Below are 226,422 nucleotides of genomic sequence, written 5' to 3' on the forward strand. Positions count from 1 at the left end.
CGGGTGGTCTGCATCGGGGGATCTGGCGGCGGCAGCGGCTTCTGCTGCGCGCATGCTGTCGCGCACCGTGGCAGGGTCAACCTCGGACACCAGAGGGCCGGAATTGCCCATGCGCCTGCGGTCCTGCTCCAGCTGCGTCTCCGCATTCTGCGCAAATGAGGCTGTGCTTGAAAGTAGGGATAAAGCAAGAGATACAAAAACAGTTTTTGATAATGCTCTGTTTTTATAACCGCCACTGCAAGGCGTGCGGCATGGTGCCAGACAGAAGGTTGACATTGGGTTGCATCCTATATGCGAATAATTCTCAAAATCATTAATATGGGAATGAGGGCTAAGTCAAATATGTTTTAATTGCAACCCAGGAATATAAAAAAAGGGCAGGGATTTTATATAATCCCTGCCCTTTCCACAAAAAATCAGAAAAAATTATTTCTGAGGGTAGTTAAACGTAAAGGTTTCGGTAAACGGCGCCCAAAAACCCGGTGTACCGGTTTCCTTGTCCGTGTGGTGCAGGAAGCCGTTGGTTTCGGGTGAGCTGTAGCGGAACACAACAGTATAGGTGCCCGGGCCATTCATTTTGATATTGTTGGCGTAGTGCGCACCATCTTTTGCCGTCATGGCGTGCAGAATACCCTCATTTTTCCAGCTGGAGCCTTTTTTGGTCAGGGTGTAATCCACGCCAATGTAGGGGATCCATGCGCCATCGGGAAAACCCCAAGGGTTATCAGCAGTTGCATGCACATCGGTTTCCAGGTGGATGGTGTCCGCACCCATGGCCATGTCCTTGGGCATGGGGGCCATTTCCACCCCGATCAGGTAGTTGGCGGCAATTTCCATATCATGGGCCTGCACAGGGCCACCAATGGGGTATTCACGCGCCATGGCCGGAGCGGCATAGGTGGCGGAAAGGGCGGTCAGAACAGAAAAGACTTTGATACAACGCTTCATTTCAGGTCTCTATGATCAGAGGTGCCTCAGGCACAGGGTTGAAGAAGTGGAGTTTTATGGTGAGGGGGAGGGGTGTGGGCGGGTGCGCACAAAGCGTTCTGTTGCCAGCAGGCATACAAGGGTCAGGCCCCAGACCAGAATCTGGACCCCTGTTGGCCTGTCTGTGTAACCGGCAAGGGCTTTGGCCGTGCGGCCAGCAAGGCTGCCATCGGACAACAGCCAGGATGTATCCCAGATGTCGTAACCCAGTGCTGGAATCAGGTCATCCGATGCCAGCAGGGCCGCAGCCTGAGAGGCCATGCCTGCTGCCAGAAGGGAGACCAGAATATTGGTGACGGCAAAAAGATGCCGCAAAGGAATAATGATCAGCCCGCGATACAGGGCGTAAGACAGGGCGGCGCCACCCAGAACACCCAGCAGGCCACCGCTGAGCAGGGAGAACGCACCAACATGGGCGGATACGGCAATACCGTACAGGAACAGCACGACCTCCATCCCTTCGCGCAGCACGGCCACGGCCACCACGGTTGCCATGGCTCCAAGGGAGCGGCTGCCGGAGGAGACCGCAGCGCCCATTTTCTGCATTTCCAGTGCGAGTTCACGCCCATGCCGGGCCATCCAGATGACGTGCCAGGAGAGCATGATGACAGCCAGACACAGAATGGAGGCGGAAAAAATATCCTGCCCATTGCCCGAAAATGCGGTGGAGAGTGCTCCCGCAAAAGCCGCTGTAATGGCGGCACCGGCCACACCTGCGGCTACGCCGCCTGCCACCCACCAGCCGCGCCCGGCAATGCCACGCGTTGCCGCAAGAACAATGCCGACAACCAGACCAGCTTCTATAACTTCACGAAAAACAATGATCAGACTGCCAAGCATGGTTTACGGCTTTGCTTCTGCGGTGACTGTTCCCTTGGCCTGATCGGGGTGATAGTCATCAAAAAAAGTGTAGTGTCCGGGGTGCAGGGGGCCTGCATGCACCCGAATTTTTGAGCCAGGAACAATAATTTTTTCAAATTTCATGTCATAGCTTTCAAGCTCGTCTGTTGTGCTGTCCTGGTTTTCCAGTTCAATGATAAACCGTTCACCAGCAGGCACGCTCAGATGATCAGGTTCAAAATGATGATCTTTGAGTGTAAGGTGGAAAACGGTTTGCGCCTGAGCCTGTACGGGAGGAAAAAGACACATCCCGGTTAAAAGGGGGAGGGCCGCAAAAAGCCGTTTCATTCTCTGATTCTCCGCTTGTCTTGACTGTTTGGGTTAGTGAGAATCATTATTAAAGTCAATGTTTATACCGATCGGTGAATTGTAAGCTCATGTCAAATCATCCTCTGGCTTTTATGCGTCTGCCCACCGACCTGCTTATGGCGCTCGATAGCCGGACGTTCCACTTCTGGTTCCAGCCGGTGCATTATCTGGTCAGAATGCTGCATATTCTGAGCATGGCCGGTTTTTTTGGGATGGAACTGCTGTTTGCGCTCGCTGTTGTCCAGCAGATGGACCGGGATGCGTTGGTCAGGCTTTCCCGCTTTATGCTGCGTCCGTTGCATATTAGCTATGCCATAGCCATGATCACGGGCTTTGCGCTGTTTTTTTACGACCCGGTGCATATAGGCGCGCGCGCCTATATTACGCCCAAGCTCTTAGCGCTGGTTTTGTCGGGGTTGCTGGAATGGTATGGCCACAAGGCCCTGTACTGGCCGATCATGAAGGGGCGGGATGATAAAGTTTCCTTGTGGTGCAAAGTGTTTTGCTTTTCAGCCTGTCTGGTCTGGGTGGTTGTTATTGTGTTTTCGTGCCTGAATTCAGAAGGCGTGCCAAAAGTGTTTTTGCGGCATTATTTTTAACGGATTATGTAAAAAAATATGGAGAACAGGCAAACCCATTCTCCATATTTATAGATATTCAGGCAGTTATACGCCGTTCTTTATTATTCAGCGGCAACATACACCTTGCCGCCCGCCTGCCGGAACTCCTCATTTTTCTGTTCGATGCCCGCAAGGCGCGCGGCATCTTCCTTCAGGTCCTGGCTGATACGCATGGAGCAGAACTTGGGGCCGCACATGGAGCAGAAATGCGCCGTCTTGTGCGCATCGCGCGGCATGGTCTCGTCATGGTACGCGCAGGCTGTATCGGGGTCGAGCGAGAGGTTGAACTGGTCTTCCCAACGGAAGGAAAAGCGCGCGCGGCTGAGAGCGTCATCACGCAGCCTGGCCCCGGGGTGTCCCTTGGCCAGATCGGCCGCATGGGCGGCAATGCGGTAGGTGATCACCCCGGTTTTGACATCGTTGCGATCTGGCAGGCCAAGATGTTCCTTGGGGGTCACGTAGCAGAGCATGGACGTGCCGAACCAGCCGATCATCGCGGCCCCAATGGCCGATGTAATATGGTCGTAGCCGGGGGCAATATCGGTTGTTAACGGCCCAAGCGTGTAGAACGGGGCCTCATCGCATTCGCGCAGCTGCTTGTCCATGTTCTCCTTGATCTTGTGCATGGGCACATGGCCCGGCCCTTCGATCATGACCTGGCAGCCTTTGGCCCATGCAATCTTGGTCAGCTCGCCCAGCGTTTCCAGCTCGGCAAACTGCGCGGCGTCGTTGGCGTCAGCTATGCTGCCCGGGCGCAGTCCATCACCGAGCGAGAAGGAGACGTCATACGCACGCATGATGTCGCAGATGTCTTCAAAATGTTCGTACAGAAAGCTTTCGCGGTGGCCGTTCAGGCACCAGCTTGCCATGATGGAGCCGCCGCGCGAGACAATGCCCGTGACGCGGTTGGCGGTCAGAGGCACATGTTGCAGGCGGACACCAGCATGAATGGTAAAGTAGTCCACACCCTGTTCAGCCTGCTCGATCAGCGTATCGCGGAAGACCTCCCAGTTCAGTTTGCTGACATCCCCCCCCACTTTTTCCAGTGTCTGATAAAGTGGAACCGTGCCGATGGGGGTAGGGGCGTTACGCAGGATCCAGTCGCGGATGTTGTGGATGTTGCGACCCGTGGACAGGTCCATGACCGTATCGGCCCCCCAGCGGATGGACCAGACCAGTTTTTCCACTTCATCGGCCGCGGAGGAGGTAATGGCCGAATTGCCGATATTGGCGTTAACCTTGACCAGAAAATTGCGCCCGATCACAACCGGTTCAAGCTCGGGGTGGTTGATGTTGGCCGGAATAATGGCGCGGCCACGGGCAATTTCCTCCCGTACAAAGTCGGGGGTCACAAATTCGGGCAGGGCGGCGTTAAAAGAGTTGCCATCCCGGAGCTGTGCTGCAGCCTCGTCCAGCGCTTTCTGGCGGCCCAGATTTTCGCGGTGCGCCACATAGATCATTTCCTCGGTAATGATCCCGGCTCTGGCGAATTCATACTGGGTAACGGGTTTGCCCTCTGTGCCCCTGAGCACCGTATGCGGAGCAGGGCACGGCTGGACCAGATAGCTACCCTCGGCCCCGCCATTGTCTTCGGGGCGGATGCTGCGTGGGGTTGTGGCGCTCAGGCTGCGTCTGGCAAGCCATGCGCTGCGCAGCTTGGGCAGGCCCGCACGTACATCAATTGTGGCGGTGTGGTCCGTGTAAGGGCCGGACGTGTCGTATACCCGTAGCGGTGGTTCGTTGGCAGTCGGGTCGAGTGCGATCTCGCGGAACGGCACGCGGATGTCGGGGTGCCCATCGGGGCTGGAATACACCTTGCGTGACCCGCGGATGGGGCCGGTGGTGACCTGGCCGGGGGCAGGGGCTGCCGTGTTGGCCGGTTTGGGGTTGCCGCCCTGTGTGGGCTGTGTGGTGGTGGTGGCAGACATTACGCAAGTCTCCTCAGGCGCGAGGAGGACAGGCCTGTCAGATAAGGAGCGTGACCACTGCTGGTAACGCCACGCACAGGCTGGCGGGGCGTTTGTTCCTTAACAGGCACCAGTCCCTCCGCCGGTATGAGCCGGATCAGGTTCCCCGCCAGAACCTTATGTTGCTGGCGGCAGGGTCGCCACGGTGCCCTGCGATGGATGCAGAGCAAAAAGTGGCCTCTCAGTTCCTTGGCCCGGAACCCCCCTTGGTTATGTGCAAGCAGATAGCCTGAGATGTGCCTGTGTCAAGCATTTACACCAATATGTGACCCAATGCGGGGGACAAACACGGGGAATGCATAAAAGGGAAGGGGGACGAGGCGACTGTATAGCGCGGTTTTGCCATGTGCCGGGTTGATTGCATGCAGGATCCCACGTACAATAATAAATATAAATTAGTAAGATATGCAAATTTTTTTCAGTATGTCATGATTGTGTCATGCAGATAGAAAGAAATAAAACGCTTGATGCGGTAAAGAATCTCGAAATATCCTCACGTGCTCATTGCGTCTTGTGGATAGCGGCATTTGTGTCTGCCATATGCGGTGGTCTTTACGGGTACGACACGGGAATTATTTCTGGCGCACTTCTCCTTATTACCAAGGACTTCCACTTAACCTCCGTGCAGGAGGAAATGGTAACCTCGGCCATTCTGGTTGGGGCGGTTATTGGAGCGGTCGGGGTTTCCTGGTTTTCCGAGCGGTATGGGCGCAGGATATCGGTCATGCTGGTTACGGCGGTATTCGTGCTGGGGGCCATTGCCTGCTCCTATGCCTCAAGCGTGAGCATGCTGGTGATCGACCGCGTGTTTCTGGGCTTTGCGGTGGGCGGGTCCACGCAGGTGGTGCCGACCTATATTTCGGAGCTTGCCCCCGCGGCCAAGCGCGGCAATCTGGTGACGCTGTTCAACGTGGCCATTGGTATTGGCATTTTCATGGCCAATCTTGTGGGTTTTACCATGCGTGACGCATGGGGCTGGCGGCCGATGGTAGCCATTGCCGCCATTCCTGCGGCTGTGGTGTTCGTGAGCATGTTCTTCCTGCCCAAAAGCCCCCGCTGGGTGGCCGAGAACGAGGGCATGGTCTCCGCTGTCGAGCAGCTTGGGCGCGTGCGCACATCACGCAAGGTCATCCAGCGTGAGATAACCGAAATCCGCAAGAACGTGCTGGGCATGGATGAGGATGAACGGGGCTGGAAGGGGCTGCGGCTCCCCTGGGTTCGTCCTGCGCTGGTGGCGGCACTGGGTATTGCGTTCTTTACGCAGGCCGGTGGGCTGGAGATGATGATCTACTATACTCCTACCTTCCTGTCGGATGCCGGGTTCAATAGTTCCTCAGCGCTGCTGACCAGCCTTGGCGTTGCCATGGTCTATCTGGTCATGACCCTGCTGGGCTGCCTGTTTGTCGACCGTATCGGCCGCCGCCGTCTGGTGCTGGTCATGGGGCCGGGTTCCGTGCTCAGCCTTGTCGGGCTTGGGGTCATGTTTGCTCTGCACCCCGATAAAGGAAGTGTCGGGAGCTGGATGATTGTTGTGTTCCTGCTGCTGTTCATGGTGTTCAACTCCGGCGGGATTCAGGTCGTGGGCTGGCTGCTGGGGGCGGAACTGTTCCCTCTGCCCATGCGCGCGGTTGCGACCAGCCTGCATGCCGCCGTGCTGTGGGGGGCTGATCTGCTGGTGACGGCAACAGCGCTCTCATTGGTTCAGATGGTCTCTCTGGGTGGGACCATGTGGATTTACGCCGGGGTTAATCTGGCTTCGGTCATTTTTGTCTATTTCTGCGTGCCTGAGACAAGCGGAGCCACGCTGGAGGATATCGAGATGGCCCTGCGTGACGGCCAGTTCGTGCCCAAGGCCGAGAACAATTACGCCATTCCCCAGTATGAGATGGAGGAGGACGCCACCCCTATCCTCCCCCGGCAGGCCAGCAGCCCGGCCTGAAGGCGCTACAGTCTTTTCCCCCCGCCCTTATGGGTTGGTGGCGGTCAGACAGAAAAGGCCGGTCCAGAGTATGGACCGGCCTTTTTGCATGAGTATGCTCAGGTTCTGGCGGCTTAGTGCGTGCGCGCCATAAACTGTTCCAGCCAGTGAATGGTGTAGTCTCCGCTCTGGAAACCGGGGTCTTCCAGAATGGCGCGGTGGAGTGGAATAACGGTTTTAATCCCTTCCACCACAAACTCGTCCAGTGCCCGCTGCATACGGGCAATGGCTAGTGCGCGCGTGGGGGCATGGACGATCAGCTTGGCGATCATGCTGTCGTAGTACGGGGGAACACGGTAGCCGGTATAGAGCGCGCTATCCACCCGTACACCCAGACCACCGGGGGGGTGGTACACAGCCACAGTGCCGGGGCAGGGGGCAAAGGTGGTTGGGTCTTCGGCGTTAATGCGGCATTCAATGGCATGGCCGGAGAATGTGACATCCACCTGTGTGTAACCAAGCTTTTCACCCGCCGCCAGGCGAATCTGCTCACGCACCAGGTCCACATCGCACACCATTTCGGTAATGGGGTGTTCGACCTGGAGGCGGGTGTTCATTTCAATAAAGCAGAACTGCCCGTCCTGATACAGGAATTCCAGCGTGCCTGCGTTACGGTAACCCATGCGTGCGAGCGCTTCGGTTGCCGTGCGGCCAATGGTATCGCGCTGTTCGGTGGAAATGGCGGGGGAGCCTGCTTCCTCCAGCACCTTCTGGTGGCGGCGCTGGAGCGAGCAGTCACGCTCGCCAAAATGGACCACGTTGCCGTAATTGTCGCCCAGAATCTGGAGCTCGATATGGCGCGGGCGGTCCATGTATTTTTCCATGTACACCGCATCATTGCCAAAGGCTGCGCGCGCTTCGGTGCGGGCCATGCTCCATGCATCGGAGAGTTCCTCGGCGGAGTGGGCAACCTTCATGCCGCGTCCACCACCACCGGCGGCGGCCTTGATCAGCACGGGGTAGCCAACGCGGCTGGCCACTTCGTGCGCTTCTTCAAGGTTGGCCAGTTCCCCGTCCGAGCCGGGGACCAGTGGCACGCCAAGGGCGAGCATGGTGGTCTTGGCGGTAATCTTGTCGCCCATCATGCGGATATGTTCGGCCGTGGGACCAATAAAGACCAGACCGTGGGCTTCCACCGTTTCGGCAAAATCGGCGTTTTCGGACAGGAAGCCGTAGCCGGGGTGAATGGCTTCCGCCCCGGTTATGGTCGCAGCCGACAGAATGGCCGCCACATTCAGGTACGAATCGCGCGAGGAGGGGGGGCCAATGCACACCGCCTCATCCGCCAGGCGCACATGCATGGCATCGGCATCGGCGGTGGAGTGGACCGCCACGGTTTTGATCCCGAGTTCCCGGCAGGCGCGCAGGATACGCAGGGCGATCTCGCCACGGTTGGCGATAAGGATTTTGGAGAACATTACTCGATAATGGCGAGTGGCTGGCCAAACTCGACCGGGTCGCCCGAAGCGACCAGAATGGCCTTGAGCGTGCCGCCTCTGGGAGCCTTGATCTGGTTGAAGGTCTTCATTGCTTCAATCAGCATCAGGGTCTGCCCGGCGGTCACGATCTGCCCTTCGCTCGCAAACGGGGGGGAGGACGGGTCGGGCGTCAGGTAGGCTACGCCCACCATGGGGCTGGGTATTGCACCCGGATGGCGGGAGAAGTCAGCCGGGGCTGTACTTTCCACTGCTGCAGGCGCTGCGGCTGCTACAGGGGCTACCGGCGCGGGGGCCGCGGCCTGCACTGTTGCGGGGGCACGGGCCACGCGAATGCGGCGGTCTTTTTCAGACACCTCAATTTCGGTCAGTCCGGTTTCAGTCAGAATTTCGGCCAGAGCCCGAATGGCATCCGCGTCCACGAGCAGTCCGCTCATTGGTCATCCTCATCCAGAATAAGATCAGTCATTGCCTGCAAGGCCAGAGAATACCCGCCAACGCCCAGCCCGCAGATAACGCCGCTGGCGGCGCGCGAAACGTAGGAGTGGTGGCGGAATGGCTCGCGGCGGTGAATGTTGGAGATATGGACCTCAATGACTGGCAGGTCCGTAGCCAGCAGTGCATCCAGCAGGGCGATGGAAGTATGGGTATACCCCGCAGGATTGATAATGATGCCTTTGGCCCGCCTGCGGCACTCCTGTACCCAGGAGATCAGCTCGCCTTCAATGTTGGTCTGGCGGAAGTCTATGGCCAGTCCCAGCTTTTCGGCGGTCTGCAGGCAGAGCTGTTCCACGTCGTCCAGCGTTGCCCGCCCGTATACTTCGGGCTGGCGCTGTCCAAGCATGTTCAGGTTGGGGCCGTTCAGCACAGCAATGAGAGGTCTTTCCATGACAGACGGGGCCGTAGCACGATGCGCCCGCGTATCCAAGAGAAAGCGGTACGAAAAGTGGGCCGACACCCCCAGACCCTGCGTTTTGCCTTGCATGTGAGGGGGCGGGTGCGTCATATTTCTGCCACGCGGGTGGGGCATATAAGGGTGGGCTACCCCTCGTGGTGGTTGAAAAAGGTTGCCTTTGGGCGGTCAAAGCGCCCATTAAGGAATGGTCTATTACGGAAACGGAGTTAACAGGCGGATGTCAGCCCTGCGCCGGGCACTTCTTGGAAGTGTATTTGTCACAACTTCTCTGTTCGCGCTTCCTTCGGCCCATGCGGCCACGGCGGAGGCGCCGAGTGGCACTGCATGGGCCGAATCCGTGCAAAAGGCCCTTGCTGCGCGCGATGCGCAGGATGTGACCGATTCTGACACTCACTCTGGTCACAAAGCTTCCCAGAAAGGGATGGCAAGCTGGTATGGCGCACGCCAGCACCTGCGGCGCACATCCTCGGGCACAAGGTTTGACAAAAACCGCCTGACCGCCGCTCACCCTACAGCCCCCCTTGGCAGCAAGCTGCTTGTCACATCGGAAGAGACAGGCCGCTCCGTTGTGGTGACGGTGAATGACCGGGGGCCTTACAGTCAGGGGCGGATTATTGACCTTTCACAGGCGGCTGCGGCCCGGATTGGTATGCTGAGCACTGGCGTGGCGCATGTGAGTGTGCAGACCGCGACGCCGGAGGAAGTGGCCGCCGCCCCCGAGGCGGGCACGTCTCCTTCCCTGAGCGCGCCACCCAAGCCGCAGTCTGGCAAGCATGGCCGTCCGCTGCATCTCCAGCGCAAGCGCTTTGGTCACCCGTAAGGCGTTTGGCGACCCGTCAGTAATTTAAAGTACTTCACGGGCCGCTTGGGCCGGGGGGCTGTCTGCTTACAGGTCCGCGCGTGGCGTGTGCGGGCAATCTGTTGGTGTGGCGGGCTTGCTGGCCAGCATGGAATCGGTCTCGGGGGGGTGGATAAGCCCCAGAGCGTACCCTTCCATCTGGGCATTCAGTTCCGCCCCCATCAGCACCACCCATGCGGTGACAAAAAACCACATCATGATGGCAATAAACGCGCCCAGTGGTCCGTAGGTCGCGTTGTAGCTGGCCAGATGCGCCACGTAGTATGAGAATCCGAGCGAGGCTATGATCCACGTAATGGTGGAGGCCAGAGCACCGGGGAGCACCCAGCGCCATTGCGTATGCCGCTTGCGGTCCGGACCAAAGCGGTACAGGGCCGACAGGGCCAGTGTTTCAAACGTGAACATGACCACTGGCCCGCTCCACCGCGCCAGAAACTCAATGGAGCCGGGTGGGGTGGGAATATGCAGGATGGCGGGCAGCGTTAAAAACAGCGGCATGGCCACCAGCAGGGCCAGCGTGAGCACCGCACCCAGAATACCAGACAGGGTCATGGCGAAGGCGGTTGCCTGAAAGACCAGAAAATTCCGGTTCTCACGCGTGTTGTAAGCAATGTTCAGGGCCGACAGAATGGAGCGTGTGGCGGCGGAAGCCGACCATAATGCAACCGAGAGCGAGATGATCAGGTTGACGGTCAGGGAGGAGGGCGGCTCGGCCACCAGTGTCTGCACCCGGTCATAGAGCAGGTTGAAGGCGCTGGGGGGGAGCAGGTTGCGCAGGATATCCATCTGAGGAGCCACGGTCTGCACGTCAAACGCCAGCCCGTAAATGGAGATCATGGCGCTAATGGCGGGAAACAGGGATAGGGTGGTATAGAACGCGCACCCCGCAGCCACCAGAGTGGTCGGCCCGAACACAAGGTTCTTGACCGTGTTGGAGAGAATGGTCCGCCAGTCTCCGCGGCTCATGGCCCAGGGGCTTGCAAAGCGCAGCCGCGCGACCTGAGTGGGCGCATCATGCCCGGTGCGTTGGGGGAGCGGAGAACGGTCCGACTGCCAGAGAGCCTGCATGAATCCAGAAAAATCCTTGATCTGTGGTCTGGCCCGATTGCGGTAACGGGCATGCCACGTGCGCACCATGGACTCGGCCAGCAGAGGCTGGTTGCGGAGTCTGGCAAGGTGTACTTCACAATGGGGCGCACTAAAGATTTTGCGTGGAAAAGCAGCGGAAAAGCGTGAAGCAACCCTTATGTTCCCAAGTCTTATCGGGGGTTGTGGGGCTCTGCCAAGTTTTTTTGTTCTGGCTGGATTTTTTACTTGCGCTTGTGTCGGTTTGGCCGCATATGCACGCCCCTACGCAGCAACGCACGTGCCACTGGCCCTCTGAGGTTACGCAACGACGTCAAGCGTTCTGGCTAATCGGGGCCTCTTTGCAGGTCTGCCTTTCGCTGGTCCGTTAGACCGTTTCGCAACTCCTTCTCCGCTGTACAGGCGGGGGAGCCTGATACTGGGGGAGTGGGGACATGAATCCCAAAATCACCCGTTTTCTTGCCGAACAAAAACCGGCAACACCCTGCCTTGTCGTCGATGTTGACCAGGTGGAAGCCCGGTATCGCGCGCTGGGCAAGGCTCTGCCGCTTGCGCGCATTTACTATGCCGTCAAGGCCAATCCGGCCATGCCCATCCTGACCCGTCTGGTCGGGCTTGGCTCCTGCTTTGATGCCGCGTCCTGGGAGGAAGTCTCCCTCTGCCTTGAGGCAGGGGCGGACCCCGAGGCCATTTCCTTTGGCAACACGGTTAAAAAAGTGTCGGCCATTCAGGCAGCTTACAAGGCTGGCGTACGCATGTTTGTGTTCGACTGCCATGAAGAGCTGGCAAAAATTGCCCGGCATGCACCGGGCAGCCGTGTGTATTGCCGCCTGCTGGTGGACAATTACGATGCGGAATGGCCGCTCTCACGCAAGTTTGGCACCACGGTCGAATCTGCGCGTGACCTGATGCTCGAAGCCCGTACGCTGGGGCTGGACCCGTATGGCCTGTCCTTTCATGTCGGGTCGCAGCAGCTTTCGGCTGAAGCATACGAAGCCGCCATTGCCCGTGTGGCCAGCCTGTTTACGGACCTGAGCAGCGCCGGGCTTGACCTGCGCATGATCAATCTCGGCGGGGGTTTTCCCATCCGTTACCGTGAGGATGTGCCCGAGATCGACCATTTTGCCGGAGCGATCGGCCGCGCCATGACCGAACATTTTGGCAATGCACTGCCCGAAATGCTGGTTGAGCCGGGCCGCTTTATTGTGGGCGAGGCAGGTGTTGTGCATACCGAGGTGGTGCTGGTGAGCGCACGCGGTCGGCAGGACGGACCCCGCTGGGTGTATCTGGATATCGGGCGTTTTGGTGGTCTGGCGGAAACGGAGGGCGAATCCATTCGCTACGCCATTCGGACTGCGCGTGATGGTTCCCCCACGGGGCCGGTGGCGCTGGCGGGACCAACCTGCGATGGAGCGGATATTCTATACGAAAAAAGCCATTACGACCTGCCGCTGGACCTGTGCTCGGGCGAACAGATCGACCTGCTGGGGACGGGGGCTTACGTTTCCACCTACTGCTCGACGCGCTTTAACGGTTTTGCGCCTCTGAGCGAGTATTACATCTGATCTCACGCTTTACGGGGCGGTCTGCGAACGGTTTTTTCCTTCAGGGCGCCCCTGTCGTAAAGACAGCCCTGTATTGTGCGTGCAGCCCTTTGCAGACGCTCCGATGCGCTTAAACATTGCTCCAGATACAGGCCCATGATCAGGGGTCTGGATAAGGGGAGTTCTTATGACACGAATGGGTATGCTGCTGGGTACGGTTCTGGTGGCAACGGCTGCCGCAACACCTTTGTATGCGCAGCAGGCACCGTCTGGCGCCGCCGCGTCCAGCACGATTGCACAGTCCGCAGCCACGCAGGATTTCAGCCGTCTTTCCGATGATGGCAGCATGGCGTTCGAATATCTGACCCTCGCACGGAACGCCATTTTTGATGGTGACCTGACCGGGGCCAAGGCGCTTATCGCCAATGCCCAGCAGGCGCTGGCTACGGCCCGTTCGGATAATACCGCCTTCCAGAAGGCCGCAGCCGAACTGATGCCGAGCAAAACCGGCCAGTCCCGTCCCCGTTCCGCGGCACCCACAACGCAGCAGGTGGCATGGCTGCCAATTGATGGCGAACTGGTGCTGAACGCCAATACAGAGGAAACACCGGAAAAAACCGCCATTGTTGCGGCGGCCAACCGGCACCTCAAATCTGGCAATCCCGCCCGTGCGGCTGAAGTGCTGCGTGTGACCAATGTGGATGCGGATTATGTTATTGCCGCCGTGCCGCTGGATCAGGTGACGCAGGACGTGGCGCGCGCAGCCCGGCTGATTGGCAAAGACCCCTACAAGGCCAGCGAAGCCCTGCGTGATGCGCAGGAAGCCGTGCGTTACGCGTCGGTGGATATTCAGGCCGTGTCTCACCCGGCAACAAACGCCAAGGCCGCTCCGGCACCGGCTGCTGCTCCGGCAAAATAAGCATACGGGCCGGTCCGCTGTGCCGGACGGGTTATAAAAAAGGGGTGGGGACCATAAGATGGCCCTCCCCTTTTTTTTGTGGTGTCGCTTACTCTGCTGCTGCGCGCAGTCCGGCTCCTGCGGCAAGGGGGCAGAGTGGGAGCGTGCCTGCAACAAATGCGCCCAGCAGTTCCAGGTCTGGCTGCCAGGGCAGGCCGTTGGAGGCGGCATCTATGGCGGCAGCGCCAAAAATAAGGGCAGGTGTAGCCAAAGGCAGGGTCAGCAGGGGCAGCAGCACGCCGCCCCGCCGCGCGCCCAGCACAATGGATGCGCCCATCCCCCCGATAAGCGAGAGGACGACAGACCCTAAAAACAACCCCCCCAGCAGCACCGGCAGGGCGGAGGCGGGCAGGCCCAGCATGACGGAAAGCGGGGCTGCGGCCAGCAGCAGCGGTACGCCGGTTGTGAGCCAGTGAGCGGTTATCTTGGCCAGTGCAACCAGTGCGGGTGGCAGGCCAAGCAGGAGTAACTGGTCAAGAGAGCCATCCTCCAGTTCCGCGCCAAACAGGCGGTCCAGCGGTAAAAGAGCAGCCAGCAGGGCGCATACCCAGATAATCCCCGGTGCCATATGGCGCAAAAGTTCGGGCGAGGGGCCAAGGGCCAGCGGGAACAGTGTTGCTGTCACCACAAAAAACAGCACCGCCCCCAGCGTGTCTGCCCCATGGCGCAGGGCCAGCCGCAGGTCCCGCATGACAATGCCCCAGAACAGCCGGTTCATGCGTAGTCTCCCTCAAACGCGCCAAAGGGGCGGGGGTCGGCGGCACCGGGCAGGTCCAGTGCGCAGGTGTTGTCCAGCGGTAAGGGAACATGGGTTGTGGCGATTAAAATTCCCCCGCGTGCACGATGGGCCGCCATGGCGTGGCCCAGCAGGGTTATGGCGGCCGAATCCAGTCCCAGACTCGGCTCGTCCAGCAGCCATAGCGGTGCGTGTGCCAGCAGTACGCGGGCAAGGGCGGTGCGGCGCTTCTGCCCGGCAGAAAGCAGGCGGGCGGGCAGGTCGGCCAGCGGCAGCAGGTCCATGGCCTCCAGCGCCTGGGCCATGTGCGCGCCGGGGCGGGTGAACAGGTGCAGGTTTTCGCTTACGCTCAGGCCGGGTTTGAGTGCGTCCTGGTGGCCAATATAGGCCACACGCTCTGCATGGGCGGCACGGTCGTTAAAAATAGACTGGCCATTCCATGTCAACTGCCCCGAATCCGGTTTGCGCAGCCCGGCCAGTACACGCAGCAGGGTGGATTTGCCTGCGCCGTTGGGGCCGGTCAGCAGCATGGCGTCCCCCGCGCGCAGGGTCAGGCTTACGCCATCCAGCACCAGACGGTCCCCGCGGAACACGCAAAGGGAGTCCGCCTCCAGCATCGTGCTGGCGGGGGTGGGGGTGCCAGATGGGTCTTTGGCACGGGGTTCAGACTGGCTCACGGAGATGGGACTTCTCCTTTTTGTTACCGTAATCACACAAAAAGCGGGATTGCTCGCGCGGTCGTGGTCACTCCCCCGCTTGTGCCTTTTATTAGTGCCGGTATGTTCTAGCCCCAACGGGATATCAAGCCGGTTGTCCGAAGAGCGGACACGCACGCAACGCCGTGCGGAACAATACGGAACACAACGGTGTCCTGAACGCATCACCAGCCATCGGCTGTGATCGGGGAGAAAACGACGATGAAATCGGTTGGCCACGACTCACTCAAAACAGGCCGCACCCTTGAGGTTGACGGCAAGACCTACCACTATTTTTCCATTCCCGAAGCGGCAAAAACCATTGGCGACGTAAGCCGCCTGCCGGTTTCGCTCAAGGTTCTGCTGGAGAACATCCTTCGGTTTGAAGATGCGCGCTCCTACAGTGTGGAAGACGCCAAATCCATTGCTGGCTGGCTGCCCAAAGGCAGCAGCACCAAGGAAGTGCCCTTCAAGCCCTCCCGCATTCTCATGCAGGACTTTACGGGTGTTCCCGGCGTTGTGGACCTTGCGGCCATGCGCGATGGTATTGTTAACCTCAAGGGTGATCCGCAGAAGGTCAACCCGCTGGTGCCGGTCGACCTTGTGATCGACCACTCCGTGATGGTGGACTTTGCCGGGACCGATGAAGCCCTGCAGGAAAACATCACCCTCGAATTTGAACGCAACGCGGAACGTTATGCCTTCCTGCGCTGGGGTCAGGAAGCGTTCGAGAACTTCTCCGTGGTGCCGCCCGATACGGGCATCTGCCATCAGGTGAACCTTGAATACATCGCGCAGGTGGCATGGACCGCCAACGTGGGCGGCAAGGACTACGTGTACCCCGATTCGCTTTACGGCACGGACAGCCACACGACCATGATCAATGGTCTGGGCGTTCTGGGCTGGGGTGTTGGCGGGATCGAGGCCGAAGCCGCCATGCTGGGCCAGCCCATTGCCATGCTTATCCCCGATGTGATCGGCTTCAAGCTGATCGGCAAGCTGCCAGAAGGGGCCACGGCGACCGATCTGGTGCTGACCGTCACCCAGATGCTCCGCAAGAAGGGTGTTGTTGGCAAGTTTGTGGAATTCTTTGGCCCGGCTCTGGACCATCTGCCCGTTGCTGACCGCGCCACCATTGCCAACATGGCTCCCGAATACGGTGCCACCTGTGGCTTCTTCCCCGTGGACGAACTGACGCTGGACTTCCTGCGCCAGACCGGCCGCGACGAACACCGTATTAAACTGGTCAAGGAATACCTGCAGGCGCAGGATATGTTCCGCACCGAAAAAACGCCTGAACCCGTGTTTACGGATGTGCTGGAACTGGACCTGAGCACGGTTGTGCCGTCTCTGGCTGGCCCCAAGCGCCCGCAGGACCGCGTGGAACTGAAGAACGCCACCACGGCGTTTGAAAAAGAGCTGACCTCCTCCCTTGGTGTTCCCGCAGCCGAAGCCAACAAGAAGGTTCCGGTCGCTGGCACCAATTACGAGCTGGGTAGCGGCGATGTGGTCATTGCGGCCATTACCTCCTGCACCAACACCTCCAACCCGGCGGTGCTGATTGCCGCAGGTCTGGTCGCCCGCAAGGCGCGCGCTCTGGGCCTGACCCCCAAGCCGTGGGTCAAGACCTCGCTCGCACCCGGTTCGCAGGTTGTGACCGACTACCTCAACCGCTCCAGCCTGACCGAAGACCTGGACGCCATGGGCTTCAATACGGTCGGTTATGGCTGCACCACCTGCATCGGCAACTCCGGCCCGCTGCCCGGCAACATTGTGGACGCGATTGAAAACAACAACCTGGTTGCTGTTTCCGTCCTGTCTGGCAACCGTAACTTTGAGGGACGCATTTCCCCCAACGTGCGCGCCAACTACCTTGCCAGCCCGCCGCTGGTGGTTGCCTACTCGCTGCTGGGCACCATGCGTCAGGATATTACAACGGCCCAGCTTGGCACCTCCAAGGATGGCAAGCCGGTGTACCTGAAGGACATCTGGCCTTCCAACAAGGAAATTGCCGACCTGATCGCCTCGTCCATCACGCGCGAAGAGTTTATCAAACGCTACGCCAACGTGGGTAAGGGCACCAAGGAATGGCAGGGCCTCAAGGTTGCCACGGGGTCTGAAACCTACAAGTGGGATCCCAAATCCACCTATGTGCAGGACCCTCCATACTTCAAGAACATGGCGGTTGAGCCCACGGCTCCGGGCAACATCAGCGGTGCGCGTATTCTGGCCCTGCTGGGTGACAACATCACCACCGACCATATCTCTCCCGCTGGCTCCATCAAAAAGGACAGCCCCGCTGGCCGTTACCTGATGGAACACGGCGTGGAACCCAAGGACTTCAACTCCTACGGTTCCCGTCGCGGGAATGACCGGGTCATGGTGCGTGGTACGTTTGCCAACATCCGGATCAAGAACGAAATGGTGCCGGGCACGGAAGGGGGCTATTCCAAGCACTACCCCGATGGCAAGGAAGGCGCGATTTACGACGTGGCCATGGAATACAAGGAAGCGGGTGTGCCGCTGGTTGTATTTGGTGGCAAGGAATACGGCATGGGCTCCTCGCGCGACTGGGCTGCCAAAGGCACCCTGCTGCTGGGCGTCAAGGCCGTGATCGCGGAAAGCTTTGAACGGATCCACCGTTCCAACCTTGTGGGCATGGGCGTTCTGCCCCTGCTGTTCAAGGAAGGCACAACCCGTCAGACCCTGGGCCTGAAGGGGGATGAAGTGATCAGCATTTCCGGAATTGACAAACTCACGCCCCGTATGGACGTGATTATGACAATTACAAGAAATGACGGTTCCAAGCAGGAAGTACCGCTGCTTTGCCGGGTCGATACTCTGGACGAGGTAGAGTATTACAGGCATGGTGGCATCCTTCAGTACGTCTTGCGTGGGATGACAAAAGCTGCCTGAGAACCTATCCGTTCAAGGTGAACGTCTTATTGCCGACCCGGTGCAGACCGGGTCGGCTTTTTCTATGAATGACCCCGTAGTTCTGAGTGCGGAACAGTTGCACAAGGACTTTGGAGAAGGGGAAATCCTGTGTGGCGTGTCCATGCAGGTCCGCAAGGGGGAGCTGGTGTCTATCATCGGTCCTTCTGGTTGCGGCAAATCCACCTTCCTGCGGTGTCTCAATTTTCTGGAAATACCTGACCGTGGCACGGTAACGGCCATGGGGGTGACCATTGCGCGCAATGGTGGCCCGTGGCGTAGTGCGGAGGAGCATCTGGCCCATCGCCTGCGGACACATGTGGGTATGGTGTTCCAGAGTTTTAACCTGTTCCCGCATCTGAGTGTGCTGGATAACGTGATGCTGGCCCCCCGCGTGGTCAAAGGCGGCAATGCCGAAGCCGACCGGGAAGAGGCCATGGCCCTGCTGGAAAAAGTGGGGCTGGCCAAGGTGGCGCAGCGTTACCCTGTTTCGCTCTCTGGTGGTCAGCAGCAGCGTGCGGCCATTGCCCGCGCTCTGGCCATGCGGCCCGAGATCATGCTGTACGACGAACCGACTTCCGCCCTGGACCCCATTGTGGCCGAGGAGGTGCTTAACGTCATGCGCACACTGGATGACGAGGGCATGACCCAGATCATTGTGACCCATGACATGCGCTTTGCCGAGGTTGCATCCGATACGGTGGTGTACATGGATGGCGGGCACGTGATCGAGGCCGGGCCGCCGGAAGTCCTGTGCGTGAACCCCGAACATGAACAGACCCGCCGCTTTATGAGGACCGTCCTGTGATGAACACCGCACAGCCCCGCCCTCGCCGCCTGATGGGCGTCTTGTCAGGCCTGTTTGCAGCGCTGCTGGTGCTGGCCGCAGCCCCCGGCGCGGTCCCGGCCGCCCACGCGCAGAGCAAGCCGTTCCACTGGGCGGCCGATTCCTCGGCCGATGTGCCCTATACCTTCCATGACCTCAAAGACCAGAACAAGCTGACGGGCTTTGAATATGACCTGATGCAGGAACTCAGCCGCCACATGGGCGCGCCGCTGGACTTCATCAACAACGATTGGGACGGGCTTATTCCCGGCCTGCAGCGTGGCCTGTACGACATGGTCATCTGCGGGATCGAGATAACCGATGAGCATGCCGAAGGCATTGACTTCAGCATCCCCTATTACGTGACCTCCGAACGGCTGGTGGTGCGCCGCAAGGGCAAACAGTTCACCACACTGGCAGACCTTGAAGGGCACAAGGTTGGTACAATCAAGGATACGCAGGCCGAGCGTATGCTGACCAACAACACCAAAATATCCCTGAGCACCTATGACGAAGAAACAGATGCGTTCATGGATCTGGTCAATGGGCGCACGGATGCCATTCTGATCGACGGCCCCATTGCCAAATATTACGGTGAAACCAACCCCGCCCTGCATATTGTGGGCGCGCCCATCGGCCGGGTGCAGTATGGCATTGCCTTTGCCAAGGGCAAGAACACGGAACTGCGTGAACGGGTGAACGCGGCTCTGCTGGCCATGCAGCAGGATGGCAGCCTGCACCATATTCTGGTGCGCTGGGACCTGTGGACGCCAGAAATGGCACAGCTTACCAACGACCACACCCAGCCCAATGTAACCCCCGCTGCGTGGAACAACTATGTGGCCGAGTTGCAGGGCAAGGGCGGGTTGCGTGTCAAGCTTGAGCGCTATGCCGGTTTTGTGCCCCAGCTGGTCCGGGCTGCGGGGCTGACCCTGATGGTCTCGCTGTGCGCCATGATTGTTGCGGTCGCACTGGGGCTGGGGCTTGCGCTGCTGCGCCTGTATGGCCCGCGCCCGCTGGCATGGCTTGCCGCAACCTACGTGGAGCTTGTGCGGGGCACGCCGCTGCTTATTCAGGTGCTGTTCATTTTTTACGGTCTGCCCGAATTTGGCATCAGCATGTCTCCCTTTGTGGCGGGTGTGGTCAGCCTTGGGCTGAACTACGCGGCATATGAGGCGGAAAACTACCGGGCCGGTCTGCAATCGGTCGCACATGGGCAGATGGAAGCAGCCCTCGCCCTTAACATGACCCATCCGCAGGCGCTGCGTTATGTGCTGGTGCCGCAGGCGTTCCGGCTGGTCATGCCGGTCATGACCAACGACTTTATCTCCCTGCTCAAGGATTCGTCTCTGGTCAGCGTGATCACCCTGACAGAACTGACGCAGACTTATATCCGCCTGTCCTCTGCCTATTTTGACTATTTTGGCACAGGGCTGATGGTGGGTGCCGCCTACCTGCTTCTGGGTCTGCCCTTCGTGCGTCTGGCGCGTCTGGCTGAAAAACGCCTTGCCATGCCTCATACCCGCCGCCGCTAGGGCTGCGGGGCTGCGGTCATGCCCATAGCTTTAAATGCGCTATAGGCATGGCCGCTTCTTGTTCTGTCCATGTTGTATCCAACCTAACCTTGCTGCAATAGAAAGGGTGATAAGCTCGTAGCCTGACACAGCATGCTGGTTACAGGGCGGGGTGGTTGGGGGCCAGCCAGATTCTGGGCACGCTCTGCACTGTCTTGCCTGTTGTCGTCGGCAGCACTGGAGAGGGCTAGCCGCCTACACAGGAAACGGTGCCGACCTCCATGGATCTTCTCTCCGCACTCCACAGTTTTGTGCGTGTTGCCGCCACAGGCTCATTTTCCGCCGTCTCGCGCGAGACGGGGGTTAGCCAGCCTACAATTTCGCGCCATATTGCCTTGCTGGAGGCGCATTACGGTACCACGCTGTTTGCGCGTACCACCCGCAGCCTGACCATGACCGAGGACGGTCGCAGCCTGCTCCCCCATGCCTATGAAGTACTGGAAATTCTGGAAACGGCAGAAACCGTTCTGGGCCGCAGGCGTGCTTCGGTCTCCGGTCTTGTGCGGCTGGGGGTGACCACAGCCTTCGGCCTGTGCCTGACCCGCAGAATGGGCGAGCTGCTGGACCGCCACCCCGACCTGTCGGTGGAGGTAGTCATGCGCGATTCGTTTGGAGATCTGGTGGAAGAAGGGCTGGATCTGGCCGTGCGCGTGGGCGAAATTGCCGAGGGCACGCTGATCGCGCGCAAACTGGGGCTGGTGCATAAATGGCTGGTGGCTTCTCCCGCCTGCCTGCAACGCTACAACATGCCCGAGCACCCCCGCGCACTTACTGAATATCCGGGCGTTGTATATAATTACGGTTCCAGCCGTCTGGACTGGAATTTTGAGCGTGATGGGGAGGAAAGCGTGATTGTCCCCACCGCCGTATTCCGCGCCAATAGCAGCGAAGCGGTGATGTACGCGGTGGAAGCTGGCATTGGTGTGGGTCTGCTCCCGGCTTTTCAGGTGCGGGATGCCGTGGCCAGTGGGCGTCTGGTGCGCCTGTTCGCGGACTGGAACATTCCGGGGCTACCGTTTTACGCCGTGCATACCGGTCCGCGCACCCTGCCGCTGCGGACCCGCACGGTTATGGATTTTCTGGTCGACGTTTCAGCCGATCTGTTGCGTGATGGCGGGATTTTATCGCCCGTTCCGTAAAGGGGGAAGACTGGGGCAGGTCATGGTCTTCGGTCATGACCTGCCCGGCCTAGCCGTGAAAAGCAGGGTCCATGGCCTCTGCCGGAGAAGGGGCGGTTGGGGTCAGTTTGCTTTCAAACCCATGCCGGAGCGCGGGCACCCAGCTACGTAGCCAGCTATTGGTGCGTTGCACGAAATCCGTTACCGCTGCCGAGTCGGTCATGCCTGCGCGGGACCAGTTCTCCGGCTCGCCGGGTACGCGCCGGGTGCCTGCGGCAGCCGGGCTGAGCAGCGTGTGCACGCTCATAAAATCCACACCCGTGCCAGATTTGCTTTTTTCCATCAGATTCCAGCCTGCATCGACCAGAATGGGGGGCAGGTCAAAACCCATTATGGTCAGGCGCTGCACGGCGGGGGGAATGTACATCTGGTCACTCAGGAGTGCCTGCAAAGGTTCGTTGGAGGTCAGGAAAAGGTTGTTCACCACCCGTATGGGGGTGGTCATCCAGCATTCAGTCCGGCTGCCGTCCTGCGGGGCGGCCTCGTTCATGAAGTTGAAGGAACTGTGGCACTGCGCCTGAATCATGTTCATGGCGGCAAGGGGGAGGGACTGGGTGGTAGCCTGTGCAATAATCAGCCCCGTGACAATACCCTGAGCGGAGCGGACATAAAGTGTTGTCAGCACTTCCCCGTGGGCCACATCGTCCTGAAAATTCACAACCGGGTGCCATTTGCCCGCAGGCAGAGGCAACTGCCGCCCGGCAAAAATGACCGAGCCTTCAAACTGCGCATCCATGGGAGGAATGGAGACCGTGCGCTGGTCTTCATCAGGGTGTAGGGCATTGCTCTCCTCAGTGCCGCCGAGGGATGAGGGGAGCATGTGCCTGACCCTGCTGCTGAGCGCGCCGTAGCCTGGCACGCTGGACGTAAGCCACGGGGCAGGAAACAGAATGGACAGCGTGCCGCATACGCCTGCGGTTATCAGTGCGGTGCGCCATAACGGGGCACGGTGCCACAGGCGGGTAAAAGCAGTCATGCGGTAACCTTGGTTGTGTGGGCGGTGTCAGGGAGCGGCTGACCGGCAGAACGGTCAGGGGGTCAGGCGGACGTGCAGCCCGTCATCGCGGTTGTCAGCCACTTTGGCGACAACGGCGCCATCGTCCTCCTTGACCAGCCGGACCATGGTGGCCCCCTGCTGGCGGGCAATAATAAGGGACTCGCTGATCATGTCCTCAATAGAGCGGACAAGATCGCGCGCGGAGGCGGCATCGCCCATGCGGCTCTGGCGGCGCATGACATCCAGCAGCAGGGAGGCGTCAATCCCGCTGGTTTCCACCTTCAGGCCGTAGCCTTCGATCATGGCTTCGATTTCCAGCGCGCCAACGCGGGCAATATCCAGACCACGCAGGGCACGGAAGACAAAAATACGGTCCAGACGGTTCAGCACTTCGGGGGCAAAACCAGCCTGACGCAGCGCCTCGACCGATTCGGCGCGCATGCGGTCGGGGTCATCATGCAGGCGGTCGGCAATTTCGGTCAGGGCATCGGTGGCAATGTTGGAGGTCAGCACAAAAATGGCCCGCACGGTGGAAATCTGCTGCCCGGTGGAGGCCTCGGTAATGTGTCCGTCGTTCCATGCGGTCAGGAACTTCTTGAACACATCGGGGTGGGCTTTTTCAATTTCGTCCAGCAACACCACGGCGTCGGGTTTTTCCTTTAGTCCGCCGGTCAGCTTGCCGTATGTGTCCGAGCCGACATAGCCTTTGGGCGAGCCAAAAAGCTGGGTGGCGGCATGGGGGCTGCTCATCTGCGTCATGTCAAAATGCAGCAGGGGGCGCTCAAGCTGGCGGGCCATCTGCTTGGCAAGGTAGGTTTTGCCCGTGCCCGGAGGTCCGGCGAGCAGAAAGATGCCAACCGGCTTGCCACGCACCTGCAGCGCCAGACGGCGGCGGAGCTGGACGGCAATATCCTCGCATACCTGGTCCTGCCCGATCACGCGGGCGCGCAGGTTTGCGGCCAGTTCCTCTGCGTCTATGGTGGTTTCGCGCTGTTCGCGCGCAAGCATTTCTTCCAGTTCGGCGCGATTGGTCAGTCTGGCAAGAACGTCCATGATGAATCCCCGTCGGCGTAGTAGCCCTTTGCGGGCCAGATGTTCGGCCCGAGTTTCAAACAGCAGTCCCGCAACACTCAGCACAAGGCCGGAGGCTGCCAGAACAGGCCATGCGGATGCACACCATTGCAGTACGTGGGTGACGGAATGCAGGGAAAGATGCAGGCTGAGCGCGATCTGGATGCTGGCGAGCACCAGAAAAATCACCATCATCAGCGGCATCAGCCGGTTCAGTGCGGGGAGTAGACCCTTCATTGCGCGATCACCGTAAGTGCAAGGGTATCCCCCTGTTTATAAAGAACGGGCAGGGGCATGGGGCCAAAAACCGTTATGGCGCCGCTGCCAACGCCCGCCGGGCCGGGTGGCGCCGTGGCAAGAATGTCCACATGTCCGCTCATGCTTATGGGCAGGATCACTGTTGTGGGTCTGGCGGTAAGCCCGACACTCTGCTGCCATGGGCCACAGACAAGGGTAATCATGCCGCCAGCTCCCGTGGCGTCATAGACCGGCATGGCCACCAGCCGCACATCGCGCCGTTTGACAGCGGCCAGAATATCCGCCTGCTGCTGGGCGGAAAAACTGGACCCCGCCAGTGCCTGCTCCGCATTCTGCGGGGCAATCACATTAAGCGGCAGGCCCATGCGCTGTGAGTCGTCGCCAGATACGGACTCGGCACCCACAGCCGGGCCTGAGGTGTTTTTGCCTGCGCCATAAAAGTGCAGTCCGGCTCCCGCCATAAGCACACAGGCCGCCATACCAATAAGCCCGAGCCGCAGATTGGGGGATTTTTCAGCCGTCTGGGGCTGCGGCTGCCATGCCGGGTCCGGCTTGTTCTGCATGGTAACGGTCAGTCTCCTTAAGCGTGGGTAATGGAGCGTTGCAGATATGTCGCAGCCCTGGCAATAAAAGCATGTCTGTGGGTTGGCGCAATGCGCAAAACTGGTCCTGCGATAATTTATTTTTTATGGTCAGCCGTGCAGAAACAGGGGGGTGGTGGTTTCTGCCCTTGCAGTCTGTGCCTTTGTGCACTAGATAAAGCATCATCCTTCTCAATTTGAATGACGTTTCGGGGGGTGGCCTTAGAAGGGCCGCCTTTTTTGCTTTGGACAAAGATATTTCTGCTCATTCCGGCCTTGAGGGCCGCCTGCTCGCACTGATTGCCCCGGCCGTAGAGGAAATGGGGTATGAAATTGTGCGCGTGGCAGTGCTTGGGCGAGAACGGCCTACGGTGCAGATCATGGCCGACCGGGCGGACGGAATGTTGATCAATGTTGAAGATTGTGAGCGGATCAGTCACGCCGTAGGTGCTGTGCTGGACGTGGAAGACCCTATTCCGGGGGCCTGGACGCTGGAAGTGTCCTCCGCCGGAATCGACCGCCCGCTCACACGCGCCAAGGACTGGACCCGCTTTGCGGGGCATCAGGCCAAGGCAGAGGTTCTGGTCCCCATTGAAGGGCGGCGTCGTTTTGCCGGTATTTCTCTGGGGTCTGATGGCACAGTGGCCCGTATGCGCCTGGATGACGGCACGGAAGTGGCTCTGCCACTGGCTGAAATCCGCAAGGCGCGACTGGTGTTGACCGATGCGCTGATTGAAGACAGCGCCCGTATGGTACAGCCTGCATCGGATGCAGGTGTGGAGCAGGATGGCAAAAAAGAGCCGCCTGCTTCCATGGTGCATTGATAAAGCTGCCTGTTTTGGAGAGCTGAGAGCATGGATACCTCCGTTTCCCGTCCTGAACTGCTGCTGGTGGCAGACGCTGTTTCACGCGAAAAGGGCATTGACCGTGAAGAGGTTCTGGAGGCCATGGAGCAGGCCATCCAGAAGGCTGGCCGCGCCAAATACGGGCACGAAAAGGACATTCGCGCCACAATCGACCGCCGTTCGGGCGAGGTGCGCCTCTCCCGCTGGACGGAAGTTGTGGATCAGGTGGAGAATGAGGACGCACAGATATCTCTCTCCATTGCCCGCAAGTTCCGCCCGGAAATTCAGGTTGGCGAATATCTGATCGACCCGCTGCCCCCCATCGACTTCGGGCGCATTGCGGCGCAGACCGCCAAGCAGGTTATTGTGCAGCGCGTGCGCGAATACGAGCGCAAGCGCCAGTATAACGAATTCAAGGACCGCGTGGGCGAGATCGTTAACGGCACCGTCAAACGGACCGAATACGGCAACCTGCTGGTTGAAATCGGCTCTGCCGAGGCGCTGCTGCGCCGCGATGAGCTGATCCCGCGTGAGACCTTCCGTAACTCCGACCGCGTGCGCGCCTATATCTATGATGTACGTGACGAACCGCGCGGTCCGCAGGTTTTTCTGTCCCGCACGCATCCGGCCTTTCTGGCCAAGCTGTTTGCGCAGGAAGTGCCCGAAATTTACGACGGGATCATTGAAATCAAGGCCGTGGCCCGTGACCCCGGGTCCCGCGCCAAAATGGCCGTGATCTCGCGTGATGCGTCCATTGACCCGGTCGGGGCCTGTGTGGGTATGCGCGGCTCTCGCGTGCAGGCCGTTGTGGCCGAACTGCAGGGCGAAAAAATCGACATTATCCCCTGGAGCCCGCAGGCCGCGACCTTTGTGGTCAACGCTCTGGCTCCGGCTGAAGTCAGCAAGGTGGTGATGGATGAGGAAGCCGGGCGCGTTGAAGTTGTGGTGCCTGATGACCAGCTCTCCCTCGCCATTGGTCGGCGCGGGCAGAACGTCCGTCTGGCCAGTCAGCTGACCCGCTGGGATATTGATATTCTGACCGAAGCGGAAGAATCCGAACGCCGTCAGGAAGAGTTCCGTCGCCGCAGCGGCCAGTTTGTCGAAGCGCTGGACGTGGATGACGTGATCGCTGGCCTGCTGGTGACCGAAGGCTACCATAGCATCGAAGAGCTGGCTTTTGCCGACCCCGATGAACTGGTGGGCATCGAAGGCTTTGACGACTCGGTGGTGCAGGAACTGGTCCAGCGTGCTGAAGGCCATCTTGTCCGGCAGGAAGAAAAGCTGGATGAGCGCCGTCAGGAGCTTGGTGTGACTGACGATATCGCAAATATGGGTGTGTTCACCAACCAGATGCTTGTGACTCTGGGTGAAAAGGGTGTAAAAACTCTGGACGACCTCGGTGATCTGGCTGGCGATGAGCTGGTCGAAATTCTGGGGGCGGATGCCATAGAAGAAGACGCAGCCAATGAGATCATCATGGCAGCGCGTGCGCACTGGTTTGAGGGTGAAGAGGGTGCAACCCCTTCCTCCACGCCAGAAGGCGGGGCAGGCGTCTGAGGCCTTGATACAGGGTGGGTGGTGATTTCTTGCCAGCAGCAGAAGAGAAGGGCAGCCTCCGCAGGTGCGCAGTCACACGGGAGGAAGGTATTCCGGCTCAGATGGTGCGGTTTGTTATTTCACCCTCATCCATAGTCGTCCCTGACTTGGACGCGCGTCTGCCGGGACGGGGAATATGGTTGAGTGCCCGCCGGGATGTGATAGAACAGGCCTGCAAACGCGGCGTGTTCGCACGCTCTGCGCGGATGCAGGTCAAGGTGCCGGAAGATCTTCTCTCTCAGGTGGAAGTGGGTCTGCACCGGCGGATGATAGAAGTGGTTGGGCTGGCGCGCCGCGCTGGTCAGGCCATTAGTGGCTTCGTTAAGGTGCGCGAATGGGTTATGCAGCGTCGTGCTGCTGTTATCGTTCACGCATCGGACGGAAGCAGGGAAGAACTGGACCGCCTGATTTCAGGCGGGCGGGATATTCCTGTCGTTGATGCGTTGTCGTCCGAAGAACTGGCTAAGGTTTTTGGGCGTGAACGTGTTGTGAATGTGGCGCTGGCGGCCGGCGGGCTGGCTACGCGTCTTTGTTGTGAAAACAGACGTTTTGCGGGGGTGGCCGTTGGCGATCCCCGGGTCTGCCGGACCTTTCCGGCGGATGGGTGTGAACAGGCGGGTCAATGAGCGAAGGCAAGGATCAGGATCAGGGTAAGGGGCGTTTGTCCCTTCGGCCGGCAGGGCGTCCGGAGGTCGGACGGACGGTTGATGCCGGGTCCGTGCGGCAAAGTTTTAGTCATGGCCGTTCAAAGGTCGTGCAGGTGGAAGTGCGTAAAAAACGTGGTCCGTCACCGGCTGGCGCTGGTGGGCGCTCCGGCGGTTCCCGTGCAGGTGGCGGCCGTACCCTGACCGCAGCCGAACTGGCCATGCGCCAGCGCGTACTTCAGGAACAGAAACAAGAGGCAGAAGACGCTGAACGGCGTGATGCCGAGCGGCGCGAAGCCGAAAAAATCCGTATTCTCTCCGCCGCTGAAGAAGCGCGCCGGAAGGAAGAGGAAGACAGGCGTCTGGCTGAAGAGCGTGCCGTCGAAGAGGCCGCTGCAACCGATGCCGAGCGCAAGGCCCGCATTGATTCGATCAAACCGATCGAGGTCAAGGCACCCGTTGTGTCTGCCGTGCCAATTCCCGGTGAAGTCACGCTTGCTCCTCCCGCGGGGCGTCTGCGCCCGTTGGCTGAGCGTGCGATCATGCCTGCCAAGCCGCTCAAGCCTGCTGCTCCTGCACGCACGCCTGCGGCTGCTCCTGCTGCTCCCGCCGCGGAAAAAGACGTCAGTGCCGCCCAGACCCTGCGTCTGCGTAGCGGTCGTGGCACGGAAGGCGAGGAAGAACAGCGCCGTGGCCCAGCCCGTAACAAGGCCGTGCCGCCCCGTAAGAACAGCAGCGGCCGCAAGGGTGATACTGGCGGTGGTCGCCGCACGGGCCGGATTGACGTACAGGCCGCGATTGAAGGGGATGACGACAAAACCCGTTCGCTCGCATCTGTACGCCGCCAGCGTGAGCGTGAACGCCGTCAGGCCGAGCTGGAACGCCTGCGTGCCGATCAGGTCAAGGTGGTGCGTGACGTTATCCTGCCCGAAACAATTACGGTGCAGGAACTGGCCAACCGTATGGCGGCCCGTCAGGGTGAGGTGATCAAGGCGCTCATGAAAATGGGCGTTATGGCGACCGTAACCCAGAGCATTGATGCCGATACGGCGGAACTGGTGGTGGAAGAGTTCGGCCACCGTGTACGCCGCGTTTCCGAAGCGGATGTGGAACTGGGTATTGAAGGCGTGGAAGACACGACCGAAGATATGCTGCCTCGTCCACCTGTGGTGACCATCATGGGGCATGTCGATCACGGCAAGACCTCCCTGCTGGATGCCCTGCGGACAACGGACGTGGCAGCGGGTGAAGCCGGTGGCATTACCCAGCACATCGGGGCTTACCAGGTTACACTGGAATCCGGCGCCAAGATCACCTTCCTGGATACACCCGGACATGAGGCCTTTACGGCCATGCGTGCCCGCGGTGCTTCCATTACGGACGTGGTGGTGCTGGTGGTTGCCGCAGATGACGGCGTGATGCCGCAGACGATCGAGGCCATCAAGCACGCCAAGGCTGCCAATGTGCCCATGATCATTGCCATCAACAAGATGGACAAGCCCGGCGCCAAGCCTGAACGTGTGCGTCAGGACCTGCTGCAGCACGAAATCGTGGTCGAATCCATGGGTGGTGACGTGATGGACATTGAAGTGTCCGCACGCCAGCGCACAGGGCTGGACAAGCTGGAAGAAGGTATTCTGCTTCAGGCGGAAATTCTGGAACTTCAGGCCAACCCCGATCGTGCAGCCGAAGGTGCGGTGATTGAAAGCCGTCTGGATCGTGGTCGCGGTTCCGTGGCTTCCGTGCTGGTGCAGAAGGGTACACTGCGTAAGGGCGACATTGTGGTTGCCGGTGCAGAATGGGGCCGTGTGCGCGCTCTGGTTGATGACCGTGGTCGTCAGGTGGACGTTGCTGGTCCGTCCATGCCGGTGGAAATTCTCGGCCTGTCCGGGGTTCCTGCTGCTGGTGCGCCGTTTGTGGTCGTGGAAAACGAAAACCGTGCGCGTGAGATTTCCGAGTTCCGCCAGCGCAAGCTGAAGGAGCATCAGGTTGCCGGGCAGGTTGCGGCCCGTGGCACGCTTGACCAGATGCTGGCCCGTATTCAGGCCGGTGTGCAGAAGGAAGTCTCCGTCCTGATCAAGGCGGATGTGCAGGGTTCGGCCGAAGCGCTGCAAACCACTGTGCTCAAGCTGGCCAATGAGGAAGTGGGCGTGCGCGTTCTGAACGCCTCGGTCGGCCAGATCACGGAAAGTGATGTGCAGCTTGCCAAGGCGTCGGATGCGGTCATTATTGCCTTCAACGTGCGTGCAACATCTCAGGCGCGGCTTCTGGCCCAGCGTGAAGGGGTGGACATCCACTACTACTCCATCATCTACCAGGTGGCGGATGACGTGGAACTGCTCGTACGTGGCAAGATGGCGCCCAAACACCGCGAAAAGTTCCTTGGCTACGCCGAAATCCGCAAGGTTTTCGAAATCAGCAAGGTTGGCAAGGTGGCCGGTTGCTTCGTGACCGACGGGGTTGTCAAACGGGGCTGTGGCGTGCGTCTGCTGCGTGATGGCGTGGTGATCCATGAAGGTGATCTGAGCCAGCTCAAGCGCTTCAAGGACGACCAGAAGGAAGTGACCAAGGGTTATGAATGTGGTCTTTCTTTTGCAGGCTACAATGATCTGCGCGAAGGCGATGTGGTGGAATGCTTTGAAAGCGAGTTAATTCCAGCATGAGTCGTCGCCACGGATCAGGCAGTAAAACAGGGGGACCGGCAGACTATCTTGCCGGTTTTTCCTCACCTGGCCCATCGCAGCGGCAGTTGCGGGTAGGCGAAGAAGTGCGGCGCGTTCTGGCTGAACTGTTTGCGCGCACCACTTTTCGTGACCCGGACCTGTCCGATGTCGCCATTACCGTGACCGAAGTCCGGCTTGCGCCAGACTTCAAGCATGCCACTGTTTTTGTGACACGTCTGGGACGGAGCGATGTTGCAGCTCTTCTGCCCGGGCTTAAGCGGGTGGCGCCGTGGCTGCGTACCCAGCTTGCCCATAAGCTGAGCATACGCACGGTGCCGGAACTCCACTTTCAGCCCGATACGGCGCTGGATACAGCCATGCATGTGGACTCGCTTCTGCGCCTGCCAGAAGTCCAGCGTGACCTTGGCAAAACAGGCGATGACCAGCCGGACGAGGATTAAGGTCTGGCCAGAAGCCTGTATTGGCAAACAGTTTTTAAAAACCTGCCGGGATATTCTGGCAGGTTTTTTTTTGCCTGCGCCTTACCCGCCCATCTGTCCTTTTTCCTGCTGGACAACAGGGCGGATGGCAAAATTGCTTTGAATCCGCACAACACCGGGCATGCGCGAGAGTTCCTCCTTATGGATGCGTTCGTAATCCTGCATGTCGCGCGCTTCCACCCGGAGCAGATAGTCGGCGTCCCCCGTCATCAGGTAGCATTCCTTGACATCGGGGCATTCACGTATGCGGCTTTCAAAGCGGCGGAGACAGTCCTCAGTCTGGCGTTCGAGTGTGATCTGCACAATTACCGTAGCGACAGGGGGCGCGTTGCGGCGGGCTATAATGGCCTGATACCCGCGTATAATTCCTTCTTTTTCCAGAATTTTTACACGTCGCAGACAGGCCGAGGGGGAAAGCCCGATACGCTCGGCCAGTTCGGCGTTGCTTATGCGGCCATCATGGCGCAGGTGGCGGAGAATGGCTTCATTAATGCGGTCTGGCATGATCTGTCTTTTGTGGTCTTTTGGCGCAAGATTATGCAAAAATAAAAATCAAACACAGTGATCATGCACCATAATGGCAGGATATGCCATAAAGAGTGGGCTAAAATTCTGATACCGTAACAGAGCGGATATTTGTCGTGACCCATGCTCCCACTCCTATGCAGGCTGGTTGGCCAGCACAACGCGCCGGAGCGGTGCTGAGCGTTAATCTGGATGCAGTTGCTCATAATTACCGCCTGCTGCGTGCCCGTGCCCCCAATGCGGTGTGTGCGGCTGTGGTCAAGGCCGATGCCTATGGGCTGGGGGTGGCGCAGGTTGCCCCCGCGCTGGCGCAGGCCGGGGCCACGCAGTTTTTTGTTGCTCATGTGGATGAGGGGCTGGCCCTGCGTCCGCATGTGGGCGCGCAGGCGGGTATTACCGTCCTGCATGGCCCCCGGCCCGATGCAGTGGAAGCCTGTCTGGCGCATGGGTTGCGTCCGGTGCTGAATAGTCTGGAGCAGATTGGCTGGGTCCGTGCCGTGGCGCATGCACGGCAGCGGCGGGTGGGTGTTGTGCTGCAACTGGATACGGGTATGTCCCGCTTTGGCCTGTCCGCGCAGGATGTGGCGGATATTGCCGCCAACCCCGCAGTGCTGGACGGGCTGGATGTACAGTTGGTTATGAGCCATCTGGCCTGCGCGGATGAGCGGTCAAGCCCTGCCAACGCGGAGCAGGCTGCCCGTCTTGTGGCCTATGCGGCCCGGTTGCCGGTATCTGCCCCGCTGAGCCTTGCCGCATCTTCCGGGGTGTTTTTGGGGCCGGATTACCATTTTGGCCTCGTGCGCCCAGGGGCTGCGCTGTATGGCGTGGCTCCCCAGGCGGGCGAGCCAAACCCCCTGCGCCCGGTTGTGGGGCTGAAGGCCCATGTCTTGCAGACCCGTACCCTCAGTAAAGGGGACCGCGTCGGTTACGGGCTGACATGGCAGGCCGAAGGGCCATGCCGTGTGGCCACCATTGCCGTGGGCTATGCAGATGGTTTTGTGCGCGCCCGTGCCAATGGCCTTGTCTGGTTCGGGGGGCAGCCCCTGCCCATACTGGGCCGCATTTCCATGGATTCCATGACCGTGGATATTTCCACCATTCCGCAGGGCCAGCTTGAGGCCGATGGCATGGTGGAACTGCTGAACGGGACATATGGCGTAGACGATGTGGCCCGCGCTGAGGGGACGATCGGCTACGAAGTCCTGACATCGCTCGGGCATCGCTATCATCGCAATTATACACGGACTGCCTGAAGGCAGAGCAGCAGGGAAAGAGTGGGATCATGAAGGTTCTTGTTCTGGGTAGTGGTGTTGTGGGTGTAACAACCGCCTGGTATCTGGCTCAGGCAGGGCATGAGGTCACGGTGGTGGACCGCCAGCCCGGTGCCGGGCTGGAAACCAGCTTTGCCAATGCGGGGCAGGTGTCCCCCGGTTATTCCTCCCCCTGGGCGGGGCCGGGTATTCCGCTCAAGGCGGCCAAATGGCTGTTCATGAAGTACAGCCCCTTTGTGTTCTGGCCCATGCCCGACCCGCATCTGTGGAAGTGGCTGGTGCAGATGCTTGAGAACTGCAACACCCCAGCCTATGACCGCAACAAGGGCCGTATGGTGCGTCTGGCGGAATACAGCCGCGATGTCATGTGCGACCTGCGGCGCGAAACCGGCATGACCTATGATGACCGGCAGCAGGGCACCTTGCAGCTCTTCCGCACCCAGAAGCAGATGGACGGCGTTGCGCAGGATATTGCCGTGCTCAGACAGTACAACGTACCGTATGAGGAGCTGAATACCGCCCAATGTGTTCAGGCCGAGCCGGGGCTTGCGCCCTCGGCTGGCAAAATTGTGGGCGGCCTGCGCCTGCCGGGGGATGAGACGGGCGACGCCTTCAAGTTCTCCCAGCGTCTGGCGGAAATGGCGGCAGCCGCAGGCGTGACCTTTTTGTACAGCACCGATATTCGCGCAATCCGGAGTGAGAGCGGGCGGGTAAGCGGGGTGGAAACATCACGCGGGGTGCTGAGTGCTGATAGTTATGTGCTGTCACTTGGCAGTTTTTCCCCCGCTCTTGTGCGACCTCTGGGGCTGGACCTGCCGATTTATCCGGTCAAGGGGTACTCCCTTACGGCGGATATTACCGATGCGGCCCGTGCCCCGGTTTCCACCATTATGGATGAAACCTTTAAAATCGGCATTACCCGTCTGGGGGACCGTGTGCGCATTGGCGGCACGGCGGAACTGGCGGGCTTTAGTACCCGCCTGCGTGCGCCACGGCGGGCTACGCTGGAACATTCGGTCACAGACCTGTTCCCCGACTGCTGCAACGTGCCTGCGGCCCAGTTCTGGACCGGCCTGCGCCCCATGACCCCGGACGGCACACCCATTATTGGCCGCACGGGACTGGATAACCTGTACACCAATACGGGGCATGGCACGCTGGGTTGGACCATGGCGTGCGGGTCTGCCCGTGTGCTGGCGGATATCATGTCCAACCGCAAGCCAGATATTGCCTATGAAGACCTGAACCTGTTCCGCTACCGGCCCTGAACCGGAAGCGTTCTCTGTGGCGCAGGTTTTACGGGCATGGTGCTTGCGCCCCTTGGGCTTTTGCCGCACCATAAATGTGGTAGAGCGAACTTGCGGGCATGTGGTCCACTGCCAGTGCGCCATCTGGCCCCATCCGGTCGATCCAGCCGCCGTGCAGATGTGCGGGGGCAAAATCTGCAAAAAATATCCGGGTCAGGTCGGTTTGTAGCCTGCTGTCTTCTGCGGTGCCTGTGCCCGCCGCCTGTCTGCATGCCAGCAGGCGGAGCAGCTCGGTCTGGGGCCAGATGCGGGTGCCGGTCTGGGTGAGTGTGCCGTCATCCATCATGCCATCGCGCACGCGCTGGTGGGTTACACCGTGCCGCCTGCCGGACTGGTACAGGTGCTCGGCCATGTGGCGGAGCGGGGTTGCGGCCTTATCTGTGGGGTTGAGACGCGTATAGGTGCCAAGCAGCCATGCCCACTCAAACAGATGCCCCGGTTCCACCGGGTTCTGGCCGTATGCGTGGCAGGGTGCCCAGTCAGGGCCAAAAAATTCCAGCAGCAGGCCCGAACGCGGGCTGATAAAACGTTCGCGCGCCAGAGCGACCAGAGACTGCGCGCGGTCCAGATAAAACTGGTCTGCCGTTGCCTCAAATAACGCAAGATATGCTTCCAGCAGGTGCATGTGCGGGTTCTGGCGGCGGGTTGCATCTGGGGCGGGTACGATATCGGCAAAACCGCCGTGGGGGGCATGGAAAATGCTTTCCACCTCCGCCACGGTTTTTTGCGCAACTCTGAGCAGTGCGGGCTCTCCGCTCAGGCGGTAGGCCCATGCATAGGCAAACAGGATAAAGGCATGGGCATACAGGTCGCGCACGGTGCTGGAAGGGTGGCCATCCGCTCCGATTGCAAAGACCCAGCCCGGCTGGCCATCAGCCTGCCAGTAGCGCGCCTGTACTGTGGCCAGAGTATGCAGGGCGTTGTCTGCCGCGTTAAAAATACCATCCAGCCGCGCCTGGCAGAAGGTGGCAATCTGGCGGGCCTGCACCATAAGGCGCAGGTGGGGCAGGGGGAGCGGGGTGGCATCAAACGTCAGCCGCTCGTGGTACAGGTTGCGGGCGGGGTCGTAGCCTGCGCGGCTCCATAATGGCAGCGCCTTATGCGCCAGCCACGTGGTCCATGGCGGGGTGCCCGGCTGTGCCGCATGCTCAGACATTGGAAGGCTTTGGGTGCGGTGCAGTCATTTTTCTGACCAGATTGCTGGTTGAACAGCCTGCGACCAGTGAAACCAGTTCCACCCGCCCCCCGGCAGCCTTGACCACATCGGCCCCCACCACGCTGTCCTCTGTGTAATCGGCCCCCTTGACCAGCACATCGGGCTTAAGGGCGGTAATCAGCTCCAACGGGGTATCTTCCTCAAAAATGACGACCATATCCACATCGCGCAGGGCGCGGATAACCGTGGCGCGCGCCATTTCGTCCTGCACAGGGCGGGTCGGGCCTTTGAGCCTGCGGACGGAGGCATCGCTGTTGATGGCCACCACCAGCTTGTCCCCCAGTTGTGCCGCAGCATGAAGGAGGGAGACATGCCCCGGATGCAGCAGGTCAAAACAGCCATTGGTGAACACAACGCTGGCCCCGTGCTGGCGCCACCGGCGCATGACCGCGCAGGCCTGTGGCCATGTGGCGATCAGGCCTGTATCGGGGTTGTCCTCCTTTAGCTCCTCGGCCAGTTCGGCGCGGGTAACGGCTGCCGTACCCAGCTTGCTCACGGCAATGGAGGCCGCCACCGTGGCAATGACAATGGCGGTATCCAGATCCTGCCCGGCGGAGAGGACGCTGCCAATGGTGGCGACTACCGCATCCCCCGCCCCCGAGACGTCATAAACTTCGGATTTGCGGGCAACCTGATGGCGGATATGCCCGTTGCGCTGCCACAGGGTCATGCCTTCTTCGGAGCGGGTGATCAGGACATCGCCCCCGAACTGGGCGGAGGCCACCTGGGCTGCGTGCTCCACTTCTGTGTTCGTGCGCAGGGGCAGGCCGGTGGCTACGGCCATTTCCGCCCTGTTGGGGGTTATCAGGCTGGCTCCACGATACGCGGCAAATGTCTTGCGTTTGGGGTCCACAAGAACGGGAATGTTTCTGGCCCGTGCATGCCCGATAACTGCCTGCAGCACCGGTTCGGACAGAACACCCTTGGCGTAATCCGAGCAGATCAGCACATCCGCCCCATCCAGTGCGGCAACGCAGTGCGCGATCAGGCTGTTCCGGGTGGGGGGGGAGAAGTCGATAAGGGTTTCATCATCAATACGCACGATCTGCTGGTGCCCGCTGACAACCCGCATTTTGGAAATGGTGGCCCAGCCCGGCTCGACCACAAGACCGTGCACATCTATGCCGGGCCAGACGGCAAGGGCGCTGCGCAGGGTTCGGGCGTTTTCATCCTGCCCGACAACACCAATCAGGCTGACCGTGCAGCCCAGTGCCGCGGCATTGACCGCCACATTGGCCGCCCCGCCGGGTACGGCGCTCTGGCGGGTCCTGCGCAGCACCGGCACGGGTGCTTCGGGCGAGATACGGTCCACCGCGCCAAAAACATACTGGTCCAGCAGCAGGTCGCCGATTACAACAAGCCGTCCGAATTCAAAATTTTCAATCATGGATGCTCATGCTCGCGGGGGTGGCGGGGGTATGGCGCTCATGGTGTGTGGCCCGGCTGGGTGCGCAGCAGGTAGCGCACGTAGTCGGCCACGCCGTTTGCAACATTGTCCAGCGCCACAGTGCACCCTGTGCCGCGCAGGGCGTGCATGTCCGCCTGCGTAAAACACTGGTAGCGGCCACGCAGCGTGTCGGGGAAGGGGACGTATTCCAGTGCGCCGGTGCGCACCATTTCGGCCCTCTCCAGCGGGGGCTGGCCACGCGCGGCGCGCACGGTGTTGACGACCGTTGTCGCCACATCATTAAACGGCTGGGCCTTGCCTGTGCCCAGATTGAACACGCCGCTATGGGTAGGGTTGTCAAAGAACCAGAGCTTGGTGGCCACCAGATCCTTGACCGCAATAAAATCGCGCATCTGTTCGCCCGGCTGGTAAGGCCCGTATTCCCCAAACAGGCGGACGCGCCCATCGGCCATAAACTGGTTGAAATTGTGGAACGCCACGGAGGCCATGCTGCCTTTGTGCTGCTCGCGCGGGCCATACACGTTAAAATAACGGAATCCTGCAACCTGCGTGGCCAGTCCGGGCAGGGCGCGCCGGACAGTCTGATCAAACAGCAGTTTGGAATAGCCGTAGACGTTGAGCGGTTTTTCGTTGGTGGGGGCTTCGGTAAAGGTGGTGGATGCGCCATAGGTTGCGGCACTGGAGGCGTAGAGCAGGCGCGTGCCCGTGTTCTGGCAGTAGGCCAGCAGTTTTTTGCTGGGCTCGTAATTGCTGGCCATGACGTAGCGGCCATTGCGCTCGGTGGTGGACGAGCAGGCCCCTTCATGAAAAATTGTGTCTATTGGCCCGTAATGGCCTGCGCTCAGAGCATCGTAGAACGCGTCCCTGTCCACGTAGTCGCTGATCGTCAGGTCGGCCAGATTAAGCGCCTTGTCGCCGTTGGTCAGGTTGTCCACGGCAATAATGTTGGTCAGCCCGCGCTGGTTGAGAGCGTGGATGATATTGCTGCCAATAAACCCGGCGCCCCCGGTTACAATAAGACGTCTGGCCATGTCAGCACAGCACCATGTGCTCAGGTGGAAGGACAGTTACGGTCATAGGCGCCAGCTCTGTGTTTTGTGTCTTTGAACCGATACTAATTGCACAGGCCTGAACAGGCAAATACAACTCCGCTCCCGCCGGGGCGGGTTGCGGGGGCGCGTGCTCTGGTGGTCTTCAGTCGCTGCCGAACAGGTCGCGGGTGAACACGCGGTCCCGGACATCGGTCAGTTCGGGGTGGTGGCGATTGCTGACAATAATGGAAGACGCAGCCTTGAACTCATCGAGATTGCGCAGCACGCGCGAGCCAAAAAACTGCTCCTCCTTCATGGCGGGTTCATAGACCACAATCTCGATCCCCTTGGCTTTGAGCCGCTTCATGATCCCCTGAATGGAGCTTTGCCGGAAGTTATCGGATGCCGTTTTCATGGCCAGCCGGTAAATGCCGACCACCTTGGGCTGCATGGCCAGAATCCGGTCGGCCAGAAAATCCTTGCGGGTGCGGTTGGCGTCCACAATGGCGCGGATCAGGTTCTGGGGCACCTGCATGTAGTTGGCCAGAAGCTGTTTGGTGTCTTTGGGCAGGCAGTAACCACCATAACCAAAGGAGGGGTTGTTGTAATGCTGGCCTATGCGTGGGTCCAGACAGACGCCTTCGATAATCTGGCGGGTATCCAGCCCCCGGGCCAGTGCGTAGCTGTCCAGCTCGTTAAAAAAGGCCACGCGCATGGCAAGATAGGTGTTGGCAAACAGCTTTATGGCCTCGGCCTCTGTGGCTTCGGTAAAAAGCAGGGGCGCGTCTTTCCTGATCGCGCCTTCAAGCATAAGGGCGGCAAAGCGTTCGGCGCGGGCGCTGCGCTCCCCCACAATAATGCGCGATGGGTGGAGGTTGTCATACAGGGCGCGGCCTTCACGCAGGAATTCGGGGGAGAAGATGACCTGCCCGGTGTTCAGCTCCGCGCGGATCTGGTCCACAAACCCGACCGGAATGGTGGATTTGATAACAATGGTAGCTTCGGGGTTGAGCGCGCTGACACAGGTGATCACATCCGTTACGGAGGATGTGTCAAAGTAGTTTTCCTGGGCATCATAATTGGTAGGGGTGGCAATTATGACAAAACTGGCGTCCTGGCTGGCGGCTGCAAGGTCTGTTGTGGCGCTCAGGCTGAGTGGCCTGTTGCGCAGGTAATCCTCAATTTCGGTATCAATAATGGGGGATTCCCGGTTATTCACCTTGCTGACCCGCCCGGCATCCACATCCACGGCCATGACGTCATGGTGCTGGGCCAGCAGAATGGCGTTTGACAGGCCAACATACCCAAGACCAACAACTGCAATTTTCATGGTGTTCTTCCCCCACACCCTGCGTGATCGGGGCGTCTTGTCCCGGTGCGTCAGGGCGTTGCAATACATGAGCAGAAAAAATCCGTCACGCTGTTTTGCAGGATGCGGGCGCCACAGAGCCGCAGCCCGGCCTAGTGGGCCTGCATGCGCAGGCGGAATGTTGCCGGGCGTGGGGGGATGGCGGTTTTTTTGGAAATAACCAGATATTCGTGCGGGTACCGCCCCAGCCTGATGGCGCGCATGTGGGCCTTAAGGGCCAGCAGTGCTTCAAACGAGTGGGGATGATGGTCTGCTATTGTGTCTTCACGCCCTACAATCAGGGTGGAATCCGCAAAGGTGATCAGCAGGCAGTGCCGGGTGTTTTGCAGGAAAAGGTGGTTTTTCCCATGAGCGAAATATCCGCTCAGGTGTTCGCGGGTTTTGGAAAACAGGTAATAGGCGGGTCTGTAAAAGGTTCTTCCCTCTTTTTCTTCCGTGGTCATGATCAGGAACGAATAGCTTTGCGCGGGCGGGGGAAGCAGGACATGGCTGGTGGCAAGGCCACGCAGGCCATATTCCAGCCGGGACACCAGAACATCCACAAGTTCATAAACAAAGCGGAAGATATTGTAGCGGTATGTCATGTATGTCATGGCGGCATCGTATGCGGAACAGGAATGATTACACCCCCTTATATCTTTATATCCCTAACAGGTAGTGTTGCGCGGGGTGCTGTTCTGTCTGTGGGCGGTCAGGGCTGGGCAGGCATGCTGTATGGGCTGTGGTTGCCTGTGCCGGCTTTGGGGCACACATAAAACGTGAACATTTTCTGAAATTTGGCAGATTCCGTGGCGCAGTCCCCCGCCCTGCTCTGGTGGGTGGCGCGGCATGGCCCCTATATTCAACCCCCGTTGCGGTGCAGTGCGGCACGGAGCAGAACAGCCCGCTGCGGCAGTGGTGCTGGTGTGAACAGATGAGGAATGCAAGGCTTATGGTACTGAGGCGCTTTTTTGCACACGGCAAGACTAAAACCAGCCTGCCCGCACAGGGGCAACGCCAGAGGACCGGTCGGGCTTGTCTGTCCTTGCTCATGCTCTGTAGCGCATGGACCGGCCTTGCAGCAGGCGGCGGGCAGGCGGTGGCCGCATCCTCCATTGTGGCGCGGCCAGCCCCCAGCCCCTTCCACCCCGACCAGACGGACAGGGCTTTTCTGGCGGATCTGGAGCACCGGACTTTTCTGTGGTTCTGGGATTCGGCAGCCCCCGCAACCGGGCTGGTGCCCGACCGCTATCCATCGGACCAGACCCAGTCCAGTGTTGCGTCCATTGGCTTTGCGCTGACCGCATATGGCATTGGTGCGGACCGGGGTTACATCAACCGCCAGCAGGCCGTGGACCGGACCCTGACAACCCTGCGCTACCTGTGGAAGCTCCCCCAGAACGACAGCCCGGATAAAGCTGCGGGCTTTCATGGCTTTTTCTACCACTTTCTCAAGCGGGAGAACGGGCTGCGCCTTGATGCAGATATTGAACTGTCGAGCATAGATACGGCTCTGCTGATGCAGGGTGTGCTGTTTACGGCCAGTTATTACACCCATGATTCCGAGGCCGAGGCCGAAATACGCGACCTTGCCGCCAAGCTGTTCAACCGTGTGGACTGGCGCTGGATGTTGCGCCCGGATAACCGGCTGAGCATGGGCTGGTCGCCCGAGCGCGGCTTTTTGCCCAATTACTGGGAAGGGTATAATGAGGGCATGATGCTGTATGTGCTGGGCCTTGGTTCCACCACGCATGCGCTTGATCCGTCATCATGGCAGGCATGGATTTCCACCAACAAGAGCCGTTGGGGCGAATCCTATGGCCAGACCTTCCTCAACTTTGCACCGCTGTTCGGCCACCAGTACACCCATGCATGGATCGACTTCCGGGGTATCAAGGATGACTGGAGCCGCTCGGCCGGGATTGATTATTTTGAAAACAGCCGCCGCGCTGTGTACGCCCAGCAGGGTTATGCTACGCAAAACCCCGGAAAATGGCAGGATTACGGGCCAAATATCTGGGGTCTGACAGCAAGTGACGGCCCGGCAGAAACCACAAAGGTGGAAAAAAACGGCCAGCAGCGCAAGTTCATGGCCTATACCGCCCGTGGTGTGGGCCGGGACTATACGCTCGATGATGGCACGCTGGCCCCAACAGCGGCTGGCGGGTCCGTGGCGTTTGCGCCAGAGCTGGCCATTCCCGCCCTGCGCACCATGCGTGACAAATACGGGGACCGCATTTACAGCACCTACGGCTTTGTAGACGCCTTCAACCCCAGCTACCATGATGGCAAACAGGCCTACTGGGCGGATGATACCTATCTTGGCATCGATCAGGGGCCCATTCTGCTCATGGTGGAAAACTGGCGGGATGGCATGGTGTGGAACACCATGAAGGACAACCCCATTATCTGCCGTGGCCTGCTGCGTGCGGGCTTCAGGGGCGGCTGGCTGACCACCCGCCATGGTATTGTGGACCATGATGATGCCGTGCGGCTCAGGCAGCAGCAGGCGCAGACCCGGGCAGGCTAGTTCGGAGCCTGACCATGGGCCGGAAAAGTAAAAGAGTTCTTTTCCGGCCCATGTTTTAATTTTTGGAAGCCTGTATGGGTTCGCTGAGCGGCTCGCGATGGTTTTTTTCGTCATCCGTGTCATGGTTAAGGCGGTATAGCCTGTACACATCCGGGTCGTTTTTATCGAGCTTGTGCATTTTGATCCGAATGCTCTCGCCGTACACATCGTCTGCGGAGGTGGAGAGATCGACGATCGTGCCGATAAGCCCGCCGGTCAGAATGTTGCCAAAAATCCAGCCTGCATTGTGGCTTGCATCCACGCCTGTGACGGGGGCATAACCGGGCTTCTGGCACCGGATGATCAGGTTGTTGTGGCTCTTGGCAACCGTAAATTCGCCCGGCGTATGGAACATGCTGATCGTTTTGCCCGCCTTGGTCACGTCGCATACCGCGCCGGGGGGATCGGAGTTGATGGAAATGGTCTGTTTGGGAGGTTCCAGAATTGTTGCGCAGCCTGATAATGTCATCAGGCCCAGTAAAAAGATTTTCTGCCGAGATTTTTGCATATTCCGGGAACCTGAAAAGTATTTTCAAAAGCAATACAAAATAATTTGTGACCGGACCATAGCGTGCCCATGCATGGATGAACAGCCTGCTCTGGTGTGAGCCATGCTGTTCATTATCTGTTTTGTGGGGCGGTGTTGAATCTTATCCCTGATAGGATGCGATCTCGATCAGGTTTTCATCCGGGTCGTGGCAGTACACCGAAGTAATGGGGCCAATCGCACCCAGGCGGGCTACGGGGCCATCCACAATGGCAATGCCGCACCCCTTGAGGTGCTCCACCACGTCAGCACTGGTAATGGCGGTAATAAAGCACAGGTCATTACCGCCGGGCAGGGCATGGGTGGCGGTGTCCCAGCCTGTGGCGTCGTGCGGGCGGAGGTTGAGCTTCTGCCCGCCAAAGCACAGGGCAGCGCGGTTGTTGCGCCCGTATTCTTCCCGCTCCATGCCAAGCACACGCTGGTACCATGATGCGGAAATTTCAACGTCGCGCACGGTCAGGACAACATGATCCAGACGATCGACTGTAAAGCGCATGAAAACCACACAGCTCCTTTTCTGTCTGCCCCGCCACGGTGGGGCGGCGGGGCAGCCCCGGTGGGGGGTTACAGTTCAGCGTAGAAGTCGTTGCCTTTATCATCAATAACAATAAAGGCGGGAAAATCCTCGACTTCGATCTTCCATACCGCTTCCATGCCCAGTTCGGGGTATTCCAGCACCTCTACCTTGCGGATGCAGTCCTTGGCCAGCCGGGCGGCGGGGCCACCAACGGAGCCAAGGTAGAACCCACCGTATTGCTGGCATGCGTCCCGCACGGCCTTGGAGCGGTTGCCCTTGGCCAGCATAACGTAGGAACCGCCATTGGCCTGCAACTCGGCTACGTACGAATCCATACGCCCGGCCGTTGTGGGGCCAAAGGAGCCTGTGGGCATGCCAGCGGGCGTTTTGGCCGGGCCTGCGTAGTAAACGGGGTGGTCTTTCAGGTACTGGGGCAGGCCCTCGCCGCGCTGGAGCCGCTCGCGGAACTTGGCGTGGGCAATGTCGCGCGCAACAACCACGGTGCCGGTCAGGGCCAGCCGGGTCTTGACCGGGTATTGCGAGAGGGTCTTGCGGATTTCTTCCATCGGGCGGTTGAGGTCAATGCGCACGGCCTCTCCCTCAAGATGTTCGTCCGTGGTTTCGGGCAGGAAGCGTGCGGGGTCGTGCTCCAACTGTTCCAGAAAGAACCCATCCGCCGTGACCCGCGCCTTGATCTGCCGGTCGGCGGAGCAGGAAACACCAATCCCCACGGGGAGCGAGGCACCATGCCGGGGCAGGCGCACCACGCGCACGTCGTGGCAGAAATACTTGCCGCCAAACTGCGCGCCAATGCCCAGCCTGCGGGTGAGGTCGAGCACCTTCTGCTCCATGTCCAGATCACGGAAGGCGTGGCCCGTCATATCGCCTTTGGTGGGCAGGGCATCATACCAGTGGGTGGACGCCAGCTTGACGGTCTTGAGCGTCTGCTCGGCGGACATGCCGCCAATGACAATGGCAAGGTGGTATGGCGGGCAGGCGGAGGTGCCCAGCGTGCGCACCTTTGTATCCAGCCAGTCCAGCAGTTGCTGCTCGGACCCCAGCAGGGCGCGCGTTTCCTGGAACAGAAAGGTCTTGTTGGCCGATCCGCCGCCCTTGGCCACAAACATCAGGTCCATCTGCTCGTCATGCACGCCTGCGGGGCTGGCGAAGATGTCGCATTGCACGGGCAGGTTGGTGCCGGTGTTCTTTTCCTCGAACATGCTCAGCGGGGCCATCTGCGAATAGCGCAGGCTGGTGCGGGTATAGGTTTCGTACACACCGCGGGAAAAGGCGATTTCCTCGTTCCCTTCCACCCAGACGCGCTGGCCTTTTTTGCCAAACACAATGGCTGTTCCGGTATCCTGGCACATGGGCAGAATACCGCCAGCGGCAATGCAGGCGTTCTTGAGCAGGTCAAGCGCTACAAAGCGGTCATTATCCGAGGCTTCGGGGTCTTTGAGGATATTGGCCAGTTTCTGCAGGTGCGTGGGACGCAGAAAATGCGCCACCTCATGAAAGGCGCGGGCCGTCAGTTCGGTCAGCGCCTCGGAGGTAACATGCAGAACGGTTTTGCCACCGCACTGCGACGTGCTGACACCACCTGCAATATCCACCTTGCGGTATTCTGTTGTGTCCTCCCCTAAAGGGAACAGGGGGGAATAGGCAAATTCTGGCAGTGGGGGGCGGGGGGGCTGGCTGGTCATGGTCGTGTCTCTACTCTTTCCGTCGGCCTGACCCCCGCGCTCGGGGGGTTCAGGCTGGTGATGGTCCTTTGCGGCGGAAGGCGTCAAGGCTGACAACCTGGGAGGAGGAGTCGCCCTGTGCTTCCGCATTTTCTCCGGCATCGGCCGGCGTGTGGTCTGCGGGTGCGGGTTCCTCATCTTCCACAACCTCAAAATGCAGGTTGAAGTGGATGGAGGGGTCCGCAAACCCGGTAATGGTCCGGACGGGTATGACCAGAATGGAGCCAACACCCCCAAAGGACAGACCGACAGACACAATACCGGCATCGCGGTCCACATTGAGGTCCCAGAACTGGTGTTGGAGCACAATGGTCATCTCGTGCGGGTACTGGGCACGGAGCCGGTCGGGAATTTGCACGCCAGACAGGTCCGTGCGGAAAGTCAGATAGAAATGGTGCTCGCCTGCAAGCCCCTCGCGGCTCACATGTTCGAGCGCTTTGAGCATGACGTCCCTGTAGGCGTCTTCCAGCCACTGGTCGTAGGGCAGCAGGCTGGGGGGGAGGGAGCCGTCGTTTCCCGGAGTATTGTTGTGGTCATCAGCCATGCTTGGTCTCCTTGCTCCAGCCGGTTGGGGGTGGCTGGCCATACGTATCACTCTAGCGTCAGCCATGCGCGAAAGGTTCGGCCAGTGCAAGCGCCAAGGCCAGCCCGCGGCCATGCCGCAGGGCACGGGCCGGGCGGTTTGCCTCAGCAGATACAGGCCATGCCTTAAAGGCGTGGCGTTACATAATAGGGGAAAATGGCATGAAGTGGGAGGGCTTCTGTTGCCCGGTGCCCTCCCGAACCGCGCTTATTGCTTATGCAGCAACAGCGAGCACCTCAGTGTTATCATTGGCACTTGTAAAATCAGCCCGATAACGGTGGTACAATGCCGGGCAAAAAAGATGTCTTTACTGCGCGTGTCGAGCCTGTTTCGTCCCCATCTGTCCGGGTCTTGCGATCCGGATTTATGGTGGAGACGCCGGGTACCGCCCCCGGGTCCACTACGCCTATGCCACATCCCGTTTATTGCCATAGCCGCAAGAAATCTTCCGGCACCCCACACATAGGAACATGGCTTCCAAAATGCAAGTGCCTGCTGGTGTTTCTGGCTTTCCCGCGTGGGGGTATGCCTGCTACAACCGCGCGCATACACGCGGGCATACCGTGTGCGCTGTCTGTTTTTTCTAGCATGGTGGAGATCCTGCGCATGTCACTGACCGAAGCACAACGTGCAGAAATTGCGGCCCACGGGCAGGAAACATTCTCCACCCGCCGCCCGACCGTAGCCGCTCTTGAGGCTATGCTGTACGCCCCGCAGGAGGTGCTCGACCACGGCTTCCTGCGCGTGATCGACTATATGGGTGATGATGCGGCCATTGTGCAGGCAGCCCGTGTTTCCTACGGACGGGGTACGCGCAAGGTGTCGGAAGATGCCGGGCTGATCCGCTACCTGATGCGGCACCGCCACTCTTCCCCGTTTGAAATGTGCGAGATCAAGTTCCACGTCAAACTGCCCATTTTTGTGGCGCGGCAGTGGATTCGCCACCGTATGGCGAGTGTGAACGAGTATTCGGCCCGCTACTCCATTCTGGATAGCGAGTTCTATTTGCCCGAACCCGCCCACATGGCAGCCCAGAGTGAGGTCAACCGTCAGGGTCGGGGCGAGATTCTGGCCCCCGAAGCCGCCGCAGAGGTGCTGGACATCCTGCGTGAAGACGCCATGCGTACCTACCGTGACTATGAGCGTATGCTGGACGCGGAAAACGGCTATGGCCTTGCGCGCGAACTGGGGCGCATCAACCTGACGCTGAACACCTACACGCAGTGGTACTGGAAGATCGACCTGCATAACCTCATGCACTTTCTTGCCCTGCGCATAGACCCGCATGCCCAGTACGAAATTCGCGTGTATGCCGAAGCCATGCTGAAAATCCTGCATGCCTGGGTGCCCACCACCGCCGCCGCGTTTGAGGAATACCGGCGCGGGGCGGTCACGTTCTCGGCCTCCATGATGGCCGTTGTGCGCCGCATGCTGGCGGGCGAGGTTGTGGAGCAGGCCGGTTCGGGCCTGAGCCGCCGTGAATGGGATGAAATGATGGCGATCCTGCAGGCTCCCACACCCTGAGTGGGGCAGGTAGCGCTGCTACCTCCTCCGGCGCTCATTTTTTATCAAGACATCTGCATTAAATCTGGGTGGACTTGACGCCTGTCCTGTCAAACGCCGCAGGGGCGGGGCATAAACAGGGTAGGGCGTCCGGTCTGTATTGCCGTGCGCCCTGTCTGCCTGCCATGCTCGTCCTACCCGCAGGCCCGGTTCCGCGCAGACGGCAGGACAGTAGGATTTCTGGGGAATTATAAGGAGCATTCATGTCTTGTCCCAACGGGCGTTCTGCCCGCCTTGCCCTGTCCGCCTTTGCCTGTGCGCTTACATTGATGGCAGCAGGCCTGCCAGCCAGGGCCGATACGGCGCGTGAGCAGCAGACCAGAGCCTGCAAGGGCGATGCCCTGCGCCTGTGCGCTCTTGCCATTCCCAATGAACAGAAAATTACAGCCTGCATGGAGCGCAAAAAAGACAAGCTCAGTCCGGCCTGCCGTGCGTATTTCAAGGATACACCAGCGCCGCGGGTCAAGGCCAAAGCTCCCACGCCCAAACGCTAGGCCCCTCAGCCTTCATGCCTGCGGCTGATTCTGTGGCGGTCTGCGGGCTGGAGACCGTGCGGGCGGGGCGTTTCCGGCCCGCACGGCTGCGGGGCTGTGGCTAGGCCTGCATGGTCCGTAAGGCTGTGGCTACGGTGTGGGCAATGGCGCGCCATGCCTTGCCGCCCTCGCTCTGGGGCGCGCCAATAACCAGCGGTACGCCACTATCCGCGCTGGAGCGGATATCGGCCAGCAGTGGCACTTCGCCCAGAAAAGGAACTCCCATGGCTTCGGCTTCGTGCCGTGCGCCACCATGGCCGAACAGGTCCGTATGATGCCCGCAGTTGGGGCAGCAGAAATAAGACATGTTCTCCACCAGACCCAGCACCGGTACCTTGAGCTTTTCAAACATGGTCACGCCCCGGCGGGCGTCGATCAGGGCGATGTCCTGCGGGGTGGAAACAATAACAGCCCCGCTCAGCGGCACCTTCTGGGTGAGGGAGAGGTGAGCGTCCCCCGTACCCGGCGGCAGGTCCACCACCATGACATCCAGATCGTCCCAGTCCACATCGGTCAGCAACTGGTTGATCGCGCCCATAACCATGGGGCCACGCCAGATCATGGCGGCTTTTTCGTCTACCAGCATGCCGAGGGAGACAGCACGGATACCCCATGCCTGCACGGGTTGCAGGCGGCCTTCCACCACTTCGGGCTTGCCCGTTGTGCCCAGCATGCGGTGCAGGGAGGGGCCATGAATATCGGCGTCCAGCAGGCCGGTTTTCAGCCCCTCCATGCCCAGACCTACGGCAAGGTTGACGGCGGTGGTGGACTTGCCCACTCCGCCTTTGCCCGAGGCCACGGCAATAATGGTTTTAACACCGGGCAGCACGGGGGCGTCGGGGGCTGCGGGGGTGCCTCCAAGCGGGCGGTGCCCCCCTGCGGCTGCCGGGGGTGCGGCTCCTGCGCTGCGCTGGGGGTGCCCGCCCTGTGCCGTGCTGCCAGTGCGCGCCTGCTCCGGTACGCCTGCGGGGCGGTGCGCGGTCAGGATAAGGGTGGCACTGGTAACGTTGGGCAGGGTTTGCAGCTTCTGGGCGGCTTCATCACACAGGCCGGACAGTTCGGGAGCCTGCTCGCGCGGGACGGTCAGTGTCAGGGTCAGGCGGCCATCATCATCCACCGTGCAGCTTTCCAGCCGCCCGGCGCTGGCGAGGGAAAGCCCTGTCTGTGGCGTTCTGATGGTCCTGAGAAGGTCCATCAGTGTGTCTGAAGAAAAAGGAGCGGTCTGCGCCAAAGGTCTGGATCCTATGCCGTGGGAGTACAATGCCGTAGTCGGGGGGAGGCTACGGCAGAGAAGGGTGCGCCATTGGGGGCGGTCATGAATTATAACGCCTTTTTTCTGGCACAGACAGGGTGGTATGGGTAGAGGAACAGCCGGGGAATAACCAACGGGCGAGGCAGGGCCGTGGCGAAAGGGTAAGATGCAGGCACACACGGACAAGGCAGGGGCAGTACAGGCAATACCTGCTGCGGGTGCGCACACGCAGGAGCCGGGCGGGGTGGCCGCCCCCACGCGCAGCCGCCGCGACCACAGGATTGACGCCCTGCGTGGGGCCGCCCTGCTGATGATGTTTATAGACCATATTCCCCAGAACCTGCTCAACCGCTTTACCATGCGCAATGTAGGCTTTGCCGATGCGGCGGAGGTGTTTGTGCTGCTGGCGGGCTATGCGTCATGGCTGGCTTACGGGCGGGGCTTTACCAAACACGGCGTGCTGCCCACCCTGCAACGCCTGTTCAAACGCTGTGTGCAGCTCTACATCGGCCAGACCATTATGGTCATGACCTATGTCTTTACGGTTCGGAGCTGGCGGCACTTTACCCCTGTTTCGGTCGATTATCTGGAGCCGGAGCTGGCCCATGGTCTGGGCTGGGTCTGGCGGGTAATGATGTTTGACGCCTTGCCCAGCAACCTCAACATCATGCCGCTCTACCTTGTGCTGCTGGGCGGGTTCCCCGTTTTTTACCTGCTTATGCGGATCCATCGTTCGCTGGCCCTGCTGCTTTCGGGGGCTTTGTGGATGCTGGTGAACATGGACCCGGGGCTGAACTTTCCCAACTGGCTGGACCCGGATGGCTGGTACTTCAACCCGCTTGCCTGGCAGTTCCTGTTCGCACTCGGGCTGACTGCGTCCGCCCAGACCCAGCAGCGGGGCCGTGACTTCAGGCGTGTGCCAGCCCTTGTGGCACTGTGCTGGGTGTATCTGCTGTTTTCGGCCATTCAGGCTTTTCCGTGGGCCTTGTGGGGGCTGCCGGACCTGCGTCCGTTCGGAGATACGCTGGCTCCGGCCAAAAGCTGGCTCTCGCCTTTGCGGCTGCTGGATGTGATGGCCATTTTCTACCTTGTCCAGTCTTCGGAGCCTGCGCGCCAGTGGGCGGCCGAATCGCGCGTGGGGCAGGAACTGGCCCGTGTGGGGCGCAGTTCGCTTGAGGTGTTTGTGGTCGGCACCATACTGGACCTGTATGCGCGGCTGATCTTCAGCACCTTTGGTGATGGCTGGGCCCTGCAGATTGCGGTCAATGTTGTGGGGCTGGCTATTCTGCTCGGCCTTGCCTCATGGCTGGACCGGCGGCGCACACGGGCACGGGCTGGCAGGCTGGTGTCCTCCCCGGCTGCTCCCGTTGCAGCCCCGGACCCTGCGGGAGGGTAGGGCATGCTTGCCGTTTTGGTACGCCATGAATAACCTGATCTCCCAGTCTTCGAGAATTGTCCTGTCCCGGCAGAAAGTTGTGTTGTCCATGCGTGTGTCCGTCCGTCTGTTCTGCTCTGTTTCTCTCTCCACTTTACTGGTCGCAGGCCTTGGGGTGTTTGCCCCGCTGCATGCGGCGGATGCCCCCGTGCCTGCGGTTGTGGCCGCCGGGGGGCATGCGCCAGACAGCTTTGCCGACCTTGCAGCCCGGCTTTTGCCTGCTGTGGTCAATGTCTCCACCACCCAGACCGTGCGCGAAGCGGATGCGGAGGAGGACGACGAGGACGACCAGCTCCCCCAGATGCCCAACTTCCCGCAGGGCTCCCCGTTCGAGAAGTTTTTCCATGACTTCATGAACCGCCAGACAGACCCCAATGCTCCCCCAAGGCGGATGCAGGCGCTAGGTTCGGGCTTTATCATCGACCCCACGGGGTACATCGTGACCAACAACCATGTGATCCGCAAGGCAGACCGCATAACGGTGACCTTGCAGGACAACACGGTGCTCAGTGCACATGCCGTGGGGCATGATGACCGCACGGATCTGGCGCTGCTCAAGGTGGACAGCAAAAAGCCGCTGCCGTTTGTCAGCTTCGGGGATAGCGAACACCACCGGGTGGGGGACTGGGTTCTGGCCATTGGCAACCCGTTTGGCCTGTCCGGCACGGTTACGGCGGGTATCATCTCCTCACGCGGGCGCAATATTGATCAGGGCCCGTATGATGACTTCATCCAGACCGATGCCCCCATCAACAAAGGCAATTCCGGCGGCCCGCTGTTTGATATGGATGGCAATGTCATTGGTGTGAACACCGCCATTTATTCCCCCTCCGGCGGGTCGGTGGGGATTGGCTTTTCCATTCCCTCCAACGAGGCGCGCGGCGTGGTGGAGCAGTTGCGCAGGACCGGCAAGGTCTCACGCGGGTGGCTTGGTGTGCGGATCCAGAACGTGACGCAGGACATAGCCGATGGGCTGGGCCTGAGTACATCCACTGGCGCGCTGGTGGCCGGGGTGGAAAAAGGTGGCCCGGCCGACAAGGCTGGGCTTAAAACGGGCGATGTGATCCAGAGCCTGAATGGCCAGCCGATTGAGGGCAAGGCCCTGCCACGCCTGTCCGCCCAGTTGCCGGTTGGTACACAGGCCCGGCTGGGCCTGTGGCGGCACGGCAAGGTCATGGATGTGCCCGTCACCATTGGCGCTCTGCCCGAAACCCCGGACGAAGCTCCGGCCAGACCTGCTGAGGCCCCCAAATCCGCAGCATCTGTCAGCTTTGCGGATTTTGGCTTTACCGTTGGCCCGCTGGATGCGGCCGGGCGGCAGAAATACACCCTGCCTTCCAGCCTGAAAGGTGTGCTGGTGACCAGTGTCAAACCCGATGGCACGGCCGCAGAACGGGGCCTGAAGGAAGGAGATGTGATTACCGAAGTCCAGCAGGCCGAGGTGGGAACGCCAGCCGCCCTCAAACAGCGGATCGAGGCTGCGCGCAAAGCCAAAAAGCGCTCGGTCCTGCTGCTGGTGCATGATGCGGACGGCCTGCGCTGGATTCCCTTCCCCCTGAGTGCGGAGGATGCGCCCTGATTGCACTTTTAACGGGCCGACGCACGCCCGTGCTGGATATGGGCCGGTATTGCCCATGGCTGGCGCGCTGGCTGAGCAACGCCACCGTCTGCCAGACCGTGCGCCTGCTCAGTGCTGTGGGGCTGGCGGGGGCTGTGGCCTGGCTGACCAACCTGCAGGAACCGGCCTGGGCGCTTATCACCTCGGTCATTGTCACCCAGAACAGCATTACGGACACAATCTCCAAGGGGCGTGACCAGCTTGTGGGTACGCTTATCGGGGCTACGGTCAGTATTGTGCCCATTACGCTGCTCATGTTTGCGCACTGGCCACTCTGGGGGGCGTTTACCATTGCGTTTGTGCCGCTGGCCATTCTGGTATCGTGGAAGCCGGAGGCCCGCATGGGCGTGGTCACGCTTATGGTGGCCATTCTGTTCCCCTCTGATAACGACCCCTATCTGCGCCCGATCGAGCGTGTACTGGCTATTCTGATCGGGGTGGGGGCGGGCACGCTGGTGACGTATATGGTGCTGCACGAACAGGCCCGGCGCGATGCGTTCCGCAACGCAGCCCTTACGGTGCGCCAGATTATGGCCATGCTGCAAAAAGCCCGCACAGGGCATGTGGAGTGGTCGGTCATTCAGGACATGAATGACGAATGTGCCGCCTCCTTGCGCAAGGTGCAGGCCGCGCTGGAGGAAGCACGGCGCGAACACTGGCGGCCGCTGGATGAGCGTGACCCCATGCTGGCCCGCCTGCCACCGGGAATACGGCAGTTGCAGATGGATGCGCTGGTGGTAGCCCGTGCCATGCTGGTTCTGCCCCAGAGTGCCACGGCGGGGGAACTGGAGCATGCGGCCAGCGTGCGTGCGGGCATGCTGCGTGGGTTCCAGTGGATCATCCAGCGTTGTGAGAGTGAGGCCGTAGCCCGCACGGGCGATGAATACCGCATTGCAGCGGAGGTCATGGCCGCCCTGCCAACGGAAAATGAAACGGCAGACCCGATCATACGTTTTGTGGTGGATATTCTGCTCACGGACCTGCGTCAGCTCATCCAGCTTCTGGGTGAGGATGACAGGGACCGTATTGCCCCATAACCATATTGTGACATGCAGCCGCTACGCGCTGCCGTGGCCTGCCGTAACCTCTTATGCGTCCATAAGTATTTTGCGCGGCAGGCATGAAGTCAGGCGGTAGTTATGTACGCCAGATGGCATGACGCGGCCCGCCAATTACGCTACAACAGAAATGAAACGCCCGACCCGTGTTGGGTGGAACTCCATATTGAGGAAGCTCAAGACATGGCAAAATGCCCCAAATCCCCCTGTGCACGTGGTATTCTGGCTCTGGGCCTGATTGCAGCGGTTGTTTATTTCATCCGTAAAAAGAAGTGCTGCGGCTAAGCCCGCGTCGGGCCTGTTCCTGACCGCCCGACACACGGCAAAACCCGTCTGGTCCACCCAGACGGGTTTTTTTTGCAGTGGCGGGCCTGCCACAGGGTGGATGCAAACGCGCAACGCAACGCTTTGGCTTGTGTTATGGTGCAGGCGTTGTATCACTGCGGTTAACATATCTGGCCTGACGCTGTCTGCTTCAGGCTTCTGACGGAAAGGATTGAGAGTGTTGCATCCTCTTGTTTCCCGCTTTTCTTCCAAGGCTGTAGCGTCTGTTGCAGCCTGTGCGCTCGGCTTTGCGGGCATGGCTACAATGGCCATGCCAACGGTTGCCCATGCGCAGGCGTCTGTGCTGCTTAAAAGCCAGCAGGCCACCGCCATTGTGGAAAGTGTTGACCGCGAAGCGCGTGAACTGCTGCTGCGTGAAAGCAATGGCCACCTGCTGACCATTGAATACGGGGCCGCTGTAAAGGATGTGCCCCACCTGCATGAAGGTGATGCACTGAAAATCCAGTTCGTGGAAACACTGGGCGCGCAGCTTGCCTCTCCGGGCAGCCCCCTGCCCGAATCCACGCTCACCACGGCGCGGGGCTTTGTACATGGTCATCCGCGCGGCATTATTGCGGCTTTTAACCGTGAGCGCGCCCTGATCAAGACCATTGACGTGCCCTCAAGCACCATCTCCTTCACCACGGAGGGGGATGACTCCCTGCATGTGGCGGTCCTGCGCACCAAGGCGATGCAGGACTTCCTGAAAACACTCAAGGTTGGCGATATGGTGGATATTACCCGCGCCGAATCCATTACCTATATCGTCACCAATAAGGTCGTGCCGCAGCCAACCCCCGCAACTCCCCAGCTCGCCGCTCCGGCAGGGGATGTGGTCGCACCCGCGCACTGACTGCTGTCTCTGCTCCCGTGCATCTGGCGTCAGGCCGGATGCACGCTGGACGTCAAGGGTGGATAGGCAAAACCCCCGCAAGGCCATGCCCTGCGGGGGTTTTTGCGTTGTGTCGACGGGCTGCGTATTAGCGCGGGGTGCGGCGGGTAAGCTGGCTTACGTCGCGCACCGCGCCACGGGCGGCGCTGGTGGTCAGGGCAGCATAGGCCTTGAGCGCGTTGGAGACCACACGCTCGCGCTTGGGCTGCCATGCCTGATCGCCCAGATCATCCATCCGTGCCCGGCGGTCAGACAGAACGCTGTCTGCAATGGCTACGGACAGGCGGCGGTTGGGGATGTCGATCTCGATCGTATCGCCTTCCTCCACCAGCCCGATCACGCCGCCTTCGCCCGCTTCGGGGGAGATATGGCCGATGGACAGGCCCGAACTCCCGCCTGAAAAACGGCCATCGGTAATCAGCGCACATTTTTCGGCCAGCCCCTTGGATTTGAGGTAGCTGGTCGGGTACAGCATTTCCTGCATGCCGGGGCCGCCCTTGGGGCCTTCGTAGCGGATCAGCACCACATCACCGGGGTTGATCCTGTTGCCCAGAATGGCGGCAACCGCGTCATCCTGACTTTCAAAGATACGGGCTGGGCCGGAGAATGTTTCCAGCCCTGCGGCCACGCCTGCGGTTTTAACAATCGCACCGTCTTCGGCCAGGTTGCCGTAAAGTACGCACAGCCCGCCATCCTGATTATAGGCATGCCCGCCATCGCGGATGGCCCCCCCAGCCTGATCCGTATCCAGTGTTTTGTAAGTGCTGGACTGCGAGAACGCGACCGTGGTGCGCACCCCGCCGGGTGCTGCGCTAAAGAATTCCCGTGCTTGCGTGCGGCTTTGGGCTCCGGGGGCGCGGATGTCCCATTTGTCCAGCGCTTCGGGCAGGCTGGCGGCGTGGACCATGGTCACATTGCGGTGCAGCAGGCCCAGCCGGTCTAGCTCACCCATAATGGCGGGAATACCGCCAGCACGGTGCACGTCTTCCATGTGAACATCCGGGCGGGAGGGGGAGACCTTGCACAGATGTGGCACCTTGCGGGAGAGGCGGTCGATATCCTTCATGGTAAAGGGCACCTCGCCTTCATGCGCGGCCGCCAGCAGGTGCAGCACCGTGTTGGTGGAGCCACCCATGGCAATATCGACCGACATGGCGTTCTCAAACGCGGCCATGGTGGCAATGTTGCGTGGCAGCGCGGAGGGGTCATCCTGCTCGTAGTAGCGGCGGGCAAGGTCCACAATGCGGTGGCCTGCCTCCACAAACAGGTTGCGGCGGGCGGCATGGGTCGCCACAAGGCTGCCGTTGCCGGGTAGGGACAGGCCGAGTGCTTCGGTCAGGCAGTTCATGGAATTGGCGGTGAACATGCCCGAGCACGAGCCGCAGGTAGGGCAGGCGGAGCGTTCGATGGCAAGGGAGTCGGCCTCGCTCACATCTGCGCTTGCGGCTGCGACCATGGAGGTCACAAGGTCGGCGCGCTGTTCAATGTCATCCAGCGTCACGCGCCCGGCTTCCATGGGCCCACCGGAAACAAAAATGACCGGAATGTTCAGCCGCATGGAGGCCATGAGCATGCCCGGCGTGATCTTGTCGCAGTTGCTGATGCATACAATGGCGTCCGCGCAGTGGGCGTTCACCATGTACTCCACGGCATCGGCGATCAGCTCGCGCGAGGGCAGGCTGTACAGCATGCCGCCATGGCCCATGGCAATGCCGTCATCTACCGCAATGGTGTTGAATTCGCGGCCGATGCCACCGGCTTCGGCAATGGCCTCGCATACAAGCTGCCCCATGTCCTTGAGGTGTACATGGCCGGGCACGAACTGGGTAAAGGAGTTGGCGACGGCGATAATGGGTTTGCCAAAATCGGAGTCTTTTACACCGGTTGCGCGCCACAGGCTGCGGGCACCCGCCATGTTGCGCCCGTGGGTGGTGGTGCGTGATCGGTAGCCGGCCATTATGGGGTCTCTTCTGCTGTGGTGCTGGAGTAAAGCATCGGGTCATGGGGTATGCGCGGCGGGGGTCCACCGGCATGGGGCCAGAACACATTACGCCACATTGTGCTGGCTGTCAGGGCCGGATTATGCAGAAATGGTCGCGCAGGCTCCCGGTTGCCGGGGGCTGAATGTGCGAGGTGCCGGTCCGCTGTCCGCGAATACCCTGATAACACTACAATTTTGTGACAAAACCCGGTTTGGGGGGACTTTCATGGGGTCCCCGTGTTGCAGGAGCGCACAGCGTTCAGTATTTCTCGCCCCATCCGGCTGATAGTTCGGAACGGAGAGCAGATGGAAATTCCCGCACGGCAGTCCCTGCCAGCGATGAAACAGGCCCCTTCCCATCAGGGAGGGCAGAAGGGCGACCCCGCCTTCAGGCTTCTGGTAACGGCAACAGGTGTTGGCGTGCTGGTTGTTCTGGGTGCCATTATTGCCGTTATGGTGACAGGTGGCTGGAAGGCGTTTGCAACCTTTGGTCCGGGCTTTCTGGTTTCCGCGGTGTGGAACCCGGTCACGCAGCATTTCGGGGCGGCAGCCCCGGTTTTTGGCACTGTTATCAGCAGTGCGCTCGCACTCCTTGTGGCCGTGCCTCTGGCTTTTGGTACAGCGTTCTGGCTGACCGCCCTTGCACCGCCCGCTGCAGCCGCGGTTATTGGTATGGCCGTGCAGCTTCTGGCGGCTGTGCCTTCCATTATTTTTGGCATGTGGGGCTTTTTTGTGGTGGTGCCGGTGGTGGCGCATTACGTGCAGCCCATCGCCCGCCAGCTTTTTGGCCATGTGCCCGGCCTGTCCGCCCTTGTGGCGGGTGCGCCGTTTGGTACGGGCCTGTTTACGGCCGCCTTTATTCTGGCGGTCATGATCACCCCGTCCATTACCGCCGTCATGCGCGATGTGTTCCTGTCCATGCCCGCTGTCCTGCGTGAGAGCGGGTACGGGCTGGGGGCCACCCGGTGGGAGGTCATGCGCCATGTGGTGCTGCCCTGGTCCCGCCAGGGGGTTGTGGGTGGCATTGTGCTGGGCATGGGCCGCGCAATGGGTGAGACCATGGCCGTAACCTTTGTGATCGGGGACAGCAACCATATCGGCTGGTCGCTGTTTGCACCGGCCAACACCATTGCCTCGCTGATCGCCCTTGAATTCCCCGAAAGCCCGGCAGGGAGCCTCAAGCTGGCTTCCCTTATGGCGCTGGGGGCCATTCTTATGGCCATCTCCTTTGTAACACTCTGGTTCTCCCGCTGGCTGCTGGCCCGTGGCGAACAGGCAGCAGGACGTTGAGGATGAAGGCGAACAATACCCTCATGCGGGCGGATCGCTCCGCCTCGCTGCTCTGGCGGCGCCACATGTGCGACAAGCTTGCCACGGGCCTGAGCTGGCTGGGCATGCTGATTGTGGTGTTCATGCTCGGCTCCATTTTGTGGACCCTGTTCAAAAATGGTCTGGCGGGCATGAGCGTGCATCTGTTCACCCTGTCCATGGCAGCGCCAGGGCAGCCCGGTGGGCTGGCCAACGCCATTATGGGCAGCCTGATCCAGACCGGGCTGGCTATCCTGATCGGCGCGCCAGCAGGGCTGATGACAGGGATCTATCTGGCCGAATACGGGGCGGGCAGCCGCATGGCGCGCATTGTGCGTTTTGTGTCGGACATGCTGCTCTCAGCACCGTCCATCCTGATCGGCCTGTTTATCTACATGATGCTGGTTGTCCCGTTCGGGCATTTTTCCGGTTTTTCGGGTGCTGTGGCGCTGGCCATTCTGGCCATGCCCATTGTGGTCCGCACGACCGAGGACATGCTGCGTCTTGTACCTGTGGCCATGCGTGAGGCCGGTATTGCGCTGGGTGCGCCCAAATGGCGGGTTATCCTGTTTATCTGTGTCCGGGCCGTGCGTGCGGGCATCATGACCGGGGTGCTGCTGTCCATCGCCCGTGTTGCGGGGGAGACTGCGCCCCTTCTGTTTACCTCGCTGGGCAATTCCGAATGGTCGCTTGACCTCGGGCGCCCCATGGCCAGCCTGCCCGTGGCCATCTACCAGTACGCTGGCTCCGCTTATCAGGACTGGATGCAGCAGGCATGGACCGGCGCGCTGCTGGTGACGCTGGGTGTGCTGATTATCAATATTGTAGTGCGGGTCGGAACCCGCGGAGGACGGTCATGAGCATAGAGGTTCCCGTAAAAGCGACAGGCATGACCCAATCGTTGGACAGCACCGCGGCCAGCAGGGATGTACAGCATCCTGTGGCCATGCAGGTCCGGGGGCTGAACTTCTATTACGGCACGTCCCACGCACTGCATGACATCTCTATCGATTTTCCCGAGCGTAGTGTTACGGGCATGATTGGTCCTTCAGGCTGTGGCAAGTCCACCCTGCTGCGTGTGCTCAACCGGATGTACGACCTGTACCCCGGTCAGCGCGCCACGGGTGAAGTGATTTTTGACAAGCAGAATATCCTCAATTCGGGGGTGGACCTGAACGTTCTGCGTTCGCGCATTGGCATGGTGTTCCAAAAACCCACGCCATTCCCCATGTCCATCTACGACAACATTGCCTTTGGCATCCGCCTGCATGAGCGTGTCTCCCGCTCCGAAATGGACGGACGGGTAGAAGACGCCCTGCGCCGCGTGGCCCTGTGGGCAGAGGTACAGGACCGGCTGAGTGCTTCGGCCACGGCCCTGTCTGGTGGCCAGCAGCAGCGCCTGTGCATTGCCCGCACCATTGCCGTACGCCCGGAAGTGATTCTGCTCGACGAACCGACAAGCGCACTGGACCCGGTTTCCACCGCCCGGATCGAGGAACTGCTCGACGAGCTTAAAACCGAGTTCACCATTGCCATTGTCACGCACAACATGCAGCAGGCTGCCCGCTGTGCGGACCAGGTGGCGTTTTTCTATATGGGGCGCCTGATCGAAGTGGACAGCACCGCCCGTATGTTCACCACCCCGCGTGAACAGCAGACGCAGGACTACATTACAGGCCGCTTTGGCTGAACGCCGAGCACAGGGCACGGAGGAAAGCGTTATGGGCAACGAACCCGCACATACCATTACCCGCTACGATCAGGAGCTGGACCGGCTGCGTGGCATTGTGGCGCGCATGGGTGGTCTGGTGGAGCGGCAGACCGCTCAGGCCATCGCCGCCGTGGTGAACCAGAATGAAGAAGCCGCTCTGGAACCCCCGGAGCTGGACCCCGAAGTGGACGCGCTGGAGCGTGAGGCCGAAATGCTGGCCATCCGTATTCTGGCCCTGCGGGCACCTATGGCGGTGGACCTGCGCGTTATCGTGGCCGTGCTCAAAATGAGTGGTGACCTTGAGCGGATCGGGGATTACGCCTCCTCCATCGCGCGCAGGGCGGGCAAGGTGGAGGTTCTGGACGGGGCTGTTTCCTTCAGCGCCCTGCGGGCCATGGCGCGTCTGGTGCAGGAAAACCTGCACATGGCCGTGGAATCCATGGTCGAGAACGATGCAGAGCGCGCGCAGGAAGTGTGGAAAGCCGATACGGCGGTCGATGAGCTGTACACCACCATGTTCCGTGAACTGGTGACCTATATGATGGAAGACCCCCGCAAGATCGGGCCGTGCATCCATCTGCTGTTTGTCGCCAAAAACCTTGAGCGGATCGGGGACCACGCCACCAATATTGCCGAGCGTGTGTACTACGCGGTTACGGGGGAAATGCTGCCATCCGTACGCCCACGCGGCGGTGCGGCCCGCACCAATGTTGAACAGCCCGAATAAGTTGGCCCCCGGCAGGGGCAGGCACGGGTGCTAATACCGTGGGTTGTGCCGCAGGATCGGGCAGTCTGGCTTTAAAAAGTCAGACTGCCCGTTTTTGTCTGGGCACCCGTCCGGGCTTCAGGTCAGGTCCGTGGAGTGTCTGGGCCCAGCGCAAAAAACGTATGGTGTAGTCCCTCGGCCAGTCCAATGGGCCGTACCCCCAGTGTGGTTTGCATGGGGAGAATATCAAAATCCTTGTTTTCCAGCAGGCGGCGGATTTCGTCCGGGCCAATGCGGGGCAGGCCGGGCACGTAAGAGCCCAGACGGGCAAGGACCGTAAGCAGGCTTGCAGGCACGGGTATGGTCGGTCGGGGCGCAAGCCCTGCCGCCGCAGCCACCATGGCGGCAAACTGGCGGTAAGGCACGGCATCTGCCCCGGCAATGACCAGACTGTGCGGGCCATCCCATGCCCTGTTCAGAGCCGCCAGAATACAGGCGGTTACGTCCCCCTGCCAGATGGGCTGCACCAGAGCACGCCCCCCACCGGGCAGGGGCGTAAACGGGAGCAGGCGCTGCACGGCGGCCAGCCGCTGCACGGCGTTCTCGCCCTGTGCGCCGTAAATCATGGTGGGGTGCAGGATCACGCCTGACCGGCCGGAGTCCATCAGGGCTCGTTCCCCCAGTAGAACGCCATTGCCGTGTACATCTGGCCAGAGGGTGAACTTGCGCGTGCTGCCAAGGCACACCAGCCGGGCCGTGGCAGGGGCTGCGGCCAGCAATGCGGGAATATGGCGGGCATGCGCGGTACAGACAATGTGCGTTGCATCGGCCAGTGCGGCGCGCAGCGGGCCGGTTGGGCCATTTAGCGCCGCAATGCGCGGAGTGGGCAGGCCGGAGGCGCGCGCGGGGTTGCGTATGACAGGCACAACGGGCGTGCCCCGCAGGGCCAGTGCCTGACACACGGCCCGCCCCGACCGGCCGGAAGCGCCAATAACATGTACGGGGTGCGAAGGGGGCTGGTGGGGGCGCATTGCGGTGTGTCTGCTGGCTGTGGTCAGGTGATATGGTGTTAGTGCGCCTGAACGGACAGTCCGATTTTCTGTGCTAGTTCGGGCGTGGAGGCAAGCTCACCCAGCGAGGCGGCTACCTGCATGATCGGCATGGGCTGTTCCGGTTTCAAGGTTACGCTCAGGGTCTGTCGGCCGGGGTTGGCCAGCCAGTGGAAGAAGCTGGCAAAGGTGGGGTTCCGCGCCGTGGCGGACTGGGCCTGCACATAGGCCAGCAGACCTTGTGGTGGCAGGTCGCGGGCTGCGGCAATGGCCCCGAGTGCCTTGGGGACCAGCCCGTGGTCTATGTAGTCGAGCGAGAGGGAGATCACACGCATTTCCGCATTGCTGTCAACCAGCATGGAGGCGGATGTTGCCTGCCCGAGTTCGCCGTGGATATGCAGCCGCCCCATGTTGGCGGAATCGATGCTGAGGGTTTCCAGATGCAGCGCGCCGGTTTTGGGTGTGTGTGTGTCATTGAGCACCACATCGCCTACAAAATGGTCATACCCGAGCGAGGGCATCCAGCCCATGTTGGGTACGCTCGGCCATAGTTCCAGCCCCTGTATGCTGGAGACTTCCTGCTCGGTGGAGTCGGTATGGGTTGCGTGGGACAGCACGCGCCTGGCGCGCACAAGCGGGGTTGGGCCATCCATGCTCAGCTGGTCAATGCTGATATCGCGCGTACTGGCATGGGCGGTGTAGGGCGTGCCCGTGGTCAGGGTTTTGTACAGGTCGGCAAGGGCTACGCCATCCACGCTGATGGACTCGGCCCTGATATGGCGCGGTGGAGCCGCATCGGTGGAAAGCTGCACGTTGCGGGCTTGCAGGTGTGATGTTTCGCCCGTGCCAAAATTGTCCATGCTGGCGCTCTCTGCCGACAGGTCGGATTGCAGGGCGCTGACAAAGCCGTGCAGACCGGTAGCCTGTGCGTGGCCGATGCTCAGGGTCTGCGCACCGGGGGCAGTGGGGTCCTCTGCTCTGGTGGGCAGGGTCAGATCGTCCATTTCCATGGTTTTCAGGTGCAGGCTGCCTGTGGTGTCCGCCAGCTGGAAGTTGCGGAAGCTCAGGTGGTGAATCCGGGTTGCGTCGGAATCCTGCGTGTCGGGCTTGGTCAGTTCCGCCTCATCGGCGGTCAAGGTTTCCGATCCCTGCCGGAACACAAGGCCGTTAAACCGCACGCTGCGGCCCAGCAGGCCCGACTTTGCCCGCGTATAGGTGAAGGAGACATCCGGCCCCAGCGCCTGTTTGAACCGCTCGATCCCTTTATCCACCATCACACGTTCTGCGTGGTGGGCACCAAACCATGCGATCCCGCCGAGAATGGCGATAACGGAGACCGTGACAAGAACGTTCTTCTTCACGCGTTGGAAATCCTGCTGTTTTCACCACAGTCTTCAGCTTTAGTGCATGCGGGGGTGGGGGGCAAGCGGTGCAACGGTAACATGTTACCTAGAGAAAACTGCCTGAAAATACGGTCATTAACTGCAATACCTCTTGACGGCCCGTGCGCCACCCATCATAACCCGCCATCAATACGTAACTGTTCTCATATGGAATCAGTGTCATGAAGACCACCCTCTCGCTGAAGCCCGCGGAGGTGACGAAGAACTGGATCCTGATCGATGCCGAAGGTCTCGCTCTGGGTCGTCTCGCCGTCATCATCGCCACGCGCCTGCGCGGCAAGCACAAGCCTCAGTTCACACCGCATGTCGATTGCGGCGACCATGTTGTTGTCATCAACGCCGAAAAAGTGGCGCTGACCGGCAACAAGGCGGACCAGAAGCTCTTTCATTACCACACCGGCTATGCCGGGGGTATCAAGACCCGCACGGTCTCGCAGCGCCTGAACGGCAAGCACCCCGGCCATCTGGTCGAAAAAGCAGTTGAACGCATGATCACGCGTGGTCCGCTCCAGCGTGAGCAGATGCGCAACCTGCATGTGTACGCTGGCGCTGAACACCCCCACGGTGGTCAGACCCCCCAGGTGCTTGACGTTGCGGCGATGAACCGCAAAAACGTCGTTAACGCTCAGAAGGGCTGAGACAATGTCTGAAACTCAGGAACGCACAGGCACGCTGGCCGATCTGAAGACCGTTGCACCGGTTCTGGCCGATTCTGCTCCGGTTTACGAAGCAAAGCGTGATGCACAGGGCCGCTCCTACGCCACTGGCCGCCGTAAGGATGCCGTGGCCCGCGTATGGATCAAGCCGGGTAAAGGTGAAGTCACCGTTAACGGCCGTCCGGTTGTTCAGTATTTCGCACGCCCCGTGCTGCGCATGCTGCTCACCCAGCCCTTCCTCGTATCCGATCGTTACAACCAGTTTGACGTGGTCTGCACCGTAACCGGTGGTGGTCTGTCCGGTCAGGCGGGTGCGGTTCGTCACGGTATCAGCCGTGCGCTGACCCACTACGAACCCGAGCTGCGCAGCATCCTCAAGGCCGCTGGCTTCCTGACCCGCGATTCGCGTCAGGTTGAACGTAAAAAGTACGGTCGCGCAAAAGCCCGTCGTTCCTTCCAGTTCAGCAAGCGCTGATCCGGTTCGGACTTCGGTTTTTTGTTCGGCAGACGGGCGGGGGGATTTTGGTCCCCTCGCCCGTTTTGCGTTTAAGGCCTGCGGGGCCGGGGTGTTGATGTGTTTTCTGGCTCAGGGAGCCAGAAAGGTGCGTACATCGCGCGCAAGGGCGGCGAGGCTGTCTGTGCGGGTATAGAGCATGTGCCCGCCGGGGTAGACGTGCAGGCCAATACGGCTGCGGCCGACGGGAATATGCTCCGCCACCCAGCGGGAGGACGCATAGGGGCACACCAGATCGTACGCGCCGTTGGCAATGAACACCCGCAAGGTGGGGTTAAGGGCCAGCAGGCGGCGCAGGGTGGGAATGGGGCGCACAATGGGGGTGTTTGCGTCGCGGTAGTCCCATGTCTGGCTGATGGCATCGTTGAGCAGGTTGTAGCTTAGGTCAGTCCGGTAGCGCAGTTCGGTTGTGGCGTACTGCTCAAAGGCGCTGCCATAGGCGTGGCCAAACCCATCCAGCATGGGGTCGGGGCTTTCTCCATTGTCCACTCCTTCGGGGAAGGGGTCGGCAATGGAAAGTGTGGCGTCATACAGCGAATACAGGCGGCCATCGCGGCTGCGTATGTCGTGCGCCTCTGGCCGGGGCATGCCGCGCTGTTTGGTAATAATATCCTGCTCAATGCCGGTATGGTTTGCGACCGCCTCGTAAAAATCCTCGGCATCATCACCTGCGGGGGGCGTGCCTGCCAGTGTGCTCAGGTATGGCCCCGTGGCGTACCGGTATGCCGTGTCCAGATGCTGGGCGGTGTTCTCGGGCGTCAGCTTGTGCTGGAGGGCCAGATTGGCCGCTTCAAGCGAGGGCAGCACAAAGGCTTCGGCCAGAATGTTGTTTTCCGTATCCAGCAGGGTCATGTCCAGCGCCGGGGAGATCATGATCATGCCATTGAGCAGAATGTGCTGGTCTTCGGCCAGAGCATTGGCCACCTCTATGGCGCGCAGGCCGCCATAGCTTTCCCCCGCAAGGTAGCGGGGGGACATCAGGCGTTTGTTGGCGTTGGCCCAGAGCTGGATGGCCTTGGCGAAGGCTTTGGCATCCTGCTTTACGCCATAGAACTGCTTGTCCGCCTGTTTGGGGTCGGTAGGGACCGACCAGCCCGTACCGGGCGCGTCCAGAAAAACCAGATCAGCAGCGCTCAGCCAGCTTTCCGGGTTGGGTCTGATCTGTGCATTGGCGCCATCAGCGGGGTTGCCTGTGGGAAAATCGAGCGTGACCGGGCCTGCCGCTCCAAGGTGCAGGTAGGCAGTGCCCGCGCCAGGCCCACCGTTAAAAAAATATACGACCGGCCTGCGTGCAGGGTCCGCCCCATCCCGCGTATAGGCGGTATAGAACATGCGTGCCGTGGGTTTGCCTGCATCGTCACGCAGGGTCAGCGTGCCTGCCGTTGCGGTGTACGTCATTTTTTGCCCGCCAAAGGTGCCGTTATGGTGGGTGACCGAATCCTTGGGCAACATGGCGGCGGCGTCATGGAATGTGTCTGTGGCATCGGGGGTCTGGGCGGGCTGGCCTGCTTCGGTCCGCGGGGGGGCAGGGGCTGTGACCGCCAGCGCGGATGTGGCGGACAGGCAAAGGGCAAGGCAGAGGGGCAGACCGGGCCACAGACCAGCGCGGACAGAGGTGGAGTGGTAAGGTGCTGGGCGTGTGATCACGGTTGTATCTTCCTTTGCAGGCTTGTACTCAGGAGCCATGCTGCGTGTGCAAACGTGTTCCTGCAAGGGTGGGCTGGACTATTTTTTGCCTCAATCCCATGTCTTACACATAACCGACGTTCGCACTGTGAAGGTGTGGAACACAGGAAAGGAATATTTATGCTCTCTATTCGGAAAATTGCGCTCCTTGGTCTGCCCCTGTTTGCCTTTGCAGGCACGGCGTCTGTTGCGCATGCCGATCCGTGCCTGTCCCTGAGTGGCTGTGTCCAGCAGGGTGTGAACAATCAGGTGGAATCCGCCAAGAACGCAGGCAACCAGTTTACGTCTGGCGTGCGCGATCAGGCCAAGCAGCGTTGGAACAGTGCAACCGAAGCCGAGCGTGAAAAACTGCTGGCCAAGGGGGGGGCGCTGACCAGCAAGGGTGCCAACGCCACGGAAAAACTGAATAACGCGGAAAAAACCGTTAAAGACCGCTGGAACAATGCCAGCACGACCGAACAGCAGAAAATTCTGGCCCAGCGTGACAAGCTGACCAATACGGAAAAAAATGTGAAGAACCGTTGGAACAATGCGTCTGACAGCACCAAAAACGCATGGAAAAGCAAAAAAGACCAGTTGAAGTCTGACGTGAACAACGCAACCACCCTGCCGTCCCTTCCCCCCCTGTAAGGGTGGGTGTGGCCACGGGCCAAGGCGCTTTCAGGCCATAAAAAAAGGCTGCCCCTTTACCGGGGGCAGCCTTTTTTGTAGGCCCCTGCTCCAGTAGGAGAAGGGGCACGCAGATTATTTGCGCTTGCGTGAGGACGGGCCGCTTTTGCCAGCCGGTGGGCCTTTACGGTCAAAATTGGCGCGGCCTTTTGGCGGGCCACGGCGTTCGCCAAACGGGGGGCGGCCACCGCCACCCGCACCGGGCGGGCCTTTGCGGGGAGCTTCTGCGGGTTCTACGGTCATTTCGTCCGCATCGGCAGCAGCGGCACAGGCGGCAAAGCGTTCGGCCTTGTCCTGTGCGATTTCTACCAGTGTATGGTCGTTTACAATGCGGATTGCGCCAATATCCTGCTTTTTAATGCCGCCCAGACGGCACAGAACAGGCACCAGCCATTTGGGGTCTGCCCGGTCTGCCCGGCCGACAGAAAGGCGGAACCAGCTTCCGTTCATGTCGGGTGCGCGTTCACGCGGCTCACGCGGAGGGGCGTTTTCGTCCCGTGGGGCGCGGGTGCGGGTGGCGTCTGGCGTAATCACGCGTAGCTGGGCGGGCTCAGGTAGGCTTTTGCGCCAGAGGCCCACAAGGGCAGTGGCCAGCTGTTCAGGCGTGTGCTCGGCCACCAGACGGGCGGTAAGTGCCTGAATATTCTCGTTCTCCGAAGGGGGGAGCGAGAGGAAGTGCGCCCCCAGAAGGCGCTCGGCATCGGCTTCGGCAATGGCCTGCGGGGTGGGTGCACCACTCCATTCCGCCGTTACTTTGGCTGCCTGCAACAGGCGTTCGGCCAGACGGCGGCGTGCGGGCGGAACCAGCAGAACACAGGTGCCCTTTTTGCCTGCGCGGCCCGTACGGCCCGAGCGGTGCAGCAGTGTGGCGGGGTTGGACGGCAGGCTGGCATGGATGACCAGCCCCAGGTCTGGAATATCAATACCGCGCGCGGCCACGTCGGTTGCCACGCACACGCGGGCCTGCCCGTGGCGCAGGCTTTCAATGGCGCGGGTGCGTTCGTTCTGACCCAGATCGCCCGAAATGGCGACAGAGGCAAAACCGCGCTCGGTCAGGATGTGCTGGAGTTGGCGCACGGCCTCACGCGTGTGGCAGAACACAATGGCGGAGGGCGAGTCGATCAGGCGCAGTACGTTGACAACCGCCCGGGCCATGTCGCCCTGATCCACCAGAACGCCACGGTAGGTAATGTCCGCATGGGCGGTGTTGGTGCCCACCGTATCCACACGCAGTGCGTCATGCTGGTAGCGTTTGGCAAGGCCTGCGATCTCACGCGCAATGGTGGCGGAGAACAGCAGGGTGCGGCGGTCCTTGGGGGTGGCGTCCAGCAGGGTTTCCAGCTCGTCGCGGAAGCCGAGGTCGAGCATTTCATCCGCTTCGTCCAGCACGGCGGCCTTGAGGTGCGACAGGTCGAGGTTGCCACGCTTGAGGTGGTCGCACAGACGGCCGGGCGTACCCACAACAATGTGGCAGCCAGCAGACAGGTGGCGGGCTTCCGTACGGGGTTCCATACCCCCTACGCACGATACGATCCGTGCGCCCGTCTTGGCATAGAGCCATTCCAGCTCGCTCCGGACCTGAAGTGCCAGTTCACGCGTGGGGGCAATGACCAGCGCCATCGGTGCGCCAGCAGGGCCACAGCGCTCTGCGCCGTTCAGAAGCGTATCCGCCAGGGAAAGGCCGAAGGCGACCGTTTTGCCCGAGCCCGTGCGGGCGGAAACCAGAAGGTCGCGGCCTTTGGCGTCATCGGCCAGAATGGCGGCCTGAACAGAGGTAGGGGCTTCAAACCCGCGCGCGGCCAGAGCCTGAGCGAGCGGGGCGGGAGCATTTTGGAAAGGCATATAAATGAGGTCCAGACAAACAGGTAGGAGAGAGGAAATAAAGCGTCCTGTCCGGAAAGACCTCTCTCTCGTGCCGGGGAGTATACTGCTGACCCGCAGTGCCCCGGCAACCTGTAAAAGACATCCTTACTGGAAGGGTAGGTAACGGAAATCCATAAAGAGTTCGCTCAGGCTGGTGTCTGGCGCGCCACCGTTGCCCTCCCACGCATGAATGCGCGAATAGGCAAGCTGCACACCAGCTTCCACCGTACCATAACGGCCTTTAAAGAAACGATACCACGCTCCGATTGTGGCTTCCATAACACTATGGATGTTACTGCCAGCCGCACAGTTACCACTCAGCTCGGTATAGCACCCTGTGTTGTTATAGGCAGGGTTGCCGTAACCGTAGGCTTGACCACCTTCCGAGAAGTAGCTGCGACCGGCCTGTTGGTAGCCAAAATAGCCATACACGTCAATGAGTGGGTTGGGGTGGGCAATAATTCCCGCTGTGCCCTGCATGGAAAACAGGGGTGAAGGCGCACCACTGGCCTTGAGTGTGGCATCGGGCAGCAGCACCGAGCCGTAACGGCCAATGCCGTAGCCCGCCAGCCCCGCCAGCCGCACTTCCACCTTGTGCGGAATAACCGGCAGGATCATGGACCCACCGCCGCCGCCGCCTATGGCCGTATGGTTCTGGCCCGCCCCAAGGGTGGAAACGCGGTCATGTGGGAAGTGGAGAATACCCTCCACTTCGTAATGGCCCCAGTGCGGGTCCCAGGCGATCTTGCCAATGACATCGGGTGCGATTTCGTTGGGGAACAGGGCATCGTTGGTCAGGCCCACGCCGCCGGACCCCACGGTAACGGTCTGCCCTCCGGGCATGATCACCTGCCCGTCCGATGTGCCATTGTGGAAGGAACCGGTGCTGTACAGCGTTGCCGAGTTCTCAATTGAAAGGCCGGTCCACAGGCGGTGGTTCAGGAAGTCCTTTACAAAGCGGAACTGGAGCTGACGCGCCCATGTCTGCCCTGCCAGCATGGAGGATTCTATGGTTTCGGGCAGGCTTTCCTGTCGGGGGATAATCCCTACGCGGCCGGGGGTGAGCATGCTCCACGCCTGCCCGGCAAGGAAGTGGAAGTTTTCCTTGCTGTTGTCATACGCAAGATAGGCCTGACGCATGCGGAACGCGTAGCTGTTGCTCTCATAGGCATCGGTGGTGTCGGCGCCTGCGCCAAAGTCCATTTCGAACACGCCCGAAATGGTGGAGTCTTTGTCAATATTCCCGCGTGCCATGAGCGAGAGACGGCTGTAACGTGCGCTGCCTTCAAAATTGTTGGTATGGTAGCGCGGTTCGTTTTTGAAGGGGGTGTCCTGCCAGAAGTTGAAAGTGCCGCTGGCGGTGTGGCGGTTGCTCTCCACGGCGGAGGCATCAATAAACCCACCGAGGATAAGGGTAACGGGGCCGAGGTGGAACACGCCGTGGTCACCCAGCGCGCCTGCCGCCTGTGCGCCTGCCGTCTCACGCGAGTGGGGGCCAACGCCGTTTTCCGCCAGGCGGGAGATCACGTCTTCCGCGCGGTGGCCAACTACGGATTCTACGGTTGGCGTGTCCTCAGCACCTCCAAAAACGGGCTGGGCGTCGGGCATGCCGGTATGGAAGTGCCCGTTGCCGCCAAGGTGGTGAATCCCGGCTTCTTCTTCATGGTCGGCGGAGCGTACGGCAATGCCTGCCTCATGGTCAGCAGCGTCCATGCTGGCGATCTGGTGGGCGGCCAGGCCGTGATGGGCCGCGACACTCCCTCCATGGGCCACAGAGCGGTGCGCGGCAATCTGCTTCTGCACGCTTACCAGAGCTTTTTGCAGTGCCCTCTGTTCGGACTGAATGCGCGTAATCTGCTGTTCCAGCGCATCCAGAGCGCTTTCGTCCCCTGCGGCCATGGCCGGTGTGCCAAGGCACAGCAGCAGCGGGCCGGAGGCCAGCATTGTGCCCACACACAGGCGGGCTTTCATGCAGTGCGCCCAAGAGGCGTGCAGGGACTTAAAGATACGCATGCTCTCTTCATTTGCTGACAAGTGTTACGCGGGAACCTGTTTTAATCAGAACCATTTTAGCCCCCCTTTAGTAAAGGGAGACATGCTTAAAAAATAATTTCAGAACAAACGCGCCTGTCGTTAAAAAAGACGCAGTAGAGTTTAAAAAACAGGGCATTGGGAAAAAGGAAGTCTTCATGGTCAGAATGATCCACAGCATGCTGCGTGTGCTGGATGAACGGAAATCTGTCGCCTTCTATACCGGTACGCTGGGACTTGTACCGGTTGGCCGCTTTGAGTTCGACAGCTTTACACTGGTCTATCTGGCCAATGACGAGCAGAGTTTTGAACTTGAACTCACCATCAACCACGGTCGCACGGAGCCTTACACTCTGGGGGACGGCTATGGGCATCTGGCGGTTTCGGTGGCGGATGTGGTGGCCGAGCACGCCCGCATGCAGGCTGCGGGCTACCCGGTGACCCCGGTTAAAACCATGCAGCATGCGGGCACGGTGGTCGGGCAGTTTTTTTTCCTGACCGATCCGGACGGATACAGGATCGAGGTGCTCCAGCGCGGCGCGCCGGGCCGCTTTGTCTAACCCCCCATCCGGCGCAGACAGGCCGGGACAGCAGGGCGTGCGCCATGCTATGCTTTGCGGGCCAGTGCAGCACTCATCCGTGCGGGTGGGGCATGGCATCCCGGTCTGAATTGGCATATAAGGCGCGCAATGCTGACCTCTTTTTACAAAATGCACGGTCTGGGGAATGATTTTGTCATTCTCGACGAGCGGATGGGTGCGCTGCCCCTGACCCCTGACCGTATTGCCGCTCTGGCGCACCGCCGCCGGGGTATTGGCTGTGACCAGCTTGTAACCCTGCATGCGCCCACGGTGCAGGGGGCTGATGTGCTTGTGCGCTTTTTCAACCCCGATGGCTCGGAGGCAGGGGCCTGCGGCAATGCCTCGCGCTGTGTGGCCGACCTTGTGTGGCGTTGTAGCGGTAACGCAACACCCGTGCTGCAAACCCGCGCAGGCGTCCTGCCCACCAGCAGAACTCCCGATGGGCTGATTACGGTGGATATGGGCGCGCCCCGCACCCACTGGCAGGATGTGCCACTGGCCATGGCGATGGATACGCTGCACCTGCCCCTGCCGGGGGACCCGGCGGCGGCTTCCATGGGGAACCCGCACGCCACGTTTTTTGTATCCGATTTTGGTATGGTGGCGCAGGGGCATGCGCTGGAGCATGACCCCATTTTTCCCGAACGCGCCAATATCGGCTTTGCCCGTATGGATGGGCCACACCACATGCGCCTGAAGGTGCATGAGCGCGGTGCGGGCATGACCGAGGCCTGCGGGTCTGGCGCCTGTGCCGCTGTGGTCAACGCCGTGCGGCGTGGCCTTGCCGCACGGACCTGCGCGGTGGAACTGGATGGCGGCACCCTGCGCATTGTCTGGTCCGAGCAGACGGACCATGTGCTCATGACCGGTTCCGCCACCACAGCTTTTGAAGGGACGGTCGATCTGGCCGCCTACCCATCATGACCACCCGGCCAGAAATCCTGACCTTCGGCTGCCGCCTGAATACATGGGAAAGCGAAGTCATGCGTGACCATGCGCAGGGGTTGGGCAATGTGATCATTGTCAACACCTGCGCGGTGACGGGGGAGGCCGAGCGGCAGGCAAGGCAGGCCATCCGCCGTGCCCACCGTGAAAAACCCGATGCCCGCATTGTCGTGACCGGCTGTGCCGCCCAGATCCACCCCGAAAACTGGTCCACCCTGCCCGGCGTGACCCGTGTTCTGGGGAACGAGGAAAAACTGAAGGCCGAAAGCTGGTCCCCCGCAGCTCTGGCCGAACCCGTGGCCGTGTCCGACATTATGGCGGCAAGGGAGACGGCGGCCCATCTGGTGACCGAATTTGCAGGCCGTACCCGTGCATTTGTGCAGGTGCAGCAGGGGTGCGACCACCGCTGCACCTTCTGCATCATTCCTTTCGGGCGCGGGCCTTCCCGCTCCGTGCCGGTTGGTGCCGTGGTGGAGCAGGTGCGCGCACTGGTGGGTGCGGGCTACCGCGAGGTGGTGCTGACCGGCGTGGACATGACATCCTGGGGCGCGGACCTGCCGGGCAAGCCCGTGCTGGGGCAGTTGTGCCGCCGTGTGCTGCGGCTGGTGCCCGAACTGGAGCGGCTGCGCCTGTCCTCGGTCGATCCGGTGGAAATTGATGAGGACATCTGGCAACTGCTGGAGGCCGAGCCCCGGTTCATGCCCTATCTGCATCTTTCCCTTCAGGCCGGGTCGGACCTTATTCTCAAACGCATGAAGCGCCGCCATCTGGTGGAAGATGCCGCCCATGTTGTGGCGCGCGCCAGAAGCCTCCGGTCCGATATTGGCATTGGCGCCGATCTTATTGCCGGTTTTCCCACCGAGGATGACGCCCTGTTCGAGCAGACGCGCGCCTTTGTGGCGGACATGGCGCTGCCTTACCTGCATGTCTTTCCCTACAGCGAGCGTGAGGGCACGCCAGCGGCGCGCATGCGTGCGGTGCCCGTGCCCCAGCGCAAGGCACGTGCGGCCACCCTGCGGGCGGTGGGGGCCGCATCTGCGGCGCGTTACTACGCAAGCCTGCTGGGCCAGCCCCAGCGTGTGCTGATGGAAACCCCCACAACAGGACATAGCGAGCAGTTTGCACCCGTCCGCCTGAGCGGGGCCGAAGCCTCGGTCGGGGACATTCTCTCCCTTCTGCCCATCGCGGTGGAAGAAGGCGGACTGGTGGCGGAAAGGATCTAGAATGGCGCTTGGTTTTTTCTCTCGTCTCAAGGAGGGGCTGTCCCGCTCCACCCAAAAGCTGGGTGGCGGGCTTACGGGTATCTTTACCCGCCGCAAACTGGATGACGAGGCGCTGGAGGAGCTGGAAGAACTGCTGATTACCGCAGACCTCGGCCCCGGCGTTGCGGAAAAGGTGATTGAGAAGTTTCGATCCAGCCGTTTTGGCACCGAAGTCACGGATGAGGAAATCCGGCTGGCGCTGGCCGAAGAAATTGCCCGGATCCTTGAGCCGGTGGCCGTGCCGTTTACACCCGACCCTGCCCACAAACCGCATGTGGTGCTGGTTGTGGGGGTCAATGGTGTGGGAAAAACAACCACCATTGGCAAAATGGCGCGCTTTTTTTCTGCTCAGGGCAGCAAGGTCATGATGGTGGCGGGGGATACGTTCCGTGCCGCTGCCGTGGAGCAGCTCCAGATATGGGGCGAGCGCACGGGCTGCCCGGTCATTGCGGGCCCCCCCGGTGCGGATGCCGCAGGCCTTGCCTACGAAGCGCTCAAGCGTGGCAGGGCCGAAGGGGCGGACCTTGTGTTTGTGGATACGGCAGGCCGCCTGCACAACAAGTCGGCCCTTATGGAAGAACTGGCAAAAATTATCCGCGTCATGCGCAAGTTTGATGAGGGCGCGCCCCATTCGGTCCTGCTGGTGCTGGATGCGACCACAGGGCAGAATGCGGTGGAACAGGTGCGGGTTTTTCGCGAACTTGTGAATGTGAGCGGGCTGGTTGTGACCAAGCTGGATGGCTCGGCCCGTGGTGGCATTGTGGTGGCGCTGGCTGACGGGTTCGGCCTGCCTGTGCATGCCGTGGGTGTGGGCGAACAGGTAGAGGATCTGCGGCCTTTTTCCGCTATGGACTATGCGCGCGGGCTGGTTGGCCTGCCCGGAACAGAGTAATCGGCGGGGTGGCGCAAATGCTACGGTGCAATATTTTGGACAGCAAGCCTGCTAAGGTTTCTTGACAGGATATGGCAGCCCCGTTAGCAAGCGCCTGCACCCCTTGGGAGGTGCGAGGTATGGGTAAGGAAAAAAACGATTCCTTTGACGCCAGATTGCAGTCGGCAGAGCGCCGCTACGGTCTGGTCAAGGAGGAAAAACCACAGCTTGATGCAAATGTGGAGGCTGACAGGTCTCTGGCTGCATTGGCGTTCAGAGCCGGGACAGAAATGCTCGCGGGGCTGGTTGTGGGGGTTGCCATGGGGTGGGAGCTGGATCACTGGCTCCATACCCGGGCGGTGTTTCTTGTCATCTTCGCACTTTTGGGCGGTAGCGCCGGAATGCTGAATGTTTGGCGTCTGGTCAGGACGATGGACGTAAAGTAAGAAGCTGAAGCCCGGATACTCGATTCGGGGCAAGGTCTAGGAGAGCGGTTGTGGCGGGCGGTTCCAGCATTAACGTACTTGAACAGTTTGAGCTCCACCCCGTTCTTGGCGGGCTGGGCGAGGCCCTGCGCTTCAGCCAGTCTCCGCTGTACATGATCGCGGCAGTCTGCCTTGTTCTTGCGTTCCTGTATTTTGGCATGCGCCCCGCAGCAGTTGTCCCCGGTCGGCTCCAGGCCGCAGCCGAGGTCTGCTACGAGTTCATTCACAACATGGCCGTGGACACGATCGGGCCGGAAGGTGCCGCCTTCTTCCCGTTCATCTTCACCCTGTTCTTCTTCATTCTGGCGGGGAACTACATCGGGCTTCTGCCGTTCTCCTTCACCTTTACCAGCCATATTGCTGTCACCTTCGCCATGGCGTTCATGGTGTTCCTGCTGACGGTTGTGGTTTCGCTCAAGGTGCAGGGTCTGCGGTTTTTCGCGCACTTCATGCCGGACGGCGCCAGCCCCTTTCTGGCTCCCCTGCTGATCCCGATCGAGATTCTCTCGTTCCTCTCCCGCCCGGTCAGCCTGTCCATCCGACTGTTCGCCAACATGGTTGCCGGGCACGTCATGTTCGATATTTTCGCAAGCTTTGTTATCATGCTCGCCAGTTTTGGCGTGGTGGGTGACGTGTTTGCGATCGGGCCTATCGCCATTAACGTGGCGCTTATGGCTCTTGAGTTGCTTGTCGGGGTATTGCAGGCCTATGTGTTTGCCATCCTGACGTGCATCTACCTGCGGGAGGCCGTGGCTCACTGAGCTGCTTTGCCCGTTTCGTTTGAAACTGTCTTAAAACAAGGAAGTGACTGATATGGACATCGCTGCAGCCCGGGAAATCGGTGCAGGTATCGCCGTTATCGCCCTCGCCGGCGTTGGTATCGGCCTCGGCAACATCTTCTCCACGCTGGTCAGCAGCATTGCCCGTAACCCGGCGGCTCGCCCGCACGTGTTCGGTCTGGGCATGCTCGGCTTCGCACTGACAGAAGCTATCGCCCTGTTCGCGCTGCTGATCGCATTCCTGATCCTCTTCGTCTGAGATCGGGAAAACAAGAGGAGACATTCCTGTGGGTGTGATTACGAAGACAGTTCGTGCCGGACTGCTTGCAACGGCTTGCGGCGTTTCTTTGCTGGCCGTTTCGGCACCTGGTGCATACGCCACGGGAATGCCTCAGCTTGACTTTGCCAATCCACTTGTGACCGGTCAGGTCATGTGGGGGGCAATTATTTTCTTCATCTTCTATCTTGTTCTCAGCAAGGCCATGCTGCCGGGTGTCGCCCGCGTCCTGCATGACCGTAGCCAGCGTATTACAGGTGATCTTGAGGTCGCCCGGTCCGCTAAACAGGATGCTGACAAAGCCGTAGCCGAACTCCAGCAGGCCCGCAAAGATGCCATGGCGGAAGCCCAGGCGCATCTTCAGAAGGTTCTGGACGAGGAACACCGTGCGGCCGACCAGCAGATGCAGGAAATCAACGCACGTCTGGCTTCCGAAATTGCGGATGCCGAAAAGAATGTTGCGGCAGAAAAAGCGCGGGCTTTAAGCGCGCTTAAAGAAATTGCGGCTGATACCACACAGGCGCTGGTCCAGCGGCTGACAGGTGTTGCGCCAGACGCCCAGCTTGTTGCCCAGAGTGTTGAGAGCGCATCCGCGCGTCGCAGCATTATCTGATCCGTTCTCAGGGGAATTTTGGTCATGACTGACATTTTTCATGTGGCGGGTTTCTGGGTCGCTGTTTCGTTTGTTCTGTTCTTTGCGCTGGCAGGTAAAAAGCTGTGGACGCCTATCGCGTCCATTCTGGACAGCCGCGCCAACCTGATCCGTGAGGAACTGGACGAGGCCGCCCGCCTGCGCCGCGAAGCCGAGCAGATGCTCGAAGATGCAACGCGTGAGCGTGAACAGGCTCTGGCGGAAGCCAAGTCCCTGATCGAGCAGTCCCGCATTAAAGCGGATGAGATGGCCAAGCAGGCCCGTGCAGAAGCCGAGGCCGCCGTGCGCCGCCACGAGCAGATGGCCCGCGACCGGATTGCCGCCGTTGAACGTGCCGCCGTAAAGGAAGTGCGCCAGCTTGCGATTGATGTAGCCGTTAACGCTGCGCACAGCATTATTCCTCAGACCATTGATGAGCAGAAAGCCTCCGCGCTGGTTGATCAGGCGCTGGCGGACCTGCCTGCCGCGTTCTCCCGTCAGGCTGCTTAAGCCCATCTCCCTTCAGGGTGCATATGTATGACACAAACGGTGCAAACCTCTGTGTCGCAGGCAAACGATGTTCAGCCCGTGCTGAGCATCGTTATTGCTGTTCTGGACGAGCAGGATAACCTGCCACAGGTCTGCCGCGAACTGGCCGAGGCCTGCAAGAGCCTCCCCCCATCGGAAGTCGTGTTTGTCAACGATGGGAGCCAGGACAATACGGTGGCCGTGCTGCGCCAGCTCCGACGGGATTGCCTGCCCAATCTGCGTATTCTCTCGCATGATCGGTGTTGCGGTAAGTCCGCAGGGTTACGCACGGGCATTACCGCGGCAAAAGGCCAGTGGATTGCCACGATTGACGGGGATGGACAGGACGACCCGCGTGAACTGGTGGCGCTGGTAGCGCTGGCGCGGGCCACTCAGGGCACGCCTCCGCTGGTGGTCGGGGTCCGCGCCAAACGCAAGGATGGCTGGTCCCGCCGTTTTGCCACGCGCTTTGCCAATGGCCTGCGCCAGAGGCTGCTACAGGATCATTGCCCGGATACGGGTGCGCCGATCAAGATTTTCCAGCGTGCGGATTTTTTGCGCCTGCCCCAGTTTGAAGGGCTGCACCGGTTTATGCCCGCCTTTTTTGCATCTTATGGGGTGCCATTGGTGTGTCATCCGGTTTCGCATCGGCCCCGGCTGCATGGGCAGTCCAAATATACCAATTTCAACCGTGCTGTTGTAGGCGTGCGGGACCTGCTGGGTGTCATGTGGCTGCGTAACCGCACCCGGCTGCCCAGAACGGTTGATGAATGCTAGGGCTTGCACGCGGCGCCCGGTTTCTGCCGTGGCGTGTGCTGGTGCTGATTGGTCTGGCAGCTTTTGTGCTGTTTCTGCCCGGCCGCATGACGACCCCCCCATTTGACCGGGATGAACCACGCTACATGGAAGCATCGGCCCAGATGCTGGAGACGCACAATTACGTAGATGTGCGTTTTCAGGATATGCCGCGCTACCTTCAGCCTGCCGGTATTTACTGGCTGGACTCTCTGGCCGTTAAGGCAGTGGGCATGGATTACGCCCGCACGGTGTGGCCGTACCGTATTCCCTCCCTGCTTGCCATGACCGGGGCCGTGGTGCTGACCGCCATGATGGGAGCCAGCCTGTTTGGGGCCATGGCGGGGGTTGGGGCTGCGGTTCTGCTGATGGCCTCGGTGCTGGTGGCGGCCGAGAGCCGTATGGGTACAATTGATTCGTGCCTGCTGCTCAGCGTACTGGTGGCCCAGTACGCTCTGGTGCGGGCACTGGCGGACAGGGAGGCCGCACGCGCCACACCTGCTGGCACGGCTCTTCTGTTCTGGGGGGCAGTAGGTTGCGGGCTTATGCTTAAAGGCCCGGTCGTGCTTATTCCATCCCTTGCAACGCCGCTGGTCATGGGCGTGGTGGAGCGTCATCTGGACCTGTGGCGCAGGCTGCGTCCGGCATGGGGCTGGCTTGTGGCCGCTGCCGAGGTGCTGCCATGGTGCGTGGCCATCGGGGTGGTCAGTCATGGCGAGTTCTTCAGGCGCGCGGTTGGGGGGAATTTTCTGGGCAAGGTGGCTTCGGGGCAGGAATCACATGGCCTGCCGCCGGGCTATCACATGCTTGTGTTCCTGATCGCGTTCTGGCCGGGCTCCTACTTTGCCGCCAGTGTGCTGCCACAGGCCTGGCGGGAGCGGCGTACCCTGCCGGTGCGTTACCTGCTGTGCTGGATTGTACCGCACTGGGTGGTGTTTGAAAGTATTGCAACCAAGCTGCCCCATTACGTGCTGCCCACATACCCTGCCATTGCCATATTAAGCGCGGGCCTGCTGGCGCAAAGTGGTGTTATGTGGCGTAACGGCCCGCACACACGCTGGGGCCGCCTGCTGCTTGGGGGGTATGCCGTATTGTGGGGCATGGCGGGCTGTGCGCTGGCCGTGGCGGGGCCGCTTTTGCTGTGGGTGCTGGAGCGCCAGATCAGTGTTTCCGCCCTTGTGCTGGCGGGTGGGGTTCTGCCTCTGGTCGGGCTGGCTGTGTGGCAGATCTGGCGGACGGAGCTGTGTTATGCGGCTCTGAGCAGTTGTGTCGCGGCGGCCTTGTTGTACGTGGGGCTGTTTACGGTTGTGGTGCCGCAATTGCGTAGCATCTGGCTGGCGCCCCGTCTGGTGGCGCTGGTGCAGGCGCACAAGCCCTGTGTGCAGACACAGGTTTATTCCGTTTCCTTTACCGAGCCCAGTCTGGTGTTCCTGATCGGGGGCAAGGTGGTGCTGGGGAGCCCCGCACAGGCCGCACAGGCCATGCGCGACCACCCGGCCTGCACTGCGGCCCTTGTGGATGTGCGCGAGCGCAAGGCGTTTATGGAAGCACTGGGGACGGATGCGCCAAAAGCGTTCAGTCGGGGCACGGTTGCGGGGCTGAACTATTCCAACGGCCATACCATGGCGATCAGCCTATACACGCTGGATGCGCCTGCGGTGGGTAAAACACACTAACCCTCTGTATGTGCGTGCTCCCCAGATGTGGGTGGCTATGGGGGCAGGTCTCTACGGAGCAGGTGCGCGCATAGCCTGAAGCAGGTCTGGTGCTTCCGGTCATATGGGTCTGTCCGCACAAAGCTACGGACGCGCCAGCGCCTTGCCGTAAAACAGATGACAATTCAGGGAAAAGTGGTGCCCGCTGACGGATTCGAACCATCGGCCCCATCATTACGAATGATGTGCTCTACCAACTGAGCTAAGCGGGCACAGCAGTGTGTGCGGTAGGCTGACTATCATGATCATTCAGAGCATGCAACATCCATTACGGCAGTAAAGGGGGCTTTTCTCCCCATATTTCCGTGCGGGCTGGTTTTTACGTCTTTGTTCGGTGTGCCGACCTGCAAGGGCAGGCGCATGGCGGCCCTGGCTCCGGCGTAAGGGTGGCGGCAGAGAGCGCCGGACACAAAAGCGCTGGGCGCAGGTCTGTATGGCAGGGGTGCCATACGGTTTTTTCAGTTACAGGTGGGGTGGTTGGTATTAAGAACAGAAGTGATGAACGTAACACAAGTCATGGCCCTGCTGCGGGAGGCTCTGTTTCCCGGCCGGGATGTCCCGGTGGATGAGGAACGGCACGTCCGGCTTTTGCGCGGGGTGGTGGAGTGTCCGTGCTGCGGGCATTACCAGATTCTGCCAGAACTTGCCCCCGGCACGCAGGCGCGCTGCTGCCGGTGCAACCAGTTGCTGGACCGGCGTAACCGGACATCTCCCATAGCAACGCCACTGGCCTTTTGCATCAGCTCGGCTTCGCTCTACCTTGCCATGCTGGCCTCCACCCTGATGATGCTGGACCTGTATGGCCGTCAGCGCACGGTGAATATCCTGACCGGCCCGATTGAACTGCTGCACGAGGGCTGGGGCGAGGTGGGTGTGCTGGTGGCCATTGCCACCATTATTGTGCCCGGTCTGGTGATTGGCATGATGCTGTCCATTCTGGTGGGGGCATTGCAGCCCGGACTGCCATTCTGGGTGCCGCATCTGCTCAAATGGTACGAACGCCTGCGCCCGTGGTCCATGGTGGAGGTGTATATTCTGGGTGTGTTCGTGGCCTACACCAAACTGTCCGATCTGGCTTATGTGCAGATCGGGGCGGCGGTGTTTCTGGTCTCGGGCCTTATGCTGACCATGTCCGCAACTGACGCCACGCTGGATACGGAGCTGATCTGGGAACGCAGGCAGACAGACCACAGCCTGCGCCGTATGGATAACAAACGCATCCGTCTGGTCTGCGAGAGCGTGACGCGCCAAACCCCCCTGCCGCCGCCTTCGCACATGGCGTCATGCCTGTCCTGTGGGGCAGTGCTGGCGTTTGAGCAACCCATGTCCGCAACCGGGGCTCTGGGCTTTTGTCCGCGCTGTGGCCACGTAGTGCGCCGCCGCAAGGCCAACGGGCGCACACGCGCGCTTGCGCTGCTTATTTCTGCCGTGGTGTTTTATCTGCCTGCCAATATCTACCCGGTCATGACAGTGATCCGCCTGGGGGGTGGCACGGGGCATACTATTATAGCAGGTGCGGTGGAGCTGTGGCAGGACGGGATGATCCCGCTCTCGCTGCTGGTGCTGTTTGCGAGTGTAACAGTGCCTGTGCTCAAGATTTTTGGCCTGCTGTTCATGCTCTTTACCACATGGCGGCGCTCGGAGCGCTGGCTGGTGGCGCGGACCAAGCTTTACCGGGTGATCGACGTTATTGGCCGGTGGTCCATGATTGACGTGTTCATGGTCTCCATTCTGGTGGCCATGGTCCGGTTTAACAGCATGGCCAGCATTACTGCCAATGGGGGTATGGTCTGCTTTGCCGCCGTGGTGGTGCTGACCATTTTTGCGGTGCATGCATTTGACCCCCGCGTTATGTGGGACGTGGTGGGCGACAATGAAACATCCTCTGATTGCGGTCTTGCCGGGCGGGCGACACCCGCCCCCGCGCCGCAGACAACTGCCGCGTATTTGAACAGTATGGAGCCGGACAGGGCGTGAACGACAGGCACAATTCTCCAAAACATGGTGAAAGTGACACTCAGGATGCGCTGGTGCGCAGGATCCGGTTTTCCATTATCTGGGTTATTCCCATTGTTTCGGTGCTGATCGCGGGTTTTCTGGTCTGGCGCAGCTTTGTGGATAACGGGCCGGAAATTTCTGTTATCTTTGATACCGCCGATGGCCTGACCAGCGGGCAGACGCAGGTTAAGAACAAGTCCGTGGTGCTGGGAACGGTGCAGAACATCTCCCTCACCTCCGACCTGCGCCATGTTCGTGTGTTAATCCGCATGAACAAGGGCACCAATGGCATGCTGACCGACAAGGCGCGGTTCTGGGTTGTGCGCCCCCGTATTAACGGGGCCAGCATTACCGGGCTGGAAACACTTATGTCTGGCGCGTACATAGCCTTTGATCCGGGGCTGGACGAAAGTGGCCATACTTCCGGCCAGCACAGGGACCAGTTTGAAGGGCTTGAAGCCCCACCGGGCATGCGCTCGGACCAGCCGGGCCAGACCTATACGCTGGTTGCCAATAATATTGGCTCGATCGGGCAGGGCGCACCGGTCTTTTTCCGCGATGTGGATGTGGGGGAAGTGCTGGGCTATACCATGCCACCGGGTGGACGCGGACCGGTGCTGATCCAGATTTTTGTCAAGGAACCCTACGACCATTACCTGAACGGGGGCACACGGTTCTGGAACGTGTCTGGCGTTAAGGTGGGCTTTGGGGCCGGTGGGCTCAAGGTGCAGTTGCAGTCCCTTCAGGCGCTGTTCTCCGGTGGGGTGGCTTTTGGCCTGCCCCCGCTCGATGAGGGCAAACTCCAGAGCGATCAGGCCGTGGCTGAGGCCAACACCGTGTTCAAACTCTATGAGAGCGAGGAAGATGCCCAGAACGCCGGGTACCATGAGCGTGTCTCCGTTGCCACGTATCTGACCTCTTCCGTCAAGGGGCTGGCTCCGGGGGCTGTGGTCAGCATGTTCGGGATTCAGGTGGGGAACGTCACCAGCGTCAAGCTGGACATGACCTCCACCCCCGGCCATCCGCGTGTGCGGATTGGCATGGAAATCCAGCCCGAACGTGTGATGACCTCCAAGGAACTGTCGCACGAGGAAGTCACGGACATGCTGCGGACACTGGTGGTCAACGGTCTGCGTGCGTCCACCGACAGCGCAAGCCTGCTGACGGGGGAAGGGCTGATCTCGCTCACCTTTGTCAAGAACGCGGGCAAGGCCACGACCAGCATGGAAGGGACCACGCTTGTCATTCCCGGTCAGCCGGGGGGGATGAGCGGGATTATGGAATCGCTTTCCACCGTAACCGACCGTCTGGCGGCCATGCCGTTCGAGCAGATTGGCACCAACGCCAACAACCTGCTGGCTCATGCGGACGAAACACTGAGCAGCCCGGATGTCAGGCAGTCTCTGGCCAGCCTGCGTGTGTCCATGCAGCATTTTCAGGCTTTGACGCAGGACCTGCAAAAAGGTCTGGCGCCACTCAGCCAGCGCCTGCCTGCCATGGCCGAACAACTGGACCAGATGCTCCACAACGCCAACCGCCTGCTGGCCAGCTATGGGGGCAACAGCGACTTCAAGCGCAACCTTCAGGCCATGGTCATCCAGCTTGGGCAAACCGCGCGCTCCCTGCGCTTTTTGTCCGATTTCCTGACCAACCACCCCTCTGCGCTCATATCGGGACGATAAGATCATGGCTCGCGTTAAACCTTACGGACTGGCTGGGGCTGGTCTTTGCCGCCGCAACGTTCTGGTCGGCGGGGCCTCGCTGGGGCTTATGGCGTTTACCCTTGCAGGCTGCGCCAGCAGCGGGGTGTCGCTTTACACGCTGGCGGTTGTGCCGGGGCAGGCACAGGCCGGTGGCCCACGCTTTGTAGAGGTGCGCCTGCCCAGCATTGCCTCTGGTCTGGACCGTGACCGCATTGTGACGGCCGATAGTGGTTATAAGCTGAGTGTTTCAGGCAGCGATGCGTGGAGCGATTCCCTTGTCAGCCAGATTGGTCACGCACTGGCGGGGGATCTGGCCCAGCGCCTGCCCGGTACGGGCGTGTTTGTGGAAAACGATGCCGCCGCCGCTGACCCGCAGGTTTATGTTGAGCTTTCGGTCAGCCGCTTTTCCACCGGACCATCTGGCAAGGTGGAACTGGATGCCATGCTCTCGGTCCAGCCTGCGGCTTCGGGCGCGGCCTACGGGCAGGGAACGCTCCAGCGTATCAGCCTGAGTGGCCCCGCTGGTGGCAGCACCATGAGCATGGTGCAGGGCCTCAGCCAGCTTCTGGGCCAACTGGCGGATGTGGCGGCAGGGCAGATCCGCCTGCTCCCCTCTGATGCCCCCAATGCGACCGCTGCTGCAACGCAGGATGCAGCCCGGCCCGCTTCCTCTTCCTCCGCGCAGCTACGCCGTCAATAAGGCGCACTCCGGTTTTCCCGTGGTGTCTGATGCCAGCCCCCGTATACACTGTGCGGGGGCTTTTTTTTGGTGATGGCTTTTTTTTGTTATTGCACTACGCTCGCCTTGTTTTCCATCACATGCGAGAGGTTCTCATGGCGGATATTACAGGAAAAGTGGCGCTGGTTACCGGCGGCGGGCAAGGCATTGGCCGTGGCATAGCCCTACGGCTGGCCAGAGATGGTGCGGACATAGCTCTGGTGGACATCCGCGAGGATCATCTGGCTGGTGTGGTGAAGGAAATCGAGGCACTGGGCCGCAGGGCCACCAGCTTTATTGCCGATATTGGCGACCGTGCGCAGGTGGCTGCGGCCATTGACCATGCCGAGGCCACGCTGGGCAGCTTTGATGTGATGATCAACAACGCAGGCATTGCCCAGATCAAGCCGCTGGCGGATGTAACACCCGAGGAAGTCCAGCGCATTTACCGCATTAACGTGGAAGGGACGCTGTGGGGTATCCAGCTTGCGGCTGCCAAGTTTATTGCGCGCAAAAGCAAGGGCAAGATTATTAACGCCTGTTCCATTGCCGGGCACGAAGGGTACGCCATGCTGGGGGTTTACTCCTCCACCAAGTTTGCGGTGCGCGGGCTTACGCAGGCTGCCGCCAAGGAATATGCCTGCCACGGCATTAACGTAAACGCCTACTGCCCCGGTGTTGTGGGGACAGATATGTGGGTGGAAATCGACAAGGAATTTGCCAGACTGACCGGCGCACCTGTGGGTGAGACGTACAGGAAGTTCGTGGACGGCATTGCCCTTGGCCGGGCCGAAACACCCGATGACGTGGCCGCACTTGTATCCTGGTTTGCTGGCCCCGATTCCGATTACGTGACAGGCCAGTCGATTCTGATTGATGGGGGCATGGTGTACCGCTAAGGGCACAGCCTGTGTCCACCCCAAAAAAAACCCGCCAGAGTGCGCCTCTGGCGGGGTTTTTTTTATAACAGGGTGGCAGGTTCCGGCTCAGGCTGAGTCGGGGCCGTATTCCGCATCGTGGTCAACCAGCGCAATGGGATATTCGCCGGTAAAGCAGGCATCGCAATAGGTGGAGCGGCTGGCCTTGCGGCTTTCATGCCCCATGGCGCGGTACAGCCCGTCGAGCGAGATAAAGGCCAGAGTGTCCACACCAATCAGTTCGGCCATTTTCTGCAGGTCGTTCTGGGCTGCCAGCAGCTTGCTGCGCTCTGGCGTGTCGATCCCGTAGAAGCAGGAATGTTTGGTGGGGGGGGAGGAAATGCGCATATGCACTTCCCGTGCCCCGGCTGCGCGCACCATGTCCACGATCTTGCGTGATGTGGTGCCACGCACAATGGAGTCGTCCACCAGCACAACGCGCTTGCCGTCCAGAATCGGGCGGTTGGGCGAGTGCTTCATTTTAACGCCCAGATGCCGGATCTGGTCGGTGGGTTCAATAAAGGTGCGGCCGACGTAGTGGTTGCGGATGATGCCCAGCTCGAACGGAATGCCGCTGGCCTCCGCATAGCCAATGGCGGAGGGCACGCCGGAGTCGGGTACGGGAACGACCACATCGGCCTCAATCCCGCTTTCCTGCGCCAGTTCACGCCCGATTTCCTTGCGTACGTTATAAACCGGCAGACCTTCCAGCACGGAGTCCGGGCGCGCAAAGTAGATATATTCAAACACGCAGAAATGGGGTTGCGTCTCTCCAAACGGGCGCAGGGAGCGGATACCCTCGTCATTGATGACAACCAGCTCGCCCGGTTCCACATCCCGCACGAATTCCGCGCCAATAATATCCAGCCCGCAGGTTTCGGATGCCAGAACCCATGCGCCGTTCTTGCCGCCTTCGCCCGGCAGCTTGCCCAGCACCAGCGGGCGTACCCCCATGGGGTCACGCACGCCGATCAGCGCATCCTGCGAGAGAACAACAAGCGAATACGCGCCGGTCACCCGCTTGAGGGCGTCAATCAGCCTGTCTTCCACCGTGGCGTAGAGCGAGATGGCGATCAGGTGCACGAACACTTCCGTATCCGTGGTGGACTGGAACAGGCAGCCACGGCGGATCAGCTCACGCCGGAGGGTATCGGCGTTGGTGAGGTTGCCGTTATGGGCCACCGCCAGCCCGCCAAAGGCGAACTCGGCAAACAGGGGCTGTACGTTGCGCAGCAGGGTGGCCCCTGTTGTGGCGTAACGGTTATGGCCAATGGCGCGTGTGCCAGCCAGTGTGGCCATGACGCGCGAATCACTGAACACATCGCCCACAAGGCCCAGCCCGCGGTGGGAATTGAAGCGGTGATGGGCCGGATCGAAGGAGACAATACCCGCTGCTTCCTGCCCACGGTGCTGGAGGGCATGCAGTCCAAGGGTGGTCAGGGTTGCTGCGTCCTTGGCGTTCCATATGCCAAAGACGGCACATTCCTCTTGCAGGTGGTCCTCGTCCGCACGGACAGGATCGGGGAGGGAAACGGACGGCGTGGAATGGGGGTGCATAAGCGCGCAGGGCCTCCGCAAATGGCTGGTACTGGCCGTATGGGGATTACAAGGTGGCGTCATGACCTGTTGAACGCTTTGGCGCAACCCCCTTTGCGTCAAATTCCGCCAGATAAGGGTGGATATAGGTTATGGCGGCGCGAATATAAGGTGTCAGCCGCCCGTTGGTCTCTATGGCTTCCATGTCTTCGGGCTGCAACAGCCATTGCCCGGTCATGAACAGCAGCACAACCACGCACATACCCCGCACAAGCCCGAACAGCCCGCCCAGTGTGCGGTCCAGCCCGTCCAGCGGAGTGGCGCGCACCAGCCGCACGATCAGTGCGGCCAGCAGATACCCTGCCACCAGAAAAAACAGCAGCACCAGCGCAAAGCTGGCCAGTTGCAGCCCTGTGGGGGAGTGAATGAACCGCCCCAGCCATGGCACGGGCACAGTATGGAAGCGAAACGCCAGCACACAGGCCACGGCCCAGCTGAGCAGGCCCAGTGCAAGCTGCGTAAAACCCCGCCACAGCCCATGCAGGCTGGAAAGGGCAACAATGATCAGGGATATTGCATCTATGGTGGCCATCGGCGCAGGCTTACAGGCCCCTGTAGAATGGGGGAGGAAGAGAAAAACGCATAAAGTCCGCGCCGCCTATGGCAGCTTGCTTGTGGTAACGCGCCAGGGCCTGCTGGGGCTGCCGTTTTTCTTTTTACGGTGAGGGGGCTGGTTGAGCTTGTGCAGCAGGTCAGACACTTCCACGCGGCGCAGGAGTTCGGTCCAGACATCGGCCTCATCCACCCCGTCCTGCACCCACATATGGCTCAGGGTTTGCAGGAACAGGGCGCTCTCACGCACAAGGTCTGCGTGTTTTGCGCTAATAAAGGCGGTTGTGCATCCGGTCGCGTGCAGCCCGACCTGCATATACAGGTCTTTGCGTTCCTGAGTAAGCGGCGGCGGCAGATGCGGACGGGAGTAGACCATTACGGGATGATGCGCCGCACCATCCCGGCTGGTCAATGCCCGGTTGATCAGATCGTAAAATATTTGGCGTGTTTGTTCAGCACCACCAGAGCGGAGGTGGACTGCTCCGGGTGGAGCTGGTCTCCATCGGTCAGGGATACGCCAATGCGCTCTGCACCCAGCAGGGAGAGAATGCTGCCCTGCTCCTCCAGCCGGGGGCAGGCCGGGTAGCCGAACGAATAGCGCGACCCACGATAGCCCTGCTGGAGCAGGTCTTCCATGTTCCGCGGGTCTTCGGCGGCAAAGCCCAGCTCGGCGCGGATACGCTTGTGTGTGTACTCGGCCATGGCTTCCGCCATTTCTACCGAGAGTCCGTGCAGGTAGAGGTAGTCCTGATACCGGTTTTCCTCAAACCAGTCGCGGGCAATGTCGGAGGCTTTCTGCCCTACGGTGACAACCTGCAGGCCTACCACATCGCGCTCGGGGTCGTTGATGTCGCGCACGAAGTCTGCAATGCATGCTCCATCCGCACGGGGCTGGCGGGGCAGGGCAAAGCGGGCGGCCTCGGTTGTGCCGTCCTGTTCAAACAGGACAAGGTCGTTCCCATCGCCTGCGGCTTTCCAGTAGCCGTAGCAGGCCTGTGGTTTAAGAATCTGCTTATCCGCCGCCAGCTTGAGCATGCGTTGCAGAATGGGGCGCAGTTCCTGCCGTGCCCAGACCAGAAACTCGTCCAGAGAGCGTCCCTGCTTGCGGAACCCCCACTGGAACTGGTAGAGCGCGCGCTCGTTCAGGAAGGGCAGAACAGCCTCGGGAGTGGCCTCCAGTACCTTCGCACCCCAGAAGGGGGGTGTCAGGCGGGGTTCGTCCGCGGTCAGGCGCGCACGGCGGATGGCGACCTCGGCCTTGTCCACCGGGGCGTAGCCGCGTGTTTCCGCTGTTTCTGGCGAGCGGGCGTTTTTGCGGGTGGCCTTGCCCTCGCGCCGCTTCTGAATGGCGGCCAGATATCCGTCAAACCCGCTTTTGGCGATCTGGTCCATCAGGGTCAGGCCATCAAATGCATCGCGCGCATAGGCTACGCGGCCGGTGGTGCCGTAGGCGGCCACGCAGTCTTCTTCCACGTAGTTGCGGGTCAGGGCCGCACCACCCAGCAGAACGGGGGTATCCAGCCCTGCGCGGGCGATTTCTTCCAGATTTTCGCGCATGATCACGGTGGACTTCACCAGTAGGCCGGACATGCCGATGGCGTCCGCTTTTTCCTTGCGGGCGGCGTCGATCATGTCGGCCACAGGCACTTTGATGCCAAGGTTGACCACACGGTAGCCGTTGTTGGTCAGGATAATGTCCACAAGGTTCTTGCCAATGTCGTGCACGTCGCCTTTGACAGTGGCCAGAACAATGGTGCCACGCTGCTGGCCTTCGGCGCGTTCCATGTGCGGTTCAAGCCATGCCACGGCGGCCTTCATGGTCTCGGCGGACTGAAGCACGAAGGGGAGCTGCATCTTGCCCGCGCCAAACAGTTCGCCCACCACCTTCATGCCATCAAGCAGCACGGTGTTGATGATGTCCAGCGGGGCCATGGTCTGCATGGCTTCGGCAAGGTCGGCTTCCAGCCCCTTGCGGTCGCCGTCCACAATGCGGTCCTTCAGGCGTTCTTCGGCTGTTTCGGCCTGCTTGCGCTTGACGGCCTCGGAGGCCTTGCGGTCTGCGAACAGCGCCAGCAGAGCCTGCAGGGGGTCGTAATCCTCTGTCCGGCGGTCAAAGATCAGGTCTTCGGCGACCTTGACTTCCTCGGGGGCGATCAGGTGCAGCGGGCGGATTTTGGAGACATGCACAATAGCCGCCGTCATGCCTGCCTTGACCGCGAGATCAAGGTATACCGAGTTCAGCACCGCGCGGGCCGCAGGGTTAAGCCCGAAGGAGATGTTGGACAGGCCCAGCACGATCTGGATATCGGGGAAGGCCTCGCGGATCATGCGAATCCCTTCCAGGGTCCACTGGCCGAGCTTGCGGTCATCCTCCACCCCGGTGGCGATGGTAAATGTCAGCGGGTCGATCATCAGATCGGACTGGGGCAGGCCGTATCTGTCGCATGCAAACTCCACCAGACGGCTGGCAATGCGCAGCTTGTCCTCGGGCTTGCGGGCCATGCCCACTTCATCAATGGTCAGGGCCACAACTGCTGCGCCAAACTTGCGCGCCAGTGCCATGCGGTCGGCTGCCGGGCCTTCGCCATCTTCGAAGTTGATGGAGTTGATGATCGGCTTGCCGCCATGCAGCTTGAGTGCGGCTTCGATGACCGGAGTTTCGGTCGAATCAATCACCAGTGGCGCGTTGACCGAGGAGGTGAAGCGCTTGATCACCTCATCCATTTCTTCGCGTTCGTTGCGGCCGACAAAGGCGGTGCAGACATCCAGCGCGTTGGAGCCTTCGCGTAGCTGTTCGCGGCCTACGGTTACGCAGCCGTCCCAGTCATGCGCTTCCTGAAGTTCGCGCCATTTTCTGGAACCGTTGGCGTTGCAGCGTTCCCCGATGGAAAAATAGGCGTTTTCCTGCCGCAGGGGCACCTGCGAATACAGGCTGGCAACGGAGGGCACCCACACGGCGGTACGCGCAACAGGGGCTGGGCGGTGGCGGCCCGTGGCCTCTGCCCGGCGGCGCAGCATGGCGTCCAGTGCGGCAATGTGCGGGGTGGAGGTGCCGCAGCACCCGCCGGTCATGTTAATGCCGTCTTCATGCACAAAGCGCTCAACCCATGTGGCCATGTCTTCGGGGCTGAGCGGGTAGTGTGTTTTGCCGTCCACCAGTTCGGGCAGGCCCGCATTGGGCAGGACGGAAATCAGGCGGGGCCAGTTTTCGGACAGCCAGCGCACATGTTCGGCCATTTCCTGCGGGCCGGTGGCGCAGTTCAGGCCGATCAGGTCCACATCCAGCGCGTTAATGACCGTGGCGGCAGCGGCAATGTCCGGCCCGACCAGCAGCGTGCCGGTGGTCTCTACAGTCACCTGCACAAAAATGGGGAGAGTGACGCCCGCTTCGGCCCGGGCAGTTTTAACGCCGTTGACGGCCGCCTTGATCTGGAGCGTGTCCTGGCAGGTTTCAATCAGCACCGCATTAACTCCGCCTTCAATCAGGCCACGGGTCTGTTCGGCAAGGGCGGCTTCAAGGCTGTCGTAATCAATATTGCCAAGGGAGGGCAGCTTGGTGCCCGGCCCCATGGAGCCCAGTACGTAGCGGTGGCGGCCATCGGCAAAGCTGTCCGCTGCTTCACGCGCCAGAATGGCGGAGGCACGGTTGATCTCACGCGTGCGTTCTGTCAGCCCGAACTCGCCCAGTGTAATGGGGGAGGCGCCAAACGTATTGGTTTCCACCATGTCGGCCCCGGCCTCAAAATACCCACGGTGGATTTCGCGGATCAGTTCAGGGCGTGACAGGGTCAGGACTTCGGTGCAGTTTTCCTGTCCCCAGTAGTCACGTTGCACATCAAGGTCGAGCATCTGGATACGGGACCCCATCCCTCCATCACAGAGCAGAACCTGTTCACGCAGGGCATCAAGAAGTGGCAGACGAGAAGACATGACAGCACAAGACCGGAATAGTGGGGAAGACAAGCCCCAGCCGCATGGGCGGGCCGAAGCCACATCCTTATTCCAGACGCAGGCTACCCTGTCCACCGCCATGCGCGCCCCGCCGTACATGTGCGGCGGGCGCATGCCGCTTTTTGTGCTGGGGGAGGCTCCACAGGGGCAGGCATGGCGGGGTAAGGGCGGTGTTGTGTTTGTGGGGGAAGCCCCTACCCCTGCGCAGACTCTGGGGTGGCGATGCGTGCTGGAATGGACCGGGGCCAAAGAGGCAGGCAGCCATGGCGGACATTGCCTGTGCTGTGTGGGGCGGGGTGGGCTGGACCAGTTTCTGCTGGCGCAGGCGCAAAGCCGGGTGCGCGGCGTGGGGGAGCCGCTGGAGGTTATGGTAGTGGTGTGCGCGCCCCAGCAGGTGGCGGTGTATAAAACCCGGCTTGAAAACTCGGTGTTTCTGTCTGCTTTTTATGCGCTGCAACCCTAAAAAAACAGCCTGATGGCGCGCATCAGGCTGTTTGGGGAAGCGTATAAGATTATGCTGGTGGCGCTTAGAGGTAGTTGGCCAGCGACATATTTTTCATATTCGCGATCAGCATGAACGACGCCTTCAGGCTTGTCTGCACATTGGCGGACTGGATGGCTACCTGACCAATATCGGTCGTGCGGGCGTTGTCGAGCTGGGTCTGCAGCGCTGTTGTCGTGTTGGTCAGCAGGGTGGATCGCGCGGTCAGGGCGTTCTGCTGCGCACCTACGGCTGTTTCCATGCTGATCAGCTGGTTGGTGGTGGTGACCAGCGAGGTATGGAGCTGGGCGACCATGTCGGAATAACCAGGACTGGTGGAGGACATGCCCTTCATGCCCGAAACCAGCATCATATCCCGCATCAGGTCCTTGATGGGGGAGCCGGTGGAGGTGGCGTTCGCGTCTGCCGGATTGCCCTGTGTGGCCACAACCCCGTAGCTGCTTGCCGTGCTGTCCCCCGTGATAATGCTGGTCTGCTGGCTTTTGGCCTGCGCCAGTGAATCCGCTGCACCGGTCGGGCTGGAAATGGTGCTCGAAAAAATGGAGCTGTCTCCATTCATCAGCGTGGTGGCCTGCTGCAGAATGGAGTCCATGCTTGTCCCCGATGCCATAAGGGGGGCAATCTGGCTGTTTGTGGTGCCGCTGGTCACGCTGGACGGGTCGGAGACCGGCGCTTCGGTCGAGGACTGCCCGGCAAAAACATAACCTGTGCCGTTGGAGATGTTCAGGACGGTTGCAAGCTGGCCAAGGCTACTGGATGCCTCGGTTGAGACCGCGTTAATCGTGGACGTGGAACTGGAGCCGCCAATGCTCAGCAGGTTTGTGGCCATGCTCTGGGCGAGCGAGACAATCTGCTTGAGGGCGCTGGCCGTAACGGTCAGGCTGTTCTGGGCATTGGTAATGTTGGTCTGCCAGGCTTTGACCTGCGTGATCTTTGGCGTCAGTTCAAAGACGTTGGAGCGGGAGGGGCCAAGACCAGCAAAGGTTTCTGACGTAATGCCGTTGCTGGAGGTCTGCCATGCCAGAGTGGTCTGGGCGTTGGTGAGTTCCTGCACGGCGGCGGTAAGAACAAGGTTTGCAGCGCTCGCGCCATACTGCCCGATAGAAGTGCTCATGGTAAAGTATCTCCCATTCCCAAGGCTTAGTTGATGGCGTTCAGAAGAGCGCTGAACATGGTCTGGACGGAGGAAATGATCTTGGCGTTGGCTGTATAGGCATTCTGCAACGCCACGATCTTGGCCATTTCGTTGTTCACGTTCACGCCCGACACGTTGGTGACCTTGGCGTTAATGGTGGTCTGCACGGCGGTTGCGTAGGTCAGGTTGGTGCTGGCCGTGCCGATCACTGCACCCTGGGCGGAGGTCAGGGAGGTAGCCAGTGCAACCAGCCCCTGCTTGCCGTTATACCCGGCCTGGAGTGTCCCGCTTGGTCCTAGCCCCGTGGTGGGGGCGGCAAGCGTGCCGCCATTGTCCACATCATCGCTGGAGGTGCCGAATGTGGTGCTCAGCACCTTGGTAATGGTGCTGATGCTGCCATCAGGGGCAAGCTGGGATGGCGTGGTGGCGTAGCTGTTGCTCACGCTGATCACGGAGGACAGGCTGACAATCCCATTGGGGGTTGTCTGGGTGGGGTTGTAGGACTGCGGGGTTGGGGTCTGGGCTGCGCCAGAGCTGTCCACGTCCGTACCGTTGGTGAACAGGGGCATGCCCGCGTTGTTGAAGCGGTTGATCAGCGTTGCGGAGAACGAATCAAGCTGCGCCTGCATGGTGGGGTAGGTTGTGTCGCGCAGGGTAATGTTTGCCCCCAGCGTGCCACTGGTCAGGTGGGACGTAATATCCGTAGTGGATATGTTGGTTGTCCCGTCCGCGACCGTAATGCCCGCAATGGCGGAGTTGGCCGGGTCGCCCGCCTTGTAATACATGGAATCGGTAATGGTGGTGTTGGCCGTACCGCCGTTTGTTGCGGAGAGCGGCCATGTATTGCTGGGCAGGGTCTGGGTGTTGTTGTTCAGGTCGATCTGGTCCGGGCGGGTTGGCAGCAGGGTGCCATCCTCGGTTGTGACAATCATATCGCCCTTGGAGGTCGCGGTAAACTTCACCCCCAGTTCGGAGGAGAGGTCGCTCATCACCTGAAGGCGGCTGTTTTCCAGACTGGACGTGTCGGACCCGATAGCCTGCAACCCCATGATCTGCTTGGAAAGCTGGCCGATCTGGGTCAGGTTCTGGTTGATGGTGGACACGGTGGAAACAATGGTGTTTTCCGCTGTCTGCCGCTGCTGGGTATAGGTGGACGCCAGCGTATGAATCGTATCGGTCAGGGATGTGGCCGCCGTGATGACTGCCGTCTGTGCCGAACTGTCGAGCGGGGTGGAGGTCAGGGAAGTCAGGGCGCTCTGCACATTGCCCAGTTCATCCGACAGGGTCTGGGTATTTCCCGATGTGGCGGAAGTGGACCCCTGGACGGATGCAACGGCTGCAAGCGAATTGGAGGAGGATGTCAGGGCCGAGACCTTGGCATTCTGGGTGTACAGCGAGGATTGCAGGAAGGGGCTGACATTGACCACCGTTTTGCCAATGCGCACCCCCGCGCCCTGATTGCCTGCAACAGCCGAGGTTACGCTGGCCGATTCGGCAGCATAGCCAGTAGTGCTGGAGTTGGCGACGTTCTGGGCAACAACGGAGTACTGGTATTCAATCCCGTTCAGCCCGCTGGAGGCTATTGATAGAGCTGATCCTAGGTCCATTGTATTCCCCGTCCGTCCATCACGGCGTGTTTTAAAAATCCGGTCACGAATAGCAGCCATTTGGCGGCAGTTAAAGGAGTCTTACGGCGCAATGGTTTTCAGAAGGTTAACGCGCGATGCAAAACGGTCTGCCCGGCTGCGCCCTAGCTGCTGGAATCCTGCGTGATCTTGTCGATCGCGTTGGTCCGGCGGGTGGATTCGGTCTGCACAAGCTGGAAGTTCAGGTCGTAATCACGCTGGATTTCCACCATGCGGGTGGTTTCCATAATGGCGTTGACGTTGCTGCTTTCCAGCATGCCCTGCCGTATTTCCTTGCGGGGCATGGCCCGTGTGGGGGTGGTGGGTTTGAGCAGATAGTTGCCCTCGGGCTGGAGGGTGTTCAGGTTGTCCACCGTCATCAGGTCCAGAGTGCCGATTGCACCATTCTGCGTGGAAATCGTGCCATCGGAGGAGACGGACAGAACATCGTCCTCGCGCGGGATAACGATGGGGCGCTGGAAGCGGTTGAGGATCGGGTTGCCGTTAATATCCACAATGGTTCCATCGGAGCGGCGCTGGAACTGGCCGTTGCGTGTCAGCCGCACGCCCTGCGTGGTCTGCACGGCAAAAAAACCTTCCCCGTTAATGGCAAAATCGGTGGGGTTGCCGGTCTGGCGCAACTGGCCCTGCCCGTGGTTCTGATAGGTGGCGCGGTCCTGTGTGTAGGCTTCCGTGCGCGCGCCGGGGATGCCGTGAATGTCTCTCTGTTTGACGATGTAATCCGAAAACAGCTCGCGGGAGGACTTGAAGCCCGTTGTATTGGCGTTGGCCAGATTATTGGACGTTACTTCAAGGTCATGCGTCAGCGCATTGATGCGGGACAAGGCGATGTAGGTCGTGTTGTCCATGGCTTCTAACTCCGGCGGGTGGTCTGGGGCTGTTTATGCACGGCAGGCCCCGAATCATGGGGCATGATATGGTTTGTGTGCCGGAAATCTATTGGATTGGCCATAATACAGCAACAGTGGATGTGTGGCATATACAACAAAACGTGGCCTGGATGTATAAGTGGTAAGGAACCGGCCAGACAAAATCTCTTGCAATGGTCATGCTGTCGTCTTACCTCTTGCAGACAATACATGGTGTGGCAGCATACCGGCTGTGCGTATGGCCATGTCAGTTCCCGCCCATGCTCCCATCATCGTACTGTTGCTGGGGTGAGCATGGTGCAAGGCACACCCGGAGGCTTGTCATCCTATGATGCGTTCCCTTGATATCGCCGGTACGGGCATGCAGGCCCAGACGACGAACGTCGAGACAATTTCCCACAACATCGCCAACATGACGACCACAGGCTACAAGCGGCGTCGGGCGGAGTTTCAGGATCTTATCTATCAGGATCTGCGTCGCGCGGGGACCATGAGCTCGGATACGGGTGACCTTGTGCCGTCTGGCGCGCAGGTCGGTCTTGGCGTCCGTACCGCAGGCATTTACCGTATTAACGAGCAGGGCACTCTGGAACAGACCGGCAATGCGCTGGATATGGCCATTGAAGGGCGCGGCTACTTCCGCGTCACCCTGCCTTCGGGCGAATACGCCTATACGCGGGACGGCACGTTCTCCCTCTCCAACGATGGGACGGTCGTTACGGCGGATGGCTACCCGCTCAGCCCTGATATTTCGCTGCCGAACAACGCTGAAAACATTACCGTCGATCAGAGCGGGCAGGTGCAGTACACCCTGTCCGGGCAGACCACGGCGCAGGTTGCAGGGCAGATCCAGCTTGTAACCTTCCAGAACGAAAACGGTCTAGCCGCCATGGGGCAGAACCTGTTTACCTCCACCACCTCCTCGGGTGATCCCATTACGGGTACGCCGCAGAGTACGGGCTTTGGGGATATCCGGCAGGGCTTTGTGGAAGAATCGGCTGTGAACGTCGTGACCGAAATTACCGACCTCATTACTGCGCAGCGTGCGTATGAAATGAACAGTAAGGTCATCACCGCTTCTGATCAAATGCTTCAGACACTTACGAATCTGAAATAACATGTCCCTGCGGGCAGCCATACTGCCGCTGCTGGCTGCGGTTTTTGCGGTTCTGCCGCCTGTGGTCTGCCTTGCCGCAACCCTGCGCACGGCAACCACGGTCACATCGGATACGGTGCGGCTGTCGGACCTGTTCATGGACCTAGACCCCGGGCAGGACCGCGTTCTGGGGCCAGCACCGCTGCCGGGCAGCAGTTTTGTTGTGGGCGGGCGGCAGCTTCTGGCCATTGCCGACCAGTATGGTGTGGACTGGATGGACCAGTCGGCAACCGCTCAGGTAACCATTACACGGGCTGGCCGCGTGCTGGACCGCGATTTTTTTATCCATATGGTCAAGCAGAACCTGCCTGATCTGGGCGATGGTCAGGTAACGGTTGAGCTGGGGGATTTTCATCCCATGACCGTTGCGGCGGATGATCCCAAACCCGTTGTGATGTCCGATCTGGACTGGGACCAGAAGAGTGGCCGTTTTTCCGCCACGGTTTACCGTACACACCCGCTGGGTGATATTACGCAGGATTCGTTTCTGCTGACCGGGGTGGTTCATGCGGCGCAGCGTGTACTGGTTTACACGCATGCGCTCTCGGCCGGAGCCGTGCTTGCCGCAGCGGATGTGCGGGTGGACGACTCCTATACGGGTCGGAGTGGTTCCAGAGCCTATACGGGGGATGTGGACGTGGCGGGCATGACCCTCCTGCACAGTGTTATGGTGGATGAGCCCGTGCTGGAGCGGGACCTGCGGCGGACGGTTGTCATGCACAAGGGGGACCCGATCATGCTCTCCTACACTGCGCCGGGCCTGCGGCTGTCGGCAACAGGGCGTGCGCTGGAGGATGGGGGTGTGGGCCAGTATGTGCATGCGCTCAACCTGGCCAGCAAAATGATTCTGACAGGGCGGGTCATCAACGGGTCCGAAATGGAGGTGGACACCACATCGGGCGCCGTGCCATCGGATGGGAATGCCCTGCGTCGCCTCAGTTCGTCCTCCCGCTCCGGTGGGTAGGGCGGCATATGCCCCCGGTAGTAGCTGAATGACTTGGAGAGACTTATTGACCCAACACCGTCTGTCTGGTGCCATTATGGTCGGATTGCTGGGCCTTGCCTCCTGTTCCGGGTTGGCGGATACGAGCGAACTTGGGCATCCTCCGCGCATGACCCGCACATCGGACCCCACGCAAATGCCCGATTACCGGCCGGTCACCATGCCCATGCCCCCCCTGCAGGCGCCGCCGACAGAGGTGGGCAGCCTGTGGCGGCCGGGGAGCCGCGCCTTCTTCAAGGACCAGCGCGCCTCTCAGGTGGGGGATCTGCTGACGATCAAGGTCGAGATTGCGGATAACGCGAACCTCGTGGACAATACTTCAGCCTCGTCCAGCGGGTCGGAGGATTTTGGTATTCCCAGCCTGTTCGGCTTCAAGGGCAAGGCGCTGTCGCATCTGACCCGGTCAGATGCGCTGAACACGAGTAGCGCAAGTGCTAATGCCGGTACCGGCACCATCCGCCGGACAGAAGCGGTGACACTCACACTGGCTGGCACCATTACGCAGGTGCTGCCTAACGGTAATTTTGTGGTGGTGGCCCGTCAGGAAGTGCGTATTAACGGGGAGTTGCGCCAGCTTATGGTGAGCGGCGTTGTCCGCCCGCAGGATATTCTGGAAAACAACACCGTAACCCATGACCGTATTGCGGAGGCGCGCATTTCCTACGGTGGGCGTGGGCAGTTGACCAAGCAGCAGACCCCGCGTTACGGCCAGCAGATTCTGGACAATGTCCTGCCGTTCTAGGAGGGGGGACACCGGGTTTATGTTGCGTTGCGATGAAGCTTCCAAAAAGGTGGAACATTCCCCAACGCATAACTTGACATAACGGTTCAATTTACCCCATTCAACAAGCTGTGCAATGCCTGTTTTCTGTGTGTTGCATGGCCATCAATGCCGGGGCAGGGTGGCTGCGGCCAGAAGAACGCTGGCGGTGGCCCCGACGCGCAATGGATGGCGATGTTGGCATCATCAGCAGGTAACACCACGGGAGATAAGCATGAATAACGGTGACAACGCATTCGGCACCCTGGCCGAGCCTAAGCAGACCATACTTGTACAGGGGCTGAATGTAGCCAGCCTGAAGTGCGAAACCGACGCCCCCATCGCCATTGGCGGTACGGTGCGCAGCGCGCAGTTGCATGCCCCGATTGTGGATGTTCTGGAAAGCGGCGTGGTTTCGGGCGAGCTGGTGGCCGAGGAAGTGGTTATTCGTGGCACGGCGGAAAACGTGGTTGTCCGCGCCAAGCGCTTTTTTGCGACCGGCACAGCCAAAATCCAGAACTGCACGCTGTTCCTTGAAGGCGTGAGCGGGTGCAGCATCCAGCAGGGTGCGGAACTGACCGGTGACTTCAAGATCACCACGGCAGCCCTTGGCGTGGCCCCTGTTGCTCCGGCAGCGCCCGTAACGCCTGCCGCCTCCCCGGTAAGCTTTGCCCCGACCCCGACCCCCGCACCGGTTTCGGCCAAGGCCGTCAAGGTTGAGGTCAAGCCCGCTCCGGCTGTGGTGGCGTCCTCCAAGTCCACTGCAACGGAATCCTCCAAGGCCACATCTTCGGGCGTGGATAACGGTTCGGTCTGGGGGGATGTGGATCAGGTCATGCGCTCCACGGCGGAAACGGAGGATGGCCACGCCTCCCTGATGGGCATGTCCGATACGCAGCCGTAAATCTGTGTCTGGTCTGGGGGCAGGCTTGTGGGTGGGGTGTGTGGCTGGCTGCACTCCCCTTTATGTGGCTGGTTCTGCCACATGCCCGGCCGCCGGAGTGTTTTTATGAAGAGATGTCGTAGGTTGTGATGCTGATACCCCGTTTGTCGTTCGGGAAACTTGTGCATATTTCATCAAGCCTGATGACTCTTCTTCTGGCCATGAATATTCACACCATTGCCGGACACATGAAGGATAAGAGTACGGAGACGGCCGGGCAGCCTCTGGTTTCTGTCGCCCAGGCGGCGGCGGCGGAGAGCATGCCTTCCGTCAACGATTCCAGCAGCAAGACCAAAAGCGACAAGGACGCGCTGGAGGGCTGGGTTTCCGTTCTGGACGCCAATCAGGCGGCGGAAATGGCCCCCGATGTGGGCGATACGGCGAGTAAGGGCAAAAAAAAGGTTTCTGTCGCGGCGGATGACTGCGCCAAGGGTATTTCCTGTGCGCAGGTTAAAACCGGCGCGGCTGGCCTTGGCCCCGACCCCGATCCGGAAGTCAGCAAGGCCGAGGCCGATCTGGTCAAGGATATTCTGGCCCGGCAGTCCACCATTGAGGGCGAGCAGCAGCAACTGGACCAGCAGAAACATGTGCTGAATGCAGCCCGTGCCGTGCTGGACCAGAAAATGAACACGCTGGATGCCTCCATGGCCACGCTGGAGCAGAAGCAGGCCGCCCACCGTGAGGTGATGGATGCCGAGACGGACCGGCTGGTCAAGATTTACGAGGACATGCCCCCCAAGGAGGCGGCGGCGGTCTTCAATATCATGGACATTCACGTACTTATTGCCGTGGCCAGCAAAATGAACACCCGCAAGGTGTCGGCCATCATGGGTAACATGTCGCCCGAGCGTGTGAACCTTATTTCCCAGTTTATGGCCGGGGTCAGGAGCTTCCGGGCGTCCTCTGACGGAGGCGATGGCGGAGACCGGATGGCGCAGACCGTGGGTACGGCAACATGGTGGGCCAAACCCAGCGTCAGTGTTACCCCTGCTGCGGGTGCGCGTGCAGGCGGGGCGCAGCCTTCCCCATAGCCGTTGGCCCTCTGGGGTTTTTTGGCGCAAGGGTGGCTCTTGTCTCGCATTTACATGGGAAGTGGCTTAAAATAACAGATCATCTGGTAGCGACAGGTCCGCTTGCCGGGTCTGGCGGCATCAGGCATCAGATCGGCCTGGTCGGGCGCAGGGTGTGCGTGTAGGCTTGAAGGACGGGAACAAAAAGGCATGATGATCAGGCGCGGAATAATGATGGCCCTGCTTCTGGCGGTTGTGGGGTGTTCACCCGATCATATTGCCAGCAAAATAACGGGGCGTGAGTGTAACGCCGGTTATATTCAGGAAGGGGAGGACTGGTGTGCCCCCCCCGTGCGCCCACCCGCTCCGCAGCCGTACTGCACACAAAGCTGGAATGGTGTGGACTGCTGGGCCCGCCCGGACCTGATGCCCAATGTGGCGCGTGAGGTGGCGGAAGGCCCGACAGGGCTGACGCAGGACCAGAACGCGCAGCGATTGAACATGCCGATTAAAAAAGTGCCGCCGACAAACGCGTATTATCCATAAAACGGGGTTCGTTTGGTGCGCCGGACCGGGTTACAATACAAGCTGGAGTGGGTCTGGTGTTGCAAGGCTGTTCTTTTACTGTGGCACAACGTGCCCCTGATGTGTTTATGGCTATACAGCAGCCAGTTTATCTTGACGGGTATGACAAGGCGATGGCAAGGCCATGGTTTGGCGGAGCGCGGAGTGTTTGGATGCTGAAACGTCTGGAGAGTTGTGTGATTCCCCATTTTTCCATCGTGACAGCGTAGCCATTTCCGTATGAAAAACTTTCTTACAAGTCTCAGGGCTCTGGGTCGCACGCAGCAGATTGCACTTGGTATTGCGGGTGCTGCCCTGCTGGGTGCTCTGGCCTATTTTTCTTTTTACGCCGGAGCGGGGGCCAGCGCCCTGCTGTACGGTGACCTGGACCTGACTGAAGCGGCCGAAATGGCCGATGATCTCGCCAAGGCCCATATTTCCTTTACCACCAGCCAGGACGGCACCCGTATTTTTGTGGCCAAGGACAAGGTTGCCAGTGCACGCCTGCTGCTGGCCAAGGACGGTCTGCCCAGCGGTGGCGCGGTCGGGTATGAGCTGTTTGACAAAAGCGGCACCCTGACCAGCACCCAGTTCGAACAGTCGATCAACGAAACCCGTGCCATGGAAGGTGAGCTGGAACGCTCCATTCGCCTGTTGCACGGGGTACGGAATGTGCGTGTGCATCTGGTTCTGCCGCACAGGGACCTGTTCTCGACCGAGACCAATCCCTCGCAGGCCAGTGTGGTGCTGGATATTGGCCGTGCGGGCCGTATGGCGCCAGATGGTATTCAGGCTATCCAGAACCTTGTCGCCGCGGCCGTGCCGGGCCTGCGCCCGCAGAATATTTCCATTGTGGATACGCGCGGTGATGTACTGGTCAAGCCGGGTGATCCGGACAGTCTGGCCGGGCAGGAATCGCAGATGGAAAAAATCCGTCATGCGGAAGAGCAGCGCCTTGCCCAGGCGGTGGAGGACATGCTGGTGCCCACACTGGGTGCAGGCCATGTGCGTGCCCGCGCCGCGGTCACCATGTCCACCGAAGAGGTGCACGAAACGGAGGAAAGCTTCGATCCCAACCAGCAGGTGTTGCGGTCGCAGCAGACCAGCTCGGACAAGAGCGCCAACACCGAATCCAGCCCCAGTACCACGGTTGGCAACAACCTGCCCAACGCCAACGCCAATCAGGACAACAAGACCGGTTCGACCAACGACCGCGAGGAAGAGACCAATAACTACGAAATTGGCAAGCGTGTGCGGGTTGTTAACCAGTCGCGCCCCCGCATTGCGCGGGTGAGCATGGCGGTGCTGGTTGATGGCACCATGACCAAGGACAAGAACGGCAAGGAAGTCTGGACCCCGCTCGACGACTCCGAGATGGAGCGGATCACCACCCTTGCACAGACCGCCGTAGGCTTTGACAAGGCCCGTGGGGACGAAGTGCGCGTTGTGTCCATGCGCTTCATGCCCGATGGCGGGTTTGATTTTGCGGGTGCGAGCGTAGACTACTTCAGCCGCGAAATGCTCATTTACATGGCGGAGTGGGTTATTCCCATTCTGCTGGTTCTGGGTGCGCTGTTTATCGGCCTGCGCCCTATGCTGCGCCGCACCGGGCTGGTTACCCTTGTTTCCAAGGAAGGGCATGGGCAGGAAAAACTGCTCGAAGGTGTGGAGGATGGCTCCATTGTTATGGGGGCTAACGGCCAGATGCTCCATGCCAGCAGCGGTCTGCCAGTGGGTGAGGATGGTCAGGTGGTTGATCTGGATGGCGTCCAGGGCAAACTGCGGCAGGAAGCACTGGATAAGGTGGCCAACCGCTTTGAAAACAACCTTGATGAAACCATACTGATTATCCGGAGCTGGCTGTCCGCCCCGGATCCGAAGAAGGGAGCCTAGGCCATGTCCGAGACCGCAGCCTCTGATGCACGGCAGTCGGAAACGGCTTCTCCCGTTGTGCATGATGAGACCAGACACCTGACAGGCAAGCAGCGTGTTGCCGTTCTTCTGCTTGCTGCCGGGCGTGAGCGCGCGGTCAAGGTGCTCAAGCAGTTGCAGGAAGACGAGGTGCGGGACATATCGGTTGCCATGGCCGGTCTGGGGCTGATCAGCGCTTCCGTGGTGGAAGGCGTGTGTGCGCAGTTCACCAAGAACTTCGAATCGTCCGAAGGGCTGGTCGGCACGTACGAAACCACCGAGGAACTGCTGCGCAAGGCGCTGTCGGGCGAACAGGTCGACAAGATCATGGAAGAAATCCGTGGTCCGGCCGGGCGCACCATGTGGGACAAGCTGGGCAATGTGCAGGAAATGGTTCTGGCCAATTACCTGCGCAACGAATACCCACAGACCGCCGCCGTTATTCTCAGCCGCCTGCAACCCGCCCATGCCGCCCGTGTGCTGACCCTGCTGCCAGAGGATTACGCAACCGAGGTCATGATGCGTGTGCTGCACATGGAAACGGTGCAGCGCGAGGTGCTGGACAGCGTGGAGGCCACCTTGCGGTCCGAGTTTATTTCCTCCCTTGGTCGTTCGTCCAAGCGCGACAGTTACGAGCTGCTGGCCGAAGTGTTCAACAATTTCGACCGCAAGACCGAAACGCGCCTCATGGCGTCCATGGACAGGCGCAACCACGCCGATATGGAAAAGGTGAAAGCGCTCATGTTCACCTTCGAAGACATCAAGCGCCTGCCGCACGAGGCCCTTATGCGCATTGTGGCGCAGGTGGACCGCGAAAAACTGCCCCTCGCCCTCAAAGGCGCGTCCGAAACCGTGCGCAAGATGTTCTTGCAGTGCATGTCCAAGCGCGCGGGCAGTATTCTGCTCGAAGAAATTTCGGCCCTTGGCCCTGTGCGCGTGAAGGATGCTGATGCGGCGCAGGTCGATATTGTGACCATTATCAAGAATATGGCCAATGCGGGTGAAATCGACCTGACCGAAAACGGCGGCAACGACGAGATCATTCCGTAATGCTGGAACGGGTATTCTTCCGGTCTGGTGTGCGCCGTATGGCGGATGGTGTTTCCTCCAGCGGGACGCCGGATATGCCTGCGCGTCCGTACCCGCGGATGATGGACCTGGAGGATTTTAGCGTCCCGGAGGTGGACCCTGCCTCGCAGGAGAATCCCGAGGAGGACGATACCCCCCCCGAGCCCCCCCCGCCCGACCCCAATCTGCTCAGCATGACGCGTGACGAACTGGCGGCCATGCAGCAGCAGGCGCGGGATGAAGGCTACGCCGCAGGTGCGGCCGACAAGGATGGCGAGCTACAGGCGTTTTACACCGGGTGCCTGGCCGAACTGACCAGCGCCTTCAAGGCGGAAAACACCCGGCGTGATCGGGAGCTGACCAAGGCATCGCAGGTTTTCGTGGTGACGGTGGTGGATATTGTGCGGAGCCTGACAGCACTGGATGGCATGGTGTTGCAGGGCATGCAGCGCGACCTGCTGGCTGATGCAGCCAGCTTTGCCCGGGAGTGCGAGGGTGATGTGACCGTGCAGTGCAGCACGGCCGATACACAGCGCCTGCAGGCAGCCTTACAGACAGACAGCGGTGTGCAGGTCGAACCCCTGTCCGACCTTGCACCGGGTATCATACGGATTTCCACGGCAGCCAATACCATTGTCATTGATCCAGTGCAGTGGCGCAAAAACATGGCTGAAAAAATAGTTGCCAGTGTAACGGCCCTTGCGCGCCAGCGCATGCAGCACAACACTGGGCAGGCATAAGCAGGCGGAGACAATCATGACAACAGACAACACCGATATCGGGCTTGAGGATTTCGCCACCAGCACGCCAGCGCCGGATGCCTCCGCCACGGCTGCCCCCGGAGCGGCCCCCGCGGCAGATGGCAAGGATGTGGACGACGTCCAGAAGGAAGCCGTTTACGATATTCCGGTCAAGATAACGGCGGTTATTGGCACGGCCACCATGCCGGTCAACCAGCTGCTGCGCCTTGGGCGCGGTGCCGTGGTTGAACTGGACCGCAAGCTGGGGGAAGCTGTGGATATTTATGCCAACAACCGCCTGATCGCCCGTGGTGAAGTGGTGGTGGTGGATGATAACCATATTGGCGTGACCATGACAGAAATCCTGTCCTCTTCTACGACCAACGGTTAAAATCCTTGTCTGCACCCGGTACAGCCGCCGCAAGCATTGCCCAGCCCGCTGCCGGGTTGGGGGCGGGGGCGTTTGTTATGCCGGTCATAACCTGCATAGTTGCGTTTGCACTTGTTATCGGGCTGATTTTTCTGGCCCGTTACGGGCTCAGGTTCATGGAGCCATATCTGCTTAAAGGGCGGCAGACGCCCAATCTGGCGGTTATGGAAAGTGTGGCCGTGGACCAGCGCAGGCGGGTAAGCGTGATCCGTTACGGGCAGAAAAAAGGGTTGGTCCTGACCGGCGGCGGCAGTGATGTGTTTATGGGCTGGGTAGAGGATGGCGATGCTGCTATGCCTGCCCCCGGTCCGGTCCCCTCTGGTCTGATGCACAAGCGGAGCCCCAAGCCTTGACAGTTCCTGCCTTTACAAGACGTGGCGTGTGGTTTGCGAGCCTTGCGCTATGTACTCTGGCGGTGGGCGTACTGGCAGGCATGCCGGTTGTGGCCCATGCCCAGTCCATAGCTCTGGACCTGGGCAAAGGCGGTGACCCGGGCACAACCAGCCGCATTATCCAGCTGACCGCCCTGCTGACCGTGCTTTCGCTCGCGCCCAGCCTGCTGGTCATGGTTACGGCGTTTACCCGTATTATTGTTGTGCTCTCGCTGCTGCGCGGGGCTATTGGCTCGCAGGGGACGCCACCGAACATGGTGCTGATCGGGCTGGCCCTGTTTCTGACCTTTTTTGTCATGCAGCCTACGTTCCAGCAGTCATGGGATCAGGGCATTGCCCCCATGATGGACGGACAGGTGGAGGAGATGGAGGGGCTCAAGGCGGCAGCGGAGCCGTTTCGCACGTTCATGCTCTCCCACGTCCGTTCGGCTGATCTGGCTACGTTTGAGCGTCTGGCCAATGTAACCCCTGCCGCAAACGTGGCGGATACACCGTGGCGCGTGCTTATGCCCGCTTTTATGGTGGGCGAACTCAGCCGCGGGTTCGAGATGGGGTTCCTGCTTTATCTGCCGTTTCTGGTTATTGATATTGTCACATCCAGCGTGCTGATGAGCCTTGGGATGATGATGTTGCCGCCAGCAACCATATCTCTGCCATTCAAGCTGATTTTCTTTGTGCTGGTTGATGGCTGGCAGATGGTGGCAGGGGGGCTTGTCCGCAGTTTTGGCGGCTGAGTCGGAGCGGGGGCTGCGCATGGCGTGGAGCCTGCCGGTTTTATTGCCCCGTGCTCATAACTGGTCGCAAATGGGGCGTTTGAGCCTTTAATATTGCAAGGTTTTTAGAAATTGCAATGCGGTTACAGGCTTGCTCATTGTCACGAAAAAGCTATCATTCCGCGGAGGGTGGTCATCAATTCGGCTGGGCCACAGGGCGGAGCCGGAGTGGTGGCTTTCTAAAGGTATTGTCTTGTAGGAATTTTATCTGGCGGGAGAGCAAAGCCGATTGTCTGAGGATCATACGATCTTCTGTAAAGACATCCAGACATGAACGCGGTATGAAGGCGTTTGTATGTCTGGTCCGTGTGTCTGGATAGCGACAGATTATCTGCTTTATGTCTCACAAGGGGCGTCCACTGGCGTTTCCCGGTTTTTGTAAATATGCAAGGGGGGCCATCAAGGTCAGGGCTGGCTGGCGTTTTTTTCCACGTGATGGAAAAAAGGTCGGAATTTACCGCACAAGGCACCCCAACAATATGAAGGAAGTTGCACTGATATGCTGCAATGGCTGAACAAGGACGCTCCGTTCCGCGAGAAGATTCGGGTCGTTATGCTGTGTCTGGAAGCATATTTCATGTTCCAGATTATTGTGGAGACGGTTGGCTTTTTCTGGCACGCGCCAGTTCATTACACGTATATCATCAATATGGCGGCCCTTGTTTTCGGTCAGTTGGTTGTCTGGCAGATATGGCGGTGGTTCACGAGCCTGATTACCGAGCCGGTTGAAAAACTGGCCACCATGGGCGAAGAACTCGGCAACGGTGTCGCCCACAGCAATGTTCCCTTCCTCAAGAACAAAGACTGCGTTGGCCGTCTTGCCCGGATTATGGCGCGCTTCTCCCGCATGGTGGAGGAACAGGCTGCTGCCCGCCAGCGGCAGGAAAAAATGGCGTCCGAAATTCAGGGTGCCCTGACCGGCAGCCAGGAACGCGACAAGCATACCCATCTGGTTATTGAGCGACTGGGTCAGGCGCTGGCCGACATGGCGCAAGGTGACCTGCGCGCACGGATTGATGACCCGATTTTTGATGGTGAATTTGCTCCCCTGCGTGATGCGTTCAACCATTCCGCCACGCGTCTGAATGAGGCGCTGAGCGCTGTTGCTTCCAACTCGGACCTGATCTCCACCGGTGCTGCCGAAATTTCCACAGCCTCGGACGATCTGGCCAAGCGGACAGAAAAGCAGGCCGCCAATCTTGGGCAGGCCGCCTCCTCCGTGAGGACCATTACCGAAGGTGTGCAGAGCAACGCCAAAGCCTGCGCCGACGCCAATGCCGAAAGCCAGAAAGCGCTGGAAAAAGTTAAGGCTGCAACAAAGGTCATGACCGAAACCACCACAGCCATGGACGGGATCAAAAGCTCGTCCGATGCGATTGGTGAAATTATTTCGGTTATTGATGGCATCGCTTTCCAGACCAACGTGCTGGCTCTGAACGCGGGGGTGGAAGCCGCCCGTGCGGGTGAAGCCGGGCGCGGGTTTGCCGTGGTCGCGCAGGAAGTGCGCTCGCTTGCCGAGCAGTCCGCAACGTCTGCCAGCGAAATCAAACGCCTGATTTCCGTTGCTGCCGAACAGGTCAGCAAAGGTGTGGACCTGGTGCAGCAGACCGGGCGTTACCTGAACGATTTTGCAGGCAGTACCCAGAACATTGCGACCCGGGTTGAGGAAATTTCCTCCTCCACGCAGGATCAGGCCCAGCGCCTGTCCGAAGTCACGGCTTCTATTGGCGGTATGGACCAGGTCACGCAGCAGAACGCCGCCATGGTGGAAGAAACCACAGCAGCCAGCCATAACCTGACTGCTGAGACCCGGACCCTGGCAGCGACACTCAGCCGCTTTAAAATGGATATGTCCGGGGTGCGTGCGAACCATGCGTCCCGTCCAGCACTTGTGGCTCCGCGTTCTGCTCCTCCCCGGCCCAAACCGTCTGCTCCAGCCCGTGTGGCGCCTCCAGCTCCAGCACAGGTCACGCCTCCCCCGGCCACGTCCGCGCTGTCCATGCCCACCACTTCTTCCGATGCAGGCTGGGAAGAATTTTAATGGCCATTATTCCAGTATGTCAGGGGTCGCTTGGCCCCTGTCTGTGCGGCTGACAAGGGAGCGGACCGTTGGCTAGTGTGACCTTACCTGAACGTCTGGACAGTTCGGCGGCGTTCGCCCTGAAGAGTGAGATCGAACAGGCTGTTAAACATGCCGGAGGCGGGCAGGTTGCTCTGGATGCCTCTGGCGTGACGTACCTGGGAGGACTGTGTTTGCAGGTTCTCCTCGCCAGCAGATGCCCCCTTGTGGCGCCATCGGTGCCAGTCGTGGAAGCATACGGCCTTTTTGGCGTAAGTGCGTATCTGACCGAGCCGCTGGCGCCATTGAAGGAGAAATGAGGACTATGGTGGAAAAATCGGGCATTCGTGTCCTGACGGTTGATGACTCGCGCACCATGCAGGGTATGCTCCGCAAGGCTCTGGAAGGAGCGGGGTACGATGTTATTCAGGGTGGGGATGGCGTGGAAGGGCTGGAAGTCCTGCAGGCAGCCGACCCTACCCCCAATGCGATCATTACAGATATCAACATGCCCCGCATGGATGGCTTTGAATTTATCGAGGCGGTTCGGGCGCTGGATCAGTACAAACATCTGCCAATGATCGTTCTGACAACGGAAAGCGATCCCGAGAAAAAAGCCCGCGCCCGCGCAGCAGGCGCTACGGGGTGGATTGTCAAACCGTTCAGCACGGACAGCCTTGTGGCGGCTATCCGCCGGGTGACTGCCTGAAGGAGAGAGAGACCAGAATGAGTGGTGACATGGACGATATCCTTCTGGTTTTTTTCCAGGAGTGTGAAGAGCAGCTTCAGGAACTGGAGCGTGGCCTGTCTGCCCTTTCGGATGGTGAATCCGGGAAGGAGACAATCAACGCCGTTTTTCGTGCCGTGCATTCGGTCAAGGGCGGGGCTGCATCGTTCGGTCTGGAAAATCTGGTCCGCTTTGCGCATGTGTTCGAAAGTTCCCTCGATGGCCTGCGTTCCGGCCGGGTTGCCCCTACGCCAGAGATCGTCAAAACCTTTCTCAAGGCCATGGACGTTCTGAGCGATCTGGTCGCTGAGGCACAGGATGGCGCAACGGTCGATGCCGACCGGATAGAGGAAAGCCGTACCGAACTTCAGACCATTATTGGCGAAGGCAGCGGGAATGCCGGACAAAAGGAAGAAGAAACCGTTCCGGCCGATTTTGCGCCTGTTCCGGTGGATTTTGAACCGGTCATGGCTGATTTTGACTTCGGCGATTTTGGCTTTGAGGAAGACGCTCAGGCAGACGCGGCATCGCTGGTCGTGACGTTCAGCCCCCACACCGCCATGTATGATCGTGGGGATGATGCGCGTAATCTGCTGATCGGCCTGTCCGATGTGGCCGTAGCGCATGGTGGCGCAAGTCTGGTGACGTGCGAAACCGCAGGGCTGCCCGCGCTGGCAGGCCTGGAAACCGAAAAATCCTACCTGTCATGGCGCGTGGTTCTGCCCGCCGCTGTGCCGGAGGAAAGCGTGCACACGGTCTTTGACTGGGTGAGTGATGTGTGCGACGTGACCATCACGCGTGATGGTGGCTCCAGCCCCGGTGGTGAGGAAGAACTGCCCGAGGCACAGGCCACCCCGACCGAGGAGCCGGAGGAAACGCCCGCCCCGGTTGTAACCAACGCAGCTCCTGTGCAGGCACCTGTGGCTGCCAGCCCCGCTCACGCTCCGATCTCCGTTGCGGAAAAAATCATGGCGGAACTGCCGCCCGCTCCAACTCCTGCGGCCACGGCCCCAATTGCCGTAGGCAATGCCGCCGCCACGCGCCGCCCGGTTGAGCAGGCCACCATCCGTGTGGACCTGCACCGCGTGGACGACCTGATGGACCTTGTGGGCGAACTGGTGATTGCACAGGCCGCGCTGGAATCCATTGGCCAGCGTGAAGATGGTGGCCAGCAGGAAATGATCAAGCGCATTGCCAGCATGAAAACCCTGACGCGCGACATTCAGGACGCCGTCATGGCCGTGCGGGCCCAGCCAGTGCGCAGCGTGTTCCAGCGCATGCAGCGCGTTGTGCGCGAGGCCTGCTCCATGACCAACAAGGACGTGGTGCTGACCCTGGAGGGTGAGGACACGGAAGTGGACCGCACTCTGGTTGAAAAACTGTCCGACCCGCTGACCCACATGCTGCGCAACGCGGTGGACCACGGGATTGAAAGTGCAGAAGACCGGATTGCCGCAGGCAAACCCCCTGCCGGGCAGATCCTGCTATCTGCCGGGCACCGTTCTGGCCGTATCCTGATCACCATCAAGGACGATGGGGGCGGGATCAACCGTGAGCGTGTTCTGGCAACCGCCGTCAAACGCGGCATTATTGCCCCCGATGCGGTACTGACGGATGATGAGATCAATAACCTGATCTTTGCTCCGGGCTTTTCCACCGCTTCCACCGTGTCCAATCTTTCGGGCCGTGGGGTAGGGATGGACGTGGTCAAGCAGGCCATTCTGGGCCTTGGCGGGCGTGTGACAATCAGCAGTGTGGAAGGGCAGGGCACCACTTTCTGCCTGAGCCTGCCGCTGACGCTGGCCGTGCTGGATGGCATGCTGATCGTGGCGGCCGGGTCCACCATGGTTGTTCCGGTTTCTTCCGTGGTGGAAACCATGATGGTCAACCACCAGGATATTTACATGCTGCCCGATGGCGCCAATGTGGTGTCCATCCGTGGGGCGTGCATGCCACTTATTCCGCTGGCATCCGAACTGGGGCTGGGTGGGTACAACGCGGGTGGTCCGTCTGAGGAGGACGTGATTCTGGTGGTGGAAAACGAGTCCGGCGCCCGTGCGGCCCTGATTGTGGAGGATATTCGCGATCAGGCGCAGGTGGTGATCAAGAGCATCGAGAAAAACTACCGGCAGATGTCTGGTGTGTCCGCTGCCACCATTCTGGGGGATGGGAGCGTTTCCCTTATTCTGGATGTTCCCGCACTGGTTGCAAATGCTCTGGGGCGGATTGACACGAGACCATCGGATGTTCGCACAGGACTTGCGGCATAAAACCTAACACCACATCAGCCGATCTGTATTTGAGTAGGAAAATGGATATGACGGACGAAGCCGGGGCGGACACCAAACTTGTCAAGATGATCGTGTTTGCAGTGGGTGAGCAGGAATATTGTATTCCTATCCTGAGCGTGCGCGAAATTCGTGGGTTTGAAAAAACAACAGCCCTGCCGTTTGCTCCGCATTATGTGTGCGGCGCGATCAATCTGCGCGGTATTATCCTGACCGTGATCGATCTTGCGGTTTACCTGAACGTGGAGCCGCAGCCCGACAACCCGCGCCGCGTGGTGATTATTGTGGAATCCCGCAATGGCACGGTGTGTGGCCTGCTGGTGGACCGGGTGATTGACATGGCCGATGTCAATCTGGCTGACATTCAGGCCGTGGCGGAGGAAGACAGCAGCCTGAGCGGTCTGGTCATGATTGCGGACCGCATGATTGGCGTGCTCCGGCTTGAGGTTGTGGTTGGTCAGCTGGTAGGTGGGATGACTTCCTGATGGGAGGCGTGAGTTCCACTGCCGATCCGGATTACACGGACGCCGATTTTCAGATGGTGCGGCGGATCGCCAAGCAGGAAGCCGGGATTTTTATTCCCGATTCCAAAAGTACGCTGGTGTATTCACGCGTGTCCCGCCGTGTGCGGGAAAGCGGTATGGACAGTTTTCACGCCTATCTCAACTATGTGCAGAGCCCCTCTGGCCGGGCGGAAATGGAAAAGCTGGTCTGCGCGCTGACAACCAATGTCACCAGCTTTTTTCGGGAGCGGCCGCATTTTGTGCATATGGAGCAGACTGTCATGCCTGTGCTGGCAGCCAAGCTGCGTAGTGGCGGGCGTGGGCGCATATGGTCTGCAGCGTGTTCTACAGGGCAGGAGCCGTGGAGCATTGCCATGTCTGTTCTGTCGGTTTTTCCCGAGGCGGCATCGTATGACATGCGTATTCTGGCGACGGATATCAATTCCAACGTAGTGGCGCAGGCTGCCGTTGGGAGCTATGTCGCCAGCGAGACAGATGGTATTTCTACCGCCCAGAAAAACCAGTTCATGCAGGCAGATGACCGGGGGAACCTGACTTTTGTCGGCGACATCCGTACGCTTCCGGTCTTCAAGGTGCTGAACCTGAATGCCGACTGGCCGATGCGGGGGCAGTTTTCGGTTATTTTCTGCCGCAACGTCGTGATTTATTTTGATGAACCCACGCGTGAGCGCCTGTGGGGGCGTCTGGCCGACAAGCTGGAAAAAGGTGGTTTTCTGTATGTTGGCCATTCCGAAAAAGTGGCCGATCCTCGCCAATGCGGCCTGGAGCAGGTGGCCCCGACCATTTACCGGAAAGCAAGCTGATTGATGGCCCAGCCAGTAAGAGTTCTGATTGTTGATGATTCACGCACGATTCGTGCGTTGATCAAGCGTTCCTTCGCGCAGAATCCTGATATTGAAGTCTGTGGTGAAGCCGCAAACCCGCTGGAAGCGCGCGACCTGATTATCAAGGATCAGCCGGACGTAATTACCCTGGACGTGGAAATGCCGGGGATGAATGGCCTGCAGTTTCTGGAAAAAATCATGCGGATGCGCCCCATCCCCGTTGTCATGGTGTCCAGCCTGACAGCCAAGGGGGCGGATACGGCCATTACGGCGCTCCAGATGGGGGCGTTTGACTGCTACCCCAAGCACAACGTGGCTCCGGGGGAGGATGCGTTTGCAGGCCTTGGGCGGCTGGTTGTGCTGGCGGCCCGCTCGCAGCCGGTCTCGCGCATTCAGCGGCGCACACCGTCTTCTCCGGTCAGCCATGTGCAGACCACGTGGGGTAATTCGGTGGACCTTGTGGCCATTGGCTCGTCCACCGGTGGGGTGGAAGCGCTGGAAGAAGTGCTTTCAGGGTTTCCGCAAAAAAGCCCGCCGGTTGTTATCTGCCAGCATATGCCCCCGCTGTTTACCGCCAGCTTTGCAAATCGGCTTAACCAGTCCATGTCGGCACTTTCCATTGCCGAAGCGCGGGATGGAGAAGTGCTGCAACCCGGCATGGTCCGGATCGCTCCTGGCGGGGACCGGCACCTTGTGATCGATAATGGCGGTGGCAAATACGTGACAAGGCTGATCAGTGGCGCGCCGGTCAGTGGGCACTGCCCCTCGGTGGATGTGCTGTTCAAGTCTGTTGCCAAACATGCCGGGCGGAATGCGCTGGGGATCATCCTGACCGGTATGGGGCGGGATGGAGCAGAAGGACTGCTGAACATGCGGCAGGCCGGTGCCTATACAATCGCGCAGGACAAAACGTCCTCAGTTGTTTATGGAATGCCACGGGTTGCGGCGGAAATTGGTGCGGCCTGTCAGGTTGTGCCATTGCGCCAGATCAGCTCCGCGGCCATGGCTATTCACACGCGCTGACCATACCAGAAAAGGGTGGCTTTTAACCGCCCTGTTTATCGGATGCCGGTCTTTGATGGCTGGAATTGAGACTAGGAATAAGGGGGAGACAAATGCCTGCCGCTTCACAAATCAAGGCCCTGATCGTAGATGACCAGGCCTCTATCCGTCAGGTTCTGGCTAACAGTATGGCCGAAATCGGCTTTACCAATATTGCCCAGCGCAAGGATGGCAAGGAGGCTTTGGAATATCTGGACCAGAACCCCACGCATCTGGTGATTTCTGACTTCAACATGCCGGTTATGGATGGTCTGACCCTGCTGCGCGCGGTGCGGAGCAACCCGAAAATCCAGAAAGTGGCGTTTATTATCCTGACCGGTGAAGCCAGCAAGGATCTGGTGCAGGAAGCGGTCAAGGCTGGTGTCAACAACTTCCTTGCCAAACCGTACACTGTGGCCAAGCTGCGTGAGGTTCTGGAAAAGGTGTTCGGGCCGATAAAGTGAGCGATCACACCGTAGTTAAAACGGTTATTCAGGGGGAAGTGGAAATTTCTGGCGATCCGTCAGTGGTTTTTGCAACACTGCTTGGCTCCTGCATTTCGGTCTGCATGTTTGACCCGCTTGCGCGTGTTGGTGGCATCAACCATTTTTTGCTACCAGATGGGGGAGTGAATGAATCCGGCATGGCCATGCGGTTTGGCGTGAACTCCATGGAAATGCTGGTCAATGGTCTGTTCAAAGCCGGGGCACAGCGTGGTCGGCTGGAGTGCAAGGTTTTTGGTGGCGCGGCTGTAGTGCCCAGTCTGGGCCGCATAGGGCAGGAAAATATTCGTTTTGTGACCCACTATCTGGTGGATGAAGGTATTCGCTGCGTGTCGCAGAGTCTGGGCGGAACATTGGCCCGGCGTATTCGGTTCTGGCCAACAACGGGCCGTGCGCAGCAGAATCTGGTGCAGGACGTGCAGGGTATTGGCAAGCAGGAAGTCGCCTACAGCCGGCGTGAGGCTGAAGCAGAGCGGAAATGGGCCAGAGAGGCCAGTTCCGAGGTCGAGCTGTTTTAAAAAGCCGGGCCGGAGAGGAAGAAAAAGATGGATGTGGTGCCCCCTTTGCCCCATGGCGTAGCCGGAAGCGCATGTAGTCTGCATGATGTCATGGACCATCTGGTGGAACTTCTGGACGAGACCTGCCAGGATTTTATGGGTGTGCAGCGCGTGGTAGGCGAAAACATGGCCACCGCATCGTTGAGTGATACAGATGCGCAAGTTCTGCAAAGGCTGGATTCTGCCACGCAAATGGTGGAGGCCGTGTCCACCGTGCTTAAAAATCTGGTTGCCTGTTATGAACAGGATGAAACGCAGCCGCTGGATGTTGGCGTGCTGAGTCAGGGCGTTAAGCTCTCCCATGTTATTCGGGTGCTGCGCTATGGTTTGCAGGCTGATATGGCCAGACCTTCTGGCGTAGTGGACCTGTTTTAGGTCTTAACAACCCTGTTTTTGGGTGAAGCCCCGGTTACGCCATGTTCAGGACTGCATGGTTTATGGTCTGGCTTGCCGGGTGCATGCGGGGCTGAGGCACCGCGCACGCGCCAGTCCCCACCCGACCATTAAAAAGACCCATCCTGCGGTGCGTTCCGTAAACAGGGAACTGGTCGAGGCCAGAGGCCAGAACAGCATGCATGCTGTAATAAAAAGCATGGCCTGCATAAGGTCTTTACTTGCAAGTGCGGTCTGAAGCAGTTTTTTCAGCCAGAGCAGAACCATACACACAAACAGGAACAGCCCTGTCAGCCCTGCCGTGGTGGTGATTTCCAGATAGGTGTTGTGGGGGTGAATGGTGCATCCTGCTCCTATGTCCTGCCCGGCAACCATGTTGGCAAACTGTGGCACACCGTACAGGTAGGCTGTCTCGCTGCAATGGGCGCGAAAACCATTATAGCCCAGGCCAAGCAGGGGGTGCGCGTGAATCATGTTGAGCGCACGGATATAAAGCTGCCCGTAAGGGGACTGCGAAAAATGCCCGAGTTGTTCAAAAAAGCGCAGGACCAGCTTGTTATAGGACGGAGGGGAGATAAACGGCAGAAGACCCAGCGCCACAAAGCCGGACAATGTGGCCAGCAGAACCATAACCCGTGTGGTTTTGATCAGCATGGCGCACAGGAAAAATCCAAAAAACACCAGCACCGCAGGCATTCTCTGCCCGATTATGACCACGGTCAGCAGCAGAAAGGACATAAGGGCAAGCCCCGCCAGCTTCTGGGCCAGTTCCTTTTTCTGCACCATACGCATGGGATAGATCATTAATCCGGGGAACATGATGATTGCGAGCGGCGGTCCGGCACGGGGTTGAAAAAACGGGCCGGTCAGGGCGCCATCCAGCCAGCGGGGATAACCCCACAGGTTAACCCCGAGCAGATACTGCTCCCAGCACTGGCAGATAATCCACACCCCGGCCAGTGTGACGCACAGACCCAGCAGATTCTGCTTTTGCGTATTATCCAGCAGCCATTCTTCCAGTGCTTTGGCAAAAATAAAATAACGCAGGAGCGCTATGGCTTCCAGAACGGTATGTGTGGACCCGTTGAGTATGGAGGAGGCAACAATAACCCCCCAAAGGCCCAGAGCATAAGGGAACCAGCCACGGAGGAAGCAGCGGTAATGTTTTTCAAAAATGCAGTATAGTAAAAAGCTTATTGCAATAAACAGGATACTCAGATCCGCTATGGCGCGACCACGCAACTGGAAAAAAGGGAGCAAAACGCAGAGTAGCAAAGAGATTTTTTTTAAATGAACATTGCAGGACATAAAAATATTTTTCAAAGCCATACTGCGGTGCTCCAATTGAGCTGGGTATTATAAAGATTCCCTGCGCAAAAGCCATTCTTAAACCACCCGTAAGGAACGTCGGTTTGTGGGGATGTTCCGGGTGTGAAGATTTTGGAAACGCGCTGGAACACTCTGGTCTTTTGTCGGCAGGGTATTCACGCGGTTATGCTGCGTAACTGCAGCATTTGCAAAGTCGGGGGAGTTGGAAGGGGCAGGCCATGCACGGTGTGCAGTGGCCTGCGGTTCTGTTCTGCGGTTTGCCCCGGTTGTTCAGGAGGGCAGGGTCAGCAGCCGGTTGGCCAGAACAGGGGCGCTCAGTGGCACCAGCCCGCCCACAATGTTGGAGGAGCAACTGCCGTAGGTCAGGGTGAGCCCGCAGGCGGCAGCGGCAATAATACCCCCGACCCGGCCTGCCTGATCCATTTTGCTGGCGACCATGGTGGTGGCCCCCTGCTGGGCAAAGGCGTAGCCTATATCGGCCGATTCCTCGGCGTCCAGCCCGGCGGGCAATACCAGACTGAGCGTTGCGCCAACACGCTCGACCATCTGCATCATTTTGCCCATGCTGACGGGGGAGTAGACGCAAATGCCCGGCAGATCGACCAGAATAGGTTGTCCTGGCTCCTTGTGGTGCACGGCGTCGGCCAGAATTTCGGGCGTGTTCCCCTGAATGATGGGAATGTTATAGGGCTGGAGCAGCGCCGAAAGTTTGGCGAAGCTGCCAGCCGTATGGTCGCACGCGATAATCAGCGGTGGGGGGCTGTTCCTGTGTTCTTCGGCCAGAACGTAGCGTGCGGCCAGCTTGGCCAGCACCAGTGTTTTGCCTGAGCCTGAAGCCCCGCCAAAGGCAAGGGGGGTCCGTGTGGCATCGGGCAGGGTGCCAAAGGAGAGTATATTGCCCAGCCCTTCGGCCAGTGTTTTACCTGCAAGGGCCTGAATGAGCGGCTGCGGCACGGAGTGCCAGCGCAGAATGTCCTCTACCCTCAGGTGGCTGACCGGAAGGGCCACGCCATTGGTCGCGGTTGCGCCGTTATCCGCCGCCTGCTCCGGCACGGATAGTTCCTCCCGCGTATTTCCCTGACGGCGCTCCGCAACCTTCTGGCTTGCGGTGTCGGAGGGACTATCCTGCATATTCTACTCCCATGCTGCGGTCTTCTGTCGGATGGTCACGATATGGTCGCAACCGTCTTGATCCGGGCACGCGGGTATATCTCAGCTTGTGACAGAACGGAAATGGAAGGACGTACCCGTTCGACAATGGCATGCATGGAATCTCTTACAGGGGAGGCGACAACAATAACCGGAATTTCGCCGTTTGTGGAAAGGGCGTTAAATGTATCGCGCAGTTTTCCCACAAAAACATTGAGCATGGAAGGCGGCATAGCCAGCTTACGGTCTTCTGCCGGGCCGGTGATATGCGCCATGAAATCCGATTCCCATTTGGAGGAGAGGGTCACAATGGGAATATATCCCCCAGGCCCAACCAGCGCGTTGCAGATCTGGCGCGACAGGCGCGTGCGCACATGGTTGGTCAGCGGTCCAATGCCGCGCAGGCCCATACCGCAGGCTTCCTGAATGCTCTCCAGAATGGTGGGCAGGTCACGGATGGAAACACGCTCGGCCAGCAGGGCCTGCAACACGCGTTGTACGGTGCTCAGGGGTACCTGCGAGGGAATAAGGTCGTTGACCAGCTTCTGCTGCTCACGCGGCATGTCGTCCAGCAGGGCCTGGGTCGCCACATAGGTCAGCAGGTCTGGCAGGTTGCTGCGCACCATCTCGCTCAGATGGGTGACAATCACACTGGCGGGGTCCACCACGGTGCAGTTCATGGCCATGGCTTTGGTTTTCTGCGCAGGGTCTATCCATACTGCGGGCAGGCCAAAGGCGGGTTCGGTTGTTTTTTCGCCCGCCACGGGTGGTGCACCGCCAGAGGGCGTCATGGCCAGCAGCTTGTGGGGCCGGACCTCGCCCGAGGCGATCTCGATCTCCTTGAGCTTGATGACGTATTTTTCCGATGGCAGGTGGATGTTGTCCTGAATGCGCACAGGCGGGGTAACAAAGCCCATCTCGGTCGCAACCGAGCGGCGTAGCGCCTTGATCTGCTCGGCAAGCTGCGGAGTGTCCCCCCCTGTCAGGGGCAGCAGGCCAAAGCCCAGCTCAAGGCGGAGCAGGTCGAGCTTGAGAATGTCGGAAATGGGGGTGGCGGTCGCCTGTGGGGTAATGTCGGTTACGTCCCCATCGCTGTCGGCGGCGGGGGCGCGGCTGCGCAACCAGGCCCCGGTGCCAGCCGCCACCGCAATGGCCAGAAAGGGGAAGGCGGGCAGGCCGGGCATAAGGGCAAAGAGGACAGACAGGGCCGCCGCCACGCCAAGCGGCTTGGCGTTACCGCTGAGCTGGCGGGCCAGAATAACGTCTGCCGTGCCATCCGTGCCACCTTTGGTGACCACAATCCCTGCGGCGGTGGACACCAGCAGGGCCGGAATCTGTGAGACCAGACCATCGCCTACGGTCAGCATGGTAAAGGTGCTTGCCGCCTCGCTCAGCGGCATGCCGTGGCGGAGCACACCAATGGTCAGCCCCCCCACAATGTTGATGGCGGTGATGATGATGCTGGCAATGGCATCCCCGCGCACAAACTTGGCGGCACCATCCATGGAGCCGTAAAACGCGCTTTCTTCCTCCAGCTCCTTGCGCTTGAGACGGGCCGAGCGCTCGTTGATCGCGCCGGAGGCCAGGTCCGCGTCAATGGCCATCTGCTTGCCGGGAATGGAGTCGAGGAAGAAGCGGGCCGCCACTTCCGCAATACGTCCGGACCCTTTGGTAATGACCATGAAGTTCACGACCAGCAGGATACAGAAGATGATCCCCCCGATCACCACATCTCCCCCCATGAGGAACCCGCCAAAAGCTGCCACAACGTGGCCTGCGGCGTAGGGGCCTTCGCTGCCATGGCTGAGGATCAGCCGCGTGGTCGCGATTTCAAGCGAGAGGCGCAAAAGGGTGGTGAGCAGCAGAAGGGTGGGGAAGGAGGTAAAGTCCAGCGGGCGCTCAAGGAACAGCGCCACCATAAGCACCAGCACCGAGGAGGTGATGGAAATGGACAGCCCCATATCCAGAATAAAGGTGGGCAGTGGCAGGATAAGGATGGACAGCAAAAGCACCACGCCCAGTGCCAGCCCTATATCGGTCCCCGGAACAGCAGCGCGCCAGGGCAGGGCTTTCCACCCCCCATTGCGCAGGGTGCCTGCCGCGTGGGTCAGCAGGCGCGAGCCCGATGCAAACCTCAGGCGTGCGGCTGCGGTCCTGTCCGCCAGTTTGCCCGCGGCGGCTTTGTTGACCGAGTTGCCATCGGCAGTATCCAAGAACCACGTTCCCTTTTGTGTTTTGAGTGGCACGGCCGTGGCGTGTTCCGTGACGGTCCATCCTGCTGCGTATCTGGACCGGCAGCGCCATGCAGGGCCATGCCTGAGCCCTGCAATTACAGTTATCATCAAGTATCATTCAAGGCCAGAAAATGGTTCTGGGTGTACGCCTCCTCCCGCTCCGGATATTGCGGCGGGTTTGGTATGGTTAAGTCCGGGCTGTATGGGTAAGATTACCCACCATGATCACAGGATGCAGATAAGGCGACATGAAAGCGACTTGGGAACCTGAAAAAGCCCATATGCAAAAGCTGGTGGCCCGCAAAGACGCCGTTTTGCAAAATCCGACCCCCATGAGTGTCGGCCAGCTCTGCGAGGAGCTGTGTCAGGCCGAACTGGCGGGGGAGGCGGTCAGGCTGTCGCTGGAAATGGTGCGGCGGGAGCCCGATAACGTGGCTTATCTGCTGGTCGCCGCCTTTGTGCTGAGCACCCATGTCTTCCGCTACGACATTGCGGTGGCGTTGCTGCGCAAGGCCACGCTGCTGGAGCCCGATAATCCCGCCATCAAGATCCTGCTGGCTCAGGCCCTGATTGTGAGCGGGGATCTGGCGGGTGGCACGGCGCTTTTTTCGGACATCATCAAGCTCTATCCCAGCCAGCGTGTGGTGGCCACGGTGCAGATTTCGCAGGTTTTCCTGCGGATGGGTTACCCGCTGGAGGCGCTGAACATCCTTCTGTTCGCCATTCAGCAGGAGCCGGGGCAACCAGCGCTGTATAACGCGGTGGGGTGTGCGCTGGGCTGCCTCAACCGTGCGGAGGAAGCCCTGCCGTGGTACGAGCAGGCCCTGCATATGGCCCCGCATGATGCGGGCATCCAGCTCGGTGCGGCCATTGCCACGCTCAAGGCGGGCCATTACGCCAGAGGGTGGGAACTGTTTGCGCAACGGTCCCACAAGCTGACATCGGTTACAAAATGGTTCGCCCAGTTCCCCCGCCTGCAGCCCGGCAATGACGTGGCGGGTAAAACGGTTGTTCTGTTTCAGGAGCAGGGTCTGGGCGATACGCTCCAGTTCATCCGTTTTGCCACGGTGCTGGTGGCGCGTGGCGCGCGGGTGACTGTTGCTGTGGGCAATGCGCTCGTGCGGCTGATCAGCCAGTCCTACCCGGACCTGACCGTGCGTGACGCGGTGCAGTTCGGGCTGGATGAGAGCTTTGATTATGCCCTGCCCATTCCCAATCTGCCCTATGTGACCCAGATGCAGACTGCGGCGGATATTCCCGGCACGGTGCCCTACCTGCGCGCAGACCCGCAGGACGTGGCGCGCTTTGCGGCCCGGTTGCCAGCAGCGGGGCCACGCATTGGTCTGGTCTGGTCGGGGGAGAGGCGGACATCCGCGCAGGATGTTATGGCCAACCAGCTCCGTTCGAGCACGCTGCCCGTTATGGCAGGAGCCTTGACACCGGTGGATGCAGCGCTGGTCAGCCTCCAGCTTGGCAGCCCGCGGGAGGATATGGCGCAATGGCAGGGCCAGCCGATCTGCGACCTGATGGACAGCGTAACGGACATGGCCGATACCGCTGCGATCATAGCCAGTCTGGACCTTGTGATTTCGGTTGATACGTCGGTCCTGCATCTGGCCGGGGCGTTGGGCAGGCCCGTGTGGCTACTCAGCCGGTGGGACGCCTGCTGGCGGTGGCTGGACAGGGGGGAAACCACGGTATGGTACCCCACCATGCGTATTTTCCGCCCGCAGGAGCGCTCCTTTGCTCCCGTGCTGCGCCAGATGGGTGAAGCCCTGCAAACCTGGGTGGCCGCATGGCATGCCACCCACCCCACGCTCTAGACGCACAGGCTGCGCCTGTGGAGACAACAAAGGACCAGCCAATGGACCAGCCAGCAGAAGCTCCCGCCATCAGGTTGCCTAAAGGCATGACCGTGGAAGGGCTGTGGGAGGCCAGACAGGCCCTGTTACAGAACCCCACCCCCGAGGGGCTTAAAAGTCTGGCAACGCTTATATTCGAGGTGCAGCAGTATGTTGCGGGCGAACGCCTTGTGCTGGACGTTATTGCCGCGCACCAGGACAACCTGCCCCTGCTGCTGGCCGCGGCCGATGTGCTGGCCACCTACACCATGCGCTACGATATGGTCGTGGCCATTCTGGGCAAGGCGCTGACCGCGTTTCCCCAGATGGGCCAGCTCAAGGTCTTTCTGGCTACGGCGCTGGTCACCAAGGGGGACGTTGCCGCAGGCCTGCGCATTTTTACCGAGATCATGCAGCAGCATCCCGAACTCCATCAGGATGCGTGCGAGCATCTGGTGATGGCTCTGGTGGATGCGGGCTACACGCAGGAAGGGTTTATGGTGCTGGATGCGTGGTTCAGGGATAAAAAACCTGTCACGACCGCGCTGCTCAATAGCATGGGTTGTGTGCTGCAACGCCTGAACCGCTCGGAGGAGGCGCTGGTCTGGCATAGAAAAGCGCTGGAAAACGACCCCCAGAACGCCAGCGCGGGTATGGGGTATGCGATGGCCCTGTTCAAAGCCGGGCATTTTAAAGAGGGCGCTCCCTATTACTTTGCACGTACAGGGCTGGTGCAGGATACGGTCAGTTGGTACCTGTCCCTGCCACGTCTGCAAAAAGGGGAAGCCCTGCAGGGCAGGAATCTGGTTTTCTATCAGGAGCAGGGGCTGGGCGATACGCTCCAGTTCATCCGTTACCTGCCTATGGTGGTGGCGCAGGGGGCGCGGGTCACGCTGGTTGTGTCTAGGGTACTGACCCGCCTGCTCAGCCTTGCTTTCCCTCAGATACGTGTGGTGACAGAGCAGGATTTTGCCCAGCAGGCCGGGTATGACGCCATTCTGCCCATTCCCGACCTGCCTTTTGTCATGGGGCTGGAAACACCGGCCGATATTCCCGCTCAGGTGCCCTATCTGGGCGCTGTGCCAGCCGATACTGCGCGTCTGGCGGAACTTCTGCCAGTGCAGCGGCCCCGTATTGGCCTGGTCTGGTCCGGAGGGCGGCGCACAAAAGCCATGGATGTGCTGACCGACCAGCGCCGCTCCACAACTGCGGGGCAGATGCTGGCCGCCATAACGCCGGTGGCCGCCACGCTGGTCAACCTCCAGCTTGGTCCCCGCCGGGAGGACCTTGCCACATGGCATGGTCAGCCGGTGTGCGACATCATGGACCATGCGCGTGACATGGCCGATACCGCCGCCCTGATTGAAAATCTGGACCTTGTGATTTCGGTCGATACCTCGGTCGTGCATCTGGCGGGGGCGTTGGGCAAACCCGTGTGGCTGCTCAGCCGGTGGGATGGATGCTGGCGGTGGGGGGACGAGGGAGAAACCTCCCTCTGGTACCCCACCATGCGTATTTTTCGTGCGCAGGAGCGCACACTTGGGCCGGTGCTCGAGCAGATGGGGGCGGCTCTGCGCACATGGATCGCCACATGGCAGCCGGGCAAGGGTGCGCTGGACTAATCCACCCTTATCCCCCGTGGTGTTCCCGTACCCTTATTCGCTCCCCTGTGCGACTATGCGCGGGGCACTGGCCCGCGCTACGGGGGCGGCCCGGTAGGAGGCAAGGGAGCGTCCGCGCATGCCGCCACCCCGGCTGTTCCCCACAGGGCCGGGTTCCACAAAGTTCCGCATGCCCTGAAAAGGATGGAACACTTTGGGGTGTGATATCTGGGGCATGCCATCCGGCCCCGCGCTGGTGCTGGCTTCTGCCACCATTATCGGGCCGTGATGGATTGCGGGCATGACGGGGTGCGGGAACATCTGCGGCAGAAGGGGCGATTTCTGCGCCAGTTGTGGTTCTTCCCGCCCGTTTTGCGGCACGGCCCATGCTTCGAGCACCTTCCACTGATAGGGAGTGCCTATGCCGGGGGTCTGGGAGTGGTAGGCCGCTGCTGCCCGTGGCCAACTGCCGGTCTTGTCATACATCTGGAGCAGAAAATTGCCTGCAAACATGGCGTTGCGTAGCGGGTCAAACGCCTGATCGAGCGAGGCAAAGGCATCGGGGTGCTGTTGCAGGTTGACCTGCATGCACCCCACGTCAAGGGACATGATGCCCTGCTGGCGGAAGCTCTGCACGGCGGCCACGGCCTCGGCCTGACTGTTGTAGTGGTGGCCAACGCCTGCGGCGTTGATTGTCCACGGCCAGGCGGAAACCGTTCCATCGGATTCGAGCTTCCCGCTTTCCACCCGCCCCATGGCGGACAAAAACCCGTCAGGAATATGCAGGTTACGTTCGGCCTGCGCCGTGGCCTCCGTGCACAGCCCCGCCTCGGCGGAGCGGGCGTGAGCCTGCGTGGCGCCTGCGGTCATGTGGGCAGCACCGGCCAGAGCCGCAACAGCAAGGAGCCAGCGCGTGGGCAGGGTGGGGGAGAGGAGGAGCGTCATGCGCGGTCTGGCGAGGCTCTGGTCGGGAGTTATCCGCATGACGGGGCCCTTGGCTCCTTGGCTGGTTGTGGTTCCTTGGCAGTCATGTAAAGACTCTACCGGATGGTGCACAAGTAATACTGGCCCTGCCTGACCGGCTTTGCGCACAATTGTAGTCCTGCGGTACGGATCATGCAAGGATTCATGGTCTGGACTGGCCCTGTGCATGCATGCTCTGTCTTATCCGGCGGTTCTGGTCCTTCCGTTTGTGGGTGGCTGGATAATGCCATGATTTTGCATGATCCCGGGTGCTCTGTATGGCCGGGCATGTTACGTTCCGCCATGCCGCGGAGCGGGGGTGTGGGTAAAAAAGGCTTTTGGGCATGGGTCGTGGCGGGTTACATGGGCATTGAATGTGCTGGCCCGTGCGCCTATTCTTATGGCACAAGCTGACGTGATGAGCCTGCACAGTGTGCCGGGCTGACCAACCAGGGGTAAACAGGTATATGAGGAACCGCCTCAAGGCGAGCAACGGGCAGACCAGCGCGGTCGGCCAGCATGGTGGCAGGGCGGCCCGTTCCTTGAATCGCACGGTGGGCCGGTCTGGCGCGCCACGGTGGGTCAGCGCCGTTATGGCTGCGTTTTTCATGCTTTCCCTGTTTGTCCCGCTCTCTCCCGCCCACGCCGTGACGGTGCGGGTGAAGGATATTGTGGATTATGAAGGCGTGCGGGATAACCAGTTGGTCGGCTACGGGCTGGTTGTTGGCCTGCATGGTACGGGCGACCGTCTGACCAACATTATTTTCACGCGTGAGACGTTGATCAGCATGCTCAACCGCCTTGGCGTGAACATCCGTGACCGAGAAATCCAGTTGCAGACGCATGACGTGGCGGCCGTTATGGTGACCGCCACCCTGCCACCGTTCTCACATGGGGGCGGGCGGATAGACGTTACCGTTTCCGCCGTGGGTGACGCGCAGGACCTGACCGGGGGCACGCTGCTGGTAACCCCCCTGCAGGCGGCCGATGGCGAGGTGTATGCCGTGGCGCAGGGTTCCCTTGTGACCAACGCCTTTACGGCGGGCGGGCAGGCCGCCACGGTTACACGCAACATTCCCACCAGCGGGCATATTGCCAATGGCGGGGTGGTCGAGCGTGAAGTGCCGGTCAAGCTGGGCGAAACCGGGGTGATCCACCTTTCGCTCCACAACCCCAACTTTACCACCGCAACCCGTGTGGCCGAGGTTATCAACCGCAGCATTGGTGCGCGCATGGCGCGGGTGGATGACCCGCGCACCATTGCCGTGGACCTGAGCGGACGTAATGCATCGCTGACCCTGTTCCGTATTGGTGACCTCCAGATCGAGCCCGACACCATGGCCAAGGTTGTGGTGGACGAGGCCAGCGGCACCATTGTCATGGGGGATAGCGTGCGGATCAGCACCGTGGCGATTGCACAGGGCAACCTGACCATTCAGGTGACCGAAACGCCCGAGGTGGTTCAGCCAGCGCCTTTTTCCAATGGTGTGACCGCGGTGGTGCCGCGGACACAGGCCAATGTGAACACGGAAAATTCGCACAGGCTGGGTATTCTGCGTGAGGGGCCAACACTGGCCAGCCTTGTGGCGGGCATGAACGCACTGGGCATGGGCCCACGTGACATGATTGGTATTTTGCAGGCGATCAAGGCCGACGGCGCGCTTCAGGCCGATCTGGAAGTAAGGTAGGCAGAGCATGAGCACGGTAGCCAATGTGAGCGCGGCCCAGATTGCGAACGCACAGAACACCGCCTCCACCCAGTCCGGGCTGAAGGCGGAGGCGCTGGAAAAAACCCGCAAGGCCGCCGTCGAGTTCGAAGGCATGACCATAGGCGAAATGCTCCAGCCGATGTTTGACACGGTGGATACCGCCAATGGCCTGTTTGGTGGTGGGGCGGCGGAAGCCCAGTTCCGGTCGTTGCAGGTGCTGGAAATGGGGAAGCAGATCGCCAATAATGGCGGCATCGGGCTGGCTGACAGCGTTTACCGTCAGATGCTGGCCATGCAGGAAAAAGCCCAGCAGGAAGCAGATAAAGCATGACCGATACGTCACAGGAGCTGCAAGGACGGCTGTTGCAGGCATTCGAGGCCGTAAGCACCCTGCTGGAGCAGGAGAACACCCTGCTTAAAACAGGCCAGTGGCAGGACGTGGAAGCGCTGTTGCCCCGCAAACGCATATTACTGGAAACACTGCGCAAGCTGTTGCCGCCAGAGCAGACCAAACCCCTGACCGCCGAGCAGCGCAGCGCTGGTGTAAGCCCGGAGATGGAGGCAGCGGTCACGCAGTTTAACACTCTGGTCCGCGCCAATGAGGAACTGCTGCAAAGCGCCATTGCCGCTCAGGGTACGCTGATCAAGCTTGTGCTGGATGATGCAGCGCAGGAACAGCGCACGGGCTATGGGGCATCTGGCGGTTATACGGTGGATAGCCACGCCGGGGCGCTGACCCTGCGGAGTGATGTGTAAACACTTCTGGGTAAGGCGACCGCCCTTACCAGTAGGCCCCCATGACCTTGCGGGGCTGGTTTCCTGCGGGGTCAGCCCCGGCGTACCAGGCGCTCCAGTCCCATAGGAAAGTGTCCCGGCGGTTTTCTGCCGTCATGGCAGCCAGTTCATCCACAACGGAGGGTGGCTGCTTTTTTTTGTTCCGCAGTTCTGCGGTGGCCATGTTGCGCAGGGTTCTGAACGCGGTTTCCGAGCCCATATACACGCAGCCACACCCTATGGGGTCCGCGTAAAGGTAGATCGGGCCATCGGGGGAGGGGCGGTAGGTCATCTGCCCCGGTGGCAGCAGGTTCATCATGGCATAACGCGCGGTTGTATCGGCCGGATGGGCAATAAACCCGGCTTCGGACAGGGTTTTCCCTTTTTCCAGATACGGAGCGGCGGGGGGGGTGCACCCCGCAAGTGCGGTGCAGAGCAGCCCGGCTGCCGCCTGCGCCAGCCATTGTGCGGGGCGGGGTGTGGCCTTGGCCGGTAAGGAGCTGCCTGTGTGCATCTGGCGGGTTCCGTGCTGTGGTTTTTGAAAAGGTTAAAGGGAGGGGGCGGCTGCGTCTGTCATGCACAGGGGGGGGACGCAGACAAATGCCTGCATGGTCGAGTAATGCAGGCTCATCAACTGCTGGAGCGTCTGTGCGGCCATGCTGCCATCCGTGGGGTTGGTGGCGGGTACGGTTGTGCTGGTCAGCGGCAGGCACGCCCGGATCATTTTTTCGGCCCCTGTGGGGGAAATGGCATAGCCGCACACGCTCTGGGTCGACAGCAGCGGAAAAGCGAGGGAGGTGACTTCCATTTCGCTCAGCGCGCCTGCGCCACGGGCGGAGTAGGGGGGCTGCACCGCACCATTGAACAGGGCCAGCTCGGGCAGAACATCAAACTGGAGCGTTGAGCCGGGTGTGCTGCCCCAGAGAACAAAGTCCCAGTCCTCCGGCAGACTGGCCAGAATGCGCGTGCTTTCGGCCTCAAAATTGGCGCACAGCACGGCGCTGCTTTCAAACACATGGGCGGGCGTCTGGTGCTGGGCCACATTACCCCACAAGGCAACATGGGAGAGCGCCTGCGCAAAGGCTGCGTGTGAGAACAGACATTCGGCGGAAATCAGGTTCATCTGCCGCATGGCCTGCGTGTCCAGGGTATGTTCGTCCACGCCAACGGAGCGTACAAGATCGGGGACATGCGCGTTCAGCTGCACAAAGCGTTCGCTCTGGTCCGGAGTTTTGTCGCTGCTGATGAAAAACTTGAACATCGAGGATTCCTGCTGGTGGCGAGAGCAAAAAATGCGATCACTAACGGGGCGCAATGGGTAGCTGGCTGTACCATGTTCAACACAACCGCCACGACGGGACCATACATCTGGTGCGTATAAGGATACGGCAGAGTCAGGCGCATGGAAAGCCTTGAGAGGCGGGGCAGACCCGGCAGGGCATATTCCTGTGGCTTTGTCGGGGACAAAATCGTATGCTAGGCGGAAATATATGTTTTTGGGGTCTTGTACGACAGGGTCCGGCGTTGGTGTGCAGCACGTAAAGGATTGGATTAATGAGCATTAGCGGTATCTCGCCGGTAAGCCAGTATCTGACGGCCCTGAAAAATGAAGATGCCGCCGCCTCCGTCTATGCCAAAACGGATGTGACCACCAGACAGGCCTCCGCCGGGTTTGAGCAGGCCGCCGCCTCCATTACCACCGTTGCAGGGCTGATGAAGAATTACTCGGCCCTGAACGTGGTGCTGGGTGCGTATGGCATGGGTTCGTACTCTTCCGCCACGGCGCTGGTCAAAAAGCTGCTCACACAGGACCCGACCTCCTCCTCGTCGCTGGCCAAATCGTCGGGCAATGCCACGTGGCTGGCCTTTGCCGATGCCTTCAAGACGTGGGGACAGGGCGGTGGGAGTGTGCAGACATCCCCGCTGACTTCCTCCTCCATCACGTCCATTATCAACGAATACCAGACGGATACGAGCAAATCGCTTCAGAGCGATCTTGCGACTTTTAATAATGCCGCACCCGGTATTACCACCGCGTCTGCCCTGCTGGCCAATACGAGCGTGCTCAATGTTGTGCTGAGCGCGTATGGCATGGATGCGCTGGAAGGGGATACGCCGGTCCTGACCGCGCTGCTCACGCAGGACCCCACCTCCTCCACATCGCTGGCGCAGACATCGGGCAATGCAGCGTGGCAACTGTTCGCCAACGCCTTTCAGGACATGGGCAAAAATGGCGGCACGGCCAGCGCCTCGCCGTTTACCAGCACCACCATGACCACCATTACCCAAGGCTACAGCATTGCGGTTAATTCGGCGGTTAATAACAATATCAATGCCTTCACGGCCGAGGCCGCGACCATGACCTCCGCCTCCGACCTGCTGAACAACCAGACCGTGCTCTCCATGGTCATGTCCACCTATGGGCTGGATTCCAGCACGGATAACAGCAGCATCCTGACCGCGCTGCTGACGCAGGACCCCACCTCCTCCACATCACTGGCGCAGGCTTCGGGCAGTACGGCCTGGCAGGACTTCGCCACGACTTTCAAAAGCATGGGGCAGAACAAGGGTGTGGCCGCCTCCACGCCATTTACCGCTGCGACCATCAGTTCCATTGCCGCCAAATATGCGGATGTCATCAACACCGGTACTTCCAGTGCGATTGCGTCCTTCACAGGCGATGCAGCGGCCATTACGTCGGTTAACAGTCTGCTTGGCAACAGCAGCGCATTGCAGGTTGTTCTGGGAGCTTATGGTCTGGGCTCCCTTGCCGCCGATCCCGCAGTGGTCAAGACCCTGCTGACGCAGGACCCGGATTCCGCAACATCGCTGGCCCAGACATCGGGGAATACGGCGTGGCAGACCTTTGCGCAGGCGTTCAGGGCATGGGGGCAGAACAACGGGCAGGGCGCCATTATGTCCTCGTCTTTTGTGGCGTCTCTGAATGCCAGCTTCCAGAGCAACACCAATGCGCTGGTGCAGTCGGGCGTTGCGAATTTTGCAAACGCGGCAGGTTCCATTACCACCGCCTCGGCCCTGCTGGGCAATACCGCCGTGCTGAGTGTGGTCTCCGGCGCATTCGGGATTGACGCGTCTAGCAATGAGACTACGCTGCTGAAGTCCCTGCTGACGCAGGACCCCACCTCCTCCACATCGTTGGCCAGTGCTTCGGGTAATGCCACGTGGCAGAGCTTTGCGACGGACTTCAAGGTATGGGGGGCTAACGGGGGCAGTGTCAGCGCCACACCGTTCACGTCCGACAAGATCCAGAGCATTGTGGAAAGCTACCAGATGCGGCAGTACGAGGGCAGCAAGGCGCTGAGTGATGACGGCGTGGGCAATGCCCTGTATTTTACCCGCACCATGAGCAGCATTACGTCCCTGTCGCAGCTTATGTCGGACCCGACCCTGCTCAAGGTGGCGGAGACCGTATCGGGCTACAACCCCGACCAGTTTGGTGCGCTCGACTATGACCAGCAGGTGCGTCTGCTGTCCAAGAAGGTGGACCTGAGCAAACTGTCCACTCCCAAGCAGATCCAGCAGTATGCGGAGCAGTATCTGGCCATGTTGCAGATCAACCCGCAAACGCCTGATACTCCCGCCTCCATGCTCGACCTGTTTGGCGGGAGCAGTGATGATGACATCCTTTCCCTGTTCGGTGGGGATAACTCCTCGGGCGATCTTTATTCCGGCCTGTTCTAGGCAGGCTGGTCCGCCCCTATCCTTTTGGGCGGTGCTGCATAACACGGCATCTGGTTGGTTGGTAACGTGAGTCTGGACCCGCAATCCCCCTCGTCTGTCGAGGCATCCGTATCCGCTCTTTCCGGTGTGCTGGAAGCAGTGCGCGGTGCTATTGCCAGCCCCCGGCATGATGTGCCGGTTGGGCTGCTGGAAGGGCGGGTAACCGGGCTTTCGGGCCTGTCGGTTTCGTTGAGCGGGCTGCGGGATTTTACCGGCGTAGGCGACCGCGTGACCATTTATGGGCTGGATGGGCGGCAGACGCAGGCCGAAATTGTGGCTTTTGCGCAGGATATCGCCATTGCCATGCCTTTTGGCTCGCTGGAGGGCATTGGCTCGGGCTGCCGGGCAACCTTTTTACTGTATGATCAGGAACAGCGCCGCCGCAGGGCGGGGGGTACGCTCATGGTCAACGCTGGCTGGCAGGGCCGGGTGGTGGACCCTATGGGCCGCCCGATGGATGGTAAAGGCCCGCTTCCCTCGGAGGGTACGGCCCAGCGGCTCCATGCTGCCCCGCCCGAGGCGGCCATGCGCGCGCGCCTTGGCCCACGCATAGACCTTGGGGTGCGCGCACTGAACCTGTTTACCACCTGCCGCGAGGGCCAGCGCCTTGGCCTGTTTGCGGGTTCGGGCGTGGGTAAGTCCACCCTTATGGGCATGCTTGCGCGGGATACGGCCTGCGATGTGGCGGTTATTGCGCTGGTAGGTGAACGTGGGCGCGAAGTGCGCGAGTTTGTGGAGGATGATTTGGGGCCGGAGGGGCTGGCCAAGTCCGTTGTGGTGGTTGCCACGTCCGATACATCCCCCCTTATGCGGCGTGAGGCAGCCTATGCCGCCATGGCCGTGGCCGAGCACTTCCGTGATCAGGGCAAATCGGTGCTGATGCTGATGGATAGCGTGACCCGCTTCTGTCAGGCCCTGCGCGAGATTGGCCTGTCCTCGGGCGAGCCACCGGCCACGCGCGGCTACCCGCCCAGCGTTTTTGCCGAACTGCCCCGCCTGCTCGAACGTGCAGGTCCGGGGCTTATGGATGAGCACGGCCATGCAGGGCAGATGACCGCCATGTTCTCGGTGCTGGTGGAGGGGGATGACCAGAACGAACCCGTAGCCGATGCCGTGCGCGGTATTCTGGACGGGCATGTGGTGCTGGAGCGCCGTATTGCGGAATCAGGCCGTTACCCCGCAGTCAATGTGCTGCGCTCGCTCTCGCGCACCGTGCCCGGATGCCTGACAGAGGAGGAAAACCAGCTTGTGCTGCAAGCCCGCTCCTGCCTGTCCACCTGGGATGAGATGCAGGACATGGTTCGCCTTGGCGCGTACCGTCCCGGCAACGACCAGCGTGTGGATGAAGCCATTCGCGTCGCTCCGGCGGTGGAGGAAATGCTGAAGCAGCGCAAGGGCGAGCGCGCGACCCTGCCGGAAAGTTTTGACGCCCTGCGGGGCGCATTATCGTAGCTGACCCTGTATGAGCAGTGCGCGAATCCGCTCGCTTCGGGCACTTATCCGTGTGCGCAAAAAAGAGGTGGATGAGGCCCGCGCGGGCATGGCCCGTGCGCTGGCGGCCGAAAGTGCTGCTCTGGCCGAGCTTGAGCGGCAGTTGACCCAGATTGAACTGGAGCGTGATGAGGCCGAGGGCGATGCCGGACGGGAGTCTTTCCGCCTGTGGCTGCCCATAGCGCAGGAAAACGTGGCGCGGGCCGAACAGGTGGTGCGCAAAACGCGGACTGATTCCATGCGGGTGCGTGAGGAGCTGATTCAGGCCAACGCCGCATTCAAGGCCGCGCAGACCCTGCTGGACAGGCGTGAGGAGGAGGAGCGCGCTTTGCTGGCCCGGCGCGAACAGGCGGAGCTGGACGATCTGGCCCGGCGTGCGCGCAGGTTTTTTCCATAAGTTCGGGCTGGGTTCATGGTTTGGCGACCATAAACGTCAAAGCTATGAAAAAACGATGGCAAATGGCTCTTTTCTTATGTTTGATCCTTGAGAAAGCAGAGTGCGCCCGCTATCGCTTACAGATCATAAGGGGCTGACAGTGATCGTGTACCATGCGACCCGTTTCTCCCCACACTCGTGAGTGATTAGGAAAACGTATGCAACAGACAGAGCAGCAACCCGCAAAAATTTTTATTGCGACCCCGTGCTTTGGCGGAATGGTGACGCAGGAGTATATGGAATCCATCATTGCTTGCGCTGGTGTGCTACAGGTTCCCATGACGTTGTCACTGCTGGGGGATGACGCCATGATCAGCCGTGCGCGCAATACCCTGACGCACAAGTTCCTGACTTTGTCTGACGCAACGCATCTGCTGTTCATTGATGCCGATATTGGCTTCCCGGCCGAGGCACCTGCCCGCCTGCTGGCTGCTGGCAAGGATGTGGTGGCCGGAGCCTACCCGATCCGCCAGTATTTCTGGGACAAGACCACGCAGGAAAACATGCTCCACGGTGAACCGCAGGAGACCGCATCCCTGCGCTATGTGGGCGAGACCGAGGCCATGCACCAGCAGATTGAAAAAGGCCCGATGGTTAAAACCCATTACGCGGGTACGGGGTTCATGCTGATCAGCCGTGGCGCGCTTGAGCGCATGGTCAGGGCCTACCCCGAAACAGCCTACTCCCGCATAGACGCCGCCAATGGCGAAACAGGCAGCACCGCCTACGCCCTGTTCGACGGCAGCATCGACCCCGAAACCGGAACCTACCAGAGCGAGGACTTTACCTTCTGCCGCCGCTGGCGCGAAATCGGCGGAGAAGTCTGGCTGGATACCTCCATCAATCTGACACATGCAGGCCGCGCCGCGTTCCACGGCAAGCCGGGCTGCCGTGTTGGCATGGTTCACCACAAGGGCGCTTAAGGTCGCAATAACACCACATGCCAGATAACAAAAAACGGCCCATCATTATCAAACGTGTGAGTGATTCGGGCGAGTCGGGTCATCATGGCGGCGCATGGAAGATTGCTTACGCCGACTTCATGACGGCCATGATGGCGTTCTTTCTGGTCATGTGGCTGCTGAATGCGACAACAGAGGAGCAGCGCAAGGGTATTGCGCAGTTCTTCAACCCCATGGCGGAAAAGGATACCCGCCTTGGCTCCTCTAACGGCATGCTCGAAACATCGCCCTCTCCCCTGACCGCAGGGACCACCTTGCGCAAGGTCAAGGATGGGGATGCCCCTGAGGATGATGGTGGTGAGCAGCCCGGTGCCAAGGATGCTCCCCGCCGCTCGGAAGAGGGCGGGTCACCCGATAATATCACCCGTGGGCTCAAGGCGCACCTGAACCCCGCATCCCCCGCCATTATTCCTGTTGGCGGGCCGGAAAGCGGGGGAGGCAAGAGCATTGGCACCATTGGCGTGGATAACCCCGTGGCCGCTGCGGCCGAGCAGTCCAAGATCGACAGCATGGTGCAGGGGCTTGAACAGTCCGTGGAGCAGAACCCCGATACGCAGGCAGCGGCCAAGAACATGTCCGTCTCCTTCGGGCGGGATGATATCCGTATTGAACTGCGCGATGCCAACAATACCCCCATGTTCGATACGGCCTCCGCCACCCCCAACGCTGCCGGGCGCAAGATGCTCGAGCAGATTGGTGCGTGGCTGGCGCCCATGCCGGAGCAGCTCTCCATTGTGGGTTATACGGATGCGGATCAGTACCGCAGCACCAAGCATGGCTCGGGTATGTCCAACTGGACCCTGTCTGCCCTGCGGGCCGATGGCGCGCGGGAGGTGCTGGTCAGGGCAGGCTACCCGGATCGCAATATTCTGAGCGTATCAGGCCGTGCGGACCGGGACCTTGCATTGCCAGCAGACCCCGGCTCCGCCGCCAACCGCCGCGTGGTGCTGATCCTGCACCGCCGCTTTGTTAATCCTCAGGCTGGTGGTGCGGCTATTGTGCCGCTGACCGCCGGTGGGGGTGCCCCCGCAGTGCAGCAGCCTTCTGCCGGGCAGGCAGGCCAGCCTGCCGCCACCCCTGCGGCCCCGGCCCCGGCAGGGAATGTGCCTGTCGCACCCGCAGGCGGTCAGGCCCGCGCCCCTGCGGCTCCGGCAGTGGCACCGGCCACTCCGGCTCCCGCTCCACCGGCCGCACCCGCCGCACGGCGCCACCGGGGTGTGCGGGTGCGTAGCGTAACGCGGCCCGGCGCATCGCAGGGTCAGCAGACCCAGCCGCCAGTGGACCAGCCTTTTCAACCCTCGCAGGATACGTGGACACCCGCGCCGCAGTAGCCCGCCCGTAACACGATGATGACCGTGCCGCAGGCAGTGTGCCCGTCTGGTGCAAGTAGATGGAAGTGGAGATCGTTAAATGCTGTTCATCGGGGGGCTCATTTTTGCGCTGCTCTGCGTATTTGGTTCGTTTGTGGCATCCGGGGGGGCGCTGGCTCCCCTTATCATGTCCATGCCATTCGAACTGCTGACCATTCTGGGGGCTGCGGTGGGTATTTTTGTCATGTCCAATTCCAAGGACGTGCTCAAGGAGTTCCCGCACTATCTGCGCCGCACTATCAAGGGGCCACGCTACAACAAGGCGGCCTATACGGAGCTGCTGGTCACGCTGTTCCGCTTCATGCGGCTTGCGCAGGCCAAGGGCAACATGGCGCTTGAAGAACATATTGAAAACCCGAATGACAGCAGCATTTTCGCCCTTTCCCCCAATGTGAGGGATGATGTGCCCACCCGTGCGCTGATCTGCGATTACCTGCGTCTGGTCAGTCTGAACATGGATGACGCCTACCAGCTTGATGAGGTCATGGCGCGCGAGCTCAAAAAGAACCTGAGCGAAGAGCTGCATACCTCCGAAAGCCTGCAAAGCATTGCAGACGCCCTGCCAGCCCTTGGCATTGTGGCCGCCGTGCTCGGGGTTATCAAAACCATGGCGTCCATCAGCAAGCCACCGGTCATTCTGGGTGAGATGATCGCAGGCGCGCTTGTTGGCACCTTTCTGGGCGTGCTTTTGTCTTATGGCGTTGTGGCCCCACTTTCGTCTAGGATGCGTGATGTGATCATGCAGGACGCACGGTACCAGGACCTGATCCGCACGGTATTTGTGGCACATCTGCAAGGCAACCCACCGCAGATCTGCGCGGAAATCGGGCGCAAGGATATCCCCCATGCGTTTATGCCAACTTTTGCCGAGCTGGATTCGGCCTTGTCCGAGGCGACCAACCCCGGCGCGGCCGCAGCGGCCTGAGCGTAAGGGAATGTTGGCGGTGCGTCCGCTGGCGGGAGGGAGCAAATAATGGGTATCAAATCTACAAGCGGGTCCAACCTGAGCGAAAACGCGCAGGAAGCCCCCCTCTCCTCCCTGCTGGCCGCCATTACGTCGCGTAGCACCACATCTGCTGGTCCCGGTGCGTCCGGGCAGGGCAGCGGTTTTGCGGCAGTGCTCAAAAGCATGTCCGCCCCTGCCACCACCACGCAGGCGACCACGACCCAGCCCGGCAACACCAGTGCGGCCAGCAGCATACAGCAGGCGGATACGGACCAGACCGACACCACCGCGGACGATACCTCCAGCCAGAGCAGCGCCACCCCTGCCCAACCCGGTACGCATACGGTGGCGGGTGCAAAACATACCCGTGTAACAGCCAGCGCACAGGCAGGTAAGGCCAGTGCCAGCAACGCCGCGACAACCGCCCAGACCCAGCCCGCCAGAGGCCAGAAAAGCCAGCCCGACAGCCGTCGTGATCATGACGCAACGGTTGCGGCAGACAGTGCAGACAGTGCAGCGGCTACCACCAGTGCCGCTACAGCGGATGCCGGGCAGGGTACAACGGTCTGGAGCACGGCGGAAATGCTGCTGCAGATGGCCATGCAGGGTGCTGCCACGGCGCAGGGCGCTGCCCCGAGCGTGGCCGGAGCGCAGGCCGGGACCGATGCCACAACAACAGGGGCAGACAGCACGCAGGGTGGAGCCGCACAGGCAGCCTCCCCCCTGTTGGCGTCCGTACAGGGCGGCACAGGGCAGGGTGCGGGGGCGCTGGCTCCGTCCGGTGTGTTGCAAGGCGCTGTTCAGGCTGCGGCAGATGCGTCTGGGGCACAGAGCCTGCCCTCCGCTGCCGGGCAGAGCGGCTCTGTCTCGTTGATTGCGGGTCTGGGGGTTCAGCCTCTGAGTGCTCTGCCCGTGGGGCTTGCCTCTGCCGTGGCGCAGCCTGCTACACGGGCTGCAGGGGCTGGCTCTGCCAGCCTGTCGGCTTTGGGCAGCACGCAGGCTACACCGGTGGCACAGGCCACAGTAGTCCAGAACGTTACTGCCAGTGCGGCTTCGGGCGCGGTTATGGGCACAGACAGTACTGGTGAGCATGCTACTGCTCATGCCATTTCCCTTGCTGCTGCCAGTGCTGCCAGTCAGGCTGCCAGCGCACAGGCCACAGCCACAGCCACGGGTACGGTCACAGATGCGGCCCGGCAGGTGGCGTTTACGCTCCAGCAGGTTGCCGCGGCGGTGAGCAATGTAAGCGTCACCCGCACTGCCGGGTCTGGCGCACAGGCGCAGGACGGGGTTGCCGGGCTTTCCCTGACGCCAGATGCCACCAGTGGTCTGGCATCTGGCGCTACAACAGCCATGGTCGCGCTGGGCGGCGCTGTGCAGGAGGCCACGAGGCAGAACCCGTCCGGTTTTTCCGACCAGTCGGGTAACGGGGCGGAGGCGGAAGGGCAGGCAGTGCTGGCTGATGGTGCGGCCTCGACCAGCACACTGGCGCAGGAGGCCGCGCAGGGGGGTTCCAGCTTTGCTTCCACGCTGGGTTCGGCGCTGCTGGATGGCGGGCGTTCCCCGCAGGCCGCTCCTGCGCAGGTTGCGGCCTTCTCCGCCTCCACAACGGAAGATGGGGCGACTACGGGCCTGTTCTCCCTCGCCAGTGCGGATACGGGGATGTCCATGACCGTCATGACCGCCGATTCCACCCCTGTCCATGTGCGCGTACAGGGGAGTGATGGCGTGACCACTGGCGTTGTGCTGCAAAGCGAGGACGCCGCAACCGCGCACCATCTGGCCAACACACGGCACGAGCTTGTTGCAGCATTGGATGCGGCGGGTGTAAACGTAGGGCAGATCAAGATTGATGTTGTGAGTGCGAGCGATGCCAGCAACACCGCCAGTCAGCAGGATAATGGCAGCACGGCAGGCGGAGCCTTTGGCGGAGCGGGCACCAGTGCCGGGCAGGGCGGTAACCAGCCCTCGGGCGGGAACGTCTGGGCCAGCAGGTCCCAGCCAGCCATACAGGGTCTGGCAACGGATCAGGCGCAGGTGGATGGGGCGGTTGCCCCTACTACGCGCTCGTATGATGGACGTGGGGTTAATATTACAGCCTGACCCGGGCGCGTTACAGGCAGACAGGAAGGAAGCGGGCACATGTCCTCGACATCACTGACAACCAACGAGTACTCCCTGCTCTCGGCAGCGGAAGCAACGGCCAAGAGTTCTGCGGCTACGTCCGGACTGTCGACCTCGGCCTCGTCTTCCACGTCAGGTACGGCTGCGCTGTCTTCCCTTGCCAATAACTACACCACCTTCCTGACCCTGCTGACCACGCAGCTCCAGCACCAGGACCCCAGCAGCCCCATGAGCTCGGACTCATTTACCAGCGAACTGGTGCAGTTTGCCGGGGTTGAACAGCAGGTGCAGACCAACGCCAAGCTTTCCTCGCTCATCTCGTTGAACGAGAGCGGGCAGCTGAGTGCGGATAGCGCACTGGTTGGTTCGCAGGCTACGGCAAGCAGCACTACCCTGCCGCTGCAGAACAGCTCGGCGACCCTCAACTACAAGGGAAGTTCGGGGCAGACCGTGGCTATCGCCGTGTCCAATGCAAGTGGCACCATTGTCAAGGACGCTCTGGTTAGCGCCAGCAGCGGCACCAATACCTGGACATGGGATGGCACGGACAACAAAGGCAACAAGCTGTCCGACGGTGCTTACAGCGTTGCAGTCAAAACCATGGATTCAGCGGGCAATACGTCCGATGTTCCCTTTACCGTTACGGGTACCATTACCGGTATCCAGACCGGTGCCAACGACATGCAGGTGCAGATGGGTGGGGCCACAATCCCCATGAGCCAGTTGCTCAACGTGTCCAACGCGTCCAAGTCTTCGTCCAGCAAGAATGCGGATACGCCCTCAACCGGGTCATAGGGCGTGGTGGGGCGTGGCGCTGCCATGCCCCTTTTTTTTGTCTCCGGCCAAGCGGTATGGTGGTGGGGTGCGGGAGTTATGGTTAGATTAAATTTAACATATTTCTTAACGTTAAATTGACGAACCGGGGGTAAAATCGGTTATGCCTTATGCAATAACTGGCATTGAGGTGGAAAAGTATGTTGGCCTGGTTTACCGAGAGAGCGCCCCTGAGACGGAAAATTTCCATCGTCATGGCCTTTTTGCAAGCCTACATGATTTTACAGATACTGATGCAGCTTGTCAGCTCCGAACTGGACCTGCCGCTGACTGTGCAGCGTTATCTGGGTCTGGGCGGTTTTGTGGTCAGTTCTCTCATGGTATTTCTGGCCCGCTGGGTGCTCACCAACCTTGCTGCCGCACCGTTTGAGACCATTACAGCCCTGACCGAGCGCATTGCAGCAGGCAAGCTGGATGAGAAAATTCCGTATGTTGACTGGTCGGATTGCGCCGGGCGGCTTGCCAGAGCGCTGACCACCTTCCGCGCTGCGCTGGTCAAGCAGCTTGATCTGCAAAAAATTGCGCAGGACAGCGCCGACGAACAGCAGCGCCTGAGTGAGCTGACACAGCAGCGGGCCGTAGAGCAGAACGGCATGATTGTGGAACTGGGTAAAGGGCTGCGCACACTGGCGGATCGTAATCTGGCCTTCCAGTTTACATCTCCCTTTGCGCCAGAGTTTGATGCCCTGCGCCGTGATTTTAACGAGGCCGTGGTCTCCCTGTCCGAAGCTATGGCCGATGTGGCGGCAGCTTCGGCCCTCATTCAGGGCGGGTCGCTGGAAATTGCCGAAGCTTCGCAGGATTTTGCCCAGAGAACCGAGCGGCAGGCTGCGGCCATGGGCCAGATGACGGCTTCCATAACCAGTGTTAAAAACGGTGTGGATAATCAGGCCGAAGCTGCGCAGGAAGCGCGTGATGCAGCACAGAGCGCCCATGCCGCCGTGCAGCGTTCTACCAAGGTCATGCTGTCGGCCATGTCCGCGATTCAGGAAATTGCAACTTCGTCGGCCAAAATGTCCGCCATTATTGGCATTATTGATGACATTGCCTTCCAGACCAACCTGCTGGCCCTGAATGCCGGGGTGGAAGCCGCTCGCGCGGGTGATGCAGGGCGCGGGTTTGCCGTGGTCGCAACCGAAATCCGCGCACTGGCGCAGCGTTCCTCCACCTCCTCGCGCGATATCCGGAGCCTGATTGAGATTTCCACCCGGCAGGTGACCGAGGGCGTGCGCCTTGTGGAACAGACGGACAAGGAACTCAGGCTGGTGGCCGGGCAGGTGGAAGCCATTACCACCCATGCGGGCAACATCGCCAATGTGGCCCGCGAGCAGGTGGGGAGTCTGGGCGAGGTCAATGCCGCCGCTACCCATATTGACGCCACAACCCAGCAGAATGCCGCCATGGTGGAACAAACTGCGGCTGCGGCCCATAACCTCAAGACCGAGGCAGCTAATCTGGTGAGTGTGGTGGGCCACTTTACCCTGCCCGGTGCTGGCCCTGCACTGGCCAGACCTCATGGTGGTTCGGCCCGTCCGGCATTGGCCAACCCGGCCCGCACGCCCCGCCGGCCTGCGGCCCTTGGGGCAGGCAAACCCACCCCCTCGCGCCAGCTGGAAAGCAGCTCGGCTGGCGACTGGACGGACTTCTAGGATATGTGTTCCACCTCGAAGGAGGTGCTTGTGCGTAGCAGAAAGGCCGGGTGCATGTGTGCCCGGCCTTTTTGCTGCGCGCCGTATAACGCGCTCACGCGAGCGTGTTGCAGATTGATGCCCGGTATGGCGAAGAATCGGCAAAAGTATAGAAAATTTTTATAAATTCCTGCCACCACTTGGCGTGCGGGTTCCGTTAGGTAGCACTGGTCACGCTCTAACGCCGGGTGTAGAATGAATGGCATACACACATTGCTGATTTTTGCCCTTGCTGGCGGGAACAGCCAATAAAAATATGGTGCAATCATGATCCATCCTGCAATGCGTGCCTATCAGAATGTGGCAGGGTATTCCCTGACGGACCGACAGGCCGATGCAACCTGCTTCAGACTGCTGATCGAAGAGCTGGAAACGGCATCCGCCAGTTCCGACCCCTCCGTTCGGTTGAAGGCCCTGACCAAGAACCAGCGTTTGTGGTCCATGATCATGAAGGCGAATTCGCTGGATGCGGGGGCTACCAATTATGAAGACAGGGAGTTGTTTGTAAGGCTTGCCGCTCAGGCACAGCGTTATGGCATCCGCGCTATTCTTGATACCAATCTGTCCCTTGCACCCTTGGTCGGGATTGCAGAAACCGTTCTGGAAGGCTTGGAAACATCCGCAGGTTCCGGACAGGAGTTTGATACCAACGCCATGCTCTGAACGGTCGAGGGGCCAAAAAAGGTGGCTCGACTATGGAAAATTCGGACGCGCGGGCTGGCCATTGGCAGCCTGCCTCAATAGCTGACAGACTGTCTTTTATGGGCATAGAGCGGCATGAGCGTGAAACGCTGGCCGGTATGCGCCCTGATATGGCCGAGATTCTGGACGAGAGTCTGTCCGAATTTTATCAACGTGTGCAGGATGTGCCGGAACTGGCGCGGTTTTTCCCGACCGAAGCCATTACCGTCAAGGCCCGCTCCTTGCAGCAGATGCACTGGGAGACCATTCTATCGGGCAAGTTCGGGCCGGATTACGTCAGTGATGTTACCCGGATTGGCCATGCCCATGCCCGCATAGGGCTGGAGCCACGGTGGTATATAGACGGCTACGCCGTGCTGCTGGATGCCATATGCCGCCGCCTGATCAGGCGGGGGGTGCGGGGTGGGCGGCGCTTCGCTTTTGGCCGTGCGGAGGCCGAGGCCGAACTGGGCGAAAAGCTGGGCCACCAGATCGGGGCGATTCTCAAGGCCGCGTTTCTGGATATGGATCTGGTCATTTCCACCTATCTTGCACGGCTGGAGGAGGAGCGGCAGAAAGCCGCATCCGAGCGCTCGGCGCTGGAACAGATTGCCCAGGCCCTTGAGCGCGTGGCCGAAGGGGATCTGAGTGCGACACTGGCGCGGGATGTGGCCGAACGCTCCCCCGTGCTGGCTGCCGCCTTTGCCAAGCTCAAAACCGGACTGAACGACGTGGTCTCCGACATTCGCGAGGTTTCCACACAGGTGGAGGATGCCGCCGCCTCCATCAGCAAGAGTAATGCCCGTATTCTCAGCCAGAACGAGGCGCAGGTCGGCTCCATTCATCGCCTGACCAATGCTACGGCCACGTTGGAGACTTCGCTGGACGATGTTTCGGGGCAGACGGTGGCTGCCGAGCATGCCGCGCGCAAATGTGTGGAAGCCGCAGCGCGCGGCAATACCAACATGAACGATGTGCGCGCCACCATGGCGGATATTCAAATCGCATGGAAAACCATAGCCGATCTGGTTGGCGCCATTCAGAGCATTGCGGCCCAGACCAACTTTCTGGCTCTTAACGCCAATGTGGAGGCTACGCGGGCCGGGGCCATGGGCCGCGGGTTTTCGGTTGTGGCCATGGCCATTCGGGACCTGTCGGTTAAAACATCCCAAGCCGCCCGCCAGATTGCAGCCAGTGCGCAAAAAAACGAAGCGGTTATCCGCAGCGGGGCAGATGCCGTGAACCAGATGGTGGAGGACCTCTCCGATATCGGGGCAGGCATTGCGGTGGTGAACAACGCCATCTGCAAGATCAACAAGGAAATGGGTGGTCAGCAGCAGAGCGTTAAAGGGACACACCGCGAGGCCGCCGCCCTGCGTGACCTGACAGAAAAAACATCGGCCATGAGCCAGCTTGCCTCTGCCGACTGCGCGGATCTGAGCCAGCGTTCAGCCAGAATGGTGGAACTGGTGAGCAATTTTGTGCTCTCTGATTACGGGCTGGATGATGTGGATGATTACCCGATAGCCGCAGAATAGGCAGGCACAAAAAACCGGCCTGTTTTGCGGCAGGCCGGTGCAGAAGCACTTTGGGTTAAAAAGTGGCTTACTGCTTCATGGCAATGGTGGCCTGGAGCAGCTGGTCTGCCGTGGTTACGATCTTGGTATTGGCGGTGTAAGCTTCCTGCGCCACGATCAGGGCGGACAGGTCGCTGGTCAGATCGGTGGTGGAGGATTCCACATAGCCAACCGTCAGGGAGCCTGTTGCGTTCTGCCCTACCAGCCCGGTCCTGGCACTGCCCGAGGCGGCGGTGGCCGTGTATGCCTGACCATCCTGCGCCAGCAGACCGTTGACATTGGCAAAGTTGCTGAGTGCCACCTTACCGATCAACTGTGTGTCCCCGTTGTCGAACGTGGCCATGACAGAGCCATCGCTTTCAATGCTTGCACTCTGGTACGTGCCGGAGGTCACACTGTCACTGACAGTTTTTGGCGTTGTGGAGGAGACACTGAGGGACATGCCGCTTGTGCCGCCAATGGTGCCAATGTTGACGTTTACGTTCTGCGTATTGCCATTGGGGTAGGTAATGGAGATCGGCAGGTTGGCGGTGGCCCCGCTCAGGGTAGAGGTCACGTTATTGCCGGAGCTGTCTGTCACCGATTTCAGCGAACCATCGGTGTTGAAATCCACCGTATAGGCCGTTGTGGGTGTGACGGACATGCCCGAGGTGGGGGAAGTGGCTGCTACAGTCCATTCTGTGGCGGAGGACTGCGTCCACGTCAGGGTGACATCCCCGGTATTGGCTGTGGGGTTGGCCTGATTGTAGGTGCCATCGTAAACAGTGGTGTTTGTTGTCACCGGGGTTGCCCCGGTAACGGAAGACAGGGTGCCTGTTGCTGTGAGCGTTGTGGTCTGCGTGGGCCGGAAAGTCACATTGGCGACATTGATCTGGGTAACGCCCGATGTGTTCAGCGCGCCGGTTGTGGGGTCCACCATGTAACCATCAAGGTAATAGCCGCTGGTGTTCTGCAGGTAGCCGTCCTTGTCTTCATAGAACTCACCGTTACGGGTGTAGTACTGTTCGGGAGCAAAGTCGGCGCCAGCCGAAGTCACTGCCCCGGTTTTTTTGGAAACGTTGAACAGCCCGTTGCCGGAAATGGACATGGCCAGCTTGTCCGTGCTGGAGGCGGCGGTCCCCTGGGAGTTGACGTGCTGCACGGTAACGGCGGCTACGGAGTTGGCCACACCCTGTGCGAACGACCCCGAAGTGGACCCTGCACCGGCCACAAAGTCCTGGAACGCGGTGGTGTCGGCCTTGTAGCCAACCGTCTGGCTGTTGGCGATGTTGTTGCTGAGGTTGGTAAACGCGGTGGACTGAGCGTTAATCCCGCTGACAGCCGTGGTAAGGGAGTTAAAAATAGACATGTGTCGTCCCTGCCTTGTGGATGCGCAGTTATCTTACGCTGGGCTGTCTGTGCCCGCTGGGGCACACGCATCAGCCACGGGTTGATGGCGAGCAGGTTCGGGGGGCAGCAACACGCCTGACCACACGACCTGCGCCTGAGTTACCCGACTGAGTAGCATGTAGGGTATGAAACGCAAGTTTTTCCTGTGTGAAAGAACTGTAAACCGCCGTTTTCCGGCCGTTAGCGGCGGGGAGGGGGCGGTTGCTGCGGGAGTGGAGTCACAGCCCGTGCGCCGGGGGTTTTGAGCTTCATGACATAAGCAATAATGGTGGCGACGGGCTGGAAGTATTCGGCCGGAATTTCCGAATCCAGTGGCAGGGTGTACAGCGCGCGCGCCAGAGGCGGGTTGGGCACAATGGGGATGCGCGCCTCCTCCGCAGCTTCTCGCATACGCGCGGCCAGTTCATCCGTGCCTTTGGCAACAATTCTAGGCGCGGCATGGACCCCGTTTTCGTATTGCAGGGCCACGGCGTAGTGGGTCGGGTTGGTAATGACCACGGTGGCTTCGTCCCTGACCGCCTGCACCATGCGGCGGCGGCGGCGCATGCGCATCTGCCGCTGGCGGGCCTTTACCTTGGGGTCCCCGTCCATTTCCTTGGTTTCGTCCTTGATTTCCTGAAAGCTCATGCGCAGTTTCTGCAGCCGGTTCCAGCGTGTCCACACATCATCAAGCACGGCTATAACGGCCTGCACCACCAGCAGCACCAGAGTTGCGTACACAAACCACGAGACAAGCTCATGCGTCAGGTGCAGCACACTCCACCGTTCGGAAACGGGGGCCACACGCAGGGTCTCCTTGGCGACCCCGAACAGGACGCAGCCAAACACCACGAGCTTGATAAGGCTTTTGGCGGTTTCCACCAGATTGTTCTTGCTGAACAGCCGCGAGAGTCCCTTGGCGGGAGACAGGCGCGTCATGTCGGGCAGAATGGCCTGGGGGCGGAACAGAAAGCCGCTCTGGATCACGCCAAAGGCCAGCGTGATCAGCACCCCCGTGCCCACCAGAGGTGCCGCCAGCCAGACCCCCTCCAGCGACGCCTGTACGGATGCGCGGTAGAGGGAGGCACGGTCGAAGGGAATACTGTCAAAATGGGCCATGAGCCCATACATGTGTTTGGTAAACCTGTAGGCGGACAGGCCGGTGCTGGTGGTGAAAACGATCAGGAAGCCGCTCAGCACAACCAGAAGCTGCACCTCGCGCGATTGGGCAATATTGCCTTCCTCACGCGCGTTTTCCAGCCGTTTTCCGGTTGGGGCCTGACTCTTTTCGCCTGAACTGTCGTCGGCCATGCGCGCGTGCTCCTAGTGGTGCGCGGGGGTGGCGCCAATTCCGGGCAGGCCAAGCAGCATGTCGCCCGCCCGCTCCTGCCAGACACCACTCATGACCTGAATAAGAATGGCCAGCAGCAGAACGCCCCCCAGCAACTGTGCGGGCATGGCCATGGAATAGACCTGAATGGACGGCATAAGCCGGTTGAGCACCCCCAGCATGGCAGGCCACAAGGTGCCGATCAGCACAAACGGGGCCGAAAGCTGAAAGGCCAGCATAAAGGTCTGGGACGTAACCTGCGTTACGCTGTGCGCCATATCTCCCACCATGGGAACATGGCCGGGGGGGAATACGCTGTAGGAGCCGGTAATGGCGGTCAGTGGCAGCGCGTACAGCCCTGTGGACAGAAAAATAACCGGCACCATAAAAGAGGCCATATGGCTGATGGCGGTGCTGCCCGCCCCCAGGTCCGGGTCGGGCTGGAGCACACTGGAAAGGCCGGTAAAAATGGCCACGAACTGCATGGAAATGCCCAGTGCGAGCGAGACGAGCCGGGCCAGCCAGCCAATAAAAATACCGTACAGCAGTTCGCCCGCAATAATGGCAATGGCGCGGGCGGGCATGTGCAGCGCCTGCCCCGATACGTCCTTGAGGGCATTCTGCTCAAGGGGCAGGATGGCAATGCTGATGCACAGTGCAATGCCTGCGCGGACGATCATGGGGGATGTACTCTCCCCCAGTCCGGGGGAGGCCATGACCAGCGCGCTGACCCTGCACAGCACCAGCAGGAACATGGCGGCCAGTACCTGTATGGACCCGCCGGGGAACAGCAGGTAGTCGGTCATGCCCACGGGGTGGTGTGGGGGCCGGTCATGACCCGCCAACCATAATGACCTGGTCAAAAATGGTGCGGGCGTAGGTATTCAGGGTAGAGGCCATGTAGGAGCCGGTCAGCAGCAGGGCGGCCATGGCGGCTACAAACTTGGGCACGAAGGAGAGTGTTGCTTCGCTCACCTGCGTCATGGCCTGAAAGAGCGATACCAGAACACCCGCCACCAGCGAGGCCAGCAGGGAGGGAGCCCCCAGCTTGACCGCCACAAACAGTGTCTGGCGCAGAATGTCGTGGATATCGACCGTGTTGTGCATGGGCTAGGTCTTAGATCGACATTTTCATGACTTCCTGATAGGCTTGCACCATACGGTCGCGCACGGTGGTTACGGTTTGCAGGGTCAGCTTGGCTTCCTCGACCGAGGTGGCGATATCGCTCATGTTGCCCTTGCCGGACAGGCCATCTGCCGTCTGGGTTTCTGCTGTTTTACCGGTCTGGATGGCGCCCTTGAGCGCGTTATCCAGTGCGGACGTAAAGCCCGAAACAATATCGGCTCCGCCTGTGGAACCCGTGTCCTGCCCGTCTGTTGTGGACTGCATGCTCTTCTGGGTCTGCCCGTAGGCGTTGAGCGCATCGAGGCTGCGTGTGGTAAGATCGCTGGTCATAGTGGCCCTGTCTGGCGCGGAGGGGACATGCCACCTGCCGCCATGAGAGTGGTCTGGAACGTGGGGATACCCTAATCCATTTGGTCCCTGCAAGGCCAGTGGCTTTTATGCCTGCCCGGCCAGTCTTTGCAGATTAGAGCACGTCCATTTTGGTGGCGGGGGAAATAACGTTAATGCCCCGTGTAACCGGCAGACTTGTCTCGCGCGAGGCGGGGGTGGCGCTGTGCGCGTTCATGCGTGCACCAAGGGGTATGAACGCCTGCTCGTTCAGCCTGTAGCCAATGCCCCATTGGGTTATAAACGGGTCGGTAATGCCAAAATCGCGCAGTTTTTTGCGGATCTTGCAGATCATCACATCAATGATCTTGGCGTGTGGTTCTTCCTGCCCGGCATACAGGTTGTCCAGCAGGGCTTCCTTGCTCAGCACCTGTGTCTTGCGCAGGGTCAGTAGTTCCATCACGTCATATTCACGCGGGGTCAGGGGGAGGGGGCGGTCATCTATAAGAACCTGTCTGCGGTCGACGGTGACAACCATGCGGCCGACATGCAGGCTCAGGCTGTCATGCCCGCCGGTGCGGCGCACAATGGCGCGCAGGCGGGCGAGCAGTTCCACCGGCTCTATGGTGGCGCTTACGCAGTCATCCGCGCCAATGGACAGGGTTTCCGCCACTTCCTGCGGGGTGGATGTGCGCACGATCATGATGATCGGGGTGGGAATGCGGGAGTTGCGGATGTGGCGCAGCAGGCGCGTATCGGGCCGGGCCTGCTGGATGACCGCAATATCGTACTGCGAGCGGCGCAGGGTTTCCACAACTCCTTCCGGGCCGGACATGGTCAGGGACAACGCCCCCTCAACCGCCGCTTCCGCCAGACCACGGTATGGGCGGATATCCCCCTGGGTTGAGGTGTCTCCGATACACAACAGGCGCATGTTTTTTTCCGTCTATTGGTTCTGTCGAATGTGTGCGCTCGATGCCGCAGGGAACCGCGGTGGACCAACTCCGTCCGACAGGCCGGGGCACGGTTCTGGTCGGGTATTTGGGGTGCATTGGGGGCTGTGCAAGGGCAGACTCCAAAAAACACCTTGGCTAAGGCATGACCATCCCATAATCTGGGGGTAAGATTTTTTGCCGGTTTGCATGCGGCGCTACGGTGCGGCATACCGGTTCTGTGTTTCCTGTAAGTCCTGAAGAGGTTCCATACACATGGCAGATACCACGGTTGCCGCCCAGCTTGCCTCCAGCATGCGCACGGCTACGGCCCACATGGCTCATGCGGCCCACCGCTCGGTCCAGCCCGAGCATGTTGCCTCCAGCGCGCTCAGGGTTGCGTCCACCAGTCAGGACGGCTCCTCCTCCTCCATGCAGTTTGATGCCACGGGGCAGGTTGTGCCTTCGGGCAATACGCATAACAAACATTCCGGTTCGGCCAGCTTTATCAACCTTCTGGCCTGATCGTGCGTTGGGTCGGGTCTGCCCCGGCCCCATCGGGCAACCGGCCGGGACTGGGTTGTTATACTTAACGCATGATGCTTCAGGGTATTGATGAGTGCGCAGCAGCGGCAGCGTCCGTTCTGGTCCTGCATGACTGACAGGTTCGTGTTGACTGCTCTGGCGGCAGGCGGACCGGTCACCACAGTTCTCCTGCACCCGCTATCATATGTGCAGAAGAGTCCCGCCGTATGGCGGGGCCATTGTTCGTTCAGGATTAACCAGACGTGTATTTCAGCAGATCCGTTTGCATGAGACGCTGCCTTCTTCCCCTTGCCCTGCTTCTGTCCTGCTCCGCCATGACAACCGTGGCCGATGCGGCGCGGCGCACCCATGCGCCCCGCACCCCTCAGGCCGTGCCCCCCAAGGGCAGGGGGCTTAACGCGGCAACTGCCGCTGCCGCCGCAGCCGGTGTGGCCGCTACGGCAGGTGCTGCCGCAGCCACGCCCGCCCCCGGTGCCGCAGCGGATGCCGATCTGCTCAAGGGGCTGCCCGCACCGTGGAAAGCCACAGTGCTGGACGTGCCGCTCCCCCCGCCTGACTCTTCCCCACAAGCCGGGGGCAATAGGCGTAAACCGGGGCAAAAGGCAGGGCAGCCCGGTGGTTCAGGTTCCAGTGTTGCTGGCGGGGGAGCAGGCCCCATTCATGTGCCCGCCACATCAACCAGCCGTGTTCTCATTCCACTATCCCCCCGTATGGGGCTGGCTGCCTTCCGCAGTGGCGACAGCTTTGTGATCGTGGTGGACAATGCCGAACCCATGGATACCAGCGCCCTGCACGGGGATGGTGTTTTTTCCACCCTGACCGTTACCACCTTGCCGGGTGCTACCCTGTTGCAGGTCAAACTGCCCGACACGCGCGAGTTCTTTTTGTCCCAGCAGGCAGAAGGCTGGGTGCTGGGGGACAAGCCCCCGCCGGGTAACGTTTATGGCGACCGGCGCGTGATCAACCCGGTTGTGGCGGATGGGGGAATTCTCTACCCCATGCGCAAGCCCGGCCGGGTGCTCAGCATTACGGACCCTGCATCCGGGCAGAAGCTGTTTGTGGGCACCTCCACCACGGATGACGGGGGTATTCTCTCCTTCCGTCATGGGGCTGGGTATGACGTCTGGCCTACGACCGAAGGCGTGGTTGTGGCCGCGAATTCGCCCGATGTGGGGCTGCGCGCAACCCCCGATGGCGCGTTGCTGACATCGGGTGAAAACCAGCTCCCCGACAGCAAGGTGGCCGTGTACGCCAACACGGTCGATCTGGACTGGCTGGGCCTGCAAAAACTGCCCGATGAGCAACTGGAAGCCCGTCTGCACAAAGCCCTGCTGGCTGCGGCCGATTCCGACCCTGCCCAGCGCTTTGCCGCCCGGCTGGAGGAAGCCCGTGCGGCCTTTGGCGTTGGCGCTTTTCTGGAAGCCCGCGGAATCCTGACCGTCGCTTTAGAAGATGACCCCGAGGAGGCCGTGCGCCCGGAGGTCAGCTTTCTGCTTGCCGCATCCGAACTGCTGAGCGGCAATATGGATGGCGCCTTCCTGCTTGAAGGCCCATGGCCCGATAACGAGCAGCGTGCAACACAGGTCTGGCGTGGCCTCTACCTTGCCTTCAAGGGCGGGCATGAGGCCGAGGCCGCCCATCTGCTGGCGCGGGACTTTACCCGGCTGGATAATTACCCGACCAGTGTGCGCAGCGTGCTGCTGCCCTTTGCAGCCGAGCAGATTGGCCGTTACGGCACGGCGGAGGACCTGAGCGCGCTGGACAAGCTGCCAGCAGGCTCTGCTTACAAGCTGGCGACAGCCTTCCGCGACCTGCGCACGGGCAGGCGTGCCCAGGCGTATGATGCGTTCAGTGCGCTCTCGGTCGATCGGGATGCCGTGGTGGCGGAAAAGGCGCTGGAGCAGAAAATTTCGCTCGATATGTCCGACGGCAAGCTGACCCCGGTTGCCGCAGCGGAAATGTTTAACGGCCTTATGCCCGATGCCCGTCTTGCCGGGCGCGAAGCCACGGTGCGGCTATTGCAGGCCGATGCCTATATGCGTGCGCGCAAATGGCCCGAGGCTCTGGCAACGCTGGATATGGTCAAGGACACGCCCGAGCAGGTGTCTGAACCTGTCCTGTCACCCATGCTGTTCCAGACCCTTGCCGCAGTAGCCTCCGAAGTTGTCAAGGATACGGACCGGGATTCCATCCTGCATGGTGCGGCCATGTTGCGTGCCCATCTGTCCGCCCTGCAACCGGGCACCAAAAAGGGCGAAATCCTGATGGCCTACGGCAAGATGCTGCTGGGTCTTGGGCTGGCGGATGAGGCGCAGGAAGCGTTTTCCGATGCCGTGCCCATGCTGGATTCGCCCGAACTCAAGGCTCTGGCGGGGCAGGGACTGGCTGAATCCTATATTGCGCTCAAAGACCTCGCAAGCGCGACCGATGTGCTCCAGCGCACGGACAGCCCCGACCTGCCTGATGACATGAAGGCCTCGCGCCGCCGCCTGCAGGCCCGGATTACACTGGCCAAAGGTGACCAGACCGCAGCTCTGGGCCTGCTGAACGGGGACAGTTTTTCCGACTCGCTGGATATGGCCGCCCGTATTCATGAAAGCCGGGGCGAATGGCCCGCCGCCGTGGCCAGTGTGCGCAAAATGGCCGAGGAGGAGATTCCACCTCAAGGCCCGCTGAGTGCTGCCCAGCAGACACTTGCCCTGCGTCTGGCCTCCGATGCCTCTCAGGCGTCGGACGCGCAGACGCTGGCATGGCTGGCCCATCTGGTGGGGGACCGGAGCATGGATGGTGAGAGCGGGCGTGTGTTCCGCCTGCTTACACAGGTCGGTGGGCCAAAACCCGGTAAGGCCCCAGCATCCAAGCCTGCTGCGGCTGCTACCAAACCCTGACCCGCCGGAATGGATTCGGCCAGAGCAGGTCCGGCCCGACCCGTATGATGCGGGTCGGAGCCATATAAGCATGGTCTGCTCCTCGTGTGCTAACCGCCCAGCATGAACTGCGCCCAGTAGGGCAGGGCGGGGATGTTGCGCAGCAAAAATACCATCAGCAGCCCAACGGCGCAGGGCAGGGCGCTGGGGTAGCGCCATACAGGGCGCGTGGCGGAGCAGACTGCCGCCTGCACCATAGGAGTGCGCGTGGTGCGCCGCAGCCCGCGCACCACCCAGAACCCACACCCTGCAAGCAGCAGAAAAGCCCAGAACCCGCCCAGCCCCACCCATGCCCCGCATGCGCTCAGTAACAGCACATCGGCTGCGGACATAAAATTACCTCGCCGCGTAATGGACAGGCCGAACAGGCCCGCGCCCCCCAGTATCCAGCCAGCGCAGGCCCCTCCAATGGCGCTGCCCGCATGACCAAGTGCCACCCCCGCCAGCAGCCCGCATAACAGCATGGGCATGAGGATGGCGTTGGGGAGCCAGCCTTCGCGCCGGTCAAACTGGACCAGCAGGTTGGCAAGATGGAGGGCTGCCCCCTCAGCCAGAACAACGGAGGGGGGGGTATAAATCAGCAGGGTGAGCGAGCAGGCAGCCGCCAGCAGGCAGCCTGCTACCAGTTCATGCTGCTGTTGCGGGGGTGGGGCTTCCATAGGGGGGCGCACACCTGCCGCCACAGGCAGCCAGCGTAGCAGAAGTGCACAAACCCGCACGCAAAGGGGGAACAGCAGGGCAATGCACAGACCGGCAAGAGCGGCAGGCACGGTACGGGCCAGCAGGCTCCAGACCAGCATGGCCAGTGTTGCCCCGGCCTGAATGGTTGCATCGGTCATTCTGGGTGTGCGCATGCTCTGCTCGCTCTGGCAAAGGCGTGGTGTGCCGTCTGGACCATGCCATAACGCTGTGCCGGGCGTCTGTCATGGGGCATTGGGCGATGCTGGAGGAGGAGAGCAATAAATCTGTGGTAATCGGGGGGAATGAGCGCTACTGATGGCTCAAATGCCGTGAGCAGCGGAGGTCCAACCTACCCCTATGGCACCGCACAAACACAAGGGAGCTGGCATTTTCATGCTGGAGGCACTGTCATCCCAGACCGCGCTGACCCATAGCGGGACTGACCTGTTTTCACTGGCTGAACGGCGCCTGCAATGGCTGGAGTCGCGCCAGTCCGTTCTGGCGGGTAATGTGGCCAACGCCAATACGCCGGGTTACGTATCCAAGGATGTGACGCCCTTTGCAGGCGTATTGCAGAGCCAGATGACCATGGCCATGGTGCAGACCGAGCCGGGGCATATGGCCGGGCCGGGTAATAGCGCCCTTGCGCGCAAAACCACGGGTGGCACCGCATCCATTGATGGCAATGAGGTCCGGCTGGAAGATGAGCTGGGCAAAATAGCCGATACCAACGACCAGCAGCGCTTTGCCACAACGGTTTACACCCGTTACATGGGCATGTTCTCCACCGCGCTGGGCACCAGTTCGTAAGGACGGAAGCAGCAGATGGATTTTACCAACACGATCGGCATTTCCGCCGCTGGCATGCGCTCACAGGCAGAACGCCTGCGCGTATCGGCCGAAAACCTTGCCAACAAGGATACAACCGGCTCTACCCCCGGTGCGGACCCTTACCGTCGCAAGACCATTACCTTCCAGACCACGCTGGATCAGGCTACGGGCGCATCCAGCGTTAAGGTCAGGTCCATCGGGCAGGACCATACGCCGTTTGAAACACGCTACGAGCCCTCCCACCCTGCGGCAGACGCCAAGGGTTATGTGAAGGTGCCGAACGTGAACACCATGGTCGAGATTATGGATACGCATGATGCCCAGCATTCGTATGAAGCGAATCTGAACACCATGCAGATCACCCGCTCCATGCTGACGCGCACCATCAATCTGATGAAATAAAGCCGGTCCGTAGACTCTCCCCGGATGCACAAAATCTTCTCGGAATTTTAGGTCTTGTGCATCACAGGGTGACTGCGCAAACGGCTTCGGGCTGCTCTGGCCGGGGTATTGTGGCTTATTACCGGGTCTGCCGTCTGGCCCATTTTGCTGCCTTGGGCAGTTAATCCAGAAAACAGTCTTTGCACACGTGGTGACGCACCTTCTGCTCTGGCAGAGGGGTGGTATTGCACGTTTTTGTGGGAGAATGGTGTCTGTGCAGTCTGTGCAGTCTGTGCAGTCTGTGCCGAGGGAGGGTAGATGTCTGTTGGTCAGACAGGCCTGCGTGCCCTGCGGCTCTGGCTAAAGGCCGGAGTACTGCAATTTGGGCAAAAAAATACCCCCGGCTTTCGCTGAGGGCATTTTTTGTCGACTGTTTTAGTAAGATGGGCTGAACCGGATAGATGTTCAGCCTGTGTCTTACGACTGGAACAGGGACAGGATGTTCTGGGACTGGCCGTTGGCGATCGAGAGGGACTTGATTGCCAGGGACTGCTTGGTCTGCAGGGAGGTCAGCTTTGCGCTTTCTGCGGACATGTCAGCATCGGTCAGGGCGCCAACACCAGCCGTCAGGTTGTCGGAAACCGTCTGACCGAACGTGGTCATGTTGGCGATGTTCTTGGTGTTCTGACCCAGTTCAGAGGTCACGTTCGTCATAGCCGTGATGGCTTTCTGAACAGCGGCAATGGCCGAAGTCAGGGTGACGCCGCTAGCAAAGCTGCCAGTGGAGGTGAGGAAGTTGTTGTTGCTTGCCAGGCTGGCACCGTCAAGCGAGCTGGACAGACCCAGAGCTTCGGTCAGGGAGCCGGAGCTTGTGGAAGTGATGCTGCTGTTGCTGATGACGTTGAACAGGTTGCTGATGGTTGCCGTGCTGCCCTGCAGACCGGTCACATACACAACGCTGGCAGCGGTGATGCCGTTGAAGGAACCCGAGGTGGATGCGCTAGCGGAGCTGACCAGCAGGTTCACGCCGTTGGTGGTGGCGTTGGTTGCAATGGTGTCGATCTGCTTCAGGTAACCCGTGATTTCGGTGTTGATCTGAGCGAGGGACGTGGTGCTGCCCTGGTTGTTGCCCATGGTGGTCACAGCAGCCTGAACTTCTGCCAGAACGGAAAGGATCTGGTTGGCGGCGCTGTTGGTGGAGCTGACAACGGTGGAAGCGAAGGACAGGCCATCGTTCACTGCGCCCTGACCGGCAATGTTGCCGTTCATCTGCGAAGCAATACCGAAAGCAGCCGGGCTGTCAGAAGCATTTGCAACTTTCTTGCCGGTGGAAACTGCGTTTTCAGTGGCGCTCAGCTGGGTCTGGGTCGCGTTCAGCGTTTCCAGAGCAACCATGGCAGAGGTGTTGGTGTTAATAGAAAGGCTCACGGTGTGATCTCCATTTCGAGTGGGCTTTATGCCCGTCTTCAAGGTTGAATAAACCCTCGAACGGCTAAGAGAAGGTTAACGCGATCAATTTTTTTGAGAGGTGGGTAAAAAAAATCCATCGCCGGGCCGGAACATGGTCGGAAAAAGGAGGGGAAGGCAAAAAAATGGCAGTTACCCAACGGTTTCTGTCAGTCGCCCACGCGGTATAAAAAAGCCTCCTCCCACGATGGGAAGAGGCTCTGGCAGGAAACGGGCGGAATTTCTGGCTGATGCGTTAAGAGATGGCTTAACGGTCAGGCACTTTCGCGCTCGGGTGGGGTGGTCGGATTTTTGCCAAGGGCGCGCAGGTAAGGCCGTTCTTTGGTCAGGGTTGCGGGCATTGGCATGTCCAGCGTGTCGGCAAACTGGGTGGGGGCTGGCTGGTCCTGCGGGGCGGATGACTGCTGTTCCACCGCCTTGGCTATGGCGGTTTGCGCAGCGGTTGCACTTTCCAGCGCGGACTGCACAAGTTCCTGCGCGGTCCGTTGTGCGGTCTGGCTGGCCTGTTGCAGTTTTTCCAGTGTTTCTTCTATGCCCAGACGTGCGGTTTCGGCCTGTTCGATCAGGCTTTCCATCCGACGCTCCTGCGAGGGCACCTGTGTGAGAACCGAGTCCAGCCGGTCAGCGACCGAATCGGCCTTGGTGGCCATGTCGTCCAGTTCGGTGCCGGTAATCTTGGCCTGTTCGATCATGCGGCTCAGGGGGCGACCACTGACTTCTCCCGCCACGCGCAGCTTGTCCACGCCTTCTTCGGCCTGGTTCACGCTGTTTTCGAGCTTGTCCACCAGTTCCAGCAGGCTGGTCCGGTCGCGCTTGAGGTTGCCCAGAACCCGACCGAGGTAAAAACTGTAGATAATACCAAGGAACAGAAAGACAGAGAGCGTGATCTCAATGATCATCTGAATCTGTGTGAACATTATTCAGGAGATCCTTCGGTCTGAACTGGCGCTGGGTGTGCTGCAGGTGGGTGGGGTGGCTGAGGAGGGACGCCAAGGGGTGGTGGCAGGTGGTGTTCTTGCGGCGGCACCAGCCTGCGTTCGATTTTGACCGCGTTCTTGTTGCCCAGCTTGCCCAGACGGCCCGTAAACAGCGGGGTCTGCCCGCATTGCAGGCGAATGGGGAAGGGCGCGCCGCTTTTGTGCGGGAAGGTCATGAGGGAGCCGATCTTGAGGTTGAGCACCTCGGAGAGTGGTACGATCTTTTCATCAAATACGGCGGAAACCTGTGCATCGGTTTCCAGAATTTCAGAAAACAGATGGTCTTCCCAGATGGAGTCGCGGCCAAATTTTTCGCCCATGAACTGCTGGGAGAGCTGGTCGCGTACCGGTTCCAGCGTTGCGTAGGGAATGATCAGGTCCATGTTGCCGGTGCGGTCCTCCATATCAATATGGAGTTTGGCCAGCACCACGGCGTTGGAGGCGCGGGCAATGGCGGCAAAGCGGGAACTGACTTCCAGCCGTTCAAACGTAAGCTCCACATCGCAGACCGGGTTGAACGCAATGGACAGGTCGTTGAGCGTGAGGGTGATCAGCTTTTCAATCAGTGCGCGTTCAATGGCGGTGTGGGGGCGTGTTTCCACTCCTGCATGCCCAACCCCGCGCGGCCCCCCCATGAGAATGTCGATAATGGAGTAGGACATGGCTGAGTCCACAACGACCAGACCGTAATTGTCCCATTGCACCGCCTTGAACACGGCGAACATGGAGGAGGAGGGAACCGCCCCCATGTAGTCTCCAAAGCGCAGGGAGCGAATACCTTCGATGGTGATTTCGACGTTATCATTGGTGAAGTTGCGCAACGTGGCGGAGAGGATACGCACAAGCCGGTCAAAAACGATTTCCAGCATGGGCAGGCGTTCATAGGCCACAAACCCGGCCTTGATCACGCGCTCCATGCCGGTTTCTTCCGGCTCTTCAAACCCGCCAAAGGTGTGGCCTAGCAGGTTGTCGATTTCCGACTGGTCCAGCAGGTGGCTGCCAAACGGGTCTTCCTCGGGGGTGGCTTCGTGCCCGCCCTGTTCACCCTGTGCCGTGTGGGCGTCCTGTGCATCATGGGCGGAGGCATCACCCTGCGGAGCGGCGGTGTCTGCCGGGCCCTGTTCCTGCGCGGGATCCGCGTGCCCGGTGTCGGCCGTGGCATCAGGGGCGTGTTCCTGTGCGTCGTCGCGCGCCTCCTCCATATGCGGGGCGTCCGGTGCGGCGTCTGCTTCGGGTTGGTTCCCGGGCCCTGATGTTGTGTCGTCTACATCCTGCATGTGGTTTGTCGCTACGGTTCCTGAGGGGTGTCGGTTTGAGCGGGTGTCAGAAGCCGGAGAGCTTTACTGGACAAGGAATTCAACAAGATACAGGTTTGTCACCTGCACGGGGGCAAGTTGCGCGCGCAGGCGGCGCAGAATGGCTTCGCGCAGCCTGTAAATGCCATTCCCCCGAATATCCTGCGGACGTGTTTCATGCAGGTAGGTCTGGAACACATCCTGAATTTCCGCAATCCGGTCCTGTAGTGCGGCCTCGTTGGGCACACCGCTGACTTCCACCTTGGCGGTCAGTTTGACGTAAACAGGGTGACCACCGGATGTGTCGAGGTTGGAGACCATGGGTGGAATACCCACCAGAACCGGCGGGTGCATGGCGGCCTCGGCCTTGCTGCCCACGTTCTGCTTGAGCTTGGATGTAAAGATTTTGTCCTTTTCCCAGTACACTCCACCGCCAATAAGAAGAACAAGACCGGCAGCGCCCGCCATCATCAGTTTCCGCTTGGACTTGGGGGCGTCTGCTCTGGGAACTGCTGCGGCAGCATCTGCTTCTCTTGCGCCGGTTACAGTCTCGCTCATGTCGGGTGGGCTCCGGAATGGTTAATCAAATACACCTGTTACCAGTTTAACCGCTGACGCGCACCTACTCAATGGTGTGTGGTTGGCGATATTCGTGATAATGTCTGTTCTAATGGCGGTTCCTCATGTGCCTCTTAGGCTATTCAAGCTCCACCGGCGGGTATAGTTATCATCAGGTAAACTGATTGGAGCGGTAGAACGTGCGTTACCATGTCCTTAACTTGGCCAGAGACCCGGAACGCTTGGCTATATTCCGTCAGAACAACCCAGAATGTGCGTATTTTTCCCAGCGCATTGCCGTGGATGGCAAGCAGGTTGACCGGGCCGGGCTTATAAGTCAGGGGGTTATGCAACCTGACCTGCTTTATACGGACGGGGCTGTTGGTTGTGCGCTTTCACACATGTCGTTGTGGATGGATGTCATGCAGCGTCAGGAAGCTGCGACCATTGCAGAAGATGATGCCATTCTGAGAGAAGATTTCCGTGAGATACAGGAAAAGCTGCTCGCGGACCTGCCTGATGACTGGGAGCTGGTGCACTGGGGGTTCAATACGGACGCTTATGTTACATTCCAGTTAATACCCGGCGTGACCCCGTTTACCGGGACGATGTACCATGATCTGGTGTTGAGCCACCTTCCAGAGTTTCGCCGTGCCAGAGTGGTTCCCCGGCTTGAAACGCTCCTGCGCTGCCACGGCACCATGTGCTATTCCATTTCGCCCCGTGGAGCAAAGCGGCTGCTTGAACAGGTTGTGCCGCTCCGGCCCATGTCTGTTTTTTATCCCGGTTTAGGTCATCAGAAAATCAATACTGGTATTGATGACATGATGGCGGATTACTATGGGCAGATGAACGCCTATGTCTGCTTTCCGCCAGTTGTGGTTTCGTTGCATGATGTGGAAAACAGCACCGTGCAGACCAAGGACATGCCATGTGAGCAGCCGGTTGTGCCGCTTTTTCCTGAAGCAAAAACATTGGATGAAGATGCGCTGGTTGCGCACTCCTTATGGCGATGCATGAGCAGGGATGGGCAGGTGGTGGTGCCCCGCATCTGTCTGTTGCCTGACGGACGGATTGGCGGCTTGCCGGAAAAGCTGAGCGGGTGCTCATGGCACAGGCAGGACAAGGATCTACTCTTTAAAAATGCGCAGGACGTGCCCTGGATGCGTTTTCATCTTCAATCCGGTGCATATAAAAGTGAGGGAGGAGCGGAAACCCTTGTGCCCATAGTAGACTTTCCTCTTCCATCCCCTGTTTTTCCATTGGTACGAGGCAAAAAGCCGCAAAGGCGCAATCTGGTTATTGTGCGGGCCGGTCCGTCCTCCTTGCACCCACAGTGGCTGGAGGGGCTGACCTCGGAGGACAGGACGTGGGACTTGTGCGTAAGTTATTATGGAACTGAAAGCGAGTTTTCCAGCCTTGATGGTTGCGAATATGCCATCTTGCAGAACAAAGAGCGTAAATGGCCTGCTATCGCGGCTTTGCTGGGAAAAGATAGTCCTTTCTGGCATTATGATTATGTGATGATGCCCGATGATGATTTGGCAATGACCGGCGCCGATATCAATCGGTGCTTTGCGATCATGGCGGAATACAGGCTGGAGCTGGCACAACCGGCCTTGCCAGCCAATACGCCCCGCTCACAATATTCCCATGACCTGACTTTGCAGCGTGAGGGGAATGTGCTGCGGTACACATCGTTTGTGGAAGTCATGACCCCCTTGTTCTCGCGCGAAGCCCTGGAAGACTGCCTGCCCAGCTTTGGTCTTTCCCGGAGTGGTTGGGGGCTGGATTGGGTCTGGCCATCTATTCTGGGTTACCCCAGAAACAGGATTGTCATCATTGATAGCGCGGTTGCATACCATACCCGTCCGGTAGGGAGCGATTATGCGGGCCTGACACCGACACAGGATGAAAAACAACTCGTGGCTCTGTTCGGTGCAGGTAAAGAATTACGGAATTATGGGGTTGTCCCACTCGGTTGAGTGGGGAATGCGCGATTTAACCAGCTTTTTTCTGGCGTGAGGTTTTGATGGTTGTTTATACTCGCAACGATGTTCTGGATGCTGCCGCGGCTTATTATGACTCCACTCAAGCCAAGGAGTTTGTTCCGGGGGAGACATTTATTCCGTGTAGCGGCAAGGTCGTGGATTCTGACGATTTGAGGTCTTTGGTCGATGCCTCCTTGGATATGTGGCTGACGACCGGGCGCTATGGTGATGAATTTGAAAAAGAGCTTGCCCTTAAAACGGGTATTAAACATGCCAGGCTTACTGTTTCTGGGTCGGCAGCAAATCTTCTGGCGTTTTCATCTTTAACGTCATGGAAATTGCAGGCGCGTCGTATTCAGCCCGGTGATGAGGTGATTACGGTTGCGGCTGGTTTTCCCACTACGGTCACACCCATTATTCAAAATGGCTGTGTGCCGGTTTTTGTGGACGTGGATCTGCCAACGGCCAATATCGACGTGTCTTTACTGGAGGCGGCGCTCACGCCCAAAACCCGCGCCATCATGTTGGCCCATACCTTGGGCAACCCATTTGACTTGCAGGCGGTAAGTGATTTTTGCCGCATGCATAACCTTTATCTGGTAGAAGACTGCTGTGACGCGCTGGGTGGTACATTCAACGGGAAAGGTGTGGGGCAATGGGGGGATCTGGCGACACTTTCTTTTTATCCGGCTCACCATATTACCACGGGCGAAGGTGGCGCTGTTCTCACTAACCGTAAATCTTTGGCTACCCTTGTTGAATCTTTTCGTGACTGGGGGCGTGACTGTTGGTGTCCCCCCGGTGTGTCCGATAGCTGCCATAAACGGTTCGACTGGAAAATGGGTGAACTGCCAGCAGGGTATGACCACAAATATATCTACTCTCATATTGGCTACAATATGAAAGTGACGGATATGCAGGCTGCGCTGGGTGTTAGTCAGTTGCGCAAGGTAGACGGTTTTGTGCAAAAACGGCGGGAAAACTTTGCCGCATTAACACAGATGATTAAGGCCGCCGGTCTGGAGGATTATTACATTCTGCCAGAGGCAACATCTGGTGCGGACCCAAGCTGGTTCGGGTTTTTGCTGACCATACGTGATGGCGTCAGTCTGGACCGCCGTGCGGTAACAAAAGGGCTGGAAGAGCGCAAGGTTGGAACCCGCCTGTTATTTGCAGGCAATCTGACCAGACAGCCTGCTTTTCAAAGAGTGGATTATCGTGTTGCCGGCTCTTTGGAGCGGACGGATAAAATTATGCACGACAGCTTCTGGATTGGTGTGTGGCCAGGTATCGGGGCACAAGAGCGCGCATACATGGTTGAGACCTTGCTTGAAGTGACGCGTAGGGAATTACGATGAAAACAGTCATACTTGCCGGTGGGTTTGGTTCGCGCCTGAGTGAAGAAACCGATAGTATTCCCAAGCCGATGGTTCAGATCGGTGGGCGCCCGATCCTGTGGCATATCATGAAGATATACAGTGCTTATGGCCTGAATGATTTTGTGGTCTGTCTTGGATATAAAGGGCACCTTATCAAGGAATTTTATGCCAATTATTTCAGGCATATGAGCGATATGGTGGTTGATCTCTCCAATGGTACGATCGAGTACCAGAGGGGAGATGTCGAGCCTTGGCGCATTACACTGATCGACACGGGATTGAATACCCAAACGGGCGGACGTCTTAAACGGGTTGGCCGTTTTTTACAGGATGGCCCTTTTTGCATGACTTACGGTGATGGCGTGGGGAATGTAGATATTCGAAAATCCATTGATTTTCACAAAGAACATAAGAAAAAGGCTACGGTTACCTGCGTCGAGCCTCCCGGACGTTTTGGTCTTATGGAAGTTGAAGGTACCGCGGTAAAAAGATTTTCTGAAAAAACCGACAATACAAAAAATCTGGTAAACGGCGGTTTTTTTGTGCTTGATCCCTCAGTTCTTGATTATATCGATGGGGATGACGTTCTGTGGGAGAAGGGGCCCATGGAACATCTTGCCAGAGATGGTCAGTTAGAGGCGTTCCATCACTCTGGTTTTTGGCAGCCAATGGATACCTTGCGTGATAAACGCCTGCTGGAAGATTTGTGGGACCGTCAGGTGGCACCATGGAAGATATGGTAAGCCGTTTTGCCGTAGACAAACGGTTCTGGTCTGGACGCAAGGTTTTTGTGACCGGGCATACGGGCTTCAAAGGGAGCTGGCTGACGCAATGGCTGGTCGATCTGGGGGCTCAGGTCACCGGTTATGCCCTTGCGCCTGAAACGCAGCCAAATTTGTTCGGGTTGGCGCAGTTGGACAAGGTTTGTCGTCATACCATTGGCGATATCCGTAATCTGGGAGATGTCCAGTGTGCTCTGGCGTCCTCTGCTCCAGAGGTGGTGATCCATCTGGCGGCACAGCCTCTGGTGCGTCGTTCTTACCAGCAGCCCTTGGAAACGTTTTCCACCAATGTCATGGGGACGGCGAACATATTGGAGGCAGCGCGGCAGCAGACAACCGTTAAGGCCGTACTTATTATCTCGTCCGACAAATGCTATGACAATCGTGAATGGTCATATGGCTACCGGGAGAATGATGCACTTGGTGGGCATGACCCATACAGTGCCAGTAAAGCCTGTACGGAAATTGTCACAAATGCATGGCGTAGCTCTTATGCCCATGGACCACTGGTTGCCTCGGCCCGGGCGGGTAATGTGTTCGGAGGGGGGGACTGGAGTGAAGACCGGTTGCTGCCAGATGCCATAAAGGCTTTTTCAGCAGGGGAGACACTGGTCATACGCTCGCCTCATGCCGAGCGGCCATGGCAACATGTGGCAGAACCGCTTGCGGCCTATCTTATGATCGTGCGGGCTATGCTGGAAGAAGGGGCTTTATATGCAAGAGCATGGAATGTTGGTCCCCGTGTGGAAGATATTGTGTCTGTAGAGCATATTGTAAAAATGCTTGCACAGGCTTGGGGACGCGGCGCACGGTGGGAAGTGCGGCCACCAGCCGTAATGCTCCATGAAGCGGGCCTGTTGCATCTGGACTCTTCGCAGATTGCCCGTCTCATTGGCTGGCGTCCTTCCGGTTTGCTGGAGCAGGCCCTGAACGCAACAGTCGCTTGGCGCGCAGCGACGACGACCGAAGACGCCGTGCAGTTCATGCGTAAGGATCGGGCTGTTTTTACCCGGGCCAACATATCGTGTCCGGAACAGGTATGAAAATTCTCCTGACAGGTGGCACAGGTTTTATTGGCCACCATCTACAGCGCAAGCTTGTGGCGCTGGGATGGGAGGTTGATGCCCTGGTGAGGCCAACATCTGATTGCAATAGCCTTGATCCGGTTGTGACGCCAAGAGTATGGAATGGTCACTCTGGTTCGTTATGTGATCTGCTTACACAGAGTAACCCTGATATTGTGTTCCATCTGGCCACACATTTTCTGGCCCGGCATGTTATGGACGACATACCTGCGTTGATACGCAGCAATATTGAGTTTCCATCTCTGGTTTTGGAGGCCATGCGCGCGGCGGGGTGTAGCAGGTTCATCAATACGAGCACGGCCTGGGTTCATGTCGGCCCCTTGGCGAACGAAGCAACATCTTTTTACGCAGCGACAAAACAGGCATTTGATCAGGTTTTGCGTTTTTATCAGACGACCTACCAGTTTCAGGCGACGACACTGACGCTGTGTGACACCTATGGTAAGGCTGACTTGCGCGGAAAAGTGCTGTCTCTTCTTATAAGTGCGGCTTTGTCTGGCCAGAAGCTGGACATGTCGCCTGGCGAACAATGCCTGGATCTGGTCCATGTGGATGATGTGAGTGAGGGCTTCATACAGGCGGCCCGTTTGTTACAAAATGGCGTGACGGGTACGTTCAGTATTACCTCTGGTCGTTTAATAAGTCTGAAAAATCTGGCGCAGAAGGTTGCGCAGGCAACCGGCCGCAAACTCATGATTGAATGGGGTGGGCGTCCTTACCGGGCAGGGGAAATCATGTTGCCCTGGCAAGGAGGAGTGCCTTTGCCAGGCTGGACCCCCATGATAGACCTTGATCATGGCATAAAAGGTTTGTTGTCATAATGTTTGATCAGGTTCCAACAGCCTTGTCTGGCGTTTTTATGCTTCTACCCGTTGTGCGCAAGGATGAGCGGGGGAGCTTTACAAAGCTGTATCATGCGGATTGTTTTGCCCAGATGGGGATGAACAGGCCGGTTGTGGAACAGTATGTCACAACCTCGCACAAGGGAGTCCTGCGGGGTTTGCATTTTCAGAAACCGCCTCACGACCATGACAAGCTGGTAACCTGTCTGTCAGGCGAGGTGCTGGATGTGGTGTTAGACCTGCGGCGTCAGTCCCCGACGTATGGGCAGCATTGCTGCTTGCGCCTGAGCGGGGAGCAGCGCATGCAGGTTTTTGTTCCTTCTGGTTGCGCCCATGGTTTTTATACTCTGAGTGATCAGGCTGAACTGCTGTACGCAGTCAGCTCTGTTTATAATTCAGAGTATGATGATGGCATTTTATGGCACAGTGCTGGCATAGACTGGCCTGATCAGTTTCCTCTGGTGTCACAGCGAGATCAGGAGTTTCAGGCCTTTGCGGACTTTGATAGCGCATTTTGATGGTCGACCATCTGGTTTGTGTCAGGTAATATTTTCATAATAAAATTGGGATACAGGACATGCTCGTAGTGCGATATTCTGCGTTTTTCAATGCAGATATTGGTAGTGGTAACAAATATTTTGAATTAGTTATTTCTCTTATGACTGTGAACAAGTTTTTGCAGCCATATGTAGATTTAAAAGTTATTATATATACAATGCAGAGCTACAAAAAATCCTTTGAAGTGCTTCTTGAAAAATATGGTTTTTCATATGAAGTGTGGGATCTGGATGCTATGCATCCGCAATTCTGGCATAATTCGGTCGAGTTTTCCAAGTCTTTAAGTAATTTAACGGAAATTGATAAAATATGCACTGTGCGTATGCTTTCCGATTTTCATCTCCTTGATAAAAATGCCTACCGTCTTTTAATCGGGGCAGATGTGTATTTCCTGGGGATTCCTGATGAGGTTCTGGGCTTCGTCTGGTCTGGGAGTGCAGAAAAAAAGGAAAAAATCCTTTATATGCGCGACATGTACACGTTTGGTGGCTTTGAATACAAGATAAGGCACTGGGCTGGTGAGCACCTGTCTGGCCTTCTGGGCGATTTTTATTGTCTGGCACCTGAGGTAACTCTGGATGTGAGCGCAGTACAGGGATGTTTGAGAATGATCGATAGCTGGCCAGTCGTGCCCAGCAGATATGATCCGGCCCCTCCGCGCAATCTGTCGGGTGTGACTACACCTGAGCAGCAGGCGGCATCCCTGCTGCTTGCACCGTTTGGTGGCAAAAAATTGCCAGCAAACCGTTATTCACACTACCAATATTTTCCGGAACTGGTGGTTTTGCACTCTCACACACTCGCTTTTCCACTCACGCATCTGGGAGACGAGTTTGTGCGTGAGTTTGTATCCATCATCGGGGTGGAAGCAAATGTAAGTCAGTTCCCGGGGGCACAGGAGCCTATCTTATCAGGGCAGTAAGTCCCCCTACCGCCCTGCGGGAATGGTCGCGTTCACCCGCTCGGCCAGCCGGATCACCAGCCCGCGCATAAGGGTGGCCACCTCGGCTGCGGAGCCAACATCCCCTGTGGCTACAAGGTGTGTGCGTTCACGTATGAGTGGCTGGGTGGGATCACGCGGCAGCACAACCCATGTGGCATCCAGCGTGGCCACGCCGTTTGTCGCCACATCAAAGCGTGAAATATCAATCTGCACACGCATGGTGGTGACGTCGGCCAGCGGCTGGTCGGTAATCATTTCAGATGGGCGTTTGTTGGACAGCACATTGGTCAGCAGGTCGGTCACGCCAAGGGACAGGCGCGTGGCCCAGCGTGCGCGTGTGTTGCGCAGGATTTCCTCGCCCTGCCGGGTAATGATGTCCTGCGAGTCCAGATAATCAGGCAGGATCACGCGGCTGATGGCAATGGTGGCCGCGCGGGAGGAAAGGTGCGGCTCGCCTATATTGGCGTCTGACGGCACGCCCAGCGTGTACAGCCGCAGCGGGGGGGAGGCGCAGCCAGCAAGGGACAGGAGCGGGCAGCAGGCCATAACGGCAAGCAGGATGCGGCGTGGCGCGGAGGTCATGGGCGGCGTCCCATCAGCAGGAGTTGCGGGTTGCGTTCAATATCGGACGAGAAGCCGCGCAACGATGCGGCAGAGGCGGCAATATCGCGCAAGGTGGCGTCCAGATTGGCGCGATTGACCGAACGGGGGGAAAGGATATTCTGCAACGAATCCAGTGTTCTGGTGGCCGAGACCAGTGTGGCGTGCAGGTCCTCTCCACGGGAGTTGAGCTGCGTGTTTCCTGTTTCCATCAACTGGTCCACTTTGCCTAGAGTCACGTCCAGCCTGGTTTGCAGGTCCTTTATGGTCTCGTTCGTGGTTTTCAGCATTTCGTGCGAGAGGTCGATGGCCTGTCTGGTGCTTGACAGCAGGGGGGGCAGGTCACGGTTCAGGCTGTCACTGAGCTGGGTGACGGAGAGCAGGGCGGCATCGGCATGGTGGCTGATTTCCGTTATGGGAATCTGACCCAGCGAATCCTTCAGTTTTTCCACGGCCGACATGCGGACGGGAATTTCTGGCAGGCTGGTGACGCGCGGATGCAGCACAGGGGGCACCGAGCGGTCAAAGTCCAGTTCGATATTGGATTGCCCGGTTACAAAGCTGAGCAGGTTCAGCTCCGCGCGCAGGCCGATGCTGATCAGTTCCTGAATGTTCACCTTGCTCCCGCCGGACGCGTCCTTGACCACGTCAATCTGGTCTGGCTCCAGTGTCAGCACCACGGGAATGTAGGCTTTGTGGTCTATCGGGTCAAAGCGCAGGGTAATGCTTTTGACCGTGCCCACCTTGACCCCACGGAAGTTGACCGGTGCGCCAACAGACAGGCCGGTAATGGAGTTCTGGAACACCACCACCGCCTCGCGCGAAGGGGACAGAAAGCTGACATGCCCAAAGATCATGATGATGAACAGGGCCAGAAAGCCGCCCAACAGCACGAAGGCCCCGATAACGGTTTTGCGGTTTGTGCTCTCAGACATGCTGGTCAGCCTTTGTCTCATCTGTCGGGGGAATGGTGGAGGAGCGGTTCATGAAGGCCATGACTTCGGGAATGGTGCTGTGGTCCCGCAGGTCCCGCGGGGAGCCTTGGGCTATGGGCTGGTGGGTGTTTGCGTCCAGAAAAATGCCATCATCGGCAATGGCGAACAGGCTTGGCAGTTCGTGGCTGACAATGACAATGGTCGCTCCCAGCCCGTCACGCAGGGTCAGGATCAGGTCATCCAGCCGGGCGGAGGTAATGGGGTCCAGACCTGCGGAGGGTTCATCAAAAAACAGAATGTCGGGGTCCAGCGCTATGGCGCGCGCAAGTCCTGCGCGTTTGCGCATCCCGCCCGAAATCTCGGACGGAAACAGGTCTATCGCCTGTTCCATGCCGACAAGCCCGAGCTTGAGTTCCACCAGCTTGCGCACCACGTCTGGCGGCTGGCTTGCAAACATTTCCATGGGCAGGGCCACGTTCTCGCCCACGGTCATGGAACTCCACAACGCTCCGGACTGGAACAGAACGCCAAAGCGGTGGTTGATCTGGGTTCTGCGGTGTTCGTCCTGCGCCCAGTAGTCCTCCCCGCCGACCAGAATCTTTCCGGTGGTGGGGGGGAGCAGCCCGATCATGCTTTTAAGCAGGGTGCTCTTGCCGCAGCCCGAGCCCCCCATGACCGCAAAAATGGAACCGCGCTTGAGGTCGAACGAGACGTTCTGCTGGATAATCTTGGGGCCAAAGGACAGTTCCACGTCCCGCACGGAAATAAGGGTATCGCTTTCGACCATTGCTCAGATTCCCAGCGCGTTGGCCATAACGGCGAATACCGCATCCATGGCGATAATGCCGACAATGCCAATAACTACCGCACGTGTGGCGGCAATGCCGACATCGGCAGCGCTGCGCCCGGCCTTAAGTCCCACACGGCAGGCGGCAAGGGCAATAAAGCTGCCAAAGAAGAAGGCCTTGATAAACCCGAACACGAACTCCTTGAGTTCGACTCCGTTTACGGTGGAAATCCAGTACCCCATGGGGGAGACATCCATCATGCTCATGCTCACCACAAACCCGCCCAGAATGCCAATGAGCGTGCCGTACAGGTAGAGCAGGGGCATCATGAGCGAGAGGGAGAGAATGGCGGGGAGGAGGATGTAACTTGAGATGGGAATGCCAAAGACCTGCAGGGCGTCAATTTCCTCATTGCCCAGCATGGTGGCAATGCGGGCCGCATATGCCCCACCCGTGCGCCCGGCCATGATAATGGCGGTCATGATGGCCGAAATCTCACGCGCGCAGGCAATGCCCACAAGGTTGGTCACATAAATTTCGGCGGCAAAGCGGCGCAGTTCCACCAGCCCCACAAAGGCCAGAATGGCCCCGATCAGGAAGTTGACCACACCTACGATCAGCAGCGCATTGGGGCCTGCGTTCCACAGGTCTGTAATCAGGTCCTTTGTGCGCATGCGGCTTTTGCCGTGCAGGGCGTGCATGGCCCCGCGCGTGGTGTCCAGCGCAAGGTAGGCGACAACCCCCGTCTCGTTCAGGGTGCCCAGGGTCAGGTCGCCGGTTTTTTCCAGCAGGTTCTGTTTGTGGCTGTTGTGGCGAGCGGGGGGAGCGGGGTTTGGGGGCAGCAGGGCCAGCAGGCGCTGGGCCGGGGCGGGCAGGCCGTCCTGCGCAAACGCCAGCCCGGCGTTGGCTGCCGCCTGCTTGGCTTCCCACAGAAAGGAAATGAAGGACGAATCCCACTCCGTAATACCCGCCGTATCCATGCTCAGGCAGGTGGCACCGGGTGGGGGGGGCGGAATATCCGCCGCCGTAAAGGGGATGACCCCGCCATTGGGCACAGTCCACGCCCCCCGCACACTCAGGCAGGGGCCGTGCTGCCCGGTCTGCAGGGACCATGCGGGTCGCGCGGCAGGGGCTGCCGGGGCGATGGGGGGGGAGGGGTCTGTTTGCTGGGTCATTGTCTATGATAGCATTTAAGACATGCCATGCCGTGCTGGCTAGTCCCGACATGGTGAGCGCTGGCCCATATGGTGTGCGGTTCGGGCCGGGTGTGCCGTTCCGGTCTTGAGTTTACTAATAATTTTCATGGTCAGATATTTTCATCAGCTCTGCATTGCACGGGCGCATTGCAGGGGGGCGCACGCTCGGCTAGATGCAGCGCTTGGTGTGCGCCGGGTGGGTCCGGGGCGGTAACCGGGAGCGCAGGCAAGCATGGCGCGCTCCCCCGCATACGGGAGTTGATATGCGACGCAGACGCGGGCGGCCACTTAATGGCTGGCTTATAGTGGACAAGCCCTCGGGCATGACCTCCACGCAGGTGGTGGGGTGGGCCAAACGGCTGTTCGATGCGCAAAAGGTGGGCCACGGTGGCACGCTGGACCCGCTGGCGACCGGGCTTTTGCCGCTGGCTTTTGGCACGGCCACCAAAACCGTTCCTTATGTTATGGACGGCACCAAGGTTTACCAGTTTACCCTGCGCATGGGTGACGCGCGCGATAGTGATGACGCCGATGGCGCAGTGACCGCCACATCGGATGTGCGTCCTACGGATGAGCAGCTCCGCGCGGCGCTGCCTGCGCTTACGGGTAACATCATGCAGGTGCCCCCGGTGTATTCCGCCCTCAAGGTGGCGGGCGAGCGGGCATATGACATGGCGCGTGACGGCCGCCCGCCGGACCTGCCCCCCCGCCCTGCCCGCGTGGACCGTTTTGAACTGATCGCCCGCCCCGATGCGGATACGGCGGTGTTCGAGGTCGAATCCGGCAAGGGCGTGTACATGCGCGCACTGGCGCGTGATGTGGCGCTGGCCTGCGGCACGGTTGGCCATATTGCGGTGCTGCGCCGCCTGCGCGTGGGGCCTTTTGCCGAGGCCGATGCAATTATGCTGGACAAACTCGCGCCAAACGACGACAACGCGCATGCTTCTGCGGAACTGCTTCTTCCGGTCGAGACCGCGCTGGCCGACATCCCGGCGCTGGCCCTGACTGAGGAGGAATCCGTTCTTCTGCGCCACGGGCGGCCTCTGAGCCTTCTGGATCTGATGGGACGTATCCCCCAGACCGATGCTTCGGGGACCGTGCGTGTCATGGACGCAGGGCGCGTGCTTGGTCTTGGTCGCCTGGAGGAAGGGCAGCTCAGGCCGGTGCGTATTCTATGACATTTTTCTGATGGAGACATGTGATGTCGATTACCGCTGAACGCCGCACCGAAGTTATTGCCGAATACCAGACCGCCCAGGGCGATACGGGTTCGCCTGAAGTGCAGGTTGCAATCCTGACCGAGCGCATCAACAACCTGACCGATCACCTTAAGACCCATGCGAAGGATTTCCATTCCCGCCGCGGTCTGCTGATCATGGTTGGCCGTCGTCGCCGTCTGCTGGACTACCTGCGTGGTAAAAGCCAGAGCCGCTACGAAGCGCTGATCGCGCGTCTGGGTCTGCGCCGCTAATTTCCGGTTTTTGTCTGCCAGCCCGGCATGATGCCGGGCTGGTGGGCAGGCCGGATGGTCTGTGGGGGTTTTTGTGCTGGTCATATGGCCGCCAAACCCCCATATATCGTTGTACGCCACAGGCTTTGGCACGCGGGCTTTGACGTTCCGGGTAAGGCCACGGCGTTTCCGACCACATGGCGCCTGGGCGGTGCTGCCGCCAGTCTCCATGCCGTCCGAGGCGCTGTCCGCCATTCGGTTCTGTCCCGCTGTTTGCCGTGGTTTTGAATAAAAACTGTGTCAACAGAAGATGAGAAGACAGAATGTTTAACTACTTCCGTAAAGAAATTGAGTGGGCTGGCCGTCCGCTGGTGCTCGAAACCGGCAAGGTTGCCCGTCAGGCCGATGGTGCGGTGCTGGTCACGTATGGCGAAACCGTGGTCCTGTGTACCGCTGTTGGCGCGCGTGACGTCAAGCCGGGGCAGGACTTCTTTCCCCTGACCGTCAACTATCAGGAAAAAGCCTACGCGGCAGGCAAGATCCCCGGCGGGTTCTTCAAGCGTGAAGGCCGCCCTTCCGAGAACGAAACACTGGTCTCCCGCCTGATCGACCGCCCCATTCGCCCCCTCTTCCCCGAAGGGTTCCGCAATGAGGTGCAGGTCATCGCCACGGTGCTGACCCATGACATGGAAAACGACCCGAGCATCCCCGCCCTGATCGGCTGCTCGGCCGCACTCACCCTGTCTGGTATTCCGTTCTTCGGCCCCGTAGGTGCTGCCCGCGTTGGTTTTGCCGATGGCGCGTTCATCCTCAACCCCACGCTGGAACAGCTCAAGGAAACCAGCCTTGACCTGGTGGTGGCCGGGACCGCCGAAGGCGTGCTGATGGTGGAATCCGAAGCATCCGAACTGTCTGAAGATGTGATGCTGGATGCCGTGACCTTTGGCCACACCGCCTTCCAGCCCGTGCTGGACGCCATTATTGCGCTGGCCGAGCACGCCGCCAAGGAACCGTGGGACCTGCCGGGCGAAAGCAAGGAAGAAGCTGCCCTGCGCAAGCAGGTGGACAAGCTGGGCCGCAAGCTGATCGCCGATGCTTACAAGGAAAAGCAGAAGCAGACCCGCTACGAAAAGCTCAAGGCCGCGCGCGACGCCATTGTGGAAAAACTGACAGCCGCCGCGCTGGATGTGGCTGCCGCCAAGCCCATGATCAAGGACCTCGAAGCAGACGTGGTCCGCACTTCTGTGCTCAAGACCAGCAAGCGCATTGACGGGCGTGACCTTGTGACCGTACGCCCGATTGTATCTGAAGTGGGCGTACTGCCCCGCGTGCATGGTTCGGCCCTGTTCACCCGTGGCGAGACGCAGGCGCTGGTTGTGACCACGCTGGGCACCGGTCAGGACGAACAGGTGATTGATGCGCTGGAAGGCGAATACCGCACCAACTTCCTGCTGCACTATAACTTCCCTCCCTACTCCGTAGGTGAGTGCGGTCGCGTTGGCTCCCCCGGCAGGCGCGAAATCGGGCATGGCAAGCTGGCATGGCGCGCCCTGCACCCGCTGATGCCCAACCGCAAGGAATTCCCTTATACGGTGCGTGTTGTTTCCGAAATCACGGAAAGCAACGGCTCCTCCTCCATGGCGACCGTTTGCGGTAGCTCGCTGGCCCTTATGGATGCCGGTGTGCCCCTCAAGCGCCCCGTGGCCGGTATTGCCATGGGTCTGATCAAGGAAGGTGACAAGTTTGCCGTCCTGTCCGACATTCTGGGTGATGAAGACCATCTGGGTGACATGGACTTCAAGGTGGCCGGGACCGAAGAAGGCGTGACCGCGCTGCAGATGGACATCAAGATCACGTCCATCACGCCCGAAATCATGAAGATCGCTCTGGGTCAGGCGCGCGATGGCCGTCTGCACATTCTGGGCGAGATGAGCAAGGCGCTGACCGAAAACCGCACGACCGTTGCCACCACGGCGCCGCGCATCACCACCATCAAGGTGCCGCGTGAAAAAATCCGTGATGTCATTGGCTCGGGTGGCAAGGTTATCCGCGAAATCGTGGAATACTCGGGTGCGAAGGTGGATATCGGGGATGATGGTACAATCACCATTGCCGCCACCGCCGAAGACCAGACCAAAAAGGCGCTTGAACGCATTAATGGTATTGTGGCCGAACCCGAACTGGGCCGCATTTACGACGGCAAGGTTGTTAAAACCGCCGATTTTGGCGCGTTCGTCAACTTCCTTGGTGCGCGCGATGGGCTGGTTCATATTTCCGAACTGGCGCAGGGTCGTGTGGGCCGTACCTCCGATGTGGTCAAGGACGGTGATGCCGTTAAGGTCAAGGTCATTGGTTTTGACGACCGCGGCAAGGTCAAGCTGTCCATGCGCGTTGTTGATCAGGCCACAGGTGCCGACATTACGGAAACCGTGGGCGAAAAACCTGCCCGCGCCCCGCGCCGGGATGCCGAATAAGGCGCGTCCTCTGTGGAGGGGGGCTTTTGCGCTCCCCTCCACGTCGCGGACCAGATACAGGTATCTTAGAGAAACGACAGGATAGTCATGAAGGCGATTAACACGCTTCGCATGGGGGGGACGGATGTTCTGCCGCTGGTTGAAGGCGGTAAAGGCGTTTCCGTTTCCACAGGTGCATCGGCCGGGGCATGGGCTGCTGCGGGGGGTGCGGGGACGATCTCCATCGTCAATGCCGACAGTTATGACGAGCACGGTCGCCCGGTGCCGCAGATTTACCATGGCCGCACCCGCCGGGAACGGCATGAGGAGCTTGTGGACTACGCCATTCGTGGCGGTATTGCGCAGGCGCGCATTGCGCACGAGATTTCTGGTGGCAAGGGGCGCATCCACGCCAACATCCTGTGGGAAATGGCCGCCTCCGAACGGGTGATTACCGGTGTGCTCGAAGGGGCCAGAGGTATGATCCACGGCCTGACCTGCGGTGCGGGCATGCCCTACCGTCTGGCCGACATTGCCGCCCAGTTTGGTGTGTCTTACTACCCTATCGTTTCCTCCGCCCGGGCCTTCAATGCGTTGTGGAAGCGTTCGTACAGCAAGGCATCCGATCTGCTGGGTGGCGTTGTGTATGAAGACCCGTGGCGTGCAGGCGGGCATAACGGCCTGTCCAACACCGAAAACCCCTTTGCGCCGGAAGACCCCTATCCGCGTGTGCTGGCCCTGCGGCAGGCCATGCGGGGCTTCGGGCTGGATAATACCCCCATTATCATGGCCGGTGGCGTCTGGTGGCTGGAAGAATGGCAGGACTGGATTGACAGTGCGGAGCTGGGGCCGATTGCCTTCCAGTTTGGCACACGTCCGCTGCTGACCACCGAAAGCCCGATCCCCGAGGCATGGAAGCGCCGGTTGCTGACCCTGAAAAAGGGTGATGTGTACCTCAACCGCTTCTCCCCCACGGGGTTCTACTCCTCCGCTGTGAACAACGGCTTCCTGCATGAACTGCGCCAGCGCACCGAGCATCAGGTTCCGTTTGCAACCGAAGCTACGGATGAGCTGACAGCACCTTATGGTGTTGGCCCGCGTAAGCGCAAAGTGTTCCTTAAGCCCGAAGACGTGGCGCGTGTACAGCAGTGGGAAAGCGAAGGCTTTGTTGAAGCCCTGCGCACCCCCGATTCCACGCTCGTTTTTGTGACCCCCGACCGGGCGCGCATGATTGTGGCGGACCAGACGGACTGCATGGGCTGCCTTTCGGAATGCAAGTTCTCCAACTGGAGCCAGCGCGGCCCCAGCTACAGCAATGGCCACCGGGCGGACCCGCGCTCCTTCTGTATCCAGAAAACGCTGCAGGCCGCAGCCCATGCTTCCGGCCCGGATGCGGACAAGGTGATGGATGAAAACCTGATGTTTGGCGGCACCAATGCATGGCGCTTTGGCACGGACCCGTTCTATGCCAACGGGTTTGTGCCCACGACCAAACAGCTTGTTGAGCGGATTATGACAGGCAGGTAAGGCGCTCCCTCTGCGAAGGTAGAGGGGTGTTCGGGGGGCAGGAGCTGTTTGGCTTGGCCCTCCGCTGTCTGGTCATTCCATTTTTGTAATAAGACTGTGCCCGCCAGTAATGGCGTGGGAAAACGTATAAGCCAGTCTATATTCCATTGTATATACTTCTTGTCTCCTTTATGTTCGGCCCGCAGTTTCGGCCGCGGTCACTGCTGGCATTTCCGCAGAAATGTTTAGAAAATATTGACGCATAAGGGTGACGCATATCCATGGGCCAGCACTATCTGGAATTACGCCGTTTTTTTTCTGGCTATCGTCTGGGCGGTTTTCTGGTTTCACCACCTCTGCTGGTCATGCTCATGGGGACTGGTCATGCCCACGCGGATGCAACGGTGGAACATATTACAGTAACCAGCCCGCTTTCCTCACGCGTGGCGGATTATCGGGTTCTGTCCACAACGCTGGACCCTTTCCGCAACGGGTCAAAGGTCGATGCGCCTTATGCCATTGACGCGGTGCCAGAGGCGCTGGCCCGGAACCAGTCCCTGCTGGACGTGCAGGAGGCATTCAGGTTCATTCCCTCCGTTCAGGGCGAAAACATCCGCCCGCAGTCACGGGGTATGCAGGCCGGGGTGGTGCAGAACACCTTTATAAACGGGCTGAACATTGCCGCGACGACAGACTACCCCATTGAGCAGTTTGAACGGATAGAGGTCATGAATGGTCCCACCAGCGGGCTGTTCGGGGCGGCCAGTCCGGCGGGGACGTTCAATTATGTGCTGAAGCGCCCGACTGAACAAAACCTGCGCCGGGTGCGGGCGGAATATCTGTCCCGCGATGACTGGATGGGCCATATCGACCTTGGTGGTCATTTTGACCATGCGCACCGTTTTGGATACCGGCTCAATCTGGTTGAGCAGGACGGGACGTATTACACCAAAAACAGCCAGCTCAAGCGTGAACTTGCAAGCCTTGATCTGGATTTTCATCTCACACCCCAGACCACGCTGGAAGTGGACACCAGCGCCTACCATTATGTTGACAAGGGGTTACCCGGCACGTTTGCGCTGGCAACGGGGGTGGTGTTCCCCAGTGCCCCTTCCCCCAGAACAGTGGGGTATGGGCAGTCCTATGCCGGGGACAATAATCTGACGATTCTGACCCAGGGGCACATCACCCACAAGATCAACAGGGACTGGACAGTATCCGCAGGAATTCTGCACGAGACAAACGACCGTGCCTCCACGGCGGTGACCAATACACTGCTGAATAACGCAGGGCGTTACCGCACGACCGCTGCCAACACAACCTACAGTCTGGATGCGGTGCTGAGCAATAATGTCTATCTGAACGGCCGCGTGCGTACTGGGCCGCTGGTGCATGATCTTGTAGTGGGGACCACGGGTTTTTCGTGGGATAGATATACGCCTTACAAAACGGGGGCCATCACGCTGGGTACTGCATCGCTGTCTGACCCGGTGGCGTTCGCGGAGCCGGTTTTTCCGGATTTTCGCAATCGGTACCGCTCTGTTCATACGTTCCAGCAGTCCATTACATTTGGTGATAAAATCAGTTTTGGTCGTCACTGGAGTGTGCAGGCTGTTGCCAACCAGAGCTGGATTGACACCAGCAATTATAGCAAGGCCGGTGCGCGTACCAGCCGCTATACGGCCAGTGGCATCAGCCCGACAGCGAGCCTGCTCTACAAGCCCACTGACAGCATGAGCGCATATTTTACGTACGCCAACAGCCTGCAACAGGGGGATAATGCCCCTGCGGGCTCAGCCAATGCCGGGCAAAGTCTGGCTCCTTACCGCAGCCAGCAGTGGGAGCTTGGCTATAAGCTCCAGCTTGGAAAAGTTGACCTGCGCACGGCTTTTTACCAGATCGAGCGGCCTTACGCCTATATTGGAGCCAATAACGTGTTTGCCCTTCAGGGGAACCAGAAGAACCGTGGCTTTGAGGTCATGGCCAGTACCGTTATCGCCCATTCGCTGACCCTGTTCGGCGGCATTGCGGTGCTGGACCCACGCCTGCACAACACGGCTTCCGCTGCAACAGATGGGCGGAAAGTGCTTGGTCTTGCCCCGGTTGTTCTGAATGCGCTGGTGGAATACAACCTTCCGTTCTACCGGCCCATTACCCTGAGTGCCGATGTCAACTATTCCGCGCGGCGGCCGGGCAACTACACAAACACCATGTATGCATCAGGCTACCTGATCGGTAACATGGGTCTGCGTTATACGCGCCCCATACTGGGCCGGACGGTGGTGTGGACGCTGAATGTCAGGAATATCAGCAACGCCAGTTACTGGGCGAATATTACCCCAAGCAGCCAGAGCGGCTACAACAGTACGGGGAGCGGCACCGGAACACTTGGCGCACCCCGCTCCATAAGGTTGTCCGTGCAGGTGGATTTGTGATGGATCACTCCTCTTTCCTCCGGCGTTTTGCGGGCCGGGTCTGTCTGCTGGTGGGTGCGTTGTGCGCTCTTGTGCCTGCTCGCCCCACACGGGCGGATACGGGGGAGCCGCTGGCTCTTGCTGCCGCAGGTAGCCTGCGCGGCGCGCTGGATGATATTGCGCGGGAGTTTACGCAGCGCACGCACATTCCGGTAAGATTGACCTATGGCCCGGCAGGCCAGCTCAGCCGCCAGATTGCGAGGGGAGAGCATGCCGACATGTTCCTCTCCGCCAATACGGCGTATCCGCTCCAGCTTGTTCAGGCGGGGCTGGGGCGGGCCTCTTTTGTGTTTGTCAAAAACAGTCTGTGTTTTATTGCGCCAGCACAATCGGGTCTGACAACGCGCAACAGTATTGCGCGCCTGCTGGACCCGGCGGTGCATATTGGTATTTCAACACCGGGGAATGATCCGGGGGGAGACTACGCCTGGCAGGTTCTGTCCAGGCTGGAGCAGGCTGAACACCTTGCTCCGGGCTCTGTTCTGTACAGGGCGCGCGCGCTGGTGGGCGGGGCAGTGGCGCCGCCAGTACCGCCCGGAGTCAGCCCCGTGGCCTATTACCTGCGCTCGGCGCAGGTGGATATGTTTATAGCATATTGCAGCCAGCATTCCTTAAAGCCGTCGCCCGACCTGTCTTACACTCCCGTGCCGGACAGGCTGAGCGGGCCGGTGGAGTATGCGGCGCTCATTCTGGATCAAACCCGCCACAGAACGGAGGCGGAAGCGTTTGGAAGGGTTTTGCTGTCCCAGGGGGCGCAACGTATTTTCCGGCAGTATGGTTTTATCAGCCCCGGCCATGCTGTGGCGGGGCGGGAGACGCCCTCCGTCTCCGGTCCGTAACCCTGATCCATAACAATGGGGATTCCGCCACTCCGGTGCGCGGCTAGTCCCGCATGCGGGCGATTTTCTGGTCCGTTGTGTACTGGCTCAGTGCGTATACCGACCAGATGGCGGCTGGCACCCAGCCAATAAGCGTGATCTGCAGCACAAGGCAGACAAGACCCGCAAAAGGGCGGCCAATGGTAAAGAACTGCAACCACGGCAAAAGCAGGGCAAGGATAAGGCGCATAGGGTGTAAACTCCATGTTATGGGCCATGATGGCCACAGCCGCGCCCAGGGGGCAAGGGCATGTGTGCGGGTGGTGGTTTTATGCCGGGCAAAAATCCGCCCGGCGCTAGGAGGTTGCGGGGGTTGTGTGCTAGAAAACACCCGGCACCGTGGCAACCGGTGTTCAGGTGGATTTGGCGTGGCATGCGGGCAACCAGCCCTGCACCCGCGCAGCATGACAGAACGGATGAACCTTGACCGAGATTTCTGACCAGACCGGATCACCGCAGCCTTCAGACCTTGTGCCCGTGACCATTGAGGAGGAGATGCGCTCCTCCTACCTTGCGTATGCGATGTCGGTCATTGTCAGCCGTGCGTTGCCTGATGTGCGAGATGGTCTCAAGCCCGTGCACCGGCGTATTCTCTACGCCATGCACGAGAGCGGCTTTACGCATGACAAACCTTACCGCAAGTCCGCCCGTGCAGTGGGTGAGGTCATGGGTAAATATCACCCCCATGGCGACAGCTCCATTTACGAAGCCATGGTGCGTATGGCGCAGTCCTGGTCCATGCGTGTCAAGCTGATCGACGGGCAGGGTAATTTTGGCTCGGTGGATGGGGACAGCCCCGCCGCCATGCGTTACACCGAAGCACGTCTGGCGCGCTCCTCCACCTTTCTGCTGGGTGACATCGACCGCGATACGGTCGATTTCCAGCCAAACTATGATGAAAGCGAGAGCGAACCCACGGTTCTGCCCGCTGCCTTCCCCAACCTGCTGATCAACGGTGCAACCGGCATTGCCGTGGGCATGGCCACCAATATTCCCACCCATAATCCGGGGGAAGTGGTGGATGCCACGCTGGCCCTGATCGCCAGACCGGACATGACGCTCGAAGAGCTGATGGAGATTGTGCCCGGTCCTGACTTTCCCACAGGTGGCACCATTCTGGGGCGTTCTGGCATCCGCAGCGCCTATGCTACGGGGCGCGGCTCCGTTATTATCCGTGCCAAGGCCGATATTGAGGAAATCCGCAAGGACCGCAAAGCCATTGTGGTGAGTGAGATCCCCTATCAGGTCAACAAGGCCACCTTGCAGGAGCGGATTGCCGATCTGGTCCGCTCCAAGCAGGTGGAAGGCATTGCCGATATCCGCGACGAGTCCGACCGCTCGGGCATGCGCGTGGTTATTGAAATCAAGCGTGATGCAACGCCCGAAGTGGTGCTGAACCAGCTTTACCGCTTTACCCAGCTCCAGACCTCCTTTGGCGTGAACATGCTGGCACTTGATGGCGGCAAACCCCGCCTGATGGGCCTGAAGGATGTGCTGGAGGCCTTTATCGCCTTCCGCGAGGAAGTGATTCTGCGCCGCTCGCGCCATGACCTGAACAAGGCGCGCGACCGGGCCCATATTCTGGTCGGGCTGGTGATTGCGGTTGCCAATATTGATGCCGTTATCGCCCTTATCCGCGCAGCGCCGGATGCCGCCACCGCGCGGGAATCGCTTATGGCGGCGCAGTGGAACGCTGCGGATGTGGAACCCCTGCTGGCCCTGATCCACGATGAGGGCAACGTGGTGGTGGACGGCAAGGTTCGCCTGACCGAAGCACAGGCGCGCGGCATTCTGGAACTGCGCCTGCAACGCCTGACAGGGCTGGAGCGGGACAAGATCCAGAACGAACTGTCCGAAGTGGCGGTGCGGATTAACGAACTGCTCGAAATTATCAGCAGCCGCCCCCGCCGTATGGAAGTGCTGTGCGAGGAACTGGCCCGTGCCCGCGCCGAGCTGGTGACCCCACGCGTAACCGACATTGCCGATTATGACGGCGATCAGGATGATGAAAGCCTGATCGAACCCGGCCAGATGGTTGTGACCATCACGCGGGAAGGCTTTATCAAACGCACACCGCTGGATGTGTTCCGCGCGCAGAACCGCGGTGGACGTGGCCGCACCGGGGCAGGAACCCGCGGGGATGATATTGTGGTGCGCTCCTTTAACGCGCATACGCACCAGTGGGTTATGTTCTTCTCCTCCGGTGGCAAGGTGTACCGCCAGAAGGTGTGGCGTCTGCCAGAGGCAGGCCCCGCCGCCAAGGGCCGCGCGCTGATCAACCTGCTGCCCGACCTTGGAACAGACACCATTACCGCCGTGCTGCCCCTGCCGCAGGACGAAGAGCTGTGGGAAAGCCTGCACCTTGTCTTTGCCACTGCCAGTGGGGGTGTGCGCCGTAACCGGCTGAGCGACTTCCGCAATATCCGCGTGTCCGGCATGATCGCGATGAAGCTTGATGACGGCGACAGCCTGGTTGGCGTTGCCACCTGCCGTGATGGTCAGGATGTGTTCCTCGCCACCCGCAAGGCGCGCTGTATCCGCTTCCAGATTACGGATGATACGGTGCGTGTGTTTGCCGGGCGTGGCTCGTCTGGTGTGCGCGGGATCCGTCTGGCGGAAGGGGACCGGGTGATCAGCCTTGCCGTGCTCAACCATGTTGAAGCCACGGTGGAGGAACGTGCGGCCTATCTGCGGATGGCCAACGCCAGACGCCGGGCCGAAAACGCGGCGGATACCGAGGAGGATGCCGACATATCCGTGGCGGATGGGGATGAGGATGAAGGTGCAACCGGCGCCGAGGCCCTGACCCCCGAACGCTTTGCCCAGCTTGAAGCAGCCGAAGAAGTGCTGCTGATTGTCAGCGATGGCGGGTTTGGCCGTCGCTCCTCCGCGTATGATTACCGCGTTAGCGGGCGTGGCGGGCAGGGCATTACCAACATGACCTTCTCTGCCAGCAAGCGGGGGACGGAGGTCTCGGCCACCCTGCCGGTGCTGCCGGGTACGGATGTCATGCTGGTGACCGATGCAGGCCGCCTGATCCGTGTGCCGGTTGATCAGGTGCGTATTATGGCCCGTCAGGCCAGTGGGGTTACCTTGCTGCGCCTGAACGATGGGGAGCGGATTACCAGCGTGTTCCCGGTCATGGATAATGGTGAGGACGAAGCAGGCGAGGCCGAAGATGCCGCTCCCCGGCAGACCCCCGATGATGGTGCCGGTCCGGCAGCATGAGCAGCCCCGCTGCCGCCCCCAGACGTGTCGGGCTGTATGCCGGTACGTTTGACCCGGTAACAGTCGGCCATCTGGACGTGATCGAGCGGGCAAGCAGGCTGGTGGACCGGCTGGTTATCGGGGTTGCCCGCAACCCCGGTAAAAGCCCGCTCATGCCGCTTGAAGAGCGGATTGAATGTGTGCGTGAAGCCCTGCCCGCCATCAAGGCCCGTACAGGGGGGGATATGACGGTTGTCTCCTTCCACTCGCTTCTGGTGGAGGCGGTGCGGGCCAATGGAGCCACGCTTATTTTCCGTGGTCTGCGCGTTCTGTCTGACTTTGATTACGAGGTGCAGATGTCGGGCGTAAACAGGCGGCTGGATAGCGGGATAGAAACCGTGTTTCTTATGGCGTCGGAGCGCACGCAGTTTATTTCCTCCCGTATGGTGAAGGAAATTGCCAGCTATAACGGCGATATTTCGGAGTTTGTAACACCCTATACTCAGGCGCGCCTGCTGGCCCGTCTGGCTGAACGCACGGGCTGAACCGTGTGTTTTGGCGGGTGTTGCTTTAAACAGGAGAGTTTCTGATGTCCACAGAAGATAAAAAAGACCTGATTTACATGGATGTGCCCGCAGGCCGCGTGGTTATCCGTCTGCGCCCCGACCTTGCCCCCAAGGCCGCCGAACGCCTGCGCACGCTGGCCGAACAGGGTTTTTATGACAACGTGGCTTTCCACCGCGTTATCCCCGGCTTTATGGCTCAGGGCGGTGACCCCACGGGCACAGGTATGCACGGTTCCGACCTGCCGGACCTGCCTGCCGAATTTACCAACAAGGCCAAGTTTGAACGTGGCACCATTGGTATGGCGCGCACGTCTGACCCGAACAGCGCGAACAGCCAGTTCTTTATCATGTTCGAGCCCTCCCCCCATCTGGATGGCCAGTACACCATTGTGGGTGACGTGGTTGAAGGCATGGAGAACGTGGACAAAATCAAACGTGGCTCCGGCTCGTCCGGCGTGGTGAACGAGCCCGACCGGATTGCCAAAATGATCCCGGCGGACAAGGCGGAAGCCTGATCCCACGCAAACGGCCCGCCCTGACCCGGCGGGCCGTTTTTGTATGGGCCCTTGCGGGACATGGCCGCTTATTGCGCGCCCGATGGGTCTGATGTGGCACAAAGAGGCGGAAAAATGCCTTTGTGTGCTTGACGCAGGGGGTTAATCCGGTTAGGAACAGCCCCATCACGCACGGTCTCTGACCGTCCGCGTGGTTTTATGTGTGAGCCGGTAGCTCAGCCGGTAGAGCATTCGACTTTTAATCGAATGGTCGAGGGTTCGAGTCCCTCCCGGCTCACCATTTCTCCCCAAAAAGCTTTAAAAACTGCTGGCCCGCTCAGGGTTATAAAATAGAGTTATAAAATTAAACCGACGTGTTTTCGGAGTATATGGCCACCTACCTTGAGATTATGCGGTAGGGATTCATTACGGTCGCCATCAAATCTCCTCTGCAAAAGATGTGAGCCAAAAATCTGCTTGGCGACCGATCTGGCTGGCGGAGAAGTATAAGGCGAAGGTTAGTGGACATGTTCTGATGGAATGCTCCCGTGTTATGGCCGGGTTTGCACGGTGGGTGTTGATGCAGGGATGTGCGGCGGAATAAAAAATAGTGTTTATGCGCGCAAAGTATGGCATAGGTTCTCTATCGTTGCCTGTTCTGCGCCCTTTAGGGCAATGCCGTAGCGTTACGCCAGACACGCAAGACGCCGCTTTACCCCTTCCGCCTTATACCCCTTGCTCACCTGTTCCTGCCTGTCAGGGGCAGGTTTTTTGTATTCAGGGTATGGGAAAATCCCGTGTGCGGCATATGGGGTATGGCCTTGGGTCTGGCGGGTAGTGGGCAGACGATCAATCCGTCAAATGGAGGTTCCGAATATGGCCGATACAGGCCAGAATGTGCCCGCTGTGGGGTCCGTCACGCGCAATACAGCCAAGGTGGCTGCGATTATTGCTTTTATTCCCTCGTTTTTTTCTGTTCTGCCACAAAATGTGGCGCTTGTTATCTGTGCGGGTATGGTCACCTGTGCCGCCATAACTGCGGCTGTACCCGCACCTGTGCATGGGCGGGTTCTGGTCGCGCTGTACCAGATTGTGCGGGTAACGGGGTTGGGGGTGCAGTACGCTGTGCCGTATATGGCCTCCCATCTGGTTAAGGCTACATCTGCCAGTAAGGCATATAGCCCTGTACCCGCGACAGCGACGGGGGGCACGGTTGCAGCCAGCGCGCCCGGTACGGGTGCCAATACCACAGGGTGTGTGGGTACGGATAAAAGCACACCCTGACATTTTTCCTTTCAGGAACAGTCAATATGAAAAATTATGTCAAAGCGGGCAGCCTTGCGGCGCTGTGCCTGCTGTGTTCGTGCGCGCAAACCGCGCAGGGTAAACTACGTCAGGCGGTGTATGATACGGCCAGTGCGTACCATCTGCTGGCCAGCCCCATGCCCGACATTATGGCAGGGCATGTGCCCGGCGTAAGCCTGAGTGCCGGGCAAAAAGCCCTCGCCCGCAAGGCCAGCCAGAGTGTGCTGGACGAACTGAGCGCGCTTGAGCAGTCCATACAGGCCGGGAACACGCTGGCCGAAACAGCCGTTGCAGCCTTGCAGGCGGATTTTGCCGCGTTTTCCACCTGCTGGAGCGGGCTTACTGCGGGGAGCACCCCGGCTGCATGCGCCTCGGCCACGACGGCAGGCACGGCTATGACCACCACACAGGCCGATGCGGATGCGTCCGTATCCACCAACGGGAAGGATTGAACCATGACCGCAGCGGAAATTAGCGTCATACTGGGTATTGTGGGGACAGTTGTCTCCCTGGCGGAAAAATATGGCCCCGAAGCGTATGACACGGTTTTGAGCGCCATTGAGCAAAGCAGAAGTGGCACAGGCCCGAGTGATGCGGATATTGCGGCACTATTTGCCAAATGTCAGGCTGACAACACGGCTATTCAGGCATCATGAGTGTGGATTTTGAGTGCGGCATGGTGCTGGGCGGGGGGCTGGTAGGGCTGGTGGGGGTTGCGCTGGCCGTAACACTGCGCCTGCTCGCCCAGCGTGACGGTGGCTGGCCAGACTAGGTGTTTAGTCCCGGGTTCTGTTCTGGAAGTGCTGTCTCGGCGCGTAAAAACCAGCCGCACGAATGGCCGCTTACTGATAATGCCATGCTTAATACATCAATTTAGCAAATTTCCTTTCAGGAGGATGAGTGTGTGTCTTGGGAATATCGTCAATCTACAGGCGTTCCAGCAGGTCACGCACGGTTTGTACAATCTCGCCTATGCTTTCCTCGCAGTAGCGGTGCTGGTCGGCGGCAAAGGCGGGGTTGGTGTAAAAAGGCCATTGCAGGCTATGGCTGGCTTCGCGCAGGTGCAGGATGGCCTGCTCGTAACGGGCAAGCTCCTGCGCCGTGGCGCTGGGCAGCGTATCGGTGCTGAACAGGCCACGTCGGGCAGCGTGGGTGTAGGCATCGACCTGCGCCGAGTGGCGGTGGTCGGGGCAGGGCGTATGCGGTTCCAAAGTGTTCTCCCTCAACAACACGCGGTCAGTATGTGCGTAATAAATGCACAACGCAAGACCTGATAACACGCATATGTGTGCAGGAGAGCGCGGGGTTGTGGGGCTGGGCGTTACTTCCATGTCCATTTGCCCACAACGCGGCCGTTAATGCTGATCTCGTCCAGTGTGAGTTCATAAGTGGAATAGGCGCTGTTAATGCTCATGATCCGCACCCGCCGGGGTTCTTCCATGCCGGGGATCAGCTCCAGACGTTTGAGCACAAGGCCAAACCCGTCCCACAGAACATACACACCGGGGGGGGAGGGAATACGGTGGGCTGTGTCCACCAGCACCCTGTCTCCGGACTGGTAATCCGGTTCCATGCTGTCCCCCGCCACGCGTACAATGGCCAGCGTGTCTGGTGTTTCGGAAAACGCAGCAACGTAGCCACGCGGCAGGGTCCAGTGTTCCACCGGGCGTAACCCGTCCTGAGGGGCACACAGAACCGGCACACAGCCCGGCCCGGCTGAGGTGATGACATCATATTCAGGTATGGCAATGCGGCCGGAGCCAGCGGGGGGCAGCATATCGGGCTGGGGTGGGGCCGGTGCCGGGCCGGGCTGGGGGGTCATTCTGGCCATAAGGCCGGATTCCCCCATGCTCACACCGGCAAGATTCCATACCTCGTTGGCGGTAATGGGGGGATCCCCCCGGCCATTCAGCAGCGGTACCATGGATTTGACCATGGGTAAGGGGAGCACATCCTTTTTGTAGGAGGTCTCATACATGCGGTAGGAGGAAAACTTCTCTCCGTACCCCAGGTCGCGCGCAAACTCACGAATCGTATAACCAGCGCGCTCGCGCAGGGTTTTAAGCCTGTCCGTGATCCGATTCTGGTTCATGCCTGTATTGTGGGCAAAAGTGTCGTACATGTCAGTGCGTAAAAACCGCTTGCAGTTTGTGTTTTTAATGCGCACATTATGTGCATGAACAACGCACATACCAGCCTGCCGGATGCGGCGCAAGAGCCGTCCAGGCCTTTTCCCGCCCCCATGACCCCACCGCAGAGTGATTTGCGGGGTCTGCCTTTTATGCCGCTCGATACCTGCCGCCTGCTGGACAGCGACCTGTTCGCCCTGAGCACGGGGGATGGGTTTAAATGCGCCGTAGCCCTGTGGTGCAAGGCATGGCAGCAGGTGCCAGCGGGCAGCCTGCCCCATAACGACCGGGTTCTGGCGCATTTATCCGGTGCGGGCGGGCGATGGCCCACGCTGCGCGCTGTGGCCCTGCATGGTTGGGTGGTCTGTTCGGATGGGCGGCTGTACCATCCTGTTATTGCGCAAAAAGCCAATCAGGCGTGGAAAGCCCGCCTGGCGCAGCGTGCCCGTGCGGCCCGCCGCTGGGGGCATACGCCCGAGGAGAGCGTGCCCCCCACATCGGCCGATCCCGCATGCCACGGCATAGCCCACGCAGATGCAAGGGAGAGGGATAGCGAGAGGGATAGGGAGAGTCGCGCACTCCGTGCGCGGGGGGATAATCATGCGGAGTTTGTTCGGGAGCAGGCCGGAGCGGGCGCGCGCCCGGCAGACGGAACTGCCGTGGAACTGGGTGGGCAGGTGCGGAGCCGACAGGGCTCGCCCGTGCAGAACAGGGCGCGGGGGCGTGCTGGTGGCGCGCGCGTGCCCCACCCGCTGGAGGAACAGGCCGCCCGGTTAAGCCAGCGCAGTGCGGCCCGCGCACAGGGGCGGGAGCGGCTGCATAACACGCCAGAGGCGCAGGCCCGCACGGCGTGCAATGACAAACCCGGTGATGCGGAATGTTGAGCATGAACACGCAGGGCCACGGTATGGTGTGCCTGCCCCAGCCCAGCCCCGCACTGGCGGGCCAGTTGGAAGCGTTTCGCCCCGGCGGGTTTGCACCACCGGCCGCTCTTGTGTGTGAGGCCCGTACCATTCTGCCCGCCTATACCCGTGCCCTGTCCCCGCTACCTGCGCCGGAACTGACCCGCAGGGTAGAGGAGTTTGCCGAGATGCTGAACGCAGGCGTGGTCAACCCGCTGCCCGGTGTGGCTCTGCACCTGCGCTGCGTGGCGCTGGTTACGGCCTGCGCGGCAGTGCCCGCACTGGCGTGGAGCGAGGCCAGTGTGCGTCAGGCGCTTGTGGCGTTTACGTTTTTTCCATCCGCAGCGCAGCTTGTGGCGTTGCTGGAGACGCAATGCGGCGTGGTCCGCGCCACACAGGGCCGGTTGCGCCTGATGGTGGCAGAGGCAGACAGGCGCATGGCCCGCGCACAGGCGCAGGAGCTACGCTGGGCGCAATGGGAGCAGCGGCATGCGCAGCACCCTGTGTACAACCCTGTGGATAATGTGGATTGTATGCAAAACCAGACCTGATTGCGCGCCACTTTACAGAAATTTGAACAGTTTACAGCCCGTTTTCCCCAAAGCGGTGGAAAAGACAGGGAAGGCAAGGATTTTATGCAAATGAACGCATCCCACACGCAGGTTTCCAAAAAGCAGGGAGCTGCACAGCATGCGGATCTTTTATCCGTGCAGGGCGGGTGCCCGCCCACAGCCGAACGGATGGAAAAATCCGTATTTGTGGTGGATACGGCGCTTCCCGGTGGTCCGTTACGGGTTCTGGCTACGGTGCAGGCCCTGCTGAATGCGCGCGATATTACCCAAGATGCCGCCAACGCGGCGGAACGCTGGTATAGGGACTGGGTATTTGCGTATGTGGGACATATTGAATATCCCACCAACCATACGCCCAATACCCTGACCCGGCATGATGATGTGTCCTGGCAGATGACACGCGCACACGCTGCTGGCCGTCTGGCCGATGTGCGCCATGCCCTTGGTCTGTGTGCCGATATGCGGCTTAAACTGATGCTGGTGGATGAACTGTCATTCATGCAGATGGGGCGCGTACTTTTTCCGCATCTGTCAGATGCCCGTGCGCGGCTCAAGGTTTCTGCCCAATGCGCCATGCTGCTGGAACAGCTTGAGGGGTTTTATAACGGTCTGCGCCGTGCGAACCAGAACCGTAAAAAACCGCGCTCCGGTGGGACGACGGACTGCGGAATGTTGGAAAAAAAGACGCTACAAAAAACGGATTTGTAAAAAATATGCACATTGTGTGTTTTTTTAACTTGCCATGTGCGCGCAGCCTGCGTATGTAAATACCTACATTGGAATTCCTGCGCCAGACCGCAGCAAGCCGCCCCCGCCGGGCGGCTTTTTTTATGCTTCGGGCGCTAGACGGCACACAGGGCCGTATTCCCTATTTGTGGAAAAATCATGATCCAGTCAGTGAGCTATGCCGATGTGGTGCGCCTGCACCGTACGGATGCAGTGTGTGTTGGCCTGCGTGCGGGCCTGCCCCTGCTCTGTTTTTTGGTGCCGGAAGCGGAAAATACACGCCATAGGGCTGATGTTCCCCTTTCATGGTGCGAGAGCGCACAGGCCAATCTGCCACCAGAGGTGCGTGTGCGCTGTGTGGTGCGCGAGCGGGCGGTACGTGGCCCGGTTGTGGGGCAGCTCCCCCAGCCTGCCATGCAGCGTATTCACGCCATGATCGCGCGAGAGCGCACCAGCCAGACGGTGGAAGGAGGCTGGCCGCACAAGACCATGCCCCACAATAAGGCCTACACCCATGCCTGCATGCAAAAAGACACCAGACCCCAGCACGGCAATACCCGAACCGGCTATTACGCCTGAGGTCTGGGAGCACATCTTCAGTCAGGCGGAGGAAGGCCATACCCTGCGCCAGATCAGTACGGGGGCGGGTATGCCAACATGGGAGCATATGCGCGCCAGCCTGCGCGCCAGCTCCACGCTGGCCAGCCGTTACGCCCGCGCACGGGTGCTGGCGGCAGAAGCGTTTGAGGACCGGCTGTTGCAGGAGGTCCATAGCATAAGCGGGGAAGATACTGCCGCCATGCGCCTGCGGATTGATACACTCAAATGGATCATGTCCAAGCGTGCGCCTGCCCGCTACGGCGAAAAAGCAGCAGGCGAACCGCAGGAGCCCTCCGTGGCCCGGCCCGATGGCAGGCCCCGCACCATCCGCCGTGTGATTGTGGACCCGCCGGAGCGAGGAGCAGGGAAAAATGAGCGGACCAAGCCTTAAAATTCCCACGGCAAGGGTGTTCGCGCCCCTGCTGGCGCCGTGCCGTTACAAAGGCGCATATGGGGGACGGGGGTCTGGCAAGTCGCATTTTTTTGGTGAATGTGTGGTGGAGGAACATCTGCGGCTGGCAGGGCACCGTACGGTGTGTATCCGGGAGGTGCAGAAATCCACCCAGCTTTCCTCCCGTCAGTTGATTATTGATAAAATCAGCCAGTTCAACCTGCAACGGTATTTTGATGTGCAGGACAGGGCCATTCATACACCTGGTGATGGGTTAATCGTTTTTCAGGGCATGCAGAACCACACGGCGGAAAGCCTGAAGTCGCTTGAAGGGTTTGACCGTGCATGGGTGGAGGAGGCGCAGTCCGTTTCTGCCCTGAGCTGGCGCATGCTGCGCCCCACCCTGCGTAAGAAAGGGGCGGAAATATGGGCCTCATGGAACCCTCATGCTCCAGAGGACGCCGTGGATGCGTTTTTCCGCGGTGCAGGTTCGGACCGGGCGGACCTTGTGGCCGTGCGGGCCAACTGGTCGGATAACCCATGGTTTGATCAGGGCACCTTGCCAACAGAGCGGCTGGAAGACCAGCGTACCCGCCCAGATGAATACGGGCATGTGTGGGAAGGGGATTACCAGAGTTTTTCCGCCGCCCAGATTTTTGCAGGCCGGGTAAGGGTGCAGGAGTTTGCAGTGCCCGAAGACGCGCGGTTTTATTATGGTGTGGACTGGGGTTTTGCCAAAGACCCGCTTGCCGCCCTGCGCTGCTTTATTGTGAACAATACAGTCTATATCGACCACGAAGCCGGGGGCATTGGCGTGGAGCTGGATGCCATACCCGCCGTGCTGGGGCAGATACCCAATGCCGGGCAATGGCCTTGGCGGGCAGATGGCGCACGGCCGGAAACCATAAGTTTTCTGGCGCGCGCATATGGTTTTCGTATTGGTGCCGCCAGAAAATGGCCCGGCAGTGTGGAGGACGGCATAGCCCGGCTTAAAGCGTTTGACGGCATTGTGGTGCATCCGCGCTGTATGCGGGTTGCGGAGGAATTTCGTTTGTATTCCTACAGGATAGACAAGGACACAGGGGATATCCTGCCCATTGTGGAGGATGCGCATAACCATTGGATAGATGCGCTGCGCTATGCGCTGGATGGGGTTATTCACAACCGGCGCACCCTGCCCCGCTTTAATGCCGGAACACTCCGGCACATTCTGCACGCCAGCAGGAACGGAAAAAACTGATGACAAACTGGTTGGCCCGCCTGTGTGGGCGTTCGGGCGCAAACCCTGCGCAGGGTGGGGGAGTGCGTGCAGCTATGGAGCCGTTTCTGCCCCATAACCCGCCTGCTGCGGCTCTGCCACTTATTCCCCGGCACGCAGCGCATGGTGGGGGAAGAAGGCGTTTGGGCCTTGGTGCCATGTTCGGCTTTGGGGGTGACGCCATGCAGGAGCCTTCCTCCACCGTACAGGACAGGGCGGCTGCGCTGTTTCAGCCTTACCAGGCTCCACGCGGTGTGCGCGGGGCGGGGGGGACTGCGCTGGCCATGGATGAAGGGCTGGGGGCGTATGCCAGTGCGCAGTATGGCATGGTCTCGGGCTTTGTGGAGCAGGGGCTGGCTTTTAAAGGTTATCCAACCCTTGCCGCCATGATGTTGCGGGCCGAGTTTAGAAAACCCGTGGAAATTATTGCACGTGAGGCAACACGGGCGTGGATCCGCTTCCGCTGCAATGGTATGCAGGCCGATGCGGCCCAGACAGCCGCCCGCCTGCGTGCGGTGGAGCTGGAGTTTTTGCGCCTGCATGTGCGCGATGTGGTGCGCCGCCAGATTGTGCACGGGCTGGGCTTTGGTGTGGGCCATATATGGATTGGCCTGCGCGGCGTGCCGCTGAACGATGCGGGGCAGGCCGTGCCACTGTGCCCAACCCCGCATGGCATGGCGCGCGGCCAGCTTGAACGGCTGGTCAACATAGACCCCATATGGACCACACCCAACAGCTACAATGCGGATAACCCGCTCCGGGCGGACTATTACCGCCCGGCGGACTGGTGGGTGCAGGGGGTGCTGGTCAACAGTTCGCGCCTGTTGAGCGTGGTGCCGTTTGAGGTGCCGGATATTCTTAAGCCCGCCTTCAATTTTGGCGGTCTGGCCCTGCCGCAGATGCTGGAAACCTACGTGCACAATTTTTTGCGCACGCGGCAGTCGGTATCGGACATGGTAAGCAACTTTGCCACCAAAATTCTAAAAACCGACATGAGTGGCACCATGCAGTCCGATGCTGGCGCGCAGTATGCCGATATTGACGCCCAGAGCGTTACTGCGCGCGTTGCGGCCATGAACGCATGGCAGAGCAACAATGGCACGTTCGTGCTCGACCGCGAGAGCGAGGATTTTGATATAAAGTCAGCGCCACTCAGCGGTCTTGCGGAGCTTCAGGCCCAGTCGCAGGAGTTCATGGCCGGTATTCCCGGTATTCCGCTGGTCAAGCTGTTTGGTATCCAGCCGCAGGGTCTTAACGCGTCCTCCCAGGGGGAGATCAGGGTTTTTTATGACGAGATCGCAGCTTTTCAGGAAGCGCATATGGCTCCCGTTCTGCGGGCTCTGTTCCATCTTGTCCAGCTTAACCTGTGGGGGCGCATAGACCCCGATCTGGATTTTGAGTTCGTGCCCCTGTGGCAGATGTCCGAACAGGAGGCCGCCGCAGTGGAAAAAACCAAAACGGACATGGATACGGCCAATATCCTCTCGGGCAAGATCACTGCGCACGAAGCCCGTGCGCGAGAGGCGGCGGATGCGCACAGCCTTTACCGCACCGCAGGGCTTGTCCACCCCATGCCCGGTGGCGGGCCGGATACGGATTTTGTCAAAACGCCACAGGCAAAAAGAGCAGAACAGCATGAATAACACACTCGCCCATGACCGCATGGGCTCGGTCCGCATGACTGATGAGGACGGGCGTCTGCATGTGGCGGCAACCCCCATCAGCAAGGCCTGCGTTAACGCCTATTACGGGCGCGAAATTCCTGGTGCGGATGCGCTGGGCCTTGCACCGGACAGGCTGTACAACCTGCTGCGTGACCCTGCCGAACTGGCCCGCGCGGCCCCCAGTTTTAACGCCCTGCCAGTTCTGGCCGAACATGCCCATGTTACCGCCGCCGCCCCACGGGCCGATCTGGTTGTGGGCACCACGGGCACCAGTGCACGCTTTACCAGCCCGTACCTGACCAATTCCCTGGCGATCTGGAACGCCGGGGCCATTCATAACATCCGCTCGGGCGCGCAGCGCGAACTCTCCTGCGCGTACCGCTATACGCCGGTCATGGAGGCAGGCCAGTTTGAAGGCCAGCCCTATGACGGGCGCATGACCAACATTCGTGGCAACCATGTGGCTCTTGTGCCCAGCGGGCGTGCCGGGCCGGATGTTGTGGTGGCGGATGCCAAACCAAAGGATATTGCTATGGTTCAAACACACGAAGCCCCCACGGCGGGGCAGGTTTTTGCCCGCCTTGGCACGGCTTTTGCCACAGGCGCACTGGCCATGACCGCAAGCCTGAGCGAGCTGGAAACATGGCTCAGGCACACCGGCATGGTCGATGCGCAGGGCGCGCGGGAAGGGGCAGCCCCCCCGGTGCAGGAGCCGCCCCGTTCGGTTACGGAGGAGGTGGCGGTGGCGCAGCCTGCCACCGCGCAGGACAGTGCGGTACAGACCGCCGTGGCCGCAGCCCTTGCCGCCGAGCGTACCCGTGCCGCAGGCGCGCAGGAAGCCCGCAGCCTCGTCCGCCCGCTGGTGGGGGATGTGCTGGGCATGGACAGTGCTGCCGATATTCTGCGTTACGCTCTGACCGAGCAGGGTGTGGGTACCGAGGGTGTAAACGAGCCGGGTCTAAAAGCCCTTGTTCTGGCCTGCCTGAGTACGGCGGCTGCCACCGCTCCATCTGGCATGGGGGATCGCGCGGGGCATGCTCTGGGCGCGGCCGATCGTGCGGCCGATCATGCGGCGTATCTGGCAACCCGCTTTGGCGTACATGCGCCGCGCAAACTTTAAAACAAGGAGGCACAAACAATGCCTTTTCCCAATACAGTGCATTATGGCTGGCCTGCCGGGTTCCCCGGTGCATGGGCCAGCCAGAACCCCCAGCGCATGGTTGTGCCCGGGGCTAACGGGTTTTGTGCAGGAACAGGGGGGGTGGCTGTGGCGGCCTTTGCCTGGGTGCAGGCCGATGGCACAACGGTGCTGAACAAGCCAGACCCGGCAAACCCAAAGGCCGCTCCAACAGGTTTTGTTGTACGGGCCCAGCAGGGGCAGGCCACGCAGTACATGCAGCAGAACACCATGACCATTGCGCAGGGCTTTATGGTGGGGCTGGCCGAAGGGGGAGATGTGTTCGCCCAAGCCACCACGGCCTCGGTTACGGGGCAGGCTGTTTATGCATCGCTGAGTGATGGCACGCTCCAGTGCGCGGCCGCAGGTGCGGCCCCTACCGGCACGGTGGATACGGGCTGGTCGGTGGCGCAGGGGGCTGCTGCGGGGCTGCCGTTCATTATCACCGGCCCACTTGCAGGTGCGCGCAGTGCGGCCTCCTCCACCTCAGGGACAGGGAACTAACAGGGTATGAGCACTTTTTTCCGGAACGATGCACCAGCCCTTGCGCGGGACTGGGGAATTCATCTTGGCGGTGTCAGCCGCTATTTTTCCGAACTGGCGCAGGATGCGGCCTTGCCTGCCAACATGGCGGTTACTGCGCCCAATAGTGGTATTCCCACCCTGTTCACCACCTATACTGACCCGGTGGTTATTCGCGCTCTGGTCACGCCCACCCGCTCGGAGGCCATTTACGGTACGGCCCGTAAAGGGGACTGGACAACCGATACCGCACAGTTCCCGGTTGTGGAACTTTCTGGCTATGCCGCAGCGTATGATGATTACAGCCCCGCAGGCACGGTGGATTCCAACGCCAACTGGGTGCAGCGCCAGTCTTTTTATTATCAGACATGGACCCGCTGGGGCGAGCGCGAGGTGGAGCGCATGGGCGCTGCCAAAATTGACTGGGTAAACCAGAAAAACCTGGCCTCTGCCTCGGTACTCAACCGTAACCAGAACCAGATCAACCTGTTCGGCGTGGCCGGGCTGGAACTGTATGGTGCGCTGAACGACCCCAACCTGCCGCCCGCCATTGCCCCCACGCCCAAATTTGCGGCCTCCGGCACGGCCGCAGCGGGGAACACATGGGCGGATACAACAGACCCCGTGCAGGTTTATGCCGATATTCTCAAGGCTTTTGGCATGCTGTCTGCGCAGATGGGGGGTAACCTGACGCTTGAATCTCCCCTTACGCTGGTTATTCCAACCGAGCGGCAGCAGTGCCTGCTCTATACCAACCAGTATCAGGTGGCACTGAGTGATCTGCTGAAGAAAAACCTGCCCAACCTGACCATCCAGACCCTGCCAGAAGCGGGGGTTACGCTGGGGGGCGGGCAGGCGGCAACCACGCTGATGCAGATGTTCGTAAGCGAGGTGGAAGGCCAGCAGGCTGTGACCACCGCCTTTACCGAAAAACTGCGCGCCCATGCGGTGGAACGATATTCTTCCAGCTTCCGGCAGAAAAAATCGCAGGGCACATGGGGGACCATCTGGTTCTACCCGCAGGCCTGCGTCACCATGGCAGGGATTTAAAACCAATGGCAGCAGCATCTTCCAACGCCTCCCGTGCAGGTGGCACGGTTACGGTTATCTGCCGCATGCCCGCAGGGCTTGTGCTGGACCTGTATGACACGGCCGAACTGGCCGCGCGTGCGCGTGCGGCAACCCCGGTCATGGCGCCTCCCCAACCCAGTGCGCGTGTGCGGCTGAATGGCGCCAAGGCAGACCCGCGCTACCACGCGCGGGACAACCTGTTGCTGGGCATGGGGGGGCGTACCCAGGTCGATACCAGCTTCTGGCAGGCATGGCTGGCGCAGAACCCCAACTTTCTGCCGCTCAAGAACGGGTTGATCTTTGCCCAGCCCGATACGGATGCCGCCGGGGCGGAACTGGCCGAGCGTGGCCAGCATCGCACCGGGCTGGAAGGGCTGGAGCCCACCAGCCTGCCAGGTGTGACGCCCTTTGCCCGGGATTCAGCCTGATGCCAGATACGGCCACAACTGATGTTGCTACAGCAGAAGCCTCCCCGACCGATGTAGCCGCGCCGGGCGTGGTCGTGTTTGACTACGCGGCATGGTCGGCCCGGTTTGCCGGGCTTGCAGCCAGTGTAGGGGCAGCGCAGGCACAGGCCTGTTTTGAGCAGGCCACGCTGTACCTGCCCAATACCGCTACAGGTCCGGTGAGCGATACAGGGCGGCGCGCGCTGCTGCTGGGGTTGCTGGTGGCTCATATTGCCACGCTTGATCTGCCGCAGGAGCAGGGGGGCAATGGCGGGCTGGTGGGGCGTGTGGCCTCTGCCAGCAGGGGGAGTGTATCGGTCACAACTGATTATGCTTCCCAGACCGAGCGTGCAGCGTGGTTTGCCCAGACCCAGTACGGGGCGGCTTTCTGGGCGGCCACGCGGGGGCTGCGGCAGGCGCGTTACGTGCCTGGTGGTCCGCAAATGCCGCGGATATGGCCCTGATTTCTGTGTAACCGGAGTGTTCTGCCATGCAGATTTTTGCACTGGCTGGCCGCCTGAGTGGCGCAGTCAACCCCTGTGTTGCGGCAACCCTGCTGGCCAGCACGGGGAGTGTGACCAACCCCGATGGCAGCCAGACCCCCACCTACACCGCACTGGATTTGCAAATAGAGGTGCAGGCCGTGGCTGGGGAGGACCTGCAACAGGTGCAGAACATTGCCCAGCAGGCGGACAGGCGCGTGGTGTACCTGCCCGCCGCCGCCCGTGCGCTCAATGGCGCATTGCAGTGCGGGGGCGATATTTTGCAGTTTTACGGAGCGGACTGGCTCATTACCCAGTCCCTTGAACAATGGGGGGAGGGGGAATGGTCCAAGGTTCTGGTAACACGGCAGAACAGCCAGCAGGCGTAATTTTTCCCGATGATGGGCAGGTTTATGGGGCCGTGCGTAACTGGCTGCTCAGTACCCTGCCCGCATGCGTGCAGGTGGTGCTTGGCCAGCAGAACCGTGTGGCCCCACCCCTTACCCCTTTTGTGACCATGACGCTGGTGGAGCGCACACGCCTTGCCACCAACAGCTGGATTTACACCACCACAACGCGGGAGGTGCGCGAGCCCGTAAAACTTGGCGTGCGGCTTGGCGTGTTTGGCAGTGGTGCGGGGGGCTATGTGCAAACCATAGCCGCCTTGTGGCGCGACCCGCTGGCCGCTGCGTTTTTTGCTGGTCTGCCGTTCCCGCTTGCCCCGCTGGATGTGGAAGCCCCCACCCAGTCCGGCTTCAGGGATGCTGAACATCAGTACGAAGAAAACTGGACTGTCACCCTGCACATGCAGGTCACGTTCAACCTGAGTATGGCTCAGGATTTTGCAACAACCCTTTCGGTCATCGCACTGAGTGCCGATGTATCCGACCCGCCAGAGGAGTAACGCTGTGGCTGGCATTCCCATTTCCACCATTGTCAAGGTCACCCCCGGTGTGCTGGCCACAGGTGGCAGCCTGAACGCACTGACCGGCCTTGTGCTGAGCACCAATGCTGCCGTTGTGCCTGTGGGCACCGTAAAGGACTTTACCACCGCTGCCGATGTGGGTGCAGCGTTTGGTATGGAGTCCGTAGAATACCAGATGGCCTGTGTGTATTTTTCAGGGTACACCAATGCTGTCATGACGCCCGCCCGTCTTTTGTTTGGTGGTTACGCAAACCCCGCAACCGGGCAGAGCGTGGCCCAGCAGATGGCCACCCTGCGGGCCACCAATGCCGCATGGAATGCGCTGACCCCCGCCTTCGAGCCCGATCTGGCGGACAAACAGGCCATGGCCCAGTGGGTGGCCACCCAAGGGAACACCGTGTGGGCCGTGCTGTGGGATACGGACACACAGGCCACTACCCAGAACAGCACAGCCGCATTTGGCGTATGGCTTAAAAACCAGAACCTGAGCGGGGTAAGCGTTGTGTACAACGACCCGCAAACGGCTGCGCTGTGCCTTGGGTGGATGGCCTCCCTTTCCTTCGCCACAACGGCGGGGCGGCAGACGCTGGCCATGGTGCAGGATGCATCGGGGTTGATTGTACCACCCGTGGTGGACGGCACAATGGCCGAAACACTGCTTGATAACGGCTACAATTTTTACGGCGCGTATGCCAATGGCTCCCGTACGTTCCAGTTCATGCGTCCTGGTTGTGTGTCTGGCCCGTTCCTGTGGGCGGATAGTTATGTCAACCAGATATGGCTCAATGCCAGCCTGACCTCGGACCTGATCACTCTTCTGCTCAATACCGGGCAGATACCGTACAATACGGAGGGGGATACTCTGGTGGCCGCTGCCGTGCAGGGCACCATTACGCAGGCGCTGGGCTTTGGGGCCATTCAGCCCGGTGTGGCGTTAAGTACGGCACAACGGCAGCAGATCAACAATGCTTCGGCCGTGGCCACGGCGGCGGACAGCGTAGCCACGCGGGGGTGGTATTTCATGCCCAACGTGTCCAGCGCTGCTGCGTCCTTCCGTGTGGCGCGCACAACCCCGCCTGCGCGCCTGTGGTACGCAGATGGGCAGAGCGTGCAGGCCATTATTCTGAACAGTGTTGAGGTACAGTAATCATGGCGCTCGATATTTCGGCAGCCAATGCCATTTTCACCATAACCGTTCCGGGCCTGTACAACGCGCCGGTTACACTCAAGAACTTTGCAACCGACCGGGCGTGGGAGGTGGCGGAGCAGAGCTGCGCGCATACCGAGATGTCGATAGATGGGTATCTTAACGCGGGTTTTGTACCCGAGCCCGTGCAACAGACCATTATGCTTTCTGCCGCAAGCGAGAGCGTGATCGTGTTTGAAGCCATTATGACTGCCCAGCAGACCGCGCGTACGCTTTACCGCCTCGGGGCGGAAATCACGCTGACTTCCACAGGCCGTAAATATACGCTGATCAATGGCGTGCTGCACGCCATGGCCCCCATGCCCAGTGCCGGGCGGATGCTGGCAGACCGGCATTTTGCCGTGTGCTGGCAGGCCATTTACCCGGCGGGGCTGTAATGGCTATCCGCCAGACCAGCGTGACCGTACCGCTTGACGGTGCGGATTACGGCAAGGTGTTTGTCATTACCCGCATGTCCGCCATGGAGGCGGACCAGTGGGGGCGGCACTGCCTGCAGGCGGCCATTGCCTCGGGCGCGGATATTCCCGGACTGGAGGTGGATGCCGGGCTGGCCGGGCTTGCCGCTGTGGGGCTGGGCATTTTTGGTGGCATGGCCCCCGAGCGGATGGATAACCTGCTGGACCGGCTCATGCGCTGCGTGAGCGTACAGCCTGACCCGCATAATGCCGCTGTCCGCCGCCCGCTGGATGAGAGCGATCTGGAGGAAATTCCCACTGTTGGCTGGCTCCAGAAGGAAGCTTTTGCCCTGCATGTGGATTTTTTCAAAGGCGTCGGCCCGTTGTTTTCCCTTCTGTCGGCGCTGCTTCAGACAGAACCCGGCGTGCCGCCGCCCGATGCCCCAATGTAAGCGAGCGGCATGCGCTGGTCATGCTTGAAGGGCTGGCCAGTCTGTGCGAGCTGCAAACCGTTTATGACAGCGAGGATTTTGAAAACCTGCTGGAAATGGCCCTTATCAAACGCTTTAACAGGTAAGACGCAATGGCAACGCTAACACAGTGCCTGACTGCTGCCCTGCTGCCCCGGTATTCAGGCGGGGTGGGTGTTGCGGCAGGGCATGCGGCAATGGCGCGGGTGGTACTGTCCGTGCTGGTGGGGGCGGCACGGAGCGGGGCCATTCCACCGTTCAGGCCGGGGGGAGTGCGCGGGCGTGGTGTGGTGGCGGCCCTTCTGGCCACGCCGCCTATGGCATGGCCAGAAGAAGCTGCACAGGCCGAGGCGTATACGTCAGACAGGGTGGCACCATCCCCCCCGCTGTCTCTCCACGAGGAGAAACGGTTTGGGAGTGTTTGGAAAAACAAACTATATATGAACGGATTTTTACAAAAATTGAATCAGTCTCCCACTGTACCAGAAGCACTGCGGCCGACACCTCTGCGGCCTGCGGCGCCAGATGGTGCCGTGCAGTCCGTGGCAGCCCATTCGGGGGTGGCCTTGCCGGGTACGGACCTGACCGGGGTTGCGCGGCAGGGAACTGGCGTGTGGAGCCGCACGGCGCGGGATGCTCCTCCTGAGCAGAGACTTCCCCGGTCGTCCTCTCCCCTCCTGCATGTCCACTTGAGGCCCTATGCCCGAGGTGGTGGCACTATGCGCCACACCGCCCCCGGTCATGGGCATGATGGGTACGGGCAACAGGCTTACGTTCATGGTGGGTATGGCGTGGCCATGCTGCTGGGGCATATGGGGGCTACACAGGCGCAAAAGAGCGTTGCGTCTGGGGCTGCGGGCCGGATGCATGGTGTTTATGGCCGGGTCATTGCCCTGCCGCATCACGCCGGGTTTATGGCAGATGTTCTGCACCATGCTGGTATGTTTGCAGAAGGTGGGCAGGGGGAAGAAGCACAGGAGGCACTCTCCCATGTGCCGGACTACCTGCATGCAACCAGCCGTGCTGTGGGGGTTGCCAGTATGGCGCTCCCCTCTGCAACTCCCGCTCCCGCAATACAGGCGCAAGTTACAGTAAACGCCACAAACAGCACCCCACAGGCTATAGGGGATGAGGTCGCCCGGCGGATGGACATGCTGCGCATGCAGGCGCGGCAGGCCAATATGGGGCAGTTCTAGGCTCAGGGCCGTTTGGCCGTGCAAGGAGCGTGCCTGACTATCATGCGGGCAGGAAACGGGTTTATGGTGTGCTCCATGCGTGTGGTGCTGGCTTTTGTTCTGTGGTGTTCTGTTGCTGTTCCCGCATGGGCGGAGGAAGAACAGTGTCAGGCATTCGGGGTGAATGCCCGCTTGCCGGTGCTGACCAGTGACCGGCTGGAGCAGGGGACTGTCCTGCTATGTAACCGTGGGTATGCAGCCCTTGTGTCCATTGTGTCGCATGGGCCGTTATGGGCGGCGGAACACTTGCGGGCAAATGAGCTGGCGGCTGCGGCCGACCTGCCGCGCAAGGGGCATTTTTATGCCGATCCGCGCTGGCCCGGTGGTGCTGCGCTCAGCGATTACAGGCATGCAAAACCCTATGACCGTGGGCACATGGCCCCCAGTGGCGACCAGCCGAGCCTGCAAGGCCAGCAGGAAACCTATGCCCTGTCCAACATTGTTCCCCAGGCCTCTGTGCTCAACAAGGGCATCTGGGCACGGATGGAGCGCAAGGTGCGCCTGCTGGCCGGGCGCGAGGGCGAATTGTATGTGGTTACGGGGCCAGCTTTTCATTTACGCCCCATTGCCACGCAGGGGCGTGACCATGTGTATGTGCCAAGTTCGGTCTGGAAGGCTGTTTACTCCCCCACACGGGACAGGGCGGGGGTGTATGTGTGCAAAAACCGCCCCGTTCACCCGCACTGCGATCAGGTGAGCGTGCAGACCCTTATCCGCAATACGGGGGTGGACCCGTTCCCCGCCGTCTCTGCGCAGGTCAAGGCGCAGGTGTGGCGTCTGCCCTCCCCCTGATGCTGCGCACGCTGCTCCATATCTTCTGGGGCAGGCAATATGGAATGTGGCCCGTTCCCGTCAGCCTCTTTTTCTTTGTTTTTTGATCTCACAGGGTGGAGTTTGCCATCATGCCCATGCTTCCCATCAGCCTGCCTCCCGTATGGGACGTGCCCGTGGCGGCGGGGGTACCTGCCCTTCTGGGCCAGTCGGTCGGAGCGGGGGTTTCGGCCTCGGCTTCCACAACCGTTGCGACCTTGCTGGACGCTGCGGTGCTGGCGCAGGCCGAGCGGCAATGGGGTGTTTTTACGCCCGATAACAGGCCGGTCCTTACGTCGGGGCATGTGCGCGCGCTGGATGTGCAAAGCCAGTGCCGCATTGCCAGCGCTCCACTGGAGAACGGGTCTTTCCTGTCCTACAACAAGGTGCGGGCGCCCGGCCTGTATGGGGTGGAAATGCTGTGCGATGGTTCCAGCATGGAACTGGGCAGTGCAAGTGTACTGGGTGATCTGCTCAGCACGCTGGGCATGCCCGCTCTTTCTGCCGGGTTGCAGGCGCGTGCCCTGTTTGTGGCCGCACTGGATGCGTTGGTGGCCGATCTCGGTCTTTATCATATTGTCATGCCCGAAGCGGTTTACGCCAATGTCAATGTAACCGGCTACCGGATCCGGCGTGATGTCGGGCGGGGGGTCAATATGCTGGTGGCCGAACTGGTTGTGCAGGAAGTGCGGCTGGGAGCCAGCGCAACATTTGCGGCTACAGCGACCCCACAGGGGCAGGCCGTACGGAACGGAGGGCACGTGCAGGCCCTTGCTTCCAACATGGGTGTGGCGGGGTTTTTGTAATGGCGGTTGTTATTCCCTTGAGCGCGGTTGCATACCAGAGCCTGCGAGTGCCCCTTTCGGGGCGGGCATGCCAGCTGGATATGCAGCAGCGCAGCACCGGGCTGTATGCCGCCCTGTGGGTAGATGACAGCCCCGTGCTGGCAGGTGTGCTGTGCCAGGACCGCACATGGCTTGTGCGCCAAAGTGCCACCCCCCTGCCCGGAGACCTTGCCTTTGCAGATACGCAGGGCACACAGGACCCTGACTATACGGGCCTTGGCAGCCGTTTTGTGCTTGTTTACGTGGAGGATGCCCATGGCTGAAAACGCACAGGACAGCATGGTAGCAGCCGGAGGCACGCTGGGCGGCACACAGCCAGCCGCTTTGGCCAACCGGCAGGTGAATGTGGTGTTTACTCTGGCCCAGGACGGGTTTGGCCCCACCGGGGCAGAGACAATAACCCTAAGCGGTTATTGCGTACACTGCCATATTATGAGCACGGGGCTGGAAAGTGGCATGACCTGCACTTTGCGGGTGGAGGGGCTGGCGTTGCCTCTGCTCAACCGTCTCTCGCTCATGCAGGCGGGTATGGCGGCGCAAACGCGTAATACGGTGACCATTATGGCAGGGGACAGTGCGGGGCAGGGCAGTCTGCCGGTTGTGTTCTCCGGCGGTGTGGTTGAGGCTTTTGTGGACTACGCCAACAGCCCGGATGTGGCGTTTGAACTCCGTGCCCTCTCGGGCGCATTGCCCGCGGCCGTGCCGGTGACCTCCACATCGTTTGGAGGGGATGTGCCAGTCGCCACAATCATGCAGGTACTGGCCGACAAGGCAGGGCTGGGTTTTGCCAATTATGGCGTGCAGACCCTGCTGCGTGGCGGGGTGTATTACAAGGGGTCCGTGGCCGAGCAGGTGGATGGCTGTGCGCGGGCTGCGCGTATTTCCTACCAGATCGGGGTCGGGGTGCTGGCCATCTGGCCTGCGGGCATGGTGGCGGAGGCGGATGGGCTGGTGCGGCCTGTTAGTGTGGCTACCGGGCTGGTGGGTTATCCCAGCTACAGCCAGTATGGTGTGATGTTCCGGACCGTGTTCAACCCGGATATCCGGTTCAGGGATACGGTTCACCTGCAAACAGGGACGGCCGCGTATGCTGCGGCTGGGGGGGGCGCCCCAGCCTCCACCCGGACCGCGCCTGCGCAGTCCGGCCAGATGCGCACAGGTGGCGGCATGCTGCCCGCAAGCGGGTTATGGGTTGTGCAGAATGTGCGCCACGACCTGCAAACCGAACGGCCCGATGGGCTCTGGTTCACAACAGTGGAGGCGGCAAGGCCAGACTTTGCCGGACAGGCTTTTGCAAGATAAACTGGTAGGCTCCCTGCGGGCCGAGGATGGGGCAAGCGCGTTTAACGCCACCAATGCGGCCATTCGCCGGGTGCTGGCCATGCTGGGGGCTACGGCTCTTGTGCAGGTGCGTGCCGTGCGTGGGACGGGGCTGGAGCCGGTGGGCATGGTGGATGTGCAACCTATGGTTCACCAGCAGGATGGGGCAGGCCGCACCACGCCGCACGGCTTGATCCACAATGTGCCCTACCTGCGCCTGCAAGGGGGCAGGCGTGCGCTGATCTGTGATCCGGCGGTGGGGGATATCGGGGCCATTATTGTCTGCGGGCGGGATATCGCCAGTGTAAAAAGCACCCGCCAGCCTGCCGCCCCCGGCTCCTACCGCCAGCATGATTACGCAGATTCCCTGTATATTGGCGGATTTTTAAACGCTCCCCCGCAGGAATATGCCGGTTGGGTAGGGGAGGATTTTGTACTGACCACCACAGGCTGCTTTGTGGTGAACGCCAGTGCATGCCAGATCAACTGCGCAGTCAATGTGCAGGGTGGGCTGAGTGCACAGGGGGATGTGCAGGCAGGGCAGATCAGCCTGCAAAACCACACCCATGCGGGCGTGCAGCCCGGAACGGGCAGGACAGGTGCTCCGCAATAAGGAGCATGTCCACGTATTATGCGCAGTTTTTTTATAACGTACCGCCCATTGGGCGGTTTTTTTGTTGGGGCGTCATGAACACGCTGCTGCTTGACCGGACCACATGGGACCTGCTGCCCGATGCCAGCGGCAATATGGCCGTGGCATCGGGCTCTTATGCCATATGCCAGAATGTTTCTTCTGCCATAAGGGTTTTTACGGGTGAATGTTACTACAACACTGCACAGGGCCTGCCGTACCGCCAGCATATTCTGGCCCACATGCAGGCCGCCCCTGTGTTTCGGATGCAGGCAGAGCAGGCAGCCAGTGCCGTGGCCGGTGTGGCTGCCGCCCGGTGCGTGCTGACAGGTATTGCCGCCAACCGCCAGTTATCTGGCTATGTTCTTGTATCCACCACTTTGGGAGATGTGCAGCATGTCGGGTTCTAACACCGTGGGGACTACTGCCGTACCTGCCCCAACCCTGACCGACGCAGGTTTTGTGGCTCCGGCGGAGAGCGATATTCTGGTCGGTATTCTTGCAGATATGAACGCAGCTTTTGGTAACGTGCTCAATACCGACCTGTCTACCCCGCAGGGCCAGCTTGCCATGTCTCTTACCGCTATTGTGGGTGATGCGTATGACCAGATGCTTGCCCTGTTCAATGGTGTGGACCCCGCGCGTGCGGCAGGGCGCATGCAGGACGCTATTGGCAACCTGTATTTTATTACCCGCAAGCCTGCCACCGCTACGGTGGTAACCTGCCAGTGCTCGGGCGCAGCGGGCACTGTTGTTCCACAAGGAACACTGGTGCAGGACGGAAGTGGCAACACCTACGCGGCTGATGGCGCCATAACGCTTGATGCGACGGGGTATGGGACGGGTACGTTTTCGTGCACTGTTACGGGGGGGGTGGAATGCCCGCCCCTGAGCCTGGGCGTGTACCAGTCTGTTGTGGGGCTGACCAGTGTGAGCAACGCCACGGCAGGTGTGCCGGGGCAGGCGGTGGAGGGGCGGCAGGCGTTTGAACTGCGCCGCCAGCAGAGTGTCGCGCACAATGCCATGGGGCCGCTGGATGCACTGGCGGGGGAAGTTTTGTCCACCCCCGGTGTGACCGATGTGTATGTGAGCGAGAACAGCACGGCCGCCCCCCTGACCGCAGGAGGGGTAACCCTGCCTGCGCACAGTCTGTACGTGTGTGTGAATGGTGGGCTGGATACAGATGTGGCTCTGGCCATCATGCGTAAAAAAACGCCCGGTTGTGCAAGTGTGGGTACAAGCAGCGTGGTTGTGGTGGACCCCAATGCAGCTTATGCCAAACATCCTCAGTACACCATTCAGTTTACCCGCGCGCAGGCAACGCCCGTGTATGTGGCGGTGGTGCTGGCGGGTGGGGCTTCCGTACCGTCCACGGCTGTAGCAGATGTGCAGGCCGCCATTGCAGCGGAGTTTGAAGGGGCATCAGGCGCGCAGCGCGTGCCCATTGGTGGCATGGTGTATGCCAGCTCTTTTTATTCCAGCGTCAGCGGTGTGGGGGACTGGGTTAAGATTGTTGGCATAACCGTGGGTCTTGCCGCCCAGCCGACAGCATCCACCGTGCAGGTCAATCTTGATCAGATCCCTGTTGTTTCAACAGCGACAATCAGTGTGCAGGTGGTCTGATGGAAGGTGTGCAGCAGACTTTTTTATCCCAGTACGCCAACGCGCCCCGCATGCAGGCGTTGGTTGCAGGCTGGAACCAGATGCTCGATCCCGCCCCCCTGATCGACCAGTGGTACAATCAGGTATGGAACCTGCATACCGCACAGGGTTACGGGCTGGACATATGGGGGCGTATTGTCGGGGTCTCCCGCGTGTTAAGCCTTTCTGCCCAGTCTTACCTTGGGTTTTACGAAGCCTCGGATCTGACGGAGGAAGGGTTTGTCAACGCGCCATGGTACCGGGGGGTGGAGGCGACCAGTAATTACCGGCTGGCCGATGATGGCTACCGCCAGTTGATATACGCCCGTGCGCTGGCCAATATTTCCGGCGGTTCGGTGTTCGAGATCAACCAGATTCTGACAACGCTTTTTGCCGGGCAGGGTGATGCCTATGTGCGTGACAATAACGACATGAGCATGACCTACGTGTTCAGCTTTGTGCCAACTGCCGTGCAGGTCAGCATTATCCAGAACAGTGGTGTATTGCCCCGGCCAGCAGGTGTTTCCGTATCCTACCAGATTCAGAGCAATTGATCATGAAAAGCACAGATGACCGCAGGCTGTTTGGCACGCCCATAGGGGCGGCGGCAGCGGCGGGTAATATTGCGGTTATCCCGCAGATACAGGCCGTGGCGGGCGATGGCACGGCCTCGGTCGCGCTTGGCTTCCCCCCCGAAACCTTTATCGCGCGCGCAGCAGGGGGTGAGCCACCCCGCGGACAGGACATGAACGGCCTGCTCAACCTGCTCTCCAGCGCCATGCAGGTGTTGCAGGCTGGCTGGATCGGAGCGTTTGATGCGACATTTGCCCAGTCCATCGGGGGCTACCCTGCCGGAGCCATTGTGGGGGGGGGAGTGCCGGGCACGTTCTGGGTCAGCACGGCGGATGCCAATGTTTCCACCCCTGGAGCCAATGGTGCGGCGTGGCAGTCCCTGTTTAACGGTTACGCGACACAGGCGTGGGTAAACCAGTGGTTTCTGGCGACTGGTGAGTCTGATTTGCAGACCGTAACCGGCCCTGTCACGTTCTCCGGCATAACCACGGTGCCAACACCGACTGACTACACCCAGAAGCAGGCTATCGGGGCGTCTGATGCAGATGCGCGCTACGCCCGCCTGACTGGTGGCAACACAGTTGCGGGGCAACAGGTCTTTAGTGGGAATGTCATTACTGCCGGAACAGCCCATTTTGAGGCATATGACCAGAACGGCGGGCAGGCGAGTACGGTTTTCGGTGCGTATGATCCCGGAACCGGCAATGATAATGTTGAGGCATTTTTCAACATCATCAATTCGGCCAGAACGCAGGTTCAGCAGTTTATGCTCATGGGCAGTGGCAGAATTGCCTCTTCCAGTCTGGGCAATGTAGCGTTTGTATCACAGCTTCCGCAAACAGGGTTTGTTACGGGCGGCATTTATTCAATCGTGAAGGGTGATACTTCAGGGGTTTCGGTCATGAGCCTTTCCTTCGTGGCCACCATAACCGCGCGGCCCCAGTTTGTGACGTTCCCCATGGCCTTTTCGTCCGCGCCTATCATCAACGTCAACAATGGCAGTGGTATGACCAGTCAGGGAGGGGTGCAGATACGCGCATACGGCGCAACCGCGCTGGGGGTCTATATTGAAATAGCTGATACTCTGGGTGGAGTTCACATTACAGCGCGAGGGCCGGTCTGATGAGCGATGATGCACCTGAAAAAACTGAAACCATACTCACAGCCCCTGTTGTAGCGCCGTGGTGGAGTGTGGGTTATCCCGCACAGTATTACGCTGTTAAAACAGGCGAAACCCTTGGTGGTTATCCGCTTATGGGGTGGGTTGATGTTTCATTATTCCAGTCCGCGCCAGACTGGCTTCCTGCTGCGTCCGCAATGATCGCGCTGACCTCCCAGCAGTGGTCCGCGCGCACGTCAGATCAGATACTGGTTGACGGGGTAATAGAACATTACACACCCCCCGCCATAACGCTGGCGGCGCAGGCAGCCACCGCACTCTCCGCAGCCCGTACGGCTGTCTATAACAACTATGGTATTCTGAACGAGGCCACGCCGGATGCATGGGTGGCGTATCTCAAGGCGCTCATGGCCATTGCCAATGGCATCGATACCACCAGCACGGCGCTGCCGAGTGCGCCCACCCCCTGATCGCGGCCGCATGCCGTCCTGACCGCCGCCCCAGGGGCGGTTTTTTTATGTCTGGATAAAATTGATGACTGAAACACAGTGCGCGGGAACCTGCGCGGCTGATGATGACCTGCGCGTAATCGTGGACAGCCACGCCCGCCGCCTGAATGGGCTGGAGGACGATGTGGATACACTCAAGTCTGGCCAGAGCGCCATGATGGAGAAGCTGATCTCTGTTGAGGCGCAGGGGCAGGAGCGTGAGCGTAACCGGGCCGTGGAGGCATCGGACACCCGCAAGGCGCTAACGGACCTGACCAGGCAGATAGCCGAGCACACGGGTGCGCAGGAGCGCCAGAACAAGCTGGCCGAGGACAGTCTGCACAGATGGAGAAAATTTGCCGTTGTAGCCGGTCTTTTGTGTACGATCAGCGCCGCTGTGGGGTCCACCCTCCTGTCCGATCAGGAGGTGGCCAGTACCATCTGGGTGCACTGGCTGCACCTGCGTGAGCCGTGGGATATGCCGGTGCAGGGGGTGCCTCATGCCGGGTCTTGATCTGGGGCAGTTCAAGGCGCTGCTGGTGTGCCCGGTGCTGGGGCAGTTGGGGCTGGGGGGGAATGCCGCGTTCAACCTGCTGACCGGCACGGCGCTGGTGGAAAGCGGGCTTGTATGGCTCAGGCAGAATGGTGGCGGTCCCGCTCTGGGCCTGTGGCAGATGGAGCCCGCAACGCATGACGATATATGGCGGAATTTTTTGCGTTTCCGCCCCGATCTGGCCAGCGCCGTGCGGCAGATGGGGGGGAGTGGGGCTGGTGTAGGCAGGGCGGATTTGCTGGTGGGCAATCTGGCCTATGCCTGCGCCATGGCGCGTGTTGCTTATGTGCGCGCACCCGGCAAACTGCCCATGGCAACGGATTCCGCGGGGTTAAGCGCGTATCATAAACAATTTTATAATACGGCGCTGGGGGCGGCAGATGCACAGCGGAATGAGCCCCTGTTTGCGCGCGCTATTGCGGCTTGAAAAAAATGTCCCGAACAGTCCCACCTGTTGCCAGAGGCCCTGTACAGCTTCTTGTGGGGCATGGCCCTGCAAAGGGCTGCGGGATGTGGCCAGCAGGGGCGCCCTGCCCGCGCTGAATCGGCAGGTTGAAAAAGGGGAGGATGGAAGAGGAGTAACAAGAGAATGTAGGGTCAAGCGGAATTAGAGAAAATAATAATAAGTTCACAAAAAAACATTTATTTTTCATGTTGTTGTATGACTGATCGGTTGTTAAGGATTTTTCCGTCCTGACCTTGCGGGCTGGATTGAGGCGAAAAAACATGACCTTGCGCTTATTAGAGGTGGACGTGCCCGCGTATTCCAGCCAGCGCCAGATGCGCGATATTGCCAGCAGGGTAGAGCCCGTTCGCGCGACGGAGGCGGGGTCGCATGTTCTGTCTATTTTTCAGGATGATGCGGAACTGGCGGGTATTCCCGTAGTCGATGAGTGCAACCGGCCCATAGGTATTGTGCAGCGGCGGGACTTTTTTTTGCGACTGGGCCAGCGTTTTGGGTACGAGGTGTACGCCAACCGCCCGATCTCCCTGCTGATGGAATGTGAACCCATACTGGTGGATGTGCATGAAAAAGTGTCCGACTTTGTTGCGACAATCCTGAATATCCGCTCACTCAACCAGATCAACGAATTTATCATAACCGAATGTGGCCAGTATTACGGTCTGGGTTCTGCACTCAGCCTTACGCGTTCCCTGCACGCACAGGCCATGGATACCATTAACGAGCTCAACAAGATTGCGGGCGAACTTCGGCAGGCCAACAAAACCATCATGCGTGATAAATCCTTTATTTCCGGTATAGTGGATAATATTCCCACCGCCATTCAGGTGCGGGATATCAGAACAGGTGACATCATTGTGCATAACAAGGCCGCGGAGGAATACGGCCTGCAGACCGCAGCGCCCTACGCGGACATGCTCCTTGACGCCCCCCTGCAACTGGACGGCGAACTGGCCGAAGACCCGTTTTTGTACCAGCAGCCCAAAGCGGTGGAGGAAACACTGTTGGACCGCCAGGGCCGTGCGCGCGTGGTCTCCCGCCATGACCTGCTGATTGCCGATGATGATGGCAACATGCGCTGGAAACTCTGCGTGGCCGACGATATTACCGAATACCGTGATGCCCAGCGCAGGATCGAGCGCCTTGCCCATTACGACAGCCTGACCGGCCTGCCCAACCGTTATTATCTGGGTATCCGCCTGAGCGAGATGTCGCAGGACCTGAACAACCCGTTCGTGCTGCTCTACATAGACCTCGATTACTTCAAATCCATCAACGACATGTATGGTCATAGCGGGGGGGATGAACTGCTGATCGCCGCCGCTGCAAGGCTGAAGGCCTGCTGCCGCGAGGAGGATTTTGTAGCCCGTCTGGGGGGCGATGAATTTGCGGTTATCTGGCAGCATGGCGGCCCTCTGGACGAGATTGAATCCCGGCTGGAGGAACTGGTGACAAGCCTTGGTCGCCCCTACGTCATTCAGGGGGCGGAGGCCAAGTCCGGGGCCAGCATCGGGGCTGCGGGCTTTCCGCTTCAGGCGGGGGATATCACCACCTTGCTGCAATATGCGGATATGGCGCTCTACCGTGCCAAGGCTCTGGGGCGCTGCCAGCACAAGCTGTTTGATACAGCGCTGAGCTACGAAATTCTGGAGCGGGCCGAACTTGTTGCTGCCCTGCACAGGCTGGTGGAGGGGGAGGGGCTGTTACTGCACTATCAGCCCATTTACGGCATTCACGCACGCAAGGTGCAGTCCTACGAGGCGCTGGCCCGCTGGAACCACCCCGAACGCGGCATGATTCCACCTGATGTGTTTATCCGTCTGGCAGAAGAAACAGGGCTGATCCACCAGTTGGGGGAGCGGATCCTGCATCTGGCCTGTAGCGAGGCGCTGAACTGGCCAGAGCAGATCAATGTTTCGGTCAATGTCTCCCCTCTTCAGCTAAAAAACAGAAAATTCCCTGAAATTGTCAAAAATGTTCTGGATAAAACCGGCCTGAACGGCACCCGTCTTGAGGTGGAGATAACCGAAAGCGTGCTGATGGATGAATACGAGTATAAAAACGTTATTCTGAACGAACTCAAGGCGCTTGGCTGCAAGATCAGCATGGATGATTTTGGAACCGGTTATTCCTCACTCAGCTATTTGTGGAAATTCTCATTCGACAAGATCAAAATTGACCGCAGCTTCATTCAGGCGCTGCCAGACCCCACCGCCAAGGAAATCATACAGGCCATTCTGGGCATTGCCAGCATTCGCGCCATGACGGTTACGGTAGAAGGGGTGGAAACAGCAGCCCAGTTGCGCATGGTCAGCAACATGGGCTGTGCGGAGGCGCAGGGTTACTACCTTGGCCGCCCCCAGAAGCATGTCCTTTCCGCCACACAGGGTATGGAAGCGGCTCTGGCGTGGGACTGAGCGGCCACGGTCAGGACTGCTCGCGCGGGCTCCACACGCCGGCCTGTTGTGTCAGGCCCGCAGCATGCCCTGTGCTTGTGGGTTTTTACGGCGTGTGAGCCAGCGCCTGCTCCCACGGCGGAATGGGGGCGTAGCACTGGCTCAGATAGTCGATCATGGCGCGGATTTTAAGAGATACGCTTATGCCAGGCGCATAAACCGCGTGCAGGTCTGGCCCCGCTACGGGGGGCAGGTCCAGTGCCAGCGCACGCAGGCGGCCTGTACGCAGTTCCTCGCTCACAACAAAGACCGGCTGATACACAATGCCTTCGCCCGCCAGTGCGGCTTCACGCAGGACATCACCATTATTTGCGCTGAGCGGCCCGGAAACAGGTACCGTTTTTTCGCCCTTCTCCCCAAAGCTCCAGCGGTTTGCGCTGTTGGTGCTGCTGAGCGTGTAGCCAAGGCACTGGTGCTGGCTCAGGTCCTCTACGCGGGTGGGGGTGCCTGCACGGTCCAGATAAGCAGGGGCGGCGCACACCACCATACGAATGGTGGCCAGCCTGCGGCTGCGCAGGGTGCTGGAGGGCATTTTGCGTATGCGCAGGGTCAGGTCCCAGCCTTCGTCTATCAGGTCCACGGTGCGGTCGTTCAGCCCCAGTTCCACACTCACATGCGGGTGCAAGCGGTTGAACCCGGGCAGGTAGGGCGCCACGTAGCGGATGGCAAAGGAGACAGGCGCGTTCAGCCGCAGGTGGCCGCGTGCTTCGCGCCGCTGCGCGCTTGCGGCAAGCTCCATGTCCTCCATGTCACTCAGAATGCGCTGGCTACCTTCAAGAAACAGGCGTCCCGCCTCGGTGAGCGAGAGGTGGCGTGTGCTGCGGCGGAACAGGGTTACGCCCAGCCGGTCTTCCAGCGTGGTGACATGCTTGGTGACCATGGTGGGGGAGAGCGCCAGCGCACGCGCTGCCGCGCTAAAGCTGCCAAGCTGCACCACCTTAACGAAAACCTGCATACTGGTAAAACGGTCAAGCACGGGGCCGCTCCTGTGGTGGCGGGGCTGGGGGGTGCTGGCTAAAACACATCTGGTGTTCTAGCAGCCCATGTTGGTTTTTGTCATGCTGGGGTAAAGAGCGGGTACGGGGCTGACGCATGGGGTGCGCCGCCTGCGCGGGCTAACAGGCGTGGGCCGGGCTGGCCGGTACTACAAGAAACAGGCAGGGAACGTGGCAGACACGAGGCAGACAGAGCACCGGGTAAACCAGCAGGTCGCGGCCTGTGGTGGGCCGGGCAGGCATATGCCAGACCCGGTTGCATGGGGTGCCGTGGCTGCGGGGGTTTCCGCTGGGCTGGTCCGTGCGGGTTTGGGGCGGGCCATGCTGCTTGGCGCCATGCTGGCGGGACTCGCCCCTTGCGCGCATGCCGCTCCCCTGCGTGCCACGCCCCCTGCCGTGCAGGATGTGGCCCACTCCGATGGCCTGCATGCTTTGCCAGTCACCAGCGTGCAGGCGGATGCACTGCCCCGCGTGGCTGATATGGCACCGGGCCTGTTCCTGCCGCTCGACAGCGCAACCGGGCTTGCGGCGTTCTGGTCGGGGCCGGAACTGATGGTGGTGGTGGACCGTGCCCTGCCAGCCCTGTTCCATCTGCCCGGTGAGGGAAGCATGTTCGACCGGCGTGAAAGCGTGGCGCTGAATGGTGCGACCCTGCTGCGGATTTACCTGCCGGACCACCCGCATATTGCGGTATTGCGCCAAAAGGCTGGCTGGCTGCTCTGTGCCGTTCAGGCCGGTCGTCCGGGGGGGTGTGGCGCGCGCGCGGAAGGGGCGGTGCAGATGGTGGCGCTACCTGCCCGTATCCTCTTTGCCCAAAGCCAGCCCGGCCGGGTGGTGACCCTGCCGGACCCTGTAACAGGGGGCAGGCTGTTTGTGGCCACCACCCGACAGGTGGAAACCCCTTTGCAGCCCCGCTCGGCCGTAGGGTACGCCATACGCCCGACCGTGGCAGGGGTGGTTGTGGCGGCGGATTCGGCGCAGTTGTTCATGCAGCCCACCCCCAGCGGACCCGTGCTGGAGGCCATAGCCGCCCAGCCCGTGCCGGTTGGCCTGCCCGCCCCCTCTCCCAGTGCCAGCGTACGGCAGGGGCAGGACTGGTTCTGGCTAGGTCTGCAGGATGCGCCCACCCCCCAGTTATTACAGAAATGGCGCAGGGCGCGGGACACTCTGGGTCAGGCGGGGGGAGACCCCGCAACCGTTCTGGCGGGGCAGCCGGAGGCCGTGGTCATGACCACATGGGCCATACGGGTCGCGGCGGCACAGGCGGCGTTTGCCGCAGGTTACCCCCAGCAGGCATGGGACCTGCTGCGCGCCCTGCCTGAGTGGCGCGGGCATGATGGTGGTGGCACGGCAGATATGGGGGGTGTGGTGCGTGGCGGCTGGCCGGGGCCGGGTGTGCAGGCCCTGCGCGCCTGTGCGGCCCTGCTGAGCGGGGACATGGCCGGGGCAGCCCCGCTGGCCAGTGCGGACTGGGCCTTTGGCCCGGACATGGTGTTATGGCGTGGCGCGTATTTTATGCTCAGCGGCGCAGACAGCGTGCCCACATCCGTTTTGCTGGCGCGCGGTTATGCCCGGCTGGAGCAGTACCCCGCTCCTGTACGCGCATGGCTTATGCTGCGGGTTACGCAGTATCTGGCCCGGTTTGGTGGGCTGGATGAGCGCGCGGTGCTGGGTTCCCTGCCAGATGACCCGACATACAACCTTGCCCGCATTATGGTGCAGGCCCGCAGCGCACAGCCCGAAACCGCACGCGTTGCACTGGAAAACCTGACCGCCTCCGGCAATGACCGCACGGCCGATATGGCGCGGATGGAGCTCGTGGGTTTTTTGCTGGCGCATGACCAGATCGGGCCGGATATGGCCGCACAGGCCTATGCTCAGGTTCTGGCTGCACAGATGGCCGAAGGGGCCAGGGCGGCCCCCAGCGCCCAACAGGGTGAGGTGAATATTATGCCCGCGTTGCGGCTGGTTTACGCGCAGGCTCTGGCACGGAGCGGGCAGGCCGTGCGCGCAGCGGGGGTGCTGGACGGGCTTGGCGTATCCGAACAGGTTCCGCAGGACAGGCTGGATGCGGCGTGGCGCACGGTGCTGTTTGCGCTGGTGTTTGGCCCACCCCGTGCGGATGTGGCGCAGGGTGCTCTCTCCCATAATGGCCATGGAGCGGTGGGGCGGAAGCGGAGCGGGCATGGGAGCGTGCCCGATGTGGCGCCTGCTACGGACCGTGCCCGGCAGCTTGCGCTGGCAAGGGCCAGTATGGGCCACGTGCCAGATGACCCGCTCAAGGCCAAACTGCTCGCAGGGCTTGGGCGGCAGCTTGTGGATATGGGGCAGTTCGGGCAGGCCATACCCGTTTTGCAGCAGGCGGATGTGCTGGCCATAGAACCGCTGATGCGGGCGGATATAGAGGAGCAGCTTGCGCAGGCCGCACTTCAGGGCAGCCAGCGCCCGCTTGCCCTGCGTGCGCTTGAGCGTAGTGCGTTGGCCGATCTGCCAGAAGACCTTGCCGCCCGCCGCCGGTATGATGAGGCCAGACTGGCCGCAGCCAGCGGCAACCGCGAGGGTGCGCAGACCCTTCTGGCCGAGGATGAATCGGATGTGGGCCTGTCCGTGCGCGGGGCTCTGTATGAGCAGGACCAGCAATGGGCGCAGGCTGTGCTGGTGGTGGGGCGTCTTGCCAGCCGCACCCTGCCAGAACAGGGTGAACTCAGCCCCGCACAGCGTGATCTGGTGATTCGGCTTGCAACGGACGCCGCCGCCGCAGGGGATACGGAAACCCTGCACAGCCTGCGCGCATGGGTGGCGGGGCGCGCCCTTGGGGCGGAGCGGCAGGCGCGGTTTACGGCCCTTCTCAGGCAGGGGCGTAAAGCACCGGTTGTGTCCCTCGGCGGGTATGGCCTGCCATCGCTATTTGACAAATCTGTTAAAGGCCCAAAATAGTTCTTGCACCTATGGGGTAAAAAGCCCTAGTTAGCGCGCTCTTGGCCCAAGGGGGCGATTAATTTCGCCCAACAGGCTGTCTACTGGTTTGGGGGTACGTCAATGAACGCACTTGCTCAACTGGGGATGGTCTCGGAACTCCCGAGCAATAACCAGGCAATTTCTGTTCCGGTCACATTTGAAGATGATGATCGCAAGGATTATTTCGTCGAAAAAGACGGCGAAAAATTTGCAGGGACACACCTGCTGATTGATATGTGGGGGGCCACCAATCTGGACAATCCCGCAAAAATCGACAGCACCCTGTGTGAAGCGGCTCTGGCGGCAGGGGCAACCATTCTGCACAGCCATTTCCATCATTTTACACCCAATGGCGGGGTGTCTGGCGTTGTTGTGCTGGCGGAAAGCCATATTTCCATCCACACATGGCCCGAACGCAACTTTGCGGCGGTCGATATTTTCATGTGTGGCGCATGCGACCCGCATCTGGCTATTCCGGTCATGCAGCGCCTGTTTCAGGCCGAGCAGCTGGACGTAAGTGAAGAGCGCCGCGGCCGCGTGCAGGCTTAAAAGCCCGCGCGGATAAAGCGCAAACTTCCTCTTTATCGGTATTGAACGACGGCTTTGCCCAGGCATTGGGCAAAGCCGTCGCGCCGTGTATGGCAAGGATGGCTGAAATGGCTGAAAACTGGATTGAAGAAACCCTGTACGACAACTGGGGCCAGCGCTTCCGTGTTGTTCGGGAACTGGCGCGCGTTAAAAGCCCGTTTCAGGATATTGTCGTATTTGAAAGCGATTCTCACGGTCGCGTCCTGCTGCTTGATGGCGTGGTGCAGATTACCGAGCGTGATGAGTTCGTTTATCAGGAAATGCTGACCCATGTGCCGTTGTTCACGCACAAGGCACCGCGCCGGGTGCTGATCATTGGCGCGGGGGACGGTGGCGTGCTGCGCCGCGTGCTGGAACACCCCGGTGTTGAAAAAGCCGTAATGGTGGAAATTGATGGCGCAGTCATCGAACTTTCCAAACAACATCTGCCATCCATTGCGGGGGATGCCTGGTCCAGCCCCCGGGCTGAAGTGATCGTGGGTGACGGGATCGACTACGTTGCCAAAGCGGCTGATGGCACATTTGACGTGATTATTGTGGATAGCACGGACCCCATTGGCGTGGGCGAAGTCCTGTTTACCGATAGTTTTTATGAACATTGTGCCCGCGTGCTCAGTGCGGAGGGGCTGATTGTCAACCAGTGTGGCGTGCCCTTCATGCAGGCTGACGAACTGTTTGAAACCAGCGTCCGCCGGGCCAGATATTTCCCCCATGTGTCTGCCTATGTGGCCGCTGTGCCAACCTATGTTGGCGGGTTTATGACGCTGGGTATTGCCTCCAAGGGGCCAAACCCCGCCGGGCAGGAGACAGCCGTTGTGCGCGCCCGTGCCGAACAGGCTGGCATTTTGGGGAAAACCCAGTACTGGACGCCAGAAATCCATACCGGCTCCTTTAACCTGCCGCCCTATATTGCAAGGCATCTGCCCAACGCCAGAGCGTAAAGGCACCCCCGCGACCGTGATTGACTTGCCGTGCAAATAATGTCACGGTCGCACCCGCGCAGAGGGAGAGACCAGCCGTAAAAAGCTGGCGCCGAAGGAGCAACCGCCCCGGAAACTCTCAGGCAAAAGGACCCTGCGCTCTAAACTTCTGGAGAGAGGTGCGTTCGCACCCGCCGACGGGATAGCGATCTCAGGCAAAGGCACAGAAGGGGCAGCGGACGGTCCGGTCCGAAGCTCCGTGTTTTTGTCTTGTGCCCGGCATAGGGTGCGCGCGGAGTTTGGGCCTTTTTTGTAAGGCGGCGTGCATGGGCACCGATTCTTCTCTCCTTCATACTCCCCTCTACACCCTGCATCAGGATTTTGGCGGCAAAATGGTGCCGTTTGCAGGCTATTCCATGCCGTTGCAATATACGGATGGCATTATGGCCGAGCACCGCCATGTGCGCGAACAGGTGGGTCTGTTTGATGTCTCCCACATGGGGCAGGTGCGTATTCGTGCACGCTCTGGCAATGTGGAGGACGCGGCCCGCGCGCTGGAACGTCTGGTACCCGCCGATATTGTGGGCCTTAAAACCAACCGGCAGCGTTATACGCAGTTCACCAACACATCGGGCGGTATTCTGGACGACCTGATGGTGATTGCGCTGGAGGAATGTCTGCTGCTGGTGGTGAACGCCGCATGCAAACAGGCCGACTTTGCCCATATGCAGGACAATCTGGCCGACTGTCTGGTTGAACAGCTGGAGGACCGCGCCCTGCTGGCCCTGCAAGGCCCACTGGCGCAGGACGTGCTGAGCAGCTTTGACGCCGATGCCGCCAGCATGCGCTTTATGGATGTGTGCATGCTCGAAATTGATGGTGCGCGCTGCATAGTCTCGCGCTCGGGCTATACGGGGGAAGACGGGTATGAAATCTCTCTCTCCGCCAAGGATGCAGACCGCGTGGCCCGCCAACTGCTCCAGCACCAGCAGGTCAGGCTGATCGGCCTTGGCGCACGTGACAGCCTGCGGCTGGAAGCCGGGCTGTGCCTGTATGGCTCCGATATTGATGAGACCACAACCCCTGTGGAAGCAGCGCTGGAATGGTCTATCCAGAAATCCCGCCGCACCGGGGGGGCGCGTGCCGGGGGCTTTCCGGGGGCGGATATTATTCTTGAACAGCTTGAAAAAGGCGTAACCCGCCGCCGTGTGGGTCTGCTGCCAACCGGTCGCGCCCCTGTGCGCCACGGCGCCCCCCTGTATGCAGATGCAGCTCTGGCCGACAAGGTGGGCGAGGTCACATCCGGTGCGTTTGGCCCCACACTGGAGGCACCGGTCGCCATGGGGTATGTGGCCACCCCCCACGCCGCTGTGCACACGGAGCTTGTGGCAGAACTGCGCGGGCGTGGTGTGCCTGCCCGCGTGGCGGCCCTGCCTTTGGTGCCTGCGCGCTTCAGGCGTTAAAGCGCTTTTTTCGTTCCAACATTTTTCAGGCAGGCCCCTGTTCGGGGCCTTACGGAGTATTAAGGCAATGACCCTGTATTTTACGAGCGAACACGAATGGCTGCGCGTGGACGGAGATACGGCCGTGGTGGGCATTACCCAGCATGCAGCCGATGAGCTGGGTGAACTGGTGTTTGTGGAAACACGGCCCGCGGGCACGCAGGTCAAGGCGGGTGAGGCTGTGGCGGTTGTGGAATCGGTCAAGGCTGCATCCGATATTTACGCCCCCGTGGATGGCGAGATCGTGGAAGGCAACGCAGCTCTGGCAGATGACCCCTCCACCGTAAGCTCCGACCCGCAGGGTGCGGGCTGGATTGTCAAGTTCCGTCTGAGCAATCCCGCACAGCTTGATGGCCTGATGAATGCAGAGGCCTACGCCGCCTTTATTGGCTGAGCCGCCCCGCTCCACCCTGCCCGCCTGAACGGCGCGCCCGTATGCCCGCCAGAACGGTGCGCGCATACGCGGCGGGGTGTTCCCTGTTGTTTTGCGTTTACCCGTGTGTATCAGGATCGTTCCTCGCATGTTCTCCCAAGTTGAAAACCTGCCCGCTTTTGCAGGGCTTCGGGCCGATGGCGCAGCCTTTGCCTCCCGTCATATTGGCCCCACGCCAGATGAGCAGGCCGCCATGCTGCGCACGGTGGGTGCCAGCTCCCTTGATGAGCTGACCGCCCAGACCCTGCCCGCCGCCATTCGGGTCGGGCAGCCGCTGGGGCTGGGGGAAGGCTGGACCGAAACAGAGGTGCTGGCACATCTGCGCATGCTGGCCGGGCAGAACCGTGTGCTCACCAGCCTGATCGGGCAAGGCTATTACGGCACCGTGCTGCCTGCTGTGATCGGGCGTAACATTCTGGAAAACCCGGCCTGGTACACGGCCTATACACCGTACCAGCCAGAAATCAGTCAGGGACGGCTGGAAGCGCTCCTGAACTTCCAGACCATGGTCACCGAACTGACCGGGCTGGACATTGCCAACGCCTCCCTGCTGGACGAGGCAACGGCCGCAGCGGAAGCCATGGCGCTGGCCAGACGGGTTGCCAGGTCTGCTTCCAGCACGTTCTTTGTGGATGAGGACTGCCACCCCCAGACCATTGCCGTGCTTAAAACACGCGCCGAGCCCATGGGCTTTTGCATACAGGTAGGCAACCCCGCCACAGACCTGAACGCGGCAGACGTGTTTGGCGCGCTGTTCCAGTACCCCGGCTCCTCGGGGCAACTGACCGATCCGCGCGCCTGCGTGCAGGCCTTGCATGCGGCTGGTGGCATTGCCGTTATGGCAGCCGACCCGCTGGCCCTGACCATGCTGGCCTCCCCCGGAGAGATGGGGGCGGATATTGCCATTGGCTCCACCCAGCGTTTTGGCGTGCCCATGGGGTTTGGCGGCCCGCACGCGGCTTATATGGCCGTGCGCGACGCGTATAAGCGGAGCATGCCCGGCCGCCTTGTCGGGGTTTCGGTTGATAGCGAGGGCCGTCCCGCCTACCGCCTTGCGCTGCAAACGCGCGAGCAGCACATCCGGCGCGAAAAAGCGACATCCAACATCTGTACCGCTCAGGTGCTGCTGGCCGTTATTGCGGGTATGTATGCGGTCTATCATGGGCCGGAAGGGCTTAAAGCCATTGCCCGGCGTGTGCACGGGCTGACATGCACGCTGGCTGAAGGCCTGCGCGCGCTTGGCGTAACCGTACGGACCACCGCGTTCTTTGACACGATAACAGTCGATGCGGGCGACGACGCCCCCGCCTTGTTGGCCCGTGCGTATGCAATGGGCCTGAACCTGCGCAACGCAGAGGCAGGCCGCATTGGCGTCAGTCTGGACGAAACCAGCACAATCAAGACCGTGCTCGACGTATGGGCCGTGTTCTGCACCGACCGCGACCGCATGGGGCATATGGCGCTTAAGCTGGGTCAGGCTGCCTCGACCGTGCCGGTGGCGCTGGTCCGCCAGTCCGCCTTCATGCGGCAGGCCGTGTTTGGCTCCTGCCGCTCCGAGACCGATATGCTGCGTTACCTGCGCCGCCTGTCTGACAAGGATCTGGCGCTTGACCGGACCATGATCCCCCTTGGCTCCTGCACCATGAAGCTGAATGCCACGGTGGAAATGCTGCCCATTACGTGGCCCGGCTTTTGTGACCTGCACCCCTACGCCCCGGCTGATCAGACACAGGGTTACCAGAGCCTTCTGGCCGACCTTGAGCGCTGGCTGTGCGCGATCAGCGGGTATGATGCGGTGTCCTTCCAGCCTAATTCGGGTGCGCAGGGCGAGTACGCGGGCCTTCTGGCCATTCGTGCCTACCACCGCGCGCGCGGGCAGGGCGGGCGCAATGTGTGCCTTATTCCCGCTTCTGCCCATGGTACCAACCCGGCTTCCGCCCAGATGGCGGGCATGAGCGTGGTGGTGGTCAAATGCGATGCGGAAGGCAACATTGATCTGCAAGACATGCAGGCCAAGGTTGCTGCCCATGCGGCGGACCTGTCCGCTGTGATGATCACCTATCCCTCCACCCATGGCGTGTTTGAAGAGAACATGCGCGCCATCTGCGATATGGTGCATGCGGCAGGCGGGCAGGTTTATGTGGATGGCGCTAACATGAACGCGCAGGTCGGCCTTGCCCGGCCAGCGGATTATGGCGGGGATGTCAGTCACTTCAACCTGCACAAGACCTTCTGCATCCCCCATGGCGGGGGTGGTCCGGGCATGGGGCCTATTGGCGTGCGGGCCCATCTGGCCCCCTTCCTGCCGGGTAATCCGGCGGATGCGGCGGTGGATGTCGCCGTCAGTGCGGCCCGGTTTGGCTCGGCCTCTATCCTGCCTATCTCATGGGCGTATATCCGCCTGATGGGGGATGAAGGGCTGAAACGTGCAACGCAGGTGGCAATCCTGAACGCCAACTACATTGTCAGCCGTCTGTCCGGTGCCTATCCGGTGCTGTACCGTGGGGCCAAGGGCCGGGTTGCGCATGAGTGTATTCTGGACCTGCGCCCGATCAGGGATACAACGGGCGTGACCGTGGATGACATGGCCAAGAGGCTGGTGGATTACGGGTTCCATGCCCCCACGGTCAGTTTTCCGGTTGCGGGCACGTTCATGATCGAACCGACTGAATCCGAAGGCAAGGCCGAGCTTGACCGCTTTTGTGATGCCATGCTGGCTATGCGTGAAGAAGTGCGCGCGGTGGAGCAGGGCACGGTTACGGCCGAGCAGTCCGTGCTGCGCCACGCACCGCATACGGGTGCTGCGGTTACGGCACAGATATGGGAGCACTCTTACAGCCGCCAGCAGGCGTGCTTCCCCTCCGGTGTCAGCCCGGCCACCAAATACTGGCCCAATGTCGCCCGGATCGACAACGTATACGGGGACCGCAACCTTGTGTGTTCCTGCCCCGATATTGCGGAATGGATGGAATAATTATCGTCCACACCATCGGCTTACAGCAGGGCGGACCGGAGGTTTTACTCCGGGCCGCCCTTTGTGTTTGTGGGGAGGGCAGGGTGCCCGCGTCCGTGGCGTGTAGCGCGGGCGTGTTTTCTGGCGGTGTTGGTCTTGCCATTCGGGCCTGCATGCGGGCCTGGCAGGAGCCTGTTGTCCGCGAGTATGTGGTAGATAGTCCGGACAATGTATGGAGAGGTTTTTCAGTCATGGGGTTAGCGTTTGACAGAGGCTGAAGCGCAGAATAAAAACGAAACAGTTTCGTTTCTTAAAATATCAGCCAAACCTGCCTTTGGCTCCGGCAGGGGCTGCCCCTATGCCAGAGGATGCAAAAATCCGTGCCAGTATTGGCTGATTTATCCACCTGTTTCACGCCAGAGCCATTACGTGGGCGTGTGACGCCTTTATGGCGCAGGCGCTTTACCCTGTTTTACGCTTTCCTGCGGGGGAGGTGTGGCATGGTGCAGCGGGTGTATGCGCGTGCCAATACTTTGCGGCCTGTCTGGTCGCATAAGGGCGCTCGGGGCATTGCCGGAGGGCTGGCAGTCACGTTCTGGCTTGCGGCCTTCCCGGCGCTGGCCCAACAGTCCCAGTCCCAGTCCCAGTCCCAGTCCCAGTCCCAGTCCCAGTCCCAGCCTGTAATGCAGCCGCTGGTCTGCGGGCCAAATGATGGGCGGCTGAATGTGCGGGTGGAGGAACTTGGTGCTGTGGTTGGCTACCAGTGGGGGCGTGGTACGCTCGAACTGGGTGGGCATACCTACCAGATTGTGGTGCACGGTGGTGGTGTGCTGGCGGTGGGGCGTGCTTTTTTTTCCGCCGCAGGCTGTGTCAGCAACATTACCCGCCCCGAGGATTTTAGCGGCACCTACTGGTCAACCGGAGGTAGCGCGGTGGTGGGGCAGGGGCGTGGAGTCATGCTGATGGAAAATGCCCACGGCGTGGATGTGCATCTGGCCGAACAGGCGCAGGGTGTTCTCATGTCCTGGCAGATTGCCCGGCTGGATATGGAGCTTGTGCCCGACTGATCCTGCCTGCCGGGGCAATTATCTGGCATGTGTTTCCTCCTGTGGGGCTGACACTGGCTTTTCTGCTACAGGCAGAGGGAGTAATGTGGAGCCGGGTTTTTGGGTAAACAGCAGATGGGTTGACCGGGTTTATGGCAGACGGAGTAGCACATACGGGTGGTCGCCCGTCGTATGAGGCGGCAGAAGAACTGGACCGTACGGTTATTGCCACAGCGACCACGGTATTCATGCGCGCAGGATACGCAGGCACGTCTGTTGAGCATATTGCCAAGGTTATCGGTTGCTCCAAGGCAACGATTTATCGGCGCTATCCTTCAAAAAAAGAGCTGTTCAGGGCCGTGGTGCAAGAACGCTGCCAGGACCTTGTCGGCATTTTGCAGGTTGAGCCGGGGAGCGTGGCCAACCCGATGGACGCCATAAAGGATATGCAGCGTCGTCTGCTGGATTTTCTGCTGGTGCCGGAAACGGTGGAAACCTACCGGATTCTTATTATGGACTGTCAGCAGTTTGCCAGTATTACGGAAGATCTGGACCGGGCTATAGAACTGCTGCACGAGCGGATGAAAATTTTGCTGGGCAAGGTGTTGGGCTGGCCGAACACACCGGGGAACCTGGCCGAAATCGCGGTGCTGGAAATGAGCCTGCGCGGTCTGGTAACAGGCTGGCCGCTGCATCAGGTGTTAAGCGGGCGCAAGCCATTTGCAACTGACGCTGTCAAACGTCATTTTTTTGAGGCAAGCTGGAATGTGCTGGAAAGTGCTGTGCGTGTCCGCATCGCTTCTGGCCCGCCGGGGTAAGGGGTGCAGGCCAGAAACATGGTAAAAAAATACCCCGTTCAGGCTGACTGAGCGGGGTATGAACGCGCGGGTAGCAGGTAAACTGCTTACGGAGCTGAGACGGCAGGCTGTGCCCCGGCAGGTGCCTGCGCCAGCTGGGTGGCAGGTACCTTGTTGGCCCAGGCCGTCATGACTTCCTGCTTCAGGCTGTCGGGGGTGGCCTTTCTGCTGGCCGAATGGGGGTAGATAAAGCCATAGGTAGGGTAGATGGAGCCGTAGCTGCTGCGGCTGTTCAGAGCCACGCGCACGGCAGACCAGTCATTGTTGGGAGACACGTCTATAACAGACACGTTGCGGCTGATCCCGGCCTGCGCCCAGTGTGCCTGATCAATCACAATGGTACGGCTGTCCACAACGTTACGCACAACGGCAACGTGGCCAAGTGGCATACGACGTGTGGCGCGGAAGTTGAGAACGCTGCCTGCCTTGGGTTCCAGCCCCCGGTCGTACACACCGGCGGCATTGTGCCACCAGTCCCGCGCATTGCCACGCAGCACCACATCGGATGCGGACTTGGCATAGGTTACGCACTGGATCACGTGGCCGGAGTGGCGGTGATGGTGGGCGGATGCGGCATGCACGTTGCGGTGAGCCGTGCGTGCCTGAGCCGTGCAGGTGAGGAAGGAAGCAGTAACAAAGGACACAACGGCCAGCGTAAGTTTTAGCTTTTTAGACCGTCCATCCTGCATCGTATCTGCCTTTCCCTGGCTTACTTTAGTTTTAGGTCAGCTGCATGTTCTGGGGTCAGGTATAAACATCAATGCAGATCAGGCAAGCGTTGTTTGCGCGGCAAAAACACGAAAGTGACTATTTGCCAAAAAGAACCGGGTTGAAAATAAAAAATAGGAATTAATTCCTATAATCTGTCACGAGATTGCCTTAATTCAGCGTGACAGGCCATATCTGGCAAGCAGGGGATAAAAGCCGGGCTGATTTTGATTCGGTGCATCTGTGGCTAAAAAACCACGTCCGCAAAAGGTCAGCCCGGCAGATCAGGCTGGCTTATTTGGTGGTGACCAGCATGATTTCAACCAGCATGCGCGGGTCGGCCAGAATTCCCTGCACACAGGCGCGCGCAGGGGCCATGCCTTCTGGCAGCCAGGCGCTCCACAGGGTGTTCAGCTTGTCGCGGTCGTTAATGTCCTTCAGCCAGATCTGGGCCTGAAGCAGACGGGTATTGTCGGTCCCGTGCTGTTCGAGCAGGGCATCAAGCTGTGCCAGCACGTCGCGGGTCTGGCCTTCCATGTCCTGGTCCAGATCACGGGCGACAACACCCTGAGTGTACACAAAGCCGTGGTATTCCACCGCAGCGGACAGAATCGGGTTGGGGTTGGTGCGCAGGATTTTGCTCATAAAAAACACTTCCTTGTGGATGGTCGGAACAAAAGGCGCATGTGCTTCCAAAGCACATGCGGTTCCACAGTTTTCGGAGCGATCGGGGCTGCGGTCAACCGGGGGGTGGCGCCATGCGGGCAAACTGTTCCAGTCTGTCGGGGGTATCAAAGTCTTCCAGCAGGGCTGCCGGGGCGGGGAGCAGGCGCACGGCGGGCCCAAGTGCGCGCAGGATGGCCCGTCCGCCCTGATCCCCCGTGATTCCGAGCAGAGTGGCAAACTGGGTGCTGGACCATACAACCGGGTTGCCCGGCTTGTTGTGTCTTTGCGCGGCCATGGCGGGGGCTTGCGTGGTGTGCTGCTCATAAAGCAGGGCGTTCAGCAGATGGGTGGGTACAAGGGGCATATCGCCCAGACAGACCAGCAGGCTGGTGGCAGGCATGGCCTGTGCCGCGCGGACCCCCGCCCGAAGCGAGGCAGAAAGTCCATCTGCTGCATCCACCACATATTGTGTGCTCAGGCGTGCGCCGTATTCGGGCAGGTCGTGGGTCAGGGCGGCCAGTTCTGGCCGGTTGGGGGGGAGCAGCACCAGTACATGGGCGGCTGTGCTGCGCAGGGTGTTGCGCAGGGTACGGACCAGCATGGGGCAGCCTGTGGCATCGGGGGCAAGCAGCTTGTGCTGCGCTCCTGTGCGGGAGGATTGGCCTGCCGCCAGCACAATGGCCAGAGTGCCTGCGAGTCTCTGTGCCAGAGCACCGCCCTGCGCGGGGAGCATCAGGGGTATTGCCACCCGCGCGCCTGCGCCAGCGGGGCCTGCCTGCGCACGGCCACAATATCGGCCAGAATGGATAGGGCTATTTCCTCCGCGCCTACAGCACCTATGGCCAGCCCTATGGGGCCGCGTATGCGGGCCAGTTCTGCCTTGGCAAAGCCCAGTGCGCGCAGGCGTTCCATGCGGCTGGCCTGCGTTTTGCGCGAGCCCAGCGCACCAATATAGAATGCGGGGCTGCGCAGGGCTTCCTCCAGCGTGGGGTCATCCAGCTTGGCGTCATGCGTCAGGGTGGCAATGGCGGTCATGGGGTCTATGCCCAGTGTCTGCATGGCCTCGTCCGGCCATTCGGCCAGCAGGGTCTGCCCCGGAACAAGGCCGGGAAAACGCTGGACCGTAGCCAGTGCCGCGCGTGGGTCAATCACAATCGGGGCCAGCCCGATCATGCTGGCCATGTGCGCCAGAGACTGGGCAATATGGACAGCCCCCACAATAAGCAGGCGTGGGGCTGGCACCAGAGGCTGCACAAACCACTCCTGCCCGGTGGCGTCGGCCTCTGCTCCACTCCGGCCGTGTTGCATGCGGGCATGGGCTGCCGCACAGATTTCGGGCGGGCAGGCACCAAATTGCACAGAGCTGCCCTGCCCGGTTTGCACAACAAGTGCGTGCTGCGTACCATTTTGCAGGCGGACCAAGGCTGCCGCCTGTCGGTTTGCCATGCACGCACAGGCCCGTTCAAGCAGTGCAAGGGGGAAGGTTCCGGTGGGGCAGGCGGGGGAGTTTATGGCTTCCACCTGCACGTCCAGCCGCCCGCCACAGGCCAGCCCGACCTCCCACGCACGGGCGCTGCTGACACCATATTCCAGTGTTTGTGCGGGGCTTCCGGCCATAATGTCCTGAGCGTGGGTCATGACATCGGTTTCCACGCATCCACCGCTGACCGAGCCTTCCACCGCACCGCTGGCGCTTATGGCCATGCTGCTCCCCGCAGGGCGGGGAGAACTGCCCCACGTGCCGGTTACGGTGGCAAGGGCGGTGGGCTCACCCCCCCGCGCCCAGGCCAGCGCATGGTCCAGTGGGGTCAGGAGTTGGGGAGGGGGGGCTGGAACTGTCATGATCGTTGCCTATATCACTATGCACACAGACTGCCCATTGGCAGCAGAACAGGCCAGAAGCCGCGTGACTGCACAGCAACAATGGGGACGGGCTGTACGATTTTGGACCTAAGGATATATTTTCCATGACTGAAGAACGAGACGGCCTGATTGTTTACGTGGCGGCTGATGGCGGCAAAGTACGCTTTTTGCATGATGCGCAGGGTGAAATGCGCGACGTAACGGACCTTAAGGCTGAAGGCCACGAAGATACCCCTGGCAAACTCCCGCCCGAAACCGACCCCCGCACAGCCGCCAAGGAAGGTTTTGCCCGTAACGTGGCGGATCGTATTAACGCCATGGTTGCCCATGGTGCCAACGTGGCGGGCTTTGTTATTGCTGCCCCTGCTCCCATTATGCACGATATCCGCACCCATCTGAGCAAGCCAGCCGAAGCCAAGGTGATCAAGACGCTGATCAAGGACCTGACCAACATTCCGGCGCATGATCTGCATAAGCATTTTGATATTCCGGCCACCGGCTGGGTGCTGCCGGGCTAAAAAAGCCTTAAGTCGCATACGGAAAGCTGCCAGATGGTTCCGTCTGGCAGCTTTTTTTTGGCATACTGTCCAGAACACGGCGCAAAAGAGAGGTCACATATGCAGGTTTCCTACCCCGGCATGCAGCTACGCATCGTTCCGGTTACTCCGTTCCGGCAGAACTGCTCCATCCTGTGGCATGAAGGGACGGGGGGGTGCATCATGGTCGATGTGGGGGGAGATGCGGATGTGCTGCTTGATTTTGTAAGTCGCAGGTCCCTGAACGTGGAGGCCCTTGTGCTGACCCACGGCCATCTGGACCACGCCGGAGGTGTTATGGCGCTGTGCCGTGGGCTGGAGGCGCAGGGCAAGCCCCGTCCGGCGGTGGTCGGGCCGGATGAGCGTGATGCGTTTTTGCTCTCTTCCATAACCGATCAGGCCCGCCATTTTGGTCTTTCAGGGCTGGAGAACGCCTCGGTCGACCGTTTTGCGCGTGATGGAGAGGTGCTGGAGTATCTGGGCTGTCAGTTGCGTGTGGTGCATGTGCCCGGCCATACACCGGGGCATGTGGTGCTGGTGGATGAGCGCGCCCGCTTTGCCTTTGTGGGGGATGTGCTGTTCCGTGGTTCTGTCGGCCGGACGGATTTTGCCTATGGGAACGGTGCACAGCTTATACAGGGTATACGCCAAAAGCTGCTGCCGCTGGGGGATGATATTGTGATAGTCCCCGGTCATGGTGGATTGTCCACACTGGGCGCGGAGCGGACGGGTAACCCGTTTTTGCAGGACGCGCACTGAGTGCAGGAGAAAACAGGACGTGAAGAACAAACAACTGTTCGGGCTGCTTATGGCCGCGCTGGTGGGGAGTGCGGGGGCAACATGGGGCCTGCCCGCTCTGGCGGAAGAGGGAGAGCCCACGCAGGCCCAGCCGGTTCTGGCTAAAGAGCCGCTGAGCATTGTCTCGGCTTCGGGTCGGCATGTTTTTTCTGTCGAGCTGGCCAGAACCCCACGTGAGCAACAGGTAGGCGAGATGTTCCGCACACAGGTGCCAGCCGATGGAGGCATGCTGTTCCCGTGGGGTGCGCCCCAGCAGAGCGATATGTGGATGGAAAACACCCTTGTTCCGCTGGATATTGTTTTTATCGGCCCCGACCTGCGTGTGCAGGCGATTGTGGAAAACGCCGTGCCGCAAAGTCTGGCCCATATCAGCAGCCACGGCCCTGCACTGGCGACACTGGAACTGGCTGGTGGCGTCACCGCCAGACTGGGCATTATGGTGGGGGACAAGGTGGAGGCGGCATCTCTGGCAGCGGCAGTCCCCGTTGCCTCCGTGCCACAGGCAGTCCAGCCAGCCGTAAAAAAGCCCTGACGTGCCACCCCTGCTCCGCTAGAAGCACCTTACATGGCACCGGGCTGGCGGAGCTTGGGTGCACTTAGCTCACGAGGCGGGAATTTGACATTTCTGGTAACCGGTGCAGCCGGGTTTATTGGTTTTCATGTTGCACGGGCATTGCTCGAACGTGGCGACCGGGTGATCGGGGTTGATAACCTGACACCCTGCCCGGACCCGAATTTAAAAAAAAGCCGCCTGCTCCTGCTGGAGCAATATCCCGGCTTTACCCTGCATGGGCTGGATATCAGCCAGCCCGATGCCCTTATGGCGCTTGCTGCCAGAGAGCCGCATGTGCGCGGCATTTTCCACTTTGCAGCGCAGGCAGGGGTCCGCCACTCACTCGACAATCCTTATGTATTCGCCGATGCCAACGTGCGTGGGCATATTGCCGTGCTGGAAATGGCCCGCAGGCTGCCCCGGCTGGAGCATCTGGTTTACGCCTCTTCTTCCTCCGTTTACGGCCGCAACAGTAAACTGCCGTTCTGCGAGACAGACCCAGTGGAGCAGCCTGCCTCCTTCTATGCCGTAAGCAAGCGCAGTGCGGAGCTTGCGTCCTCCACCTACAGTTACCTGTATGGTATTCCCCAGACCGGGTTGCGGTTTTTTACCGTGTATGGCCCGTGGGGGCGGCCGGACATGGCCTATTACAGCTTTGCCCGCGCCATTATGGAGGGGCGGCCAGTCCCGCTGTATGGTGGTCGCGCCCTCTCGCGCGATTTTACATTTATTGCGGATGTGGTGTCCGCCGTGCTGGCGGTGTTTGATAAGCCCCCCGCACCTGACATGGCCCGGGTGCTCAACGTAGGCAGCCAGCGCCCCCAGAGCGTGCGCAAACTCATAGAAGCGCTCGAAGAGGTGCTGGAAACCAAAGCCCTTATTGACGGCCAGCCCCGTCCTGCAGCGGACGTGGAAAAAACATGGGCCGACATTACCGCCATCCGCCAGCTTACAGGCTGGCAGCCCCGGACCGAGCTGATTGATGGCGTGGCAGCCTTTGTCCGCTGGTATTGTTTTTATGGCTCCGCGCCGTTCATGGACATTTTGTAACATATTTAATGATTATTTTTATGATGGTTTTAAGAGTTTTTATGGGTTTATGAATCGGCTTAGGTGTTGGTTTTCTGGGGTTTTAAGTGTTTTTTTGGTTAGGGGTTGACGTGTAGGTGTTTGGGGGTATAGAAGCTGCTTCACCGAGACGAAGTGATCTTGGCGGGTTTAAGATTTTCTGCTAAGGTTTTTGGCTCTTT

220 protein-coding genes, 2 tRNA genes, 1 other RNA gene and 1 riboswitch are annotated in these 226,422 nt (G+C 60.1%); of the genes, 154 read left to right on the forward strand and 69 right to left on the reverse strand.

Going from position 1 to position 226,422, the window contains the following annotated elements; genetic code table 11:
* Positions 1-426: 426 nt before the first annotated feature.
* The 3 genes from PY793_RS06840 to PY793_RS06850 are packed head-to-tail and all read right to left on the reverse strand — an operon-like array spanning position 427 to position 2,175.
* Entirely contained in the window at positions 427-948 is a 522-nt protein-coding gene (locus PY793_RS06840) for an iron transporter (protein WP_275177360.1), read from the reverse strand.
* 54 nt (positions 949-1,002) lie between these two features.
* On the reverse strand, positions 1,003-1,827 hold the full coding sequence (locus PY793_RS06845) for an FTR1 family iron permease (protein ID WP_275177361.1): 825 nt from the start codon (positions 1,825-1,827) through the stop codon (positions 1,003-1,005).
* Positions 1,828-1,830: 3 nt separating this feature from the next.
* Positions 1,831-2,175 carry a cupredoxin domain-containing protein gene (locus PY793_RS06850; RefSeq protein WP_275177362.1) on the reverse strand — a complete coding sequence of 115 codons (345 nt, stop codon included), beginning with the start codon at positions 2,173-2,175 and terminating at the stop codon, positions 1,831-1,833.
* A gap of 89 nt (positions 2,176-2,264) precedes the next feature.
* On the opposite strand from PY793_RS06850, the gene PY793_RS06855 reads away from it, so the two are divergent.
* Positions 2,265-2,795: a hypothetical protein gene (locus tag PY793_RS06855; RefSeq protein ID WP_275177363.1), complete on the forward strand. Its 531-nt coding sequence runs from the start codon at positions 2,265-2,267 to the stop codon at positions 2,793-2,795.
* Positions 2,796-2,878: 83 nt separating this feature from the next.
* Here the strand turns inward: PY793_RS06855 and thiC are convergent, their stop codons facing one another.
* A complete protein-coding gene (thiC, locus tag PY793_RS06860; RefSeq protein WP_275177364.1) occupies positions 2,879-4,744 on the reverse strand; it encodes a phosphomethylpyrimidine synthase ThiC in 1,866 nt (621 codons plus the stop codon).
* A gap of 50 nt (positions 4,745-4,794) precedes the next feature.
* On the opposite strand from thiC, the gene PY793_RS06865 reads away from it, so the two are divergent.
* Together PY793_RS06865 and PY793_RS06870 are read left to right on the forward strand one after the other, a co-directional pair.
* Entirely contained in the window at positions 4,795-5,016 is a 222-nt protein-coding gene (locus tag PY793_RS06865) for a hypothetical protein (RefSeq protein WP_275177365.1), read from the forward strand.
* Positions 5,017-5,222: 206 nt separating this feature from the next.
* Positions 5,223-6,722, forward strand: a complete 1,500-nt coding sequence (locus PY793_RS06870) for a sugar porter family MFS transporter (RefSeq protein ID WP_275177366.1) — start codon at positions 5,223-5,225, stop codon at positions 6,720-6,722.
* A gap of 113 nt (positions 6,723-6,835) precedes the next feature.
* On the opposite strand, the gene accC is transcribed toward PY793_RS06870, so the two are convergent.
* From accC to aroQ, 3 genes are read right to left on the reverse strand one after another with little or no spacing between them, the layout of a single operon-like run.
* The gene (gene accC, locus PY793_RS06875) at positions 6,836-8,179 is read right to left on the reverse strand and encodes an acetyl-CoA carboxylase biotin carboxylase subunit (protein ID WP_275177367.1); all 1,344 of its coding nucleotides are present in this window, start codon (positions 8,177-8,179) and stop codon (positions 6,836-6,838) included.
* Complete coding sequence (locus PY793_RS06880) at positions 8,179-8,634, reverse strand: acetyl-CoA carboxylase biotin carboxyl carrier protein (RefSeq protein ID WP_275177368.1); 456 nt, start codon at positions 8,632-8,634, stop codon at positions 8,179-8,181. The genes accC and PY793_RS06880 overlap by 1 nt, the downstream gene beginning before the upstream one ends.
* Positions 8,631-9,086, reverse strand: coding sequence for a type II 3-dehydroquinate dehydratase (gene aroQ / locus PY793_RS06885; RefSeq protein ID WP_086646162.1), 456 nt, complete (start codon positions 9,084-9,086; stop codon positions 8,631-8,633). Before aroQ ends, PY793_RS06880 begins: the two co-directional genes overlap by 4 nt.
* 244 nt (positions 9,087-9,330) lie before the next feature.
* On the opposite strand from aroQ, the gene PY793_RS06890 reads away from it, so the two are divergent.
* Entirely contained in the window at positions 9,331-9,933 is a 603-nt protein-coding gene (locus PY793_RS06890; protein ID WP_275177369.1) for a septal ring lytic transglycosylase RlpA family protein, read from the forward strand.
* Between the two features lie 66 nt (positions 9,934-9,999).
* On the opposite strand, the gene PY793_RS06895 is transcribed toward PY793_RS06890, so the two are convergent.
* The gene (locus PY793_RS06895; RefSeq protein WP_275177370.1) at positions 10,000-11,109 is read right to left on the reverse strand and encodes a YihY/virulence factor BrkB family protein; all 1,110 of its coding nucleotides are present in this window, start codon (positions 11,107-11,109) and stop codon (positions 10,000-10,002) included.
* 383 nt (positions 11,110-11,492) lie between these two features.
* On the opposite strand from PY793_RS06895, the gene PY793_RS06900 reads away from it, so the two are divergent.
* Together PY793_RS06900 and PY793_RS06905 are read left to right on the forward strand one after the other, a co-directional pair.
* A complete protein-coding gene (locus tag PY793_RS06900) occupies positions 11,493-12,623 on the forward strand; it encodes a type III PLP-dependent enzyme (RefSeq protein ID WP_275177371.1) in 1,131 nt (376 codons plus the stop codon).
* Between the two features lie 166 nt (positions 12,624-12,789).
* Complete coding sequence (locus PY793_RS06905) at positions 12,790-13,521, forward strand: YfdX family protein (RefSeq protein ID WP_275177372.1); 732 nt, start codon at positions 12,790-12,792, stop codon at positions 13,519-13,521.
* Positions 13,522-13,609: 88 nt separating this feature from the next.
* On the opposite strand, the gene ccmB is transcribed toward PY793_RS06905, so the two are convergent.
* On the reverse strand, positions 13,610-14,278 hold the full coding sequence (gene ccmB / locus PY793_RS06910; protein ID WP_275177373.1) for a heme exporter protein CcmB: 669 nt from the start codon (positions 14,276-14,278) through the stop codon (positions 13,610-13,612).
* Positions 14,275-14,913, reverse strand: coding sequence for a heme ABC exporter ATP-binding protein CcmA (gene ccmA, locus PY793_RS06915; RefSeq protein ID WP_275177559.1), 639 nt, complete (start codon positions 14,911-14,913; stop codon positions 14,275-14,277). The genes ccmB and ccmA overlap by 4 nt, the downstream gene beginning before the upstream one ends.
* A 300-nt stretch (positions 14,914-15,213) precedes the next feature.
* Here ccmA and acnA point away from each other — a divergent pair, with 300 nt between their 5' ends.
* From acnA to PY793_RS06935, 4 genes are all read left to right on the forward strand, one after another.
* Positions 15,214-17,907, forward strand: a complete 2,694-nt coding sequence (acnA, locus tag PY793_RS06920; RefSeq protein WP_275177374.1) for an aconitate hydratase AcnA — start codon at positions 15,214-15,216, stop codon at positions 17,905-17,907.
* A gap of 64 nt (positions 17,908-17,971) precedes the next feature.
* Positions 17,972-18,733 carry an amino acid ABC transporter ATP-binding protein gene (locus tag PY793_RS06925; RefSeq protein ID WP_275177375.1) on the forward strand — a complete coding sequence of 254 codons (762 nt, stop codon included), beginning with the start codon at positions 17,972-17,974 and terminating at the stop codon, positions 18,731-18,733.
* A complete protein-coding gene (locus PY793_RS06930) occupies positions 18,733-20,286 on the forward strand; it encodes an ABC transporter substrate-binding protein/permease (RefSeq protein ID WP_275177376.1) in 1,554 nt (517 codons plus the stop codon). The genes PY793_RS06925 and PY793_RS06930 overlap by 1 nt, the downstream gene beginning before the upstream one ends.
* Positions 20,287-20,546: 260 nt before the next feature.
* Positions 20,547-21,464: a LysR family transcriptional regulator gene (locus PY793_RS06935; RefSeq protein ID WP_275177377.1), complete on the forward strand. Its 918-nt coding sequence runs from the start codon at positions 20,547-20,549 to the stop codon at positions 21,462-21,464.
* A 49-nt stretch (positions 21,465-21,513) separates the two neighbouring features.
* Here the strand turns inward: PY793_RS06935 and PY793_RS06940 are convergent, their stop codons facing one another.
* The 3 genes from PY793_RS06940 to PY793_RS06950 are packed head-to-tail and all read right to left on the reverse strand — an operon-like array spanning position 21,514 to position 24,392.
* Entirely contained in the window at positions 21,514-22,479 is a 966-nt protein-coding gene (locus PY793_RS06940; protein WP_275177378.1) for a hypothetical protein, read from the reverse strand.
* 54 nt (positions 22,480-22,533) lie between these two features.
* The gene (locus tag PY793_RS06945) at positions 22,534-23,808 is read right to left on the reverse strand and encodes an AAA family ATPase (protein ID WP_275177379.1); all 1,275 of its coding nucleotides are present in this window, start codon (positions 23,806-23,808) and stop codon (positions 22,534-22,536) included.
* Positions 23,805-24,392 (reverse strand): hypothetical protein, encoded by a 588-nt coding sequence (locus tag PY793_RS06950; protein ID WP_275177380.1) that lies wholly within the window; start codon positions 24,390-24,392, stop codon positions 23,805-23,807. The genes PY793_RS06945 and PY793_RS06950 overlap by 4 nt, the downstream gene beginning before the upstream one ends.
* A gap of 263 nt (positions 24,393-24,655) precedes the next feature.
* Between PY793_RS06950 and rimP the strand changes: the two genes are divergently transcribed.
* The 5 genes from rimP to rbfA are packed head-to-tail and all read left to right on the forward strand — an operon-like array spanning position 24,656 to position 30,619.
* Entirely contained in the window at positions 24,656-25,234 is a 579-nt protein-coding gene (gene rimP / locus PY793_RS06955) for a ribosome maturation factor RimP (RefSeq protein WP_275177381.1), read from the forward strand.
* 30 nt (positions 25,235-25,264) lie between these two features.
* Positions 25,265-26,812 carry a transcription termination factor NusA gene (gene nusA / locus PY793_RS06960; protein ID WP_275177382.1) on the forward strand — a complete coding sequence of 516 codons (1,548 nt, stop codon included), beginning with the start codon at positions 25,265-25,267 and terminating at the stop codon, positions 26,810-26,812.
* A gap of 14 nt (positions 26,813-26,826) precedes the next feature.
* Positions 26,827-27,477, forward strand: coding sequence for an RNA-binding protein (locus PY793_RS06965; protein WP_165991651.1), 651 nt, complete (start codon positions 26,827-26,829; stop codon positions 27,475-27,477).
* Complete coding sequence (infB, locus tag PY793_RS06970; RefSeq protein WP_275177383.1) at positions 27,474-30,158, forward strand: translation initiation factor IF-2; 2,685 nt, start codon at positions 27,474-27,476, stop codon at positions 30,156-30,158. The genes PY793_RS06965 and infB overlap by 4 nt, the downstream gene beginning before the upstream one ends.
* Positions 30,155-30,619 (forward strand): 30S ribosome-binding factor RbfA, encoded by a 465-nt coding sequence (rbfA, locus tag PY793_RS06975; RefSeq protein WP_275177384.1) that lies wholly within the window; start codon positions 30,155-30,157, stop codon positions 30,617-30,619. The genes infB and rbfA overlap by 4 nt, the downstream gene beginning before the upstream one ends.
* An 81-nt stretch (positions 30,620-30,700) precedes the next feature.
* Here the strand turns inward: rbfA and PY793_RS06980 are convergent, their stop codons facing one another.
* The gene (locus tag PY793_RS06980; RefSeq protein ID WP_275177385.1) at positions 30,701-31,162 is read right to left on the reverse strand and encodes an Lrp/AsnC family transcriptional regulator; all 462 of its coding nucleotides are present in this window, start codon (positions 31,160-31,162) and stop codon (positions 30,701-30,703) included.
* A 128-nt stretch (positions 31,163-31,290) separates the two neighbouring features.
* On the opposite strand from PY793_RS06980, the gene alr reads away from it, so the two are divergent.
* Positions 31,291-32,436 carry an alanine racemase gene (gene alr, locus PY793_RS06985; protein WP_408744684.1) on the forward strand — a complete coding sequence of 382 codons (1,146 nt, stop codon included), beginning with the start codon at positions 31,291-31,293 and terminating at the stop codon, positions 32,434-32,436.
* 29 nt (positions 32,437-32,465) lie between these two features.
* Entirely contained in the window at positions 32,466-33,722 is a 1,257-nt protein-coding gene (locus tag PY793_RS06990) for a D-amino acid dehydrogenase (protein WP_275177386.1), read from the forward strand.
* 28 nt (positions 33,723-33,750) lie between these two features.
* Here PY793_RS06990 and PY793_RS06995 read toward each other — a convergent pair whose 3' ends face one another.
* The 5 genes from PY793_RS06995 to PY793_RS07015 all read right to left on the reverse strand — a co-directional run bounded on the left by PY793_RS06995 (position 33,751) and on the right by PY793_RS07015 (position 39,378).
* Positions 33,751-34,917, reverse strand: a complete 1,167-nt coding sequence (locus tag PY793_RS06995) for an AGE family epimerase/isomerase (protein WP_275177387.1) — start codon at positions 34,915-34,917, stop codon at positions 33,751-33,753.
* Positions 34,910-36,364 (reverse strand): D-glycero-beta-D-manno-heptose-7-phosphate kinase, encoded by a 1,455-nt coding sequence (gene rfaE1 / locus PY793_RS07000; RefSeq protein WP_275177388.1) that lies wholly within the window; start codon positions 36,362-36,364, stop codon positions 34,910-34,912. Before rfaE1 ends, PY793_RS06995 begins: the two co-directional genes overlap by 8 nt.
* Before the next feature lie 38 nt (positions 36,365-36,402).
* Positions 36,403-37,416, reverse strand: a complete 1,014-nt coding sequence (gene rfaD / locus PY793_RS07005; protein ID WP_275177389.1) for an ADP-glyceromanno-heptose 6-epimerase — start codon at positions 37,414-37,416, stop codon at positions 36,403-36,405.
* A 163-nt stretch (positions 37,417-37,579) separates the two neighbouring features.
* Complete coding sequence (locus PY793_RS07010; protein ID WP_275177390.1) at positions 37,580-38,746, reverse strand: nucleotide sugar dehydrogenase; 1,167 nt, start codon at positions 38,744-38,746, stop codon at positions 37,580-37,582.
* Positions 38,747-38,877: 131 nt separating this feature from the next.
* The gene (locus PY793_RS07015) at positions 38,878-39,378 is read right to left on the reverse strand and encodes a hypothetical protein (RefSeq protein ID WP_275177391.1); all 501 of its coding nucleotides are present in this window, start codon (positions 39,376-39,378) and stop codon (positions 38,878-38,880) included.
* Between the two features lie 338 nt (positions 39,379-39,716).
* On the opposite strand from PY793_RS07015, the gene PY793_RS07020 reads away from it, so the two are divergent.
* Entirely contained in the window at positions 39,717-41,294 is a 1,578-nt protein-coding gene (locus PY793_RS07020; RefSeq protein WP_275177392.1) for a glucoamylase family protein, read from the forward strand.
* Between the two features lie 55 nt (positions 41,295-41,349).
* On the opposite strand, the gene PY793_RS07025 is transcribed toward PY793_RS07020, so the two are convergent.
* The 5 genes from PY793_RS07025 to ssrA form a co-directional block, all read right to left on the reverse strand.
* Positions 41,350-41,841 (reverse strand): hypothetical protein, encoded by a 492-nt coding sequence (locus PY793_RS07025; RefSeq protein ID WP_275177393.1) that lies wholly within the window; start codon positions 41,839-41,841, stop codon positions 41,350-41,352.
* A gap of 142 nt (positions 41,842-41,983) precedes the next feature.
* Positions 41,984-42,376 carry a VOC family protein gene (locus tag PY793_RS07030; RefSeq protein ID WP_275177394.1) on the reverse strand — a complete coding sequence of 131 codons (393 nt, stop codon included), beginning with the start codon at positions 42,374-42,376 and terminating at the stop codon, positions 41,984-41,986.
* 68 nt (positions 42,377-42,444) lie between these two features.
* Positions 42,445-44,100, reverse strand: a complete 1,656-nt coding sequence (locus tag PY793_RS07035; protein ID WP_275177561.1) for a fumarate hydratase — start codon at positions 44,098-44,100, stop codon at positions 42,445-42,447.
* A gap of 49 nt (positions 44,101-44,149) precedes the next feature.
* Positions 44,150-44,683, reverse strand: coding sequence for an SspB family protein (locus PY793_RS07040; RefSeq protein ID WP_275177395.1), 534 nt, complete (start codon positions 44,681-44,683; stop codon positions 44,150-44,152).
* A gap of 204 nt (positions 44,684-44,887) precedes the next feature.
* Positions 44,888-45,214, reverse strand: a transfer-messenger RNA (tmRNA) gene (ssrA, locus tag PY793_RS07045).
* A 114-nt stretch (positions 45,215-45,328) separates the two neighbouring features.
* Between ssrA and thyX the strand changes: the two genes are divergently transcribed.
* Both thyX and PY793_RS07055 read left to right on the forward strand, forming a co-directional pair.
* Positions 45,329-46,246, forward strand: a complete 918-nt coding sequence (thyX, locus tag PY793_RS07050; RefSeq protein WP_275177396.1) for an FAD-dependent thymidylate synthase — start codon at positions 45,329-45,331, stop codon at positions 46,244-46,246.
* A 242-nt stretch (positions 46,247-46,488) separates the two neighbouring features.
* Complete coding sequence (locus PY793_RS07055) at positions 46,489-46,779, forward strand: hypothetical protein (protein ID WP_408744682.1); 291 nt, start codon at positions 46,489-46,491, stop codon at positions 46,777-46,779.
* Between the two features lie 100 nt (positions 46,780-46,879).
* On the opposite strand, the gene PY793_RS07060 is transcribed toward PY793_RS07055, so the two are convergent.
* Positions 46,880-48,049, reverse strand: coding sequence for an Mrp/NBP35 family ATP-binding protein (locus tag PY793_RS07060; protein WP_408744683.1), 1,170 nt, complete (start codon positions 48,047-48,049; stop codon positions 46,880-46,882).
* Positions 48,050-48,236: 187 nt separating this feature from the next.
* Between PY793_RS07060 and PY793_RS07065 the strand changes: the two genes are divergently transcribed.
* From PY793_RS07065 to PY793_RS07085, 5 genes are all read left to right on the forward strand, one after another.
* Positions 48,237-49,466 carry an OpgC family protein gene (locus PY793_RS07065; RefSeq protein ID WP_275177397.1) on the forward strand — a complete coding sequence of 410 codons (1,230 nt, stop codon included), beginning with the start codon at positions 48,237-48,239 and terminating at the stop codon, positions 49,464-49,466.
* A gap of 88 nt (positions 49,467-49,554) precedes the next feature.
* Entirely contained in the window at positions 49,555-51,084 is a 1,530-nt protein-coding gene (locus PY793_RS07070; protein WP_275177564.1) for a DegQ family serine endoprotease, read from the forward strand.
* Positions 51,085-51,122: 38 nt separating this feature from the next.
* Positions 51,123-52,160, forward strand: coding sequence for an FUSC family protein (locus PY793_RS07075; protein WP_275177565.1), 1,038 nt, complete (start codon positions 51,123-51,125; stop codon positions 52,158-52,160).
* 102 nt (positions 52,161-52,262) lie between these two features.
* Complete coding sequence (locus PY793_RS07080; protein WP_275177398.1) at positions 52,263-52,466, forward strand: hypothetical protein; 204 nt, start codon at positions 52,263-52,265, stop codon at positions 52,464-52,466.
* Positions 52,467-52,761: 295 nt separating this feature from the next.
* Complete coding sequence (locus tag PY793_RS07085; protein ID WP_275177566.1) at positions 52,762-53,358, forward strand: hypothetical protein; 597 nt, start codon at positions 52,762-52,764, stop codon at positions 53,356-53,358.
* Between the two features lie 127 nt (positions 53,359-53,485).
* Here PY793_RS07085 and ilvD read toward each other — a convergent pair whose 3' ends face one another.
* The gene (gene ilvD / locus PY793_RS07090; RefSeq protein ID WP_275177399.1) at positions 53,486-55,354 is read right to left on the reverse strand and encodes a dihydroxy-acid dehydratase; all 1,869 of its coding nucleotides are present in this window, start codon (positions 55,352-55,354) and stop codon (positions 53,486-53,488) included.
* A 330-nt stretch (positions 55,355-55,684) separates the two neighbouring features.
* Between ilvD and pstC the strand changes: the two genes are divergently transcribed.
* The 4 genes from pstC to phoU are packed head-to-tail and all read left to right on the forward strand — an operon-like array spanning position 55,685 to position 59,124.
* On the forward strand, positions 55,685-56,668 hold the full coding sequence (pstC, locus tag PY793_RS07095; RefSeq protein ID WP_275177400.1) for a phosphate ABC transporter permease subunit PstC: 984 nt from the start codon (positions 55,685-55,687) through the stop codon (positions 56,666-56,668).
* Between the two features lie 2 nt (positions 56,669-56,670).
* Complete coding sequence (pstA, locus tag PY793_RS07100; RefSeq protein WP_275177401.1) at positions 56,671-57,546, forward strand: phosphate ABC transporter permease PstA; 876 nt, start codon at positions 56,671-56,673, stop codon at positions 57,544-57,546.
* A gap of 29 nt (positions 57,547-57,575) precedes the next feature.
* Positions 57,576-58,376: a phosphate ABC transporter ATP-binding protein PstB gene (gene pstB, locus PY793_RS07105; RefSeq protein WP_275177567.1), complete on the forward strand. Its 801-nt coding sequence runs from the start codon at positions 57,576-57,578 to the stop codon at positions 58,374-58,376.
* Positions 58,377-58,407: 31 nt separating this feature from the next.
* On the forward strand, positions 58,408-59,124 hold the full coding sequence (phoU, locus tag PY793_RS07110) for a phosphate signaling complex protein PhoU (protein WP_086646124.1): 717 nt from the start codon (positions 58,408-58,410) through the stop codon (positions 59,122-59,124).
* 122 nt (positions 59,125-59,246) lie between these two features.
* Here phoU and PY793_RS07115 read toward each other — a convergent pair whose 3' ends face one another.
* Together PY793_RS07115 and PY793_RS07120 are read right to left on the reverse strand one after the other, a co-directional pair.
* Positions 59,247-60,134 carry an SDR family oxidoreductase gene (locus PY793_RS07115; RefSeq protein WP_275177402.1) on the reverse strand — a complete coding sequence of 296 codons (888 nt, stop codon included), beginning with the start codon at positions 60,132-60,134 and terminating at the stop codon, positions 59,247-59,249.
* A 38-nt stretch (positions 60,135-60,172) separates the two neighbouring features.
* Positions 60,173-61,513 carry a hypothetical protein gene (locus tag PY793_RS07120; RefSeq protein WP_275177403.1) on the reverse strand — a complete coding sequence of 447 codons (1,341 nt, stop codon included), beginning with the start codon at positions 61,511-61,513 and terminating at the stop codon, positions 60,173-60,175.
* A gap of 203 nt (positions 61,514-61,716) precedes the next feature.
* Between PY793_RS07120 and rplM the strand changes: the two genes are divergently transcribed.
* Positions 61,717-62,193: a 50S ribosomal protein L13 gene (gene rplM / locus PY793_RS07125; protein WP_275177404.1), complete on the forward strand. Its 477-nt coding sequence runs from the start codon at positions 61,717-61,719 to the stop codon at positions 62,191-62,193.
* A 4-nt stretch (positions 62,194-62,197) separates the two neighbouring features.
* Entirely contained in the window at positions 62,198-62,686 is a 489-nt protein-coding gene (gene rpsI / locus PY793_RS07130; protein ID WP_086646120.1) for a 30S ribosomal protein S9, read from the forward strand.
* A 111-nt stretch (positions 62,687-62,797) separates the two neighbouring features.
* Here rpsI and PY793_RS07135 read toward each other — a convergent pair whose 3' ends face one another.
* Positions 62,798-64,324 (reverse strand): S10 family peptidase, encoded by a 1,527-nt coding sequence (locus PY793_RS07135; RefSeq protein WP_408744685.1) that lies wholly within the window; start codon positions 64,322-64,324, stop codon positions 62,798-62,800.
* Between the two features lie 207 nt (positions 64,325-64,531).
* Between PY793_RS07135 and PY793_RS07140 the strand changes: the two genes are divergently transcribed.
* On the forward strand, positions 64,532-65,041 hold the full coding sequence (locus PY793_RS07140; protein WP_275177406.1) for a hypothetical protein: 510 nt from the start codon (positions 64,532-64,534) through the stop codon (positions 65,039-65,041).
* A gap of 114 nt (positions 65,042-65,155) precedes the next feature.
* On the opposite strand, the gene PY793_RS07145 is transcribed toward PY793_RS07140, so the two are convergent.
* Together PY793_RS07145 and PY793_RS07150 are read right to left on the reverse strand one after the other, a co-directional pair.
* Positions 65,156-66,922 carry a DEAD/DEAH box helicase gene (locus tag PY793_RS07145; RefSeq protein ID WP_275177407.1) on the reverse strand — a complete coding sequence of 589 codons (1,767 nt, stop codon included), beginning with the start codon at positions 66,920-66,922 and terminating at the stop codon, positions 65,156-65,158.
* A gap of 126 nt (positions 66,923-67,048) precedes the next feature.
* Positions 67,049-68,956, reverse strand: a complete 1,908-nt coding sequence (locus PY793_RS07150; RefSeq protein ID WP_275177408.1) for a hypothetical protein — start codon at positions 68,954-68,956, stop codon at positions 67,049-67,051.
* 176 nt (positions 68,957-69,132) lie between these two features.
* On the opposite strand from PY793_RS07150, the gene PY793_RS07155 reads away from it, so the two are divergent.
* The 11 genes from PY793_RS07155 (at position 69,133) to PY793_RS07205 (ending at position 77,804) form a co-directional block, all read left to right on the forward strand.
* A complete protein-coding gene (locus tag PY793_RS07155; protein ID WP_275177409.1) occupies positions 69,133-69,534 on the forward strand; it encodes a VOC family protein in 402 nt (133 codons plus the stop codon).
* A gap of 129 nt (positions 69,535-69,663) precedes the next feature.
* Positions 69,664-70,479 carry a diaminopimelate epimerase gene (dapF, locus tag PY793_RS07160; protein ID WP_275177410.1) on the forward strand — a complete coding sequence of 272 codons (816 nt, stop codon included), beginning with the start codon at positions 69,664-69,666 and terminating at the stop codon, positions 70,477-70,479.
* Positions 70,476-71,723 carry a tRNA (N(6)-L-threonylcarbamoyladenosine(37)-C(2))-methylthiotransferase MtaB gene (gene mtaB, locus PY793_RS07165; protein WP_275177411.1) on the forward strand — a complete coding sequence of 416 codons (1,248 nt, stop codon included), beginning with the start codon at positions 70,476-70,478 and terminating at the stop codon, positions 71,721-71,723. The genes dapF and mtaB overlap by 4 nt, the downstream gene beginning before the upstream one ends.
* Before the next feature lies 1 nt (position 71,724).
* On the forward strand, positions 71,725-72,654 hold the full coding sequence (gene ftsY / locus PY793_RS07170; protein ID WP_275177412.1) for a signal recognition particle-docking protein FtsY: 930 nt from the start codon (positions 71,725-71,727) through the stop codon (positions 72,652-72,654).
* 119 nt (positions 72,655-72,773) lie between these two features.
* Positions 72,774-73,079 (forward strand): AtpZ/AtpI family protein, encoded by a 306-nt coding sequence (locus PY793_RS07175; protein ID WP_275177413.1) that lies wholly within the window; start codon positions 72,774-72,776, stop codon positions 73,077-73,079.
* A gap of 50 nt (positions 73,080-73,129) precedes the next feature.
* Complete coding sequence (locus tag PY793_RS07180) at positions 73,130-73,879, forward strand: F0F1 ATP synthase subunit A (RefSeq protein WP_275177414.1); 750 nt, start codon at positions 73,130-73,132, stop codon at positions 73,877-73,879.
* 52 nt (positions 73,880-73,931) lie between these two features.
* Positions 73,932-74,156: an ATP synthase subunit C family protein gene (locus PY793_RS07185; protein ID WP_025828682.1), complete on the forward strand. Its 225-nt coding sequence runs from the start codon at positions 73,932-73,934 to the stop codon at positions 74,154-74,156.
* 28 nt (positions 74,157-74,184) lie between these two features.
* Entirely contained in the window at positions 74,185-74,787 is a 603-nt protein-coding gene (locus tag PY793_RS07190; RefSeq protein ID WP_275177415.1) for a F0F1 ATP synthase subunit B family protein, read from the forward strand.
* Between the two features lie 33 nt (positions 74,788-74,820).
* Complete coding sequence (atpF, locus tag PY793_RS07195) at positions 74,821-75,315, forward strand: F0F1 ATP synthase subunit B (protein WP_408744686.1); 495 nt, start codon at positions 74,821-74,823, stop codon at positions 75,313-75,315.
* A gap of 27 nt (positions 75,316-75,342) precedes the next feature.
* The gene (locus PY793_RS07200; protein ID WP_275177417.1) at positions 75,343-76,110 is read left to right on the forward strand and encodes a glycosyltransferase; all 768 of its coding nucleotides are present in this window, start codon (positions 75,343-75,345) and stop codon (positions 76,108-76,110) included.
* Positions 76,104-77,804 (forward strand): ArnT family glycosyltransferase, encoded by a 1,701-nt coding sequence (locus PY793_RS07205; RefSeq protein WP_275177418.1) that lies wholly within the window; start codon positions 76,104-76,106, stop codon positions 77,802-77,804. Before PY793_RS07200 ends, PY793_RS07205 begins: the two co-directional genes overlap by 7 nt.
* Positions 77,805-77,979: 175 nt before the next feature.
* Here the strand turns inward: PY793_RS07205 and PY793_RS07210 are convergent.
* A tRNA-Thr gene (locus tag PY793_RS07210) sits at positions 77,980-78,055 on the reverse strand.
* 286 nt (positions 78,056-78,341) lie between these two features.
* On the opposite strand from PY793_RS07210, the gene PY793_RS07215 reads away from it, so the two are divergent.
* The 4 genes from PY793_RS07215 (at position 78,342) to PY793_RS07230 (ending at position 83,161) form a co-directional block, all read left to right on the forward strand.
* A complete protein-coding gene (locus PY793_RS07215; RefSeq protein ID WP_275177419.1) occupies positions 78,342-79,820 on the forward strand; it encodes a paraquat-inducible protein A in 1,479 nt (492 codons plus the stop codon).
* Entirely contained in the window at positions 79,817-81,523 is a 1,707-nt protein-coding gene (locus PY793_RS07220; protein WP_275177420.1) for a PqiB family protein, read from the forward strand. The genes PY793_RS07215 and PY793_RS07220 overlap by 4 nt, the downstream gene beginning before the upstream one ends.
* 4 nt (positions 81,524-81,527) lie before the next feature.
* Positions 81,528-82,244, forward strand: coding sequence for a PqiC family protein (locus tag PY793_RS07225; protein ID WP_275177421.1), 717 nt, complete (start codon positions 81,528-81,530; stop codon positions 82,242-82,244).
* Positions 82,245-82,378: 134 nt separating this feature from the next.
* The gene (locus tag PY793_RS07230) at positions 82,379-83,161 is read left to right on the forward strand and encodes an acetoin reductase (protein ID WP_275177422.1); all 783 of its coding nucleotides are present in this window, start codon (positions 82,379-82,381) and stop codon (positions 83,159-83,161) included.
* A gap of 87 nt (positions 83,162-83,248) precedes the next feature.
* On the opposite strand, the gene purF is transcribed toward PY793_RS07230, so the two are convergent.
* From purF to metH, 4 genes are all read right to left on the reverse strand, one after another.
* On the reverse strand, positions 83,249-84,736 hold the full coding sequence (gene purF, locus PY793_RS07235; protein ID WP_275177423.1) for an amidophosphoribosyltransferase: 1,488 nt from the start codon (positions 84,734-84,736) through the stop codon (positions 83,249-83,251).
* Between the two features lie 46 nt (positions 84,737-84,782).
* A complete protein-coding gene (locus PY793_RS07240) occupies positions 84,783-85,307 on the reverse strand; it encodes a CvpA family protein (protein WP_275177424.1) in 525 nt (174 codons plus the stop codon).
* Positions 85,308-85,373: 66 nt separating this feature from the next.
* On the reverse strand, positions 85,374-85,703 hold the full coding sequence (locus PY793_RS07245) for a phosphoribosyl-ATP pyrophosphatase (RefSeq protein ID WP_275177425.1): 330 nt from the start codon (positions 85,701-85,703) through the stop codon (positions 85,374-85,376).
* Positions 85,704-85,750: 47 nt separating this feature from the next.
* Positions 85,751-89,257, reverse strand: a complete 3,507-nt coding sequence (gene metH, locus PY793_RS07250; protein ID WP_275177426.1) for a methionine synthase — start codon at positions 89,255-89,257, stop codon at positions 85,751-85,753.
* Here metH and PY793_RS07255 point away from each other — a divergent pair.
* Positions 89,256-89,741, forward strand: a complete 486-nt coding sequence (locus tag PY793_RS07255; RefSeq protein WP_275177427.1) for a hypothetical protein — start codon at positions 89,256-89,258, stop codon at positions 89,739-89,741. The genes metH and PY793_RS07255 overlap by 2 nt on opposite strands.
* Before the next feature lie 64 nt (positions 89,742-89,805).
* On the opposite strand, the gene PY793_RS07260 is transcribed toward PY793_RS07255, so the two are convergent.
* From PY793_RS07260 to flgF, 3 genes are all read right to left on the reverse strand, one after another.
* Positions 89,806-90,894, reverse strand: a complete 1,089-nt coding sequence (locus PY793_RS07260; RefSeq protein ID WP_275177428.1) for a flagellin — start codon at positions 90,892-90,894, stop codon at positions 89,806-89,808.
* Positions 90,895-90,920: 26 nt separating this feature from the next.
* Positions 90,921-92,522: a flagellar hook-associated protein FlgK gene (flgK, locus tag PY793_RS07265; protein ID WP_275177429.1), complete on the reverse strand. Its 1,602-nt coding sequence runs from the start codon at positions 92,520-92,522 to the stop codon at positions 90,921-90,923.
* Positions 92,523-92,665: 143 nt separating this feature from the next.
* Positions 92,666-93,409, reverse strand: coding sequence for a flagellar basal-body rod protein FlgF (flgF, locus tag PY793_RS07270; protein WP_275177430.1), 744 nt, complete (start codon positions 93,407-93,409; stop codon positions 92,666-92,668).
* Between the two features lie 352 nt (positions 93,410-93,761).
* On the opposite strand from flgF, the gene flgG reads away from it, so the two are divergent.
* From flgG to PY793_RS07380, 22 genes are all read left to right on the forward strand, one after another.
* The gene (gene flgG, locus PY793_RS07275; RefSeq protein WP_275177568.1) at positions 93,762-94,547 is read left to right on the forward strand and encodes a flagellar basal-body rod protein FlgG; all 786 of its coding nucleotides are present in this window, start codon (positions 93,762-93,764) and stop codon (positions 94,545-94,547) included.
* Position 94,548: 1 nt separating this feature from the next.
* Positions 94,549-95,550 carry a flagellar basal body P-ring formation chaperone FlgA gene (gene flgA / locus PY793_RS07280; RefSeq protein ID WP_275177431.1) on the forward strand — a complete coding sequence of 334 codons (1,002 nt, stop codon included), beginning with the start codon at positions 94,549-94,551 and terminating at the stop codon, positions 95,548-95,550.
* Between the two features lie 76 nt (positions 95,551-95,626).
* The gene (gene flgH / locus PY793_RS07285) at positions 95,627-96,331 is read left to right on the forward strand and encodes a flagellar basal body L-ring protein FlgH (protein WP_275177569.1); all 705 of its coding nucleotides are present in this window, start codon (positions 95,627-95,629) and stop codon (positions 96,329-96,331) included.
* A gap of 253 nt (positions 96,332-96,584) precedes the next feature.
* Positions 96,585-97,253, forward strand: coding sequence for a hypothetical protein (locus tag PY793_RS07290; RefSeq protein WP_275177432.1), 669 nt, complete (start codon positions 96,585-96,587; stop codon positions 97,251-97,253).
* Positions 97,254-97,435: 182 nt separating this feature from the next.
* On the forward strand, positions 97,436-98,323 hold the full coding sequence (locus tag PY793_RS07295; RefSeq protein WP_275177433.1) for a MotE family protein: 888 nt from the start codon (positions 97,436-97,438) through the stop codon (positions 98,321-98,323).
* Between the two features lie 189 nt (positions 98,324-98,512).
* The gene (locus PY793_RS07300) at positions 98,513-98,848 is read left to right on the forward strand and encodes a hypothetical protein (RefSeq protein WP_275177434.1); all 336 of its coding nucleotides are present in this window, start codon (positions 98,513-98,515) and stop codon (positions 98,846-98,848) included.
* A gap of 258 nt (positions 98,849-99,106) precedes the next feature.
* Positions 99,107-100,759, forward strand: a complete 1,653-nt coding sequence (fliF, locus tag PY793_RS07305; RefSeq protein WP_275177435.1) for a flagellar basal-body MS-ring/collar protein FliF — start codon at positions 99,107-99,109, stop codon at positions 100,757-100,759.
* A 3-nt stretch (positions 100,760-100,762) separates the two neighbouring features.
* A complete protein-coding gene (gene fliG / locus PY793_RS07310; protein ID WP_275177436.1) occupies positions 100,763-101,827 on the forward strand; it encodes a flagellar motor switch protein FliG in 1,065 nt (354 codons plus the stop codon).
* Positions 101,827-102,585, forward strand: coding sequence for a hypothetical protein (locus PY793_RS07315; protein WP_275177437.1), 759 nt, complete (start codon positions 101,827-101,829; stop codon positions 102,583-102,585). Before fliG ends, PY793_RS07315 begins: the two co-directional genes overlap by 1 nt.
* A gap of 16 nt (positions 102,586-102,601) precedes the next feature.
* Complete coding sequence (fliN, locus tag PY793_RS07320) at positions 102,602-102,976, forward strand: flagellar motor switch protein FliN (RefSeq protein ID WP_275177438.1); 375 nt, start codon at positions 102,602-102,604, stop codon at positions 102,974-102,976.
* A 5-nt stretch (positions 102,977-102,981) separates the two neighbouring features.
* On the forward strand, positions 102,982-103,368 hold the full coding sequence (locus PY793_RS07325; RefSeq protein WP_275177439.1) for a flagellar biosynthetic protein FliO: 387 nt from the start codon (positions 102,982-102,984) through the stop codon (positions 103,366-103,368).
* Positions 103,369-103,448: 80 nt separating this feature from the next.
* Positions 103,449-104,141 carry a flagellar type III secretion system pore protein FliP gene (fliP, locus tag PY793_RS07330; protein WP_275177570.1) on the forward strand — a complete coding sequence of 231 codons (693 nt, stop codon included), beginning with the start codon at positions 103,449-103,451 and terminating at the stop codon, positions 104,139-104,141.
* A gap of 538 nt (positions 104,142-104,679) precedes the next feature.
* Positions 104,680-106,221 (forward strand): methyl-accepting chemotaxis protein, encoded by a 1,542-nt coding sequence (locus PY793_RS07335; RefSeq protein ID WP_275177440.1) that lies wholly within the window; start codon positions 104,680-104,682, stop codon positions 106,219-106,221.
* Between the two features lie 77 nt (positions 106,222-106,298).
* Entirely contained in the window at positions 106,299-106,559 is a 261-nt protein-coding gene (locus PY793_RS07340; RefSeq protein ID WP_275177441.1) for an STAS domain-containing protein, read from the forward strand.
* A gap of 5 nt (positions 106,560-106,564) precedes the next feature.
* Positions 106,565-106,948 (forward strand): response regulator, encoded by a 384-nt coding sequence (locus PY793_RS07345; RefSeq protein ID WP_275177442.1) that lies wholly within the window; start codon positions 106,565-106,567, stop codon positions 106,946-106,948.
* A gap of 29 nt (positions 106,949-106,977) precedes the next feature.
* Positions 106,978-109,236, forward strand: coding sequence for a chemotaxis protein CheA (locus PY793_RS07350; RefSeq protein ID WP_275177443.1), 2,259 nt, complete (start codon positions 106,978-106,980; stop codon positions 109,234-109,236).
* Positions 109,237-109,283: 47 nt separating this feature from the next.
* A complete protein-coding gene (locus PY793_RS07355) occupies positions 109,284-109,739 on the forward strand; it encodes a chemotaxis protein CheW (RefSeq protein ID WP_275177444.1) in 456 nt (151 codons plus the stop codon).
* Entirely contained in the window at positions 109,739-110,581 is an 843-nt protein-coding gene (locus PY793_RS07360; RefSeq protein ID WP_275177445.1) for a CheR family methyltransferase, read from the forward strand. The genes PY793_RS07355 and PY793_RS07360 overlap by 1 nt, the downstream gene beginning before the upstream one ends.
* A gap of 3 nt (positions 110,582-110,584) precedes the next feature.
* Complete coding sequence (locus tag PY793_RS07365; protein WP_275177446.1) at positions 110,585-111,625, forward strand: protein-glutamate methylesterase/protein-glutamine glutaminase; 1,041 nt, start codon at positions 110,585-110,587, stop codon at positions 111,623-111,625.
* 92 nt (positions 111,626-111,717) lie between these two features.
* On the forward strand, positions 111,718-112,107 hold the full coding sequence (locus tag PY793_RS07370) for a response regulator (RefSeq protein WP_275177447.1): 390 nt from the start codon (positions 111,718-111,720) through the stop codon (positions 112,105-112,107).
* On the forward strand, positions 112,104-112,664 hold the full coding sequence (locus tag PY793_RS07375) for a chemotaxis protein CheD (RefSeq protein WP_275177448.1): 561 nt from the start codon (positions 112,104-112,106) through the stop codon (positions 112,662-112,664). Before PY793_RS07370 ends, PY793_RS07375 begins: the two co-directional genes overlap by 4 nt.
* A 27-nt stretch (positions 112,665-112,691) precedes the next feature.
* Positions 112,692-113,078, forward strand: coding sequence for a hypothetical protein (locus tag PY793_RS07380; protein ID WP_275177449.1), 387 nt, complete (start codon positions 112,692-112,694; stop codon positions 113,076-113,078).
* 60 nt (positions 113,079-113,138) lie between these two features.
* Here the strand turns inward: PY793_RS07380 and PY793_RS07385 are convergent, their stop codons facing one another.
* The 3 genes from PY793_RS07385 to flhA all read right to left on the reverse strand — a co-directional run bounded on the left by PY793_RS07385 (position 113,139) and on the right by flhA (position 117,664).
* Positions 113,139-114,356: an O-antigen ligase family protein gene (locus PY793_RS07385; protein WP_275177450.1), complete on the reverse strand. Its 1,218-nt coding sequence runs from the start codon at positions 114,354-114,356 to the stop codon at positions 113,139-113,141.
* 339 nt (positions 114,357-114,695) lie between these two features.
* Positions 114,696-115,556 (reverse strand): P-loop NTPase family protein, encoded by an 861-nt coding sequence (locus tag PY793_RS07390; protein WP_275177451.1) that lies wholly within the window; start codon positions 115,554-115,556, stop codon positions 114,696-114,698.
* Positions 115,557-115,591: 35 nt separating this feature from the next.
* Positions 115,592-117,664, reverse strand: coding sequence for a flagellar biosynthesis protein FlhA (flhA, locus tag PY793_RS07395; RefSeq protein WP_475638943.1), 2,073 nt, complete (start codon positions 117,662-117,664; stop codon positions 115,592-115,594).
* Between the two features lie 392 nt (positions 117,665-118,056).
* Here flhA and PY793_RS07400 point away from each other — a divergent pair, with 392 nt between their 5' ends.
* The gene (locus PY793_RS07400) at positions 118,057-119,631 is read left to right on the forward strand and encodes a tetratricopeptide repeat-containing glycosyltransferase family protein (protein WP_275177453.1); all 1,575 of its coding nucleotides are present in this window, start codon (positions 118,057-118,059) and stop codon (positions 119,629-119,631) included.
* A gap of 41 nt (positions 119,632-119,672) precedes the next feature.
* Positions 119,673-121,271 carry a tetratricopeptide repeat-containing glycosyltransferase family protein gene (locus PY793_RS07405; protein ID WP_275177454.1) on the forward strand — a complete coding sequence of 533 codons (1,599 nt, stop codon included), beginning with the start codon at positions 119,673-119,675 and terminating at the stop codon, positions 121,269-121,271.
* Positions 121,272-121,304: 33 nt separating this feature from the next.
* Here PY793_RS07405 and PY793_RS07410 read toward each other — a convergent pair whose 3' ends face one another.
* Positions 121,305-122,234 carry a transglycosylase SLT domain-containing protein gene (locus tag PY793_RS07410; RefSeq protein WP_275177455.1) on the reverse strand — a complete coding sequence of 310 codons (930 nt, stop codon included), beginning with the start codon at positions 122,232-122,234 and terminating at the stop codon, positions 121,305-121,307.
* A gap of 238 nt (positions 122,235-122,472) precedes the next feature.
* On the opposite strand from PY793_RS07410, the gene PY793_RS07415 reads away from it, so the two are divergent.
* From PY793_RS07415 to PY793_RS07430, 4 genes are all read left to right on the forward strand, one after another.
* Positions 122,473-122,658 carry a hypothetical protein gene (locus tag PY793_RS07415; protein WP_275177456.1) on the forward strand — a complete coding sequence of 62 codons (186 nt, stop codon included), beginning with the start codon at positions 122,473-122,475 and terminating at the stop codon, positions 122,656-122,658.
* A gap of 148 nt (positions 122,659-122,806) precedes the next feature.
* Positions 122,807-123,901: a flagellar basal body P-ring protein FlgI gene (locus tag PY793_RS07420; RefSeq protein ID WP_275177571.1), complete on the forward strand. Its 1,095-nt coding sequence runs from the start codon at positions 122,807-122,809 to the stop codon at positions 123,899-123,901.
* 7 nt (positions 123,902-123,908) lie between these two features.
* On the forward strand, positions 123,909-124,253 hold the full coding sequence (locus PY793_RS07425) for a rod-binding protein (RefSeq protein WP_275177457.1): 345 nt from the start codon (positions 123,909-123,911) through the stop codon (positions 124,251-124,253).
* Positions 124,250-124,678 (forward strand): hypothetical protein, encoded by a 429-nt coding sequence (locus tag PY793_RS07430; protein WP_275177458.1) that lies wholly within the window; start codon positions 124,250-124,252, stop codon positions 124,676-124,678. Before PY793_RS07425 ends, PY793_RS07430 begins: the two co-directional genes overlap by 4 nt.
* A 25-nt stretch (positions 124,679-124,703) precedes the next feature.
* On the opposite strand, the gene PY793_RS07435 is transcribed toward PY793_RS07430, so the two are convergent.
* Positions 124,704-125,210 (reverse strand): hypothetical protein, encoded by a 507-nt coding sequence (locus tag PY793_RS07435; RefSeq protein WP_275177459.1) that lies wholly within the window; start codon positions 125,208-125,210, stop codon positions 124,704-124,706.
* A gap of 33 nt (positions 125,211-125,243) precedes the next feature.
* On the reverse strand, positions 125,244-125,957 hold the full coding sequence (locus PY793_RS07440; protein ID WP_275177460.1) for a glycosyl transferase: 714 nt from the start codon (positions 125,955-125,957) through the stop codon (positions 125,244-125,246).
* A 293-nt stretch (positions 125,958-126,250) separates the two neighbouring features.
* Here PY793_RS07440 and PY793_RS07445 point away from each other — a divergent pair, with 293 nt between their 5' ends.
* The 9 genes from PY793_RS07445 (at position 126,251) to PY793_RS07485 (ending at position 138,249) form a co-directional block, all read left to right on the forward strand.
* Positions 126,251-128,398 (forward strand): DUF1217 domain-containing protein, encoded by a 2,148-nt coding sequence (locus PY793_RS07445; protein WP_275177461.1) that lies wholly within the window; start codon positions 126,251-126,253, stop codon positions 128,396-128,398.
* A 138-nt stretch (positions 128,399-128,536) separates the two neighbouring features.
* The gene (gene fliI / locus PY793_RS07450; protein ID WP_275177572.1) at positions 128,537-129,889 is read left to right on the forward strand and encodes a flagellar protein export ATPase FliI; all 1,353 of its coding nucleotides are present in this window, start codon (positions 128,537-128,539) and stop codon (positions 129,887-129,889) included.
* A 10-nt stretch (positions 129,890-129,899) separates the two neighbouring features.
* On the forward strand, positions 129,900-130,325 hold the full coding sequence (locus PY793_RS07455; RefSeq protein ID WP_275177462.1) for a flagellar FliJ family protein: 426 nt from the start codon (positions 129,900-129,902) through the stop codon (positions 130,323-130,325).
* Between the two features lie 197 nt (positions 130,326-130,522).
* Positions 130,523-131,287 carry a hypothetical protein gene (locus PY793_RS07460; protein ID WP_275177463.1) on the forward strand — a complete coding sequence of 255 codons (765 nt, stop codon included), beginning with the start codon at positions 130,523-130,525 and terminating at the stop codon, positions 131,285-131,287.
* Positions 131,288-131,304: 17 nt separating this feature from the next.
* Positions 131,305-132,657: a flagellar motor protein MotB gene (locus PY793_RS07465; RefSeq protein ID WP_275177464.1), complete on the forward strand. Its 1,353-nt coding sequence runs from the start codon at positions 131,305-131,307 to the stop codon at positions 132,655-132,657.
* Positions 132,658-132,736: 79 nt separating this feature from the next.
* Positions 132,737-133,621 carry a flagellar motor stator protein MotA gene (motA, locus tag PY793_RS07470; RefSeq protein WP_275177465.1) on the forward strand — a complete coding sequence of 295 codons (885 nt, stop codon included), beginning with the start codon at positions 132,737-132,739 and terminating at the stop codon, positions 133,619-133,621.
* 48 nt (positions 133,622-133,669) lie between these two features.
* Entirely contained in the window at positions 133,670-135,745 is a 2,076-nt protein-coding gene (locus PY793_RS07475) for a hypothetical protein (protein ID WP_275177466.1), read from the forward strand.
* A gap of 39 nt (positions 135,746-135,784) precedes the next feature.
* A complete protein-coding gene (locus PY793_RS07480) occupies positions 135,785-136,561 on the forward strand; it encodes a flagellar hook assembly protein FlgD (protein ID WP_275177467.1) in 777 nt (258 codons plus the stop codon).
* Positions 136,562-136,794: 233 nt separating this feature from the next.
* Positions 136,795-138,249 carry a methyl-accepting chemotaxis protein gene (locus PY793_RS07485; RefSeq protein ID WP_275177468.1) on the forward strand — a complete coding sequence of 485 codons (1,455 nt, stop codon included), beginning with the start codon at positions 136,795-136,797 and terminating at the stop codon, positions 138,247-138,249.
* Here the strand turns inward: PY793_RS07485 and PY793_RS07490 are convergent.
* Positions 138,246-138,557: a hypothetical protein gene (locus tag PY793_RS07490; protein WP_275177469.1), complete on the reverse strand. Its 312-nt coding sequence runs from the start codon at positions 138,555-138,557 to the stop codon at positions 138,246-138,248. The two genes, PY793_RS07485 and PY793_RS07490, sit on opposite strands and share 4 nt — an antisense overlap.
* On the opposite strand from PY793_RS07490, the gene PY793_RS07495 reads away from it, so the two are divergent.
* Positions 138,556-138,951: a flagellar biosynthesis regulator FlaF gene (locus PY793_RS07495; protein WP_275177470.1), complete on the forward strand. Its 396-nt coding sequence runs from the start codon at positions 138,556-138,558 to the stop codon at positions 138,949-138,951. The two genes, PY793_RS07490 and PY793_RS07495, sit on opposite strands and share 2 nt — an antisense overlap.
* Before the next feature lie 32 nt (positions 138,952-138,983).
* The gene (locus PY793_RS07500; RefSeq protein WP_275177471.1) at positions 138,984-140,507 is read left to right on the forward strand and encodes a protoglobin domain-containing protein; all 1,524 of its coding nucleotides are present in this window, start codon (positions 138,984-138,986) and stop codon (positions 140,505-140,507) included.
* A gap of 67 nt (positions 140,508-140,574) precedes the next feature.
* Here PY793_RS07500 and PY793_RS07505 read toward each other — a convergent pair whose 3' ends face one another.
* The 6 genes from PY793_RS07505 to PY793_RS07530 all read right to left on the reverse strand — a co-directional run bounded on the left by PY793_RS07505 (position 140,575) and on the right by PY793_RS07530 (position 145,631).
* On the reverse strand, positions 140,575-141,894 hold the full coding sequence (locus PY793_RS07505; RefSeq protein ID WP_275177472.1) for a flagellar hook protein FlgE: 1,320 nt from the start codon (positions 141,892-141,894) through the stop codon (positions 140,575-140,577).
* Between the two features lie 221 nt (positions 141,895-142,115).
* A complete protein-coding gene (locus PY793_RS07510; RefSeq protein WP_275177473.1) occupies positions 142,116-143,225 on the reverse strand; it encodes an EscU/YscU/HrcU family type III secretion system export apparatus switch protein in 1,110 nt (369 codons plus the stop codon).
* 12 nt (positions 143,226-143,237) lie between these two features.
* Positions 143,238-144,089 (reverse strand): flagellar biosynthetic protein FliR, encoded by an 852-nt coding sequence (locus PY793_RS07515; RefSeq protein WP_275177474.1) that lies wholly within the window; start codon positions 144,087-144,089, stop codon positions 143,238-143,240.
* Positions 144,076-144,351, reverse strand: a complete 276-nt coding sequence (locus tag PY793_RS07520) for a flagellar biosynthetic protein FliQ (RefSeq protein ID WP_275177475.1) — start codon at positions 144,349-144,351, stop codon at positions 144,076-144,078. The genes PY793_RS07515 and PY793_RS07520 overlap by 14 nt, the downstream gene beginning before the upstream one ends.
* A 10-nt stretch (positions 144,352-144,361) precedes the next feature.
* Positions 144,362-144,700 carry a flagellar hook-basal body complex protein FliE gene (fliE, locus tag PY793_RS07525; RefSeq protein ID WP_275177476.1) on the reverse strand — a complete coding sequence of 113 codons (339 nt, stop codon included), beginning with the start codon at positions 144,698-144,700 and terminating at the stop codon, positions 144,362-144,364.
* Between the two features lie 133 nt (positions 144,701-144,833).
* On the reverse strand, positions 144,834-145,631 hold the full coding sequence (locus PY793_RS07530) for a response regulator transcription factor (RefSeq protein ID WP_275177477.1): 798 nt from the start codon (positions 145,629-145,631) through the stop codon (positions 144,834-144,836).
* 274 nt (positions 145,632-145,905) lie between these two features.
* On the opposite strand from PY793_RS07530, the gene PY793_RS07535 reads away from it, so the two are divergent.
* Together PY793_RS07535 and PY793_RS07540 are read left to right on the forward strand one after the other, a co-directional pair.
* A complete protein-coding gene (locus PY793_RS07535) occupies positions 145,906-146,154 on the forward strand; it encodes a hypothetical protein (RefSeq protein ID WP_275177479.1) in 249 nt (82 codons plus the stop codon).
* 287 nt (positions 146,155-146,441) lie between these two features.
* A complete protein-coding gene (locus PY793_RS07540) occupies positions 146,442-149,063 on the forward strand; it encodes a tetratricopeptide repeat protein (RefSeq protein WP_275177480.1) in 2,622 nt (873 codons plus the stop codon).
* A gap of 89 nt (positions 149,064-149,152) precedes the next feature.
* On the opposite strand, the gene PY793_RS07545 is transcribed toward PY793_RS07540, so the two are convergent.
* Entirely contained in the window at positions 149,153-149,956 is an 804-nt protein-coding gene (locus PY793_RS07545; RefSeq protein ID WP_275177482.1) for an A24 family peptidase, read from the reverse strand.
* A gap of 220 nt (positions 149,957-150,176) precedes the next feature.
* On the opposite strand from PY793_RS07545, the gene PY793_RS07550 reads away from it, so the two are divergent.
* Together PY793_RS07550 and flgC are read left to right on the forward strand one after the other, a co-directional pair.
* Positions 150,177-150,593 (forward strand): flagellar basal body rod protein FlgB, encoded by a 417-nt coding sequence (locus PY793_RS07550; RefSeq protein ID WP_275177483.1) that lies wholly within the window; start codon positions 150,177-150,179, stop codon positions 150,591-150,593.
* 15 nt (positions 150,594-150,608) lie between these two features.
* The gene (flgC, locus tag PY793_RS07555; RefSeq protein ID WP_275177484.1) at positions 150,609-151,016 is read left to right on the forward strand and encodes a flagellar basal body rod protein FlgC; all 408 of its coding nucleotides are present in this window, start codon (positions 150,609-150,611) and stop codon (positions 151,014-151,016) included.
* Between the two features lie 456 nt (positions 151,017-151,472).
* Here flgC and PY793_RS07560 read toward each other — a convergent pair whose 3' ends face one another.
* From PY793_RS07560 to PY793_RS07575, 4 genes are all read right to left on the reverse strand, one after another.
* Positions 151,473-152,423: a flagellin gene (locus PY793_RS07560; protein ID WP_275177485.1), complete on the reverse strand. Its 951-nt coding sequence runs from the start codon at positions 152,421-152,423 to the stop codon at positions 151,473-151,475.
* A 293-nt stretch (positions 152,424-152,716) separates the two neighbouring features.
* Positions 152,717-153,379, reverse strand: a complete 663-nt coding sequence (locus tag PY793_RS07565; RefSeq protein WP_275177486.1) for a DUF6468 domain-containing protein — start codon at positions 153,377-153,379, stop codon at positions 152,717-152,719.
* Positions 153,379-154,716, reverse strand: a complete 1,338-nt coding sequence (gene fliM, locus PY793_RS07570; RefSeq protein ID WP_275177487.1) for a flagellar motor switch protein FliM — start codon at positions 154,714-154,716, stop codon at positions 153,379-153,381. Before fliM ends, PY793_RS07565 begins: the two co-directional genes overlap by 1 nt.
* 63 nt (positions 154,717-154,779) lie before the next feature.
* On the reverse strand, positions 154,780-155,292 hold the full coding sequence (locus tag PY793_RS07575) for a flagellar basal body-associated FliL family protein (RefSeq protein ID WP_166113444.1): 513 nt from the start codon (positions 155,290-155,292) through the stop codon (positions 154,780-154,782).
* Between the two features lie 200 nt (positions 155,293-155,492).
* On the opposite strand from PY793_RS07575, the gene PY793_RS07580 reads away from it, so the two are divergent.
* The 7 genes from PY793_RS07580 to PY793_RS07610 all read left to right on the forward strand — a co-directional run bounded on the left by PY793_RS07580 (position 155,493) and on the right by PY793_RS07610 (position 162,851).
* The gene (locus PY793_RS07580; RefSeq protein WP_342803915.1) at positions 155,493-157,277 is read left to right on the forward strand and encodes a DUF707 domain-containing protein; all 1,785 of its coding nucleotides are present in this window, start codon (positions 155,493-155,495) and stop codon (positions 157,275-157,277) included.
* Between the two features lie 47 nt (positions 157,278-157,324).
* Positions 157,325-158,641: a lipopolysaccharide biosynthesis protein RfbH gene (rfbH, locus tag PY793_RS07585; protein WP_275177489.1), complete on the forward strand. Its 1,317-nt coding sequence runs from the start codon at positions 157,325-157,327 to the stop codon at positions 158,639-158,641.
* Entirely contained in the window at positions 158,638-159,405 is a 768-nt protein-coding gene (gene rfbF, locus PY793_RS07590; RefSeq protein WP_275177490.1) for a glucose-1-phosphate cytidylyltransferase, read from the forward strand. The genes rfbH and rfbF overlap by 4 nt, the downstream gene beginning before the upstream one ends.
* Complete coding sequence (gene rfbG / locus PY793_RS07595; RefSeq protein ID WP_275177491.1) at positions 159,390-160,487, forward strand: CDP-glucose 4,6-dehydratase; 1,098 nt, start codon at positions 159,390-159,392, stop codon at positions 160,485-160,487. The genes rfbF and rfbG overlap by 16 nt, the downstream gene beginning before the upstream one ends.
* Positions 160,484-161,350, forward strand: coding sequence for an NAD-dependent epimerase/dehydratase family protein (locus PY793_RS07600; protein WP_275177492.1), 867 nt, complete (start codon positions 160,484-160,486; stop codon positions 161,348-161,350). The genes rfbG and PY793_RS07600 overlap by 4 nt, the downstream gene beginning before the upstream one ends.
* Complete coding sequence (gene rfbC, locus PY793_RS07605; RefSeq protein ID WP_275177493.1) at positions 161,350-161,889, forward strand: dTDP-4-dehydrorhamnose 3,5-epimerase; 540 nt, start codon at positions 161,350-161,352, stop codon at positions 161,887-161,889. The genes PY793_RS07600 and rfbC overlap by 1 nt, the downstream gene beginning before the upstream one ends.
* Positions 161,890-161,957: 68 nt before the next feature.
* Positions 161,958-162,851, forward strand: a complete 894-nt coding sequence (locus tag PY793_RS07610) for a hypothetical protein (RefSeq protein WP_275177494.1) — start codon at positions 161,958-161,960, stop codon at positions 162,849-162,851.
* Positions 162,852-162,857: 6 nt separating this feature from the next.
* On the opposite strand, the gene PY793_RS07615 is transcribed toward PY793_RS07610, so the two are convergent.
* The 4 genes from PY793_RS07615 to PY793_RS07630 are packed head-to-tail and all read right to left on the reverse strand — an operon-like array spanning position 162,858 to position 166,370.
* Positions 162,858-163,454, reverse strand: a complete 597-nt coding sequence (locus PY793_RS07615; RefSeq protein WP_275177495.1) for a PqiC family protein — start codon at positions 163,452-163,454, stop codon at positions 162,858-162,860.
* Positions 163,451-164,407, reverse strand: coding sequence for an MlaD family protein (locus PY793_RS07620; RefSeq protein WP_275177496.1), 957 nt, complete (start codon positions 164,405-164,407; stop codon positions 163,451-163,453). Before PY793_RS07620 ends, PY793_RS07615 begins: the two co-directional genes overlap by 4 nt.
* Positions 164,400-165,194: an ABC transporter ATP-binding protein gene (locus tag PY793_RS07625; protein WP_275177497.1), complete on the reverse strand. Its 795-nt coding sequence runs from the start codon at positions 165,192-165,194 to the stop codon at positions 164,400-164,402. The genes PY793_RS07620 and PY793_RS07625 overlap by 8 nt, the downstream gene beginning before the upstream one ends.
* 3 nt (positions 165,195-165,197) lie before the next feature.
* Complete coding sequence (locus PY793_RS07630) at positions 165,198-166,370, reverse strand: MlaE family ABC transporter permease (RefSeq protein WP_275177498.1); 1,173 nt, start codon at positions 166,368-166,370, stop codon at positions 165,198-165,200.
* 284 nt (positions 166,371-166,654) lie between these two features.
* On the opposite strand from PY793_RS07630, the gene truB reads away from it, so the two are divergent.
* From truB to modA, 6 genes are all read left to right on the forward strand, one after another.
* Complete coding sequence (truB, locus tag PY793_RS07635) at positions 166,655-167,569, forward strand: tRNA pseudouridine(55) synthase TruB (RefSeq protein ID WP_275177499.1); 915 nt, start codon at positions 166,655-166,657, stop codon at positions 167,567-167,569.
* A gap of 23 nt (positions 167,570-167,592) precedes the next feature.
* Complete coding sequence (rpsO, locus tag PY793_RS07640; protein WP_166113406.1) at positions 167,593-167,862, forward strand: 30S ribosomal protein S15; 270 nt, start codon at positions 167,593-167,595, stop codon at positions 167,860-167,862.
* A gap of 302 nt (positions 167,863-168,164) precedes the next feature.
* Positions 168,165-170,315 carry a polyribonucleotide nucleotidyltransferase gene (gene pnp, locus PY793_RS07645; protein WP_275177500.1) on the forward strand — a complete coding sequence of 717 codons (2,151 nt, stop codon included), beginning with the start codon at positions 168,165-168,167 and terminating at the stop codon, positions 170,313-170,315.
* A gap of 87 nt (positions 170,316-170,402) precedes the next feature.
* The gene (locus tag PY793_RS07650; protein WP_275177501.1) at positions 170,403-171,821 is read left to right on the forward strand and encodes an NAD(P)H-dependent flavin oxidoreductase; all 1,419 of its coding nucleotides are present in this window, start codon (positions 170,403-170,405) and stop codon (positions 171,819-171,821) included.
* Positions 171,822-172,081: 260 nt separating this feature from the next.
* Positions 172,082-174,235, forward strand: a complete 2,154-nt coding sequence (locus tag PY793_RS07655; protein WP_275177502.1) for a TonB-dependent receptor — start codon at positions 172,082-172,084, stop codon at positions 174,233-174,235.
* Positions 174,235-175,113 carry a molybdate ABC transporter substrate-binding protein gene (modA, locus tag PY793_RS07660; RefSeq protein ID WP_275177503.1) on the forward strand — a complete coding sequence of 293 codons (879 nt, stop codon included), beginning with the start codon at positions 174,235-174,237 and terminating at the stop codon, positions 175,111-175,113. Before PY793_RS07655 ends, modA begins: the two co-directional genes overlap by 1 nt.
* A gap of 43 nt (positions 175,114-175,156) precedes the next feature.
* Here the strand turns inward: modA and PY793_RS07665 are convergent, their stop codons facing one another.
* The gene (locus PY793_RS07665) at positions 175,157-175,342 is read right to left on the reverse strand and encodes a YqaE/Pmp3 family membrane protein (RefSeq protein ID WP_275177504.1); all 186 of its coding nucleotides are present in this window, start codon (positions 175,340-175,342) and stop codon (positions 175,157-175,159) included.
* 233 nt (positions 175,343-175,575) lie between these two features.
* On the opposite strand from PY793_RS07665, the gene gyrA reads away from it, so the two are divergent.
* The 7 genes from gyrA (at position 175,576) to PY793_RS07700 (ending at position 181,380) form a co-directional block, all read left to right on the forward strand.
* Positions 175,576-178,380, forward strand: a complete 2,805-nt coding sequence (gyrA, locus tag PY793_RS07670; RefSeq protein WP_275177505.1) for a DNA gyrase subunit A — start codon at positions 175,576-175,578, stop codon at positions 178,378-178,380.
* Positions 178,377-178,904: a pantetheine-phosphate adenylyltransferase gene (coaD, locus tag PY793_RS07675; RefSeq protein ID WP_275177506.1), complete on the forward strand. Its 528-nt coding sequence runs from the start codon at positions 178,377-178,379 to the stop codon at positions 178,902-178,904. The genes gyrA and coaD overlap by 4 nt, the downstream gene beginning before the upstream one ends.
* Before the next feature lie 44 nt (positions 178,905-178,948).
* Complete coding sequence (locus tag PY793_RS07680) at positions 178,949-179,440, forward strand: peptidylprolyl isomerase (RefSeq protein WP_275177507.1); 492 nt, start codon at positions 178,949-178,951, stop codon at positions 179,438-179,440.
* A gap of 204 nt (positions 179,441-179,644) precedes the next feature.
* Positions 179,645-179,720: transfer RNA gene (locus PY793_RS07685), tRNA-Lys, on the forward strand.
* Between the two features lie 575 nt (positions 179,721-180,295).
* Complete coding sequence (locus PY793_RS07690) at positions 180,296-180,703, forward strand: hypothetical protein (RefSeq protein WP_275177508.1); 408 nt, start codon at positions 180,296-180,298, stop codon at positions 180,701-180,703.
* Positions 180,704-180,729: 26 nt separating this feature from the next.
* Positions 180,730-181,176, forward strand: coding sequence for a hypothetical protein (locus tag PY793_RS07695; protein WP_275177509.1), 447 nt, complete (start codon positions 180,730-180,732; stop codon positions 181,174-181,176).
* Positions 181,177-181,179: 3 nt separating this feature from the next.
* Positions 181,180-181,380 carry a hypothetical protein gene (locus PY793_RS07700; protein ID WP_275177510.1) on the forward strand — a complete coding sequence of 67 codons (201 nt, stop codon included), beginning with the start codon at positions 181,180-181,182 and terminating at the stop codon, positions 181,378-181,380.
* Between the two features lie 270 nt (positions 181,381-181,650).
* Here the strand turns inward: PY793_RS07700 and PY793_RS07705 are convergent, their stop codons facing one another.
* Both PY793_RS07705 and PY793_RS07710 read right to left on the reverse strand, forming a co-directional pair.
* Complete coding sequence (locus PY793_RS07705) at positions 181,651-181,935, reverse strand: hypothetical protein (protein ID WP_275177511.1); 285 nt, start codon at positions 181,933-181,935, stop codon at positions 181,651-181,653.
* Between the two features lie 110 nt (positions 181,936-182,045).
* Positions 182,046-182,846, reverse strand: coding sequence for a S24 family peptidase (locus PY793_RS07710; protein WP_275177512.1), 801 nt, complete (start codon positions 182,844-182,846; stop codon positions 182,046-182,048).
* Positions 182,847-182,900: 54 nt separating this feature from the next.
* Here PY793_RS07710 and PY793_RS07715 point away from each other — a divergent pair, with 54 nt between their 5' ends.
* The 31 genes from PY793_RS07715 (at position 182,901) to PY793_RS07865 (ending at position 207,757) form a co-directional block, all read left to right on the forward strand.
* Entirely contained in the window at positions 182,901-183,737 is an 837-nt protein-coding gene (locus tag PY793_RS07715; protein ID WP_275177513.1) for a DUF1376 domain-containing protein, read from the forward strand.
* Positions 183,738-183,739: 2 nt separating this feature from the next.
* Entirely contained in the window at positions 183,740-184,306 is a 567-nt protein-coding gene (locus PY793_RS07720) for a hypothetical protein (protein ID WP_275177514.1), read from the forward strand.
* Between the two features lie 90 nt (positions 184,307-184,396).
* Complete coding sequence (locus PY793_RS07725; protein WP_275177515.1) at positions 184,397-185,035, forward strand: hypothetical protein; 639 nt, start codon at positions 184,397-184,399, stop codon at positions 185,033-185,035.
* Positions 185,036-185,212: 177 nt separating this feature from the next.
* A complete protein-coding gene (locus tag PY793_RS07730) occupies positions 185,213-185,632 on the forward strand; it encodes a hypothetical protein (protein WP_275177516.1) in 420 nt (139 codons plus the stop codon).
* Positions 185,568-186,044 carry a terminase small subunit-like protein gene (locus tag PY793_RS07735; protein WP_275177517.1) on the forward strand — a complete coding sequence of 159 codons (477 nt, stop codon included), beginning with the start codon at positions 185,568-185,570 and terminating at the stop codon, positions 186,042-186,044. Before PY793_RS07730 ends, PY793_RS07735 begins: the two co-directional genes overlap by 65 nt.
* Entirely contained in the window at positions 186,025-187,284 is a 1,260-nt protein-coding gene (locus tag PY793_RS07740) for a PBSX family phage terminase large subunit (RefSeq protein ID WP_275177518.1), read from the forward strand. Before PY793_RS07735 ends, PY793_RS07740 begins: the two co-directional genes overlap by 20 nt.
* Complete coding sequence (locus PY793_RS07745) at positions 187,284-188,945, forward strand: phage portal protein (RefSeq protein WP_275177519.1); 1,662 nt, start codon at positions 187,284-187,286, stop codon at positions 188,943-188,945. The genes PY793_RS07740 and PY793_RS07745 overlap by 1 nt, the downstream gene beginning before the upstream one ends.
* Positions 188,938-190,086 (forward strand): DUF2213 domain-containing protein, encoded by a 1,149-nt coding sequence (locus PY793_RS07750; protein ID WP_275177520.1) that lies wholly within the window; start codon positions 188,938-188,940, stop codon positions 190,084-190,086. The genes PY793_RS07745 and PY793_RS07750 overlap by 8 nt, the downstream gene beginning before the upstream one ends.
* An 18-nt stretch (positions 190,087-190,104) precedes the next feature.
* Positions 190,105-190,647 carry a structural cement protein Gp24 gene (locus PY793_RS07755; RefSeq protein ID WP_275177521.1) on the forward strand — a complete coding sequence of 181 codons (543 nt, stop codon included), beginning with the start codon at positions 190,105-190,107 and terminating at the stop codon, positions 190,645-190,647.
* A gap of 6 nt (positions 190,648-190,653) precedes the next feature.
* A complete protein-coding gene (locus tag PY793_RS07760; RefSeq protein WP_275177522.1) occupies positions 190,654-191,715 on the forward strand; it encodes a DUF2184 domain-containing protein in 1,062 nt (353 codons plus the stop codon).
* Between the two features lie 5 nt (positions 191,716-191,720).
* Positions 191,721-192,164 carry a hypothetical protein gene (locus PY793_RS07765; RefSeq protein ID WP_275177523.1) on the forward strand — a complete coding sequence of 148 codons (444 nt, stop codon included), beginning with the start codon at positions 191,721-191,723 and terminating at the stop codon, positions 192,162-192,164.
* Positions 192,164-192,646 carry a DUF4054 domain-containing protein gene (locus tag PY793_RS07770; RefSeq protein WP_275177524.1) on the forward strand — a complete coding sequence of 161 codons (483 nt, stop codon included), beginning with the start codon at positions 192,164-192,166 and terminating at the stop codon, positions 192,644-192,646. The genes PY793_RS07765 and PY793_RS07770 overlap by 1 nt, the downstream gene beginning before the upstream one ends.
* 26 nt (positions 192,647-192,672) lie before the next feature.
* Positions 192,673-193,053: a hypothetical protein gene (locus PY793_RS07775; protein ID WP_275177525.1), complete on the forward strand. Its 381-nt coding sequence runs from the start codon at positions 192,673-192,675 to the stop codon at positions 193,051-193,053.
* Positions 193,008-193,568, forward strand: a complete 561-nt coding sequence (locus tag PY793_RS07780; RefSeq protein ID WP_275177526.1) for a phage neck terminator protein — start codon at positions 193,008-193,010, stop codon at positions 193,566-193,568. Before PY793_RS07775 ends, PY793_RS07780 begins: the two co-directional genes overlap by 46 nt.
* Before the next feature lie 4 nt (positions 193,569-193,572).
* Positions 193,573-194,736, forward strand: coding sequence for a DUF3383 family protein (locus PY793_RS07785; RefSeq protein WP_275177527.1), 1,164 nt, complete (start codon positions 193,573-193,575; stop codon positions 194,734-194,736).
* Positions 194,737-194,738: 2 nt separating this feature from the next.
* Positions 194,739-195,173, forward strand: coding sequence for a phage tail fiber protein (locus PY793_RS07790; protein WP_275177528.1), 435 nt, complete (start codon positions 194,739-194,741; stop codon positions 195,171-195,173).
* Positions 195,173-195,643 (forward strand): hypothetical protein, encoded by a 471-nt coding sequence (locus PY793_RS07795; RefSeq protein WP_275177529.1) that lies wholly within the window; start codon positions 195,173-195,175, stop codon positions 195,641-195,643. The genes PY793_RS07790 and PY793_RS07795 overlap by 1 nt, the downstream gene beginning before the upstream one ends.
* 131 nt (positions 195,644-195,774) lie before the next feature.
* Complete coding sequence (locus PY793_RS07800) at positions 195,775-196,857, forward strand: hypothetical protein (RefSeq protein WP_275177530.1); 1,083 nt, start codon at positions 195,775-195,777, stop codon at positions 196,855-196,857.
* A 63-nt stretch (positions 196,858-196,920) separates the two neighbouring features.
* Positions 196,921-197,688 carry a DNA/RNA non-specific endonuclease gene (locus PY793_RS07805; protein ID WP_275177531.1) on the forward strand — a complete coding sequence of 256 codons (768 nt, stop codon included), beginning with the start codon at positions 196,921-196,923 and terminating at the stop codon, positions 197,686-197,688.
* Positions 197,689-197,798: 110 nt separating this feature from the next.
* Positions 197,799-198,512 carry a hypothetical protein gene (locus tag PY793_RS07810; protein WP_275177532.1) on the forward strand — a complete coding sequence of 238 codons (714 nt, stop codon included), beginning with the start codon at positions 197,799-197,801 and terminating at the stop codon, positions 198,510-198,512.
* On the forward strand, positions 198,512-198,814 hold the full coding sequence (locus PY793_RS07815; RefSeq protein WP_275177533.1) for a phage baseplate plug family protein: 303 nt from the start codon (positions 198,512-198,514) through the stop codon (positions 198,812-198,814). The genes PY793_RS07810 and PY793_RS07815 overlap by 1 nt, the downstream gene beginning before the upstream one ends.
* Entirely contained in the window at positions 198,807-199,853 is a 1,047-nt protein-coding gene (locus PY793_RS07820) for a baseplate hub protein (protein WP_275177534.1), read from the forward strand. Before PY793_RS07815 ends, PY793_RS07820 begins: the two co-directional genes overlap by 8 nt.
* Complete coding sequence (locus tag PY793_RS07825) at positions 199,843-200,484, forward strand: Gp138 family membrane-puncturing spike protein (RefSeq protein WP_275177535.1); 642 nt, start codon at positions 199,843-199,845, stop codon at positions 200,482-200,484. The genes PY793_RS07820 and PY793_RS07825 overlap by 11 nt, the downstream gene beginning before the upstream one ends.
* Positions 200,485-200,558: 74 nt before the next feature.
* Positions 200,559-200,912 carry a hypothetical protein gene (locus PY793_RS07830; protein WP_275177536.1) on the forward strand — a complete coding sequence of 118 codons (354 nt, stop codon included), beginning with the start codon at positions 200,559-200,561 and terminating at the stop codon, positions 200,910-200,912.
* Complete coding sequence (locus tag PY793_RS07835) at positions 200,899-202,125, forward strand: baseplate J/gp47 family protein (protein ID WP_275177537.1); 1,227 nt, start codon at positions 200,899-200,901, stop codon at positions 202,123-202,125. The genes PY793_RS07830 and PY793_RS07835 overlap by 14 nt, the downstream gene beginning before the upstream one ends.
* Positions 202,125-202,697: a DUF2612 domain-containing protein gene (locus PY793_RS07840; RefSeq protein WP_275177538.1), complete on the forward strand. Its 573-nt coding sequence runs from the start codon at positions 202,125-202,127 to the stop codon at positions 202,695-202,697. Before PY793_RS07835 ends, PY793_RS07840 begins: the two co-directional genes overlap by 1 nt.
* A gap of 2 nt (positions 202,698-202,699) precedes the next feature.
* Positions 202,700-203,839 carry a hypothetical protein gene (locus PY793_RS07845; RefSeq protein WP_275177539.1) on the forward strand — a complete coding sequence of 380 codons (1,140 nt, stop codon included), beginning with the start codon at positions 202,700-202,702 and terminating at the stop codon, positions 203,837-203,839.
* Positions 203,839-204,306 carry a hypothetical protein gene (locus PY793_RS07850; RefSeq protein ID WP_275177540.1) on the forward strand — a complete coding sequence of 156 codons (468 nt, stop codon included), beginning with the start codon at positions 203,839-203,841 and terminating at the stop codon, positions 204,304-204,306. The genes PY793_RS07845 and PY793_RS07850 overlap by 1 nt, the downstream gene beginning before the upstream one ends.
* 64 nt (positions 204,307-204,370) lie before the next feature.
* On the forward strand, positions 204,371-204,838 hold the full coding sequence (locus PY793_RS07855) for a hypothetical protein (protein WP_275177541.1): 468 nt from the start codon (positions 204,371-204,373) through the stop codon (positions 204,836-204,838).
* Positions 204,825-205,304: a hypothetical protein gene (locus PY793_RS07860; protein WP_275177542.1), complete on the forward strand. Its 480-nt coding sequence runs from the start codon at positions 204,825-204,827 to the stop codon at positions 205,302-205,304. Before PY793_RS07855 ends, PY793_RS07860 begins: the two co-directional genes overlap by 14 nt.
* 299 nt (positions 205,305-205,603) lie before the next feature.
* Positions 205,604-207,757, forward strand: coding sequence for an EAL domain-containing protein (locus PY793_RS07865; protein ID WP_275177543.1), 2,154 nt, complete (start codon positions 205,604-205,606; stop codon positions 207,755-207,757).
* Between the two features lie 85 nt (positions 207,758-207,842).
* Here PY793_RS07865 and PY793_RS07870 read toward each other — a convergent pair whose 3' ends face one another.
* On the reverse strand, positions 207,843-208,772 hold the full coding sequence (locus tag PY793_RS07870) for a LysR substrate-binding domain-containing protein (RefSeq protein ID WP_275177544.1): 930 nt from the start codon (positions 208,770-208,772) through the stop codon (positions 207,843-207,845).
* Between the two features lie 190 nt (positions 208,773-208,962).
* On the opposite strand from PY793_RS07870, the gene PY793_RS07875 reads away from it, so the two are divergent.
* From PY793_RS07875 to PY793_RS07910, 8 genes are all read left to right on the forward strand, one after another.
* A complete protein-coding gene (locus PY793_RS07875) occupies positions 208,963-211,728 on the forward strand; it encodes a hypothetical protein (RefSeq protein WP_275177545.1) in 2,766 nt (921 codons plus the stop codon).
* A gap of 102 nt (positions 211,729-211,830) precedes the next feature.
* A complete protein-coding gene (gene speD / locus PY793_RS07880; RefSeq protein ID WP_275177546.1) occupies positions 211,831-212,298 on the forward strand; it encodes an adenosylmethionine decarboxylase in 468 nt (155 codons plus the stop codon).
* A gap of 107 nt (positions 212,299-212,405) precedes the next feature.
* Positions 212,406-213,278: a polyamine aminopropyltransferase gene (speE, locus tag PY793_RS07885; RefSeq protein ID WP_275177547.1), complete on the forward strand. Its 873-nt coding sequence runs from the start codon at positions 212,406-212,408 to the stop codon at positions 213,276-213,278.
* 52 nt (positions 213,279-213,330) lie between these two features.
* Positions 213,331-213,421, forward strand: a riboswitch (glycine riboswitch).
* A 162-nt stretch (positions 213,422-213,583) separates the two neighbouring features.
* Positions 213,584-214,720, forward strand: a complete 1,137-nt coding sequence (gcvT, locus tag PY793_RS07890; protein WP_275177548.1) for a glycine cleavage system aminomethyltransferase GcvT — start codon at positions 213,584-213,586, stop codon at positions 214,718-214,720.
* 67 nt (positions 214,721-214,787) lie between these two features.
* Positions 214,788-215,153, forward strand: a complete 366-nt coding sequence (gcvH, locus tag PY793_RS07895) for a glycine cleavage system protein GcvH (protein WP_086647277.1) — start codon at positions 214,788-214,790, stop codon at positions 215,151-215,153.
* 127 nt (positions 215,154-215,280) lie between these two features.
* Complete coding sequence (gcvP, locus tag PY793_RS07900; RefSeq protein WP_275177549.1) at positions 215,281-218,166, forward strand: aminomethyl-transferring glycine dehydrogenase; 2,886 nt, start codon at positions 215,281-215,283, stop codon at positions 218,164-218,166.
* A 359-nt stretch (positions 218,167-218,525) separates the two neighbouring features.
* Positions 218,526-219,212, forward strand: a complete 687-nt coding sequence (locus tag PY793_RS07905; protein ID WP_275177550.1) for a hypothetical protein — start codon at positions 218,526-218,528, stop codon at positions 219,210-219,212.
* 131 nt (positions 219,213-219,343) lie between these two features.
* Positions 219,344-220,009, forward strand: a complete 666-nt coding sequence (locus tag PY793_RS07910; RefSeq protein ID WP_275177551.1) for a TetR/AcrR family transcriptional regulator — start codon at positions 219,344-219,346, stop codon at positions 220,007-220,009.
* Between the two features lie 86 nt (positions 220,010-220,095).
* Here PY793_RS07910 and PY793_RS07915 read toward each other — a convergent pair whose 3' ends face one another.
* From PY793_RS07915 to PY793_RS07930, 4 genes are all read right to left on the reverse strand, one after another.
* Positions 220,096-220,737, reverse strand: coding sequence for a CHAP domain-containing protein (locus tag PY793_RS07915; RefSeq protein ID WP_275177552.1), 642 nt, complete (start codon positions 220,735-220,737; stop codon positions 220,096-220,098).
* Between the two features lie 313 nt (positions 220,738-221,050).
* The gene (locus tag PY793_RS07920; RefSeq protein ID WP_275177553.1) at positions 221,051-221,401 is read right to left on the reverse strand and encodes a RidA family protein; all 351 of its coding nucleotides are present in this window, start codon (positions 221,399-221,401) and stop codon (positions 221,051-221,053) included.
* Between the two features lie 94 nt (positions 221,402-221,495).
* A complete protein-coding gene (locus PY793_RS07925; protein ID WP_275177554.1) occupies positions 221,496-222,170 on the reverse strand; it encodes a nucleotidyltransferase family protein in 675 nt (224 codons plus the stop codon).
* Positions 222,155-223,264 (reverse strand): XdhC family protein, encoded by a 1,110-nt coding sequence (locus tag PY793_RS07930; RefSeq protein WP_275177555.1) that lies wholly within the window; start codon positions 223,262-223,264, stop codon positions 222,155-222,157. Before PY793_RS07930 ends, PY793_RS07925 begins: the two co-directional genes overlap by 16 nt.
* A 125-nt stretch (positions 223,265-223,389) precedes the next feature.
* On the opposite strand from PY793_RS07930, the gene PY793_RS07935 reads away from it, so the two are divergent.
* From PY793_RS07935 to PY793_RS07950, 4 genes are all read left to right on the forward strand, one after another.
* Positions 223,390-223,803 (forward strand): host attachment protein, encoded by a 414-nt coding sequence (locus PY793_RS07935; protein ID WP_275177556.1) that lies wholly within the window; start codon positions 223,390-223,392, stop codon positions 223,801-223,803.
* A gap of 99 nt (positions 223,804-223,902) precedes the next feature.
* Positions 223,903-224,580 carry an MBL fold metallo-hydrolase gene (locus PY793_RS07940; RefSeq protein WP_275177557.1) on the forward strand — a complete coding sequence of 226 codons (678 nt, stop codon included), beginning with the start codon at positions 223,903-223,905 and terminating at the stop codon, positions 224,578-224,580.
* Between the two features lie 49 nt (positions 224,581-224,629).
* Complete coding sequence (locus PY793_RS07945) at positions 224,630-225,151, forward strand: DUF192 domain-containing protein (protein WP_275177573.1); 522 nt, start codon at positions 224,630-224,632, stop codon at positions 225,149-225,151.
* Between the two features lie 84 nt (positions 225,152-225,235).
* Complete coding sequence (locus PY793_RS07950) at positions 225,236-226,222, forward strand: NAD-dependent epimerase/dehydratase family protein (protein ID WP_275177558.1); 987 nt, start codon at positions 225,236-225,238, stop codon at positions 226,220-226,222.
* Positions 226,223-226,422: the final 200 nt, after the last annotated feature.

It is taken from the genome of Acetobacter fabarum, from assembly GCF_029069195.1.
Taxonomy (GTDB): Bacteria; Pseudomonadota; Alphaproteobacteria; order Acetobacterales; family Acetobacteraceae; genus Acetobacter; species Acetobacter fabarum_A.

Coding starts and splice junctions, on each gene's coding strand:
- PY793_RS07205 (WP_275177418.1), top strand. CDS start 76,104: ATGCTAGGGCTTGCACGCGGCGCCCGGTTTCTGCCGTGGCGTGTGCTG.
- PY793_RS07490 (WP_275177469.1), bottom strand. CDS start 138,557: ATGATTGCACCATATTTTTATTGGCTGTTCCCGCCAGCAAGGGCAAAA.
- PY793_RS07700 (WP_275177510.1), top strand. CDS start 181,180: ATGACCGCAGCGGAAATTAGCGTCATACTGGGTATTGTGGGGACAGTT.
- pnp (WP_275177500.1), top strand. CDS start 168,165: ATGTTTAACTACTTCCGTAAAGAAATTGAGTGGGCTGGCCGTCCGCTG.
- PY793_RS07835 (WP_275177537.1), top strand. CDS start 200,899: ATGTCGGGTTCTAACACCGTGGGGACTACTGCCGTACCTGCCCCAACC.
- PY793_RS07435 (WP_275177459.1), bottom strand. CDS start 125,210: ATGCACACAGGCAGCTCCTTACCGGCCAAGGCCACACCCCGCCCCGCA.
- PY793_RS07495 (WP_275177470.1), top strand. CDS start 138,556: ATGATCCATCCTGCAATGCGTGCCTATCAGAATGTGGCAGGGTATTCC.
- PY793_RS07780 (WP_275177526.1), top strand. CDS start 193,008: ATGGTCCAAGGTTCTGGTAACACGGCAGAACAGCCAGCAGGCGTAATT.
- infB (WP_275177383.1), top strand. CDS start 27,474: ATGAGCGAAGGCAAGGATCAGGATCAGGGTAAGGGGCGTTTGTCCCTT.
- PY793_RS07680 (WP_275177507.1), top strand. CDS start 178,949: ATGTCCACAGAAGATAAAAAAGACCTGATTTACATGGATGTGCCCGCA.
- PY793_RS07520 (WP_275177475.1), bottom strand. CDS start 144,351: ATGCACAACACGGTCGATATCCACGACATTCTGCGCCAGACACTGTTT.
- PY793_RS06880 (WP_275177368.1), bottom strand. CDS start 8,634: ATGAGCGGACTGCTCGTGGACGCGGATGCCATTCGGGCTCTGGCCGAA.
- PY793_RS07420 (WP_275177571.1), top strand. CDS start 122,807: ATGGCTGCGTTTTTCATGCTTTCCCTGTTTGTCCCGCTCTCTCCCGCC.
- PY793_RS07025 (WP_275177393.1), bottom strand. CDS start 41,841: ATGCAAAAATCTCGGCAGAAAATCTTTTTACTGGGCCTGATGACATTA.
- PY793_RS06950 (WP_275177380.1), bottom strand. CDS start 24,392: ATGCAGAACAAGCCGGACCCGGCATGGCAGCCGCAGCCCCAGACGGCT.
- PY793_RS07715 (WP_275177513.1), top strand. CDS start 182,901: ATGAACAACGCACATACCAGCCTGCCGGATGCGGCGCAAGAGCCGTCC.
- PY793_RS07445 (WP_275177461.1), top strand. CDS start 126,251: ATGAGCATTAGCGGTATCTCGCCGGTAAGCCAGTATCTGACGGCCCTG.
- PY793_RS07140 (WP_275177406.1), top strand. CDS start 64,532: ATGCTCTCTATTCGGAAAATTGCGCTCCTTGGTCTGCCCCTGTTTGCC.
- PY793_RS06995 (WP_275177387.1), bottom strand. CDS start 34,917: ATGTCTGAGCATGCGGCACAGCCGGGCACCCCGCCATGGACCACGTGG.
- speD (WP_275177546.1), top strand. CDS start 211,831: ATGAACGCACTTGCTCAACTGGGGATGGTCTCGGAACTCCCGAGCAAT.
- PY793_RS07040 (WP_275177395.1), bottom strand. CDS start 44,683: ATGGCTGATGACCACAACAATACTCCGGGAAACGACGGCTCCCTCCCC.
- rpsI (WP_086646120.1), top strand. CDS start 62,198: ATGTCTGAAACTCAGGAACGCACAGGCACGCTGGCCGATCTGAAGACC.
- dapF (WP_275177410.1), top strand. CDS start 69,664: ATGCTGACCTCTTTTTACAAAATGCACGGTCTGGGGAATGATTTTGTC.
- rfbG (WP_275177491.1), top strand. CDS start 159,390: ATGGAAGATATGGTAAGCCGTTTTGCCGTAGACAAACGGTTCTGGTCT.
- PY793_RS06990 (WP_275177386.1), top strand. CDS start 32,466: ATGAAGGTTCTTGTTCTGGGTAGTGGTGTTGTGGGTGTAACAACCGCC.
- flgH (WP_275177569.1), top strand. CDS start 95,627: ATGGTCGGATTGCTGGGCCTTGCCTCCTGTTCCGGGTTGGCGGATACG.
- PY793_RS07335 (WP_275177440.1), top strand. CDS start 104,680: ATGCTGCAATGGCTGAACAAGGACGCTCCGTTCCGCGAGAAGATTCGG.
- PY793_RS07215 (WP_275177419.1), top strand. CDS start 78,342: ATGAACGTAACACAAGTCATGGCCCTGCTGCGGGAGGCTCTGTTTCCC.
- PY793_RS07665 (WP_275177504.1), bottom strand. CDS start 175,342: ATGCGCCTTATCCTTGCCCTGCTTTTGCCGTGGTTGCAGTTCTTTACC.
- PY793_RS07080 (WP_275177398.1), top strand. CDS start 52,263: ATGTACGCCAGATGGCATGACGCGGCCCGCCAATTACGCTACAACAGA.
- PY793_RS07345 (WP_275177442.1), top strand. CDS start 106,565: ATGGTGGAAAAATCGGGCATTCGTGTCCTGACGGTTGATGACTCGCGC.
- PY793_RS07540 (WP_275177480.1), top strand. CDS start 146,442: ATGAGACGCTGCCTTCTTCCCCTTGCCCTGCTTCTGTCCTGCTCCGCC.
- PY793_RS07200 (WP_275177417.1), top strand. CDS start 75,343: ATGACACAAACGGTGCAAACCTCTGTGTCGCAGGCAAACGATGTTCAG.
- rplM (WP_275177404.1), top strand. CDS start 61,717: ATGAAGACCACCCTCTCGCTGAAGCCCGCGGAGGTGACGAAGAACTGG.
- PY793_RS07720 (WP_275177514.1), top strand. CDS start 183,740: ATGAACACGCAGGGCCACGGTATGGTGTGCCTGCCCCAGCCCAGCCCC.
- PY793_RS07480 (WP_275177467.1), top strand. CDS start 135,785: ATGTCCTCGACATCACTGACAACCAACGAGTACTCCCTGCTCTCGGCA.
- ccmA (WP_275177559.1), bottom strand. CDS start 14,913: ATGCTGGAGGCGGACTCCCTTTGCGTGTTCCGCGGGGACCGTCTGGTG.
- PY793_RS07850 (WP_275177540.1), top strand. CDS start 203,839: ATGAGCGATGATGCACCTGAAAAAACTGAAACCATACTCACAGCCCCT.
- PY793_RS07845 (WP_275177539.1), top strand. CDS start 202,700: ATGAAAAGCACAGATGACCGCAGGCTGTTTGGCACGCCCATAGGGGCG.
- modA (WP_275177503.1), top strand. CDS start 174,235: ATGGATCACTCCTCTTTCCTCCGGCGTTTTGCGGGCCGGGTCTGTCTG.
- rpsO (WP_166113406.1), top strand. CDS start 167,593: ATGTCGATTACCGCTGAACGCCGCACCGAAGTTATTGCCGAATACCAG.
- PY793_RS07770 (WP_275177524.1), top strand. CDS start 192,164: ATGCCAGATACGGCCACAACTGATGTTGCTACAGCAGAAGCCTCCCCG.
- fliG (WP_275177436.1), top strand. CDS start 100,763: ATGTCCGAGACCGCAGCCTCTGATGCACGGCAGTCGGAAACGGCTTCT.
- PY793_RS07805 (WP_275177531.1), top strand. CDS start 196,921: ATGGTGTGCTCCATGCGTGTGGTGCTGGCTTTTGTTCTGTGGTGTTCT.
- nusA (WP_275177382.1), top strand. CDS start 25,265: ATGGATACCTCCGTTTCCCGTCCTGAACTGCTGCTGGTGGCAGACGCT.
- PY793_RS07810 (WP_275177532.1), top strand. CDS start 197,799: ATGCCCATGCTTCCCATCAGCCTGCCTCCCGTATGGGACGTGCCCGTG.
- gcvT (WP_275177548.1), top strand. CDS start 213,584: ATGGGCACCGATTCTTCTCTCCTTCATACTCCCCTCTACACCCTGCAT.
- PY793_RS07575 (WP_166113444.1), bottom strand. CDS start 155,292: ATGAGCGAGACTGTAACCGGCGCAAGAGAAGCAGATGCTGCCGCAGCA.
- rbfA (WP_275177384.1), top strand. CDS start 30,155: ATGAGTCGTCGCCACGGATCAGGCAGTAAAACAGGGGGACCGGCAGAC.
- rfaE1 (WP_275177388.1), bottom strand. CDS start 36,364: ATGATTGAAAATTTTGAATTCGGACGGCTTGTTGTAATCGGCGACCTG.
- PY793_RS07500 (WP_275177471.1), top strand. CDS start 138,984: ATGGAAAATTCGGACGCGCGGGCTGGCCATTGGCAGCCTGCCTCAATA.
- PY793_RS07145 (WP_275177407.1), bottom strand. CDS start 66,922: ATGCCTTTCCAAAATGCTCCCGCCCCGCTCGCTCAGGCTCTGGCCGCG.
- PY793_RS07475 (WP_275177466.1), top strand. CDS start 133,670: ATGGGTATCAAATCTACAAGCGGGTCCAACCTGAGCGAAAACGCGCAG.
- mtaB (WP_275177411.1), top strand. CDS start 70,476: ATGACCACCCGGCCAGAAATCCTGACCTTCGGCTGCCGCCTGAATACA.
- PY793_RS06925 (WP_275177375.1), top strand. CDS start 17,972: ATGAATGACCCCGTAGTTCTGAGTGCGGAACAGTTGCACAAGGACTTT.
- PY793_RS06845 (WP_275177361.1), bottom strand. CDS start 1,827: ATGCTTGGCAGTCTGATCATTGTTTTTCGTGAAGTTATAGAAGCTGGT.
- PY793_RS07510 (WP_275177473.1), bottom strand. CDS start 143,225: ATGGCCGACGACAGTTCAGGCGAAAAGAGTCAGGCCCCAACCGGAAAA.
- PY793_RS07440 (WP_275177460.1), bottom strand. CDS start 125,957: ATGTTCAAGTTTTTCATCAGCAGCGACAAAACTCCGGACCAGAGCGAA.
- fliF (WP_275177435.1), top strand. CDS start 99,107: ATGAAAAACTTTCTTACAAGTCTCAGGGCTCTGGGTCGCACGCAGCAG.
- PY793_RS07245 (WP_275177425.1), bottom strand. CDS start 85,703: ATGGTCTACTCCCGTCCGCATCTGCCGCCGCCGCTTACTCAGGAACGC.
- pstC (WP_275177400.1), top strand. CDS start 55,685: ATGGAAATTCCCGCACGGCAGTCCCTGCCAGCGATGAAACAGGCCCCT.
- PY793_RS07455 (WP_275177462.1), top strand. CDS start 129,900: ATGAGCAGTGCGCGAATCCGCTCGCTTCGGGCACTTATCCGTGTGCGC.
- PY793_RS07365 (WP_275177446.1), top strand. CDS start 110,585: ATGGCCCAGCCAGTAAGAGTTCTGATTGTTGATGATTCACGCACGATT.
- PY793_RS07865 (WP_275177543.1), top strand. CDS start 205,604: ATGACCTTGCGCTTATTAGAGGTGGACGTGCCCGCGTATTCCAGCCAG.
- PY793_RS07615 (WP_275177495.1), bottom strand. CDS start 163,454: ATGACCTCCGCGCCACGCCGCATCCTGCTTGCCGTTATGGCCTGCTGC.
- PY793_RS07745 (WP_275177519.1), top strand. CDS start 187,284: ATGACAAACTGGTTGGCCCGCCTGTGTGGGCGTTCGGGCGCAAACCCT.
- fliP (WP_275177570.1), top strand. CDS start 103,449: ATGCCGGTTGTGGCCCATGCCCAGTCCATAGCTCTGGACCTGGGCAAA.
- PY793_RS07935 (WP_275177556.1), top strand. CDS start 223,390: ATGACTGAAGAACGAGACGGCCTGATTGTTTACGTGGCGGCTGATGGC.
- PY793_RS07855 (WP_275177541.1), top strand. CDS start 204,371: ATGACTGAAACACAGTGCGCGGGAACCTGCGCGGCTGATGATGACCTG.
- PY793_RS07765 (WP_275177523.1), top strand. CDS start 191,721: ATGGCAGCAGCATCTTCCAACGCCTCCCGTGCAGGTGGCACGGTTACG.
- PY793_RS07800 (WP_275177530.1), top strand. CDS start 195,775: ATGGCAACGCTAACACAGTGCCTGACTGCTGCCCTGCTGCCCCGGTAT.
- flgF (WP_275177430.1), bottom strand. CDS start 93,409: ATGGACAACACGACCTACATCGCCTTGTCCCGCATCAATGCGCTGACG.
- rfbF (WP_275177490.1), top strand. CDS start 158,638: ATGAAAACAGTCATACTTGCCGGTGGGTTTGGTTCGCGCCTGAGTGAA.
- PY793_RS07545 (WP_275177482.1), bottom strand. CDS start 149,956: ATGCGCACACCCAGAATGACCGATGCAACCATTCAGGCCGGGGCAACA.
- PY793_RS07620 (WP_275177496.1), bottom strand. CDS start 164,407: ATGTCTGAGAGCACAAACCGCAAAACCGTTATCGGGGCCTTCGTGCTG.
- fliE (WP_275177476.1), bottom strand. CDS start 144,700: ATGACCAGCGATCTTACCACACGCAGCCTCGATGCGCTCAACGCCTAC.
- PY793_RS07240 (WP_275177424.1), bottom strand. CDS start 85,307: ATGGCCACCATAGATGCAATATCCCTGATCATTGTTGCCCTTTCCAGC.
- PY793_RS07655 (WP_275177502.1), top strand. CDS start 172,082: ATGGGCCAGCACTATCTGGAATTACGCCGTTTTTTTTCTGGCTATCGT.
- ilvD (WP_275177399.1), bottom strand. CDS start 55,354: ATGGCCGGCTACCGATCACGCACCACCACCCACGGGCGCAACATGGCG.
- PY793_RS07415 (WP_275177456.1), top strand. CDS start 122,473: ATGATCCCGGGTGCTCTGTATGGCCGGGCATGTTACGTTCCGCCATGC.
- PY793_RS07775 (WP_275177525.1), top strand. CDS start 192,673: ATGCAGATTTTTGCACTGGCTGGCCGCCTGAGTGGCGCAGTCAACCCC.
- PY793_RS07230 (WP_275177422.1), top strand. CDS start 82,379: ATGGCGGATATTACAGGAAAAGTGGCGCTGGTTACCGGCGGCGGGCAA.
- PY793_RS07185 (WP_025828682.1), top strand. CDS start 73,932: ATGGACATCGCTGCAGCCCGGGAAATCGGTGCAGGTATCGCCGTTATC.
- flgG (WP_275177568.1), top strand. CDS start 93,762: ATGCGTTCCCTTGATATCGCCGGTACGGGCATGCAGGCCCAGACGACG.
- PY793_RS07295 (WP_275177433.1), top strand. CDS start 97,436: ATGACTCTTCTTCTGGCCATGAATATTCACACCATTGCCGGACACATG.
- PY793_RS07390 (WP_275177451.1), bottom strand. CDS start 115,556: ATGCAGGATAGTCCCTCCGACACCGCAAGCCAGAAGGTTGCGGAGCGC.
- PY793_RS07360 (WP_275177445.1), top strand. CDS start 109,739: ATGGGAGGCGTGAGTTCCACTGCCGATCCGGATTACACGGACGCCGAT.
- PY793_RS07710 (WP_275177512.1), bottom strand. CDS start 182,846: ATGTACGACACTTTTGCCCACAATACAGGCATGAACCAGAATCGGATC.
- PY793_RS07085 (WP_275177566.1), top strand. CDS start 52,762: ATGGCTACAATGGCCATGCCAACGGTTGCCCATGCGCAGGCGTCTGTG.
- PY793_RS06935 (WP_275177377.1), top strand. CDS start 20,547: ATGGATCTTCTCTCCGCACTCCACAGTTTTGTGCGTGTTGCCGCCACA.
- PY793_RS07020 (WP_275177392.1), top strand. CDS start 39,717: ATGGTACTGAGGCGCTTTTTTGCACACGGCAAGACTAAAACCAGCCTG.
- PY793_RS06945 (WP_275177379.1), bottom strand. CDS start 23,808: ATGAAGGGTCTACTCCCCGCACTGAACCGGCTGATGCCGCTGATGATG.
- PY793_RS07860 (WP_275177542.1), top strand. CDS start 204,825: ATGCCGGGTCTTGATCTGGGGCAGTTCAAGGCGCTGCTGGTGTGCCCG.
- PY793_RS06905 (WP_275177372.1), top strand. CDS start 12,790: ATGACACGAATGGGTATGCTGCTGGGTACGGTTCTGGTGGCAACGGCT.
- PY793_RS07405 (WP_275177454.1), top strand. CDS start 119,673: ATGGACCAGCCAGCAGAAGCTCCCGCCATCAGGTTGCCTAAAGGCATG.
- PY793_RS07155 (WP_275177409.1), top strand. CDS start 69,133: ATGGTCAGAATGATCCACAGCATGCTGCGTGTGCTGGATGAACGGAAA.
- thiC (WP_275177364.1), bottom strand. CDS start 4,744: ATGTCTGCCACCACCACCACACAGCCCACACAGGGCGGCAACCCCAAA.
- flgK (WP_275177429.1), bottom strand. CDS start 92,522: ATGGACCTAGGATCAGCTCTATCAATAGCCTCCAGCGGGCTGAACGGG.
- PY793_RS07370 (WP_275177447.1), top strand. CDS start 111,718: ATGCCTGCCGCTTCACAAATCAAGGCCCTGATCGTAGATGACCAGGCC.
- PY793_RS07550 (WP_275177483.1), top strand. CDS start 150,177: ATGCTGGAGGCACTGTCATCCCAGACCGCGCTGACCCATAGCGGGACT.
- speE (WP_275177547.1), top strand. CDS start 212,406: ATGGCTGAAAACTGGATTGAAGAAACCCTGTACGACAACTGGGGCCAG.
- PY793_RS07940 (WP_275177557.1), top strand. CDS start 223,903: ATGCAGGTTTCCTACCCCGGCATGCAGCTACGCATCGTTCCGGTTACT.
- PY793_RS07485 (WP_275177468.1), top strand. CDS start 136,795: ATGGCCTTTTTGCAAGCCTACATGATTTTACAGATACTGATGCAGCTT.
- PY793_RS07830 (WP_275177536.1), top strand. CDS start 200,559: ATGAACACGCTGCTGCTTGACCGGACCACATGGGACCTGCTGCCCGAT.
- PY793_RS07650 (WP_275177501.1), top strand. CDS start 170,403: ATGAAGGCGATTAACACGCTTCGCATGGGGGGGACGGATGTTCTGCCG.
- PY793_RS07355 (WP_275177444.1), top strand. CDS start 109,284: ATGACGGACGAAGCCGGGGCGGACACCAAACTTGTCAAGATGATCGTG.
- fliN (WP_275177438.1), top strand. CDS start 102,602: ATGACAACAGACAACACCGATATCGGGCTTGAGGATTTCGCCACCAGC.
- PY793_RS07380 (WP_275177449.1), top strand. CDS start 112,692: ATGGATGTGGTGCCCCCTTTGCCCCATGGCGTAGCCGGAAGCGCATGT.
- motA (WP_275177465.1), top strand. CDS start 132,737: ATGCTGTTCATCGGGGGGCTCATTTTTGCGCTGCTCTGCGTATTTGGT.
- PY793_RS07910 (WP_275177551.1), top strand. CDS start 219,344: ATGGCAGACGGAGTAGCACATACGGGTGGTCGCCCGTCGTATGAGGCG.
- PY793_RS07740 (WP_275177518.1), top strand. CDS start 186,025: ATGAGCGGACCAAGCCTTAAAATTCCCACGGCAAGGGTGTTCGCGCCC.
- PY793_RS06940 (WP_275177378.1), bottom strand. CDS start 22,479: ATGACTGCTTTTACCCGCCTGTGGCACCGTGCCCCGTTATGGCGCACC.
- phoU (WP_086646124.1), top strand. CDS start 58,408: ATGGGCAACGAACCCGCACATACCATTACCCGCTACGATCAGGAGCTG.
- PY793_RS07725 (WP_275177515.1), top strand. CDS start 184,397: ATGAACGCATCCCACACGCAGGTTTCCAAAAAGCAGGGAGCTGCACAG.
- PY793_RS07795 (WP_275177529.1), top strand. CDS start 195,173: ATGGCTATCCGCCAGACCAGCGTGACCGTACCGCTTGACGGTGCGGAT.
- truB (WP_275177499.1), top strand. CDS start 166,655: ATGCGACGCAGACGCGGGCGGCCACTTAATGGCTGGCTTATAGTGGAC.
- PY793_RS07755 (WP_275177521.1), top strand. CDS start 190,105: ATGCCTTTTCCCAATACAGTGCATTATGGCTGGCCTGCCGGGTTCCCC.
- PY793_RS07400 (WP_275177453.1), top strand. CDS start 118,057: ATGAAAGCGACTTGGGAACCTGAAAAAGCCCATATGCAAAAGCTGGTG.
- PY793_RS07820 (WP_275177534.1), top strand. CDS start 198,807: ATGGCTGAAAACGCACAGGACAGCATGGTAGCAGCCGGAGGCACGCTG.
- PY793_RS07290 (WP_275177432.1), top strand. CDS start 96,585: ATGAATAACGGTGACAACGCATTCGGCACCCTGGCCGAGCCTAAGCAG.
- PY793_RS07150 (WP_275177408.1), bottom strand. CDS start 68,956: ATGCGTATCTTTAAGTCCCTGCACGCCTCTTGGGCGCACTGCATGAAA.
- PY793_RS07530 (WP_275177477.1), bottom strand. CDS start 145,631: ATGCGCCTGTTGTGTATCGGAGACACCTCAACCCAGGGGGATATCCGC.
- PY793_RS07840 (WP_275177538.1), top strand. CDS start 202,125: ATGGAAGGTGTGCAGCAGACTTTTTTATCCCAGTACGCCAACGCGCCC.
- PY793_RS07915 (WP_275177552.1), bottom strand. CDS start 220,737: ATGCAGGATGGACGGTCTAAAAAGCTAAAACTTACGCTGGCCGTTGTG.
- PY793_RS06930 (WP_275177376.1), top strand. CDS start 18,733: ATGAACACCGCACAGCCCCGCCCTCGCCGCCTGATGGGCGTCTTGTCA.
- PY793_RS06900 (WP_275177371.1), top strand. CDS start 11,493: ATGAATCCCAAAATCACCCGTTTTCTTGCCGAACAAAAACCGGCAACA.
- PY793_RS07790 (WP_275177528.1), top strand. CDS start 194,739: ATGGCGCTCGATATTTCGGCAGCCAATGCCATTTTCACCATAACCGTT.
- PY793_RS06895 (WP_275177370.1), bottom strand. CDS start 11,109: ATGGTGCGCACGTGGCATGCCCGTTACCGCAATCGGGCCAGACCACAG.
- PY793_RS06980 (WP_275177385.1), bottom strand. CDS start 31,162: ATGCCAGACCGCATTAATGAAGCCATTCTCCGCCACCTGCGCCATGAT.
- PY793_RS07300 (WP_275177434.1), top strand. CDS start 98,513: ATGATGATCAGGCGCGGAATAATGATGGCCCTGCTTCTGGCGGTTGTG.
- PY793_RS07460 (WP_275177463.1), top strand. CDS start 130,523: ATGCAACAGACAGAGCAGCAACCCGCAAAAATTTTTATTGCGACCCCG.
- PY793_RS07425 (WP_275177457.1), top strand. CDS start 123,909: ATGAGCACGGTAGCCAATGTGAGCGCGGCCCAGATTGCGAACGCACAG.
- PY793_RS07410 (WP_275177455.1), bottom strand. CDS start 122,234: ATGCGGATAACTCCCGACCAGAGCCTCGCCAGACCGCGCATGACGCTC.
- PY793_RS07225 (WP_275177421.1), top strand. CDS start 81,528: ATGGCTCGCGTTAAACCTTACGGACTGGCTGGGGCTGGTCTTTGCCGC.
- PY793_RS06855 (WP_275177363.1), top strand. CDS start 2,265: ATGTCAAATCATCCTCTGGCTTTTATGCGTCTGCCCACCGACCTGCTT.
- PY793_RS07815 (WP_275177533.1), top strand. CDS start 198,512: ATGGCGGTTGTTATTCCCTTGAGCGCGGTTGCATACCAGAGCCTGCGA.
- coaD (WP_275177506.1), top strand. CDS start 178,377: ATGAGCAGCCCCGCTGCCGCCCCCAGACGTGTCGGGCTGTATGCCGGT.
- PY793_RS07175 (WP_275177413.1), top strand. CDS start 72,774: ATGGGTAAGGAAAAAAACGATTCCTTTGACGCCAGATTGCAGTCGGCA.
- PY793_RS07730 (WP_275177516.1), top strand. CDS start 185,213: ATGATCCAGTCAGTGAGCTATGCCGATGTGGTGCGCCTGCACCGTACG.
- PY793_RS07115 (WP_275177402.1), bottom strand. CDS start 60,134: ATGCGCCCCCACCAGCCCCCTTCGCACCCCGTACATGTTATTGGCGCT.
- thyX (WP_275177396.1), top strand. CDS start 45,329: ATGTCACTGACCGAAGCACAACGTGCAGAAATTGCGGCCCACGGGCAG.
- PY793_RS07465 (WP_275177464.1), top strand. CDS start 131,305: ATGCCAGATAACAAAAAACGGCCCATCATTATCAAACGTGTGAGTGAT.
- fliM (WP_275177487.1), bottom strand. CDS start 154,716: ATGCAGGATGTAGACGACACAACATCAGGGCCCGGGAACCAACCCGAA.
- PY793_RS07255 (WP_275177427.1), top strand. CDS start 89,256: ATGACAGCACAAGACCGGAATAGTGGGGAAGACAAGCCCCAGCCGCAT.
- PY793_RS07075 (WP_275177565.1), top strand. CDS start 51,123: ATGGGCCGGTATTGCCCATGGCTGGCGCGCTGGCTGAGCAACGCCACC.
- PY793_RS07070 (WP_275177564.1), top strand. CDS start 49,555: ATGCGTGTGTCCGTCCGTCTGTTCTGCTCTGTTTCTCTCTCCACTTTA.
- rfbH (WP_275177489.1), top strand. CDS start 157,325: ATGGTTGTTTATACTCGCAACGATGTTCTGGATGCTGCCGCGGCTTAT.
- gcvP (WP_275177549.1), top strand. CDS start 215,281: ATGTTCTCCCAAGTTGAAAACCTGCCCGCTTTTGCAGGGCTTCGGGCC.
- PY793_RS07920 (WP_275177553.1), bottom strand. CDS start 221,401: ATGAGCAAAATCCTGCGCACCAACCCCAACCCGATTCTGTCCGCTGCG.
- PY793_RS07030 (WP_275177394.1), bottom strand. CDS start 42,376: ATGCGCTTTACAGTCGATCGTCTGGATCATGTTGTCCTGACCGTGCGC.
- purF (WP_275177423.1), bottom strand. CDS start 84,736: ATGCACCCCCATTCCACGCCGTCCGTTTCCCTCCCCGATCCTGTCCGT.
- PY793_RS07695 (WP_275177509.1), top strand. CDS start 180,730: ATGAAAAATTATGTCAAAGCGGGCAGCCTTGCGGCGCTGTGCCTGCTG.
- flgA (WP_275177431.1), top strand. CDS start 94,549: ATGTCCCTGCGGGCAGCCATACTGCCGCTGCTGGCTGCGGTTTTTGCG.
- gcvH (WP_086647277.1), top strand. CDS start 214,788: ATGACCCTGTATTTTACGAGCGAACACGAATGGCTGCGCGTGGACGGA.
- PY793_RS06840 (WP_275177360.1), bottom strand. CDS start 948: ATGAAGCGTTGTATCAAAGTCTTTTCTGTTCTGACCGCCCTTTCCGCC.
- rfbC (WP_275177493.1), top strand. CDS start 161,350: ATGTTTGATCAGGTTCCAACAGCCTTGTCTGGCGTTTTTATGCTTCTA.
- PY793_RS07565 (WP_275177486.1), bottom strand. CDS start 153,379: ATGTTCACACAGATTCAGATGATCATTGAGATCACGCTCTCTGTCTTT.
- PY793_RS07015 (WP_275177391.1), bottom strand. CDS start 39,378: ATGACATACATGACATACCGCTACAATATCTTCCGCTTTGTTTATGAA.
- PY793_RS07735 (WP_275177517.1), top strand. CDS start 185,568: ATGCCTGCATGCAAAAAGACACCAGACCCCAGCACGGCAATACCCGAA.
- flgC (WP_275177484.1), top strand. CDS start 150,609: ATGGATTTTACCAACACGATCGGCATTTCCGCCGCTGGCATGCGCTCA.
- accC (WP_275177367.1), bottom strand. CDS start 8,179: ATGTTCTCCAAAATCCTTATCGCCAACCGTGGCGAGATCGCCCTGCGT.
- PY793_RS06870 (WP_275177366.1), top strand. CDS start 5,223: ATGCAGATAGAAAGAAATAAAACGCTTGATGCGGTAAAGAATCTCGAA.
- PY793_RS07055 (WP_408744682.1), top strand. CDS start 46,489: ATGTCTTGTCCCAACGGGCGTTCTGCCCGCCTTGCCCTGTCCGCCTTT.
- PY793_RS07690 (WP_275177508.1), top strand. CDS start 180,296: ATGGCCGATACAGGCCAGAATGTGCCCGCTGTGGGGTCCGTCACGCGC.
- PY793_RS07315 (WP_275177437.1), top strand. CDS start 101,827: ATGCTGGAACGGGTATTCTTCCGGTCTGGTGTGCGCCGTATGGCGGAT.
- rfaD (WP_275177389.1), bottom strand. CDS start 37,416: ATGGCCAGACGTCTTATTGTAACCGGGGGCGCCGGGTTTATTGGCAGC.
- PY793_RS07945 (WP_275177573.1), top strand. CDS start 224,630: ATGGCCGCGCTGGTGGGGAGTGCGGGGGCAACATGGGGCCTGCCCGCT.
- PY793_RS06850 (WP_275177362.1), bottom strand. CDS start 2,175: ATGAAACGGCTTTTTGCGGCCCTCCCCCTTTTAACCGGGATGTGTCTT.
- PY793_RS07750 (WP_275177520.1), top strand. CDS start 188,938: ATGAATAACACACTCGCCCATGACCGCATGGGCTCGGTCCGCATGACT.
- pstB (WP_275177567.1), top strand. CDS start 57,576: ATGACCCAATCGTTGGACAGCACCGCGGCCAGCAGGGATGTACAGCAT.
- metH (WP_275177426.1), bottom strand. CDS start 89,257: ATGTCTTCTCGTCTGCCACTTCTTGATGCCCTGCGTGAACAGGTTCTG.
- ccmB (WP_275177373.1), bottom strand. CDS start 14,278: ATGAACCGGCTGTTCTGGGGCATTGTCATGCGGGACCTGCGGCTGGCC.
- PY793_RS07010 (WP_275177390.1), bottom strand. CDS start 38,746: ATGAAAATTGCAGTTGTTGGTCTTGGGTATGTTGGCCTGTCAAACGCC.
- PY793_RS07260 (WP_275177428.1), bottom strand. CDS start 90,894: ATGAGCACTTCTATCGGGCAGTATGGCGCGAGCGCTGCAAACCTTGTT.
- PY793_RS07430 (WP_275177458.1), top strand. CDS start 124,250: ATGACCGATACGTCACAGGAGCTGCAAGGACGGCTGTTGCAGGCATTC.
- PY793_RS07535 (WP_275177479.1), top strand. CDS start 145,906: ATGGCAGATACCACGGTTGCCGCCCAGCTTGCCTCCAGCATGCGCACG.
- PY793_RS07930 (WP_275177555.1), bottom strand. CDS start 223,264: ATGACAGTTCCAGCCCCCCCTCCCCAACTCCTGACCCCACTGGACCAT.
- PY793_RS07600 (WP_275177492.1), top strand. CDS start 160,484: ATGAAAATTCTCCTGACAGGTGGCACAGGTTTTATTGGCCACCATCTA.
- PY793_RS07350 (WP_275177443.1), top strand. CDS start 106,978: ATGGACGATATCCTTCTGGTTTTTTTCCAGGAGTGTGAAGAGCAGCTT.
- pstA (WP_275177401.1), top strand. CDS start 56,671: ATGAAGGCGAACAATACCCTCATGCGGGCGGATCGCTCCGCCTCGCTG.
- PY793_RS06890 (WP_275177369.1), top strand. CDS start 9,331: ATGTCAGCCCTGCGCCGGGCACTTCTTGGAAGTGTATTTGTCACAACT.
- PY793_RS07065 (WP_275177397.1), top strand. CDS start 48,237: ATGCAGGCACACACGGACAAGGCAGGGGCAGTACAGGCAATACCTGCT.
- aroQ (WP_086646162.1), bottom strand. CDS start 9,086: ATGGAAAGACCTCTCATTGCTGTGCTGAACGGCCCCAACCTGAACATG.
- PY793_RS07505 (WP_275177472.1), bottom strand. CDS start 141,894: ATGTCTATTTTTAACTCCCTTACCACGGCTGTCAGCGGGATTAACGCT.
- acnA (WP_275177374.1), top strand. CDS start 15,214: ATGAAATCGGTTGGCCACGACTCACTCAAAACAGGCCGCACCCTTGAG.
- PY793_RS07625 (WP_275177497.1), bottom strand. CDS start 165,194: ATGGTCGAAAGCGATACCCTTATTTCCGTGCGGGACGTGGAACTGTCC.
- PY793_RS07035 (WP_275177561.1), bottom strand. CDS start 44,100: ATGACCAGCCAGCCCCCCCGCCCCCCACTGCCAGAATTTGCCTATTCC.
- ftsY (WP_275177412.1), top strand. CDS start 71,725: ATGGCGCTTGGTTTTTTCTCTCGTCTCAAGGAGGGGCTGTCCCGCTCC.
- PY793_RS07760 (WP_275177522.1), top strand. CDS start 190,654: ATGAGCACTTTTTTCCGGAACGATGCACCAGCCCTTGCGCGGGACTGG.
- PY793_RS07630 (WP_275177498.1), bottom strand. CDS start 166,370: ATGACCCAGCAAACAGACCCCTCCCCCCCCATCGCCCCGGCAGCCCCT.